Origin of the sequence: Fluviicoccus sp., assembly GCF_030646115.1 — a bacterium.
Classification (GTDB): domain Bacteria; phylum Pseudomonadota; class Gammaproteobacteria; order Pseudomonadales; family Moraxellaceae; genus Fluviicoccus.
In genome coordinates this window covers 1-229693 of record NZ_JAUSMX010000009.1, presented here as the reverse complement: position 1 = coordinate 229693, position 229693 = coordinate 1, and the positions used below count along the sequence as shown (strand labels likewise).

Genomic DNA, 229693 nt, shown 5'->3' with positions numbered 1-229693 from the left:
TTTACCGCTTCTCCGCACCCGGAACAGGTCTTCGATTTCTCTGGGTTTCCGCAGGCCTTGCATCAAGTTCACTACCGCCCCTACACCTCTCCAGCCCTGATCCAAAGGCTTCAGCAAATGAATCTGCCTGCCTTGGCTGATCCTGCGCAGGGCTTTGATCATGGTGTGTGGACCGTCCTTAAACATCTGTGGCCCGACGCTGACGTCCCCTTGGTGCAACTTAGCCTTGATATCACCCGGGATCGGCTGGGTCATCTGGCGCTGGGAGCACGCTTGCAGGCGCTGCGGGCAGAGGGCTATATGATCATTGCCAGTGGTAACATTGTACATAACCTGAGGGAATTGGACTGGAGCCAACCATCCGGCGGCCAGGACTGGGCGAAACGCTACGATCTGGTGATCAAGCAGGCGTTGGAAAGCAAGGACAATACCCTTCTGCTGCAACCACGTGCCGAACAAAACCAGGACAGCCGCTTGTCAGTTCCGACAGAGGACCACTACTGGCCGCTGCTGTACGTGGCGGGCACCCGTATGCCGACGGACCAGCTGGAATGGGTATACGAGGGTTACGAGTATGGCGGTATTTCCTTACGCAGTTTTATGCTGCATTGAGGCCGCAATCTCAATCAATATCCAGGTCGGATAATTCAATTTCCAGCGCATCCAGCGAGATGCGGATTTCCACCACCGATGTCGCCAGCGATACCATCAAGCACATCAGGCTGGCTCCGAAGACCCAGCGCCCGGCCAGTTCATTGCTGAAAAACAAACACAGCATTGCCACAACACACATGAAGAAGCTCAGTCCACCCCAGGTCTGCATGCGACGAATCAGCCGTGTACGCTTGCGGAGATTGGCCAATTGGGCGCGGTAGCGCAGATCATGTTTACGGACTGCATGGTTGGAATGCAGGCTGCGTATCAGATTTGCCAGCGCCAGGAAACGGTTGGTATATGCCAGCATCAACAGCGAAATGGCCGGGAAAAGAATGGCTGGGGTCGTAAGGGTGATTTCCATCCTCGAACTATAGCATGCTGGTTTTCCACACCTCAAACAAAACAGCCTCCGTGAAGGAGGCTGTTTGCAATGCTGGGCTGCTGAATCAACCGCCCAGCAAAGTCCGTGACACCACGTTCACCAATACCAGCATCGGCTGAGGATAAACACCCAACAGCAGCACCAGTCCGGCAATCAGCATCACCACCACGCCACCTGCCTGCTGCCCCCAGTTCAGCGGCGCATCATGCTTCCGCAGGCCGGGAGTCGCCATGTACAGTGTCACCATGACCCGCAGGTAATAGTACAAACCAATGGCGCTGCCCAGAATCACGGCAGCCATCAACCACCACATTTCAGCCTTTACACCGGTCAGGATCACGAAGAACTTGCCAATGAATCCGGCCGTCAGCGGGATACCGGCCAATGACAGCATCATCACCGTCATCACGGCCGTCAACACCGGCCTGCGCCAGAACAATCCGCGATAATTGAACAGCCCGTCAGCATCGTCATGGCGAAGCGGGCTGGACATCAGGGTAATGACACCGAAAGCACCCAGCGTAGTCAGCACATAGGTCAGCAGGTAGATTTGTACCGTCTGGATAGCCAAGACTCCGCCTGAAACCACGGCGGCCAGCAGATATCCCATATGTGCAATGGAGGAGTAAGCCAGAATACGCTTGAGGTTGTTCTGATTCAGCGCCAGCACATTGCCTGCAATGATCGACACCACCGCCAGCACGGCCATGACATCCCGTAACGCCATCGAATAAGCCGATGGAGTTTCAATCAGCCAGCGCAGCAATACGGCAAAGACGGAAATCTTGCCTACGGATGCCAGGAATGCGCCTACCGGAGCCGGGGCGCCTTCATACACATCCGGGGTCCAAAGATGGAAAGGCGCCACTGACAGCTTGAACGCCAAGCCGATCAGGATCATGCCCACCCCCATAATCGACAGGGGGCTATTGACGACTTCCAGTGTGGTTGCCTGCGCCAGACCCTGAAATTCCAGAGTGCCGGTCAGCGCGTACAACAGCGCCATGCCAAACAGCATGAATGCTGAGGCGGTTGCTGACAGCACCATGTACTTGACGCCCGCTTCCAGTGAACGCTTGCGCTGATAGGTATAGGCCACCATACCGTAAACCGGCACTGACATCAGTTCCAGCCCGATGAAAAAGGAAGCCATATGACGGCTGCACACCATCACCATGGCGCCAACGGCGGCAATGGTCAGCAGCAAATAGATCTCTTCCTTGTTGCTGCCATACCCATCCATATAGGCGTGTGTCAGGGTGGCGCATGCCAGCGTCGAGGCGAGGATCAGCACCATATAAAAGTAGGCAAAGGGATCCACGACGAGTAACGGCGTCACCAGTTGCGGAGCCAACGGCTGGTTCAGGGCCAGCCAAATAGTGGCTGCCAGGGAAATATTCAGCCCCACGACCGCCAGCGTCGCATTCCACCAATGGTTACGGCCAAAGGCGATCGCCAGCATCACGACAATCGCCGTCAGACTGGTCAGAATGACGGGTAGCAGGGGTAACAGGTTTTCCAGAGTCAGGTTCATGGTGACCTCAGCGCAATTCTGGCGTCATGACGGACGGCACGGGAGCGGCGGAAGCCGACTGGTAAAGTTGCTCAATGCCGGCCATGGCCGACCAGGACGTATTCAGGACCGGTTGCGGATACAAGCCCAAGAACAACAGGATGCCCATCAGGCTGACCATGATGGCAATTTCACGCGGGCTGAGATCCGGCAAGTCGCCTTCATGTTTTGACTCCCCGAACAGGGCGCGATGGATGATGATCAGCGAGTAAAGGCCTGCCAGCACCAGGCTGGAGGTTGCCAGGATCGTAATCAGCGGCGACACCTTCCATGCGCCCAGCAGAATCAGGAATTCCCCGACAAAGTTGCCTGTACCCGGCATGCCCAGCAAAGCCGCACAAAAAAACATCATGATGGCGGGTAGATAGCGGAACTTGCCCCACAGACCGCCCATTTGACGCAGGTCGCGGGTATGCACCCGTTCGTACAACTCACCGCAGAGGATGAACAGGCCGGCCGCCGAGAAACCGTGCGCCAGCATCTGCATCACCAAGCCTTGCATGGTCAGCATGTTGCCGGAATAAATACCGATCAGCACAAATCCCATGTGCGACACACTGGTATAGGCAATCAGACGTTTGACATCATTCTGCCCGAAAGCCAGGAACGCGCCATAAAACACCCCGAAGATACCCAGCCACATGGCCACCGGGGCAAACTCCAGCGAGGCATTGGGAAAGAACGGCAGCGCAAACCGCAGCATGCCGTAGGCGGCGGTTTTGAGCAGGATACCCGCCAAGTCGACACTGCCGGCGGTAGGTGCCTGGGCGTGGGCATCCGGCAACCAGGAATGAAACGGCACTACCGGCAATTTCACGGCAAACGCCACGAAGAAGCACAGCATCAAGGCCATTTCCATACCCGGATCCATCTTCGTTCCCAGCAGATGGTGGTAATCAAAACTCAGCACTTGAGTTTGCGAGAAATTGATGAAGACCAGCGCCAGAATACCGACCAGCATGATCAAGCCAGCTGCCTGGGTGAAAATGAAGAACTTGGTAGCCGCATAAATCCGGCTCTTGCCATCCGAACCCGAATGCCCCCACAAGGCAATCAGGAAGTACACCGGCACCAGCATCATTTCCCAGAAAAAGAAGAACAGGAACATGTCGATGGCCAGGAAAACGCCGATGACACCACCCAGGCTCCACAGCAGGTTCAGGTGGAAAAAACCCACATGCCGCTGGATTTCACTCCAGGAACAGGCGACGGCCATAAAACCCAACAGGCCGGTCAGCATGATCATCAACAGTGACAGGCCGTCAAGCGCCAAGTGAATGCTGATGCCCAGTGCGGGAATCCACGGAGCCTGGTATTCCAGTTGCCATTGCGTAGTTTGCGCACCGATTGCGGGCATGGTGTAACTGCCTTCTGCCCAGATTTGCAGGGTCAGCAGGAACACCAGCAGCATGCTGAGCAAGGCCACCCAGCGCGGCAGTCCCAGGCCAAAGCGTTCGCCCACCCAGCACAGCAGGCCGCCGATAAACGGAATCAGGATAAGAGCGGGAAGAATCAGATCGGTCATCATCAGGCTTATCCTTTAAAATTACTGCTCAGAACAATCAGTGCTGCCAGAATCACGACCGCACCGAACACCATGCTTGCGGCGTACCAGCGTAGACGACCGTTCTCGGTAACACTGACAGCATCATGCGCCCGACGGGCGACGCCGGGAATCAAGCCGATGCCCAAGTCGATAATGTCATGGCGAAGGAGGTTCACCACAAACAGGTATGGCCTCACAAACAGCTTGTCGTACACCCAGTCGAAACCCCACCCGTTCAGCCAAAGGCGTGAAAGCAGTTGCCCTACGGAGGATTGCGCCATGGCTGTAGCCAGCTTTCGTTCCCCCAGGAACAGGAAAGCGGCAATGCCGATGCCGATCATTGCCACCGCACCGGACAGCAGCTCAACCGAATGCCGGGCTTCTTCATTGGCGGAAATATTCAGGGCGGGCAGCACACCTTCCAGCGGAGGATGGATCAGGGCGCCAACCCCGGTTGACAGCACCAGAAGGATGCCCAGCGGCAGCCAATAGGTGACTCCCTTCAATGCATGGGCATGGGTTTTTTCCTGACCATGAAAGACAATGAAAATCAGACGGAAAGTGTAAATCGAGGTAAAGAAGGCTCCGACCAGACCGGCCCAGAACAGTTCAAAGTGCTGGGTCGCGAACTCATCCCACAGGATTGCATCCTTACTGTAAAAACCCACTGTCACGAAGGGCAAGGCCGCCAGAGCACCACCGCCCACCAGAAAGCAGGCATAGACAAAAGGAATCTTCTTCCACAGCCCGCCCATCTTGAAAATGTTCTGCTCATGATGGCAGGCAATGATCACCGCCCCGGAGGAAAGGAACAGCAAGGCCTTGAAAAAGGCATGAGTCATCAGGTGGAACACGGCCGCGCTCCATGCCCCGGCGCCCAGCGCCAGGAACATGTAGCCGATCTGGCTCATGGTGGAATAGGCCAGAATGCGCTTGATGTCGGTCTGCACCATGGCGGAAAAGCCAGCCAGCACCAGCGTTACAGCGCCAATGACACCCACCAGCTCCAGTACTTCCGGCGCCATCATGAACAACACATGGGTGCGGGCAATCAGGTAGACACCGGCGGTCACCATGGTTGCAGCGTGAATCAGCGCCGAAACCGGCGTTGGGCCCGCCATGGCGTCCGCCAGCCAGGTTTGCAGTGGCAACTGTGCGGACTTGCCAACGGCACCGCCTAGCAACATCAACGCCGCCAGTGTCACCGACAAATCTCCGGTGCGCCAGACCTCGGGAGCCCTGACCAGAACTTCCTGAATATCCATCGTTCCCAGTTCGTGGTAGATGATAAAGAGGCCGATGGCCATCAGTACATCCCCTACACGGGTTACGGTAAAGGCCTTGATCGCCGCCGCGCCATTGGCGCTGTTCTGGTAGTAGAAGCCGATCAGCAGGTAACTGCAGAGACCAACCCCTTCCCAGCCAAGGTACAGCAGCAGCAGGTTGTCACCCAGCACCAGCAGCAGCATGCTTACCACAAAGAGGTTCATGTAGGAGAAAAAGCGTTCATATCCCGCTTCACCGCGCATGTACCAGGAGGCAAAGACATGAATCAGGAAACCGACACCGGTCACCACACCCAGCATGGTCAGCGACAGGCCGTCCAGATGCAGGCCGAAAGCCGGGGCGAAATCTCCCACTTGCATCCAGGTCCAGAGCACCTGGCGATAAGCGCCCTGCCCTTCAATACCCATAAACTCAATGCCGACATACAAGGCTGTCAGCGCAGACAAACCCATGGAGCCGACCCCGATCAGGGCGGCCAGGTTTTCAGACAGCCGATTGCGTACCGTCGACAGCAGCAGGAATCCCACCAAGGGGAAGACGAAAGTCAAATAGAGGAGGTTCATCCGCGCATCTCGCTTGCCGCATCAATATCTAGGGAATGATGGCGACGGTAAAATTGCAACAGGATTGCCAGGCCGATACTGGCTTCAGCGGCCGCCAGGCTCAGGATCAGGATAAACATGATCTGGCCGTCCGGTTGGCCCCAACGGCTGCCGGCCACCACAAACGCCAGCGCAGCGGCATTCATCATTACTTCCAGGCTCAGCAACATGAACAGGATGTTGCGGCGGACCATGACACCCACCAGCCCGAGTACAAATAGGATGGCAGCAACGCCAAGTCCGTGTTCCAGAGGAATTCCGTTCATTTCAGTCCGCCCTCCGCCTTGTCGAGTTTGACCGTGTTTTCAGCACTCAGCCGTTCCGCCACCCGCACGGCCTGGCGGTCTTCACGCGCATCGTGCTTGCCCAAGTGCCAGGCTGCAACCAGCGCCGCCAGCAGCAACATCGAGGCCAACTCCACGGTCAGCAGATAAGGTCCGTACAGTGCAATACCAACCTGTTTGCCATCTACCAAGGTATGTCCGAGCATGGCCCCGGACGGCTGTGAAAAAATCCAGGCCATTTCCGCCAGCAACGCCGTCGCAAAGATGGATGGACCCACCCAGACCCGCAACGCCAGCCATTTGTGCTCCTGTGCATCCACCTGAGTGCCCAGGTTCAGCATCATCACCACAAAGACGAACAGCACCATGATGGCGCCGGCATAGACAATCACTTCCAGCGCACCGGCAAACGGCGCGCCCAGGGTAAAGAAGATCACCGCCACGGCCAGCAGCGAGATGATCAGGTTCAGCAGTGCATGCACCGGATTGGCGTTAGTAATCACCCGGAGGGTCGCCAGAATGGCAACCGCCGCCGCTATGTAGAATGCAATTTCCATTAGTGCGGCCTCAGGGTAGCAGTGACTTGATGTCGACCGGTTGCGATTCGTTCTGGGCTGCGCCTTTGGGCTTGCCCGCAATCGCCATGCCGGAGACACGGTAGAAGTTGTAATCCGGGTACTTGCCGGGGCCGGAAATCAGCAGGTGTTCTTTCTCGTACACCAGATTCTGGCGGTTGTACTCGGCCATTTCAAAATCCGGCGTCAGCTGGATCGCCGTGGTCGGACACGCTTCTTCACACATGCCACAGAAGATGCAGCGGGAGAAGTTGATCCGGAAGAACTCCGGATACCAGCGGCCGTCTTCGGTTTCCGCTTTCTGCAAGGAAATACAGCCCACCGGGCAGGCAACCGCACACAGGTTGCAGGCCACACAGCGCTCCTGACCGTCCGGGTCACGCGTCAGCACAATACGGCCCCGGTAACGCGGCGGCAGGTAAACCGGTTCTTCAGGGTATTGCAGGGTGTCGCGCTTGCGGAAGCCATGGCTGAACACCATGACCATGCTGCGCACCTGGCTCCAGATTCCGTCAATCACGTTTTTCATCTTCAAAATCTCTCCGTTAACCGGGCTTGACGGGGCTGAACAGCAAAACCATGGCGCCGGTGACGAGCAGGTTGAGCAGCGTCAACGGCAGTGCAACCAACCATCCGGCCGTCATCACCTGGTCATAACGCGGACGCATCAACGAGCCGCGCACCAGCACGAACATCATGATGAAGAAAGCGGTCTTGCCGGCAAACCAGAAGAATGCCGGAATGAAATCCAGGTACGGCAGCGGCTGCCAGCCGCCAAAATACAGGGTTACGATCAGGGCGGAGATAACGACAACGGCCACGTATTCACCGACGAAGAACATGCCCCACTTCATGCCGGAGTATTCAATGTGATAACCGTCAGCCAGTTCCTGTTCCGCTTCCGGCTGGTCAAACGGATGACGGTGGGTCACGGCAATACCGGCAATCATGAAGATGATGAAGCCAAGGAACTGGGGAATCACGAACCAGCAATCCTTTTGGGCCTCAACAATGTCACGCATGTTGAAGGAACCGGTCTGGACCACTACGCCCATCAGCGCCAACCCCATGAATACTTCATAACTGATGGTCTGGGCCGTGGCTCGCACGCCGCCCAGCAGCGAGTATTTGTTGTTCGATGACCAGGCGGCAAACATCACGGCATACACTGACAGCCCGGCCATGGCCATGAAGAACAGAATGCCGATGTTAAGGTCTGCCACCCCCCAGGTCGGGGTAATGGGCACAATTACCATGCTCAGCAGCATGCCCGCCATGGCAATGGCCGGGGCCAGGAAGAAAATCATCTTGTCGGCAAAAGCCGGCGTCCAGTCTTCCTTGAAGAACATCTTCAGCATGTCGGCAGCAATCTGGAACATGCCGTTGGGTCCGACACGGTTCGGACCGTAGCGATCCTGCCACCAGGCCAGCAAGCGGCGCTCGATGAAGCTGAGCAGCGCTGCGGTGATCACCGTAGCCAGCAGGATAATCACCGACTTGATCACCGACACGATGATGTCCAGCGTATCCTGACTCATGTATTGCAGTATGAAGCTGTTGAGTTGTTCCATGATCAGGCCCCCTCCCCGCTGACTTGCAGCCACTCATCGCCGTTCAGCGCAGGCAGGCCGGGAATTCCGGCGATGACGCCGACGGTGCCAGACGGCTGGTCCGGATCGATACGGGCCGGAATCTTCACCAGCTTCATGCCGATACTGACAACCGCCGTCTGGCCATCAGCCAGACGCAAGCTGGCAGCGTCTTCTGCCGCAAGGGTAATGCAGGCATCCGGAATGCGGCTGGACATGACGGCTGCACGTGCGGCCAGTTCGTCACTGCCGAAGATGTGATGAAGCAAATGCACTTTCAGGGCTTCGGCGCGCGGGGTGAATGCGGACGGAATGTTCTTGAAGTATCCGCCGGCATGATGCGGCGCGCTGTCCAGCAGACGTACACCCGGATCACCGCCGCTGAGGTGCCCGCCGACTTCCGCCTGGAATTTGTTCCAGGCTTGCGGCGAATTCCAGCCCGGAGCCCAGGCAAAGGAAGTCAGGGCCGTATCGTTCTTTGGACCGACATAACCTTCCATGGAGAAGGACAAGGCGCTGTCGCCATCTTGCGGCTGACGCGGTTCATGCACACTCAGCTTGGCGCGCATGGCGGTGCGACCGCTGTAACGGCGAGGCTCACGGGCCGGACGCACACCGCTGATGCGGAAGGCGGCATTCGGTGCCGCCTGAACCATCCCGGCGAGGACAGGAATGGCCTCGGCGCACGAGGACACCACGTCATCCAGGTGCGTCCAGTCAATATCACGATAGTCCAGGCCGGAATGAATGGCATGCAGCCAGCGCCAGCCCTCCTTGATCTGGTGTTCCGGCTTGTAGTAGCTGGAGTCATAGACCTGGAAGTAGCGCTGCGCCCGGCCTTCGTTATTGACAGCAGTGCCGTCACCTTCGGCAAAACTGGCGGCGGACATCAGGATATGGGCTTTGGCCGTGGTCGCAGTTTGCTGGTGATCCAGCACAATGACCTTGGCGGCCTTGGCCAGCGCGGCATCGACCAGAGCAGCCGGGGCACGGCGATAGAGGTCGTTTTCCGCAATGACCACGATCTCGGCTTGTCCGGACCGCAAAGCTTCCAGCGCCGACTCCAGACTGCTGCCGCCCATCAGGCTGACGCCCAGGCTGTTCACTTCCGGCAGCGCCAGCGTAATGGCGGCTTTCTTGCCCTTGACCAGCAGCGCCTGCACGATATTCGCAGCGGCCTGGATCAACGCCTCGGAGCCGGCCGCTGTACCTGCTACCACCAAGGGCTTGTCGGCGGCCAGCAATGCAGCGGCAACCTGACGGGCAAAGGCTTGCGCCTCGGCATCAAGACCTTCGACCGCCGGGGCATTATTGTCAATGCAGTGGGCCACGGCGAAACCGAGCCGCGCCTGATCATCCACGGCCGCCATGCAGACCCCGGTGGCGACGTCATCAAGCCGGGTGCCGCTGAAACTGGTGATGAACAGCGGCGACAACTCGTGCTGGGCGATGTTCTTCACCGCCAGATCCTGCCAGACGGCTGTCTTGCGGTCAGCGGCCATCTTCACCGCCTTGTTCTTGACCGACTGGCGCAAGGCCAGGGCAATACGCGGCGCTGTTTGCGTCACGTCCTCACCCAACACCAGCACGCCATCCTTGCCTTCAATGTCACGCAGCGAGGGGACTTCAATGCCTTCGGTCAGCAATACTTGCTGCGCCAGGTTGATGCAGCCCAACTCGACAGTCGCAATACCGGTTGAGAAGTTGGCCTCTCCCACCAGCGAACGCAAGGCAAAGTTGGTTTCCAGGCTGGCGCGCGGTGAGCCGATGCCGATCACCTTCTTGCCGCGCAGTGCGGCAATGGCGGAATCCAGTGCTTCATCGACGGAAACAACGACCAGATCAACGCCTTCGCGCATCATCGGCTGGCGCGGACGGTCACTGTTGTTGACGTAGCCGTAGCCAAAACGGCCGCGGTCACAGAGGAAGTAATGGTTGACCGAGCCGTTGAAACGGTTCTCGATACGGCGCAACTCACCATAACGCTCGCCGGGGCTGGTGTTACAGCCGACCGAGCATTGCTGGCAGATACTGGGGGCAAACTGCATGTCCCATTTGCGGTTGTAACGCGCCGAGTGCGTCTTGTCGGTGAAAACGCCGGTCGGACAAACTTCGGTCAGGTTGCCGGAAAACTCGCTTTCCAGCGTACCGTCGGTGGGACGACCGAAATAGACGTTGTCATGCGCGCCATAGACGCCCAGATCCTCACCTCCGGCATAGTCCTTGTAATAACGGACGCAACGGTAACAGGCGATGCAGCGGTTCATTTCATGGCTGATGAACGGACCGAGATCCTGGTTCTGGTGGGTGCGCTTGGTGAAGCGGTAGCTGCGGCGGTCATGCCCGGTCATTACCGTCATGTCCTGCAGATGACAGTGGCCGCCCTCTTCGCAGACCGGGCAGTCGTGCGGATGGTTGGTCATCAGCAACTCGACGATGGTGGCGCGGAAAGCCTTGGCCTCCTCGTCATCAATCGAGATGTAGGTATTGTCGGTGGACGGCGACATGCAGGACATGACGATACGTCCGCGCTTGTCCTCGGGATTGGCGTACTGCTTGACCGCGCACTGGCGGCAGGCGCCGACGCTGCCAAGCGCGGGGTGCCAGCAGAAATAAGGAATGTCGAGCCCGAGAGACAGGCAGGCCTGCAACAGGTTGTCTGCGCCGTTGACCTCATGGGGCTTGCCATCTACATATATGGTGGCCATTCGTCTGGATACCTGTATTTAGGCGGTCGCTTTCGCGATGCCTTGTTCAAACTCGGAACGGAAATATTTGAGCGCGCTCATCAACGGCTCCATGGCGCCGGGCGCATGGGCGCAGAAGGTCTTGCCGATCCAGAGATCGCGTGTCAGCTTGCTCAGCTGCTCGATATCGTCGGCGGTGCCTTCACCGCGTTCCAGCGCGCGCAGGATCTTGACGCCCCAAGGCAGACCGTCACGGCAGGGCGTACACCAGCCGCAGGATTCGCGGGCGAAGAACTCTTCCAGGTTGCGCACCACCGAAATCATGTTCTGTTTGTGATCGACCACCATGATCAACCCGGTTCCCATCCGGCTGCCGGCCTTGGAAATGGTGTCGTAGTCCATCGCCAGGTCCAGGTGCTCGGGCATCAGGAAATCCGTGGATGCCCCGCCAGGCAGCCAGCATTTCAGATCAAGGCCGTCCTGCATGCCGCCAGCGTGGACTTCCAGCAACTCACGGGCGGTGGTGCCGATGGGCAACTCCCAGACACCGGTGCGCTTGGCGCGACCGGAGACACCATAAAGCTTGGTGCCGGCATCCGGGCTCTTACCCTCCGACAAACCCTTGAACCAGTTGGCGCCGCGCATGACGATGGCAGGCACATTGCACAGGGTTTCGACGTTGTTGACGATGGTCGGCTTACCCCAGGCCCCGGCAATCTGCGGGAACGGCGGCTTGGCGCGCGGGTTGGCGCGACGGCCTTCCAGCGAGTTGATCAGCGCGGTTTCCTCACCACAGATATAGCGACCGGCGCCGGTATGGACATACAGATCCATGCTCCAGCCCGAACCAAGGATGTTTTCACCCAGATAGCCGGCGGCCTTGGCTTGCTTGATTGCATCGTTCAGGCGATCAGCGGCGAGGATGTATTCACCGCGGAGGAAGATGTAAGCACGGGTGGCCTGAATGGCGTAACCGGCCACGATCATGGCTTCCACCAACTGATGCGGCAGTTTTTCCATCAACAGCCGGTCCTTGAAAGTGCCCGGCTCCATTTCGTCGGCGTTGCAGACCAGATACTTGGGACCGGCATCCGGCCCCATCGGGATCAGGCTCCACTTCACACCGGCGGGGAAACCCGCACCGCCGCGACCGCGCAGGTTGGCGTCCTTGACGAGCAACTGCACATCCTGCGGACTCATCTCCTTGAGCGCCTTGCGCACAGCGGCATAACCCTCAAGGGCTTCATAACCCTTCAGGTCAAGATTGGCGTCGCCATGTTGCAGCCGCCAGGTCAGCGGCCGGGTGTCTGCAGATACCACGGTCATGGATACTGCTCCAGTAAGGAAGGAATCTGTTCAATGCTGACCGGGCCGTGCGTATCTTCGTTGATCATCAACGTCGGACCCTTGTCGCAGTTACCCAGACAGCAGATCGGCAACAACGTGTAGCGGTTGTCGGCTGTGGTCTGGCCGTACTCAATGTTCAGGTGTTTCTTGATAGCATTGATCAGGTCTTCGTAGCCGGTCAGGAAGCAGCCGATGCTGTCGCAAACGAAGATGACGTTGCGACCCACCGGCTTGCGGAAGATCTTGTTGTAGAAGGTGGCGACACCGTCAACATCAGAGGCGGGGATGCCCAGCACCTGGCCAATGACGACAATGGCGCTGTCAGAAACCCAGCCGTGATGCTTCTGGATCAGCTTCAGGGCGTCAATGGTCGCGGCGCGCGGATCTTCGTAGTGCGCCATGTGGTGCTCGATTTCCGTCCGCTCTTCCACCGTCAATTCATAAGGCTCAATCTTTGGCCGTTTGTCCGTACAAATAATCATCGATTCAGCCTCAATCAGCGGTCTACGTCCGCCATCACAAAGTCAATACTGGCCAAGTGCGCAATCAGGTCGGGAATCATGCTGCCGTTCACCACCGACGGGATTTGCTGCAAGTGCGCGAAGCTGGGGGTACGGATACGCGTACGGTAGCTCATGGTGCTCTTGTCGCTGGTCAGGTAGTAGCTGTTGATGCCCTTGGTGGCTTCAATCAACTGGCAGGACTCACCGGCAGGCATGATCGGCCCCCACGATACGCTCAGGAAGTGCGTAATCAGGGTTTCAATGTGCTGCAGCGTGCGTTCCTTGGGCGGCGGGCAGGTCAACGGGTGATCCGCCTTGTAGTCGCCGGCGGGCATGTTTTCCAGACACTGCTTGATGATGCGGACGCTCTGGCGCATTTCTTCAATGCGGACCAGGCAGCGGTCGTAGGCATCACCGTTGTGCGCCAGCGGCACTTCAAAGTCGAAGTTCTCGTAGCCGGAGTAAGGGCGCTTCTTGCGCAGGTCGAAATCAACGCCGGTGGCGCGCAGGCCGGGACCGGTAACCCCCCACTCCAGCGCCTGCTTCGAATTGTATTGGGCGACATCAATCGTCCGCGCCTTGACGATGCCGTTGGAGACGGCCGCCTTGACGTATTCATCCAGACGCTTCGGCAGCCACTCGACAAAGTTGCGCACCAGACGATCCCAGCCCTTGGGCAGGTCATGCGCCACACCACCGATGCGGAACCAGGCCGGATGCATGCGGAAACCGGTGATGGCTTCGATGACGTCGTAGGCCTTCTGGCGGTCGGTGAACATGAAGAAAATGGGGGTCATGCCGCCCACGTCCTGGATGTAGGTGCCGAGGAACAGCAGATGGCTGGTGATGCGGAAGAATTCCGCCATCATCACGCGAATGGTCTGCACCCGCGCCGGCACGGTGATCCCGGCCAGCTTCTCAACCGCCAGCACATACGGCAGGTTGTTCATGACGCCGCCCAGATAGTCAATCCGGTCGGTGTAGGGAATGTAGCTGTGCCAGGTCTGGCGCTCGCCCATCTTCTCGGCGCCGCGATGGTGGTAGCCGATATCCGGTACGCAATCGACGATTTCTTCACCGTCGAGTTGCAGCACGATGCGGAACGCACCATGAGCGGACGGGTGGTTGGGACCGAGGTTGAGGAACATGAAGTCCTCGTCGGCGGTGCCCTTTTTCATGCCCCATTCTTCCGGACGGAAACGCAGGGCTTCCTGCTCCGCATCCTGCTTGGCGGCATCGAGCATGAAGGGGTCGAATTCGGTGGCTCGCGCCGGATAGTCCTTGCGCAGCGGGTGACCGACCCAATTACGCGGCAACAGGATGCGGTAAGGATGCGGATGGCCGTCGATGGTGATGCCGAACAAATCCCAGACTTCACGCTCATACCAGTTGGCGTTCGGCCAGATGTTGATCACCGTCGGAACATGCAGATCGTCCGCCGACAGCGCCACCTTGATGCGGACATCACTGTTGCGATCGATGGACAGCAGATGGTAGAACACCGTGAAATCGGAAGGCGGCAGGCCCTGGCGGTTGACACGCAGTCGCTCGTCAACGGCGCTCAGGTCGAGCAGCATCACATAGGGGCGCGGAACCTGGCGCAGGAAGGCCAGGATTTCCACCAGTTTACTGCGCGGAACCCACAGCGTCGGCACATCGTCCAGCGTGGACTGGAACACGAAGGTGTCCTGGCCGAATCGCTCATACAGCTCGCGCACCACGTCGTACTTAGCGCCGGGCGCCGAAGTTACCGGAACATCGTCAGCCATCTGATTCGTCATCACAAAATTAATGAATAGGGGTGTCAGCCGCGTCAGACTTCGTCAGGGCTACGCAAATTGGTGACCGCGATCCGCTCGGCTTGGCGCACGTCGCGCTGGGCAGGCAGAATGGGCTTGTACACGCCCTGATCGCCCACCACCCACGACAACGGCCGGCGCTCCTTGCCGATCTGTTCCTGCAGCAGCATCAGCGCCTGCAGGAAAGCCTCGGGGCGCGGCGGGCAGCCGGGAATATAGACGTCCACCGGAATGAACTTGTCCACCCCCTGCACCACGGAATAAATATCGTACATGCCGCCGGAGTTGGCGCAGGAGCCCATGGAAATCACCCACTTCGGCTCCAGTAACTGTTCGTACAGGCGCTGCACTACGGGAGCCATCTTCACGAAACAGGTGCCGGCCACGACCATCAGGTCGGCCTGACGCGGTGAAGCCCGGATCACTTCCGCCCCAAAACGCGCCAGATCGTGCGGCGAGGTAAACGCAGTCGCCATCTCGACATAGCAGCAGGACAGGCCGAAGTTGTACGGCCACAGCGAATTCTTGCGCCCCCAGTTGACAGCGCCATGCACCATCTCTTCCAGCTTTCCGAGGTAGACATTCTTGTGAACCTGCTCCTCCATCGGATCGCGCACGATTTCACGCGTTTGCATCGGGTAGCGGCCGCCGGGGCTGTCCGGGTCGACTCGGGTCAGGGTGTAGTCCATCGTAATAAACCTCAGGTTTCGGATTTGGCGGGATTCTGGAGCGCACGCTTGCGGCGTTGCGCCGGCGACCAGTCAAGGGCGCCTATTTTCCAGACATAGACCAGTCCGGCCAAAAGAACGGAAATGAAAATCACCACTTCGATGAAGCCCGCCCAGCCGGTTTCGCGGACCGAAACCGCCCAGGCATAGAGAAACAGGGCTTCAACGTCGAAAATCACGAAGAACATGGCCACGAGGTAGAACTTGGCCGAGAAACGCATGCGGGCGGAGCCGGAGGACACGACGCCGGACTCGAAGGTCTCGTTCTTGGCCCGGCCCCAGTCACGCCCGCCCAATAGACGGGGGATAAAGAGCATGAAGGCGCAGATAAAAACAACACCGAAAACGAATATCCCGAAGGACCAGTTGTGCGCGACATCAGCGGGAGACATGCCGAAGACTCTCCAGACAAATCATTTCAGGGAAGGCGTGACACGGGGCGGCGCCGGAGCCCCCGATACCGGGGAAGACTTACATAAAGTTACAGGGAATTATATATCAGCCGCCACTCCGGACACCAGTGAGCACACCCCTTGAATTTGTTCCTGCACGCCATTTGGGCAGCCTGCCCTCTCCTGAAGCACAGGTCCGGACCCTCTTTCGCCTATTCGCCCAGATAGGCGGCGCGCACCCGCTCATCGGCCGCCAGTTCGGCGGCGGGTCCTTCCAGTGTAATGCGGCCGCTTTCCATGACATAAGCGCGCTGCGCCAGCTTCAGTGCGGCGCGGGCATTCTGCTCCACCAGCAGCACGGCAACGCCGTCGGCCGTGACTTCGGCAATGGTCGAAAAAATCTTTTCCACCATCAGCGGCGCCAGGCCCATCGACGGTTCATCCAGCAACAACAGCTTGGGCTTGCTGAGCAAGGCCCTGACAATCGCCAGCATTTGCTGTTCGCCGCCGGACAACGTACCCGCCAACTGTTCGCGGCGCTCATGCAGCCGAGGGAAACGCTCGAAGGCTTTTTCCAGCTCTCCAGGCAGCAGCTTGCGGGCGTATGCACCCATCTTCAGGTTTTCAGTCACGGTCAACCGAGAGAACACGCCCCGCCCTTCCGGCACCAGCGACAAGCCGAGACGAACCCGGTCGTGTGCGGGCACTGACAGCAAATCCTTGTCCTGATAACGGATGCTGCCGCCAGACGGCTTGAGCAGCCCGCCCAGACAATTCAGCGTCGTGGTTTTCCCTGCGCCATTCGCCCCGATCAGGCAGACCAGTTCCCCGGCGCGAACCTCAAGATCAATACCCTTGACGGCCTGAATGCCGCCATAGGCCACCTGCAGGCCGGAAATCTTCAACAGACTCATTCCCCGCCTCCCAGATAGGCTTCGATGACTTTGGGGTTGGCCTGGATCTCGGCAGGCGTGCCCTCGGCGATAACCTGGCCGAAGTCCAGCACCGCCACCCGGTCGCACAGCCCCATCACCAGCTTCACGTCATGCTCAATCAGCAGCACATTGGTGCGGTCATGGCGGATGCGCTGGATCAATTTGGCCAGGTCGGCAGTTTCGGTGGGATTCATGCCGGCGGCCGGTTCATCCAGCGTCAGCAAGGCGGGATCGGCCGCCAGCGCCCGGGCGATTTCCAGACGCCGCTGGTCGCCGTAGGACAGGGTCCGCGCGATGCGGCCGCCTTTACCGCTCATACCGACATATTCGAGCAATTGTTCCGAGCGCTCCCGGATAAACTTTTCCTCCGCCTGCACGCCGGCGGGACGGAAGATGGCCCCGAACACCCCGGCCTTCGACTTGCTGTGCCGGGCGACCATGATATTTTCCAGCGCCGTCATGTCATTGAACAAGCGGATATTCTGGAAGGTGCGGGCGATGCCGCGCTGCAGGATTTCATGGGGTTTCAGGGTCAAAGGCAAGGCCTTGCCGCGAAACATGCGCAGGCCGGAATCCGCTTCATAGAGCCCGGTAATGACATTGAACAGCGTGGTCTTGCCCGCGCCGTTGGGACCGATCAAGCCATAGATGGTGTTTTCCGGAACACGCAGGCTGACGTTTTTCAGGGCATGGATGCCGCCGAAACGTTTTTCAATACCTTCCAGGACCAGCAGATCAGCCATGATGCAGCTCCTCCTTACGGCGGGGCGACGGCCACAGCCCTTCAGGACGGAACAGCATCACCAGAATCAGCGCCAGTCCGAACAGCAGCATGCGCAGGTTTTCCGGGTCCACCACCATGCGCCCGAACAGGCTGCGCTGCAAGGGATTGATCACTTCACGCAGCACTTCGGGGGCCAGCGTCAGCAGGATGGCGCCGAGGATGACGCCGCCAATGTGGCCCATGCCGCCCAGCACCACCATGCACAACACCATCACCGATTCCATGAGACTGAAACTTTCCGGACTGACAAAGCCCTGAAAACTGGCGAATAATCCACCGGCGACACCGCCGAAACTGGCGCCCATGGCAAACGCCAGCAGCTTGATGTTGCGGGTATTGATGCCCATGGCCTTGGCGGCCAGCTCATCTTCGCGGATGGCCATCCAGGCGCGGCCGATGCGGGAATCTTCCAGCCGCACACAAATGAAAATGGTCAGCAGTGTCAGGGCCAGGAACAGGTAGTAGTAGGCATAGGCCGAACCGCCTTGCACCCCAGCGACTTCCATGCCTTGATTCAGGTTATGACCGGCCAGACTGACGCCGTCGATCATGTTGATGCCCTGCGGGCCGTTGGTGATGTTGACCGGGCGGTCGAGGTTATTCATGAACAGGCGGACAATTTCACCAAAACCCAGCGTGACGATGGCGAGGTAATCACCCCGCAAACGCAGCGTCGGCGCTCCCAGCAGCACCCCGGCGGCGCAGGCCAGTGTTGCTCCCAGCGGCAGGATAACCCACGCCGACAAGTGGATATCCAGATGTGGTGACGCCAGGATGGCCATGACATACGCCCCGACAGCATAGAAAGCGATGTAGCCCAGATCCAGCAGTCCGGCGTAGCCGACCACAATATTCAACCCCAGCGCCAGCATGGCGTAGAGCAGGCAGAAGTCCAGAATCCGCACCCAGGACTGCCCCATGAGGCCAACCGCAAACGGCGCGACCAGCAGGCCGACAGCCAGCAAGATATAAGCTATCCAGACTTTTTTCATCACGGACGCTCCGACACTTTTTCACCCATCAGACCGGACGGGCGGAACACCAGCACCGTGATCAGCACCAGGAAGGCAAAGATGTCCTGATACTGGCTGCCCAGCACATTCCCGGTCAGGTCGCCGATATAACCGGCCCCCAGACTTTCAATCACGCCCAGCAGCAAACCGCCGATCATGGCGCCGGGGATATTGCCAATGCCGCCCAGCACGGCAGCAGAAAATGCTTTCAAGCCCAGCAGGAAACCCATATAGGAATGCGCCTGCCCGTAATTGGCCGCCACCATGATGCCCGCCACCGACCCCAAGCAGGAGCCGATCACAAAGGTCATGCCGATCACCTGGTTGACGTTGACCCCCATCAGTGAGGCAACCTGCGGGCTTTGCGCCGTGGCGCGCATGGCGCGGCCCAGCTTGGTTTTCTGCACCAGCAGCAGCAGGCCGCCCATCATCAGCGCCGCCAGTACGATAATGCTGATTTGCAAAGGCGTGATGGACGCGCCGAGGAACTGCAAGGGCTGATTGCTGAATATGGGTGGGAACGGCACGTATTGCCGCCCCCAGATGATCATCGCCAGGTTCTGCAAGACAATAGATACACCAATGGCGGTAATCAGCGGCGCCAGGCGTGGAGCCTTGCGCAAGGGACGGTAGGCAACGCGCTCAATGCTGTAGCCCAGGAAGGCGCACACCGGCACGGCCATCAACAGGCTGGCGCCGATCAGCAGCAAAGGCGAGATGTCACTGCCATTGCCAATCAGCAGGTTGAGACAGGTTATGCAAACCATGGCTCCGATCATCACCACTTCGCCGTGAGCAAAGTTGATGAGACCGAGAATGCCGTAAACCATGGTGTAGCCCAGCGCAATCAGGGCGTAGATACTGCCCAGAATCAGGCCATTGATTAACTGTTGGACGAAAATATCCACGCTTGAACAACTCCGGGCAACCGCAAAGCCGGGCCGGGCCGAAGCCCGGCAGGCTTTCAGCTTTGTTTGGCGTAATTGGTGATGGCGGCAGCGGCCGTTTCGTCGAAGATATCCGCCATTTTGGCCAGAACCGTCGGCTGCAGTTCTTCCACCAGATAACGGCCGTTCTCAAAAATGGAGGCATTCACCGAAAAGTGCGGGTCACCGGCTTCGTTGTCGAGATCACCGAAACGCTTGACCGTTTTCTTGTTGTCAAAGGAATAGTTGTCCTGATCAGTCACGGTGTATTCCACCCAGACTTGCCCGGCATTATGCACGATCACCACGCTCAGCAGGTCGCGGCGCAGCAACAGGCCATAACGTTCCTTCAGGTTTGGCAATACTTCCAGACTGGTCGACCTGAAGCCGTCAAAGAGTTGTTTCATGATTATTATCCTCAGTCATACAGGGAAGACCGGGGCGCACCACGGCGCCGCCGGGAAAGGGCGGCTTATTTGCCGCCAATGGTTTTCAGGACTTTCCACTCACCCTTGCTCACCTGGTAGACGGTGATGGCGCCGCCGGAGAGATCGCCCTTGGCGTCGAAGCGGATCTTGGCGGTGACACCGTCATAATCCGTCTTCGCCAGTTCCGGCAGGTATTTGGCCGGTTCGACGGAATTGGCGCGCTTCATGGCGTCGGCCATCACCATCATGGCGTCATAGCAATACGGGGCGTACAGCTGGATGACACCGTACTTGCTTTCAAAACGTTGCTTGAAATCGGGGCCGTGCGGCATGGATTCCAGCGGCACACCCGGCAGCGAAGCCGTGACGCCTTCCGCCGCGGCGCCCGCCAGCTTCATGAATTCCGCTGTGTGGATGCCGTCGCCGCCCAGGAACTTCGCCTTCAGGCCCAGAGTCTGCATTTGCTTGGCCATGGGCGCACCCTGCCCGTCCATGCCGCCATAGAACACCAGATCCGGCGCTGTACCCTTGATCTTGGTCAGGATGGCGGTGAAGTCGGAGGCCTTGTCGTTGGTGAATTCGCGCACCACGATGGAGCCGCCGGCTGCCTTGGCGGCCTTTTCAAATTCATCGGCCAAGCCCTGCCCGTAAGCCGTACGGTCGTCGATGATGGCAATCTTCTTGGCAGCCAGATCATTCACGGCAAACTGGCCCAGCACCTGGCCTTGCTGCACATCGTTGGCCATGACGCGGTACGCGCCCTTGTAACCCTGCTGGGTGTACTTGGGATTGGTGGCGGAGGGGGAAATCTGCACCAGACCGGAATCGTTGTAGATGCGCGAGGTGGGAATGGTGGTGCCGGAATTGAGGTGACCGATAACGCCGTTGACCTTGTCATCGACAAACTTCTGGGCGACGGTGGTGGCGATGCGCGGATCAGCCTGGTCGTCTTCCGACTCCAGCTCGAACTTGACCTTCTGGCCGCCGATGGTGAGACCCTGGGTATTCAGCTCGTCAATGGCGAGACGGACGCCGTTTTCATTATCCTTGCCGAGGTGGGCCTGCGGGCCGGTCAGGGGCGCGGCATGGCCGATGCGGACAATCATTTCACCACTGGTTGCAACGGGCTTGGCATCCGCGCCCTTGGCAGCCTCTTCGGGCTTCTTGCTGCAGGCGCTGAGAGCGATGGCGGCAGCCAGTACGCCCAAGGTCAGGGTCTTTTTCATGGCGGAATCCTCTCCGGGTCAAATTATGGGGCGATTCTAGCAAGGTTCCTGCCAAGTTGCGCAATTTCCCGAACAGGATAAACTTGCGGCCACTTGTCCTGGCCGGCCCGCAGGGATTTACGGCCTTTTACACTCCCTATTTACGTTATTATCAGGTTATCCGGATGTCTCCCACCCTCGCCCTTACGCTCGATTTGATCCGCCGCCCCTCCGTTACCCCCGTGGATGCCGACTGCCAGGAACAGATGATCCGCCGCCTGGAAGCCATTGGCTTCCGCATCGAGCGTCTGCGCTTTGGTGACGTGGACAATTTCTGGGCACGGCGGGGCGAGTCCGGCCCGGTGCTGGCCTTTGCCGGGCATACCGATGTGGTGCCGACCGGGCCGGTGCAGGACTGGACAAATGACCCGTTCCAGCCGGAAATCCGTGACGGCATGCTCTACGGTCGTGGCGCAGCGGACATGAAAGGTTCATTAGCTGCGATGGTGGTGGCCTGCGAGAACTTTGTGGCCAGGCATCCGGATCACCGGGGTTCAATCGCTTATCTGATCACCAGCGATGAAGAAGGCGTGGCCGTCAACGGCACCGTCAAGGTGGTGGAGCATCTGGAGGCGCGCAACGAGAAGATGACCTGGTGCCTGGTGGGTGAGCCTTCCAGCAGCATAATTGTCGGCGACACCATCAAGAATGGCCGTCGCGGTTCGCTGAACGGAGTCCTGACTGTGCTGGGTGTACAGGGTCATGTCGCCTATCCGCAATTGGCGGACAACCCGATCCACCGCGCCGCCCCTGCCCTGGCGGAACTGGCGGCGGAGCTTTGGGACAACGGCAACGACTTCTTTCCCGCCACCAGCTTCCAGATTTCCAATATTAGCGCCGGCACCGGGGCCAACAACGTCATCCCGGGTGACATGAAAGTGGTGTTCAATTTCCGCTTCTCGACCGAAGTCACGGAAACTCAACTGCGGCAACGCACGGAGGCCATTCTCAACCGCCACGGCCTGCAATACCGGCTGGACTGGAGCCTCAGCGGCCACCCCTTTCTCACCGCCAAGGGCGAGCTGGTGGAAGCCGCCGTCGGCGCCATCCGTGAGGTGATGGGTATTGAAACGGTACTTTCGACCAGCGGCGGCACCTCGGACGGGCGCTTCATTGCCCCGACAGGAGCGCAGGTGCTGGAACTGGGCCCGGTCAACGCCACCATCCACAAGGTCAATGAGTGTGTGAAGGCGGATGACCTCGACAAGCTGACCGCCTTGTACGAGGGCATCCTTGCCCGGTTGCTTGCCGTTTAAGCACTAAAAGGATGAGCCGGGACGACGCCACTCGGCCAGGACATCCTCCTCATCCGTACTACCGGCAGCCGGCATTGTCCCGGCTCCGGACTGCAAAGCCTCTCGCCAGGGCACACCGTTCAGCGCCACTTCGTTCCCTTCCAGGGTCAGTTCCGTCACATAATCCTCACCCTCGCGACGGATGACCCCTCCGCTCTCCGACGCGGCACGCAACTGCGACAACATCTGACCGGCCTGTTCACCCGGCAGTTTCGCCCCAAAAAGCATAGCTTCGTTGGCGCGAATCCGCAGGCGCATCTTGCCGCCCTCCAGCAAACCGGCTCCGTCCAGCGCCGCCATGCCGCGATCCGGCAGGGTGGCCGGCAGATCCAGTCCCACCAGATTGCCATCCACCGACAACCGCTTGTCACCCATGGTGACATTCAGTTTATTCAAGGCCACTTCCGCCGTTCCATCAAAAAGCCCGACCAGCGCCGTCAAGATCGGTTTCAAATCCGGCTTGCAGGTCTGGCTGCTTTCACGCGCGGCCGCAACCAGACGCTTCAGCGCCTCGGTATCCATCTGATTCATGGCCAGCGAGGTCTCTATACCAAAGGACTCCCGGCCAACATCCGCCGAACCGATGCGCAGATCACTGGTGGAGAAAGCGCGGCCTGACTTCAATTCCACCCTGTTTCCGGCCTGAATCTCCTTCAGCGTGAAGCCCGGTATGACAGCCGAAGCCCCGGTCGCCAACTCGAGCCGGGCCTCCGCCAGGGAAAATGCGCTGTCGCCGGTTTCCAGGCCGATCACTGTTTTACGGCTGTTGGCATGGAATTTCAGGTCACGGACAACCATGTCAACCTGGTCGCTTTCAAAGACCAGCCCCGGAAAATCAAGGGTGGCCGAAGAGTCGTCACCCTTACCCGCCACCTCGAATGTCAAACCTTTCCATGTCAGGCTTGCCCCCTTTTCCGTGACGGTGGACGCTGGGCTGACCCCGGTATAGCGCATACCGCCGCCCAGCGGATGCACTCCGCTGATTTCCAGCAGCGGCTTGCCGTTCAACACCTTCTCCAGCGCCCTGTTCCACTCTGCATTGTCGAATTTCAGCGTCACTGTTGAACGCAGCGCTCCAAGTCCAGACACCAGATCATTACGGATTTTCTCATGCACCTCCATGTTCACCCCCGGCTTGCAGGGGTCTGGACGAACCTCCAGATACGCAACCGCCTTGCTGGTGAAGAAGCCGCGGTCAAAATCCACCTTGCGCACCTTGATGATACCCAGGCTCTGCCCTTTCAACTTGTCGGCCTCGGCCAGATAGGCCGTCTGCACGCGACTCCCGGCTACCCAGTTCAGCGCCGCCCAGACCAGCACCAGGCCATACAGCGACCATTTTACTTTTGGATTCATGATTTCCCCTTATTCAGGCCGCCCTCAGCGGCTTCGCCCCTTCCAATGCATCATGCTGGACGTAATACCCAGCGTATGCGCCGCCTTGTCCCACAGCTTTTGCGGCAGCATGCCCCGCAGCAGGTCCACCGACTTCACCATGAACGGCTCCTTGACGTAGGCGTGATTTTTTTCGACCCCGTCCATGATCTTGGCGACGATAATATCCGGGTCCAGGAACGGCAACAGTTTTGGCGTGCGTACACCGTCAAACATGCCGGTCGAGATATACGCCGGGCAAACTGTAGTCACACCGACGTGATCAAAACCGCGCTCCTGCAGTTCCAGACGGATCGACTCGGTAAAGCCGATGACCGCCCATTTGCTGGACGAATAACTGGCCCCGAACGGCAAGCCGACAAAACCCGAGGCACTGGCGATATTGAGAATATGGCTCTCCGGACTTTCCAGGATGTCGGCAAAAAAGGCATGAGTCATGGCAACGAGACCGGCGGTATTGACCGCATAGGTCATCAGGTGCTTTTCAATCGGCACCATTTCGAACACGCCACCGTAAACCACCCCGGCATTATTCACCAACGCGTCGATGCGGCCGATTTCCCGGCGCACCTTGCTATGGAAGGCCTTGATGTCCTCCACCCGTGACACATCCAGCTTGAACGCCCAAGCCTGACGTCCCATGGCGCGAATCTCGGCCGCCACCTTTTCCACACCCTCAACGTTGAGGTCAATTACAATCACATCCGAACCGCGACTGGCAAAGGCCAGCGCCATCAAACGCCCGATACCGCTTGCAGCACCGGTTACCAACACTTTCTTGCCATAAAACTGCTTCATTGCAGGCCTGCCCCAATAAATAGAATATTTACTCTAATTTGACCGTCATCCCTAATATGGCATGACAGTGCTATAGTTGGCCAGCCCCATTCCAGACAGGAGAAACCGGCTCATGGCCTTACGGATTCATCACCTCAACTGCGGCACCATGTGCCCGCACGGCGCCCCCCTGATCAACGGTCACGGCTCGCTGCTCGACAATGGCCACATGGTCTGCCACTGCCTGCTGATTGAGAGCAATGACGGGCTGGTGCTGGTGGATACCGGCATGGGGGTAGAAGATGTGCGTAATCCGGTCAAGCGGCTTGGCCGCGGCTTCATGGCCGCCGTACGACCTGCCGCCGACTGGCGCGAGACCGCGCTGATGCAGGTCAAGAACCTGGGGTACAGCCCGGACGATGTGCGCCACATCGTGGTGACACACCTGGATCTGGACCACGCGGGCGGCCTGGGAGACTTCCCCGATGCCGAAGTGCATATTTTTGAACCGGAATACCGGGCGGCGCTGCATCCGTCACTGCGGGAAAGCCAGCGCTACAAACAGCATCATTGGGCTCACAATCCGAAGTGGGTGACTTACCGGACGGAAGGTGAAACCTGGAAGGGTTTTGAAAGCATCCGCGCCATTCCCGGACTGGATGACGACATCCTGCTGGTACCGCTGACCGGTCATACCCGTGGTCACAGCGGCGTGGCGGTCAACACCGAAGACGGCTGGCTGCTGCACTGCGGTGACGCCTATTTCCACCACAACCAGATGGCCGAGAAGCCCTCCTGCCCGCCGGGGCTGGAAGCCTTCCAGAGACTGATGGCCATGAACAATGCTGACCGTGTGCATAACCTGCAACGGTTGCAAGCCCTGGCGCGTGAGTCGGTGGGCGATGTACAGCTGTTCAGCTCGCATGATGCGCTGGAACTGGCGCGTTATCAGTAAGAACGGGGTAGAAGCCGTCTCAAGGGGCGGCTTCTACCCATGAACAGTGTCGGACTGAAGTCCGACCTACACGATGCCTTGATGTAAACGTTCCAGCCCTTCCGCCATCAACTGCCGCAAGTGCTTCGATAAGGCCCGTGCATCGCGGCCGTCCACCGACACTCTAGGCAATACCAGCAACTCCACCTGCATCGGTTTTTCCTTCAGCACCTTCATCAGGTGATCGGTAAATTCGTCATCTCCAATGAAGGGCGCCACGGAATGCAGCTGCCCGATTTCATCCCGATAGCACAATACGACCGGCTGGATATCCGCGCCGGTGACACAGGCGGCCTGAAACAGCTTGTGGAAGAAGGTCTTGAGCTGGCGGCCATCGGTGGTGGTGCCTTCGGGGAAGAACAACACCGAACGCCCGGCCTGAAGATGCGCAGCCATTTGGGACGACACACCGTTGGAGTCACCCGATCCGCGCTTGATGTAGAGAGTACCAGCCGCCCGCGCCAGATGCCCGACGATGGGCCAGTCCGCCACTTCCGCCTTGGAAAGAAAGCTCACCGGGAAATGCGCGCCGATGACCGGGATATCCATCCATGACACATGATTGCTGACCCACAAGGCCGGGCGCGGGTCCGGCGTGCCGTGCACGCGGATATCCAGGTTCAGCACCTTGCACATGCGCCGGTGCCAGTAACGGATGACCGGCTGCTGGAACGGCAGGTGCTGGACAAACAAGGCCCCGCTGGCGACGCCCAGCACAAATCCGGCGCCAATGTGCGCACCCAACCGGGTGATACGCCCCGCCACCTGCAACCGGCCCACGGAAGACTTGACCGCTGACATGCCTCTCTCCTGATTTCTGGATGCGGGCATGTTAGAAGTGATTGCCGGCGTTGTCATTAGGCCGCCTTCATAAAACGCTGGGCATATCGGCCGGCCAGTGCGGATACATCCAGCACAATGAACATATCGGCACAGTTGAATTCCGGGTCCCAGCAGGCCTCTCCACCTATTTTGGCATTCATGCGCAAATAGGCCTTGAGCAAGGGCGGCAGGCTGGCGCCGACATCGCCGCACAACGTCGGCAGAGTCGGCAGGTGCTGGCGGGGACGAACACGCCATTCAGGCTGCACAAACTGATCTTCCTGCAAGGTGCTGACAACAGCTGAATAACGACTGCCATCTTCGTCAAGATGGATGGATGCGCAGCCGATCAGATAGGCAAAGTCCTCTTCCATCAGGTACTCCGCCAGCGCCGACCACATGACCGTAATGGCCGCCCCGGAACGGTATTCCGGATGTACGCAGGTGCGGCCGATTTCAAGCACCCGTCCGTTGAGGTTGGGCAATAACGGCGACAGGTCGAACTCCCCGGCGGAGTAATAACCACCGGTATGACGCGACTGTTCCCCGGTCAACAAACGGGTGGTGGCGATCAGGCGGTCCTGCCGGGTGTCGAAGACATTGAGATGCAGGCAGTAATCATCAAAACGGTCACAATCCAGACCCAAAGGATGGGCAAACTGCACCCCGTATTCGGCACTGAATACCTCGGCGCGCAAGCGTTGCGCGGCCTGGACATCCCGCTGGCTCATGGCGAAACGGGCCACGAAACGCGGTTGCTTGCCCGGCATCTCACCGATGCCACCCTGTAAAACACTTACTCCTGTGCGGGTTACTGCCAACATTGCTTCACCTGTGGTCTTTGAAGTCATGGCCACAGGATGGGGAAAACGCATTTAGAACTGATGAATGAGCTGTGACAGAACAAAGACAACTGCCAGCAAACGAATTCCTCTCCCTCTTTTTTCCATTCACGCCACTTTTTGACGACTTCGTCACAAAAACTGGTGAAGCCCGGACATCTTGCATAAGATTTACGGGATGCACGCAAAATCGCTCCGTACGTTTTGCTGCACAAGGATTCACCAGGAATGGCTAACCTCAGGAAATGGAAAATGAACAGCAATTCCTTCCCCCATATTTCCGCCAAGTCCCCTTCCTTTTTGGACGATGAACACGCCCTGCGCACCCATCAGGCGCTGCTGGTGACGGTGCTCGACAATATCCGGGCCTGTGTCTACATGAAAGCACCGGACGGGCGCTATCTGTACGCCAACCGGGCCTTTGGAGAACTGCTGCAGCGTCCGCCCGCCCAGTTGATCGGCTTGCACGATGAAGACCTCTTCCCCCCTGATGCCGGCAGCCATTTCCGGCTTCTGGATGCACAGGCAACAGTCGGCGGCTGCAAGGTGGAAGGCATGGAAGTCTTCCGCTTGCCTGACGGCCGTGACCGCTTCTACTGGTCGGTGAAAATGCCGTTGTTCACCGACAAGGGCGAGATGTACGCCCTGCTGGGCATGTCTACCGACATGACGGAACGCAAGCATCTGGAGGACGAACTATTAAGACTGGCGACCACGGATGACCTGACCCGTCTCAGCAACCGCCGCCATTTCCTGGAACGGGCGGAAAGCACGCTCAGCCGCAGCCGCCGCTATAACGAGCCGCTGGCGCTGCTGATGTGCGATATCGACTTCTTCAAGAACATCAACGATACCTTCGGCCACGCCGTTGGCGATCAGGCTTTATGCAAGGTGGCGGACATCATTCGCGGCAGCCTGCGCGACACCGATCTGGCCGGACGGATAGGCGGCGAAGAGTTCGCCATCCTGCTGGTGCAAACGGAACTGGACAGCGCCCATGAGGTCGCCGACCGCCTGCGGCAGTCCATTGAAGCGTCGCCCATTGATCTGGATGACGGCCAACACATCCTGTTGACCATCAGCATCGGTATCGCCACCCCCAGTTACCCCATGGAAACACTGGCCACCCTGTTGCAGCACGCGGACCAAGCGCTGTATGCCGCCAAGCGGCAGGGCCGCAACCGGGTTTGCATGGCCTGAAACCGGCCTAGCCGCTGACCAGCAGCAACTGCTCTTTCAGCGCATGCAGTTCATCGCGCATGCGCGCCGCCTCCTCGAATTTGAGCTCCCGCGCCTTGGCCATCATCCCTGCTTCCACCGCCTTGATCTGGCGCACCAGCGCCTTGGGGTCGGTGGCGCGATAGACCGCCGGGCCACTCTCCGATGCCTTGAGGAAGGCCGGTTCGGCCCCGTCCGGTGCATAGAAGTCCAGGATATCCACTACCGGTTTGGAAATACTGCGCGGTGTAATGCCATGTTCCAGATTGAAGGCAACCTGCTTGGCGCGACGACGGTCCGTCTCGTCAATGGCGCGCTGCATGGAGCCGGTCATGCGTTCCGCATAGAGAATGGCCCGGCCGTTGAGATGGCGCGCCGCCCGGCCGATGGTCTGGATCAACGACCGCTCCGAACGCAAGAAGCCTTCCTTATCGGCATCGAGAATCGCCACCAGCGACACTTCCGGCATATCCAGCCCTTCCCGAAGCAGGTTGATGCCCACCAGCACATCGAACACGCCCTTGCGCAGGTCACGGATGATCTCCACCCGCTCCACGGTATCAATATCGGAATGCAGGTAGCGCACCCGCACCTGATGCTCGGCCAGATATTTGGTCAAATCCTCCGCCATGCGTTTGGTCAGCGTCGTTACCAGGACGCGCTCGTCGACTTTCACCCGCAACCGGATTTCCGACAGCAAATCATCCACTTGCGTAAAGGCCGGACGGATTTCAATGATCGGATCGACCAGCCCGGTCGGCCGCACCACCTGTTCGACGCCGCGCTGGGCATGCGCAATCTCATAGGGGCCGGGCGTGGCGGAGACAAAAATGGTCTGCGGGCTAATTTTCTCCCACTCCTCGAACATCATCGGCCGGTTGTCCAGCGCCGAGGGCATGCGGAAGCCGTAATTGACCAGGTTTTCCTTGCGCGCGCGGTCGCCCTTGTACATGGCGCCGATCTGCGGAATGGAGACGTGCGACTCGTCGATCACCAGCAGCGCATCGTCCGGCAAATAGTCGAACAAGGTCGGCGGCGCTTCACCGCCATCGCGTCCGGACAAGTGCCGCGAATAGTTTTCAATGCCGTTGCAATAACCCAGCTGTTGCAGCATTTCCAGATCGTACTTGGTGCGCTCCTTCAGGCGCTGATGTTCCACCAGCTTGTTGTTGTCGAGGAACCACTGCAAGCGCGTTTCCAGCTCCGCCTTGATGCTGTCGATGGCTTTCTGGATCTGGTCCTTGGGCGTAACGTAGTGGGTCTTGGGATAGATGGTGACGCGGTTCACCTTGCGCAGGGTGGCGCCGGTCAGCGGGTCAAAATAGGTCAGCGCCTCCACTTCCTCATCAAACAGGCTGATGCGGATGGCCTCGTCGTCCGACTCTGCCGGGAAGATGTCGATGATTTCGCCGCGCACCCGGTAAGCGCCGCGACAGAAATCGACATCGTTGCGCTGGTACTGCATTTCCGCCAGCCGCCGCAAAATGGCGCGCTGGTCAACGCGTTCGCCGCGACTGATATGCAGCAGCATCTTCAGGTAGGCATCGGGGTCGCCCAGACCGTAAATCGCCGAGACGCTGGCCACGATCAGCACATCCTTCCGCTCCAGCAACGCCTTGGTCGCGGACAACCGCAGCTGGTCGATCTGGTCGTTGACCGCCGAATCCTTCTCGATATAAGTGTCCGACGACGGCACATAGGCTTCGGGCTGGTAGTAGTCGTAGTAGGAAACGAAGTATTCGACGGCGTTGTGGGGAAAAAAGGCCTTGAACTCGCTGTAGAGCTGCGCCGCCAGCGTCTTGTTGTGCGCCATGACGATGGTGGGCCGCTGCAACTGCTGCACCACATTAGCAATGGTGAAGGTCTTGCCAGAACCGGTGACTCCCAACAGCATCTGGTACTGCAGGCCATCGCGAACGCCTTCCACCAGTCCGGCAATGGCAGTGGGCTGATCTCCGGCGGGCTGGTAGTCGGTCACCAGTTCAAAGCGGCGCGGAGTTGTCATCTTTTCACTCTTTTCATCCGGGATTTTCGGGTATTATGCCAGACCTGTTGTCACATAATCCTGAACAAGAGGTTGACCCGTGGAACTTCGTCTCTCCGACCGCGTACTGAGCATCAAGCCCTCCCCCACCCTGGCCGTTACCAACAAGGCGGCTGAACTGAAAGCTGCCGGCAAGGACATTATCGGTCTGGGCGCCGGCGAGCCGGACTTCGACACCCCGGAGCACATCAAGGCGGCGGCCATCAAGGCCATTGAAAACGGTTTCACCAAGTACACCGCCGTTGACGGCACCCCCGGCCTGAAGAAGGCCATCATTGCCAAGTTCAAGCGCGACCAAGGCCTGGACTACGCCCCGAACCAGATCCTGGTGTCCTGTGGCGGTAAGCAGAGCTTCTTCAACCTGGCGCTGGCTTTCCTCAATAAGGGCGACGAAGTCATCATCCCGGCCCCGTACTGGGTCTCCTACCCGGACATGGTGCTGATTGCCGACGCCACCCCGGTGTGCATCGAGTGCCCGCAAGCGCAAGGTTACAAGATCACGGCTGCCCAGCTGGAACAGGCCATTACGCCGAACACCAAGCTGCTGGTGCTGAACTCGCCGTCGAACCCGACCGGCATGGTCTATTCCAAGGCTGAACTGCTGGCGCTGGCCGACGTGCTGCGCAAGCACCCGCAAGTGCTGATCGCCACCGACGACATGTACGAGCACATCATCTGGACGGCCGAGAAGTTCGAGAACATCGTCACCGTGGCTCCGGACCTCTATGACCGCACCATCGTCCTGAACGGTGTGTCCAAGGCCTATGCCATGACCGGCTGGCGCATCGGTTACGCTGCCGGCCCGGCCAAGCTGATCGGTGCCATGAAGAACGTGCAGTCGCAATCGACGTCCAACCCGACCTCGATCTCGCAAGTCGCCGCCGAAGCCGCGCTGAACGGCCCGCAGGATGTGCTGCTGCCGATGGTCAAGGCTTTCAAGGAACGTCACGACTATGTGGTGGGCGCGCTGAACCAGATTCAGGGCGTATCCTGCTCCGCTGCTGACGGCGCTTTCTATGCCTTCTGCAACGTCGAAGGCGCCATTGCCAAGCTGGGCCTGAAGAACGATCTGGAATTCGCGGACCTGCTGCTGAACACCGTCGGTGTAGCCGTGGTGCCGGGTTCCGCGTTTGGTCTGGACGGCCACATGCGTATTTCCTACGCCACCAGCATGAAGGTGCTGGAAGATGCGATTGGCCGCATCAAGAAGGCGATTGAAGGCTGATATACCGCCTGAACGTTTAGACAAAAAGGGGCTTCGGCCCCTTTTCTTTATTTCGGAATGACTCAAGGAACCCTCATGGCCGACCTGATCCTGCACCACTATCCCATGTCCCCGTTCTCGGAAAAGATCCGCGCCATGCTGGGCTACACCGGCCTCAGCTGGCAGTCCGTGACCACCCGGGAAATGCCGCCGCGACCGATGCTGGCGCAGCTGGCCGGCGGCTACCGCAAGATCCCGGTGGCGCAGATCGGCGCCGACATCTTCTGCGATTCCCGCACCATTGCCGCCGAAATCGCCGCATTATCCAACAAACCCGAACTGGCGCTGGAGAACGGCACTTCCGAAATGCAAGCCTATGTTGCCGAGGTTGACCTGCAGATCTTCTTCGCCTGCATGTTCGCCGCCAGTACGCCCACCCTCAATCGCAAGGTGTGGAAGGCCATGTCCGCGCTGGATATCGGCCGCTTTATCTGGGACCGCATCAACCTCGGACGCAAGGCCCGTGTCCGTGCCGTCAGCCCCCGCCAGGCCAAGCCCCGTGTCAAACAGCATCTGGCCGATGTGGAACAACGGCTGAGCGACAACTTCCTGTTCGGATCTGTCCCCACTCATGCCGACTTTTCCACCTACCACAGCCTGTGGTTTGTGCATGAACTCGCCGAGTCGCCGCTATTGCGTGACTACCCGCGCACTCTGGCCTGGATGGAGCGGATGAAGGCCTTTGGTCACGGCATCCGCACGGATATCACGGCACAACAAGCCCTGGATGCCGCCCGCCAATGCACCCCGCGCAACATTCCCGAGGCGCACCGCCTTGACCCGATGGTTGACCGCGATGTCAGCATCGCCCCCTCGGACTATGGTTGCGAACCCACCGACGGGGTGCTGGCCGGAGCCACTGCAGCCACCTGGATCGTGGCGCGCCAGGACCCGGAACTGGGAACATTGCACCTTCACTTCCCCAAGACAGGCTTTACCCTGAAGCCCCGCTAGCCGCATCCCGGGGGCGAAGCCGTTGCGGCACGCCCCCGTCCGGCGTCATCATTCCCTCATCAAACAGCAACACCGCTGTCATGCGGCCGCGTTATTTCTGCTCCGGATATTTACCGCCCACCGGAGCGAACCTCATGCATTTCCTGAAAAAATCCCTTATTACCGCCATCACGGCCCTTGCGCTGACGGCCTGTATGGACGACGGCGATCCCGGCATCGCCGGCAAGGATGGCATTAACGGAACCAATGGCGCCAATGGCAGCAACGGCACTAATGGCAGCAACGGAGCAAACGGCCTTGACGGCAAAAACGGCGCTGGCCAGACCCTCGCCCTGAACCGCATTGCCCGCAGCGCCTCGCAAGGCTTCAATGTCAGCGCCGCTGAAATCGTGGCCTATGACAAGACCGGCAAGTTGATCTTCACCGTCAACGCCCTGAGCGGCGCGGTGGATGTCTTTGACAGCAAGGATATTCATACCAATGCCACGCTGCCGCTGAAGCAAAGCCTGGACCTGAAGCAGTTGCTGGTCGACAACGGCAAGGCCGCCGGCCTGGCCGCTGTGGGTGGAGCCAACAGCATTGCGGTCAGCGGCAATCTGGTGGCGGTGGCGGTTGAAGCCAACCCCAAGACCGACACCGGCTGGGTGATTTTCCTGAATGCGACAACCCTGGCCTACGTCAACGCCGTCAGCGTCGGTGCACTGCCCGACATGCTCACCTTTACCCCGGATGGCGGCAAGCTGCTGGTGGCGAACGAGGGTGAACCGAATGTCGGATATACCATCGATCCGGAAGGCAGCGTGTCCGTCATCAACGTCAGCAACTTCGCGGTCAGCACCCTCGGCTTCACTGACTTCAATGTCGGCGGCCCGCGCAACAGCCAGCTTCCTCTGGGTAGAATGGTGCTTTCCGGCGTCAATGCCTCCGTGGCGCAAGACCTGGAGCCGGAATACCTGAGCGTGCGCGCCGACGGTAAACGCGCCTACGTGTCGTTGCAGGAAAACAACGCCCTGGCCGTTCTCAACCTTGAAGACAACACCGTACAGAAAATCATCGGCCTGGGATTCAAGGACCATAACCTGCCCGGCAATGAACTGGATGCCAGCCAGCAGGACGGCGTCAACCTGCGCACCTGGCCGGTGCTGGGCATGTACATGCCGGACACCATCAGCAGCCTTGACTACAATGGCAGGAACTACGTGGTCACCGCCAACGAAGGCGACAGCCGCGAGGATTGGCTGAACGGGCTGAACAATGCCGCCGTGTGCGCCGCCGCCGGTTACTACCACAAGAGCAGCAAATGCCGCGATGAACTGGCGCTGAAGGATATCGCCGACTCCGACCTGGTCATGGGTCCGATGCTGGCGGGCCTCAATACCGACTCCACCCTTGGCCGACTGAAGTTTTCCTATCAGGCCACCAAAGCCTTCAACGGCGGCGTTACCGTCAACAAGCTTTATGCCTACGGCAGCCGCTCATTCGCCATCTGGGATGCCGAAACGGGCGAGCAGGTTTTTGATTCCGGCAATTCGTTTGAACGCATCACCGCCCTGCGTTATGGCGCGCTGTTCAACCAGGACCACAACGGTTCTTTGACCGGTGACAAGCGCAGCAACAGCAAGGGGCCGGAGCCGGAAGCACTGGCCATCGGCAAGATCCAGGGTCATACCTATGCCTTTATCGGGCTGGAGCGCATGGGCGGTGTCATGGTTTATGACATCTCCAACCCCTTTGCACCGGCCTTTGTGCAGTATGTGAACCCGCGTGACGTGACGGTCAGCCCGGATGCGGCTGCCGTGGCGGCAGGCATGGATCTGGGCCCGGAAGGCATGCGTTTTGTGGCAGCAGCAGATGCACCCGGCGGCAAGCCGTTGCTGATCGTGGGGAACGAGGTCAGCGGTACGACCTCGGTGTTTGAAATTGCGGTCACTTTGCTGCAGGAGTAAGCGGCTTACGATTCAGGCCTGTCCTATGCTTTGGACAGGCCTGAATGCTGACAGCCGTTGAATACAGGGCTGAAAGGCCTGATTACAGCCTAATGTTCATGTGAAGAAAGTCAGGTGCGCATAATTCAGGCAATCAAACGAAACGCGCCCTTGACCTCTCTCAAAAAATCTCTAGAATATCGCCTCACACCGATGCTGTTCCCTGATAGCTCAGTCGGTAGAGCAACGGACTGTTAATCCGTGTGTCCCTGGTTCGAGCCCAGGTCAGGGAGCCAAATACTGAGAAAGCCGCTATTTCGATAGCGGCTTTTTTATTGCCCGCCGTTTAGACATCTAGCATGAAAGCGGGGTATCGTCGCACCCCGCCCACCAGATTAGCCTTTGATCCCCCGCTTCACCCGGTGCATCCCTCTCCACACCAGAAACACGCACACCGGCACCGACATCCCCACCACCAGCTCCGAATGCTCCAGCCAACCCATGTCATGCAGCGATCCCGCCATGTATTTCACCAGCCCCACCAGGTAATAGCTGATCGCCACCACCGACAGCCCCTCCACCGCCTGCTGCAATTGCAACTGCATGTGGCTGCGCTGGTTCATGGACTGCAACAGGTCCTGGTTCTGTGCTTCCAGCGTCAGGTCCACCCGCGTGCGCAGCAACTCGCTGGCTCGGTCAATGCGCTTCGACAGGTTATCCAGCTGCCCGCTCACCGCCTCCGAGGTCCGGAAGGCCGGCGTCAGGCGGCGCGGCAGGAACTCGTTGAAGGTCTGCATGCCCGGCTCTTCCTGCTCTCGCAGTTCATCCAGACGGCTCAGCACCAGCTCGTAATAAGCGCGCGCCGCCGAGAACCGGAAATTGGTGTCCGAGCGCAAGTGTTCAATGCGTGCCGCCAGCGTCGACAACTGCCCCAGCAGGCGACGTTCGTCTTCCAGACCGCGAATGGCGTTGATCTGCTCGTTGATGGTGGCCAGTTGCAAGTCCATCTCGGCAATGCCGGGGGCAATGCTGCGGGCCATGGGAAAGGCCAGCAACACCATCATGCGGTAGGTTTCCATCTCCAGCAGGCGGCGCACCAGACGCCCCAGCTGGCAGGGATTCAGCCCCTTGTTCAGCACCAGGATGCGGCCCATGCCGTCGTTATGGATGCGATAGGCCGTCCACAGCCGCGCCTTCTTGTCGATCACCCACGAGCTGACCAGCCGTTGCCCCTCAAAATAATGGCGCAGCACATCTGCCGTCGGCGCGGGGTCCGGCATGGCATGGATTTCCACATGCAGGCCGCTGATCACTTTGCCCGGCAGCTCAGCCAGCCACCCCGGCGGCAACAGCGACAAGGCGGTGCGTTGAAAAGGTTCCGGCCCATCCGCCCGGTGAATGAAGGTGTAGGTGGAAAATTCGGTATGACGCTCCCAGCGCAGCTCGAAGCCACCGAAATTCTGGTAATAGCAGGAGGAGCCCGGTGAGGGCGGCAGCACGGAATATCGTTCGCACAGGACGCGGATATGCGCATATTCCTCAGCCGTATCCCGGCCCCCATGCAACAAAGCCACCTGCGACACCCGGGAACCTTGCTCCAGTACCGGAAACGGCCGGGTGTGCAACTCATTGAACAAGCGGTCGCGGTCCGGGTGGATGGGCAACAGGCTGCCGGTGTCCAGGCGGGGGGACGGAATGTCGGAACGGGGGGCGGTCGGGGCCGGCGGAACGTAAACCGTCACAGGACTCTCCTGAAGGCATGCACAAATTCGGGGCGAAATCCTATCATGCCCGAAGCGGAAACCGCAGGCATTGGCCGGACAATCCGCAAATGCGCGGACTCAGGGGAAAACAAGCAAGAATCCGGCCAGAACAGGCCGCTTAGAGAACAGACGCCGGACGCACCACCTTCACAGTAGGAGCCATGACGGTTGCCAGCCCGCTGACTACCGTCGCCGCATCCTGATTGGTCACCTTGCAGTCCAGGATTACCTTCTTGCGGCGTTCATCCTTTTCCTGCACCGTCAGCGTGACCGTCACCGTATCGCCGACATGCACCGGCCGGTGGAATTTCAGGCTTTGTTCCAGATAGATGGTGCCCGGCCCCGGAAACCGGGTGCCGAGCAGGCAGGAAATCAGCGCCCCGCTCCACATGCCATGGCCGATGACCTCCTTGAACGGAGTCGTAGCTGCATATTCCGCATCCAGATGCGCCGGATTGACATCGCCCGAGACCCGGGCAAAGTCACGGATATCCGCCGTGGTCAGGGTGCGCGCCAGCGAGGCGCTTTGGCCGATGGCCAGTTCGTCAAAGGTCAGGTTTTCCAGCATGTCCGTCATCGGTCTTGTCCTGTCAGGGGTTGGGAAAGTGTGCCGGATCAACCGGCCTTCAGCACTTCATCCGCCTTCATTTTCACATAACTGCCGGGAGCATCACCCAATACCGGCCAACCGTTGGCTCCCGGCTGCCGGGCGGGAACCTGTTCACCCACAAAGGCCTGAACCCAGTCCTTCCACTCCAGCCACCAACTGCGATCCTGCTTCTGCGCGGCGGCATACCACTCGTCCGCATCGGCGGGATAGCCGTCATGGGCATAATAACCGTACTTGCCGTCCGGCGGGTTCATCACTCCGGCAATATGCCCGGACTCGCCCAGCACAAACTTCACCGGTCCACCCAGCACCTGCGTGGCGGGATAACAACTGCGCCATTTGGCGATATGGTCCTGCAAGGTCGCCAGCACAAAGACCGGGGTCTTCACCGTCGACAGGTCCAGCGACTCGCCGGCCACGGTCAATGCCCCCGGCTGCCGCAGCTTGTTGCCCAGATAGAACTCCCGAAGCAGGAACTTGTGAGTCGCTCCCGGCAGGTTGGTGCAGTCGGAGTTCCAGTACAGTAGATCGAAGGGGATCGGCCGCTCCCCCTTCAGGTAATTCTGGACATAGTAGTTCCAATACAGGTCATTCTCGCGCAGCAGGCTGAACGCCACCGCCATCATCCGCCCGTCGAAGACGCCGTTACGATCCAGCTCCTTCTCAATCGAGGAAACAATGGTTTCATCAATGAAGACGCCGATGTCACCCGGATCGCTGAAATCAATGATTGTAGCCCAGAAGGTCGCACTGGCCACACGATCGCTTTCACCCCGCGCCTGCAGCCAGGACAGCGTCATCGCCAGCAGCATGCCGCCCACGCAATAACCGATCATGTTAACGGTGCGTTCGCCGGTAATGGCCTGCACCTGATCCAGCGCGGCAATCACGCCTTCCTGCATGTAATCGTCAATGCGCACATCGCGGTAGTTACGGCCCGGATTCACCCAGGAAATCACGAATACCGTGTGCCCTTCCGCCACAGCCCAGCGGATGAAGGAGTTCTTCTCACGCAGGTCCATGATGTAGAACTTGTTGATCCAGGGCGGCACCAGCACCAGCGGCCGCTTGTTGACGGTTTCCGTGGTCGGGGTGTACTGGATCAGCTCGATCATGCGGTTGCGGAACACCACCTTGCCGGGCGTGGTAGCGATGTTCTCGCCGAGCCGGAAGGCGCTGGTATCGGTCATGCGGATGTTGAGCGTATCGGCGCTCTTCTCCATGTCCTCGGCCAGTTGTTCCATGCCGCGTATCAGGTTCTGGCCGCCGGACTCCATGGTCAGCCGCAGCACTTCCGGATTGGTCATCAGGAAATTGCTGGGGGCCACGGCATTGATCCATTGCCGGGTAAAAAACAGCAATCGCTGGCGGGTCTTGTCATCAATGCCCTCGACCGCATTGACCGAGTCAATGATGCCCTTCGCCGTCAGCAGGTAGGATTGCTTGAGGAAATCGAACATGGGGTTGTCGGACCATTCCTGGTCGCGGAACCGCTGGTCGCCCTTGTCCGGCGTCACCACCGGCGCGCTGGCCTGCCCGGCCATGCGCATCATGGCGTTTTGCCAGATTTGCATCTGGTTGCGCCACAACTCCATTTGCCGGTCAATCAAGGGGCCAGGATGCGCGGCTGCCGTGCCGCCGAAACGCCGCCAGCCCTCCATCAAGTCAAACATCACTGAATTACCGGTGCCGTTGGCTTGGGAGGACATGCGCATGGCTTCGTTGCTCATGCGCTGGCTCATTTGCTGCATTTTTTCGAACAGGGCGTTGAAGCCGTCCGCCGGGGTTTGACCCGGCTTTTCCTGCTTGTTTTCCATCCCGGACTCCTTGGTTGACTGGCGGTCAAGCCGACTTGGGAGCCTTGGCCGGCTTTTCAGCAGCGGCCGGCTTGGCTTCGGCAGCCGTGGGATTCATGGCGGCCTGCATCTCCGTTGTGGCTTGGGTATAGCTGTCGCCCATGACTTCCAGCAGGTCGTTGCGCATGGCATTGCCCAACTCCGTCAAACGCTGGGCGTCCTGCAGGATCTGCTGGCTGATGGTATTGACCAACTCGGTCTGCTTGGCGCTGAAATCCGTTGCAGCTTCCGGGGTTTTCACTTCCGCAGCATGGCGAAGATGGTTCAGGCCAAGCTCGGAATAGTTCTTGATGGTGTTCAGCGAGAACTCGGTCATGCGTTCGGCATTCTTCAGCATCACCTGATTCATCTTGGCCAGCGGTTCGGCCATCTTGCGCGCTTGTTCGTTGAAATTGGCGAGGAAATCGGGATTCATGGCGTGTTTCTCCTTTTGATTGGCATTGGCGACTGCCAGCGACATTCTCCGTACTGACAGTGACGGAATAATGACCATACTAATAATATGCCTAGTCAGAAGGGGCCACAACCGGTCCTGATGTAAAGGCCGACCAACGGGTCGGCCCTTGTCGAACCACGTCAGAAAGCCGGTATTCCGGTAATCAAACGCCCAAGAATCAGCGCATGGATATCGTGCGTGCCCTCATAGGTATTCACCGCCTCCAGGTTCAGCATGTGCCGGATCACACCGTACTCATCGGACACGCCGTTACCGCCATGCATGTCACGGGCGACCCGGGCAATGTCGATGGCCTTGCCGCAGTTGTTGCGCTTGATCAGGGAGATCATTTCGGCGCTGGCGGTGCCGTTATCCATGGCACGCCCCACCGTCAGGGCCGCGTTCAGTCCCAGGGCGATTTCCGTCTGCATGTCCGCCAGCTTCTTCTGCACCAACTGGTTGGCGGCCAGCGGCTTGCCGAACTGCAAACGGTCCACCGTGTACTGGCGGGCGGCATGGAAACAGGCTTCCGCCGCCCCCATCGAGCCCCAGCCGATGCCGTAACGGGCGCGATTGAGGCAGGCAAACGGCGCGGCAATGCTGTTGGCGTCCGGCAGGCGGTTTTCCTCCGGTACAAAGACATTATCCATCACGATCTCGCCGGTTACTGAGGCGCGCAGGCTGAATTTGCCTTCGATTTTCGGGGCGGAGAGGCCGGACATGCCCTTTTCCAGCACAAAGCCGTTGATCTTGCCGTCCTCATTGCGCGCCCAAACCACAAACACATCGGCAATGGGGGAATTGGTAATCCACATCTTGCTGCCATTCAACACCCAGCCGCCTTCGGCGCGCTTGGCGCGGGTCTTCATCCCGGCGGGGTCGGAACCCTGATCCGGTTCGGTAAGTCCGAAACAGCCCACCCACTCGCCGCTGGCCAGCCTCGGCAAATACTTCTGCTTCTGCGCTTCGGAGCCAAAGGTATGAATGGGATACATGACCAGGCTGGACTGCACGCTCATGGCCGACCGGTAACCCGAATCCACCCGCTCCACTTCCCGCGCCACCAGACCGTAGCTGACATAATTCAGCCCGGCGCAACCATAGCCGTCCAGCGTACAGCCCAGAAAGCCCAGCGCGCCCATTTCCGTCATGATTTCGCGGTGAAAGACCTCATGGCGGAACGCTTCACACACACGAGGCAGCAACTTTTCCTGACAATAGGCATGGGCAGTCTCGCGAACCTGCCGCTCTTCAGTCGTCAGCAGGGAATCCAGTTGCAGGACATCGTCCCATTGGCCTAGGGCCAGTTTGTGTGTCGCCATGTCAGTCGCCTCAGAAAAGATGACCGGAGTCTAGCGCCCGCGCCGCCAATTACCAAGATTGACATCTACTGCCGGTCATTCCGCCCGGCTTCTTGTTAAACTGCGCGCCTACTCCGGAGCATGGCATGTCCCGCTGGCAACACGAACTCAAACAATTGCTGACGCTGATGACTCCTATCCTCGTCACCCAGCTGGCGCAGGCCGCCTACGGCTTTGTCGATACCATCATGGCCGGGCAGGTGTCGTCACTGGACCTCGCTGCCGTCGCTATCGGCTCCGGATTATGGTTGCCGGTATTCCTGCTGATCTCGGGTACGGTCATGGCCACCACGCCGTTGGTGGCGGCAGCGTATGGCGCGGGCCGCTATACCGATGTGCCGCGCATTGTTCACCAATCGCTATGGGTCGGGCTGTTTTGCGGCGTCAGCGGCATGGCGGTCATGAGAATGCTGCCGTTCAGCTTCGACCTGCTGCATGTCCCCGCCCACCTGCAAGGCCCGACACGCCTGTATCTGGAAGGTGTCGCCTGGGGCATGCCCGCCGTGGCCATCTTTTGCGCGCTGCGCTTTTACAGCGAAGCCTTGGGCCGAACACGTCCGGTGATGGTGATCAGCGTGCTTGGTGTCCTGCTCAACATCCCGGCCAACGATGCCTTCATTCACGGGAAGTACGGATTGCCGGCCATGGGCGGCGCAGGCTGCGGTTGGGCGACCGCCGTGGTCATGTTCACCCTGATGCTGGTCCTTCTCGCCTGGGTGCTGCTGGCACCCTCCTACGCCCGTTACCGCTTGTTCCGGGAGAAGCCGGTGCCGGACTGGCCGCGCATCCGCCATATCTTCGCCTTGGGGCTGCCAATCGGCATCGCCATTTTCTTTGAGGTGAGTGTGTTTTCACTGGTGGCGTTGCTGGTCAGCCCGCTGGGGGAACAAACCGTCGCCGCGCATCAAGTCAGCATGTCGGTCACTTCGCTGTTGTTCATGGTGCCGCTCAGCCTCGCCATCAGCATGACCATCCGCACCGGGCAGGCCTTTGGCCGTCATGATTGGACCGCCATCCGTCTGGTGCGCCGGACCGGCCTGACGCTGACCACCGGCATTGCCTGCCTGTCGGCGCTGTCGATTGTGGCTTTTCGCGACACCATCACCTCGGTTTATTCTACCGACCCCTCGGTACGCGACATGGCTGCCGGACTGTTGCTGTTTGCCGCCGCTTATCAGGTCTTTGACGCCCTGCAAGTAGGTGCTGCGGGATGCCTGCGCGGCGTACAGGACACCCGCAGTCCAATGGTGCTGACATTGATCGCGTATTGGGTGATTGCCATGCCGGTCGGCTACAGCCTGGGCATGACTACTTTCTGGACTCCGGAGCCGATGGGAGCACGGGGGTTCTGGATCGGGCTGGTAACGGGCCTGGGGGCGGCCTGCCTGCTACTGAACTGGCAGTTGGGACGAAAGTTGCTGCGGCTGGAGAAGCGCTGGTCCTGACTCAGCCTTTGCGGATGACATAGACATATTCGTCGTCACGACGGGATTGGGAAACCAGTTCATGCCGCAGGAAATTGCAAAATTTGGGAATATCGCGCTCTGTAGACGGATCGGTGGCCAGCACTTCCACCAACTCACCGCTTTTCATCCCCCGCACCACTTTGTGCAACATCATCACCGGCTCCGGGCAAAACAAGCCGCGAGCATCCAGTCTATGGGGCTGTGCTGGATCAGAGGTTGTCATGGCGGCTCCTGGAGCGAAATGGTCGGGCGGCATTATATCGTCCGTCCGGCTCGTTCGGCATCCCTGCCCCAATAAACCACGGGAAGCAACAGGCAAAACCCCAGCCCCATGGCCAACAGGTAATACCCCGTATAACCGAGGTATTCAGCCACCGGTCCCGCCAACAGATGCGCCAGTCCGCCCGTCATGGCCAGAATGCTCACCTGAAGCGTAAAATCCGCTCCGGCATGATTGGACCGGCAATAGTCCATGACCACCGTCAGCAATGCAACGGTTGCCAGCCCGCCAGCCAGATGCTCCAGCGCATTGATGCCATAGACAGCCCAAGGTGTCACCGCATAGCCCAAACTCCACTGTTGCGACAATAGACCATAGGCCCCCAAACCCAGCGCCTGCAATAAACCAAAGCCCGCCAAGGCCGGATAGCGCCCCCAGCGGGCAATCAGCCATCCCGCCAGCAATGCCCCGACAACCGTCGCCAGTGAACCCAGAATGCTGATCTGCAAACCCAGTTGCTTCAGATTGAAGCCCATATCGACCAGCATCGGCTTGACCATGGCTGATCCGAGCCCGTCAGCCACTTTGTAACTCAGCAGCACCCCCAGCCAGGCTGGAAATCCTGGCGTGCGGATAAAGGAGTGAAAAGTTTTCAGATAGCCGTGGTCTTGCACCACGCGAGGTGCTTCATCTTGCTCACGGTGAAAGAGGATTGGCAGGGTCAGCAGCACCAGCAGCCCGGCCACAGCAAGGAAAGCTCCCGTCCAACTCCAGGCACCCAGCAGGTAAAGCAGCAACCCGCCACCGACAATCAGTCCCAGCCGGTATCCGGCGACTTGAATACTGTTCCCCAGCGAACGTTCACCCTTGGCCAGAGTGCGTACCGCCATGCCGTCAGTAGCAATATCCTGGGTCGCCGCCAGCAGGTTCAGCAGGAACATCATCAAAAAAAAGGTAACGATCCCCGGGGTGGTGCTCAGACTCTTGGGATCAAAACAGGCCACCAGCACCACCAGCCCGGCGCAGGTCAATTGCAGCGGGACAATCCAGCTACGGGCGCGACCTAATTGCGGGTGATGCCAGCGATCCACGAAGGGTGCCCAGAAGACCTTCAGCGCCCACGGCAGCGCCAGCAACGCCGTCAGGCTGATTACCGTCAGGGACACGCCCTGCGTGCGCAGAATGGCCGGGAGCGCCTGGTTATAGATACCTGTTGGCAGTCCCTGCGCAAAGTACAGGCTCAGCAGGATGGCCAGACGGGCGCTGAGGGGGGCTGTCATGCAAAAACAATGGTCTTGTTGCCATGGACAATCACCCGGTCCTCCAAATGCCAGCGAACGGCTCTCGCCAGCACATTGCGTTCCACGTTTTGCCCCAGCTCCCGCAAAGTTTCGACCGACTCACGATGTGACACGCGCTCCACCCCTTGTTCAATAATGGGGCCCTGATCCAGATCAGCGGTTACATAATGGGCGGTTGCGCCAATCAGCTTGACGCCCTTGTCATAGGCCTGCTGGTAGGGATTTGCCCCCACAAAGGCCGGCAGGAAGGAATGGTGGATATTGATGATCTTGTGCGGCCATTCGTTAACAAAGTCACCGCTGAGAATCTGCATGTACCGCGCCAGCACCACCAGATCATTTCCTTTCAGCAAGGCCTGTATTTTGGCTTCCGCCTCAATCTTGTTGTCCTTATTGACCGGAACCACCTGGAACGGCACGCCAAAACGGCCCACGGACTCGACCAGCGCATCATGGTTACTGATCACCGTCGAAATCTCGCACGGCAAAGCGCCGCTGGACCACCGCCACAGCAGCTCCATCAGAGCATGGTCAACCTTGGATACCAGGATGGCGACTTTCTTGACATCGTCCGCATAACTGATGCGCCAATCCATGTTGTAGTGGCGGGCCACCCGCTCCTCAAAGGTCTGCGCCAGCAAATGCCGCGACATATCCACATGCGGCGTCTGGAACTCCAAACGCATGAAATAGGTTCCGCCTTCAGGGGCGGAAGCATGCTGGTCCAGATCAGTGATGTTGGCGCCATGGTTGTACAGGAAGCTGGATACGGCACTGACAATGCCGGGTTTATCGGGGCAGGTAATCAGCAGGCGGGCGGTGCGTGAAGTCATGTTTCTCTCAGGATGAAGATCACTGCAAGCGTATAAAACACACCGCAAAGCGATCAGAAAACGGTATTGTCCATCATAACTGCTTATTACTGTCTTTTTAACGGCTTCGCACCTTGACAGGACTCGTGTTTTGAAAAATCATCTGCGAGTATCCGTGGAACTAATTCCTCCTACAACACACAGGAATCACAATGAACCGTCTTACCCTGGCCCTCGTGGCTGCATTGGGCACTTCTGCCGCTTTTGCAATGGAAAAACCCTACGTAGGTGTCGACTACCAAGTCCAATATCATGACTTCGGCGGCTCCAGCGATGTTCAGCCTGATGCCTTTCGACTGCGTCTGGGCACGGACATTAATTCGTATCTTGGGGTAGAGGCTCAAATCGGTGTGGGCGGTTCATCCGACAGCATCGTTGTGGACAACGCCGGCACGACTTGGGATGTCAAAACAGACAGCTTTTATGCCCTTTTCGTCAAGCCGCAAATCAGCATCGGAAGCGCTGCCAGTATCTTTGCCTTGGCTGGCGGCTCCTACGTAGACATTTCCGCATCGTCAAATTCCGGTAAATCAGTCAAGGGCTTTGAAAACGGTTTTGCCTACGGAGCCGGGGTTGATGTCAACATTTACAAAGGCGTGCGTCTGGGGGCCGACTACATTCAGTATCTCGACTCTTTCAATGCCGTCAGCGTTGGCATCCGTATTCCGCTCAATTAACGCCTGTTTTCTGTAAAAAAGCCGTCTTTATGACGGCTTTTTTACGCCTGCTCATTGCCGATACATATTCTTTGGGTAGGAAGCGTAGCCACTTCCGCCATCTTCGTGATGGACGTTGCTCAAGGCAGGCTGACGATTTCCCAAGGTAAGACGCGCGCCCTTCCTGCTAAGACCTTTCGGATACGGTGCAGCGTTCCATGCAAGTATCGGTCTTTATCAATGAAAGCCGCCTTACCCCGCAGCCTCTATCCGCTTCTTGTTCGTCAGACCGGCATTTTCCTTTGGCTAACTTTAGTTTCAGGATCGCCCGTGACACTCTGGCCGCTCGGCTAACACTTCCCCTTGCCAGAAGAGTAGCGGAATTTCACTTCCAAGCCACCCAACTGGCCACCACATCCGGTCAGGCCACACGTGCTCGTACTGCGCCATGCCTGACGCATAATAAAAAAAGGCTGCGCAACGCGCAGCCTTAGTTTAAAACACCATGACGTCAGGGAGCATCAGGTAGTCCCAACGGAAGAATACCCCCGTCATTCAGCTTTAACTTACACGCAGCTGAGCCAGTCTTGATTGAAGCAGAGGTAGGGTTATAAACAGGGGGCACACTTGAATCTGGCGTATAGGTCAGAGTTACCAGTGTTTGCCCAAAGGCGCTCCTCAATCCACCAGGAGGACTAACAGCTTCGTTACTCAAATCAGCCGCCATCGCAGGCAAAGTAAACTCGCTCTCAGATGTAGACTCAGATCCAGTTACACCAGTTGACGCAGTTAATTTAACCTGCAACCAGTTGGCATAGCTTTTTGCATAAATCACATCAAAGTCCACATAACCGCTGGAGTTGGTCTTAACTACCTTTTGGCTGACTGTAACCGGATTCAGCGGCCATAAGCCGAGATCTCCATTCAAGTCTTCTCCCGGATCCAATCTTCCGTTGAGATTGGTATCCTCATTCAGACATGCAATGGGGGGCATTTCAGCAGCTGTATCCGCACCAGAAACAATATAACCAAAAGTCATTGCCTTGAAAGTAGTACGGTCAATCGCTTTGGGCAACCACGACTTGGCTACGGAGTTGTAGTAATAGAAACCTTTCAGGTAATAGGTTGGGATAACCGTCAGTGTAACCTCCTGATTAGCCACCGGACCACCCGCAGCGTTGGTCACCATCACCTGATAGGCAAATGAATATGTTGTGTCACTCAGGGCTGCGATTTTGTTGCCGGTACCCAAAGTTACAGAAACCGGAGAGCCACTCACAGTAAGAAAAACAGGCTCCTTAACCTTGACGGAAGCAAAAGCAGGGTCTTGCAATGAAGCAGTAATCTGGATGTAATCCTTGGCCGTATCTGTGTTTCCGGCCGTGTAGGACACTTTGGCAATACCGTCACTATCAGTCGCAACAAGGGCATTACCTCCAGTAAACCCACCACCGGAAGTATCATTTACAGTATTAAACTGCACAAACTGACCCTTGACTGGGTAATCATCCTTGTCAAGAACTCTGGCAACAATTTCGGTAGACTCTTTTCGATCAAGGGTTGTCCTTAGGGCCAAGGCGGTAATCTTGGCGGGGATAGTTGCCGCAAAAGAGACAGCCTCATTAGACAACAGGGTCACTTTATTAGTCACACTATCTACGACACGCACGTTAACAAAAGCCGTACCCGGCTCGACTGACCTAAGTATAGCCGTCATCTCGCCAGCCGCATCCAATACCGCAGGGCTGGGCAGAGACAGCGTACCCAGCGAGGTCGACGCAATCACATTCCCAGCCAGTGGAACACCTGCATTATCCGCTTTGACTTTGACGGTATAAGAAGTATTCAACCGCAAATCCTCTTTTACCGGCTTGAGGGCACCATCCAGCACCTGCACAGCAAGATTCTTCGACGAAACATCCACAGCGACAGTGTTCAATGGCGATGCATTGTCTTCAATCGAAGTCGCGTATCTACTAACAGCAGAAACAGTTCCTCCGACAGCGCTGGGCGCCATTGTAAAAGAAGCCAGTCCGCTATTGTTCGTGGTCTTGGATTGCGAAGCTGCAACTCCATCACCAGACAATGTGATTGATGCGCCAGACACAACATTACCAAGGCCGTTTGTGACCTTCGCCGTCACAGGAAAAGCCACACCGGATGCTGTATTCACAATCTCCGGAGACAACTCGATTTTGCTCCCTGTCAGCTGGACATCCACACAGTCAACCGGTTTTTCGGACACAGCATCCGAATCAACCACGGCATAAATGCGACGAGATCCATTCCGCCAATCCGACACCAGCAAATTTGTCGTTGCAATGCCATTGACGTCAGTAAGGGATGAGGAACTTGACAAGTCACCCTTGCTGTTTTTATCCAAAGGTCGACCGGTATCATATTGAGTTACGTCACCAATCCCTGACGGATTAGTAGAGCATGCCGACTGCGCCTTCGGCATTCCATCTCCGATTTTAAAGATGACCGATTGATTGGGTACACGGCCACTGGATGCGTCGACCACAATTGCCGTCAACTTAACCGTGTCACTCCCAGTCTTGAGCTCGGACTTCTCTGCTCTAAGAACAACGCTAAACTTATCAACGATCGAGAAAGGGATGGTTGAAGTCGTCTTGCTCAAATTTTTGTCTGTATAGGTAACTACCAGACCATGAGCGCCCGTTAACGCACGCTGGCCGTCCGCATCAATACCGACACTGACTGAATAGATATCATTGCCCTTTTCATCGACACCAGCTTCTTTAACAAAAACAGGCCTTGTCGTACTCAGCAAAGACTGAAGCGCCTCACTTCCGACCGGGAATGAAAGCGAAACCGAACCCTCATTAGTGGTTTTACCGTACCCGGTTGCATCCAGAGGCTCCTTAATACGGATTTTAATTGTCGCGCTTGTGTTGCCGGATGTTGGCAACAGCAGATTCCCCGGCATAACTGCATTCCCGGCCCCCAGGAAGACAGGATCGGCAATTACAAAGGCAGATGGTGTGACGCCAGGATTAACTACCGTATAGTTCATGGCCACGGGATCTGACTGGTTGCCGGCCGCATCAGTGTAAGAAGCAGTCACCGTACCATCACCCTCGATATCGCCACCAATGACCTGGAAGGTCACGTTACCCACCTGACCGGGAACAGCACTGGTAGTACCAGTGATTGTTTTGGCTCCACGCAAGAATGTTCCAGGACCAGTAATAGTTAAAGTCACAACTTGGTTAGCGACACCTGCACCGCTCCGGTCCTTGACTGACAACACTAGCGCAGCCGCGCCGCCCTTGTAGGGCACGGGGATGGCAACCGATGTATCTGTCACAAAGCCCAAGGTATTATCCGACTTACCGGACAAGGTGAGGGAACCGCCCCCCCCGCCGCCGCAGGAAACCACCATCAATGCCGCCAAGACATAGCCCAGACCTTGCCCTGAGCGTTTCCGATTGTGCATTGTTATGAACCCTCGTTTATTGTTGCTTTTGCGCCGCGCCCCGTTAATGTCAATCCATAGCCCACAGCAGACAAAGACGCCAAGACGCACCATTGCCGAGTTATACTGGATAACAACCAAAACTTCAATCGGTTAAGACGCCCAACTCCACGGACTGTGAAGCGTTTGGCTGTGATTCATTCTCTATCCCTTCATAGCGCCGCATCAATTCACTCAGCCTGTCCCGCGCCTCACCTTTCAGGTAGGGGGCCTCAAGGCAAATGATCTGGAAAATGCCGCGACGCAGATGGCTGCGACTCAATGCCACCTCATCGCCAAAGAAGCCGCTGCTGGTAACAAAAGACGCCCAACTGGTGGTAACAATCCAGATATTCACGATCAGCCCCCGCACCTCCTGCTCTCCAATCACCACCAGGTCTGCTTCCCGCAATCCGGAATAGACCTGATAAGCCTGAGCCATCACTTTCTTGGCAAACTCGCGATAGGCAACCCGGAGCCGCTGGCTTTCTTCCAGCAAATGACCCAGATCGCGATGAAGGAACCGGTACTCCCATAACTGATTGAAAATCGCCTCCAGGTAGCCCATTTTGTCGTCATAAGTCATGACCCGGTCCTGGGGGACGCTGAGCGAGTCCAGCATGCTGGACTGGTAAGCCTGAAACAGCGCGAAAATAATGTCTTCCTTGCTGCGGAAATGGTAATACAGGTTGCCAGGACTGATATTCAGCGCCGCCGCGATATGGTTGGTCGTCACATTCCGCTCACCATCCGCGTTGAACAAGCCCAGGCTTTTGATCAGTATCCGGTCTTTGGTTTTCAATTTTTATCCTCAATCCACCGTCCGGCGGAAATTTCAAGCTTTCATTTGACACATTAGAGCAAATACTCTAAAACTACAAATGTTTTCCATGAAGCAGGCTTTGCCCTGCCCTGACTGTCGAGGCCGAACCATGACCGCTAGCGTCTCCCTCCATAACACCGATCATCCCGAAGTCGCCGCCATGCTGCGCGCCTTTGACACCCAGCGCACCGCTTTCCGCCTGCGTCCCGGCACCTCCGCCAGCGAACGCCTGGCTTTGCTGGACAATCTTCGCGGCGTTCTGGTCAAGTACCAGGATGAACTGTGCAGGGCTATTGCCGCTGATTTCGGCCATCGCTCACATCATGAAACCAAGTTCGCCGAGATTTTGACGTCTCTGGAGAACATCAAGTACTACACCAAGAACCTGCGCAAGTGGATGGAGCCCGAAAAGCGCCATATCAGCGCTACGCACATGCCTGCCAAGGGCTGGGTGCAGTATCAGCCACTCGGTGTCGTAGGCATCATCACGCCCTGGAACTATCCGGTGTTGCTGGCCCTCAGCCCGCTGATTTGCGCGCTGGCCGCCGGCAACCGCGCCATGATCAAAATGTCCAGCTTCACACCGCGCACTGGCGAAACACTGAAGCGCGCACTGGCTGAAGCATTCAGCGAAGACCAAGTCGCCGTGGTTACCGGTGGCGGCATCGTTTCTGACGCGTTCAGCCGTCTGCCGTTCAACCAGATGACCTTTACCGGCTCCACCAACGTTGGCCGCACGGTCATGGCCGCCGCTGCCGAAAACCTGACGCCGGTGCTGCTGGAGCTAGGCGGGAAATCGCCTTGCATCATCCATGAATCCTACCCGATGGCGGACGCTGCCCAGCGCATCGCCTTCGGCAAGTGCTGGAACGCCGGCCAGACTTGTGTCGCTCCTGACTACGTCTTCATCCCGCGCGGCAAGACCCCTGAGTTTGTCGCCGCGATGCGCAAGGCCGTGACCACGATGTATAGCAGCTTGGTCAACAACCCGGACTACACCAGCATCATCAATGACAAGCAGTACAAGCGCATCAGTTCCTATATTGATGACGCCAAGGCCCAAGGCGCCGAGATTTTTGAAATCAATCCGGCCGGCGAGTCTTTCGCCGGCACCCGGAAGCTGCCGGTTCTGCTGGTGGGCAAGGTCAAACCGGACATGCTGATCACCCAGAATGAAATCTTCGGCCCGGTGCTGATGATGATGGAATATGACCGTCTGGAAGACGCCATCCATTATATCAACGATCGCCCGCACCCCCTCGCCTACTATTACTTCGACTATGACGAGAAGCGCGCAGACTTCGTGATGCGCAATTCCCAGTCCGGCGGCTTCTCCGTCAACGACGTCATCACCCACGTTGCCGTGGAAGACCTGCCCTTCGGCGGTGTCGGCCACTCCGGCATGGGCAAGTACCATGGCAAGGAAGGTTTCGCCTCCTTTTCCAATGCCCGCTCGGTGTTAGTAAAGCCTAAATTCTGGACGGTCCGCTTCCTGGCTGCCCCTTTCACCAAGCCCACTCATAAAATCATCGAAAAAGTGCTGCTTAAATAACACAGCACTTGCCGTCAAGGGGCTATTTTGGTATAAATGCGCCCCTTGCTGTCTGCCGCTCATGGCGGCGGATCTGATTGCATTGCGGAGTTTCCTAATGTCTAAAGTTTGCCAAGTTACCGGGAAGCGTCCCATCACCGGTAATAATGTTTCCCACGCCAACAACAAAACCAAGCGCCGGTTCCTGCCGAACCTGCACTACCATCGTTTCTGGATGGAAAGCGAAAAGCGTTTTGTGCGTCTGCGTGTTTCCTCCAAGGGTATGCGCACCATCGACAAGCTGGGCGTTGACGTGGTTGTTGCCGACCTCCGTGCCCGCGGCGAAAAGATCTAAAGCCTGATTTGGCCCGGAGTTAAGCATCATGCGTGACAAGATTCGTTTGGTATCCTCTGCCGGTACCGGCTATTTCTACACCACCACCAAGAACAAGCGCACCATGCCTGGCAAGATGGAGATCAAGAAGTTTGATCCCAAGATCCGCCAGCATGTTGTGTTCAAGGAAGCCAAAATCAAGTAATTCTTGATGGCAGCTGCCCAAGGCCCGACCGAGCGCAAGCCCGGCCGGGCTTTTTGTTTTGCATGGGAGCCATGTCGTGCCAGAACTGCCTGAGGTTGAAACTACCCGGCTGGGTTTGAAACCCGTGCTGGGGCAAACCGTGTGTTCTGTGAATATCCGCAACCCTTCACTGCGCCTGCCGGTCTCGGCGGAAATCAGCCAGTTGGCGGGTCAGTCCCTGCTTGAGATTCGCCGTCGCGGCAAGTATCTGCTGTTCAGGACGGAGAGCGGTTGGTTCCTGGTTCATCTGGGGATGTCCGGCAGCCTCCGGCTGGCGGTAGCCGCCGAAGCCCCGCGCAAACATGATCATATCCTGCTGGAGCTTTCGGAGGGGCTGTCGCTGCGTTTTCATGACCCGCGCCGGTTCGGCTTGTTCTTGTGGCTGGGAGGCGCGGTAGAAAGCCATCCGTTGCTGACCACAATGGGGCCGGAACCCCTGAGTGACAGTTTTACCGCCGAACATCTCTTCAAGCTCAGCCGAACCCGTTCCATCCCGGTTAAAAGCTTCATCATGGACAATCATGTGGTCGTGGGGGTTGGAAATATCTACGCCGCCGAGACGCTTTTTTATTCCGGCATTCATCCCCTGCTTCCTTCCCGGAACCTGTCCATAACAGACTGTGCGCTGCTGCACACCACCATCCGGCATATCCTGGGGCAGGCCATCCTGCGGGGCGGAACCACGCTGCGTGACTTTGTGAACAGCGCGGGGAATCCAGGCTACTTCCAGCAGCAGTTGATGGTTTATGGCAGGGAAAGTAAAACTTGCAGAATATGCGGCAACCAACTGCATTTACTGCGGATTGGCGGGCGCAGCAGCGTTTTCTGTCCGTCTTGCCAACCCGTACGCCCCTAAAGGCTTGCATCCGGATGGAAGTCCGTTTAGATTCAGCAACATTAGAACTATGAAAGCGGCCGGCGGCCTGTAGAATCGGTCCCGGAGATTTTTCCCCGACCCGCGCCCGACACACGCAAGGAGACAATAATGACTTTTTCTACCCGTCGCGCCATTGCAGGACTGCTGCTGATCACCTCCGGCATGACTGCAACACCCCTCATGGCTGACGAACTGGATGATCAGATCAACGAGCGCCCCAGCGGCGGCGCCATGGCCATGGACGCCATAATTGCCCGTCCCTTGCTGTTTGCCGGGACTCTGGGCGGCACCGCCCTCTTCGTCGCCACCCTGCCCTTTTCAGCGCTGGGCGGCAAGGTTGAGGAGGCCGCCAACACCTTGGTTGTCGGGCTGGCCAAGTCCACGTTTACCCGCTGCTTGGGCTGCACCGCGACACAGGACGCCTGGAAGAACAAGCCGATCACCAACGAACAACCCTGAATCGGGCGGTTGCGGCAGAATTACTGCCCCAACCCTTTCCGGGACAGCTTGTCTGACCGTTTGTGCTTGATTAAGGCAAGAAAAAGGCCCTGCTAAGCGGGGCCTTTTTCTTGCAGGCGCTTTGCCTTCAGCAACAACGCCTCTCTCGTTTCAGGATGCCTCGGGTCAAGCGGTATACAGCTGACCGGACAAATTTTCTGGCATTGGGGCTCCTCAAAATGCCCGACACATTCGGTGCACTTTCCTGGATCGATCTCGTAGATATCCGGCCCTTGGAAAATGGCTTTATTGGGGCACACCGGCTCGCAGACATCGCAGTTGATACATTCATCAGTAATGATCAGCGCCATGCCTTAAACGCCTTCCTCGGCAAACTTCCGATTGAAAGCAGAAACCACCTCCGGCGGCACGAATTTTGACACATCACCACCGAGACGGGCAATTTCACGCACCAGTGTTGAAGAAATGAAGGAGAGATGCTCGGCAGGAGTGAGGAAGACCGTTTCGAATTCACTTTCCAACTGACGATTCATGTTGGCCAACTGGAATTCGTATTCAAAATCGGATACCGCGCGCAGACCGCGCAACACGGCGGTTGCCTTCTGCTCCACGAAAAAGCGGGCCAGCAAGTCACTGAAGCCGCAAACGGTGACATTGGGAAGATGGCCAATGACGTTCTGCACCAGCTCCACGCGCTCTTCCAGCGTAAACAGCGGCTTTTTATGATGGCCGGCCGCTATTGCCACCACGACTTCATCAAAGAGCCGCGAAGCCCGTTCAACCAGATCCTTGTGGCCATTGGTGATGGGATCGAAGGTTCCCGGGTAGATTACACGCGTTTTCATGGCTGGGGCTCCGTGTCGGTCGTGGCCAATGGTACCGAACCCGGAGCCAGGATGCCAGAAAGACCTTATTCCGGAGTTATGGTGGCAACCGCGCGCTGCAGTTTTTCGTCCCCCCAAGCCTTGGGTTCAGCAGGATTGCCAGACGGCGCCACCGTGGTGCCCAGACCCGGCTTATCCAGTTCTACCTGCCCCTTGTCGTTCTTGACATAGACGCCCTTGCCGCTAAGCATGATGACATCCAGCGAGCCATCGGGAGACACACCGAAACCACCCCAAAAATCGGTGCCGCGAACGCCAATGGTCGCCACGGAGGTGGTGACCTCAAAACGATGGGGGCGTTTGGTGATCGAGCCGGTGACACTGCGGAACGCGCCCTTAACCAAGTCAAACAAGGCGATATTCGGCTGCTTGCGGAATATCCGGTAATCCCGGATCACCAGCTCGCTGTCTTTGCCGACCGTCAGTTTGGTGCCGTCGCGCAAGGTCAGCTCGGCGACACTGCCGGGCTTGGTGCGAAACAGGTCTCCCCGGCAGACTTTAGCCCCGACTTGCGGTGTAACCGTTTCCGAATTCCGGACCAACTCCACCGTCCCCTTGACTCCGGCAACCTGCCCTACCCGGCATTGGGCGGGGTTAAGGGCGGCTGAAGCCGCACCGGACATCAACACAGCCATCAGCAGGATTTGCTTTTTCATGAACTTACTCCATCAGTGCTATACGCAGTGTTTGGCGAAAACAACCGACCGAATTGAATACGATTGATTCGCGATATCGACATCCGGGTATAGCACATTTTCTCCCGGTACAATCCATGACAAAACCAAGGACAAAAACCGAGATGTCTCTGCCATAGGCACGGCAAATTGAGGCAGAATAGGCCTATCAGGCTATGACAGAATTTTGGCAATGACCAGCAGTAACAAAAAGACATCAGACGGCAGCAATATTGCACTGAACCGCAAGGCGCGCCATGAGTACTTCATTGAAGAAACCTTTGAAGCCGGGCTTGTTTTGCAGGGTTGGGAAGTCAAGGCGCTGCGGGCCGGCCGTTTAAGCCTGATAGACGCTTATGTGCTGTTGAAGGATGGCGAGGCTTTCCTGCTGGGGACGAACATCACCCCGTTGCTGTCCACTTCCTCCCACTATGTCCCCGAAGCAACACGCACCCGCAAGATGCTGCTGAACAAGCGCGAACTGGACCGGTTGATCGGTGCGGTCAAGCAGAAGGGCTTTACCTGCATCCCGCTGTCGTTTTACTGGCAGCACGGCAAGGTCAAGTGCGAAATTGCGCTGGCCAAGGGCAAGCAGCTGCACGACAAGCGCGATACGGACAAGGATCGCGACTGGCAACGTGAACGCGGCCGTTTACTGCGTGACCGGGGATAATTTCTTTTCCCCTTCTTGAAATGTTCGCGGAAACCACCAGATTAAGCGTATAATGAACTAACACGGGGGTGTACTGGCTTCGACGCCGGTGATGAAACTCTGTGGAGCATGCCGAGAGTGAGATGCCTCTCGTAAATAAAAATCTCAATTGCTTAACCGCAAACGACGACACTTACGCACTCGCCGCCTAACGGCGAAGCACTGAACCTGAATGTCTGTGGTCGGGGAATGTGCGCGTACGCTACACAGGCTCGCTTTATGTTTCGCCTCGCGACACAAAGCTAAAACCTAGAGGATCGCTTGTTGCGCCCTGCCTGTCGGGTAGCAACCGGCTAGATTAATTGATAAGGCTAAGCATGTAGAACCAGGGGCGTAGTGCCGTCGGACGGGGGTTCAACTCCCCCCACCTCCACCATATTGCCTTCCCCGTTGCAACAAAAAAGCCCTGAATCCCTCGATTCAGGGCTTTTTTGTGCCTTGGCACCGCAAAATCCAGAACCGGCGGTCGCCCTTAACCGGTTGTTCCCGCCCACGGCATGCATTAAACTGCGGCCATTATCGCTACCGGAAGGTTACGCTTGTACCCTTTTGCCAGATTAAACCGATGTTGCCGCTTTACATGCACCGATGCCGTGCCCCTTGGCGCATGGACGCCTGCCGAAACAGTTACTCGTTCACAACCGCCACGCTCAATACCTTCGTATCCCTGCACCTCGCCCCACATCCTGACCGAGTTTAATTCATGGAATTCCTGATGGACCCCTCAATCTGGGTCGGCCTGCTGACACTGGTCGTCCTGGAAATCGTACTGGGTATCGACAATCTGGTCTTCATCGCGGTATTGGCCGACAAGCTGCCACCGCACCAGCGAGACCGTGCGCGCCAGATCGGCCTGTCGCTGGCCATGGTGATGCGCCTGGGGCTGCTGTCGGTGATGTCATGGCTGGTGACCCTGAACACCCCGTTATTCGAGGCTGCCGGCTTCCACTTCTCCGGCCGTGACCTGATTCTGCTGGCCGGAGGCGTGTTTCTGGTTTTCAAGGCCACCATGGAACTGCATGAGCGCCTGGAAGGCACGACACACCATACCGGCTCCAGATCGGCCTATGCCGGCTTCTGGATGGTGGTGGCTCAGATCATCATCCTGGACGCTGTCTTCTCGCTGGATGCCGTCATTACTGCTGTTGGCATGGTGGATCATCTCGGCATCATGATGGCGGCCGTGGTAATCGCCATGGCGGTCATGATTCTGGCTTCCAAGCCCTTGACCCGGTTTGTCAACAACCACCCGACCGTCGTTATCCTGTGCCTGAGCTTCCTGTTGATGATTGGCTTCAGCCTGATCGCCGAAGGCTTTGGCCTGCATATACCCAAAGGTTATCTCTACGCAGCCATCGGTTTTTCGATTCTGATTGAAACCTTCAATCAGGTTTCATGGCGGAATCTGTCCCTACAGGAAAACCGCTTGCCCTTGCGAGAGCGGACGGCTGACACCATCCTGCGGCTCATGGGCGGGCGAAAATCAGCGGTAGAAATGGCGGAAAGTGAAGAGCCCGGAGCCCCTCCCGCCGCCTTTGGCGAAGAAGAGCGCTTCATGATTACCGGCGTGTTGTCGCTGGCCGAGCGCTCGCTGCGCACCATCATGACCCCGCGCGGCGATATTACCTGGGTCAATTGTGACAGTGATGCCGACGAGATTCGCGCGAAACTGCTGGACTCCCCCCACAGCCTTTTTCCGGTTTGCCGGGGAACATTGGACCACGTAATTGGCATTGTGGGCGCCAAGGAGCTGTTTGCCGCTCTGGAAAACGATCAGGATCTTGCCGCCTGCGCCTCGCTGCACCCCCCGATTATTGTGCCTGACCAAATGGACGTGATCCGCTTGCTGGGCGTGTTGCGCAAGGCCAAAGGCAGCTTGGTGCTGGCCGTGGACGAATATGGTTCAGTGCAAGGACTGATCACCCCGCTTGATGTGCTGGAGGCCATTGCGGGTGAATTTCCGGATGCGGACGAAACACCGGAGATTGTCCGCGAGGGCGAAGGCTGGCTGGTCAAGGGCAAAGCGGATTTGCATCAACTGGAGCAGTTGCTGAACGATATATCACTGGTCAGCCCGGATGATGACTATGTGACGCTGGCCGGGCTGCTGTTGGCCCAGCGTGAGCAAATGCCCGCCATTGGCGAGTTTTTCCTGTTTGGTGAATTCCGCTTTGAAGTGCTGGAAATATCGGACCGCCGCATAGAACTGGTTCGAATTACCCGGATGGATTTCGAAGCGCCACTGGAATGACGAACACGTAACTGCAAGGCTGCAGCCTTGGCCGGTGCCAGGTTACTCCGGCACGGCCGGAATGACCAGCACCGCCGCCACCCCGCCCAGCGCGGAGGCTTCCAGCCGGATGCTGCCGCCATGCAAGCGCGCCAGTTCATCCACAATGGACAGGCCGAGTCCTGAACCCGGAACCTGTTCATCCGCCCGCACGCCCCGCTGCAGCACCACTTCGCGTATGGGGGCAGGCAGGCCGGGGCCATCGTCCTCCACCCGGATTTCCAGCTGCATCCCCACTCGGCTCACTGTCACCGTCACTTGACGCCGCGCCCACTTGCAGGCGTTATCCAGCAGATTACCCAGCATTTCCAGCAAGTCCGGTTCCTGCCCGGCAAAGTAAATACCGTCCTGACATGACGATGACAGCTGCAACCGGCGCTCGGCATGCACCCGCTCCATCACCCGCACCAGGGACGCCAACGCCGGGCCCACCGCCGTGCGTTGGCCCGGCGCACCGGCCGAAGCCACCGCCCGCGCCCGCGCCAGATGCCAGTCCACCTGACGGCGGGCGGTTTCCACTTGCTCCCGAACCAAGACCGCCAGCACGCTGTCATCACCGGCGGCGGCATTGGACAGCACGGCCAATGGAGTCTTCAAGGCATGCGCCAGATTGCCCGCCCGGCTGCGCGCCTGTTCGACCATGCGGGCGTTCTGGTCCAGCACCTGATTGAAGTCATCAATCAAGGGCTGCACTTCCGCCGGAAAGTCCTCGGTCAGCCGCAAGGTTTCACCGGCACGCAGTTGGTTTACCGCCCGCTGGAGCCGCTGCAAGGGGGCAAGACCCACCTGAACCTGAAATCCCACAGCCAGCATCAGTCCCGCCGCCAGCACCGCCAGCGCTACGGCCATCAAGCCTACAAAGCGCCGCACCTGTGCATCCAGCGGCGCAATATCGGCCGCCACAACCAATTGCCAGCGGCGGCCCGGTTGCGATTCCACCCAGACCTGACGCTCCAGCACCCACAGCGTCTGCCCGGCAGGACCGGCCAGGCGGTGATCATGCACCGCCCCGTCAGGCAATCGATCCGACGGCAGCTTCAGCACGGCATCCCACAAGGATCTTGAACGCAGCACGGCCGGGCGGGAAGGACTGTTCACCTGCCAGTAACGACCGGAGTAGGGCTGCAACCAACGTGGCTCAATCTCGGGGTGACCGGGTTGTGGCTGCCCGTCAGCCGGCAACTCGAAGCCGGCGGTCAACCGGTCCAGTTCACGCAGCAACTCTGCCCGGAACTGGGTATCCACATGGTCACGGAACAACTGCGCCAGAACCAGTCCGGTCAACAACAGGGACAGGCCCACCCAGATCATCATGCCCGCCAACAACCGCAGACGCAGCGAGCGGCGCGCCAACCGGAGCGGTAGCGAGAGCGTCATGACGGAACCCGCAGCCGGTAACCCAGACCGCGCACGGTTTCGATCAGATCCTGGGGCAGCTTCTTGCGCAGGCGGCCGATAAACACCTCAATGGTGTTGGAGTCGCGGTCAAAATCCTGGGCATAGATATGCTCGGTCAGCTCGGTGCGGGAAATCAGGCGGTCGGGGTGATGCATCAGGTAGGCCAGTACCCGGTATTCATGGCTGGTCAAGGTCACGGCCTGCCCGTCCACCGTCACGCGACTGCTGCGCGTGTCCAGCTCCACCGGCCCGCAGGCCAACCGGGTGGACGCCTGACCGCCTGCACGCCGGATCAGCGCCCGCACCCGGGCCAATAACTCTTCCGGATGAAAGGGCTTGGTCAGGTAGTCATCGGCTCCGGCATCAATACCCGCCACTTTTTCGGACCAGTTGTCGCGCGCCGTCAGAATCAGCACCGGCTGCGTGCGGCCCATGGCGCGCCAGCGGCGCAGCACGGACAGGCCGTCCATTTGCGGCAGACCCAGGTCCAGGATCACGGCATCATAACTTTCCGTTTCCCCCAGGAAGAGGGCCTCACGCCCATTCCCGGAAACGTCCACGGCATAGCCGGCCTGCATCAGCGACGCCTGCAATTGCCCGGCCAGTGTCGGCTCATCTTCCACCACCAATACGCGCATCAGCGTTCCCCCGCCGCACCGGAGCGGCTTTGCCGGCGTTTCGTACCCAGCACCTCGCCGCTGCGGGCATCCACCTCTGCCTTGAGCAGTCGGCCATCCGGCAGCAGCAACTTGATTTCATAGAGCCAGCGCCCTTGCTCCCGCTCCAGTTCCACCTCCAGCACCTGCCCCGGATACAGCCGGCCCACCCGTTCCAGAATACGCGACAGCGGCTGGATTTGTCCGGCCTCCAGCGCCTGCCGGGCCTGTTCGTGGTCTTCGCGGCCGGAGGCGGATGCCTGTCCCGGCGGAAGGCATAGCGCACCGGCCAACACCGTCAACCGCAAGAAAGCTGCTATTTGCCGGTTCATGGAAACCCTCAAGCCGTGGAAATCGGGATGGCCGCCAGCATGCGCGGCCTTTCCTGAACGGCGGCTGAACGCAGGATTCAGGAAAGGTACAGCTTCGGGATACCAGAATAGCCCAATCGCCACAAGTCCGAGGGACGCCGACATGAACAAGCCAACTGTCACCAACCGTCAGGCCCTGCCTGCCAAAAACAATATCCTGCCATGGCTGGTGTTGCTAAGCACCCTGATATTGCCTTGGGTGCCGGGCTGGGCCCATGCCGCCGACACCTCCCCCGCCGCCCAGTTGCAACGCTGGTCGACACTGGCCGGTGAAAAACCCGACAGCGCCCGGGGGAAACAGTTTTTCACCAGCCGTCATGGCGGCGAATGGTCTTGCGCTTCCTGCCATGGCGTCCAGCCGGTTCGGCCCGGCAAGCATGCCTCCACCGGCAAGGTGCTGGATGCGCTGGCCCCGGCGGCCAATCCCCAGGCATTCACGACCGAGGCGCGGGTGGACAAGTGGTTCCGCCGCAATTGCAAGGATGTGCTTAGCCGAGAATGTACTCCGGGCGAAAAGGCGGATGTCCTGGCCTGGCTGATCAGCCTGAAACCCTGAACCCGATGACGGAGACTGCCATGAGCGCTATTTTTCAGAAGAACCCCGTCCATCAACCTGTCGTCCGGCTGCTGCTGGCGCTTTTGATCACCGCCGCCGGTCCGTTGCGGGCGGACGACGATGAATACTTTCGCCCTGTCACCCCCTCCCCCAAATATGTCCAGGAGTGCGGTGCCTGCCACATGGCCTTTGCACCGGGCCTGCTGCCTGCCGCCGCCTGGCAGAACATGATGCAGGGTCTGGACAAGCATTATGGCGTCAATGCCTCGCTGGAGGCAGCGGATATCCGTGAAATCGGCCGCTGGCTGCAAGTCAATTCCCGCAGTGACGGGAGAGCCCAAACCCCGCCGCCGGAAAACCGCATCACCCGCAGCGCTTGGTTTGTCCATGAACACCGCAAGATTGCCAGCGCAGTCTGGCAACGCAAGTCCGTCGGCAGCCGCAGTAATTGCGTCGCCTGTCACTCCGGGGCCGATCGCGGCAATATTGACGAAGATTTTATCCGGATTCCCCGTTAAGCGAGGTGCACGATGAATACATCCCTTTCCCCTACTGATACCCCGCGTGAGGCGGCAAAAGCTCCGGGCCGCCGCACCGTGGATGTCCCGATCCGCGCCTTTCATGCCCTGTTCGCCCTGAGCTTCACCGGCGCCTGGCTGACCGGCGACAGCGAACAATGGCGTCTGGTGCATGTGACGCTGGGCTACACCATGATCGGCTTGCTGGTGTTCCGCATCCTCTGGGGGCTGCTGGGGCCGCGCCATGCCGGGCTGGGCCTGCTGGTGCGCAGGCTGAAAAACCTCCCTTCGCCCAAGACTTTGATTAACGCCAAGGGAGGTGGCATGAATTGGCGTCCGGGCCTGCAATGGTTACTGGCGGCAATGATGGCCGGGTTGCTGTTGGTGACGGTCCCGGTGACCTTGAGCGGTTATGCGGTCTATCAGGAATGGGGTGGCGAGTGGCTGGAAGAAGTGCACGAGCTCTTTGGCAATGTCTTTCTCGCATTCGTGGTGGCTCACCTGGCGTTGATTGCCTGGCTGAGCCGGTTACAGCGGCAAAATCTGGCCATGCCGATGCTGACCGGTCGTCGTGCAGAAGCGGGAACCGACCTGGTGAAGAAAAACCATGCCTGGCTGGCCGTACTGATGCTGGTCTGTGTGGGAGGGTTCTGGGGCTGGCAATGGCAGCAAGCGCCTGTGAGCAGCGCGCCGATGGAAGCGGGTCAGGAACTTGATGACGATTGACTGCCGCCGGGACTGAAAATGAAACGGGCCGCTCAGCTTACACAGGGCGGCCCGTCCGATCACCCCGCCTTACTTGGGGGCGATTTCCAGCAGTTCCACCTCAAACACCAGCGTGGAATTGGGGGGGATGGGACCGCCGCCCTGTTCACCATAACCCAGCGTGGCGGGAATGGTCAGCTTGTACTTGGAACCGACCGTCATCAATTGCAGGCCTTCGGTCCAGCCCGGAATGACCTGGTTCAGCGGGAAAGTCGCCGGCTCGCCGCGCTTGATGGAGCTGTCAAACACTGTACCGTCAACCAGCTTGCCTTCATAGTTGACCTTGACGACATCAGTAGCCACGGGCTTGGCTCCCTTGCCTTCGGTGATCACTTCATATTGCAGGCCCGAAGCCGTGGTTTTCACCCCGGCTTTCTTGGCGTTTTCCAGCAGATAGGCTTCGCCCTTGCCTTTGGCTTCAGCCGCCGTCTTGGCCTGGCGCTCGACTGCTTCCTTCTTCATGCGGGCGTCAAAGGCCATCAGCACCGTCTTCATTTCGTCTTCTTTCAGCAGGCCGGGTTTCTTGGCATAAGCGTCCTGCATGCCAGCGGCGAAATTGGCGGTATCAAGCTTGGGCAGTTGGGCCTCCATGTTCTTGCCGGTCATGTAACCAATGCTGTACGCGGCCTTGGCGTCATCGGTCTCCAACTTGGTGGCTTTGGGAGCTTCAGTCTTGTTGCAGGCGGAAAGGGCAAGGCCCATGGCGATAACGAGGCCTGTGGCCTTGATGGAATGCTTCATCTGTGTCTTCCGGAGAGGGGTGGGGCAAAAGTCCCCGAAACTACACCGGATTATCGTAAAGCGCCAGCTTCGTATCGCAACCGGCTACAGGACGATTACAGAAGGATACGATGAGGTGGCTCGTTTATTGCTATCTTTTTAGAAATGATTCTTATTACATAAACCCCTCGCCTCAAGGAATACGCATGCCCCACGACATCAGCCTGATCACCACCATTACGGTTGGCTTAGCCCTGGCCCTGTTACTGGGCTATCTGGTCTCCCGCCTGAAAATGCCGCCGCTGGTGGGGTATCTGCTTGCGGGCATCATCATCGCTCCGTCCACACCCGGTTTTGTGGCCGATGTGGGGCTGGCCGCACAGTTGGCGGAAATAGGCGTCATCCTGCTGATGTTCGGCGTCGGCCTGCATTTTTCGCTTAACGACCTGATGTCGGTCAGACGCCTGGCCGTACCGGGAGCCATTGTTCAGATTACAGTGGCGACAGTGCTGGGAACGGCAACCGGCCTGGCTTGGGGCTGGCCCTTCGGACAGTCGCTGGTGTTCGGGCTGGCCCTTTCTGTGGCCAGCACCGTGGTGTTGTTGCGTGCGTTGGAGGATCGGGGACAACTGGACAGCATCAACGGCCGAATTGCCATTGGTTGGCTGGTCGTGGAGGATCTGGTCATGGTGCTGGCGCTGGTATTACTACCGCCGCTGGCGGGCTTGCTGGGCGGAAAGGCACCGGGCCAGGATTCCGGCAACAGCATCGCCCTGACACTGTTGCTGACCCTGGCCAAGGTCGCCGGCTTCCTGACCCTGATGCTGGTGGTGGGCAAGCGCCTGTTTCCAAAGCTGTTGTGGATGGTTGCGCGCACCGGCTCCCGCGAGCTGTTTACGCTGTGTGTGGTCGCCACGGCGCTGGGCGTAGCCTATGGTTCGGCAAAACTGTTCGATGTCTCTTTTGCCTTGGGAGCCTTTTTCGCGGGCATGATGATGCGGGAATCCGAATACAGCCACCGGGCGGCGGACGAGTCGTTACCCCTGCGGGATGCCTTTTCGGTGCTGTTCTTTGTCTCGGCAGGCATGCTGTTCAACCCGCAAATACTGCTGACAGATCCGCTGAAGGTGCTGGCGGTGGTTGCAATCATCATGCTGGGCAAGACTGTGGCCGCCATCGCCCTGGTGCTGCTGTTCCGCTATCCATTGAACACCGCACTAACGGTCGGCGCCGGTCTGGCCCAGATTGGCGAGTTCTCTTTCATTTTGGCAGGATTGGGCATGGCGCTGGGTTTATTGTCCATTGAAGCCAACAGCCTGATTCTGGCCGGAGCGCTAATCTCAATTGCCCTGAATTCACTGATGTTTACCGCCATCAAACCGGGACTGGCCTGGATTCGGCAGCACTCCGAGCTTGCCCGCCGCCTGGAACGGAGTGAAGACCCGTTGGCGCAATTGCCGGTGACCGTCGATGAGAAACAGCTCACCGGACAGGTGGTGCTGGTCGGCTATGGCCGGGTGGGGCGGCGTATTGCGACACAACTGGAGGCCGCCGGCATTCCTTATGTAGCTGCCGAACAGAACCGCGAACTGGTGGAGGCTTTGCGATCGCGAAGCATTCCGGCGGTATCCGGCGACGCCTCAACTCCCGAAGTGCTGATTCAGGCGCACATCCATCGCGCCGGCCTGCTGGTCATCACCTCACCCGACAGCTTGCAGGCCCGCCGCATGGTCGAAATCGCCCGGGAGCTCAATCCAGGCGTGGGAGTCCTGCTGCGCACCCATAGCGATGAAGAGAGCGGGATGCTGACCCGGGACAAGATGGGCACTGTTTTCTTCAGCGAAGATGTGCTGGCGCAGAGCATGAGCCGCCACATTCTTGAGCGCATGAAAGCCGGGGCGCATCCCTGCCCTGATCCACGGGTTACGGATTAGGTTTCCGGGATGCCGAAATCAACTGGAACACCGCCCAGCCATCAAGCGCTATCCCCACCCCCAGCAACGACCAGGCCACCGCCTTGTCCGCCAGCGCCGGAATAACCTGCGGGGCGAACAAGCCCAACACGCCCCCGGCCAGAAACAGGCCGGCCATCGATGTGGCCGCAAAAAAAAGTGGCGGCAGCTTCAGCTTGGCGCCCGGTTGATGGTTGGCCATGACTCACTCCTTGCCTACGTTCAGCACCGGTTGCGTTTCGGTATCAGAAACCAGTACGGTCATCAGGTTGATGACCAGTTTCACGCGGTCGGATTCCCCCAGCTTGACCACGCTTTCCGACTCCAGCTGGTCGATGGCCAGCTTGACCATGCCGACCGCGCCGTCAACAATGCGGGTGCGGGCGGCCACCACGGCTTCGGCCTGCTGGCGGCGCAGCATGGCGCTGGCGATTTCCGGGGCATAGGCCAGATGCGCGATCCGGGCCTCGACGATTTCAATCCCGGCCAGCAGCACATGCTCCTGGATCGACTCGGCCAGCAAGCGCGCCACGGCGTCCATATCACCGCGCAGCGAATTGAGGCCATGGGTGTCGCCGTCATACCAGCGGGCGCTGACCACGGCGCGAACGGCGGATTCACTCTGGATGACAACGTAGGTGCCGTAATCCTCGACATCGAACAGGGCGCGCGCCGTATCCGCCACTTTCCAGACCACCACGGCGGCCACTTCCACCGGATTACCGGCGCGGTCGTTGACCTTGAGGGTGGGCGTGGTCAGATTGTGCACGCGCAAGGAAATGCGCTGACCGGCGTAAAACGGATTCACCCAGAAGAAGCCGTCATCCTTCATGGTGCCCGCATAACGGCCGAAAAAGGTGAATAACGCCGCCTGATTCGGTTGCAGGATGTTGAAGCCCTTGGAAATAAACATCAGCAGCGGGATCGAAATGATGGCCGGAACCGAAGGCACGCCCTCCCCGACCACCGGCACCCCGATGATTTTCCAGACCGCCATGGCAAACAGCGCCAGCCACACCGGCAACACCAGCCACCCGGAAAGCCCGGACACCACCTTTTCCTGACTTTGCATGTTCATCCTTTGGCCCTCATGAAGGGTTAGTAATTTGCGGCCAGTCTAGACTGCGGGTGAAATCCTCACAAGCCGTATAAATTGCCCGGCAAAGCACACGGTTATTCGCCCAAGGCGTTATAGTAGAACGCTAATATTTATAAAACACGGAGGGACTATCTCCATGACCGGCAACACCGCCACCGCCACGCTGGACGCCAACGAAGCCGTCGCCTCGGTCGCCTATCGCCTCAGTGAAGCCATTGCCATCTACCCCATTACCCCAGCCTCGGCCATGGGCGAACATGCCGATGACTGGTCGGCCGGGCAGCGCCCCAACTTGTGGGGCCAGGTGCCCGCCGTGATCGAGATGCAGTCGGAGGGCGGTGCGGCCGGGGCAGTGCACGGCGCCTTGCAGGCGGGGGCGCTGACCACTACCTTTACCGCCTCGCAAGGGCTGCTGCTGATGTTGCCCAACCTCTACAAGATTGCCGGGGAACTGACGCCGTTCTGCCTGCATGTCGCCGCCCGCAGCGTGGCGACCCATGCCCTGTCGATATTCGGCGACCATTCGGATGTGATGGCGGTGCGTCCGACCGGGTTTGCGCTGCTGGCCTCCGGTTCACCGCAGGAAGCCCAGGATCTGGCCGCAATCGCCCATGCCGCGACGCTGGCGTCACGCATTCCCTTCCTGCATTTTTTCGACGGATTCCGCACTTCCCACGAAATCCAGAAGATTCACACCTTGGGGGATGACACCTTGCGGTCGCTGGTTGATGCGCGAATGATTCATGCGCATCGCCAACGGGCATTGACGCCGGACCGTCCGGTGTTGCGCGGCACCGCCCAGAATCCGGACGCCTTCTTTCAGGCTCGCGAGGCCTCGGAACCTTGGTATCGGGCGTGTCCGGATATTGTCGCGGAGACCATGGCGCGTTTTGAAACCCTGACCGGCCGGGCTTACCGCCTGTTTGACTATCATGGTCACCCCGAAGCCGAACGCGTACTGATCCTGATGGGCTCCGGCGCGGAAACCGTCCATGAAAACGTGGACTGGCTGCTGGCCCGTGGCGAAAAAGTCGGGGTGCTGCGGGTGCGCCTGTACCGGCCGTTTTCCGTCCGGCACTTCCTGCAGGCTCTGCCCGCCACCACCACCGCCATGGCCGTGCTCGACCGCACCAAGGAAGCTGGGGCCACGGGCGATCCGCTGTATCTGGATGTGGTGTCAGCGCTGATGGAATCCTTTACCGAGGGAACATCCCCGCTGTCAAAGCTGCCGCGCGTCATTGGCGGCCGTTACGGCCTGTCCTCCAAGGAGTTCACTCCCGCCATGGTCAAGGCGGTGTTCGACGAGCTGACCTCGCCCGCCCCGCGCAACCATTTCACCATCGGCATCCGCGACGATGTCTCGCATAGCTCGCTGGAATACGACGAAACACTGGATATTGAAGCCGCCGATGTCACGCGCGCCCTGTTTTACGGGCTGGGGGCGGATGGCACCGTCAGCAGCAACAAGGCCTCAATCAAGATCATCGGCGAATGCACCGATTTGTATTGCCAGGGCCACTTCGTCTATGACTCGAAGAAGTCCGGCTCCACCACCGTCTCGCATCTGCGCTTCGGACCGAATCCGATCCGCTCCACCTACGAAATCCGCCACTCCCCGTTCATTGCCATCCACGACGCCGGCTTTCTGGACAAATATGATGTGCTGGAACGCGCCGCCAACGGGTCGACCATCCTGTTGAACACCCCGGCCGCCCCGGAGTCCGTCTGGGCGACATTGCCCCGGGAGTTTCAGACCTCCCTGCTGGCAAAAAACAGCCGGTTGTTCGTGATTGACGCCTCGCGCATTGCCGCCGACGCCGGACTGGGCAACCGCATCAATACCGTGATGCAGGTTTGCTTCTTTGCACTGGCAAAAGTGCTGCCGGTGGAAACGGCGCTGGCGCAGATCAAGCAATCCGTGACCGAGGTATGGGGCAAGCGCGGGGGCGAAGTGATCCGGCGCAACCACTCGGCCATTGATGGTGCGCTGGCCGGATTGCAGGAAGTCCGTTTGCCGGATGCCGTCAGCAGCACGCATCAGCGGCGGCCGATGGTTCCCGCCGATGCCGATGACTTTGCACAGCGCGTGACACGCCTGCTGCTGGAAGGCCATGGCGACCGCCTGCCCGTGAGCGTCTTCACCCCGGACGGCACCTGGCCCACCGGCACCAGCAAGCTGGAAAAACGCGATATCGCCCATGAAATCCCGGTGTGGGAGCCGGATGTTTGCGTGCAGTGCAACCGTTGCTCGACGATCTGCCCGCATTCCGCCCTTCGCACCGTCGTCTTTGAGCCGGAAGCGGCAGCCAACGCCCCGGAAGCTTTCCGCCAGGTGCCGGAAACCGCCACCCCGGAACTGAAGGGACTGTCCTATACCGTGCAGGTGGCCCCGGATGACTGTACCGGCTGCGGCCTTTGCGTCGATGAATGCCCCGCAAGGGATCGCAAGCAGCCCAAGCGCAAGGCCATCAACATGCGGCCGGTTGGCGAACACCGTCAGCGGGAACGCGAGGCCTGGGCTTTCCTGACCACCGTGCCGCCGGTTGATCGCAGCCGCATTCCCCGCGATGCCAAGAGCCTGGCCTTGCTGCCGCCACTTTTCGAGTTCTCCGGAGCCTGCGCCGGTTGCGGGGAAACCCCGTATATCCGCCTGCTGACACAACTGTTTGGCGACCGGCTGCTGATTGCCAACGCCACCGGCTGCTCCTCCATTTATGGCGGCAACTTGCCGACCACCCCCTACTCCAAGGATGTGAACGGTCGCGGCCCGGCCTGGAACAACTCGCTGTTTGAAGACAATGCCGAGTTCGGTTTCGGCATGCGGCTGGGCGTGGACTTGCTGCGGGATCGCGCCCGGCAACTGCTGGACCGGTTGGCGCCGCAACTGCCGGAGTCGCTGGTCACGGGGCTGCGCACCCAAACCGACACGCTTGACGAAGCGGCCCTGTCGGCCTTGCGCTTGGCCGTGACCGAACTCCGGGCGCAGCTGAATCCCCTGTCCTCCCCGGATGCCGCCGAATTACAGCCATTGGCCGACTACCTGGCGCCCAAGAGCGTGTGGACGGTGGGCGGCGACGGCTGGGCCTACGATATCGGTTATGGCGGCCTGGATCATGTGCTGGCGTCCAACCGCAAAGCCAATATCCTGGTGCTGGACACCGAGGTTTATTCCAATACCGGCGGCCAGCAATCCAAGGCGACGCCGCTGGGGGCGGTGGCCAAATTCGCCAGCGCCGGCAAGGAAACCCGCAAGAAGGACCTAGGCCTGCTGGCGATGAGCTACGGCCACGTCTATGTGGCTTCGGTGGCGATGCAGGCGCGCAGCCACCAGACGGTGAAAGCCTTCCTGGAGGCCGAAGCGCACCCCGGCCCGTCACTGATCATTGCCCACAGCCCCTGCATTGCCCACGGTTATGACCTGCTGCATTCTCCCGACCAGCAGAAGCGCGCCATTGACAGCGGTGCGTGGCCCTTGTACCGCTTCGACCCCAAACGCATTGACGACGGCCTGCCGCCGCTACTACTGGATGCCCATGACGATCGTATTCCCATGCGGGAGTACATGGAGCAGGAGGCCCGTTTCCGCATGGTGGAACTTCGCGATCCTGCCCGCTACGCCGCGCTGGTGCAGGCCGCCGAACACGCCACCGCCGAGCGACGAGCCCTTTATCATCAACTGGCGGGCATCCGCATTCCCGTCACCGAGGTGCCCCATGACTGACCTGAACACCGAATGGATGGGCTTGTCGCTGCGCACGCCGCTGGTGGTCGCCGCATCCCCGCTCAGCGATGACCTGCCGATGCTGGAAAAACTGGTGGCGGCCGGCGCCGGAGCAGTGGTGATGCGTTCGTTGTTCGAAGAACAGATTGCCGCCGAGCAGATGGCGATACACCGCCATATTGATGCCTGGGTGGACACCAACGCCGAAGCCCGCAGTTTCCTGCCCGACCGCAACCTGTTTCCGGTCGGTATGGAGCCGTATCTGTCACACCTCAAGCATCTACGCGCCCGGCTGGATGTGCCGGTTCTGGCCTCGCTGAACGGAGCCACCCCCGGCGGCTGGACCGATCTGGCGCAGGAGCTGGAATCCGCAGGCGCTTCCGCCATCGAGCTGAACCTCTACGATATCTGCACCGATCCTGGCATGAGTGGTGCGGAAGTGGAGGACTGGCAGCTGGAAACCGTGCGTGAAGTCGTCAACCGGGTGTCGGTGCCGGTCAGCGTCAAGCTCTCACCTTACTACACCTCTGTGCCGGCCTTCGTGCGGCGGCTGGCGGCCGTGGGGGCCAACGGTGTCGTGGTGTTCAATCGCTTCTACCAGCCCGATGTGCTGCTGGACAGCCTGGACCTGGACACCAAGCTGCATCTTTCCACCTCCGCCGAACTGCCGCTACGCCTGCATGCTTTGGCGTTGCTGCATGGCCGTGTGCCGGTAGCGCTGGCAGCAACGGGCGGCATTCACAGTGGCCATGACGCCGCCAAAGCCATTCTCTGCGGGGCGGATGTGGTGCAGATGGCTTCCGCCCTGCTGCAAAGCGGTCCGGACGCGATGTCGACCATCCTGGTCGAACTGCAAGGCTGGCTGGCCGCAAACGGTTATGACTCGGTGAATGAAGCACGTGGAATCATGTCGCTGGAAAACGCCCCCGATCCGGCCGCCTGGGAGCGATTAAACTACATGCGCATGCTGCAGGGCTGGCAATCCCGCCCCGGTCGGCGATAATGGTGCATTGAAAACCAGCGGAGGCCCGGCATTGGGCGGACATCACCATCACGCGCACGACCATCATGACAATGACCATCACAGACATCATGGTCATGACCACGGCCATCATCACGCCCCCGCCAACTTCGGCCGCGCCTTTGCCATCGGCATCGGGCTGAACATCGGTTTTGTGGCGGTCGAAGCCTATTATGGCTGGCTGTCGGGTTCACTGGCGCTGCTGGCGGACGCCGGACACAATCTGGGCGACGTTGGCGGCCTGCTGCTGGCCTGGGCGGCCATGGCGGCGGCGCAACGTCAACCGGACAACCGGCACAGCTACGGCTGGCGGCGCAGTTCCATTCTGGCCGGTTTCATCAATGCTGTGGTCTTGCTGGGCGCCATGGGCTTCCTGCTGTGGGAGGCCGTACAACGCTTCCAGGACCCGCAACCCGTGGGCGGCGTCACCATCATGATCGTGGCGGCCATCGGCGTGGTCATCAACGGTCTCACCGCCCTGCTGTTCATGTCCGGCAGCCGTGACGACCTCAATATACGCGGAGCCTTCCTGCACATGGCGGCGGACGCCCTGGTGTCGGTCGGCGTGGTGCTGGCGGGCGCGCTGTATCTGTGGCAGGGCTGGAGCTGGATCGACCCGCTGGTCAGTGTGCTGATTGCGCTGGTGATCGTGGCGGGCACCTGGTCCCTGTTCCGGCAGTCATTGCACCTGATGTTTGACGGCGTTCCCGACCAGGTGCCCTTGCCCGCCGTGCGTCAATGCCTGATGGCGATTGAAGGCGTCACCGGCGTCCATGACCTGCATGTCTGGGCGCTGGGCACCTCCGAAACCGCGCTGACCGCCCACCTGGTGATCGCCGACAGCCATCCGGACCGCGAGGCGCTGCTGCAATACGCGCTGGCGGAAATGGAGGAGGACTTCGGCATCCGCCATGTGACGCTGCAACTTGAATCCGCCGCCTTCGCCCGGCATTGCGCCTTGGGCGACACCTGCATCCGCCCAACCGCCTGAAACTAATTGACCCGATTCTGGAGCCCTGATGAACGAATTTGACCTCAGCACCGGCCTGATCCTGAAGGCGGCGGCTTTCGCTGCCGAGAAACATCGGGACCAGCGCCGCAAGGACCCGGAGGCCTCCCCTTATATCAACCACCCGATTGCGCTGGCCAACCTGTTGGCCGCCCAAGGCGTCACCCGCCCGGAAGTACTGTGCGCCGCCCTGCTGCACGACACCATTGAAGACACCGAAACCACCCCCGAGGAGCTCGAAGCACACTTTGGCGCACATATCGCCGCCATCGTGCTGGAAGTCACCGACGACAAGAACCTGCCCAAGGCCGAACGCAAACAGCAACAGATTGACCATGCACCGCACGCCTCGATCGAAGCCAAGCTGGTGAAGCTGGCGGACAAGATCTGCAACCTGCGCGACATTCTGCACTCGCCCCCTGCGGGCTGGCCTCTGGAGCGGCAACTGGAGTATTTCGAATGGGCGGCGCAGGTCATCAGCGGCGTGCGCGGAGCCCATGTCGGCCTGGAGGCCATCTTCGACGACATTTACGGTCGAAAAGGCGAGCTGCGGGCCTGACCAGAGTCTGCCGTCAAGCATAGCGCGGCTTATTCCTGTACAATCTGCCGCCTTCATGATTTCCATTCTTCATCATCCGGATTCTAAATGTCTTTTGCTGAGCTCGGCCTTGCGCCGGAACTGGTGCGCGCCCTTCTGGAACGCGGCTACACCGAACCCACCCCCATTCAGGCCCAGGCCATTCCCGCCGTCCTCGCCGGGCAAGACCTGCTGGCAGCCGCCCAAACCGGCACCGGCAAGACCGCCGGTTTCACCTTGCCCATCCTGCAACGGCTGTCATTGATCGACTTTTCGCGGGTCAACCACAAGGCCAAGATCCGCGTCTTGATCCTGACCCCGACCCGTGAGCTGGCAGCGCAGGTGGAAGAAAGCGTCCGCGAATACAGCAAGCATCTCGACATCAAGTCGATGGTGATTTTCGGCGGCGTCAATATCAATCCGCAAATCCAGCGCCTCAACCGGCGGGTGGACATCCTGGTTGCCACGCCAGGCCGCTTGCTGGACCACGTCGGCCAGCGCACCATTGACCTCAGCGGCGTGGAAACACTGGTGCTGGACGAAGCCGACCGCATGCTGGACATGGGCTTCATCCGCGATATCCGCCGCATTTTGCCGCTGCTGCCGGCACAGCGCCAGAACCTGCTGTTCTCCGCCACCTTTTCGGACGAAATCCGCGAACTGGCCAACGGCATCCTGAAGAACCCGGTCAGCATTGAAGTCGCCAAGCGCAACACCCCGACTGAGCTGGTGTCGCAGGTGGTGCATCCGGTCGATCGCGACAAGAAGCGGCCGATGCTGGAAAAGTTGATCAAGGACGGCAAATGGACCCAGGTGCTGGTCTTTACCCGCACCAAGCACGGCGCAAACCGCCTGGCCGACCAGCTGGGCGACGGCGGCATTCCCGCAATGGCCATCCACGGCAACAAGAGCCAGTCAGCGCGTGAAAAGGCGCTGAGCGAGTTCAAGGCCGGACGGCTGCGGGTGCTGGTCGCCACCGACATTGCGGCGCGCGGAATCGATATTGACGCCCTGCCGCACGTGGTCAACTACGAACTGCCGAACACGCCGGAAGACTATGTGCACCGCATTGGCCGAACCGGCCGCGCGGGCATGAGCGGCGAAGCGGTATCACTGGTTTGCGTGGACGAATTGCGACTGCTGGCGGACATTGAACGGCTGATGAAGCGCAAGCTGGAATCGATCGTCATTCCCGGTTTCGAGCCGGACCCGAATGCCAAGCCGGAGCCGCTGCGCAAGCCGCAATCTCCCCGCAGCCCGCGAAATCCCCAGGGTGGACGCGGTTCCGCGCCGGCCAAGCCGGGCGGCAGCGGCGGCAAGCCTGCACCCCGCAAACCGGCAGCGGGTGGCGCCAACTCCGGCGGTGGCAAGCCGCGCTTCCATTCCTCCGGCTCTCGCGGCTGACGGAACGGCAGGCATAAAAAAACCGGGGGCGGCAAAACCCCCGGTTTTTTTATATCGCTACAACAGCCATTACAGGATCATCCGGCCAACCCACCAGGCCACGGCTGCAATAGCCGCACTGGCCGGAATCGTCAGCACCCAGGCCCAGACGATGGTTCCCGCCACCCCCCAACGCACGGCAGACATGCGGTTGGTGGAGCCGACACCGACAATAGCCCCGGTAATGGTATGCGTCGTGGAAACCGGAATGCCCATGCTGGTGGCCAGGAACAGGGTAATGGCGCCACCGGTCTCGGCACAAAAGCCGCCCACGGGCTTCAGCTTGGTGATCTTCTGCCCCATGGTCTTGACGATACGCCAGCCACCAAACATGGTGCCAAGGCTGATCGTCACATAACAGGCAATCACAACCCAGGTCGGAAAATGATCCTTGTCGGCCTGCATCCAGTGCGGCAACACCGTGCCGGACGCCGTCGCTGCAATCAGCAACATCCAGATGATACCCGCCGTTTTCTGGGCATCGTTACCGCCATGCCCCAGGCTGTAAAGTGCAGCGGAAACCAGTTGCAGCTTGCGGAAATACTTGTCGACTTTCTTGGTGCTGGTCTTGAAGAAAATCCAGCCCACCAGCACCATCAGTAACGACCCGAAGAGGAAACCCAGCAACGGCGACAAGACAATGAAGGAAGCTATCTTGATCAGGCCGGAAGCGATTACACCGTCCGTTCCTGCCTTGGCCACGGCCGCCCCGGACAAACCGCCGATCAGGGCATGCGAGGAACTGGACGGGATGCCGAAATACCAGGTAATCAGATTCCAGGCGATAGCACCGACCAGCGCACCGAAAATCACATAATGATCGACGATGGACGGATCAATGGTGCCCTTGCCGATCGTGGCCGCCACCTTCAGCGGGAACAGGAAATAAGCCACAAAATTGAAGAAAGCGGCGAACAGAACCGCCGCCTGCGGCTTCAGCACGCCGGTGGACACCACCGTCGCAATCGAATTGGCGGAATCATGAAAGCCGTTCATGAAGTCGAAGGCCAACGCCAGCAGGATCAGCAACAGAACGATCCCGAATGATATCTGCATCGCGTCCATGGACGGACTCCTCTTGCTCAGGAATTTTCCAGAACGATGGCTTCGATAATGTTGGCAACGCCGTCGCAGCGATCCGTCACTTCTTCCAGTTTTTCATAAATGGCCTTGAGTCGCACCAGTTCGCGCACATCCTGTTCTTCACGGAACAGCTTGGACATCGACTCCAGCAACAGCACATCCGCTTCGGCTTCAAGGCGGTAGATGTCCTTGCAGGTGGCCAGGATGGTGGCGCTGTTGTCCATACTGCTGAGCTGGCTGGAAGCCTCATGCATCTTCTTAACAGAGGAGGTGATGATCTGCGCGAAATGTATCATTTCCGGAGTGGCATACCGGATGTCATACATGGTCACCGCTTGAGCGGCATCCTGAATATTGTCGAGCACGTCATCCAGCCGGGAAATCAGCTGGTGAATCTCGTTGCGATCCAGCGGCGTGATGAAAGTGGCATGCAGCAGGGAAATGGTGTCGCGGGTGATAATGTCGGCACGTGACTCTATTTCGTCAATCACCAGCACCATTTTCCGGGCTTCTTCCGGGTCACGACGCTTCAGGGCATCCATCAGCGTCTCCAGGGCTTCGGCACCTTTCACCGCTTCTTCCACATGCGCGGTAAACAGGTCGAAAAACTTGGCCTCTTTAGGCATGAAACGTCCGAACATGACGTATTTCCGGTCAATCAAGGGGACGTAAGTTTAACAGTAGTCTTATAAATCGTGGCAGATTTATGACACATTGATTGCAGTCTTGTTAATCTTCCACCGGGCGAACTTTTGCTTCGCGCAACAAGACCACAAAACGGTGGGCTGCATCTTCATTTTCAGGCAATCGGGTAGCTGAAAGCTCATACCACTGATCTGGTTTGCCTGAGTTCTGCTGGCAAAAACGGACACCATGAACCACCCCTTTGGCGTCCGCTTCGGCCAGGGAGGCGAGAATGGCGTCGGAAACTCCGGCCGGCAGTGTCTCCTGAATACTCCATCCGTCTGTTCCATCCGGCGCCGGCGCCGGAAATCCGGGCAGGGGCGAGTGAAACTGGTAAATGCGGCCACTGGCGTCCAGTTCCATCATGGTGTCGGGCAAGGCGTCGATCAGAGTCTTCAGATAGGCATTAGCATCCTGCAATTCACGACGCCGTGCCAATAACTGCTCTTCAGCCTGTTTGCGGGTCGTGACATCGCGCCCTTCCACCAACAGATTGACCGGTTTACCACCCGGGTCCATAACCGGCCGGATGGAGAAGTCCACATCCACCATGGCTCCACCCGGCAAGGGATGGCGTGTTTCAAAGCGGGATTCTTCTCCCATGGCGGCCAGCAAGACGGCCCGCTTCAGTCGCAGTTGCTCTTCCGTTGAATGCGACCACCACTCGGTTTCCCAGAAAAACCGACCGAATACCGCCGACTGGCTGACTTCGAACCGGTCAAGAGCCGTCTGGTTGGCGTGCAGCAAATGCCCCTCCAGATCCAGCAAGCCCATGAACTGCAGGCTGCTGTCCAGCATTGACTCGGCCATCAGCTTTTGCCGCTCCAGCGCTTTCTGCACCTGACGGCGATAAAGCAGGGTTACGACCAGCAGCAGGATAATGGCCGCCTGGAACAGGATGGTCGCCTGCAGCGACTCCCGGACATCAGCATGAGCGGTGATCAATCGTTCAGTGCGCTGACTGATCAACTCCTCCAGCTTGTTCTGGTAGGAAAGCATTTCACTTTCGGCCATTTTTTTGCCGGATGTATCGAGCACAATCGACAACAAGGCCTGCCGCCCGCCATCCAGTGTCACCGGGGCGGAAAACACCTCTACCGTATGAATGGTCCCGTCGGCCAAACGGTGCGGGAACACAAAATAGTTGCGCTCTTCATTCAGGGCATTCTGTCTTTCCTCCGCTACCTCCGCCGGACCCATCACATTGATATTATTGATGTCCATATGAGTCAGGCGTTCGATGCTGTAGCCGTAGAAGCGGGCTGCGGCGTCATTGGCGTCAATAATCATCCCTGAGTCGGCGTCAATCAGCAGCATGGGGGCGCTGTGATACCGCAACGGCCCTGACAAAAGCCCGACCGGCGCATTTGCCACCGTTAACGCGGAGGCATGACCCGGCCACCCGCCCAGTGTCAGGAAGACCATACACGCAAAAAAAAGTTGGGTCAGCAATACAGGCATCAAAGAAAAACTCTCGTGACGGATAATCCGGCGCGCCAGAAACAGGCCTCGGCCTGATTCTCGCACAATGCCCCTACCCAACTCACGCCATTTTTCATAATCCCCGGCATCCTGACAGGCCTGCCAAAACAGTCCTGCACCTTATTAACGCTGCGTCAACGCCCGAAGGCATAAAATTGAAGATGTCAGTGCCCCACCGGAGAGTCCGATTATCAAGTGCGGGCAACCCGCGCCTGACATCCCATCACCCATAACAGGTTCAATGCGTCATGAAGTACAACCACGAAGAACACTTCATCACCTCGGTTCATTATGCCGCCCACTCCTGGCGACTGGCTCTGGACCGCCGCCTGCGTGAGTTCGGGCTGGGCCGCTCCGGATGGATGGCCATCTCCGCCATTGCCAGGGCAGAATCCCTGTTATCGCAGATCGAGATTTCCAATTTGATCGGTGTCGAAGGCGCTACAATGGTTACCACCCTCGACCGGTTGGAGAGCTCCGGTCTGGTCACCCGCACTTTGCACCCCTCCGACCGCCGCATCAAGCAGGTCAACCTGACCGAGTCCGGGCTTGCGCTTTATCATCGCCTGCAAGCCGTGGCTGACGCTGCCAGACAGGAATTGCTGGCCGGATTGGCGGCTGAAGAAATGGCCATGGCCACCCGATTGCTGGAGCGGATACGCGAGGCTGCTGAAAAAATCCGCTAGTCCCTTCCCGGTGGCAGTACCGGCATAGATGCTGTCCCGGAAGCCCTTGACCCTGATTCCCTCTTTGTGGTTATGTGGAAGCCCCGAAAACAACAAGACGCCTGTGTATTTTTCCAGGTGTCCCAACGAGGCTTTCCGCATGTCCCCGACCGCTCCCGACTCCTCCGGGGCCAATGCCCTGCTGCTGTCCCGACGCTCCCTGCTGCGCCTGGGCGTCATCGGGACTGTTGCCCTGACCTCCACCAGCCTGGTGGCTTCGCTCTCCGGCTGCAGCAGCCGCAAAGAGGCCTCCGCCAAAGGCTTCAGCTTCCTGCGCGATGCCGACACCCGCCTGTTCAAGGCGCTGATTCCCGTGGTGCTGGGCGATGTCATCAAGACTGGCGACAGCCATTATCAAGCTTTGGAAACCCATGTCCTGAAAAACGTCGACGGCGCGCTGGCCAACCTGGGCGCACCAGCGCAAGGCGAATTGCTGAAATTGTTCGACCTGCTGCACATGCGCGCCACCCGCTGGCTGACCACCGGCGTCTGGGCCGACTGGCATGAGGCCGGCGCAGATGACATGCAATCCTTCCTGAAGCGCTGGCAAAACAGCTCGGTCGGACCCTTCAATGCCGGATACCGGGTCATGACCAAGCTGGTCGCTGTTTCCTATTACAGCCTTAACGAATCCTGGCGCTTCTCCGGCTATCCCGGTCCGATGCCCGCCCTTTACCAAGCCGCCAACGCCTGAGGATACCGATATGGCATTTGACAACATCTATACCAAAGGGATTGCCGGCGGCTGGCAGGTTACCGACGCCTCCACCCTGACCAAGGACCGCATTATTGAAACCGACGTCGTCATTATTGGCAGCGGCGCGGGTGGCGGCACGTCCGCCGAAATTCTGACCCAGGCTGGACTTAAAGTCCTGATCCTGGAAGAAGGCCCACTCAAAACCTCGGACAGCTTCAAGGACATGGATGAAGGTCGCGCCTACCGTGAGCTTTATCAGGAAGGGGCCGGACGCGCCACCAGCGATGGAGCCATCGCCATCCTGCAAGGCCGCGCCGTGGGCGGCACGACAGTCGTCAATTGGACCGCCAGCTTCCGCACCCCGTCGGAAACCCTGAAGCACTGGGCCGAGGTTCATGGCGTCAAGGGCCACAGCCCTGAAGAGATGGCGCCCTGGTTTGAAAAAATGGAGAAGCGGCTGAACATCACGCCGTGGGCCATGGAACCCAACGAGAACAACACCGTGCTGCGGGAAGGTGCCAAGAAACTGGGCTGGGAATGGCACGTCATTCCCCGTAACGTCAACGGTTGCTGGAACAGCGGCTATTGCGGCATGGGCTGCCCCGCCAACGCCAAGCAGTCGATGCTGGTTTCGACCATTCCCGCCGCACTCACCGGCGGGGCCGAACTGATCCATAAGCTGCACGTCGCCCGACTGCTGCTGAATGGCGGCCAGGTGGTCGGCCTGGAAGGCATGGCGCTGGACGCCGATGCCAAGAAACAAACCGGTATCAGGGTCAGTGTCAAAGCCAAGCACTATATTCTGGCAGCTGGCGCCATCAATTCACCGGCCTTGTTGCTGCGTTCCAAAGCCCCGGATCCGCACGAGCGTCTGGGCAAGCGCACCTGCATCCATCCGGTAGTGCTGAGCATGGCGCACATGCCGTCCCCGACCAATCCCTTTTACGGCACCCCCCAGTCCATTGCCTCTGACTACTTCCAGTGGAAAGACGGCGCCAAAGGCCCCATCGGCTACAAGCTGGAAGTACCGCCCATGTATGCGGGCATCGCCAGCGGCATCTTCGGCACCTTCGGCAACACACTGCAAAAGGACATGGCCCTGTTGCCCAACACCAATGCCATGCTGGCGCTGATGCGCGACGGCTTTGTCGATGACAGCCAGGGCGGCGAAGTACGGATCAGCGATCAGGGTGACGCCATCCTTGACTATGAGGTGAGCGACGCCATCTGGAACGGAGCCAAGCGCGCCTACCTGAGCATGGCGGAAGCCCAGTTTGCCGCCGGAGCCACTGAAGTAAAAATGGCGCATCTGGATTCCACCTGGGTCAAAAGCTGGGGTGAAGCCAAGGCCCAGATTGAGCAACTGAGCTACAAGAAATTCCGCACAGCCCTGTTCACCGCACACCTGATGGGCGGTTGCATGATGAGCGAAGATGCGAAAAAAGGCGTTGTCAACAGCCAGGGCCGCCACCATCAACTGGACAACCTGTCGGTGATGGACGGCTCGGTGTTCCCAACCAGCATCGGCGCCAATCCGCAGCTGTCAATCTACGGATTGGTCGCCCAGAATGCGACCGCACTGGCGACAGCACTGGGTGGCAAAACAACCTGAACAACCGGGCTTGCCGAGTCCGCCAAAGCCCCTGAAAACCGGGGGCTTTTTCATAGACGGGCCACAACCATGGCAACCCGACGGACTGCCCTGCCCCCAGCTTGACAACGCCCCCGGCCCACTCTAATCTAAGTGTACATATGTACACCGAGATAGCATCATGACTGCCCCCGAACAACCCGCCTCCGAAGAAAAATCCCGCTGGGTCAAAAATTTGCAGCATGCCGGAGCCGTGGTACACGCCGCCAGTCACAGTGCGCGGGAACTCACCCATCTGGTGGCCGAAATCCACGGCACCATTACCCGCCTGCCCTCCCCGCTTAACCGCCGGCACGAAGCCGATATCAGCCACGCGCCTTTTCCTTACCGGATTGTCGCCGGGGCTTTTGACCTGCTCGCCAAGGCCGCAGGAAGGTTCGTGCCGGTTGTCAGCGAATTTGAAGGAGCCATGACCTTGCGCACCCAGGCCGCCCTCAACGGGGTCAGCGGCGACAAGCTGGCGCGCTGGAACAGCCCGTTGGCCTTTCCCATGACCTTGCGTGACGGACAGGGTCGTGAACTGGACTGGCAGGACTGGAGCACTTCTTCAGCCATCGGCCATGTCATCGTCCTGCACGGCCTATGTTGCTGCGATATTGAGTGGCAGAACCCCGCCGCCTCCGCCTTCACAGATGAATTGCAGGCGCAGGGGTATGCCGTCGGCTGGCTGCGCTACAACACCGGCAAGGCCATTCACGCCAACGGCGAGGAGCTGGATGCCTGGCTGGAGGACTTTTTTGGTTCAACCGGAACGCCCTTGTTGTTGATCGGCCATAGCATGGGCGGCTTGCTGATTCGCAGCGCCTGCTACTGGGCGGAAAAAGAACAGCATGGCTGGACGAAACGCTTGAGCCATATCGCCTGCCTGGGCACGCCGCATCTGGGTGCGCCGCTGGAGCGGCTGGGCAACCAGGCCAACTCCCTGCTGGGCCTGACGCCTTACACCAAACCCCTGATGCGGCTGGGCAACATCCGCAGTCGGGGTATCAAGGACCTGCGCCACGGCTGGGTGACGCCGGACCATACCTTGCCCGCGCTGCCGCAAGCCCCCCAAACCCTGTTCCTGGCCTGCGCCATCAACGACAACCACCGTGACAACCTGGTGGGCGATGGATGGGTGCCGGTCAGCAGCGGCCTGGCCATGAACGCGAATACGGAGGTTCTTTCCAGTCCTAACCTGCAGCGCGAATTCATCAACGACCTGTCCCATATTCCGATCATGGCCGATCCCCGTGTTTTCAGCCTGTTGCGGGAGTGGCTGGGCATGAAGACTGAAAAGGAGCTCTAATGCGCCATATTCTTAGCAATAACGCCCTGCGGGTTGAAATCGACAGCTTGGGTGCAGAGTTGAAAAGCGTCCGCTCCCTGCAAGAAAACCTTGAGTACCTGTGGCAAGGCGATACTGCATTTTGGGGACGGACATCCCCCGTGCTTTTCCCCATTGTCGGCCGGTTGACTGACAATACCTGTTTTATTGAGGGCCGAAAGTATTCGATGCCGCAGCATGGCCTGGCCCGGGATCTGGAGTTTGTGATTCTGGAGCAGGACCAAACCTTCCTTAGCTTCAGCTTAAAGTGTGACGCACAAACCCGCGCAGCTTACCCGTATGACTTTGAACTCCTGATTAACTATCGCTTGCAGGATGAACAACTACGCGTGACATGGCAGGTCCGAAATCATGGAACCGGTTTCATGCCGTTTGCCATTGGCGCCCATCCCGGCTTTTCAACACGACTGGAGCCTGAGGACAGCTTTGAGGACTACGACATCCGCTTTGAGCGGCATCAGCAATACCATCTGTGGCCGGTCACTCCGAACGGCAGGCTGGTGACGCGACCGGTGCCTTTTCTGGAACCATTGCAGAGCTTTACGCTGAACCATCAGTATTTTGCGGTGGATGCGCTGGTGTTCCCCGACCATCAGGTGAGCAGCGTGACCTTAAAACACAACTGGCACGGACATGGCGTCACGCTGGATTGCACCGGCTTCCCGGTGCTGGCGTTATGGACTGCGAACAATCAGGGACAGGACCCGGCCTTCCTGTGCATCGAGCCCTGGTTCGGATTTGGCGACACCGAAGCCGGGCCGTTTGAACTGGTGGAAAAGCCGGGAATGCAGCTGCTGGAGCCGGGCGGGCTTTTTAAGGCGCACTACGACATGCGGTTTTTCTGAAGCCCCGGCAGGTTTGGCAAGGATACCGGGGCAGGCCTGAGCCCGTCCCGGCATCCTGCGGATGAAGGTCAGTACTTTCGCTCCTTCTCCTTATAGGCCTCCAGCTCCTTCACATCAGTCCGCATGTGGCCGTCCACAATCAGCTTGAAGAACAACGGCACAAAGAAGATGGCCAGGAAGGTCGCAGCCAGCATGCCGCCCATCACGCCGGTGCCCACCGACATGCGCGCCCCGGCCCCAGCACCATGACTCAGCGCCAGCGGCAGCACCCCCAGGATGAATGCCAGCGAGGTCATGATGATCGGCCGCAAGCGCAAACGCGCCGCTTCCAGGGCGGCCTGCGCCGTCGGCATGCCCTCTTCCTTCTTCATGACCGCAAACTCCACGATCAGGATCGCGTTTTTCGCCGCCAGCCCGATCAGCGTCACCATGCCGATCTGGAAATAGACATCGTTGGTCAATGGTGGCGCTGGAATGCCCATGGCCATGAAAACCAGGTTACGCAACTGGACAATCGCCAATGCCCCGAAGATGCCGAAAGGTACAGCCAACAGCACCGCCAGCGGCAAGGCCCAGCGCTCATACAAGGCCGCCAGGATCAGGAACACCATCACCACCGCCAACCCTAGGGCGACGACTGAGCTGCCGCCGGAGCGCTTCTCCTGAAACGAGGCGCCGCTGAACTCATACTGGAAATCCGCCGGCAACACTTTCTTCGCCGTATCCTCCACCGCCGCCAGCGCCTGACCGGAACTGACGCCCGGCGCGCCCTGCCCGATCAGCTTCACCGCCGGCAGATTGTTGTAGCGGTCAATGCTGTCGGGGCCGGAACTGAAGCTGACGTTCGCGATTGCCGACAACGGCACCATAGCCCCCTGGTTACTGCGCACGTAGATGCTGTTGATATCCTCCGGACGATGGCGGAACTGCGAATCTGCAGACATCAGCACCTGCCAGGCGCGACCATACTTGTTGAAATCGTTGACATAATAGGTGCCCAAGGTTGCCGCCATGGTATTGAAGGCATCATCAATATCCACCCCCAACGCCTTGGCCTTTTCCCGGTCTACCTCCACATGCAACTGCGGGGTGTTGGGACGCCACAGCGTGTTGATCATGCCCAGTTGCGGATTCTGGTGCGCCGCGCCCAGAAAGGCGTCTTTGACTTCCGCCATTTTTTGCGCGCCGCCTTCACCCTTGTTCTGGATATAAAACTCGAACCCGCCCGTGCTGCCCAATCCGAAAATGGCCGGTGGCGCAAAGGCCAGCACCAGCGCCTCCTTGATGCCGCCGGTTTTCATGAACAATTCGCCCACCAGCGCCCCGGTTGGCACGTCACGCTCACTCCAGTCCTTCTGGGTAACAAACAGCGTGGCGGCGCTGTTCTTGAATCCGCCGCCCAGGAAGTCAAGGCCGGTAAAAGCCACCACATCCTTGTTGTTGGGATTGGACTTGATGATGTCCACCACCTGCTGCACGATCTTGTCGGTGCGCTCCAGCGATGCCCCGTCCGGCAGAAACACGGCGGCGATGTAGAAGCCCTGGTCTTCATCCGGCACCAGTGACCCGGGCGTTTTGCTCCACAAGCCGGCCGTCATGGCAATCATGCCGCCAAACAGGATGACGCTGAGCAGGGAGCGCTTCAGCAAGAACTTCACCCCGCCCAGATAGCTGTGGGTCATGCGGTGGAACCAGTCATTGAACCAAAGGAAGAAGCGGGCCGTCTGCTTGTGCTCGTTCTTCAGGATCAGCACACACAAGGAAGGGGTCAGCGTCAACGCCACCAAGCCGGACAGCACCACGGCGATAGACAAGGTAATGGCGAACTGGCGGTACAATTCACCGGTTAGTCCGCCCATGAAAGCGATGGGCACAAACACAGCACAAAGCACCAGCACAATGGCGATGACCGGGCCGCTGACCTCATGCATGGCCTTGAAGGCTGCGTCCTTTGCGGACAAGCCCTCCTCATGCATGATGCGTTCAATGTTCTCCAGCACGACAATCGCGTCATCCACCACGATGCCGATGGCCAGCACCATGCCGAACAGGGTCAGCGTGTTGATTGAATAGCCCAGCAGGTAAAGCCCGGCAAAAGTCCCCAGCAACGAGACCGGCACCGCCAGCGTCGGAATCAGCGTAGCGCGCCAATTCTGCAAGAACAGGAAAACCACCAGGAACACCAGCAGCATCGCCTCGCCTAAGGTCTTGAGCACCTCCTTGATCGAGACCTCAACAAAGCGGGTGGTGTCATAAGGTACGGTGTAGGTCAGACCCTGCGGGAAGCCTTGCGCCAATCCGGCCACGGTCGATTTCACGTCCTCGGCGACGCTGAGCGCATTGGCGCCAGGTTGCAGGAAAATGCCGACCAGCGTGGCGGGCTTGCCGTTGATGGTGCCGTTGAAGTCATAATCCTTGGCGCCGAGCTCAACCCGCGCCACATCCTTCAAGCGCAAGGTGGCGCCAGCGGCATTGGCGCGAATGATAATGCTCTCGAACTCGCTGACCGTGGACAAACGGCCCTTGGCGGTAATGGTATAAACCATTTCCTGGCCCTGAATCGGGGTCTGGCCGATCTTGCCGGCGGCAAACTGGGCGTTCTGCTCGTTCAGTGCGCGGGCGACGTCGCCCGCCGTGATGCCCAGTTGCGCCATGCGGTCGGGCTGAAGCCAGACGCGCATGGCATAGTCCTTCGCCCCGAAGATCTGCACATTGGTGGTGCCGGGAATACGCTTCAGGCGATCCAGTACATTCAGCGTCACGTAGTTGGAGGTATAAACATCGTCGAAGCGGCCGTCCGGTGAATAAAAGGCCAGCACCTGCAGGAAGGCGGAGGAGCCCTTGGACACCGTGACGCCCAGTCGCTTCACCTCTTGCGGCAAGCGGGCTTCGGCCTGCTTGACCCGGTTATTGACGTTGATCGCCGCCTGATCCACGTCAGTGCCGATTTCAAAGGTGACGTCAATCGAGGTCGAACCGTTGGAGCCGGAGGAAGAAGACATGTACATCATGCCCTCAACGCCGTTAATGGCGTTCTCCAGCGGCGAAGCTACGGTTTCCGCCACCACCTCGGCCGAAGCGCCGGGATAAACCGCCGCCACCTGCACCACCGGCGGCGCAATTTCCGGATACTGGGCAATGGGCAGGTTGCGCATCGCCGCCAGACCGGCCAGCGTCACAAAAATCGAAATGACGAACGCGAAGATGGGCCGGTCAATAAAAAAGCGGGCAATCATGAGGCGGCTCCCTTAATGCGCGGCGGCAGGTTGGCCCGCCGCTGTGGCAGGTGCCGCACCCAAGGGACCGGGAATCACCGGCGCACCGGGGAAGAAAATGCGGGCCGTGCCATCGACAACAACATCGTCACCCGGCTTAAGCCCCTCACGAATGACCCAGCCGTTGCTGTCCAGTCCGGACAGACGCACCCACTCGCCCACCTTGACCGGGCGGGGAAGCGCCACGAAACCGCCCTTGTCACCCGGCGACACCACGTAGACAAACTTGCCCTGTGCACCATCGAGCACGGCGCGTTGAGGCACGGCAATCGCCTGCGGACGCAGGGCGCCGGTCAGGCGCACCCGGACAAACTGGCCCGGCGCCAACTCGTGGTAACCGTTGGCGACATTGGCGCGCATGCCGAAACTGCCGGTGCCGGCATCAGTGCGGTAATCCTGGAAGTCAATACGGCCGGTGCTTTTCAGCGGCGAGCCGTCCGAGGAGAGCAAGGCCACTTGATAGCTGCCTGTCGGCAGACGCAACTTGCCCTCGGCCAATTCACGTTTCAGGCGCAGGTATTCCGCCTCACCGACGCCGAAGTTGACATAAACCGGATCCACTTGGGCAATGGTGGTCAACAGACTGTCCTCCCCGGAACCGGCAAGGGAGCCCTCCACCTTCAGCGCCCGACCCGTCACACCGCTGATTGGAGCGCGAATATCGGTATACCCCAGATTGATCCGGGTTTCGGCAATGCGGGCTTCGGCAGCCTTGACATCGGCGCGGGCAATATCAAGGGCGGACAGGGCATTGTCGAGATCACGCTGGGAAGCGGACTGGCTCTCCACCAGCGGTTTGAGACGGGCGGCATCGCGTTCGGCCTGCTTTACCCGCGCCGTGGTCTGGGCCAGTGCCGCCTCGGCCACCGCCAGTTGCGCCTTGTAGGGCGCGTTATCCAGCCGGTACAACGGCTGCCCGGCCTTTACCGGCTGACCCTCGGCAAACAATCGCTGCTCGACGATGCCGTTGACCCGGGCGCGCACTTCCACTTCCCGCGAACCGGCGACCTGCCCGACATATTCATAGTCAACCGCGACATCGGCAGGGGCTGCTTTCAGAACACCTACAGCGGCGGGCGGCATACCGCCGGCGGGGCCGCCGGCGGGCTTGCTGCAGGACGACAGCAGGGCAATGGCCGTGACGACCAGTCCCGGCATAAGTAAGTGTCTGTGGGAAAAGGGCTGTGTCATGAGGTGGCTCCCGGGGTCGTGCCCCATGCAGACGACATCACCGCGACAATCTTGGATAGCTGACGCAGGTGAGTCTTGGCGAGAATAATTCTCAATACTAGCGGCTTCAAAGTGTTATGACTAGTACACTCTTAACCACTTGCTTGTTCTCGTTTGGGAAACACCTGCAGTATATATGGCGGCATACATTTCTGATGTTCTCCGTCGATTCAACCACCCACTCATAGTTCATAGCCGTCTGCATGAAGCGTGAGCCTGTCAAAAGCGACTGCACAAACCTTAATTTAATTTGATTTGGTCGGCATGGGAGCTTCCTTCCTGATCACCTGGACGGAACGCCCCCGGGCGGCTTCGGCATTGAAAAACAGCCGCTCAAAGGCATTCAGCCGCTTCTCCACGCAATTGGCGGACTCCGTAATCAAACGCTTCATATCCGCTTCCGACAAGGTTCCGGGATGAGCGCCCCGCCACTCCGCCGCACAGGACTCATATTTTTTCATGATGAAAAAGCCGGCAGACAACTGGACGGCAAACAATCCCAGTCCGGTAAACAGCACGATCAGGGCGATTTTGGTGAAATTCAAGAAATACTCCGGCAGGTACGTTCAGGGGGGCGGGGATTCATCCCGGCGACGATGACGGCGGGTGTTGATGATCACCAGCAGGGCAACGGGCCCCAACAGCAATAGGACTGCCGCAAATTCTATCATAAAACCCTCTCTCGACCGGCTGACTGAGTGCTTTATCGGCGAACACCGCCGACATAGTCAAAAAAAATCCCTCTGCTGTCATTCTTCTGTTATGATTCGCCCCGCGTTAACTAACGCCTAAAGCCTCGCCTCCGATCATATCCGGGTTTATGCAGACACAATCCTGCAACTCCTTCTTCCCGGTTACCTCCAGAGACCCCAGTGCCAGCATCGACTGCCGCCGTGGTCAGGTCCGATTGGCGCCGATGCCGCATTGTTGCCGTGCCCTAGCGCCGGCTTGACGCCCATTCTCGGGCTCTCTCTGAAAAAGTGAATATTAATGACCACTGCCGATCAAACCGGTGCAGAACTGTCTGTGCCTGCTGTTGATGTTTCCGCATTTCTGGCCCTTGGCCTGAACGAAGCATTGTGCCGCGCCATGGCCGACCTGAACATCCATACCCCGACGCCCGTGCAGGCCCAAGCCATTCCGGCCGCCCTGCAAGGCCGTGACCTGCTGGTCTCCAGCCAGACCGGTTCTGGCAAGACAGCCGCCTTCATGCTGCCCGCCCTGCAAAAGATTCTGGAAATGCCAGCCCCTGAGCGCGCCACCGGCCGTCCCGAGCGCACCAACGGCCGCCGTCCGCGTCCGGAACCGGCACGCCCCAAGCTGGTGGTGCTGACCCCGACCCGCGAACTGGCGCAACAGGTGACCACGGCCACCACCGCCTTCACCAAATACCTGCGCCGCATCGTCTGCACCAGCATCGTGGGCGGTATGCCCTACCCGCGTCAACTGGACATGCTGGCCAAGATGCCGGACATTTTGGTGGCAACCCCGGGCCGTCTGCTGGACCATATCGGCTCCGGCCGCATTGACCTCAGCCAGCTGGCGATGCTGGTGTTCGACGAAGCCGACCGCATGCTGGACATGGGTTTCTCCGAAGACATCGACGCCATCATGGACCAGACGCCGGAAACCCGCCAGACGCTGATGTTCTCCGCCACCATGGTCGGCCGTATCGCCGAACTGGCCTCCGAACTGCTGAAGGATCCGGTGCGCATCTGCATCGAACAACAGCAACTGGAATATGACCGCATTGAACAGCGCCTGCACTTTGTGGATGACGCCCAACACAAGGCCAAGCTGCTGGCGCATGTGCTGGGTCATGAAAGCATGCAACAGGCCATCGTCTTCACGGGCACCAAGCTGGAAGCCGATGAACTGGCCGACGACCTGGTGGAACTGGGCTACGCCGCCAGCGCCCTGCACGGCGACATGAAGCAATCGCACCGCAACCGCACGCTGCAAAGCCTGCGTCGCGGCGAAATCAAGATTCTGGTCGCCACCGACGTCGCCGCGCGCGGCATTGACGTGCCGAACATCAGCCACGTGGTGAACTACGCACTGCCGCGCCACAGCGAAGACTATATCCACCGTATCGGCCGTACCGGTCGCGCCGGCCGTTCCGGCATTGCCGTGAACCTGGTGCACCATGGCGACCGCTACAAGTGGACCAAGATTGAACGCATGCTGCCAGCCCGCGTGGACGCCAGCGAAGTGGAAGGTCTTGAACCGCAACGCGCTCCGAAGCCGCGCACCGGCCGTCCCGGTGACGGTTATCGCAGCGGTAGCGGCAGCGGCCGTGATTTCAACAGCAAGGATCGCTGGAGCCGTGACCGCAAGGAAGGCCAGGCTGCCCGCACACCGTCTGACCGCAGCGGCCCGCGCAGCGATGACCGCAGCCCCCGCTTCAATGACACCGGCTTCCGCAAGGAAGGCGGCTATCGCAGCGAAGGCAGCAGCTATCGCGGCAGCGCCCCTGCCGCCGCCGGTGACCGCCCGTTTGCCGACCGCGCCCCGCGTGATGACCGTGGCGGCTATGCCCCGCGTCGTGATGACAGCTTCGGCAATCGTCCGGACAGCCGCCGCGAAGGTTCCGGCTATGCCGGCGCCGGACGCAGCGACAGCCGTCGCGATGGCGGCGGCTACAGCAGCGCCCCACGCAGCGACGCACCGCGCAACGGTGACCGTCCCCGTCGTCAAGGTGAATGGGAACGCCGCTAAGGCGATCCCGGTTTGACCTCAGGACCTGCCCATCAGGGCGTCCTTGAGGTCTGACTGCACCGGCTTGGGCCCCAGCCAGATACTGAGCAGGGCCCGAGCCAACTCCTCCCCTTCAATCGTATCCCGCACATCCCCTCCTATCCGCACGATGGTTCCTTGTCCGGGGACAAAATCGAACTGGATGACATCCCCTTCATTGACGCCGCCAATGGACGTCATCGCCTGCTGCAAACGCCCCAGCTGCGGTTTCAGCCGCTTCAACTCTGCAGCAGACACATTATCTTCCAAGCCCTTCATCATCGCTTCATGGATGGCTGACGCCTGCATGCTGCGCAGCATATGCAACTCAATGCGGCGGGTTTTCCGGGAAGCAATGACGCCTTCCGGGGAGGAAATGCGTTCGGAGAGATAGAGGGCGCACACATAAACCCTGACGAAGAACTTGCTGCGCAGGCCCGCCCCGCTCAGAAACATGGGCTGATTATTCACGCGCACGTTGTCCGCCAAACGGACGCCTTCCACCTGCGCCGCTACTGCCGGGGACGCCGCCAGCACCATTGCCAGAACAATACCGGCCCGAGTCCAGGTACATCGCGGCATGATTGACTCCTAATCGGTTACCAGGGGGTAGCCCCCATCGCAGCGTTCTTCTCACGCCAGACTTTGGGCGTGATGCCGGTCCAGCGCTTGAAGGCATGATTGAAGGCGCTCTGTTCAGCATAGCCCAATAGCAGCGCCACTTCACTGAGCGGCGTGGAAACCTTGCTGAGATAACGCTTGGCCAGTTGCAGGCGGGCATCATCCAGCAGAATCTGGAACTTCAGGCCACGCTCGTCCAGACGGCGCTGCAGGGTGCGCGGCGAGCAGCACATGCGCATGGCGACAATATCCAGATTGGGCGTGGCGGCGTGAATGGCCGCGTGAATGGACTGGCGCAAGGCAGTGATGAATTCGTCATTGGCGGGCAGTTGCTGCAGCAGGTTTTCCGCCTGACGGTCCAGAATGTCGCGAAGCACCGGGTCGGGCTTGTTCAGCGGACGGGTCAGCCAGATGGCCGGGAAGGCCAGCGTGGTATAGGCTGCCTCAAAATGCACCGGACTGGCGAAAAACTCTTCATAGGGACGCAGATCAGCGGGCTTCTCATTGATGAAGCTCATGTACACCGGGTTGAAATCGTCGCCGATCACCTGCCGCAGGTAACTGACTAGCACCGCCTGGGCGGTCTGATCGGCCAGTTGCCCGGTGGCGCCCAGCTCCGCCCCCCACTGCAACAGCACCAGTTCGCCTTCAAATGAGACATGCAGGTCGTTGACGGCATGCACCAAGTCCTCAAAACGCTGCAATCGCAGCAGGGCTTCGCCCAAGGTGTTGCAGGAATAGGTGACGTATCCCAGCACGCCCAAATGCCGGGCCGTGATGCGCTTGCCAACCTTCAGCCCGAACACCGGGTCCTTGGTCAGTTGGTAGACGCGCTCCAGCATGGCCCGCCAGTCATCGAACGGAATGCGGACGCGTTCGTCCAGTTCCGGGCACGGGCGTTGCAGGACTTTTTCAGCCTCCATGCCCTGCTCGTCCAGCCATTCGAACAACAAGCGCACATACGTTCCGGAAATATGGCCCTGCATGGTTTCTTCTCTCTCTGGATTCTTGGTCTTGTTGTTGCGGGGGAATCTCAAATGACACGGGACCAATGGCCTGGTGCTTATTTTTTTACGGGGATTCCCAATACCCGCATCATAGTACCAAGAGCCGCAGGGTCAACAGTCTTTCCTGTCACGGTTGCAGATATTGGGCTTTCCAGGATCATACCTGCACTGGACAAATGTGTTTGGCTGGGTGACTCTAAGGCTTAAAGCCACTGCGAGGGAGTGATTGTCGTGAAAATTCTGGTTGCCGTTGACCTGCATGATACAAGTGACGCTATTCTGAACCATGCTGGCATGCTGGCCAAGGCGTTGAACGCCCGGCTGATCCTGCTGCATGTCACCGACATCCGTCCGGAGCTGACGGGATACGACATCGTCAGCGACGAGTCCTTTGGCAACTTCCCCGATCCGCAACTGATCCGCGACAGCATTGCCGACCGCTTTCGGGAAGAACACCTGAAAATTCAGACGCTTAGTGAGCCCTTACGTGAACAGGGCATCGACTGCACCGCACAGTTGATGCACGGCATGGCCAACCATGCCCAGTGCATCCTCGATCAGGCTGCCAAACATGAAGCGTCCATGATTGTCATCGGCACACACCGCAAGGGTGTGGTGGCGCGGCTGCTGCTGGGCAGCACCAGCGCCGGGGTCTTGCAGCAAGCCACAATGCCGGTGGTGCTGGTGCCGGTCATTGAGTCAACGGCTGCTGCCTGAGCCGGACGCCGTCACAAAAGTTTCATCCCTTTTTAAGCAGGATGTCATTAGCTGGGGCGAGGATGCGTGGACATTTCGTTGTCCACCACTCAACCGGGTAAATGACCATGCAAGACCGCAACCGCACCACGTCTGCCGATTTTGTCGAAAATGACAATAACCCTTCGAACAACCCTCACCTCAGTGATCTGCTTCAGGTTCGCCTCAGCCGCCGCACAACGGTGATGGGCGGTCTGTCGGCCACGGCGGCCGCCATGTTTGCCTCTGTCCCGCTGGTCGGATGCGGCAGTGACAGCAAGGACAGCTCCACCGCCACGCCGGCGCTGCCGAAACTGGGCTTCACACCGGTCGCCCGCAGCCTGGCCGACACCGTCATGCTGCCCACCGGTTACAGCCTGAGCGTGCTATACGCGTTGGGCGACCCGCTGGCGGCCGGCGTGGCCGACTGGGCCGACAACGGCTCCGAAACCGGTGCATCCTATGAAAAGCGTTCCGGCGACCATCATGACGCCATGGCTTACTACGGCCTGGGCGACGACGGCAAGTGGGCTTCTACGCGCTCGGACCGGGGCGTGCTGTGCATCAACCACGAAAACATCACCCAGAGCATGCTGCATGCAGGCGCAATCTCCGTAGCGCCGCGCCTGGAAGATGAAGCACTGAAGGAAATCAATGCGCATGGCGTTGCCATTCTGGAAATCAAGAAAAACGCTGGCAAGTTTGAAGTGGTGCGCACCGGGGCTGTAAACCGCCGCATTACGCCCAACACGCCCATGGAACTCACCGGACCGGTGCGCGGCTCACGCTTTACGGTCACCGCCTATGACGCCAAGGGCGTTAAGTCCATGGGCACCATCAACAACTGCGGACATGGAGAAACCCCTTGGGGCACCTACCTCTCCGGCGAAGAAAACTGGGCGTTTTACTACCAGCGTCTGGCTGGTGACAACGCCAAGCGACCCGCTCCGGATGTCGCCCTGTTGAACCGTTACGGCATTACCGAAGGCACCGCCGGATCCTACGCCTGGGCCTCCGTGGTCGCCGCCGACCCCGCTTCCAACGTCTTCAAGCGCTGGAACGCCAGTGTTACCGGCGCTTCCATGACCGGCAGCGATGACTTCCGCCATGACGCCAACACCTTCGGCTGGGTGGTGGAAATTGATCCGTTCAACGCCGCCTCCACCCCGAAAAAGCGCACCGCACTGGGCCGCATGGCGCACGAAGGCGCATGGTTCGGCCCGGTGTCCGTCGGCAAGCCGATCATCGTTTACACCGGCGATGACAGCCGCAACGAATACATCTACAAGTTCGTCTCCGAGGCCTTGTGGGACGCCGCCGATGCCGCCAAGGGCACGGCGGCCGGTGACAAGTACCTGGACAAGGGCACGCTGTACGTTGGCAAGTTCAAGGCTGACGGCACCGGCGAATGGGTGGCCTTGGTGCATGGCCAGAATGGCCTGACCGATGACAACGCCACCTTCCCGTTCACCTCGCAAGCCGCCGTGCTGGTAGCCGCACGCCTGGCCGGTGATGCCGTGGGCGCCACCAAGATGGACCGTCCGGAATGGTGTACGGTCAACCCGCTGACTGGCGAGGTCTATTTCACGCTGACCAACAACTCCCGCCGTGTGGCTGCATCGCCGTCATCAAGCAGCCCCATGGTGGATGCCGCCAACCCGCGTTACTACGAGGATGTCAACGGCGCCGCCACCAGCAAGGGCAACGTCAACGGCCACATTATCCGCTGGCGCGAAGATGGTGCCAACAAGTTCAGCTGGGACATCTACCTGTTCGGCGCACAAGCTGACGCCAACCTTAGCAACGTCAATGTTTCAGGCCTTTCCGCCAACAACGATTTCTCCAGCCCGGACGGCATCTACGCCGACCCGCGCGGCGTGTTGTGGATCCAGACCGACGACGGCGCATACAGCGATGTCACCAACTGCATGATGCTGGCGGCGGTGCCGGGCATGGTGGGTGACGGCGGCAAGAAGACCATCCAGAACACCGCGGCCGGTGGTGCAGTAGTTCCGGTGGATACCTTTGTCGGCAAGAACCCCGGCGATGAAAACCTGCGTCGTTTCCTGGTGGGTCCGAAGGAATGCGAAATTACCGGCCTGACCATGACGCCGGATGGCAAGACGATGTTCGTCAACATCCAGCATCCGGGTGAAAACAGCAAGATCGGTGACCTGCGCAGTCACTGGCCGGACAGCCAGACCAATGCGGGCAGCAGCAAGCGGCCCCGCTCGGCCACCATTGTGATTACCCGCAATGACGGAGGGGTAATCGGGCTGGTTTGATCGTTCAGCCTTGTAATCAGCCCCGCAATTGCGGGGCTTTTTTCTTCCGGCAAAGAAACAATGCCAACCATATCGCACTTCACGACATATTCACAGAATGGTCATTTTAGGCCACACAGATCGGTAACATCGGCTCGCTAATTTGGCCCTCAACAGCCGACGGCTTCTTCGGGAACGAAGCCCCCGTGGCTATCCACGACGCGAATGAGGGCAACACATGAAATACCTGCTGCTGATCACTGGTTTGTTGTTAAGCGGCCTGCTCCATGCCGCAACCAACCCGATAGCCACCCGCTTTGGCGTCCTGGATATCAAGGAAAGCAAAGGACCGCAATACTCCATCATTTATCAGGGCAAGACCTTGCTCACTGTCGAAGCCCTATCAATCCGGCAGGAAGCCACGTTCCGCTTTCCACAAAAGGACATCGTACTACTCCGCTTCAGTCAGGGGAGCAACAGCCATGAAGATATTCTGGCCTTCGCCAGCCTTAATCAGAGCCACGAGGCGAATGTCTCAGAACCAATGCCATTCCCGGCCAACGTGCAGACGGATCTGAAACAGCGCGATGAAACCGTCGTGCTGGATCTTGGCGTTGAGCGATATACGCGGACCTATGCCGTGTATGACGGGAAGATGCTGAAGCTGGATAAGAAAGGGGTCAGCCATAAGGAAAAGCGGGCCGAGCCCCTTGCCGAAACGGATTGCAGCAAGCTCTACAACTCACTATACCTGCGCTCCTTCAGCATGGAGCAATGCGGTGAAGTCGGCAGGATGATTCAAAGTGCCTTTGTCGAAAACGTGGCCTATGGCGCCATGCTTAAGCGTACCCAAGCTCTTAGCCCGGACAAACTTTCCGGTGCCGCCACCCACACCTGCGAGAGCCGAAGCGTAATTCCCTACAATGACTTCAAGGCGGGTATCTGCGGCTACAGCACCATGGAACACCCCACCCCGGACAAGAACTACGCTACTTCAAAATAAAAAAAGCCCCCGGCTCTTAACCGGGGGCAACTTGCCTCACAAGGTACAACCCACTTGCCGGATCAAGCTTCCGCCTTCTCCTTGGCCACCGCTTTTAGCGTCGGCCTCTTGCATTTGGTGAACAGGTAATCCTCTTCCTTCACCTTCCGGGTTTCCAGCCAGTATTTCCAGGTGGACCACGGCCAGATGGTGAAGTTCTTGCCGTCTTCCTGCTGATACCAGCTGACGCAACCGGTGCTCCACACCGTACCCTTGATGTTTTCCTGCACATCTTCATTGAAGCTACGCTGAGCCGATGCCTTCACATCCATGTAATCCACGCCCTTTTCCTTCATCAGACGCATGCATTCCTGAATGTAGTGCACCTGCGACTCAATCATGAAAATAATGGAGTTATGCCCCAGCGCCGAGTTTGGCCCCACCAACTGGAACAGGTTCGGGAAGCCGGTGGTGGTCATGCCGTAATAGCTTTCCGCGCCGTCCTTCCAGTCCTTGTTCAGATCATGGCCGGGCATGCCGGTGCAGGGGAAATCCTTCATGTAGATACGCGGATCGACAATGAAGCCGGTGCCGAGGATGATGCAATCCACCGGACGCTCCACCCCGTCGCGGGTCACGATGGTGTTCTCGCGCACTTCCTGGATACCGTCAGTGACCAGCTCCACGTTCTTGCGGTTGAACATGGGGTAATACTTGTTGGAAATCAGCACGCGCTTGCAGCCGAAGGTGTAATCCGGCGTCAACTTCGCGGCCAGCGCCTTGTCCTTGACCTGGAAGCGGATAAAGAGCTTCACCAACTGCGACACGGCGCGGGCGTTTTGCGGGCGGAATGCGGGCCACACGCGGGACTCGTTGCTCCAGTACAGACGGGCGCGGTGCAGCTTGCGGATGATCGGGAACTTCTCGAAAATCGCCTTTTCAAAGCCGAAATAGGTGCGTTCGTCACGCGGAATCACCCAGGCCGGGGTGCGCTGGAACACATAGAGTTGCTTGACCTGCGGCGCTATCTCCGGGCAATACTGGATGGCGCTGCCGCCGGTGCCGATCGATACCACATTCTTGCCAGTCAGGTCATAGCTGTGATCCCACTGCGCGGAGTGGAACACCTTGCCTTTGAACTTTTCCATGCCCTTGATCTTGGGCACCTGCGGCACATGCAGCGGGCCGGACGCCAGCACCACATGACGGGCCTGCACGGTTACACCCTTGTTGGTGTTGACGGTCCAGATGCCGGTTTCGTGGTCAAAATGTGCGCCGTTGACTTCGGTGTCGAACTGGGTAAACGCGACCAGACCATACTTTTCCTTGGTCTTGACAATGTAATCCTGAATTTCATACCAAGGGGCATAACGCTTCGTCCAGTCGGCCTTGCCTTCAAAGGAAAAGGAATAAAGGTGGGACTGCACGTCGCAAGCCGCGCCGGGATAGCTGTTATCGCGCCAGGTACCGCCCACCTCACTGCCCTTTTCCACGATCAGGAAGTTGCGGTTGCCGGCTTCCAGCAACTTGATGGCCATGCACATGCCGCCAAAGCCTGCGCCGACAATGGCAACGTCCAGCACAGCAGATTGGGCGGGAATGGGGGGACGACTGGTCATAGGAGGCACCTCGGGGTGGATTTCGTTATTGGTACGGACGTACAGATACTAAAACCACACCGATTCCGCGGATATGCTAGTCTTCATCCATAAATTGATAGTTTCGGCCAGAGGTCTGGAATGAGCACACGCTCGGTCTTGGGATTCGTTTATACCTTGCAGGGGCTGAAAGCCTTGGGCGTCAAGGTTGCGCCGGTTTTGGCGCGTTACAGTATCGACCTGGACCGCTTGTCGCCGGATGCGGAAATTGACCGATCGCTGGAATTGCGCATCTTCAACGACATTGTGCCCGCCCTGCCCGACGCCGCAACCGGCATCAAGATCGGCAGCACCATGAGCCTGGCCGGCTATGGTCCCTTCATCATGTTGCTGATGACCTGCCAGAACGCCTGGGAAGCCTTTCGCGCCGGGGTGCATTACCAGCAGCTGACCTATATCTTCGGCGAGTTTGCACTGGAACCGGGAGAGCGTGAAACCGCGTTGTGCATCCGCAACATTCCGCTACCCGCCGGCTGCCGCCGCTTTCTGGTGGACCGGGACATGTCCGGCACCTATCAGTTGACGCGGGATATACAGGCGCATATCGGCATTGATATCAAGCCGGTGGCGGTGCATGTGCCTTACCCCAAGCCCAAGGACTTCCGGCTGTATGAAGAACGCTATGGCTGCCCGGTGACCTTTGATACGCCGGAAGCACGCTTTGTGGTGCGGACGGAGGATCTGGCGCGGCGTTTTCCGGCGGCGAACCCGACGGCCTATAGCCTGTACCGGCAACAGTGCGATTTGTTGCTGGCGAAGCGGGAGGCACAGCTGACGGGATTGGGCCATCAAGTGGCGGATTATCTGGATTTGTTTGTGGAGGTGTTTCCCTCCGGCGCGGAAGTGGCGTCGGCGTTCGGCTTGTCGGAGCGAAGTTTCCGGCGGCGGCTAAGCGAGGAGGAAACGTCGTTCCGCAAGGTGCTGGATCAGGTGCGTTTCCGCAAGGCGCGGCAGTTGCTGGCGGAGACGGCGCAGTCCATGGAATCTATAGCGCGGCAGTTGGGGTATGCGGAGTCGGCGGCGTTTATCCATGCGTTTCAGCGGTGGGCGGGCACGAGTCCGGCGGTTTTCAGGGCGGAGGGAAAGAAGGGAATGTCCGATTGATGTCCCACATTTGACCCAGTCCCACCCCCTCCGAAGAGCGCTAGCATGATGAACCCTGACCCGAGCTTCACCATGACAGCCCCCATCCTGATTTACGGCGCCACCGGCGGCATCGGCTCCACCCTCGCCCGCCGCCTGCATGCCGCCGGGCGCCCGCTGCATCTGGTTGCCCGCGATCCCGTCAAACTGAGCGCGCTGGCCAATGAGCTTCAAGCGCCGTTCACCGTGGCGGATGTCCTCGACCCGGACAGTTTCCGCACCGTGCAGGACGCGGCAGGCCCGACCTTGTCCGGACTGGTCTACGCCATCGGCAGCATCACCCTCAAACCCCTGTCACGCCTAACCCCCGACGATTTCCTGCACGACTACCGGCTGAACGCCCTTGGTGCTGCCCAAGCCGTGCAAGCCGCCCTGCCCGCGCTGAAAAAGATGGAAGGAACCGCCTCAGTGGTGCTGTTTTCCAGTATCGCCGCCACTCAGGGCTTTGCTTTCCACGCATCCATCGGCATGGCCAAAGCCGCAGTCAACGGGCTGGTGCTGTCGCTGGCGGCGGAACTTGCACCGAAAGTACGGGTGAATGCTGTCGCGCCCTCGCTGACCAAAACCGGGCTCGCCTCCGGCATCCTCGCCAACGAGAAAACCGAGCAGGCTATTGCGGAAATGCATCCGCTGCCGAGACTGGGAGAGGCCGGGGATACTGCCGCCATGGCCGCCTTCCTGTTATCGCCGGAATCGGGATGGATTACCGGTCAGGTCTTTGCCGTCGATGGCGGGCGTTCCACCTTGCGGGTCAAGGGCTGATTACGCCCCTTCAAGATAGCCCGCAATCATGTCCGTCAGCCCCTGGATCACCTCTTCCTCATTCAGGAAGGGGTTGTCCTGGCTCAGCAGGCGCACGGTGGTGAACAGCGTACTGTTGATGATAATGAACAAGCGCACCTGCAAATTATGGATCGGGTGCTCGCGATAATGCTTCAGAAAATAGAACCGGGCCATTTCCATGAAATGCTGCTGAAATGTGTCCGCCACATCCTGCGTCGGCAGCCGGTGCCAGTTCCGCACCAGTTCCAGATATAGACCTTCATTACTGTGCAACAAGGCAAAGCCCAGCCGGATGGTGTTGCCGACCAGATCGCGCACGGTGGCATTCTGCTCAATCGGCACCAATTTCAGCGCCTGCGTAACATCGCCCAGCAGCTTCTGGATCAGCGCCTTGATCAAGGCTTCCTTGCTGTCAAAATACTGGTATAACGAACCCACGCTCACCCCCGCCAGTTCGGCAATCAACGGCGTGGTGGTGCCATCCAGCCCGTGCCGGGAAATACAGCGCGAGGTGGCCTCGATCAAGGTGGACACCATCTGCCGGGAACGTTCCTGCTGTGGTTGCTTGCGCATGGCCTTACTCTTCATCAATGCGAATTGAACGCGAATATACTTTCACATTAAGGTCAGCACAAGCCACCTTGCTTGAGAAATGTCATGTCCGCCGCCGAAAACGCTGTCCGCCCCGCCCCGCGCCGGGTTCGTCCCTTTGAAAAAACCCGCACCAAGACCCCGTTGTGGCAGCGACTGTGGCTGAAACGCGACATTTCCCCCACCCGCCCTGAATACGACGCCATGGTCAACGAACTGTGGAACGGCGATGCCCGCATGGACGAGCTGCTGGAATGGATGTACAGCTACGGTCACCGTGAGTCGCGCCTGTTGTTCAACAAGGCCATGGAGTCCGGCATTGATTCGGTCCCGGATGCCCCGGAGCCGCTGAAAGCATTCTTCCGGTATGTGGAAAAACGCCCGGCCTGGGTGGATCAGGAATTGCTGGATGAAGGCGTGCGCTTCATGCACCGCACTGCGCTTGCCGCGCCCTATGTCTTGCGTGATCTGGGTTTGATGGGCGGCTACATGCTGTCCGGCTTCAACCAGACGTTGGTGCTGACCGGCGCACTGAACCGGGGTGCCTCCGCCCGTATTGCCGAAACCGGCAAATGGTGGATCGACTGTACGGAAATCAACGGCATGCGCCGTGGCGGTCCGGGCTACAAGTCCACGCTGCATGTGCGTCTGGTGCATGCGCTGGTGCGCCGCAACCTGCAGCAACGCCCGGACTGGGACAGCACTGAATGGGGTATCCCGGTCAGTCAGGTGGACATGATCGCCACCTACCTCGCCTTCTGCGTGGTGACGTTGGGCGGATTGCGGCTATTGGGCATTCCGGTCACGCCCCGTGAATCCAAGGCGATGATGCACTTCTGGAATTACACCTGCTGGCTGATGGGCGTGGACGAAAAATGGCTGTGTTTCACTGAAGGTGAGGGCGTGGTCCGCCTGTACCACACCCTGATGACCCAGAGCCGCACCAACGACACCAGTCGTGAACTGGCAGCGGCACTGGCCCGCGAGCCGCTGGATCGCCATTTCGACAATCTGGAATCGCTGCGCCGGCAACTGGCCTACCACCAGCACCTCAGTGTCAGCCGCTATTTCCTGGGCAAGGACAAAATGGCGATGCTGGGTCTGCCCACCAACGAGCTGCCTTGGTTCCCGCTGCTGACGATGATGCCCCGCTTTGCCGGATATGCCGGACAACGACTGCTGCCTGTCTTGCGCAAAGGCCAGGAAGCGCGCGGCCGCAAGGCGCAAGTGGATGCCCTGGCCAGCATGTTCGGTGAGCGCGAGCAAAGCATCATCAAACCGGGGGAGAATCATCCGGCCCATACCTGATCCGGCAAACCGGCTATAATCGCGGGCCGTTTCCCCACGTACCGGCCCGCTGTCATGCCCCATTGCTCCCTCCCTCCAGCATCCGTCGCCATCATAGGCGGCGGCCCGGCCGGGCTGATGGCCGCCGAAGTGCTGTTAGAAGCGGGTGTCGCTGTCACCCTGTACGATTCCCGCCCCTCGCTGGGCCGAAAATTCCTGATGGCGGGCAAAAGCGGCCTCAACCTTACGCATGCTGAACCGCTGGACAGCTTCCTGACCCGTTATGGCGAGGCGCAAGTCCACCTGCAAGCCATGATTTGCGACTTCCCTCCCGAGGCCTTGCGCGCCTGGGCGCTGGGACTGGGCATCCCCACCTTCACCGGCAGCTCCGGCCGGGTTTTCCCGGAAGGCATGAAGGCCGCCCCCCTGCTGCGAGCCTGGCTGCACCGCTTGCGGGAGTTGGGACTGGATATCCGGGTACGCCATCGCTGGATCGGCTGGACCCCGGACGGCGCTCTCCGTTTTGAAACCCCCGTCGGTGAAAGCACGGCCAAACCCAGCGCCTGCCTGCTGGCGCTGGGTGGCGGCAGCTGGGCGCGGCTGGGGTCGGACGGCGCCTGGCTGCCTTGGCTGGCCGACAAAGGGGTGGGCGTTGCTCCGCTGAAACCGGCCAATTGCGGCTTCGATGTCACTTGGTCGGCCCTGTTTGCTGAACGGTTCGCGGGCCATCCGGTCAAAACGGTGGAAATTGCCTGCCCGGATAACCGTGGCGGCCGACAGTGCAAACGCGGCGATCTGATGATTACCCGCTCCGGACTGGAAGGCGGCCTGGTCTACGCCTTGTCGGCTCCGTTGCGCGACACCTTGCTGGCCACCGGCCAAGCAACCTTGTACATCGACCTGATGCCGGGACGAGATGTCTCCAAAATCCGGGATGAACTGGAAAAGCCGCGTAACGGCAAGTCGCTGTCAGCCATCCTGCGCAACCGCCTGGGCCTGCCGGACGTCAAGTCCGCCTTGCTCCGCGAAGTGTTAACACCGGAAACACTAGCCAGTCCGGCGCAACTGGCCGCCGCCATCAAGCAGCTACCGCTGCGTCTGACGGCCACCCGCCCCATGGATGAGGCCATCAGCACCGCCGGGGGAGTCCGCTTCGACAGCCTCAACGACCAACTGATGCTTAACGCGCTGCCCGGTGTCTTTTGCGCTGGAGAAATGCTGGACTGGGAAGCCCCCACCGGCGGCTATCTGCTCACCGCCTGCTTTGCCTCGGGACGCCGCGCAGCTAGGGGCACCCTTCGATTCCTATCGACAAACCCTGAATCTGTCAACTCTTCAACTTGAGAAGTTCCCCATAATTTACTAGACTTTCCAGCAATTACTGGAAATATTAAATCATGCATACCCACTCCCCGCTGGCCGCCGGTTTCATTCTCCATTTTGGCGAAATGGGCAGTCGCTGGGGGGTCAACCGCACGGTCGGGCAGATCTACGCCTTGCTCTTCATCTCCAACCGCCCCATGCATGCTGACGAAATTGCCGAGACGCTGGCCATGTCGCGCTCCAATGTCGGGCTGGGTTTGAAGGAGCTCCAGTCCTGGAAGCTGACCCGGCTGCAACACCTGCCCGGCGACCGTCGCGACTACTACTCCGCTCCGCAGGATGTCTGGGAAATCTTCCGCATCCTGGTTGAGGAACGCCGCCAGCGGGAGGTGGAGCCCACCCTGACCCTGCTCCGCGACTCCCTGCAACAGGAAGTCACCGGCGATGTGGATCTGGTCGCCCAGAAGCGCATGCATGAAATGTACGCCATGATGCAATTGCTGATGGACTGGCTGACCGACATCCAGAAGCTGTCGCCCTCCACGCTGAAACGGCTGTTGCGGCTGGGCGGCAAGGTGGCCAAGTTGCTGGACTTTGTGGACCGCATGGGCGATTCCCGCAAGGAGACACCGGCCACCGATCCGGGCTCCCAAACCCGCGACTGAGGCCATATACCCCCGCTTCCACACCATTTACCGGATGAGAAGCAGCGATTTTTCCGATAGAATCGCTGGCTGTTTTCTCCGGACCTTCCCCGCTGCCATGAAAAGCCAACTGCAACACCTTCTCGACCTCGCCCTGCAGCAACTCCAAGACCAACAGGTGGTTCCCGCCGACTGGGTCAACAAGAGCACGCTGGAACGAACCCGGGATCGTTCTCATGGCGACTGGGCCTGCAATCTGGCCATGGTGGCGTCCAAGGTGGCGGGCATGAAGCCGCGCGACCTCGCCGAAAAGGTCGTGGCGGCCATCCCCGCCAACGAACTGATTGTCAGGACCGATATCGCCGGCCCCGGATTCATTAACTTTTTCCTGCAGGAACAGGCTGAATTCGCCGTGCTAGGCGACATCCTGAACAAGAAAGAAGCCTTTGGCCGCAGCTATGTCGGTCAGGGCCAGAAAATCCAGGTCGAGTTCGTTTCCGCCAATCCGACGTCCTCGCTGCACGTCGGCCACGGCCGCGGCGCGGCCTACGGCATGACCGTAGCGACCCTGCTGGAAGCTGCCGGTTTCCAGGTTCAACGCGAATACTACGTCAACGACGCCGGCCGCCAGATGGCGATCCTCGCCACCAGTACTTTCCTGCGTTACATCGAGTTGTGCGGCGAGAACTTCACGTTCCCGTCCAACGGCTATCGCGGCGACTACATGCGCGACATTGCCCGGACAGTGGTCGATGCCCATGGCAACGCCTGGGTCAAACCCGCCGCTGACGTCTTCGCCAATGTGCCGAAAGATGAAGTGAAGAACGAAGCCGGTGAAGTCATTGACGGCGACAAGGAAGCCCATATCGACGGCCTGATCGACAACGCCCGCGCCCTGCTCGGCCCGGAAGGTTACGACGTATTCTTCCGGGCTGCGCTGGACAGCATCCTCGGCGACATCAAGGACGACCTGGAAGGTTTCGGCGTCACCTATGACGAATGGTTCAGCGAAAAATCGCTGGCCGACAGCGGCGCCATCGACCGCGTCGTCAGGACCCTGCAGGCCAACGGCACCATTTACGAAAAAGGCGGCGCGCTGTGGTTCAAATCCACCGACTACGGTGATGAAAAGGACCGCGTCGTGGTGCGTGAAAACGGTCAGGCCACGTATTTCGCTTCTGACATCGCCTACCACCTCAACAAGTTTGAGCGCGGCTTCGACAAGGTGCTGAACATCTGGGGCGCCGACCACCACGGCTACATTCCGCGCGTCAAGGCCGCCATCACCGCCATGGGCCTGGATGCGGGCAAGCTGGACGTGCAACTGGTGCAGTTCGTCACCCTGTGGCGCGGCGGTGAGCAGGTGCAGATGTCATCCCGTTCCGGCCAGTTCATCACCCTGCGTGAACTGCGCGAGGAAGTGGGCCAGGACGCCGCCCGCTTCTACTACATCACCCGCAAGAGCGAACAGCACATCGACTTCGACCTCGATCTGGCCAAGTCACAAAGCAAGGACAATCCGGTGTACTACATCCAGTATGCCCATGCCCGTATCTGCCGCGTCTTCGACAAGCTGGCGGAGCGCGGCCACAGCTATACCCTGGAAGACGGCTTGCAAGCCCTGTCCAGCCTGAAGGAAGACGTGGAACGCGAACTGGTGAAGAAACTGGCGGCTTATCCTGAAGTGGTGCAGGCGGCAGCGCTGTCCTACGAACCGCATCATGTCAGTAATTACCTTAAGGAACTGGCCGCCCAGTTCCACGGCTGGTACAACGATCACATCGTGCTCAATGACGATACCAATATCCGTAACGCCCGCTTATTATTGAGTCAGGCGGTAAAGCAGGTATTGGCCAACGGACTGGGACTGCTGGGCGTCGCCGCCCCAGTGCAAATGTAACCCGAGGCAGACGTGTTCAAGTACGGCAAGAAGAAACCGCAGGGCGCCACCCGTAATACCGGACGGACCGCAGCACAGGGGCCCTCCCCTCTGCCCGGCTGGCTGCTGGTCGGGCTGGGCATGGGCATTGGTTTGTTCATTGCCTTCATGCTGTTCCTGTGGAAGCCCTGGCAGCCGGTAAAACGGGCAGCGGCCCCGGCCGCGACCGAAACCCCGGATACCCCTCCCGTCGCCAAGGACACGGGTGAGCCTCGCTTTGACTTCTATCGCCTGCTGCCCAGCCAGAAGGTGGTCAGCGAAGAGCCTGCTGAACAACCCGCCGCGCCCTCAACTGTAACCACCAAGCCCACGGCGGATAAACCGGTGAGCTCACCCGCCGCTCCTGTAACGGCCAAACCCGCCCCACGCTCGGACGACGACCGGCAGGACGCCGACCGCAAACGCGCCGAGGCCATCCTCGACGGCCAGAAACAGACAGTCGTTGAAAAACCGAAAGCGGCGGTTCCCTCCAAGGAAAAAGACAAAACCAAGGAAAAGGCTGCTCCGGAACCCAAGGAAAAGGAAAAAGACACCGACAACAGCAAATTCACCCTTCAGGCTGGCTCCTTCAAAAGCCAGGCCGAAGCAGAGCGCCGCAAGGCCAAGGTCGCCCTGCAGGGCTTGCCTGCCCGCGTGCAACAAGTCAAGGTCAAGGAAGGCGAGGTCTGGTTCCGGGTCATTGTCGGGCCGTTCAAGGGCAAGGAGTCTACGGGCAAGGCCCAGGGTGCATTGCGCGGTGACGGCATTGACAGCCTGATGATCAAGGACAAAAAGTAACGGTTGAAATCCCCGGCGGCCCGCCCCATTACAATCGGGTCACCTCAAGGATTTCTTTCATGACCACCATCGTATGTGTGCGCCGCGGCAACAGTGTTGCGCTGGGCGGCGACGGACAAGTCTCGCTGGGCAACACCATCATTAAGGGCACCGCCCGTAAGGTGCGCCGCCTCTACCACAATCAGGTCATTGCCGGTTTCGCCGGCGGCACGGCCGACGCCTTCACCCTCTTTGACCACTTTGAATCCAAGCTGGAAAAACACGGCGGCCAACTGATCCGCGCCGCCGTCGAACTGGCGAAGGACTGGCGCACCGACCGCACCCTGCGCCGCCTGGAAGCCATGCTGATTGTCGCCGACAAGACGGCCGCCTTCATCATTACCGGCTCCGGCGACGTACTGGAACCTGAACACGGCGTGCTGGCCATCGGCTCCGGCGGCAACTATGCCCAAGCCGCCGCCCGCGCCCTCAGCGACAACACTGATCTGGATGCCGAAACCATTGTCCGCAAAAGCCTGGCCATTGCCGGCGACATCTGCGTGTACAGCAACCAGAACCACATCGTTGAAGTGATCCAGTACTGAGGAAGCCGCCATGAGCACCATGACTCCCCGTGAAATCGTCCACGAACTGGATCGTCACATTGTCGGCCAGAACGCCGCCAAGCGCGCCGTCGCCCTCGCCCTGCGCAACCGCTGGCGGCGCATGCAGTTGCCGGAAGAGCAGCGCCATGAGGTCACGCCCAAGAATATCCTGATGATCGGCCCCACCGGTGTCGGCAAGACCGAGATCGCCCGGCGGCTGGCGCGGCTGGCCAATGCCCCGTTCCTCAAGGTCGAAGCCACCAAGTTTACCGAAGTCGGCTACGTGGGCCGCGATGTCGAGACCATCATCCGGGATCTGGTGGACGTGGCGCTGAAAGACGCCCGTCTGGCGGCGATGCAGAAAGTGGACTATCGCGCCCAGGAAGCCACCGAAGAACGTATTCTTGACGCCTTGCTGCGCCCGGCCCGCACTTCGGACTGGGAACATGAACATCCTCCGGAAAAAAGTGACTCCGCCACCCGCGCCGTATTCCGCCGCAAGTTGAAGGCTGGCGAACTGAACGATCGCGAAATCGAGATCGAGCTCAGCAACGCCCCGATGGGCGTGGACATCATGGCCCCGCCCGGCATGGAAGACATGGCCGGACAGCTGTCCAAGATGTTCAGTTCCATGAACCGTGAACGCACCACCAGCAAGCGCATCAAGATCGGCGACGCCCTGAAGCGCATTCAGGAAGAAGAAGCGGCCAAGTTATTGAATGAAGAAGATGTCAAAGCGGCCGCCCTCACGGCGGTCGAGCAGAACGGCATAGTCTTCCTCGATGAAATCGACAAGGTGTGCCGTCGCGGGGAAACCCATGGCGCCGATGTCTCCCGTGAGGGCGTGCAACGCGATTTGCTGCCTTTGATTGAAGGCTGCACGGTCAATACCAAGCACGGCATGGTCAAGACCGACCATATCCTGTTCATTGCCTCGGGGGCCTTTCATCTGGCCAAACCGTCCGACCTGATTCCGGAATTGCAGGGCCGTCTGCCAATCCGGGTTGAGTTGAACGCGCTGACACCATCGGACTTCGAGCGCATCCTCACCGAACCGCACTTTTCACTGACTGAACAATATCAGGCGCTGCTGGCCACCGAAGGGCTGAACATTCACTTTACGCCGGAAGCGGTGAAGCGGATGGCGGAAGTGGCCTGTGAAATCAATGAGCGCACCGAAAATATAGGGGCACGGCGCTTACATACGGTACTGGAGCGGCTGCTGGAAGACATTTCCTTTACGGCCGGTGATCTGGCCGCCGAGCGCCATGGCGAGGTGCTGGAGATTACCGCCGGGGATGTGGACCGCCATTTGGGCTATCTGGTGCAGAATGAGGATTTGAGCCGGTTCATTCTTTAAACAGCTCCAGGCCGGGCATCCCGTATGCCCGGCAATGCGCAGCAATTTTTCATTTTTTTCTTGATTTCATTTACAAAATAACAATAATTCCGCGTTCCAAAATCCAAAATACCAGGACCTCTCATGAAAGGAAAAATCATTGCCATCGCGGCAGCTATCGCCATTACCACATTTTCCGGCTGCGCCTCCATTGTTTCTCACAGCAACTGGCCGGTCACCATAGCCACCTCGCCGGATGGAGCCGCCTTTACGGTTACCAACCAGAAGACCGGACAGAAAATCTCCAATGGCGTGACCCCCACGACCATTACCCTGCCCTCTTCGAACGGATTCTTCTCGGCGGCCAGTTACCTGATCCAGTTCCAGAAGGATGGCTATGACTCCCAGTCCTTTACGCTCCAAGCCGGAATGAACGGCTGGTACGTCGGCAACATCGTGTTTGGCGGCCTGATCGGCTGGCTGATTGTCGACCCGGCCACCGGCGCCATGTGGAAGCTGCAGCCCGGTGTCAACCTGACGCTGACGGCCAAGACAGCCGCATTGCGTATCGATGCACCTTCCGCTGACGGCAAGACCCGTGAGTTGCTGGTTGTGACCCGCGACCAGGTTCCGGCTGACCTCGCCGACAACCTGATCCGGATCAACTGATTCCGGTTGCGCCTGGCGGCCATGTCCGTCGGGCGCACCTTTCAATCCCCTTACAATTGTTTCCAAACTTGACGCACGCTGCTTTACCCCCTCCTTGTTAGCTACAATTCAAATGTATCCACACGCAGAATAGACATAACATGACACACAAATTCACCGTCACCCCCAAGGATGATCTTCCCGCCACCCTGAAACGGGTAGAAACCACCATCACCACCAAGGGCGGCCAGTTTTCCGGCAACACGGACAGCGGCAACTTCGCCGGAGTGACACCCGTCGGCATGGTCAAGGGTAAGTATGTCGTACTTAACGGCACGGAAATCGAGATCACCATAACCGACAAGCCTTTTGTCGCGCCAAAATCCATCATCGAAAACAAGATCCGCGATTATTTCAGCTGATCACCCTATTGCGGTGACTGCGGAACCAGCCGCCACCGCATCGCTTACCGTTCTGGTACTGTCGTAACAATTCACGACAGGCTACAATCTTGACCCACTGTGTTTTTCCCCATTGTCCGGGAGTCTGGAATGCAAGCGACAAGTCCCCTCGACTCTGCTGTTATCGAATCCCCTGCAGGCATGCCCATGAACCGTGAAGATATTAAAAGTACCGGCGACCTGATGCGTTATGAACTGGCACGCTTCCGGTCCTGGCGTTCTCATCAGGACCCGCAATTCCACGAGTGGTTTGTGGCTGTGCAGCTTTGGCAGGTGGAGCGCCTGAAGCGCACCCACGCCGCCCTGCTGGATGACGAGCGTTTTCAGGCAGCCACCCGCTTTTTTCTCAGCGACATGTATGGTGGCCTGGACCTGACAGAACTGGCCAACGAAATCGAGCGCGCCCTGCCCATCGCCACCCGCCTGCTGCCGGATTCGGTCATGCGCACCAGCGTGGTTGCCCTGGAACTGAACGCCATCACCGGTGAGCTGGATGAAGCGGTCGCCACCTTGCTGTTCGAGAAAATGGGTGTTACCGAGATCAACGATGACGTCATGGCGGAGGCTTACCGCCTGGCGGGCAGTCGCGAAATGCGCGAACGCCAGATCGCCCTGCTGCGCGAGCTAAGCACCGGACTCGACAAGTACGTGCGCTCGCGCGTCATTTACGCCACCTTCAAGATTGCCAACAAGCCCGCACACATGGCCGGTCTTGGCGCGCTCTATGACTTCCTCGGCCGTGGCTTCTCGGTGATGCGCCCCATGGGTTCCGCCCAGGAATTCCTGGATCTGTTCCTGAACCAGGAGCAGGCCATCATGGACCGCATCTACGCCAATCACCCGCACCCCTTCGACTGACCTCCGGGGCGTTGCAGCGCCCTGCTTCAGCGGCTTTCCGTCTTGCGTCCGCGCCACGGAAAGCCCACAATCAGGCCCTCTCCGTCTCCTCCCGGATGCAGGCATGACCACACCGCACGACAACGACACCACCCACTTCGGCTACAAGACCGTCCGCACCGCAGAAAAAGCCGAAAAAGTGGCCGAAGTCTTCCACTCCGTTGCCGCCAAATACGACCTGATGAACGACCTGATGTCCTTCGGCATCCATCGTCTCTGGAAGCGTTTTACCATCACGTTGTCCGGCGTACGCCGTGGAATGCAGGTGCTGGACATTGCCGGCGGAACCGGCGACCTGGCCCGCGCCTTTGCCCGTGAAACCGGTCCCTCCGGCCGGGTGGTGCTGGCCGACATTAACGCTTCCATGCTCAACGTCGGGCGTGACAAGCTGCTCGACAACGGTTTCAGCGGCGTGGAATACGTGCAGGCCAACGCCGAATGCCTGCCCTTCGCCGACAATACCTTTGATGTCATCACCATCGCCTTCGGCCTGCGCAATGTCACCGACAAGGATGCCGCCCTGCGCTCCATGTACCGCGTCCTGAAACCGGGCGGTCGGCTGCTGGTGCTGGAATTTTCCAAACCGCTCTACGGCCCCTTGTCCAAGCTGTATGACGCCTACTCCTTCAGCCTGCTACCCGCCATGGGCCAACTGGTCACCCAGGATGCCGAGAGCTATCGCTATCTGGCGGAATCCATCCGCATGCACCCTGACCAGGAAACCCTGAAGGGCATGATGGCCGCCGCCGGCTTCGTCAACTGCGACTACCACAACCTGACCGGCGGCATCGTCGCCCTGCACCGGGGATTCAAATAATGCTGCTGCCCGTTGCGCTGGCCGTCGCCGGACTGGAAGACCTCGTCAACCGCGCGCTCGACCTCGATCCGGGCAGCCGTATGCGCCTCAACGCCCTGCTTGGCCGCAGCGTGCTGGTGAAAGTGTTGTTTCCACCGCTGGACATCCTGATCTACCTCGATCAGGACAAGGTGCGTCTGACCCCGGTTGAGGCGCAGGAAACGCCCAGCGCCAATACCACCGTCTCCGCTTCCAGTTTTGCCTTGATCCGTCAACTGCTGAAGGTCAATGAACCCTTCTCCGTCGGCGAACTGCAAATCAGCGGCGACACTGCCCTGCTGCAGGAATTGCACGCCATTGCCCGCGACCTCGACATTGACTGGGAGTCCGCGTTGAGCCAGTTGGTGGGAGATGCCGCCGCCCACCAGATCGGCGAAGGCCTGCGCGGTTTCTTCCGTTTTGCCAAACAAGCCGCCTCCGACATCTTCAAGAACTCCACGACTTACCTGCGTGAAAGCGGCCAGTGGTTCCCGCCGCGCTGGCAGGTGGACGACTATGTCGAGGAAGTCCAGGAGCTGCGTTCAGATATCGAGCGCTTCGAGGCCCGGTTGCTGGGCCTGAAGAAACGCTTCGATCAAGCTGAAACACCCGTTTCCCCAGACACCGCCGAATCCGGAGGCCGTTCCTGATGCTGGCCCACTTGCCCCGCCTGCTGGTCCTCTGGCGCATCATCGCCGGTTATCGCCTCGACACCCTGATTCCCGCCGATGCCCCCATTCCTTTGGGTGTGCGCCTGGTGCTGTTGCTGGTGCGGCTGCACCCGGCCTGGTGGTCCGCCACCCCGATGCTGGGCACTTACGATGACGGAGAGCGCCTGCGCAAGGCCCTGGAAGAGATGGGGCCGCTATTCATCAAGCTCGGACAACTGCTATCTACCCGCCGCGACCTGCTGCCGCCCGGCCTGCTCGACGAACTCAGCAAGCTTCAGGACCGCGTTCCGCCTTTCCCTTCCGAAACCGCCAAGCTGATCGTGGAACGCGAACTCGGCGGTCCGGTGGAGCAGTTTTTCAGCCGGTTTGACGAAACGCCGTTGGCTGCCGCCTCCATAGCTCAGGTGCATACCGCTTGCCGCCTTGATGGCCGGGAGGTAGTGGTGAAGGTGGTGCGGCCGGGTATTGAAACCGCCATCCGTGAGGACTTCGGCTTTCTCAAGGCTGCCGCCGAATGGCTGGAAGCCCGCTCCCCCGCCATGGCCGCGTTCCACGCCTGGCGCATCGTCTGCGACTACGAACAGGTGCTGCTGGGTGAACTGGACTTGTTGCAGGAAGCAGTGAACACCACCCGCATGCGCAACAACTTCCCCGGCTCGGCGCTGATCTACGTGCCGGAAGTGCATCACGACCTCTGCACGCACCTGGTGATGGTGGAGGAACGCATTTACGGCGTCCCGGTGTCCGACCACGCCACCTTCGACCGGCTGGGCGTCAACCGCAAGGTACTGGCCGAAAAAGGCCTGACCGTGTTCTTCACCCAGGTTTTCAACCATAACTTCTTCCATGCCGACATGCACCCCGGCAACATCTTTGTCGAAACCACCGACCCGGCCAACCCGCGCTACATTGCGCTGGACTGCGCCATCATGGGCGAGCTCAGCGACAAGGACCACCTGACCGTGGCGCGGTTGATGATGGCGGTAATGCAGCACGACTTTAACCAGCTGATTGATGTCGCGCATCAGGCCGGATGGATTCCGCCTTCCACCGACATTCCCGCCCTGACCCGGGAAATCCGCCGGCTGCTGACGCCGATGCTGCAAAAGCGCATGGATCAGCTCGACTTTGCGCCCATCCTACTGGGCGTGCTGGACGTGGCCCGCCGCTACCATCTGGAAGTGCCACCGCAACTGGTGCTGCTGATGAAAACGCTGGTGCATGTCGAAGGCCTGGGCCGCGAACTGTATCCGTCACTGGATATCTGGACGCTGGGCAAGCCTTTGCTGGGCAGCTGGCTCACTGCGCGGATGAACCCCGCCGAAAGTATCAAATCGCTGATGAAACAGACGCCCGCCATGGTGCTGGGTTTGTCCGACCTGCCCGGTCTGGTCTGGGACAGTCTCAACAACCTGCGCAACAGCGCCTCCTGGCAGGAGCGGCAGTGGCGCGAATTGCAGCAACTGCAATACCGCATGGCCGCCGACCGTCGCCGGGACTGGCTGGCGCTCTCCGGCTTCGCGTTGGGGCTGGCAGGGGTACTCAACTCTTCCGGCATTTCCGCCTTCCTCTGCCTGCTGGTCATGGGCCTCGCGGTGACATGGCGGATCCTGGCTTAGGCCGCGTGTCCGTCGTTTGTATCCGCGTATCTGCAAGCCTCCCATTTCTTCAGAAGTCTGCGATATACTGCCCACTCACGAAGACAGGCCACCGGCTTACCCGCCGACCCGCCTGTCCACTGGCTCACGCCGCGATCCGGCCTGAACCCCGGCTTTTTTCCTACCCCGATGAAAAAGGAGTCCATCATGATTGCATGTCTGTTGATTGGCGTTACTTTCCGGCGCGGACAACACCGCTGACCCGGCAACGCCCTATAACCCTGGATCACTTGTCCTGCCGACTCTACGGACCGGCCGATAACTTCCTGTTTTGCGTTTGACGCAAGGGTAGCATCATGAACGAATCTCCGATTATCGAGTCATCCCTGACTCCGGCTGCGACGTCGCCCCTGGAAACGCTGGCCCGGCAATGGATGCTGCGCATCCTGGTGCTGCAAAAGGGCTACCGGCACTTTGTCGGCGTCGACGGCTATGAAAACAACACCATCGCCCAATATCTGGGTCTGGAAACTTGCTTTGAGGGTGACGCGGCCTATTCGCCGAACGACGCCCTGGTGCGTCTGCGCACTTTGCACACGGCGCTGGAAAGCCACGGCGAGATTACGTTGCCGCCAACGCTGCAACGCAATCTCGACCAGCTCACCACGCTGCTGGGGCTGACCCCGATTGACCAGCGTATTCTGGCCTTCGCGGTCGTGCTGCACTCGCACCGCCTGCTGGACGACACCGCCGACTACCTGGGACCGCAGAACAGCTACGACCTCTACGCCAGCATGGGCGCTATCCTCGGGCTGGATGAAACCGCTGTCCGCCAGGCGCTGAGCAACAACGGCGTCATGGCGCGCGCGGGCCTGCTCAGCGTCGACCGCAACGGCATGATGTGCCTGCGCGGCAAGCTGGACCTGCTCTCCGGTGAGTTTGCCGAACAAATGCTGCACCAGGAGGTCGACGATCCGGCACACCTGCTGCGCGGCACCGTCAACCCGTCCCACCAGCCGACACTGGCGCTGAGCGACTTTGCCCATGTGCAGAAGGCGCTGTCCGTGTTGCGGCCCTACCTGTCGCGTGCGGTGGCGGAGCGCAAAACCGGCGTCAACATCTTCATCCATGGCGAACCCGGCACCGGCAAGAGTGAGCTGGCGCGGGTGTTGGCCAAGGAGCAGGGACACGAGCTGTATGAAGTGGCCAGCGAAGATGACGAAGGCGATCCCGTTAATGGCGAACGGCGTTTGCGTTCCTACCGCGCCGCCCAGAACTTCTTCGCCCACCGGCAGATCTTCCTGCTGTTTGACGAAGTGGAAGACGTGTTCAACGACGGCAACGACCTGTTCGGTCAGAAAAGCACCGCCCAGACCCGCAAGGCCTGGATGAACCGCATGCTGGAAGAAAACCCGGTGCCCGCCATCTGGCTGTCGAATGAAGTCAGCGGACTGGACCCGGCCTTCATCCGCCGCTTCGACATGGTCATTGAGCTGACCGTGCCGCCGCGCAGCCAGCGGGCGCATATCATACGCACCGCCTGCGGCGATCTGTTGGCGGAACGAGAGGTGGAACGGCTGGCGCAGTCGGAAAACCTGACGCCCGCCGTCATCCAGCGCGCCGCGAGGGTCATCCGCACCGTGCATGACACCCTGCCCGGCCAGCAGGTGGCCGGCACCATCACTGACCTGGTCAACCAGACGCTGGAAGCCCAGGGACACCGCCGCATCCGCGGGCCGGAGTCTGATCCGCGTCCGGATTACTATGATCCGGCCTTCGTCAATTGTGATGGCGACCTGTCGGTATTGGCGGGTTCGCTGGCCGAGCACCGCCAGGGCACGCTGTGTTTCTATGGCCCGCCCGGCACCGGCAAGACCGCCTACGGCCGCTGGCTGGCGGACAAGCTGGACATGCCGCTGCTGGTGAAACGCGCCTCCGACCTGCTGGGAGCCTATGTCGGCGAAAACGAAAAACACATCGCGAACGCCTTTCGGGAAGCCGAGCAGGAAAACGCGGTGTTGCTGCTGGATGAAGTCGACAGTTTCCTGCAGGACCGCCGTCAGGCCCGCCAGTCGTGGGAAGTGACGCTGGTCAACGAAATGCTGACGCAGATGGAAACCTTCCATGGCATCTTCATTGCGTCGACCAACCGGCTGGACGGACTGGACCAGGCCACGCTGCGCCGCTTCGACCTGAAAATGAAGTTTGGTTACCTGAAACCGGTGCAGGCGTGGGAATTGTTCGGACGTTTCTGCGCCAGCCTGTCGCTGGCCACTCCGGAAGAGAACTTGCGTTCGAACCTGGAACGCCTGACGGTACTGACGCCCGGCGACTTCGCCACGTTGCGCCGCCAGCACCGCTTGCGGCCGCTGGTTTCCCCGTTGCAGGTGCTGGAGCGCTTGATGGAAGAGTGTGCGCTGAAGGAGGACAGCCGGCAGCGTCGCATCGGCTTCCTCTAACCGCTCCCTCACGGGGCAAGGGACGTGTCACAAAGTCCCCTGCCCCGCCCCACCCTCAAAATGCTATAGTCTCCCCCCTGACAACAGCCCCAGCCCGAACTCATGAACTGGTTAGACTCCGTCAAATTCGATGAAAAAGGCCTTATTCCCGCCATCGCCCAGGATGCCGAAACCGGCCGGGTGCTGATGGTGGCCTGGATGAACCGCGAAGCGCTGGCGCTGACAGCCGAACGCCAGGAAGGCGTGTACTGGTCCCGCTCCCGCAACAAGCTGTGGCACAAGGGCGAGGAGTCCGGCCACATCCAGAAGGTGAAGGAAATCCGCCTTGATTGCGACAGCGATGTCATCATCCTGCAAATTGAACAAGTGGGCGGTATTGCCTGCCACACCGGCCGCGAATCCTGCTTCTACCGACGTCTTGACGAACAGGGCCGCTGGCAGGTTGTTGACGATGTCCTGAAGGATCCGCACGCCATCTACGAGAATCCCAAGCATGACCACTAACGACGTGATGGCCGAACTGGGCCGCCTGCTGGCCGAACGCAAGAACGCCACACCCGAGTCCTCCTATGTCTCCAGCCTCTATCACAAGGGCCTCGACAAAATCCTGAAAAAGGTCGGGGAGGAATGCACCGAAACCGTGATGGCGGCCAAGGATGCGCAGGTTGACGGAAAAACCGAACACCTGATTTATGAAACGGCCGATTTGTGGTTTCATACGCTTGTCATGCTTGGGCATTTCAATGTCCCGCCTGAAGCCGTGATTTCAGAACTGGCCCGTCGCTTGCATACCTCGGGACACGCCGAAAAAGCGGCCCGATCCACTACTGCGGAGTAAATTCCCCCATGTCCGGTCTGTCATTGCCCCACCTGCTGCTGCTGCTGGTCATCATCTTCCTGTTGTTCGGCACGTCCAAGTTGAAGAACATCGGCAAGGATCTGGGCGGCGCCATCAAGGGATTCAAGGAATCCATGAAGAATGAAGAGGACAAAGAGCCGCCAGCTCCCCAGCCCCCGCAACAACACATCAGCCAGAATGGCGGCAACACCATCAATGGCACCGCCACACCGGTTAACGACCCGCAAAAGAAAGATCCCAGCTGATGTTTGACGTCGGTTTCAGCGAACTGCTGCTGCTGGCCGTCGTGGCCCTGGTGGTGCTGGGGCCCGAGAAGCTGCCTCACGCCGCCCGCATGACCGGCGCCTGGATCGGCCGTATCCGGCGCATGGTGCTGGGCATTCAGGCCGAAATTGAACGGGAAGTATCCGCCCAGGAAATGCGCGACCGCATCAAGGCCGAAGTCGAGCGCCTGAAATCCACGGAAGTCTCAATCAACCAGGAACTGAACGGCATGGAAAACTCCATTCGCCAGACCCTCGTTGACGCCTCGGGCACTGTCGATGCCGCCCCGCCGGTCGCTGAACCGACCATCCCGGAAGAGGCCGTTCCCGCCCAGCCTGAACCAGCGGCGGCTTCGGCCCTGACGGCTGACACCCAACCGGCAACCGCTGCGGTTGCCCTACCCGAAAAGCACCCGATATCCCCATGAGCCAGGAACCCGAAAACCAGGACGAAATGCCGCTGGTCTCGCACCTGATAGAACTGCGGACGCGCATCATGCGTATCATGATGGCGCTGGGTATACTATTTTTTATACTGGTTCCCTTCCGCAACGACCTCTACAGCCTGCTGTCCACGCCGTTACGCACCCTGTTGCCTGTTGGCAGCAGCATGGTGGCCACCGATGTCACCTCATCGTTCATGGCTCCGTTCAAGCTGACGTTTTATGCCGCCTTCTTTCTGGGCATCCCGGTTGTCCTGCATCAGGTCTGGGCCTTCATTGCCCCGGCGTTGTACAAGCACGAAAAGAAGCTGGCCATTCCGATGTTGGCCTCCAGCGTCATTCTTTTCTATATCGGGGTCTCGTTTGCCTATTTCGTGACGCTGGGCCCGGTGCTGAAATTCTTTGTCAGTGTCGTGCCGGAGCACGTCAGCTTCATGACCGACATCAACAGTTATCTCGACTTCTGCCTGAAATTCTTCCTGGTATTCGGTTTTACCTTCGAGATTCCGGTGGTGGTGCTGTTGCTGGTCATGGCCGGGATCATCAGCACCGCCAGCCTGATTGAGAAGCGGCGTTATATCGTGGTGCTGTGCTTTGCCGTTGCGATGTTCATTACACCGCCGGATGCGATTTCCATGGCGGTGCTGGCGACCCTGATGTGGATGCTGTTTGAGGTTGGCGTGGTGTTTGGGCGTATTCTGGAAAACCGTCGCGAAGCCGCAGAGGACTAAGTTTCCAGCAGGAACGTCACCGGACCGTCATTCAGCAGCCGCACTTTCATGTCGGCGGCGAAAATGCCGGTCTGCACCACCGGGTGTTCAAGCCGGGCCTGCGTCACGAAATGCTCGTAGAGCGCCTTGGCCTGCCCGGGATCGGCGGCTGAGGAAAAGCTTGGGCGCAATCCCTTGTCGGTTTCCGCAGCCAGCGTGAACTGTGAAACCACCAGCAATCCACCGCCAATATCGCGCAGGCTGCGGTTCATCCTGCCTTCATCATCGGGAAACATCCGGTAGCTCAACACCCGATGCAACATCTTGTCTGCCTGCGGCTCGGAGTCTCCCCGCGCCACGCCCAGCAACAACAAAATGCCGCGACCGATTTCTCCACAGACCTGTCCGTCCACTATCACCGACGCTTCGCTCACCCTCTGAATCAATCCCCGCATCAGGCCAGCCTGCGGGCAAAGTCGTGGGTGGCCTTGACCAAGGCGTCGATGATGCCGGGCTCAGCAGCGGAATGCCCCGCATCACGAATGATGTGCAGCTCCCCGGCAGGCCAGGCCTTGTGCAAGGAGTAAGCATTGTCCAGCGGGCAAACCATGTCATAACGGCCATGGACAATGACGCCGGGAATGTCGCGGAGACGATCCGCCTTCGCCAGCAGGTCATTCGGCGGCAGGAAGATGCCGTTGACGAAGTAGTGGCACTCAATTCGGGCCAGCGCCAGCGCCGTGTGCGGATCGGCAAAATGCCCCACCACCGCCGGATTCGGCTTCAACGTGGAACACAGCCCTTCCCACACCGACCAAGCCTTGGCGGCTGCCATCTGCGCAATCTGGTCGTCACCGGTCAGCCGCCGGTAATAGGCCTGAATGTAATCCTGACGCTCCGCCTGGGGAATGACCTTTTCATAATCCTCCCAGGCATCGGGGAAGATGCGGCTGGCGCCTTCCTGGTAGAACCAGTGCAGGTCTTCCGGGCGGCAGAGGAAGATGCCGCGCAGGATCAGGCCGGTAACCTTCTCAGGAAAAGTTTCCGCATAAGCCAGCGCCAGCGTCGACCCCCAGGAGCCTCCGAACAATAGCCAGCTGTCGATTCCCAAAAAAGTGCGGATGGCCTCCATATCGGCCACCAGATTCGGGGTGGTGTTTCCGGCCAACTCCGCATGCGGTGTAGACTGCCCGGCCCCGCGCTGGTCAAACAGCACAATGCGGTAAACTTCGGGATCAAAGAAGCGGCGGTGCCAAGGTTGCGTGCCCGCGCCCGGCCCGCCATGCAGGAAAACCACGGGAATGCCCTGCGGATTGCCGCTCTCCTCGACATACAGGACATGCGGCTCTGCGACGGCCAGACGGTGCTGGGCATACGGCTGAATTTCGGGATACAGTCCAAGCATCTTGTTCTCCTCAGTATCCGTTTAGAGTAATGATTAAACCCGTTCCTGACAAATGCCCTCGCGGTGTTTACAATTCGCCTTTCGCCTCCCCCGCCGAGAACCTGTCATGAGTCGTCTTCCCCTGTTGCTGGAACCCCGGGAACTCGCCACCCGCCTCGCCGAACCCGGCCTGCTGATCGTCGATCTGTGCAAGGAATCGGTCTACCGGCAAGTGCATGTGCCCGGCGCAGTCTGGCTGAACGGCAAGGATCTAGTGCTGGGACAATTGCCCGCTCCCGGCAAACTGCCGTCCGTTGAACAACTGGAAGCGGTCTTCGGCAAGCTCGGCCTGGCACCGGATACCCATGTCGTAGTCTACGACGATGAAGGTGGCGGCTGGGCCGGGCGTTTCATCTGGACGCTGGACATGATCGGACATCGCCATTACTCCTATCTCAACGGCGGGCTGCATGCCTGGATGGCGGCAGGCCTGCCTACCGAAAATACCCCGAATCCCGGCCGCCCGCAGCCCGGACTGAAACTGGACATCCATCGCGAAGCCCAGGCAGATGCCGAGTACCTGCTGGCGCACCTCAATGACGGCAAGCATGCTTATTGGGACGCTCGCTCGCCCGATGAATACCACGGCACCCGCATCCTCGCCCAGCGCGGGGGTCACCTGCCCGGCGCCGTCAACTACGAGTGGACCCGCGCCATGAACCGCGAGGATTCGCTGCGACTCCGGGATATCGAAACCATTCGCGCCGAGCTGGCTGCGTTGGGAATCACGCCGGACAAGACTGTCGTCACCCACTGCCAGACCCACCATCGTTCCGGTTTTACCTACCTGGTGGGGCGCATTCTCGGCTTTCCCTCGCTCAAGGCCTATGACGGCTCCTGGAGCGAATGGGGCAACCGCGCCGACACCCCTATCGAACGTTAAGCCATCAACCCCGGCGACTTCTGACCGCCGGGAAACCCGATTTCATCCGAGCACACCATGTCCGACACCCTGTTTATCGTCCTGCAGCACCTGATCCCCCAGCACTTGCTGTCCCGTGGCACCGGCTGGCTGGCGGCTACCCGCATCAAGACCATCAAGAACACCTTCATCAGCCGCTTCGCCAAAGCCTACAATGTCAACATGGCTGAAGCTGCCGAGGAAAACCCGCTGGCTTACGAAAACTTCAACGCCTTCTTCACCCGCGCCCTGAAGCCCGGAGCCCGACCCATCGCCACCGGGGCAAAGACGGTGGCCTGCCCCGCCGACGGCGCCATCTCGCAGATCGGCGGGATTACGCAGGACCGCATCTTCCAGGCCAAGGGACACGACTACGGCGTTGCCGCCTTGCTGGGGGGCGACGACGAACGCGCCCGTCCTTTTCTCGGCGGGCATTTCGCCACGGTATATCTCTCCCCCAAGGACTATCACCGCGTGCACATGCCGTTTACCGGCCGTCTGCGGGAGATGATCTATGTGCCCGGCGACCTCTATTCGGTCAATGCCGCCACCGCCGGGAATGTTGACAACCTGTTCGCCCGCAACGAACGCCTGGTGTGCCTGTTTGACACGGCCGCCGGTCCCATGGCGGTGGTGCTGGTCGGGGCCATGATCGTCGCCGGTATTGCCACGGTCTGGGCGGGCGACATCAAGCCGCATGGTCGTCATGTCACCGTTTCCAGCTACCAGCATGAAAACATCACCCTGCAAAAAGGCGATGAACTGGGCCGCTTCTATCTGGGCTCCACCGCCATTGTCCTGTTCGGGCCGCAGGTGGTTGACTGGTCGAAAAACCTGGCCGCCGGTTCCTCCGTGCGCATGGGTGAAGCTTTCGGGCAATTGCGCTGATATGCGCATTACCCTGAAGCAGCTGGGAGTCTTTGTCGCCGTGGCCCGCTACGGCACGGTCACGCAGGCCGCCCGGGAACTCAACTTCACCCAGAGCGCGGCCAGCATGGCCCTGGCCGACCTGGAAACCCAGCTGACCAGCCAGCTTTTCGACCGCACCGGCAAACGCCTGCAATTGAATGATCTGGGACGGAAATTGCTGCCGGCTGCCATTACCACGCTGGCCCATGCCCAAAGTATTGAGGAAATCGCCCGCGGAAGGGATGATCAGATCGGCAGCCTGAAAATCGGCGCCAGCCTCACCATTGGCAACTACTCCATGCCTTCGCTGATTGCCGCCTTCATGGCTGAACACCCGCAAAGCCGGCTGACACTTGATATCGCCAACACCAGCCACATCATCACGGCGCTGGAAAAGTTCGAACTGGATATCGGTTTCATTGAGGGTTATTGCCATGCCCCGGAACTGGAAGTCATTCCCTGGCGGCATGATGAGCTGGTGGTTTTTGCAGCCCCGTCGCACCCCCTGGCGTCCAAAGCCTGCCTGACCGAGGCCGATCTTGATAATGCCTCCTGGATCCTGCGCGAACCGGGGTCAGGCACACGTGAAATCTTCGATAACGCCGTGCTGGGTCGGCTGCCGCATTTGCAGGTGCTGCTGGAACTGGGCCATACCGAAGCCATACAGCGCGTGGTGGCCAGCGGTCTGGGCATCGGCTGCGCCTCACGCCTGTCGCTGCAGGAAAGCCTGCTCAACGGCTCCCTTAAGATACTACCAACGCCGTTCTGGAATCTGAGCCGTCAGTTTTTTGTCCTGATCCACCGTCAGAAATACCGGACCTTCGGCCTGGAGCGATTCCTGACCCACTGCTTTCAGCCGGAATAGCTGCCCGAACCAAAGTCATTAGCCGACTTTTCAGCCGGTTTCATATCATATAATTGTCATGTAGACTTATAATTCCCGAACGTCAGTTGAAAATCGGGACTCCAAATCAAGCGGGCCTGTGGCGCAAAAGTTCAGCGTGATATGCCGCTGAATCTTATAGGGATCATGACGCTTTCTTAACATTGCCGCTGTCATAATACTCAGACTTAGCTTAAAGCGCGGCCTTGCGAGGAGCCGAAAGGAACAGCGGCCGTATTCATCACCTGACTAAAGGCACGCCATGACCATCAAAAGTATCCGTCGATTGCAAGTGGCCTGCCAGTCCCTGCTCACCTTGTCGGTTGTGTTGGCCCTGTTCCTGCAATTATTGAATTACCTTCAGGTACGGCAACTGGCGGGCGTCGTGGCTGGCGGCTCTGTCATCGCATTAGTGGCCGGTCTGGCGCTGCTGCTGGCCATCCGCAAACTGCGTTGCCCGGTCTGCCGCACCATTTATGTCGGCAGACGCTCGCCCCGGTACTTTACCCGCTCCTGTAGCAACTGCGGCCGCCGCTCCGGAGACACCGCCTGAACTGGACGACCACACCGTTGAAGACGCTGCCCATAAATAGTAATCGTCAAGACTTGCGCTTTCCCTGTTAATCTACAAGAATCAATCCATGGAACCGCCAACGGCGCAAGCCGACTGCAGGTCGTTCTCGCCGCCGGGGCGAAATGGAAACCAACAGGTCACCACTGCAATGACAACAACAACGAGCAGCATTATCGGGCAATCCATTCCTGACAAGAACCTGAGCAGGCTCAGTCTGGTCGGGCACACCAAGGCCGACATGGAAGCCTGGGTCGCCTCTTTGCCCATCATGAATGTGGGTGAAACTGCCAAGCGCCTTTACCAGACCCTACAGGAGCTGACACGGCTCAAGACCTCCGAAGAAAACCGCTATGAATTGCTGGAAGTGCTGCGTGCGCCGGTCTACACCATTCTTCAGGCCTTGGCCAAGCACTACCTGAATCAGTCCATCCTGTTGCCGGAACGAGCCAGCCGTGTTGCCACGCTTGCCCAGTCCTTGCGCGCCCATCTGGCTTACGGTTACAAGATCGTGGTTCATGAGTGTGTGGATAAACTGCAGACCAAGCTCAGCATGCTGGGCTTTGGCCGCCGCCAGACCCAGCAACTGGCCGCCCACAGCCTGCAGCGCGCCATCAGTGAGCTGGGTGGCCTGCTGCTTGAAGCCGGGACACTGTATTTGCCCCCGCCTTCCGGTTTATGGCTGGATCTGCACTCGCTTTACCGTATCTCAATGACCCACGGACTGGCCCAGATCAAGGTTCCCGACCTTCATTACAGCCACGTGCGCGAGCTCAGCCCCGGCGAGGCCTATGTCCGCGCCCTGGTGCTGGCGGCCAGCCACACCAACAAGTTGCGCCAGGTTGAAATCCGCCAGATTTATGAAGCCTCCGAAGTCTGGGTCAACTTGCTCAAGATCAAGAATCAGGTGGCTGACGCCGACCTGCTGGTAATCAATACCGAATCCGATACCCCGCCCGTCTATATCACCAAGGCGTCCAGCAGTCCCAACTCCATGTATGTTGACGCGCAGAAGCTGGTCCAGCATCTGCAGATGCTGGCGACTACTCCGCCTTCACAGATCGGCCGTGCGGAATCATCGCTGACCTCCAGCCTGATACAGCACCTGATCAGTGTCTGGAATGCGCCCACCGAGCGCACTTTTGCCCGCCGCACCTATCAAGGCGAGCTGCTGGTTTGCCTGGGCCTGACTGCGACGCACTACCATCTGGCTGGTGGGCAGGACTTCGAGAGCGTCATCAATGTCCACCAGATGATGTCGGAGGAAGAGTCAAACTTTTTCCTGCAGGATCACATCAATTCGGCAACGCACAAGGAAGCCAAGGATGTCGATCCCTGGCGTATCTCCTTTGGCACCGTGGATGAGGAATTCAAGGTTGCCCAGAAAACCCAGGCCCAGTTCTCCTTTCTTTACAACAAGGAAAGTCGTGAGCCTCGCAACAATGAAAATCTGTACCCCCCTCAAAGGGCGGAAATCGTCAATATCAGTCCCGGCGGTTATTGCATCCGCTGGATCGGCGAGCCGCCACTGACTCTGCGCACCGGCGAAATTCTGGCGCTTCGCGAACCGGATGACAGCAACTGGAACATTGGCGTCATCCGTTGGGTCAAGCAACTGCCCACCCAGGGCGCTGAGGCCGGAGTTGAAATTTTGTCCGCTCGCGCCAAGCCCTGTGGCGCCCGTGTCCTCAAGAAAACCGGCGAATCCACCGAGTACATGCGCACCTTGCTGCTGCCTGAAATGAAATCATTACACCGTCCGGCAACCCTGATTACCCCGAACCTGACATTCCGCAGTGGCTACCGGATCATCATCAGGCTGGGCAATGAGGAAGTGAAAGCCCAGTTGACCACGGAAAGTCTCAGTACACAAAGTTTTAGCCAGTTCGAGTTCGCCCTGTTACAATCTCAGGAGACCATGCAGGCCGCCGTGTCGGCCTCTCCCGGAGGCGCATCGCGCTCCGGCTCCGAGTCGGTGGAAAAGGATGACTTTGACTCCCTGTGGACGAATTTGTAATCCCGTAAAACCGTATCGCCAGATAGCCCCGTCAGAGAGGCTCTGAGCCCCGAACCTGGACTATTACGCAATTATGGCTGCAAAAAGTGAAACCCTGCGTTTGCTGGTACTGCACAATTCAGCAGACAACACTGAAGAGATCGTCAAGTCCCTCAAAAACGCAGGCACTCCGACCCGTCCGCAATTGCTGGATAACCTTGAGGACTTCGAGGACAGCCTTAACAGCCAGCCTTGGGATCTGGTGCTGGCGGGAGAAGACATTAGCGGTTGCACCTACATGGATGCCCTGCAATCCATCCGCAATCGCGACAAGGACATCCCTCTCATTGTCCTGCTGAAAACCTATGATGAAAATGTGATCGTTGAAGCTCTCGAAGCCGGAGCTGTCGACGCCATTGTCTTTGACCAGCACCAGCATGTGGTGTTCTGCATCCGCCGCGAAATCAAGAACCTGTATCACCGCCGCTCGCATCGTTCCGCCGAATCCATGCTGAAGGAAACAGAGAAACGCTGTCAGTTGCTGCTGGAAAACTCCCGTGACGCCATTGCCTATGTGCATGACGGCATGCATATCTATGCCAATGCCTCCTATGTCGAGCTGTTCGGCTATGAGTCCGGCGAAGATCTGGAAGGCATGCCGGTTATTGACCTGGTGGCCAAGGAGGATTTGGGCAGCTTCAAGGATTACCTGCGCTCCTACGGCAAGGGCGAGAAGATTTCCACCGACCTCAAGTTTCATGGCGTCAGGGCCGATGGCGACAAGATCGACGCCATGATGCAATTGACCGCCGCCAGTTATGACAGTGAGCTTTGCACCCAGATTGTCATCCGCCGCGATGACGGGAAGGCCAAGGCCGCCATGCTTGCCGAACAACTCAAGGCCGTCACCAGCCTGGACACCCTGACCGGACTGCCCAACCGGGTACGCTTTGAAGAAGCACTTGAAGAAGCCCTGATCAGGGTGCGGCGCGAGAAAAACCAGGGTGCCCTGCTCTACATGAGCATGGACAATATTCCCCAGATAAATGCCGTCGCCGGCATTGTCGGCACCGACGGTGTCATCGCCGCCGTCTCAAAGGTCTTGCGCGACAACCTGCCGGATGGGGTGTTGGCCCGGTTCAGTGATGCCGCTTTCACCGCCATTTTGCCTGAGACCGGCGTCGACCCGGTGCGAAGCCTGTCAGAAAAGCTGTGCCAGCTGATTCATGACCGCCTGTTTGACATTCCCGGCGGCAAAACCATCCAGACCAGCATCAGTATCGGTGTCGCCATGATGGGCGAAACCGCGCCGGACGCCCCGGAAGTCCTGTCGCGTGCGGTCAACGCGGCCGAAAAAGTCAAGCTGCTCAACAAGGGCGCGGGCAACGGCGTCAATGTCTACAATCCGGCTGAAAATGCCGCTGCTAACGACTCCGCGCTGCGCGAACTGCTGGCCGAAGCATTGGAGCAAAGCAAATTCAAGCTGCTCTTCCAGCCGTTGTTTGATGTTGAAGACGAAAGCGCCCAGTTCTTTGAGGTTTTCGTCCGCCTGCCGCTGGCGGACGGCAAGCTGATGACACCCGACGAGTTCATGCCCGTTGCCCAGCGATATCAGTTGGGCAGCAAGATTGACCGCTGGGTGCTGATCAACGCCAGCAAACGCCTCAAGGAACATCTGGTGCGCAACCCCGGTGCGCGCCTGCTGATCAACCTGACCGCCGAATCCCTGCAAGACCCCGCCTTGGCCGACCTGGCCAGCAAGTTGTCAAAAGCCATTGACCCCAAGGGACAGCCTCTGGTCATCCAGTTTTCCGAAAACGACGTGGTTACCTATCTCAAGCAGGCCAAGGAACACAGCGCCCTGCTCAAGGCCGCCGGTTGCCCGGTTTCCATCACCAACTTCGGCTGCACCGTCAACCCGCTCAATACCCTCAAGCATGTGGATGTCGACTTCATCAAGCTCGACCGCTCCTTTACCCAGGATCTGAGTGTGGAAGAGCACCTGAACATGACCAAGAAAATGGCGGCTGACGTTAACGAAGCCGGCAAGAAACTGATTGTTTCCTACGTCGAAAACGCCACCACGGTCTCCAAACTCTGGACCATGGGCGTCAGGTACTTGCAAGGCTACTATCTGCAACCGCCTTCTGAAAACCTGGTCTACGAAAGCCAGTCCTGATCCGTTAGCGTCTGCCTGAGTCTCAAGCCGCTGTTTCCCCTGCGGCTTTGCAACTGCTCACTTCTGTGGCCGTCCACACCCTGCCAGACAGTCCGCATCAAGCCCGACGTTTTGTTCCGGCTGACTAAGCTGCTGCAAACCTTCCGTACAAAATCCGCACGAAGCCGACCTTGGGGCAATTGCATGTTAGGCCCGGCCTCGCTAGTCTTGGGTCTGCAAAAATGACAACCAGCCCGGCCCAAGGAACAACAACAATCATGCTGATGCAACCTGAAATCACCCCTAACGCCTACACCCCGCCGCAACGCCGCCTGCTTGGCCCCGGCCCTTCCGACATTTCCACCCGCGTGCTGCAAGCCTTGGCCAAGCCGACCATCGGCTATCTGGACCCGAGCTTTGTGGGCATGATGGAAGAACTGAAGTCACTGCTGAGGTATGCTTTCCAGACCCGCAATGCTTTGACCTTTCCCGTCTCGGGTCCGGGCTCGGCCGGCATGGAAATGTGCTTCGTCAACCTGGTGAACCATGGCGACAAGGTAATTGTCTGCCGCAACGGCGTCTTTGGCGGCCGCATGGTGGAAAATGTCGAACGTTGCGGCGGTGTCCCGGTCATTATCGACGACACCTGGGGCACACCGGTCGACCCGCAAAAAGTCAGGGACGCCTTCCGCCTGCACCCGGACGCCAAGGTCCTGGCCTTTGTTCATGCCGAAACCTCCACCGGCGCCTTGTCCGATGCTGACACCCTCTGCCGTATCGCCCGCGAGCACGGCGCCCTGACCATCGTTGATGCCGTGACTTCGCTGGGCGGCGTACCGGTGCTGGTGGATCAGTGGCAGGCTGACGCTACCTACTCCGGCAGCCAGAAGTGCCTGTCCTGCACACCCGGCCTGTCGCCCATCACCTTCAGTGAGCGCGCCGTTGAAGTCGTCAAGGCTCGCAACCAGAAAAGCCAGAGCTGGTTCCTGGACCTCAACCTGCTGCTGGGCTACTGGGGAGAAACGACCCGCACCTACCACCACACCGCCCCCACCAACAGCCTCTACGCACTGCATGAATCGCTGCTGGTGCTGCAACAGGAAGGGCTTGAGAATGCTTGGTCGCGTCACCGCAGCAATCATCAAGCCTTGAAGGCCGGCCTGGCTGAAATGGGCATTGAATTTGTGGTGACCGAAGACGCCCGCCTGCCGCAACTGAACTCCATTCACATTCCCGGCGGGGTGGATGACAAGCAGGTGCGCGCAACACTGCTTCAGCAGCACGGCATTGAAATCGGCGCCGGGCTGGGGGCGTTGGCAGGCAAGATCTGGCGGATCGGCCTGATGGGATATTCCAGCCGTGTGGAAAACGTCATTGCCTGCCTGACCGCCATGGAAACAGTTCTGGGCTCCCACGGTGTCCGAGCCGAAAAAGGGGCTGCCGTTGCAGCAGCCTATCGCGCTTACGCCGAACAGTCCGTGGGGCGTTGATATGCACCGGGGATGTACCGTGAGGTGGTTTCAGCAAGGGGCGGCGGTCATGGCTGCCGCCTTGCTATGCGCCTGCACCGTTACAAAACCGGCGGTGGCCAACCGGGTAATCACCCCCACCACCCCCTCGGTGACATCATCCATTGAGGTCCACACACACCTTCCCGACAGCATTGACCGGTCGAAGTGGCTGTTTGCCCATGTCGAGACCCAACCCGTGGCCGCCAAGGCCGGCCTGAACCTTGAGGCCGGCCGGTTATCCGGATTCACCGGCTGTAATCGCCTGAGCGGCGGATATCAGCGTCAGGATACGGCGTTGCAATTTAACCGCATCGCCATGACCCGGATGTTTTGCGCAGAAACCGCCGCGCAAGAGTCACGCATTACCTCCGCCCTTGAGAAAACCCGCTTCGCCATGATCGTCCAGGCCAATGGTTATCTGGTTTTACTGGATGAAAACCGGAAAATCCTGGCGGAACTGAAGCCCGACACCTTATGAACGGATACCGGGATCTGTCATTCGGCAGACCCCGTTCACACGCCTTCAGCGCCCAATCTCCAAATCACGATCACGAACCCCCAGCAAGTACAGTATGCCGTCCAGCCCCAGGGTTGAAATCGCCTGGCGGGCGTTCTGCCTCACCAGCGGTTTGGCGCGGAAAGCAATGCCCAGACCGGCAATGGACAACATCGGTAAATCATTGGCGCCGTCACCCACCGCAATCACCTGTTCCAAGCGTACGCCTTCCCGGTTGGCAATCTCCCTCAGCAACTCGGCCTTGCGCTGGCCGTCCACCACCTGCCCCACCACGCGCCCGGTGACCTTGCCGTCGACAATTTCCAGATCATTGGCGTAAACATAGTCAATACCCAGCTTGCCCTGCAGGTATTGCCCGAAATAGGTAAAGCCCCCGGACAGGATCGCCGTCTTGTAGCCCAGGGCTTTCAGGGTGCGCACCAGATGCTCGGCGCCTTCGCTCAGTTTCAAGCGGACGGCAATTTCGGCCAGCACACTGGCATTCAGGCCTTGCAGCAGGGCGACGCGCGCCTCGAAACTCTGCTTGAAGTCCAGTTCACCCAACATGGCGCGTTCGGTAATGGCCGCCACCTGCTCACCCACCCCGGCCGCCTTGGCCAGTTCGTCAATCACTTCATGCTCAATCAGCGTCGAGTCCATGTCGAAACAGACAATGCGGCGATTGCGACGATAGGCGTCATCGCGCTGAAAGGCGATATCGACGCTCAGTTCGTTGGCCAGGCGCAGGAAGTCGGCTCGCATCTGGTTGATATGGGAGGGCTCGCCGCGCACGGAGAACTCGACACAGGCCTTGCCGGGGCCGCTTTGCTCACCCTCCAGCATCACCCGCCCGGAAAGCCGCGCCAAGCCGTCAATATTCAGGCCGTTTTCGGCCACAATGCGTGACACTTCGGCCAGATGCTCGGCCGTAATCTTGCGCGCCAGCAGAGTCACGATATAGCGGGATTTGCCCTGACCGCCCACCCAGTGGTGATAGCTGTCGGTGGTAATCGGCGTGAAGCGCACCTGCAATCCCAGATCATGCGCACGGAACAGCACCGCTTTCATCAGCAGCGCCGACTCCATGGGCGACGGAGACTCCACGACCACCCCCAGCGACAGTTGGTCGTGAATCACGGCCTGGCCAACATCCAGAATATTGACGGAATGACTGGCCAAGACCTGCATCAGGCTGGCGCTGAGGCTCGGGCGGTCCGGCCCGGCAAATGACATCAAAATGATTTCGCGCATAATGTCCTGCGGATAAGAGGGCAAAATAACCGCCGATGATAGTGAATTGCCCGACAATCGGCTATGCTCACGCCTACAAGTGTCCGATTATAATTTGTTTTTTGCCTTTACTGCTTTCCATTCGGAGAGGGGGCCCAATTGATCCAGTCGCGCAGTCTAGTCATCGTTCTTGCGGTGAGTTTTTTCATGCATGCCCTGCTCCTGGTTAGCGGAGCCAGGAACGAAGTGGCTCGCGCCCAGCAGCCGGTGGGCGCGTTGCTGGCCGGGCAGTTGGCTGGCAATGCCGCGCCGCTGCTGATCAACAAGGATTCGGTAGGTCTTGGCCTGCTGGCGGACCGTTTCGGCCAGACGCCGGGTATACTCAGCCTGAAAATCACGGCCCTTGATGCCCGGATGTCGGCCGGCGGCGGTAATGCCCCGACCCTCAGCGGCCCTGTTTTCAAGGCGCCGATCGTTCTGGAAGGCAAGGCCTTGGGTGAGGCCCAAGTGACGCTGGCCGGCCCGGCCAGCGGCAATATCCTTCGCGCCAACGGCATTCCGCTGCTGGCCTCGCTGCTGATGCATCTCCTGTTCGGCAGCTGGTTGATCTGGCCGCAGCGTTTCCGCGCCATCCGCATCCCCATCCTGCAACCCCTGCCCCCGCGTCGCCGTCGCGAAGATCACGCGGGTGCAGCCGATTTGGTCATAGAGGCTCCGCCGCCGGCCGCCACGGTCTTTCTGCAACTGGCGCTGGAGGACAGCAAGGGGCTGCTGCAACGGGTGAACGCCAGCACCGCCGACCAGATGCTGGTGATCCTGGAGAAACTGCTGCTGCGTTCAGCCCGCCTCTACCACGGCAAGGTCATGCATGCTTTCGGTCCCGAAGGCGCCACAGTAAAATTTGAAGGCAATGATCCGGCGGCCTGCCTGCAACAGGCCCTGTCCTGCGGACGGTTGTTCCTGTCGCTGGCCGACGCTGCCTACCTGCAACGGCGGACAGCCAAGCTTTTCGCCCTGCCGGTCAAGGCGGCCATTGGTGAGCGGGGGGAACGGGGCGAAGGCGAAGTTCTGGATGAGATTCTGCAGCTGGCCCGCCGCGGGTCAGCGCAGGACTTGCTGCTGACGGTCAGTGAAACGCTGGCGGAGCCCTTGAAGTCGGGCAAGCACTTGGTATCGCTGGATCCGCTGCCGGTCATTGAGACGGTGAATGCAGAAAGGGAGTCCGCAAATCCGGATGAGCCCGGCACGGAGTCCGGTGAGGCAACTCCGGATATTGCGATGCCTGAAGACGGACTGAGCGGGATACCGGTTGTTTCTGAAGACTCCGCCGACGCCTCAACCGCCGCTGCTGAAGAACCCTGCGTCCATGCTGCGCCGTGGCGGGTCGTGGCGCTGCCTGAGGAGGATGAAGCCCGCATTCAGGCGCAGAAGCAACAGATCCTGGAACGGCGCAAGGCGGCCGTGGCCGACACCGCCGCGGTCTGAGTTAATCCCCGTTTATTCGTTATTGTCGATGCCGAACCAGAGGATGGTTTCGGCTTGACCATTCTTCAACCGGGCCATCGCCGGCCCCAGAAATATCCCCGGAGCCACCTCACGCAGCTCATCGCGAATGCGGCGGATCACCCACGGATTGCCCGGCTGGTCATAATCCAGCAGGATGCAGGGACGTCCGTCAACCGCAGACGCCTCAATGCGGGTATAGAACGTAAACAGCGTCAAGGTCGGCCGGAACAGCTTGATCCGGTTCGCGCCTTTACCGGCATATTCTGTGGTTGCCTCAAAGCTCTTGCCATCCCAAGGGAACACTCCCAAGCGGGCAACCGCCGCAATCAGGCTGTGCGGCAGCCCGTTATCCAGATAGCGGACGGCCAGCATCCGGCCTTTGGGCGCACCATTCAATACTAAAACGGTGGAAGGTTCAGGCGCACCCAAATAAAGGGCTTCAAGTTCGGCAAAGCTGCGACGCGCCAGATTATCCAGCGTGCAGCCCAAGAGCAAAGGGGCAGCTGTCATTGTTGTAGCTCCTCATCCGGGAGAATTATTGTTGTCATCCAATTCAGACTAGAAGGCAGGACGGCGTCCTGCAACTAGAAGCCTAAGCAATTTGCAACGAAGCGTGTCGGCTTATTCAGCGAGTGACAAGGACTCCACACGCTGAAACCCGCGCGGCAACTTGGCGCCGCGACGCCCTCGTTCACCCCGGTAGTGCTCCAGATCGCTCCATTTCAGGGTCAGGTGGCGATTGCTGGTGTTCACCACCAGCCGGGCCCCCGTCTTGCAGACAATCATGGCTTTGAGCGTCTCGCCCTCATCCAGACCCAGCAGCTTGTTGCCCTTGCCCTTGCTTAGCACCGGCAAGTCCTTGACCGGGAACATCAACAACCGCCCTTCGGAGCTTAGCACCACCAGCCAGTCTTCCTGAGGATTGGTGACCGTCAACACCGGCATGACCGTGGCGCCCTCCGGAACATTGACTACGGCCTTGCCGTTCTTGTTACCGGCATCCAGATCACCCAGTGTCGACAGGAAGCCGTAACTGGCGCTGGTCGCCAGGATGACCGGCTGGCCTGGCTCACCCATCAGCACCTGGGTAAAGGCGGCGCCGGCAGGAGGATTGAGCCTGGTGGTGAGCGGCTCGCCCTGCCCCCGCGCGGACGGCAAGGTGTTGGCCGGCAGGGAGTAACTGCGGCCGCTGGTGTCCAGGAAATAGACCGGCTGGTTGCTGCGCCCCTGGGCGCGCGCCAGATAGGTGTCACCGGCGCGATAGCTGAAGCCCTCGGCCGCGACATCATGGCCCTTGGCCGCACGTATCCAGCCCTTTTCCGACAACACGACCGTTACCGGCTCCGCCGGTGTCAGGTCAGACTCCTTCAGGGCCAGCGCTTCACCACGCTCTTGCAGGGGCGAACGGCGGTCATCGCCGTATTTGGCCATGTCAGCTTCTATCTCACGGACCATCAGCTCGCTCATGGCGGTCTCGGAGCCGAGAATGGCCTCCAGCGACTCCTTTTCCTTTTGCAGTTCGTCCTGTTCGCGACGAATCTCGATTTCTTCGAGCTTGGCCAGATGGCGCAGCTTGAGGTCGAGAATGGCTTCCGCCTGCAAGTCGCTCAACCCGAAGCGGCGCATCAGCTCTGCCTTGGGGTGATCCTCATAACGGATGATCGCAATGACTTCATCAATATTAAGGAAAGCAACCAGCAAGCCCCCGAGGATGTGCAGGCGGGCCATGACCTTGTCAAGGCGGTGCTGCAACCGGCGGCGCACTGTGGCGCGCCGGAAAACCAGCCACTCGCTGAGCAGGGCGCGTAAATCCTTGACCTGAGGACGACCGTCCAGACCGATGATGTTGAAATTGGCGCGATAGCTGTATTCGAGGTCTGTGGTGGCAAACAAATGCCCCATCAATTGCTCTACATCCACGCGGTTGGATCGCGGAACGATGACCAATCGCGTGGGATTCTCATGGTCGGATTCGTCACGCAGGTCGGCCACCAGCGGCAGCTTCTTCGCGTTCATCTGCTCGGCAATCTGCGTCAGGATCTTGGCCCCGGACACCTGATGCGGCAGCGCGGTGATGACAATATCGCCCTCTTCCATCTCGTAGACAGCGCGCATCTTCAAGCTGCCGCGACCGGCGGCGTAAAGGTTCATCAGCTCGCTGCGAGGGGTGATGATTTCGGCGCGGGTGGGATAGTCCGGACCCGGCACATATTCCAGCAATTCGGACAGGGTCAGGCCAGGCTCACGAATCAGGGCGATACAGGCGCGGGCGACTTCGCGCAGGTTATGGGGGGGAATGTCCGTCGCCATGCCGACCGCAATGCCGGTGGTGCCGTTCAACAGCAGGTTGGGCAGCCGCGCCGGCAGGGTCAACGGTTCCTCCATGGTGCCGTCAAAATTGGGGCCCCAGTCCACCGTACCCTGACCCAACTCGCCCAGCAGTACATCGGCATAGGGCGACAGCCGGGCTTCGGTATAACGCATGGCGGCGAACGACTTGGGGTCGTCCTGCGAACCCCAGTTGCCCTGACCGTCCACCAGCGTGTAACGGTAACTGAACGGCTGGGCCATCAGCACCATCGCCTCATAACAAGCCGAATCGCCGTGCGGGTGGTATTTACCCAGGACGTCACCGACCGTACGCGCCGACTTCTTGTGCTTGGAGGAGTTCTTCAGCCCAAGCTCGCTCATGGCGTAAATGATGCGGCGCTGCACCGGCTTCAGGCCGTCTCCGATGAACGGCAGGGCGCGGTCCATGATGACGTACATGGAGTAATTGAGATAAGCCTGCTCGGTGAATTCGGACAGGGGTCGGGCTTCAGTGAAATCAGTCAGTTTGGTCATCGGGATTCGGGGTCAGGGGGTGACGGACACCATGTCCGCACCGGCAACGGAGCAGAAGTGTAACGGCAGGCCCCGCCGATGGCCAGACCTCAAAAAAAGGGGGCGACAAGTTGTTACGCTTGCCGCCCCGATACCGCCTGTTACTGTTCGAGCTGGACGCAGAAGCGGACTTCTCCACTCTGGCCACCCAGCAATCCGGAGGGATTATTGGTAAACAGCCAGTCGATGGTGCCACTGCCGCCGATCGAAGGCGCTGTACCACTACCCGAAGAGGGTACCTGGCACAACACCGAGGCCGGCGTCACGGTACAGGAGGCGTTGCGGAACACCGTAAACGCCGGGGTGGCGTCACTGATCGACACATCCTTGACCAAGCCTTGCGACTGGTTCGTGTAGCGGATGCGGTATTCCAGATATCCGCCCGGCGGAGCATCGTTGGCGGTGCCGAAGACATTGCTGTCCGCACCGGTCGACGGGCAGCTTCCCACCTGGCGCACTTCCTTCACCAGCACCAGGCCGAGGCCGTTGGTGATGACGGTTGTCCGGTCATCCTGGCTGTATGGCCGCACGATGACGCTAGGTGCGGTGAAGGCAAAACCGGCGCTGACCGTCGAAATATCGAAGTTTCCGGAACCGGTGCTGAGCGGCACCAGCACCTTCTGCACCAGACATACCGCCTGACCGGCCGTGACACTGACCGCCGCCGTGATCGGCACATCACCCGGATCAACCGCTCCGTTACAGTTCAGGTCGCGATGCAATTGCGAGCTCCATTCCGGGTTGGCGGGGGACGGATTCTGCGCGGTACTGAACGTCACGGCGCCGACTGTACCGGCCGTGAACACATGGGCGTATTCCACCGTGGTGCCGGGTGCGGTGGACTGCACGCCGACACCGGTCAGGGTGCTTTCGGGCACATTGCCGAAATTGACCCCGGTGTAGTTGGTCAACAAGGTCAGTGCGAACGAACTGCGGTCCTGAGCCAGGCTGTAGCTGCCGCCGGTGGTCCCCGGTACGCCGCTGACCGAGACCAGAGTCGGATTGGCTCCTTCCTCGACGCATAGCGGAGCGCCCACCCCCAGACTGTCAGGGATGGTCAGGGTGTAATCTCCCGGTCCGTTGGTGGTGACGCGCTGGTACTCCGTGCCGCCGCAATCGGTGAGCCGGACTTCCGCATTGGCCAGACCGGCCTCCCCGCCTTGCTGGGTGCCATTGTGCGCTGTGCCGCCACCGGTTCCGTTATCCAGGAAAACCCGACCGGTAATGGTGAAGCCGGTATAGGTGTTGATGAAGGTACACACCAGATCCGCACCGGCAACGATATTAACGCCTGGAATGGTCAGCGTGCTGCCTGCCAGAACCCCCATCGGAGCATTGTTGCCGGTTACGGCTGCGTTGCGATCCAGACAGATCGCGGAACCCAGGCTCCATCCCGAAGGCAGGGTTTCGGTGATGCCAGTGGCCACTCCGGGAGCCGTCAAGGTATGGACCACGCCCGTGACTTCACTGCCGGTCGTGATGGTCGTCAGGACTTCCCCCGGATATCCGTTGGTGCCGCTAAAGGTGAAGGCGCCGGTACGTACTTGCGATATTTTCTTGACGGTGAGACGGATAGCCAGAGTATTGGTGAAAGTACAGGCAATATCCGCCCCGGCTGCCGTCGCGGCGGCATCCAGGCTGACCGTCCCGGCCAACAGGTTCGGCGTCGCCACGCCACCGGCGCCCAGCCCGGTACAACTGACGGACGTCAGGTTATAACCGGCCGGCAGGGATTCCGTCAGCACGGTGGGTGCAGAGGCCGCCGTCAGATATTGGGTTGCGCCGCTGACACCGACGCCGCTGCTCACCGTGGTGATGTTCTGTGCGGTGAAGCCGTTGCTGCCGGTGAAGCTGAAAGTCCTCACCCCGCCCAAGCTCACCTTGGTGAGGGTCACGGTCGGCAACCTGCGGTTGGTCAGGGTGCAATTGATGGCGGTGTCCGCCGGATCAATGCTCAAACCATCACTTGGATCAGCATCGGTTGCGCCACTGCAGGCCAGAACCGGCGTGTAGCGGGAAGCAAGGCCGACACTGAAGGTCTCGCTGATGGAGCCGCTATCACCGGCATACACCGTCACCGTTGCGCCGGTGGTCGTGTTATTGCCTGTGCTGACGGAAGCCCCGGACGTGGCGTTGTTGGTGAAGCCGGTACTGCTCACAGTTGCCGTGTCGCCGCTGATACCGGCAACCCAGGTCTTGGCCAAAGTCAGGGTGACGGCGATGCGGCTGTTTGTGTGCGTACAGGTGATAGGCGTATCTGTTGCGGCCACCGTCAGGGTGTTGCCCGACAGGCCGGTCGTGCCCGTACAGGCCACCGAGCTGTTGTAGTTGGCGGCGCTGCCCGTGGTGAAGGTCTCACCCAAGGTCAGGACGTCGCCTGCATACACGGTCTGGGCGATAGCTGCATCGGTTTCCGTAGCGGTGTTGGCCACCGACGACAAGGCCGTCAGGCCGGTCGCCGTCACATCCACCGCATCGTTCAGCTTCGCGTTCACCCAGGACTTGCGCAGAGTGACTGTCTTGGCGATACGACTGTTCGTTTGCGTACAGGTAATCGGGGTGTCCGTGGCACCGACCGTCAGGGTATTGCCCGACAGGCCGGTGGTGCCGGTACAGGCTACCGAACTGTTGTAGTTGGTGTCACTGCCCGTGGTGAAGGTCTCACCCAGGGTGATCACGTCGCCCGCATAGACCGTCTGGGCGCTGCCGGCATCAATCTCGGTCGCCGTGTCCGCAGCCGAGGACAGGGTTGTCAGGCCGGTTGCCGTCACATCCACCGCGTCGCCCAGCTTCGCGTTCACCCAGGACTTGCGCAGGGTGACCGTCTTGGCGATACGGCTGTTGGTCTGGGTACAGGTGATCGGGGTGTCCGTTGCGCCGACTGTCAAGGTATTGCCCGACAGGCCGGTGGTGCCGGTACAGGCCACCGAGCTATTGTAGTTGGCGTCATTGCCCGTGGTGAAGGTTTCATCCAGGGTGATCACGTCGCCCGCATACACCGTCTGCGCGCTGCCCGCATCAATCTCGGTCGCCGTGTCCGCGGCTGAGGACAGGGCCGTCAGGCCGGTTGCCGTCACATCCACCGCGTCACCCAGCTTCGCGTTGACCCAGGACTTGCGCAGGGTGACGGTCTTGGCGATACGGCTGTTGGTCTGGGTACAGACGATGGCGGAATCCGCGGCATCGACGGTCAAACCGTCAAGCAAGTTGGTATCCGTGGCTCCGGTACAGGCCAGGGTCGCGGTGTAATTGGCGGAGTCTCCCGTGGTAAATGACTCGGAGAAGGTCACCGTCTCACCGGCAAAGAATGTCAGCGATGTGGCGGCATCAATTTCTGTCGCGGTATCCGCCACCGAATTCAAGCTGGCATTGTTGGTAGCGCCCGCCGTGGTAACCGTCACTGCATCGTTCAGCTTCGCATTCACCCAGGACTTGCGCAGGGTAAAGGTGGCGGACTTGCGGTTGGTGAAGGTACAACGGATATCCGCGCCAGCAACAACATTGACGCCAGGAATCGTTAACTGATTTCCGGCCAAGGTGCCAAAACTGCCCGAATTCCCTGTCGCTGCACTATTAGCGTCTGTGCAACCCGCTGCGGTCAGCGTCCAGTTGGACGGTGAGGTTTCGGTAATGGTGACGTCGGCTCCACGCGTTGTCACCGTGACGACCGATGAAGACACCGGCGTACCGTCGACCGTGGTATTGACCACCACCGGCGTCGTCGCCAGATTCACGTTGGCAAACGAGAATGATCCCGTGGAACCTGTCGCCATCTTGGTAATAATGACCGTTGGCTGACGAATCGCATTGCTGACCGTACAGGTGATGTCATCCCCCGCCGCTGGCGTGACACTGAACGGCTGGGTCGCCCCGGTTGGCAGGGTTGTGGTCGCGCCGGCGCGGCTGTTGGTGCAGCTGACCGTCGTATCATATTGTCCAAGGGTTGAAGGCCCGGCCGTCAGTGCTTCCGTCAGTGTATAGGTTGTTCCCGCTACGGCCTGGTTGCTGCCGGGCGCGCTGTAGGTGGCGACCCCACCCGTGGTCAATACACCGCCGCCAGTAGTACCGGATGCCGTGGTGTCTGAAACTACCGTACCTCCCGCGCCACCGGTACGAATTTGCGTGGTGAAACGGTCCGCTGCATCAACAATACTGGTGACAGTCTTGTTGACGCGAATCAGCGGCGCAATCGGGGTATTGGTCAAGGTGCAGGAAATATCATCCCCGGCCTTCGGCACAACATCAAAAGGTTGAGCGGAGCCTGATGGCAACGTGGTTGCCGGACCGGTAGTGCGGGCATTGGCACAGCTGAGGCTGGTAGCATACTGATTGGCCAGCGAGGTACCGCCGGAAAGGGCTTCGGTCAGGGTATACGTTGTCCCGATAGCCGCCTCATAGCTCCCGGTGGCGCTGTAAGTAGCAGCGCCGCCTGTGGTCAGGACGCCACCGCCAGTCGTTGCATTGCCGGTGGTCGAAGAAACGACTGTTCCCGCCACTCCCCCGGTGCGGACTTGGGTGGTGAAGCGGTCATTGACATCCACCAGCGCCGTCACCGTTTTGTGCACCCGGACCAGCGGCTGCTTGACGGTATTGGTCAACGTACAACTGATGTCATCGGCCAGCTGCGGAGTCAGGGTATACGGAACCGGAGCCGAAGTCGGCATGACGGTGGCGCTACCCGCATAGGCATTGGTACAGGTCACGGTGGTGTTGTACTGCTGGGTCGACGATGTGCCGCCGGAAATACTTTCGGTCAACGTATAAGCAATGCCTTCAGTCCCGAGGTATGTACCAGATGCGTTGTAGGTCGCCACGCCGCCGGTCGTCAGCACACCGCCGCCTAAAGTCGTGGACGCCGTGGTGTCGGAAACCACGGTCCCGGCCGCGCCACCCGTCCGCAGTTCGGTGGTGAAACGGTCGTTGGTGTCAACCAGGCTGCTGACTGTCTTGTGGACACGCAGCTTCGGCAGGTTTTTCGAGTTGGTGAAGGTACAGGTCAGGATATCGCCCGCCAGCGGGGTGACCACATAAGAACTGGTCAGCGGTGCGCCGGACGGAGTCATCAGCGCCAGCGCCGTTGGCAGCGTGGTGACCGGCCCGGTGGTACGGGCATTGCTGCAGATCATTTCCGTTTGATACAGGTTAAGCAGCGTGGCCCCGGATGCCTTGATTTCACTCAGGGTATACGGGGTGCCAGCGACCAGCGTGATGTTGCTGATGGTGACCGGCTGCACACCGGCAACCACGCCGGTGGTGGTGGCGCTTTGCGAAACGGCCCCGCCATTCAACCCCAGCGTAAACTGGTCAGCGCTGTCGATGCGAACCACAACATCCTTGCGTACCGTGATTACCGGGGCTTTGACTGCGTTGGTCAGCGTACAACTGATATCGTCACCGGCCTGAGGGGTGAAGGTGAACGGCGTAATTGAACCTGAAGGCAACACGGTGGCGCTTCCGGCCAGGGCATTGCTGCAACTGATGCTGGTGTCGTACTGGCTGGCTGCCGATGTTCCACCGGTCAGGGACTCGGTCACGGTGTAAGCCGTTCCGGCAACACCGGCATAAATCCCCGGCGCTGAATACGTCCCGGCGCCGCCGGTGGTGAAAATCCCCCCCCCGGTGGTTGCCGAGCCGGAAGTCCCGGAGACAACCGTTCCCGCCACACCGCCGGTCCGCACTTCCGTTGTAAAGCGGTCATTGGCGTCGACCAGGCTGGAAACAACTTTGTGGACACGGATTTTCGGTACTTTCGCGGTGTTGGTGAAGCTGCAGGTGATGTTGTCGCCATCCTGCACTGTGATGTTGTACGGCGCTGAGTCTGCCGGCTGGGGCAGAATGGTCGTACTGGAGCCGTTGGCATTGCTGCAACTAATGGTGGTGTCGTACTGCGTTAGGCTGGACGGACCGGCTGACAGGATTTCGGTCAGCGTATACGTAGTTCCAGCCGTGGCCTGCCAGGCCCCGGCGGTGTTGAAGGTGCCGGTGGCCGAAGTGGTCAGCATGCCGCCGCCGGTCACTGTGGACGACGAGGTGTCAGACACCACCGTGCCACCCGCCCCGCCGGTGCGGATCTGGGTGGTGAACCGGTCGGCGACATTCGCCGCCGTGGTCACTACCTTGTTGATGCGCAGCAAGGGCTTGGGGTTATTGGTCAGCGTACAGACGATGCGGTCGCCATTGGCCGGCGTCAGCGAAAAGGACTGACCGGAACCGGAGGGAAGCACCGTGGCGCTGGCGGTATCGGTATTGGTGCAACTGATGGACGACTCATACTGGCTGAGGGTGGTGGAAGAGCCGCTGATCGCCTCCGTCAAGGTATAAGCCGTGCCCGCGACACCCTGATAATAACCGGTGGTCGTGGTTGTGCCGGTCGTGGTGGCGCTGACGCCGCCACCGGTGCGCACATCGGTGGTGATGCCGGAAACCACACTGGCTCCGTTCTTGACCTGGGTAGTGAAGGTATCCCCGGCGGCCACCTTGCTGACCAGCGTCTTGTTGATGCGGATTCTGGGCAGCGGCGCGTTGGTCATCACACAGGAAACATATTCGTAATTGGCCGGATTCGGACTCAGCGTGAAAGTGTTTCCAGAATAGCTCTGAGTCGTGATCACGCCGGTGGAACCGTCAGTACGGCTGCAAACCGTAGTGGTCGCATAATCCGTCAGCGTCGTTGTGCCGGCCACCACTTCCCGGAACGTGTAAGCGGTTCCCGTCGCCAGAACGGTGGCGCCGGTCGTGCCCTTTCCGCCCAGCGTCGTGGCGCCGGTTCCCTGGGAGGTGGCATTGGTCGCTGAATTGACCAGGGTGCCGCCATTACGGATTTCCACCGTAAACTGATCCGTATCGACATGCCGTCCCGCCCCGGACAGTGCTTTTTCCAGCACAGCTACCGGCGCAACATGCCGGTTGCTGAGCACGCAATCAATATCATCGCCAGTGACAGGCGTAATTGTCCAGGTCAGGGGTGTGGTGTTGTTGTTGGCCGTAAACGCCGTGGATGGCAGTGAGGTGCCGCTGACCACGGAATTGGTGCAAACCAGCTTGCTTTCATAGTTATTCAAAGAGCCGCTGGCCGCAATTTCAGTCAGGGTGTAGGTGGAGCCGCCGGCGACATACGTGTCCTGTGTATCCCCGGTGCCGGGAATGACCGTACTTCCGTCACCCGCCGATGTGCTGGAGGTTGTGGAGTTCAGAACCGTACCGCCGCTATTCTTGATCTGCACCGTGAACTCATCACTGTCTGCCCGGCGGGCGTTGGCCAGCGCCTTGGTCACGCGCAAGCGCGCCGGACCGTTAGTCAGGGTGCAACTGATATTGTCCCCATATAGAGGAGTCACATCATGGCTTTGCCCGGCACCGGTGGGCAACAGGGTCACTGGGCCGGAGCTGCGGGTATTGGTACAGTTGATGAAGGCGGAATAAGCTGTCAGCGGTGTCGGCCCGGAATCCATGACTTCGGTAAGGGTGTACTTCGTTCCAGCCGTCGGGGTATAGGCCCCGGAAGGATTCAGGGTGTCCGGGAACGGGCCTGTGCCGGAGACAGTGGTGATCACTGTCCCGTTGGCGGAAACCCCGTCAGAAACCACGGCCAAGGTCCCGGCATCGACAATGCGGGTTCTGAAGCGGTCAAGGGTGTTGATCAGTCCGGCTACTGTCTTGCTGAGGCGGATCTGCGGCGGCTTGCGGGTATTGGTCAGGGTACAGGTGACCAAATCTCCCGCTACCAGCGTTACGCTGAAGGGTTGTGTCGTGGAGCCAGAGGTCGGCACCGTACTGCCACCCGTGGTGGTACAACTGATGGAGGTGGTGTACTGGTCAACTCCCGAAGTACCTGCGGAAATCAACTCATCAATGCGGTATGTGGTTCCAGCAATCCCAGTATACGTTCCGGGTGCGGTATAGGTAGCTGCGCCACCCGTCGTCAGGACTCCGCCGCCGGTACGGGTGTCACTGCTGGTGGAGGACACCATGGGCAGACCTGTAGCGGTGGAGCGGATGAAGGTCGTAAACCGGTCATTATTATCAACGAGGTTGGTGACCACCTTGTTGACCTTGATCCGCCCGCCCGGCCGGTTGCTGAGGGTACACGTGATATTGTCACCAGCCGCCGGGGTAATGTTCATACTGGTGCCAAAGCCACTTGGCATCACGGTCGGGCTGCCCCCGGTCGCATTGGTGCAACTGTAGCTGGCATAGTAATTGGCCAGGGTTGTCGTACCTGCGGCAATTTCCTGAAGAATGTAACTATGGCCGGGGGTTGCCGTTGTGGTCGTTGCCGTTCCCGTGGTGACCGTTGTGCCGGTGCCGCCTGTCGTGGCGGTCGCTTCGGTGGTGCTGGTCGTATTATTGATGACCTGAACGGTAAACTGGTCCGTATTCACGGTCCGGTTTGCCGCCAGGGTCTTGACCAGCGTCAGCGTGGCACGCGGCGTATTGGTCAGCGTACAGTCAATATCGTCATCCATGGAGAGCGGTGTCAGGCTGAACGCCGTGCCGGACCCCGAAGGAAGCACCGTGGAGCTGCCCGTATTGGCATTCGTACAGCTGATGGAGGTCAGATAGTTGGCCGTGGTTGACGATCCGGCGGTCACCGTTTCATTCAGGGTGTAGGCTGTGCTTACCACACCCTGATAATACCCCGGCGCGGTATAGGTGGCCGCGCCGCCGGTGGTCAGTACACCGCCGCCGATACTGGCGGAGGCAGTCGTGCCCGATTGAACCGCCCCCCCTGCCCCGCCGGTGCGGATTTGTGTTGTGAACCGGTCGGCTGCATCTCGCAGGCCGGTGACGGTCTTGTTCAGCCGGATGCGCGGCCTGGCGTTTTTCAGCGTACAGACAATCACATCATCCGTATTCGGAGTCAGGCTGAAGCTGGTGCCGCTGCCGGAGGGCAGAGTAGTGGTGGGGAAGCCTGACCGTGCATTGGTACACGAAATTACGGAAGAATAGTCCGACAGGTTGGCGGCCGGAGCGCCCGCCCCCACTTCCCTCAGCGTATAGGCAATGCCCGCCTGCAGGAATACCGGATCCGTGGTGCCGCTGCCCGCCGTAATGGTTGAACCCGAACCCGCCGTGGTGCTGTTGGTGGTGGCGTTCATCAACACATTATCGCTGGTGCGCCGTATTTCCATGGTGAACTGGTCGGTGGCGGCAAAACGGCCGGAACTGTTCAGCGCCTTGACCAGCGTGACTCGCGGTTCATGGGCAATATTGGTGAAAGTACAACTTATCTGGTCATTACCCTGAGGAGTCAGAGTGAAGCTTTGGCCCTGACCGCTTGGCAGCACCGTTGACGTGGTGTTGGCGTTGGCACAGGCAATGACCGTGTTGTAGTCATTCAGGATGGCTGTCGGGCTGCCCGCACCGATTTCAGTCAGGGTATAAGTGACGCCCGGCTGCAATACAGTCAGTCCGGTCTCCCCGGTTCCCGCCGTAATGGCCGCACCGGCACCTGCGGTGGTGCTATTGGCCGTCGAATTGACCACATTACCCAGCAGGTCCTTGATCTGCAACGTAAACTGGTCACCGACAGCGCTACGGGTGCTGCCCAGCACCTTCACCACATTATTGATCTGCGGCATGGGGGCATTGGTAATCGTACAGGTAATGTCATCACCGTCCACCACCGTAACACTGAAACTCTGCCCGGCTCCGGACGGCAACACGGTCGGGGGGCCGATAACCCGCGCATTAGTGCAGGCAATGCTGGATGTGTACGCGCCCAGGGCGTTGACACTGCCAGGCAACATGGCCTCGGTCAGGGTATACGTCTCGTTGAAATTTGCCTGAAAATAGCCGGGAGCATTGAATGAAAGGCCCGCGCCGCTGGTCGCCACGCCCCCGCCCAGGGTGGACGAGGCGGAGGTTGTGGAAACCACTGCCGCAGACGCGTTCTTGACTTGAGTAACAAATTGGTCGTTGGCGGAAAGCCTGCCCACCACCACTTTGTGAATCCGGATCTTGGGCTCAATTTCATCAATATCATAGGTAATGCTGTTGGTGGTCGCTCCTTCGCAAATGGGATTGGTGCGGTCCCACTTCTCGACGGGATCCGAACCATAATCACTGGGTGCCTGCAATTGGAAGACAATGTCTTCAAGTCCTTCGCGCAGCGTGTCATACGTCGCATTGATGGGAATGGAGACGCCGTATTTGGTACTGCCATAGATGCCCTGGCCGGCATCGTATTCACCGGCCGGAACGGTAACCAGCCACAAGGTGTCGCCGGGCGTATGGTTCAGGGTGGGGGTTGTCCCCGCCAAGCCCACCGGAGTACCCAAGGAGAAATCGGTATCCGGTGTTGCCGTACCGCTGATCAGACGGATGGCCACCACAGTATCCGTCTGTACCGTACCGTTGATCCGCAACTGGATGGCGGGGCCGGCCCCGCCTTCCGGAATGGTGAAATTGGGATTGGTATTCATGTCGATCAAGGGCTTCAGGATCACCTTGACGTCATCAATCAAGTTACCGTTACTGCCGGTGGCGGGTAGCAAGGCTTCCATGCCCAACTGGAAGTTGCCGGTGGCGGGTGCCGTAAAATAGGCAATTTGTGGCAAAAAAATCCCCACGGATGCGGGGTTGGAGTTCTGGTAAGACAGCGCGCCGCCAATCGGGCCTGCGTCATTCAGGTTCCACAAACCTGCTGCTACCTGCTGGGGCAGGCTGCCGCCGTTGGTGCGGGGGGAAAAATAGTAGGTCATGGTGACCGGTTCCCCGGCGCTCAGACAAACTGGTTGCCAGAGCCGGGACTGCTGGGTGGCGTTCAATTCGGCGACGATGCGGTTGGCGTCCTGTCCGCTAATGCCGTAGGTGGAGGCATAGCCGACTTCTATATACGGACCGTTGTACGCGGGCTGGCCTCCGGTGCCGTTCTTGGCATCAGTGGTGCGCCAGCCGGCGATACAGCCGTAGGTATTGCCAAAGCCGCAGGTAGAGTCCCCCCAGTAGGCCCAGGTTGTGTTGTTATTGAGCCCGGCGTTGGGGGGAAAGGAAACCGGGGAACCATCCGCGCGAATTTCAAAGCTGGGGTTCTGGATGATCCGCACGCCTCCGGCCTGCACCAAGGCAGGACACAACAGGAACGTGAACCAGGCCCAAAGCATCATTGCCGCACGCTGGGAAATCAGTCTCATTTACAGCCACCCCTGTCAATACATCCTCCGGCAGCGTCATGCCGAAGCCCCTGTTATGGGGAGAATCCGTTATATTTTGATAGCAAATTGTTCTTTAAAAGCCGACCGAGAGCAGTTACCAACACCAGTCCTGGCTCTGTATGTTCCCGTTTGTCACAGTAATCCCCCAAGAGCGGGTCATCAATAAAACACCGGCCTTGGCTGCCACAGATTAAGATCAATTTGTGACATGAATCACACAGCATTGTAGGAAAAGGAGGGTGCGTTGTATATTTAATTGAACACTTTACGGCCGGTCACAGAGGCAGTTTCCGGCCATAAAGGATAAAGCGTAGAAAAACACGGATGAACGGGGATTTTCCTTCAGACGGTCTCCGCCAAATTCCCCTTGTCTTCCAGCCATGCCTTGCGGTCCGGCGAACGCTTCTTCGCCAGCAGCATGTCCAGCATGGCGCACGCTTCCTTTTCATCATCCAGCCGCAGCTGCACCAGCCGCCGTGTATTGACATCCATGGTGGTTTCACGCAGTTGCAGCGGATTCATTTCGCCCAAGCCCTTGAAACGCGTCACCTGCGGCTTGGCCTTTTTGTGCTCGGCCGCCAGCCGGTCCAGCACCCCCTGTTTTTCGTCATCGTCCAGGGCGTAGAAAATTTCCTTGCCGCAATCAATACGGTACAACGGCGGCATGGCGACAAACACATGTCCTTCCTTCACCAGCGAGGTGAAATGCCGCACAAACAACGCACACAGCAGCGTGGCGATATGCAGCCCGTCGGAGTCGGCATCGGCAAGGATGCAGACCTTGCCGTAACGCAGCCCGGTCAAGTCATCATTGCCGGGGTCGACACCAATGGCGACGGCAATGTCATGCACTTCCTGCGAGCCCAGCACATCGTCCTTTGAAACCTCCCAGGTATTGAGAATCTTGCCGCGCAGCGGCATCACCGCCTGGAATTCCTTGTCTCGCGCCTGCTTGGCCGAACCGCCGGCGGAGTCACCTTCCACCAGAAACAACTCGCTGCGCATGATGTCCTGACCGGCGCAATCCGCCAGCTTGCCGGGCAACGCCGGGCCCTGGGTGATTTTCTTGCGCTCGATTTTCTTGCCGGCGCGCAACCGGCGTCCGGCATTGGCAATCGCCAGCTCCGCCAGTTGCACGCCAATGTCCGGATGCTGATTCAACCACAGTGAAAAGGCATCCTTGGTGACGCCCTGTACAAAAACCGCCGCCTCCCGGGAGGACAAGCGCTCCTTGGTCTGCCCGGAAAACTGCGCCTCCTGCATTTTCATCGACAGCACGAAGGACACTTTTTCCCAGACATCTTCTGGCGCCAGCTTGACGTTACGCGGCAACAGGTTGCGAAACTCACAGAACTCGCGCATGGCGTCGGTCAGCCCTTGGCGCAGCCCGTTGACGTGGGTGCCGCCCTGCACCGTGGGAATCAGGTTGACGTACGATTCCTGCACTGCTTCGCCGCCTTCCGGCATCCACAATACGGCGTAATCACAGGCGGCATGGCCGCCCTCGAAGACCCCAGTAAAAGGTTCGGCAGGCAGCACCGGATAATCCTTGGTGGCATCGGCGAGGTAAGCGCGCAAGCCTTCTTCATACAGCCAGGTCTGGGACTCGTTGGCCTGACGGTCGTCGAAACGGATTTCCAGCCCGGGGCACAGCACCGCCTTGGCCTTGAGCAGGTGTTTCAGCGGCTTGGTGGCAAACTTCGGCGTATCAAAATAGGAGGCGTCCACCCAGAAACGCACGCTGGTGCCGCTCTGCCGCTTGGGTACTGTGCCGATCACCGACAACTCAGAGGCCTTGTTGCCGTTGGCAAAGCTGATGCCGTACTCACTGCCGTCACGCTTGACCTTCACCTGCACCTGCAGGGACAAGGCATTGACCACGGAAATGCCGACGCCGTGCAAACCGCCCGAGAACTGGTAGTTCTTGTTGGAAAATTTGCCGCCCGCATGCAGTTTGGTGAGGATCAGTTCAACACCACTCATCTTTTCTTCGGGATGGATATCCACCGGCATGCCACGGCCGTCATCGATCACTTCGAGTGAATTGTCCTCATGAAGGATGACATGGATATGACGGGCATGGCCCGCCAGCGCCTCATCCACCGAGTTGTCGATGACCTCCTGCGCCAGATGGTTGGGGCGACTGGTGTCGGTGTACATGCCGGGGCGGCGGCGGACGGGGTCCAGACCGGACAGGACTTCAATGGCATCGGCGTTATACGTGGTCATGGGCTCAGTGTGTCAAAAAATGGACAATGGCGGGAATGTGCAGCTCAAAGGTATCGAAGGCATGGTTGCCGCCCTCCTCCACCAGCATCGGGGAGCGCGCGTAACGCTGCCGGGCGTCACGATAATCCAGGGTTTCATCACCGGACTGCAATAATACCCACAAGCGCTCCGGTCGTGCGAGTGCTCCGGCCTCCAGCGGCTGTAACTCGGCGACCATTTCTGTCGTCAGCACGTATTTTTCGCCGGTATGGAAGTTTTGCTGCTCCCCAAGGTAGGCATAAAAGCGCTCATAAGGGCGCACCGCCGGATTGATCAGCACCGCCTTGCGGTTAAACCGGGCGGCGGCCCAAGTCGCGTAGAAGCCGCCCAGAGAACTGCCAACCAGATTGGCGTCAGGGAAGGCCTCCAGATGTTCGCAGATGATATCGGCAACGCGGGCGGCATTGACCGCAATGTCGGGCGTCAGGAAGCTGATATCGGGCCGGTTCCGGGACAACCACTCCTGCATCAGGCAGGTCTTATGGGATTGCGGGGAGCTGTTGAAGCCGTGCAGGTAAAGGATGGTGGACATAACGGGTGACGCCGGAATGCAAAAGGCGGGTTTTAAACCCGCCCCGCCGGAAAATCAATAGCCCTTGACCGACCAGTCAATCACAAACCTGACCCCTTCCACGCGCGACACAGCGGTATCGATGGAGCCGTCAGGGTTGAGATGCAGCCAGCGGTAGCCCGGATTCAGGTCTTCTTCAATGGCGAAGTCATCGCTGAGAGCCTTGAATTGCACGCAGGTGGAGGGAGCTGAAAGCATCCGCACACCGTTGCGGACATTATCCGACTCCTGATGCACATGCCCCCAGATGATGGCGCGGATGTGGGTGTACTGATCCACGATGCCGAGGAACTCGTCAGCATTACGCACCACCTGGGTATCCAGCCACTTGCAGCCCATGGGCACCGGATGATGATGCAGGCAGACCATGACATGCTTGTCGAGGGATTCGTCGAGGGCCTGCCTCAGGAATTTCAGTTCGCGGGGCGTAAATTTGCCGGGAACCTGATGTTCAATGCTGGAGTTAAGCATGATGATGCGCCACGGGCCTTGGTCGATGACACAAGGACTGAGGCGGCTCTTGCCGCCCAAGGTGGTTATCATGGGCGAAGTAATGTCGTGATTGCCCTGCAACCAGTAACTGGGAGCGCCAAACGTTTCCAGATGCTGGTGGAAACGCTGATAGGCCTCGACCGAGGCGTCCTGGGCGATATCGCCGGTTGCCAGGATGACATCAATGACCGGCTGCTCCAGCCTCACCTTGTCCAAAACCAGCTTCAGGCTGTCTTCGGTGCAAAGCCCCAACAATTGCCCGGCCGTGGAGGCGAACAAATGACTGTCTGAAATCTGCACCACCCGCAGTGGCTGTTGCGACTGTTTGCTCAAGATGCCGTCCCTAACGAGTTTTACCTTCTTCTTGTAACGCAGAAAATACACTTTTTCCAGCGTCAGGCCAAGAATACCCCGATCAAATCATCCGGCACGACGATCCGGAGCTGTTCAAGCAGCAAAACACTGTAACCGTGCCGGATCGTAGAGTAACACGCCGGCGGCCGGCGGTCTGATGAACACTTCACGTTTGATTTCCGGGCCGATCCCTCCCGCAAACAGCCGGCACCTTAACCGAACGCAATCCAGCCGGTAAAAGCCCTGCTAGACCGTCTCACGCCGGACAACATCCACATCCGCCAGCGTAAAAGCCCCCTCAGCGGGGAGCTTCAATTCAGTATGCACCCAAGGCATCCGCCACCTCGTCCGGGTTATAGCCATGAATCACCGCTTCTTCCCCCACGATCACAATGGGAACGCCGTTGCCCTGATAACGCTTGTACAGCATCTCACCATCCGGCCGCTCAACATTGTATTCCGTATAGCGGATACCCTCCTGATCAAACCAGGCGCGCATTTTCTTGCAATAGCCGCACCAGTTGGTGGCCAGCAATACAACGGAGGGCTGGCCTTGGGGGTGATTGGCAACCTGGCGGCCCGACTCGGGTCCGCCGGCAACCGACCGGATCTCACGCCACACCCGGTGCATGAGGCCGTCGTTCTGCCAGACATAGACACCCGCCAGCAGCAGCATCACGAACCAGAATCGGCTGTTCATGAGATTTCCTTACACCACCTTGTAGATTTCCGCACCTTGGGCGCGAAACTCATCCGCCTTGGCCTGCATGGCCGAATCCACATCCTGCGCTTCGGCTGCCGCCGCCTTTTCCAGGCTGTCGGCGTAATCGCGCACATCCTGCGTGATTTTCATGGAGCAGAACTTGGGACCACACATGGAACAGAAGTGCGCCACCTTGTGTGCATCCTTGGGCAGTGTTTCATCGTGGTATTCACGGGCGGTGTCCGGGTCCAGCGCCAGGTTGAACTGGTCTTCCCAGCGGAACTCGAAACGCGCCTTGGACAGGGCGTTGTCGCGAATCTGCGCACCGGGATGGCCCTTGGCGAGGTCGGCAGCATGGGCGGCGATCTTGTAGGTGATGATGCCATCCTTGACGTCCTTTTTGTTCGGCAGGCCCAGATGCTCCTTGGGCGTGACATAGCAGAGCATGGCGCAACCGAACCAGCCGATCATGGCCGCACCGATGCCGGAGGTAATATGATCGTAGCCGGGGGCGATGTCGGTGGTCAGCGGACCGAGGGTATAGAACGGTGCTTCCTGACAGACCTCCAGCTGCAAGTCCATGTTTTCCTTGATCATGTGCATCGGCACATGGCCGGGGCCTTCAATCATCACCTGCACGTCATGCGCCCAGGCTTTATGGGTCAGTTCCCCCAGGGTGCGAAGTTCGCCGAACTGGGCTTCATCATTGGCGTCGGCGATGGAGCCGGGACGCAGGCCATCGCCCAGCGAGAAGCTGACGTCGTAGGCCTTCATGATTTCGCAGATGTCGTCAAAGTGGGTGTAAAGGAAGTTTTCCTTGTGGTGCGCCAGACACCACTTGGCCATGATGGAGCCGCCGCGCGAGACGATACCGGTGACACGCTTCGCCGTCAGCGGCACATAACGCAGCAGCACGCCGGCATGGATGGTGAAGTAATCAACGCCTTGCTCCGCCTGCTCGATCAAGGTATCGCGGAAGATTTCCCAGGTCAGGTCCTCGGCCACGCCGTCCACCTTCTCCAGCGCCTGGTAGATGGGCACGGTGCCGATGGGAACCGGGCTGTTGCGGATGATCCACTCGCGGGTTTCGTGGATGTGCTTGCCGGTGGACAGGTCCATGATGGTGTCCGCGCCCCAGCGGATGCCCCAGGTCAGCTTCGCCACCTCTTCCTCAATGGAGGAGCCCAGCGCCGAGTTGCCGATGTTGCCGTTGATTTTCACCAGGAAGTTGCGGCCGATGATCATCGGCTCCAGCTCAGGATGGTTGATGTTGGCGGGGATGATGGCCCGGCCCAGCGCAACTTCGCTGCGCACGAATTCGGGAGTGATTTCCTTGGGAATGGCGGCGCCGAAAGATTGTCCGGCATGTTGCTGCCCCAGCAGGCCGCGCTCACGGGCTTCCTGCAGTTTCATGTTCTCGCGGATGGCGATGTATTCCATCTCGGGGGTAATGATGCCCTGACGGGCATAATGCAACTGGCTGACATTGCGGCCCGGCAGCGCCCGGCGCGGCTTGCGCAGATGACCGAAGCGCAGGGGGGTCAGGTTGATGTCACGCTCGCGCAGCAGACCGAAGCGGGAGGTGGGACCGGGCAATTGCTCGGTATCGTCACGCTCCGCAACCCAGACCTCCCGCACCACAGGCAGTCCATGGCGGATATCCACCTGCACATCCGGATCGGAATAGGGGCCGGATGTATCGTAGACGATGACCGGCGCGTTTTTCTCACCGCCCAGAGCGGTCGGGGTATCCGTCAGGGAAATTTCGCGCATGGGCACCCGGATGTCCGGACGGCTGCCTTCAACATATATTTTGCGGGAAGCAGGAAACTGTTCGGTCGACGCGCGGTCCACTTGCGCCTGTTCACTCAGAAACACGGTAGCCATATTCGGAATTCGTTCAATCTAGGAGGGTTGAGCCGGAGGCTGCGACTATACGGTTTTGCTCCCGGCTTAACAACAAAACAGGCTGGCCCGGCTTGAATTCCGGCCGACAAAACCATACTCTCCCCCCTATCGTCCATACTCTGCGGTATGTTGTTATGCGCCGTCTTTTTTCTGCTTTCCTGATCTCTTCCGCCCTGACTCCGCTGTGCCACGCCATCGATCTGGCCCAGGCCTATGACCTGGCTCTGAAAAACGATGCCGATTGGGCCGCCACCACCAGCGTCTACAAGGCCGACATGATCAAGGAAGGTCAAAATTACGGCGCACTGTTACCCACGCTGGGCCTCAGCGCCTCTTACGGGGAAAACAGCTTTTCACCGGACAGCCCTACTGTAGGGAATACCAAAGTCAACTATTCCGGAACACAGTATGGTTTGCAGGTCAAGCAACCGCTGTACCGCGCCGACCTGTGGCGGGACTACCAGCGAGCCAAAAAATCCACGACAGTGACCGAAGCCACCTACCGCCAGAAGCAACAGGAACTGGTGCTGAAGGTCAGTGAAACCTATATCAACGTCTTGCGCGCCCAGGAAACGCTGTCCACCACGCAGGCCGAGGAGGCAGCACTGAAGCGTCAGCTGGAACAGGCGCAAAAGCGATTTGAAGTGGGTCTGATCGCCAAGACTGATGTACTGGAAGCCCAGGCGCAGTTGGACGGGGCCATCGCCAACCGCATCAGCGCCGAAGTAGGAGTTTCCGGGACCCGCGAAACCCTGGTGTCCATCATAGGCAAGGATCCCGGCCAGCTGGCCGCGCTGCGCCCGGACTTCAAGGTGACAGCCCCCATGCCCGCCAGCGCAGACGACTGGGCCGATCTGGCCAAGGCGCACAACCCGCAAATGGAAGCGGCGCGCATGAATCAGGAAGTTGCACAAAACGCTCTGTACGCCCAGCGTTCGGGCAACCTGCCGCAGGTGGATCTGGTGGGCAGTTACAGCAACACCGACAACGACACCGCGAACCCCTCTGTCTCCTCACGCAACGGAGACGCCACCAGCATTGCAGTGCAGCTGCAATGGAGCCTGTATACCGGTGGCCGCACCAACAACGCCATCTCGCAGGCCGCCTACCAGTCCGATGCCGCCCGGGAACAAGTCAGCGCCGTGGAGCGGCAGTTGATTGCCCAGGCGCGCACCGCCTACCTGAACGCCTCTGCCGACAGCTACCGCACCTCCGCCCGCCTGCAGGCCGTGAAGTCCAATGAAGCGGCGCTGGCGGCGACCAAGGCCGGTTATGACGTAGGCACGCGGAACATTGTGGATGTGCTGCTGGCCGAGCGTAACCTGTATGCCGCGCGCCGTGACCACGCCAACGCCAAGTATGATTATTTGATCAACACACTGAAACTGCGGGCGGCCAGCGGTCAACTGGCCATCAAGGATATTCAGGAACTGAACGGCTGGATGCAATAAGCCAGGCTGGGCATCCGGGCCGGTATCGGCGGCTTACCCGAGGCTCTGGCCTCACGATCCTTAACGGGCCTTCCGCCTTGCCGCAATCTCCAGCGTCATATCAAGCGCCTCCATGAACTCATTGACTTTGATCGGCTTGGTCAGATACCGGATGAAGCCGGCCTCCAAGCCCTTGCGGATGTCACTTGGCATGGCATTGGCGCTGATGGCGATCACCGGAATATGTGCCGTGGCGGGGTTTTCGCGCAACACCCTCAAGGCCTGCAATCCGCTGATGCCCGGCAGGTTGATATCCATCAGAATCACTTCCGGCAGATAACTGCGCGCTAGCTCAATGCCGATATTGCCGTCCACGGCAGTCAACAGCCGCATCTCTGAGCGACGCGCAACCAGCTGCCCGACCAGCTTCAGATTGGCTGGATTATCCTCAACATAGAGCACCGTACGCAGCGAAGATACATGTTCGGGTATGATCCGTTCAGCAGCCAAGGCTGGTTTGCCGCCGGCAGACAGGTTTGGCGCCGCCGTCAAGTTCAATTCGAACCAGAACACGCTGCCCACGCCAACACGGCTATCAACGCCAATGACACCGCCCATCAACTCGACCAATCGTTTGCTCATCACCAAACCGATACCGGTACCTTCCTCGGCCCCCCCCTCCTTGCCCAGTCGGTTAAACGGCTGAAAGAGAAGCATCAGTTTTTCAGGCGGAAGTCCCTCGCCTGTATCGCAAATGCTGACCCGCAAGCGCCCCGGCATGCTCTCGCGGCATTTCACCTCAACACAACCTTGCGGTGTGTTGTATTTGATAGCGTTGGAAAGCAGGTTAACCAGCACTTGCTTCAACCGGGTGCGGTCGGCGATGACAAAGACCGGCATATCCATGACTGGAAATGACAACGTAATTCCCCGCTGCTGCCCCAGCGGCTCCATCATCTCCCGGCACTCCTGCATCACCTCGGCCAACAACACCGGCTCCTCTGACAATGACAGCTTTCCTGATTCGATCACGGCTAAATCCAGGATTTCATTGATCAGTTCCAGCAAATACCATCCTGCATGCAAAATTTGGTCAATGCTGGCTTTTTGGGAGGTCGTTGGCGCAGGTATATCGGAATCCATCAGCTGCGCAAAACCGAGAATGGCGTTCAGCGGTGAGCGCAGTTCATGGCTCATGCAGGATAAAAAGTCGGATTTGGCCAGATTGGCTTTTTCGGCAACCGCCGTCGCGTTGGTCAGCTCCACCTCGACTTTACGGCGCTCGGTAAGATCACGGGTCAACTTGGCGAACCCGCGCAAATAGCCGCCTTGATCGCGAATTGCCGTGAAAACTACATTAGCCCAGAAAATAGAGCCATCCTTACGAGTTCGCCAGCCTTCGTCCTCAAAACGCCCGTTAGCAGCAACAGCCGCCAGCAGTTTTTCCGGCTTGCCGCTACCGATATCGTCAACGGTATAAAACAGGGAGAAATGCCGGCCGACAATTTCATCGGCGCGGTAGCCCTTGATACGCTGGGCACCGCTGTTCCAGCTCACCACGCATCCTTCGGGATTCAGCATGACAATGGCGTAATCGGTGACACTTTCTACCATTAATCGAAAGCTTTCCTCGGTCCAGCGCAATTGCTCTTCAATCTGCTTGCGTGAGGTATTATCGGTACCGATCAACAAATAGCCGATAATCAGATTGTCCGCATCCCGCAGCGCCGTGACCGAGACAATGGCAGGAAAACGGCTGCCATCCTTTCGGATATAGGTCAGCTCATAAATATCTTCAATCCCGCGCGATGCCTTGAAGACCAGCGCCTCGAACCCCGGCGTTATGGGTGTGGCCAACTCCAGGCTCAGCGCCCTGGCGCGGCAAATCACTTCCTGCGGATCGGAGATATCAGCCGGCGTAATCCGGTTGACAACATCGGCCGCAGCATAACCCAGCATACGCTCAGCGCCGACATTGAAAATCTGGATTACTCCTTTTTCATCAGTAGCTATGCTGGAGAAATAGGCGCTGAAGAAAATGGCATTCTGCAATGCGCCTGTTTTCAACAGGGACTCCTGATGCGGGGACTCCCCGGGCGCTATCACAGAACCGGGAATTTCAGGCGAAGTATTTTTGGTGGACATGACCGACCCCGGTGCAAGTACAACCATGTTTTATATGTACACCGTTTAAGGCAATGACGTGTCGACTGGAACAAACAGAGTAGGAAACGCTTATGCGGAAAGCTGGATCCGTTTTCAATTGTCAACAAACCGTCCGGCTCCGTCTGTACGGTAACGCGCATAAGGAGCCATTCAGGAAAGGACATGCCTGGGCGGCCCGACACTCGGCCACCAAGGAAGGAGAGAAATCAAGGATCGACGTCGGCCGGACCCACCACCTCACCGGTCTTGCCATCCAGCAACATGACCGCGAACCCCCTTGAGCTGCGCAAAGGCATGAACCGCAGTTCATCCGGCTGACGGCCATAATTCCGCGCTGCTGCCTGCAGGAGGGCCGCCGACTGCTCAGACACTCCATTTTCAGCCTTGAGCGGCCTGGCGTGCTGCAATAACTTCAGGGCAACCTGCCGGTAATCCACATAAAACTGGGGCATATACTGTAAATCACCACGTCCGCTGGATATTGAGTCCATGAGTTCGCGACTTTCTCCGGCATTGGTCGGAGTCATGGCTCCGACCAATAACGGCCGGGTAACGCCCAAGGTGCGGAACTGCGGCTCCTTCCCCTTAGCCAATAACTCCGGATCAATATCAGGGGCAAAGACCAGATCAAAAATCCGCGGCGATGCCACCATAAACACCGGCCTGGACACAAAGGCTGAGTACAGACCAAACGCCATAAACCCGGCTTGCAACAACGCTATGACCGTCAGATCCATGCGCAAGGTTGGTTTTCCCTGCCGAAACACCAATAAAGTCAGCATGGGACCTATGATCAAATCGATACCGCCAACCAGCATCAGCAGCTTGTCAGCTTTTGCCATGCGCATCAACGCCGGCGGATACCAGAAAATAATGATGTAGGCGGCAATGGAGCCCACTACCATGAAACTGATCAGCAAGTGAATAAAAGAGGCTTTCCAGCGGGTCATGCGACAGGTCTCCTCTTGGACAGGTTATCGGAAGCCATGGGCATAAAATGACGTCGCTTGTCGTGCGCGACCATCAACAGGGTGATAAATATCCACCGCCTCCGGAGAGCTGTCAAGGCCGGTTAACCGCCCAACATGACCTCCCGCCACCGTGCCAGCACCCGGCCCGCCGCCGCACCGTCCTTGTCCGCCACCGGATGCAAGCGGATGGCTATGCCACGCCGGCCGTTACAGACCATAGTCGTTATGCATACCGGATAGCCGGGACTGCCTGGCGCCGACCCGGTCAGGCCGTCAATCGCCGGCACCGACCACGACCCGACATTGGAGTACGAACCCGCAAACTTGCCCGGCTTTGGCCGGGTCAGGCGGTACAGCAGATTGATGCCGCGCTGCCCCACCCAGCGACCGAGGGACAACAGGAACCATTGCCGCCAATGCTCCAGCCGCGCCAGTCGCGCGGATACCTGCTCCCGGACATCCACCGCGCTCATGCCGTGGGAAATGGTCACGGCAAAACCACCGCAATGATTCATCGACTCCCGCTCACATTGCACCACGCCACGCAGGTTCACCGGATAAATCCACGGCAGCACGGCATCCGGGGCGAACAACAGCTCGCGGACGGCGCGGTCGGCAGTCCACAGCAGCCAGACCGTGCTGCTGACACCGGCTCTTTTAGCGCAGATTTCCACCGCATCCGACTCAGGAATATCCAGCAACACCGTGGCCGGCAAGGCGGCTGGAGCGCGAGCCAGCTCCGGCGCCAGATTCCGCCAGCTCAGTTTCGGCGCGGGTGCATTCAGGGGCAGGCGAGCCGCTTTCCAGAGTTCACCCAAGGTCGGAGCCGCCTTGTCGCGACCCTTCGGCAAGCCGTCCGGAAACTGTACGCCCTTGGTCTGCACCGTCATGGCAATACCGGCGATGCCGTCATAATAGCGGTGCGAAGCACTGTACCACTGCGGTTGGGCGCCACCTTTCTCAAAGGTGCCATACAGCATGCGGTCGTCCACGCCGTAAACCCGGCGGGCGGTGTACCACATGCCCACATAGTCTGTGCCGGGAGGGTGTATTTCCCCCAACGGGATAATATAGGGTGTTGCGGACGTGGAGGCCGCAATCGAAGTATGCAGGGGAGCATTCATGGCCTTGGTCCCTCCGGTTCGGGGTTGGTCCGTCCGCCACCAGGGCGGACGGCTGCATCAGGGAATGGTTTTCCCGGAGCCGGGCAGCGCGCGCGCCGGCTTGCGCAGGATGAAGGCCAGCCGGGGAACCGCCCGCACCAGATCGTCCAGGCAGGTGTACATCACCGGCACCACAATCAGTGTCAGCACCGTGGACGTCAGCAAGCCGCCAATCAGGGCATGCGCCATCGGCGCGCGTTGTTCCGCGCCCTCCCCCAGACCCAGCGCCAGCGGAATCATGCCGGCAATCATGGCGGCGGTCGTCATCAGGATCGGGCGCAGCCGAGTTTGTCCGGCCTGCAGAATCGCCTTCTCGCGCGGTAAACCGCTCTTGACCAGCTCCTGGATGAAATCGACCAGCAGAATGGCGTTCTTGGTAACCAGCCCCATCAACATGACAATGCCGATGATGGAAAACATGTTCAGTGAGCTGCGGCAGACAAACAACGCCATGAACACACCGATCAGCGACAGCGGCAAGGCAGTCATGATCGTCAGGGGATGAAGGAAGCTGTTGAACTGCGCCCCCAGCAGCATGTAGATGAACAACGCACCCAGCACCAGGGCGGTCGTGGCATAACCGACGGATTCCTTCATGTCGTTGTTGGCGCCTTGGGTGACAATGCGGTAACCGGCGGGCATGGCGATACCGGCGGCCACCTTCTCAATGTCCGCCCCCACATCCCCGGCCGGACGACCGGTGACATTGCCGGAAAACAGCACTTCCCGGAACAGGTTGCGGCGGTTGATCTGCGCCGCACTGACGCTCTCCTTGACGGTGGCCACCTGCCCCACTGTAATCATTTCCGGCTGGCCGGTCAGCGGGTTGATGCGGCCTGACGCCACCGGCAGCAGCGTGACATCCTCGGCGCTCTGGCGCAGGTTGCCGGGCAGGCGCACCCGCACGTTGTAGTTCTCACCGTCGGCGTCCTGCCAGGTGGTCACGGTTTCCCCGGCAATCAACGGGCGCAGCGCAGCGCCGATGCGGCCGACGGACAGCCCCAGATCAGCCGCCCGTTCACGGTCCACCTGCAGCGACAGCGTCGGCCGGGACGCCTTCATCGAACTCTCCAGATCAATCAACCCCGGCACGGCGCCCAGCTTATGCTGGAATTCCTGAGCCAGACGCTGCAGCACCTGCATGTCGTTGCCTTGCAATGAGACCTGGATCGGTTTCAGGCTGCCAATGGTTTCCTTGGCCGGGGCCACGGAGTTGACTTCGATGCCTGCCACAGCCTTCAGCTGCTCGCGGAAGGTGTTGATCAGTTGCTTCTGGGACAGGGTGCGCTCGGCCTTGGGCTTCAGCAACACCCGCACCGACGCCTTGTGCTTGCCGATATCGAGGCCGGTATTGATCGTGGCATAGGTGTCCAGCACACCGGGGAACTGCCGCACCAGCAGGCCGACTTGCGCGGCCTTCTGTTCGGTGTAGCCCAGCGTTGAACCGACCGGCGTCGAGAACTTGATGCTGATTTCGCTCAGGTCCGGCTCAGGCACGAATTCCTTGCCGACAAACTTCGCAAACAGCATCGCCACCGCCAGCGAACCGACTGCCAGCCCCAGGGTGAAACGACGGTTGTTCAGCGCCCACAGGATAACCTGGGCATACTTTTCAGCCAGCCGGTCCAGTTGTGCCTGGAAAGCCCGCAGTTTCACCGCCATCCAGGAGTCGCCCTGCATGCCGTGGGCATCCGGGTCACGCCAGCGGCTGGAGAGCATCGGATCAAGTGTAAAGCTGACCAGCATTGACAACAGCACCGCACAAGACACCGCGATGCCGAACTGGTAGAAGAAACGGCCGATGATGCCGCCCATGAACGCCACCGGCAGGAATACAGCGACAATGGTCAGCGTCGTCGCCAGCACCGCCAGCCCGATTTCACGGGTGCCGTCCACCGCCGCCTGACCGTGCGACTTGCCCATGGCGGCATGACGCACAATGTTTTCCCGCACCACGATGGCATCATCAATCAGCAGGCCGATCGACAGCGACAAGGCCATCAGCGTCATCGAATTCAGCGACAGACCGAACACGTAGAGGAAAAAAATACAGCCCAGCAGCGAGATCGGCAGCGTCAGGCCGGTAATGATGGTGGAGCGCCACGATCCCAGGAACAGGAAGACGATGACAATGGCCAGCACCGCCCCTTCCACCAGCGTTTTCTTGACGTCATGCAGCGAAGCGCGAATGGAGCGGGAACTGTCGGCCACCACCAGCACGCGGGAGCCGGACGGCAGCGAAGCCTCGATTTCCGGCACCTGCTGATGCAGGGCGTCAACCAGGGCGATGGTATTGGCGCCGGACATCTTCACCACATCAACACTGATGGCGCGGCGACCGTTGAGCAAGGCCAGCGATTGCAGCTCCTGCTCGCCGTCAATGATCCGCGCCACCTGCCCCAGCGTCACCGCCGACTGTCCGCGCTGGGCGACAATCAGGCCGGCAAATTCTTCGGGAGAAGCAATACGGCCATTGATTTCCACCATTTTTTCGGAGGAGCCGACCTCCACGGTTCCGGCGGGCATTTGGGCGTTTTCACTGCGCAAGGCCGCCATGACTTCGTCAATGCCCACCCCCAGCGCCTCCATGCGGTCCGGCATCAGCTCAACCTGGATCTCGCGCGGCATGGCGCCAACCACATCCACCCGGCCGACGCCGGGAATGTTTTGCAGCTTGCGCACCACCTGCTGGGTGACATGGGTGCTCAAGGCCTTGACCGAAAGGCTGTCCGTGACAAAAGCCAGCGAGAACACCGGAGCTTCGTCCGGCCGGAAGCGCTCCACCAGCGGCTCCTTCACTTCCGGACGGAAACGCACCTTGACGGCGGCAATCTTGTCGCGCACATCCTGTACCGCCACCTCAATCGGCACACCCAGCACAAATTCCACGGCAATGCGTGAACGGCCTTCAAACGAAGTGGAGATGATACGTTTGACACCCGGCACGGTATTGATCGCATCTTCAATGCGTCGCGTTACATCACTTTCCACCACGGCGGGTGAAGCGCCGGGATAGTCGGTGGTGATCACGGCATAGGGAAATTCAACGTTGGGGTATTCCTCGACGCTCAGTTCCCGCCAGGCGAAAAGGCCCAGCACCATGAACGCCATCATCATCATGGTGGCGAAAACGGGATAGCGGATACACAGCCGGGTCAGCCACATGGTCAGCGCACTCCGTTCAGGCGAACCGCTTTTCCTTCGTTTTCGGGCAGGGGCGGCGCCAGCAGCACCCGGTCTCCGGCGCGCAGGCCGGACACCAGCGCCAGGCCGCGTTCTTCATTGCGCATCGCAACTTGTACCGGCTGCGCTTGTAGATGGCTGTCCACCACGGTATGTACGCGCCAAGACTGGCCGTCGGCCTGCAAGGCGGATACCGGCACCGCCAGGCCCTGCCGGGCTAGTTCGTCACGCACCAGCCCCTTGGCGAAGACTCCGGCGCGCAGCAATCCGTCCTGATTGTTCACCTGCACATACACCGGAATGCGGCGGCTGCCTGTGCGTGCGACCGGATTGATGCGGGCTATGCGCCCGGCAAAGTTCCTGCCGGGAAAGCCGTCAACCTGAAAGCTGACGATCTGCCCGGGCTTGATGGTGGTCATATCCGCTTCCGGCACCATGGCCTCCAGCTCCATCAGCCTCAGATCGACAATTTTCAGCAAGGGTGTCCCCGGAGCCACCGACTGGCCCGGTTCCACCAGACGCTCGGCAATGCGGCCGTCAAACGGGGCGCGAACCACGGCGTCTGCCATTTGCTGGCGCACCTGGGCCAGCGCGGCGGCCGAAGCGCTGACCTGGGCGTTGCGGATTTCCAGCTGCCGCTCGGCATTGCTGATCTCATTGTCGGAGACGTAGTTCTGCTCCCGCAGCGGCCGCATGCGTTCCAGTTTCTGCTGGGCCATCAGCGCTTCAGCGCGGTTGCCCTGCATGGTGGCTTCCGCCTGCAAGACGCGCAGCTTCAGGTCACGGGTATCCATCGAAGCGATGACCTGCCCGGCCCGAACGGTCTCCCCGGCGCGGGCGGCCACCATCATCACCTCACCGCCGGTGCGGGCGTTCAACACCGCCTGATGCAGGGGGTTGAGGGTTCCGGTCACCGCGATGTCGCGGCCCAGGCGCATTTCCTGCACCACCACGAAATCGGCGGCGGACAGTTGCAGCGGCTGCACCGTCGGCGTCATTTTGCTGCGCGATTCCTGAGGCCACCATGCCACCAGCGCCACCGCCAGCCCCACCGCGCCGTATTTCACCCAGCTAACGGGAATATAGGTTTTCTGACGGGTCATCACGAACTTGCTCATGTCAAAGTCTCCCGCTTTCATAAAAGGGTATGCGGCTGCCGGACAACTCAGGCTGACCGGCATTGTCAAAGGCGACGGTGTATTGGTTGGCGTGCAGCGGCAGCGAACGGAACCGGCTCATCACCGCCTGCCGGGGATCAGTGTCCGCCAGGGTCAGGGTCATGGCGCGGACGCCACGGCGACGCGTTTCTTCCCAGGCAGCGTGCATCAGGGCGCTGAAGGCGGGCAGGTCGTCGGGCCGGGTCAGGGGGGAATGCAGGCTCAGGTAATCGAAAGATTCACCGACGGCAGGCAGGTGCAGCCCGCCGGTCCAGGAGCTCCACAAATTCCACAAAGGCCGCAACATCTTCAGCGACCGGCTGTAGCTGACGACACGGGTTTGCTTGAGCGTCTTCTGGTTCCATAACCCGACGATGCCGCGAAGCGCGCCGCCTTCTCCGATCAACAGGAAGTCCTGCGGTTGCAGACCGGCAAAAAATGGATCGCCGTTCAACAGACCCTTGAAGTCATAACACGGCAGGAACTGGTAAAAATCCGCCATGGCGTCCACAAAGCGGTTCATGGCGGGAATATCGGCAGCGGTCGCCACCCGCACCGACGGCGCAAATGCCTGCGGCGGGCGGCGGCTGGACGTGACAGTGTAGGTGGTGATGCGCCCGACATGGCGGTAATCCGGCAAGCCGGCGCGGCCTCCCTCGAAACTGCTGCGGGAACGCTGGTTGTCTTCCAGGATCACTGACAGGTACCAGCCGTCGCCAATCAACGCTTTGGTGGCGCGGTTGGCGTAAAGCAGCACGCGCCCGCCCTGGAAATCCGGTGCAACACGCATGTCTGCACCATAGCGCAAGGACTGGGCGCTGCCATTGAGGAATACACGGCGCAGGCCCAGATTGAAGACGGCGGCCAGCGCATTGTCCTGGCGGCGGGTAACCACCAGCAGATGGGACTGCTGGTACATGACCGCCGCCGAGGCAAAGTAGTCGGGAGCGCGCTCAAAGGCCATCTGCAGCCCGGACGAGGGTTGCGGAATGCCGAACAACGCCTGCAGCGCCGGATTGTCCTCCGGGCAGGCGCTCCGCACCTCGAAGCCGCTCATGCGGCCCCCGTCAAATCCATATTCGCCGCTGAACGCACGCCGGGCTCCGGCAGAATGCGGCAGAAGGCGTCACGCGGCACCTTGCGCACCGGCTCCGGCTTGATGTTGCCTTCGATCATGCCGCCGGCCATGGCGATCTGCTGGTAAAGCTGCCAGCCGTCCGCCACCACCACGGCGGTGGCGGGTTGCAGTTGCTGCAGGTCGCGAGCCAGGGCGTAATGGAAATGGGAACCCAGTGAACGCTCCACCGCCTGGCCGATATGCGCAGGGAAAATCGGCTCCAGCGTCTGCCCCGGCTGGCTGAAAATGGCGACATAGGCCGACTTGCCGCGTCCCTGCCCGTCCACCGCCAGCAGCGTGACCGGCTCCAGGCCATATTGGTCGGCCACCGCCTGCAGCGTCTGGCGGGCGGCCTCCGGTGACATCTTCTCGCCCACCAGATCGACACCATGCCGACGCCCCAGGAAACTGAAGCACGGCACCTCCCCCCACATCTCCGACACCGCCATGCGGTCGTCCAGCTGATAACGCAGCATGCCGTTACCCCCGGAAATGATCGGACTAACCTCGTCGCCTTCCTTCAACTCCCAGGGCGCCAGGATATTGCCGGTCCGCAGGTCTTCAAACTCATAGACATGGCTCTGGTACGCCAGCGGATAGTGGCCGTCCACCGGAATGGTCACCACGCCTTCGGTCGCCCACAGGCCTTTACCTTCAAACGCGGAATGCGGCAGGCGCTCGCGCAATTGCCCGGCCCACGGCGCAGCATCGGCGGTATCCCAGGCCGATACCAGCGCCAGATCTTTCCACAATACGGCAGCTGCTTGCTGCGGGGAATCCTGCAGGGCATGCTCCAGCAGCCTTGCCCGTTCCGGCGCGCGCGGGGCCTTCAGGGACAGCAAGGACTGCGCCCTGTCACCCCAATGACCGCTGCTGAGCACGCGGGCAATGTCGTCCCCGAAACGAGGCAGCATGTCCAGCAGTTGCAGGGCGAAGGTGGGGCTCCACACCGAGAGCATGCGCAAATCCGCACGCGCCACCAGATAACAAAGCGAAGCAAACATGGCGTCGCCGGGGCTGGCAGCAAGCGCCACATCCGGCGACACCGCCTGCGAATGCGACGCCAGGAAGCGTTTGACGCCGCCCATCAGCTCGCTGTCGTCATTGAGATTGCCGCGCAGGTCGTCATACTGGTTTTGCGGCAACCAGGAGACCGACCAATAATGCACCCCGCACTTCAGTCCGGGATTGCGCCGGTACATGCTGGCCAGCCAGGGCGCAATGGCGGCATCCAGCTCACCGAGGAAGGCGCGGGTATAGGGAATCAGTTTCAGTTTTTCGGAGGAACCGCTGGTGGGCTGGTAACGGACTATGGCGCTGTTGACCAGTGACTCCTTGCCATTACGCTGGTCACGGATGGCCTTCTGCCAGTCCGCATAGCGCGTCACCGGATACGATTGGCGAAACGACTCCCAGGACGGAATGCTGCCCTGCCAGGCGGGCTGGATGCGTGCGGACGCCACCAGCTTCAGCAGGTTGTCCAGCTTGCGGCGCTGCACGCTTTCCAACTGGAAGCGCTGGTCCTGGAAACGGCGTGCGGAACGGAAACAGGCGGCATGCAGCGCGCCATGGGTCATACGGCTAATCATGGTCGAACTCCCGGATCAAACAATGGGGAAACCCCGGACTCACCCCTCAAGGGATGGCCGGGGCATACCACGACTGACTCAGGCGCTGCGCCGGAATGCAATCATGTTATCGACCGGCGCCGCCGATCCGGGCACCGCATGCAGGCGCGGCGTCGCTTTGGACGCATCCTCACGGCCCTTGCTGGCCGGCTTGCTTGCATATCGCAGCGCGTAACTGGCCAACAACTCCCAGTCCACCACCCCGACACAAGGTAATTCGGTGCCGCGATGCCATTCGGGATTGCACTTTTCAAAAAAGCGGATATTGAGATTGGAGCGGCGCATGTTTTCGGTAATATCCGCTACATCGCCTTTCAGGCACTGGTAGTCGCTGCCGAAATCCAGAATCTGGCGGCCTGCATCGTAGTACTCCGCAAACATCTCGCAGCAATAGTGATCCACGACATCAGACAGGCCGTGCACATCCCCGGCAGGATTGGGGTAAAACTTCTGGAAGTTGTTGGACAGCAGCAGGTAGGTCTTGAACCCCTTGGAAATCAGCAGCCAATAGACTTTCTGGCGCGGATAACGGATCTTTTCCGCTACCAGGAACTTATAGAAAGCCACTTGCAGCACGCGGGAGCCCCAGTAGGCGCGCTCGATGATGGTATCGCCGCTGAAAACGCCCCGGGCCTTTTTGCCCTGGACTTCCATGTCATTGACCATCATCGTGGAAAAACCGACGATCTGGTTGTCGCTTTTGCGGCGGATCAGGAAGGCGCCTGACTTCTTGCTGAGGTCGCGCAGGAAAATATCCCAGTCCGTGCGCTCATAATAACGGGAATAGACAGCATACATCTGGCGGATGTCATTGACATCAATGCGGGAAAGGGGGAAATAGGAGGCCTTCAGGGCTTCGGAACTCTGGCTGCTGTGCATGTCAGTTCTCGTTCTGGTTTATAGTTATTAAGCAGGCCCCCAACCAGCCCGGAATCGGCACTGAGGACGTGTCTTTGGTGAAGCTATTCTCGTCGGATTTTCACTACCGGTCATCGCCTCAAACGGTCATATCCTTTGCAAAATCGGCCAAACCGAACAATTGCTGGCCGGAATTGTTCTGCCCAAGGTGATGCCGTTATAATCAGGCCGATGCACTCCGCCCACAACAAAAATACAGCCTGGACACCATGCAAGAACTGCCATTTGTGCCGGTCATCTATCTGATCAAGCTGGTTGAGTTGATGGAAGAGGAAAACCTGCGTGTGGACTATGTGCTGCGCGAATGCGGCATCAACCCTTCTCTGCTGGCCCGGCCTGAAGTCTATCTGACCGTGCACCAGAGCCGCACCGTCATCCAGAAGTTCCTCGGCCTGACCTCGCTGCCGCATCCCGGTGTGCGCCTGGGCCTGCGTCTGGATTTGCTGACCCACGGTCTTTTCGGCTATGTCTTCCTGTTCCGGGGCCACTTCCGCGACCTGATCGACGACATCCTGGGCTACATGAAGGTGCGCTTGCCGCTGCTGCAACTCGGCATCCGGCATGAACCGGATTATTTCGCCATCACCATCGAGTTTCCGATCAAGTTTCCCGAGGTGGAGTCGTTCATGATCCAGACCTACCTCAGCAGTTTTTACAAGCTGGGCTCACTGGTGAGCCGTAATGTCAGCATCCATACCCGCGAAACACTGTTCGATTGTTCCCGCAGCCTGCAGGCGCTGCTGCCGGTGCCGATATCCACCGGCCACACCACCAATGAAATCCGCTTCTATGTCAATGAATCGCAACCTGCATCCGACCGCGCCAAACCGGTCACCGGCGGTGGGGACGAGGTGATGGATCTCCCAGACATCGTCGTCCGGTTGCGGCAATTCATTCTGAGTCACGCCAGTGAAGCCCTGTCAGCCGAAGACGCCGCCTCGCACTTGGGAATGAGCGTGCGCACCCTGCGCCGCCGGTTGTCGGAAGGCGGGGACAACTACCAGCAGATCCGTCTGGACGTGCGCATGAACACCGCGCTGCGCTACCTGCAAACCTCGAATATCAGCATTGAACGCATTGCCAATCTGGTGGGTTACAGCGACCAGGCCACGTTTTCGCGGGCATTTCTGAAATGGCATGGAGAGACGCCGGACACGGCGCGCAAGAAGACCCTGAAACAATACTTGAAGGGTGACGGGAACGAACCCGCCAAGGACTAGACGAACAACCGTGACAGTAGCGCCGTAACCGCTGTCTCCACCCGCAGGATGCGCGGCCCCAGATGCACCGGCTCAAATCCCTGACACACCAGCGAATCCACCTCATAGGGAATGAAGCCGCCTTCAGGCCCGATGGCCAGCGTCAGCGGCGCATTGACGGCGACCGGGCAGGCGCTCTCCCCGCCCGGATGCGCCACCAGACAGCGGCTGCCGGCGCTGATGCCGGGCAGCCTGTCCTCCACAAACGGCTTGAAGCGCTTTTCCAGCCACACTTCAGGCAGAACGGTATCGCGCCCCTGTTCCAGCCCCAGCACCAACTCCTCGCGGATGGCCTCCGAACGCAGGAAGGGACTGTCCCAGAAGCTCTTTTCCACCCGGTAACTGTTGAGCAGCACCAGCCGCTGCACCCCCAGCGTCGCCACCGTCTGCAGGATGCGCTTCAGCATTTTCGGACGCGGCAGGGCCAGCAGCAGCGTCACCGGCAATCGCGGGGGCGGCGGCATATTCAGCGACACTTCGAACAACAAACGATCCGGCTCGCGGACCAGCAACAGCCCCTCCCCCATCAGGCCGTTAACCTGTCCGAGGCGCAGGGTTTGACCCGGCTCCGCCTGCTGCACTTCCAGTACATGTTTCATCCGGCGGCCGCTGAGCGCTGCGCGTCCGTCCGGCAGAAAGTCCTCCGGCTCCAGCAGGATCAGGTTCATGCCGCCTCCGACTCCGACAGCAGGCGGCTGACCAGCGCCATATGGCGTGACAAAGCTCCGCGATTGGCTGCCACGACTGCGGCTCCGGCTGCCCCTGCCTGTTTCGCCTGCTCCGGATGCAACAGCCACTGGCTCAGGCAGGTCTCAATCCGGTCGGTATCCGCCGCCTGCACTAGCGCCCCGGCGGTGATCAGGATGTCGGTGATCTGCTGGAAATTGAACATCACCGGCCCGGTCACCACCGGCACCGACAGCGCCGCCGGCTCCAGCGGATTATGGCCGCCCACATCCACCAGCGAACCGCCGACAAAGGCGACATCGGCCAGCGCCAGCCACTGCAGCAACTCACCCATGCTGTCACCGAGGAATACCTGGGTATCCAATGCGACCGGCTGCTGCAAACTGCGGCGCACATAGCGCCAGCCCTGCTTCTGCAACAGGTCGGCAATGCGGTCGAAACGCTCGGGATGACGCGGCACCAGCACCAGCAGCAGATTCGGGAAACGCGCCTGCAGCCGACGGAAGATCTCCAGCACGGCCGCCTCTTCACCTTCATGGGTGCTGGCGGCCACCCACACCGGCCGCCCGGACAGCTGCCACTCCGCCTTCAGGGCCGTGGCGCGTTGTTCCAGCTCCGGCGGCAGGGCCAAATCAAACTTGAGGCTGCCAGTGACCGTGATCTTGTCCTGGGGCATCCCGAGTGAGGCAAACCGCTGCGCCGTCCCGGCATCCTGTGCCGCCAACGCGGTCAAGGCTTGCAACATGGGTTTCGTCAATCCGGCCACTTTGGCATAGCCACGCGCCGAGCGCTCTGACAAACGGGCGTTGGCCAGCAGCACCGGGATATGGCGTCGCTGCAATTCCGCCATCAGGTTCGGCCACAGTTCGGTTTCCATGACCACAAACAGGCGTGGTCGGACATGATCCAGAAAGGCGCTGACCGCCCAGGGGTAATCGTAGGGGAGATAACACCAGGCAATCCGGTTTCCCCACAAGGCGCGGCTGCGTTCCGCCCCGGTGGCAGTGGTGTTGGTGACCAGCAGCGGCAGCTCGGGATAATCCTGGAGCAACGCATTGACCAAAGGTTGCGAGGCCAGCGTTTCCCCCACCGACACGGCATGCACCACCAGCCCCCCGGCGGGCAATCCGGCTTGACGCCCAAAGCGATGACCTATGTTTTCACGGTAACCGGGAGACTTCCGTCCGCGCCAGAACAGGCGCAAGATCACGAACGGCAGCAGCAAATGCAGAACCAGGTTGTAAAACCAGCGTGTCATGTTGAGAAACCCGGCAAAGGAGGGCATGATTCTAGCCTGAACGCGATACCGGGGGATACCGGTGCGCCCTTCCTTCCTTTTCACAAGCCTGACCGAAACCCATTCATGGATACAGTGGCTGTAGATTGCCTGATTCTGGGAGGCGGCCTGAGCGGACTCTGGCTGCTGAACGTGCTGCGCCGCGCCGGTTACAGCACGCTGCTGATTCATGACGGCCGCGAACTGGGCGGCATCCAGTCACTGAACAGCGCGGGCATGATCCACGGCGGCCGTCGTGAACTCCCCGGCCTGACTCCGAAGGCTGAACATTTGCAGGACATGCCCGCGTTGTGGGAAAACTGCCTGCGCGGCAGCGGTGAACTGGATTTGCGGGATGTGCGCATCCTGGCCCCGGAGCAGCACCTGTGGTGTCCGGGCGACCTGCGCTCCCGCGCCAACCTGCTGTTGAATGCCCGGCTGAGTGTCGGCAAGGTGCGACATCTGGGCCGTGACCATTTTCCCTCCCTGCTGAAAAGCCCCGGCTTCACGGGGCACGTCTATGCGCTGGAGCAACCGGTGCTGGATGCGGTGTCCCTGCTGCGCGTGCTGGCCAAGCCGCATGCCGACTGCATCTATCAGGCCGACCAGCAGGATGTACATATCCAGACCGGCGACCTGCACTCCACCAAGGCCGTCTTCGTGCGCAAGGGCAAGGTGCAGCTGCGTATCCATCCGCGCCAGGTGTTCCTGGCGGCGGGTGCGGGCAATGCAGCCCTGTTGCAGGACATCGGCATCAACCGCCCGCTGATGCGCCGTCGCCCCATCCACATGGTCTGCGTGCAGCATGCGCAACTGCCGGACTTCTACGGCCATTGCCATGACCACGAGCGCCGCCCCCGCCTGACCATCACCACACATCCGTCCGGTTCCGGCAAGATGTGGTACATCGCGGGTGCCGTGGCTGAAGACGGCGTTGACCGTGATGAAACCCTGCAAATCCAGGCTGTCAAACACGAACTGCAAACGCTGCTGCCCTGGCAGAACCTGCACGGGGCGCGCTTCCGCAGTTTCCTGATTGACCGTATCTATCCGGCAGACAGCTCGCCCTGGCAACCGGTGCGGGCCTGTGTGCAGCCGTTCGGCAACAACTGGCTGGTGTGGCCGACACGGTTGGCGCTGGCCCCCAACGCCGGGCATCAGATTCTGGCGGGGTTGGCGCAGAAACAGGTTGCACCGTCGCTGCCCCAACCGGGTCCTTTGCCGATGGCGCAGCCGGTTCCGGGCAGGCCGCTTTGGGAAATGCTGCAAACCCAGGTTTGATTCCGGCTGATTATTGCTGAAGTTCCACACGGTTGTTTTCCGGAGTCACTGCATGTCATCCCCTTTTACCCTGCACTGGGGCCCCGTCACCGCTGTTACGCTGCCCGATGCCTCTTACGCGCCGGAGGGTTGTTGTCTGGTGGCGTTGTGGCCGGCGCCCGTCAATCCGGATGCCTGTTTTGAGGAAGCCGGATTTCGTGATTTCGGGGATAACGATGTGGTTTGGGATGAAAACGCCGGATTTTTGTTGCGTCGGCTGCTGGCCAAGCTTTCCCGTTGGGGCGAGGCGCGACTGTTAAGTCGGCCGTTGATGACAGCGGCTCCCTGGTATTGGCGGCCCTTCCGCCAACCCACGCCGCTGGCGCTGGTGGAGCAGGTTGAGTTGCCGATTCAGTGGGACTCCTTGTCGCGCTGCCATGTGGCGTTTGGGGATGGCGGTGTGGCTTTGCATGCGGGGGATGGGCATTGTTTATTCTGGTTAACGTTGCCTGAGGGGGAACCGGAGGGTTTTATCCGGGAGGTGGCGGAGGGGTGGCCGGTGGTGAGGACGGGGTTGAAGTGGGAGGTTTTGCTTTGACCCCTTAATGCTTGCCCCTCCCATACCCCGTCAACCGGGACATCCACGCGCCCCGGCCCCATGCTACTATTCCGCACCGTTTATATCGGCCTGACTGCCCCATGAACCCCAGCGCCTTCAGCCTGAAACTCTTGCACCCCAAATACTGGCCCGTCTGGCTGCTGGCCGTGCCGCTGCTGGTGCTGGCCGCCTGCCTGCCATGGCCGGTGCAGCAACGCATGGGCCGGGGATTGGGCTGGCTGGTGTGGCGCGTCATCGGCCAGCGCCGCCGCGACACCGAAACCAACATCGCCCTGTGCTTCCCGGAAAAATCCCCCCAGGAACAGGCGGACATGGTGCGCGACATCTTCCGCAACGCCGGTATCTCCATTTTCGAAACCGCCAACGCCTGGCTGCGCCCCATCGGTTATTACGACCGACGCGTCACCATCGAAGGGCTGGCGCACCTGCAACAGGCGCTGCAGCAAGGCCGGGGTGTGCTGCTGCTGGGCGCTCACTACAGCTTCGTGGATCTGTGCGGCCTGCTCGCCATGCGTTACTTTCCCATCGACACGGTTTACCGCCCGCAAAACAACGCCGCGCTGGAATGGCTGATTGTCCGCCTGCGCCGCCGCATCTACCAATACCAGATTGACCACGACAACATGCGGCTGCTGATTCGCGCCCTCAAGGAAAACCATGTCGTCTGGTACACACCCGATCAGGACTTCGGGCTGAAACAAGGTGTCTTCGCGCCGTTTTTCGGCGTCAACGCCGCCACCCTGACCTCACCGCGACGTTTGCAGAAGATCAACCGCTCGCCGGTGCTGTTTGTGCATTTCCGGCGCGCGGGGCTGGACGAGCGTTATGAAATGCTGATTACACCGCCGCTGGAAGATTTCCCCACGGAAGACATCACCGCTGACGCCACCCGCATCAACCAGGTGCTGGAAACGCTGATCCGCCGCAGCCCCACGCAATACATGTGGTATCACCGCCGCTTCAAGACGCGCCCGCCGGGTGAGACCATGCCCTACCCCCGCAAACGCCGCCACCTCAAGCAACTGGCCAAGGCTGAAGCCGCCCGCCGCAAGGAGCAAGACCAATGAGCCGACTGACCGTGGTGCAAACCCTGCCCGCCCTAGACTCCGGCGGTGTGGAGCGCGGCACCCTTGAAATCGCCCGGGCGCTGGTGGCCGCGGGTCACCGTTCGATTGTCATTTCACGGGGCGGGCGATTGGTCGGGCAACTGGAAGCTGAAGGCAGTGAGCACATCACCCTGCCGGTTGACCGCAAGTCGCTGACCACGCTGTTGCAGGTCGGGGCCTTCCGCAAACTGCTTGAAACCCTCAAGCCCGACATCCTGCACGCCCGCTCCCGCGTGCCGGCCTGGGTTGCCTGGCTGGCCTGGCGCAAGCTGCCGGCGGACAACCGGCCGCGATTTGTGACGACGGTGCACGGCTTGTACTCGGTCAGTTTCTACAGCGCCATCATGACCAAGGGGGAACGGGTCATTGCGGTTTCCGAAACCGTGCGCGACTACATCCGCAAGAACTATCCGCAATGCCCAGAAGACCATATCCAGCTGATTTACCGGGGTGTCAGCCCCGATGAATTCCCGCACGGCTACCAACCATCTCCGGACTGGTTGGCCAAGTGGCAGCAAGACTATCCGCAGTTGGCCGGGAAAGCCGTCCTGACCTTGCCCGGCCGCATCACGCGGCTGAAAGGACATGAGGCCTTCATCACTCTGATTGAAGCCCTGAAAGCCAAGGGTCTGCCCGTACATGGCCTTATTGTCGGCGGGGCGGAAGCCAAGAAAGAAGCCTACCTGCATGAGATCGAGGGGGCCGTTCGCGCACGTGGCCTGGGCAACGACATCACCTTCACCGGCCACCGCAGCGACATCCGGGATATCTTCAGCCAGAGCCACATCGCCTTCAGCCTCAGCAGCAAAGCCGAAACCTTCGGCCGCACCACTCTGGAAGCCCTCAGCATCGGCACGCCGGTCGTCGGCTGGAATCATGGCGGAGTGGGGGAAATTCTGGCCGCGTGTTATCCGCAGGGCGCCGTTGCCAAGGATGATGTGGACGGTTTGATTGTCGCCTGTGAAACGCTGGTCAGAGCGCCGGTGACCGTGCCGCCGGTGGAGAAATTCCGGCTGGATGATATGTGCGGACAAACCCTGGCGGTTTATGAGGAGTTAACCCAAGGCCTGGCCTAGCCGCCCGGCTGGCATACATTCACACTCCTGTCCGTTGCCACTGTTTGAGCCACACGCCCTTAAACAAAGCGAGAAATCGCACCGCTTAGACAGCGAACCGCGGGCCCGCGAGTTTGGTGCAGGAAAACGGTTTTGGTTACTTTTGCCAAGACATGAGGCGGGAAACTGCGAAGCACTGCTTCGCCCCGCCGCAAGAAGGCCCGCGGCAGGCGGACGCCCTCACTAGAAACCCTTACACCTTCGGCAAGGGATACAATCTGGCATCAAACTCCTCCATCTTGGGAAACCGCAACGGCTGCAACTCATCCAGTTTGCCCAGATATGCCTTGTAATCCTCCAGAATCCGGGCCCGCGCTTCCGGCTTCAAATACGGAATGTGATAGCCGATGAACGGCGGCAGCACCGTCATCCCCGTATAAGCCAGCGTACCCCGCAACAACGGCCGCAGCATCCCGTCCACCAGTTCCCCGTGAATCGCCTCCGGCCCGAACATATGATCACGGCCGCCCAGTGTCAGTGTCACCAACGCCTTCTTGCCCTTCAAACCACCCTGGTCATAAAAACGCATACCGCCATAGCAAAGCCCGGACACGAACACCCGGTCAAACCAGCCCTTCATGATTGCGGGCATCGAGAACCAGAACAGCGGGAAATTGAAGATCACCAGATCGGCCTTCTTCAGCTTCTCGATCTCGGCGGCAATATCCGGCGCAATGGAGCCGGACTCATAACCATACCGTTGTTCCAGCGCATATGTCATGTAGTCCGGATTCTTGCGACTGTCGAAATCCGCATCGGAAGCCACCGGGTTCCAGTTCATGGCATACAAATCAGAAACTTCAACCGTATGCCCGGCGGCCGTCAGTTCCTGCACCGCCAGAGACTTGAGCGCGGTGTTGAAGGATTGGGGTTCGGGATGGGCGTGGACAATCAGGACATTCATGGATTCGGCTCGATGATGACATTGAATAATGGCAGGGATTTGACCATAAATAATTCTGTCCGACAATCACCAACAAAAAGACCTTGCGTCCAGCTCCAAAAGCCATTTCCTGACGCCGCCAACAATGCTAAACAGAAACACCGATTTTTCCAGCCCGAGACAAGCAAATCATGGACTACCAGACGCTGCGCTACGAAGTCGCCGACCGCATCCTCACCCTGACCCTCAACCGCCCGGACCAGCTCAACAGCTTCACCGTGGAGATGGCCAACGAACTGGAGCATGCCTTCCGCCGTGCCAGCGAGGATGATGACGTCGGGGCCATTGTTGTCACCGGCGCCGGTCGCGCCTTCTGCGCCGGCATGGACCTCAGCAAGCCGGGCAATGTCTTCGGGCTGGATGAAAGCCAGCGCCCCACCATCAACGACATGCACACCCGCCTCGACAATCCCGCCATTCATGACGGCGTGCGTGACACCGGCGGCCGCGTCACACTGGCCATCTTCGACTGCAAGAAACCGGTCATCGGCGCCATCAACGGCGCGGCAGTCGGCATCGGCGCCACCATGACGCTGGCCATGGACATCCGCCTCGCCTCCGAGAAGGCCCGTATCGGCTTTGTCTTCGGCAAGATCGGCGTAGTGCCAGAGGCGTGTTCCAGCTGGTTCCTGCCGCGCATTGTCGGCATCCAGCAGGCGCTGGAATGGGTGTACAGCGGTGAAATCCTGGATGCGCAGGAAGTCTTGCGCGGCAAGCTGGTAAAGGCGGTGCTGCCGCCGGAGCAACTGCTGCCGGAAGCCTATGCCCTGGCCCGCAAGTTCATCCAGAACCGTTCGCCAGTGGCCATCGCCTTCGCCCGGCAGATGATGTACCGCAATTCGGCCCAATCACATCCGATTGAGGCACACCGCATCGACTCGCTGGCCATGTTCTACACCAGCCTCGGCGACGGCAAGGAAGGTGTGCAATCCTTCCTGGAAAAGCGCGATCCGCAATACACCGGCAAGGCCAGTGAGATGCCGCCGGTTTATCCGTGGTGGAAGTAGGCAATACGGTTATTGCCTGGCGCTAAGCCAGCGACAATAACCATACTTAAGCTGTGCTTAATAAACACATAAGAAGCACTTAAGGTGGCGCTCCTATGATGAAGGCTCACCTCACTTGAGTTAGCCGCCATGAACCTTATAAAAATCACAACCCTGCTCCCCCTGCTTGTCATCGGATTGACCGCATGCAATGGCGGTGGGAGCTCAAGCCCCTCCAACAACGCGGTTGCCGCTCCGGCAGCCACCGGCCGGATCAGCGGCACGGTTCCCGGCACGGTCATTGAGGCTTATGCCGACAATGGCCAGAAATACACCGTCAACTCCACCAACAACGGCACCGCCCGGCATCCGTTCAGCCTGGACCTGCCCTCGGGCATGGGTTACCGCCTGGTCATGATTACCAACGAAGGCACTGCAGACGAGGTGGTCACCCCTATCGGCTTCCTGGACTCCACCGGAGCCACCCAAACCCGCCTGCAATTCCAGCCCGGCGTCGTGGTTGATCTGGGCAACATCCCGCTGGCCATGAGCCGCAATGCCGCCGCCGCTGACGACCTGAACAACGACGGCGTGCTGGACGCTCCGCTGGTGCTGGATCATGCCGGAGCGAACAATCCGCTGACCAAAACCGATGCTGATGGCGATGGCGTCATGGATTACAGCGATCAGGATCACGGCAGCTATGCCTATGCCAACGGGATCAACGACCCGCAGGATACCGACCATGACGGCGTTCCGAACCTGTATGAGGACAGCGACAACGACGGCCAGATCAACAAGGTCGACACGGATATTGACGGCGACGGCGTACTCAACGCTGATGACACCGACAGCAATGGCGACAGCGATCACGACGGCCTGCCCAATGTCATTGATGCTGATTCCGCCACCCGGATTGCGTTCGACAACAATCGCGACGGCTATCTGGATGACGACCTGAACCATGACGGCTTTCATGACGATGACAGCAATCGGGACGGCTTGCATGACGACGACCTCAACAAGGATGGTTATCACGATGACGACGGTAATCGCGACGGCCTCCATGACGACGACGTCAACAAGGACGGTTTTCATGACGACGACCTGAACCATGACGGGGAACACGACAACCACTGATTGCCCCTGCACAGGAAGCCCCCCGCTCATCAGGGGGCTTCCTGTGTGCTTTCCGCCACACACATCCCTTGCACGCGCCGTAAAAATCCCCAGAATAGACGCTACTCCCTTTTCTACGGATTTTTCTCGCCATGCGCATGTCGTGGGAACGCCTGCTTAACCCCGCCCGCCTCGGCAGCCGCAAGGCCCACGAAGAAACCGCCCGCAGTCCCTTCCACAAGGACTATGACCGCATCGTCTTCTCGGGCGCATTCCGGCAACTGAACCGCAAGACACAAGTCCACCCGCTGTCACTGCACGACACCGTCCACACCCGCCTTACCCACAGCCTGGAAGTTTCCTGCGTTGGCCGCAGCATGGGCATGCTGGCGGCGGAAAAGATCCGTGATGACCTTCCTGCCTGGGTCAGTCCGGCTGACATGGGGGCCATCATCCAGGCGGCCTGCCTCGCGCATGACATCGGCAACCCGCCTTTCGGCCATGCCGGGGAATACGCCATCCGTGACTGGTTCCTGCACCCGGCGCAATCTTCCCTGATTGCCTGGCTGCCCCCGGCGCAGGCGGCCGATCTCTGCCAGTTTGAGGGCAACGCCCAGGGGCTGCGCATCCTTACCCAACTGGAATACCACCCCGGTCAGGGCGGCATGCGCCTGACCTATGCCACACTGGGCGCATACCTGAAATACCCGTGGTTGTCGCAACCGCTGGCGGGCGGTGTGGCCAGCCACAAGCGCGCCAAGTTCGGTTGTTACCACACCGAAAAACAGATTCTGGCCACCATTGCCGGGCAACTGGGATTGATTCCGCAAGGCGAATACCGCTGGTGCCGCCATCCGCTGGCCTATCTGATGGAAGCCGCCGATGACATTTGCTACACCCTGATCGATCTTGAAGACGGCATCACGCTGGGCATGCTCCGTTACGAAGAAGTGGAGCCGCTGTTTCTGCAACTGCTGGACGACCTGCCGTCGCCGCCGGAATTGCGCCAACCCGGCGCCCAGCCCCAGAAAATCGCCGCACTGCGCGGCAAGGCCATCGAAAAACTGGTCAATGCCGTTACCGATGCCTTCGCCACCCATCAGGATCTGCTGCTGGAAGGACGGCTGGAAGGCAGCCTGCTGGATTACTGCTCACCGGCATTGTCTGAAGGCATTCACACCGCGAAACAACTGGCCCGGGAACGCATCTTCAATCACCCGCAAAAGGCGCAACTGGAGCTGGCGGCCTATGCCAGCCTGCACTCGCTGCTCGATTCCTTTTCCGAACTGGTCTCCTCCGCCTTCCGCCGGCAGCCGCTGTCATTCAAGCAACAACGCCTGCAGCAACTGCTGGGCGGGCACTCGCTGGAGCACGACGACCTGTATCTGGGACTGATGCACATGCTGGATTTTATCTCCAGCCTGTCCGACCACCATGCACTGACGCTGTCACAAAGCCTCCAGGGCATGCAAAGCGCCGCAAGCGGCTGATAATTGCGGTTATTTTTTGGATTGCGCCATTGAGAAATTGTTCAGGGATTACTAATATGAACCGGTAAGAATAATAATTTTTTCTGCGGCTCCCAACGAGGCAAACATGGCAAACGTCCTGATTATTGACGACTCCCCCACGGAACAGGTTGGCCTGAGCCAGATGCTCCATAAACACGGTCATAGCTGCACTTTTGCCAGCACTGGCGCGGCCGGCATCAACGCCGCCAAAGCCGGCAAACCGGATGTGATCCTGATGGATGTGGTGATGCCGGACACCAACGGCTATCAGGCCACCCGCAAGATCAGCACCGACCCTGAAACCAAGCACATTCCCATCATCATCGTCAGCACCAAGAGCCAACCCACCGACCGGGTCTGGGGCTTGCGTCAGGGCGCCAAGGAATATCTGAGCAAGCCGGTTGAAGAGGCAGCTCTGATGGCTGCCCTTGAGTCGGTTTTAAAATAAGCCGCTGATACCGGCAACCCCTTGCGCACCATGATGGTGGGCAAGGGGAAGATCCTGACGCTGCATACCGCCCAAGGCGTAAACCGGCAGCCCGGATCCTTTCGCCAACTTTTCCCAGACCTCCCAGCCCATCCCCGGCATCCCCGGATGCGACCGCGTTTCCCGAACCGGTGACAAGGTCACCAAGTCCGCACCCAGCCGCCACGCCTTGTCCAGCTCTTCAGTCCCATGGGTTGAACAGGACAAGTATTGCTGCGCGGATAAACCGGCTTCATCCCGACACCAGCCGTCCGGCAGCGCCCGCAGGTCAGAAGCCGTCAGGTGTATGCCATGCACCCGTGCAGCCAGCGCTAACGATGAAAACCCGTGCAGCATCAGCCTGACGTCCTTTTCCCGGCACAAGTCAGTGATTTCGGCGGCCAGCGCGGCATACGCCTCCGGCGACAAGGATCTGGCCCGTAACAGCCACCATTCACCGGCGGCCAGTCGCGGCGTCATCCAGGCGGCCAAGTCACCCACGTCCGCCGGGTCAGGGGTAATCCGGTAAACCTCCGGCAACACGGCTGCTTTCAGAATCGGGGTGTTCGCCGCCGGAAAATCGTAGTCGCGCAGTTGTTCCGCTTGCACCCACGCCACCGGCTGGCCTTCGGCCCCGTGCGCCTGGCCGTCAAATGCCGTAACGCGCCAGACCTCCAGACGCACTGACTTGTCGGGATAGTGATGCTCCACCGTCAGCAACGGCCGGAACTCCGTCGGGGTGATGCCCAACTCCTCCTGCAATTCACGGATCAAGGCGTGCCCGGCGGACTCGCCTTCCTCAATCTTGCCGCCAGGAAATTCCCACAGTCCGCCCTGATGCTTGTGCAACGGGCGGCGGGCAATCAGGATCTCTCCCTGCGGGTTGTGGATAACGGCGGCAACGACTCTTAACATGACGAATTCCTGCAAGCACAAAACAAAACTCCCGCCTGAGCGGGAGTTGTCAACTCATAACCGTGACCGGATCAGGAGCGGTAATCCGCATTGATCTTCACGTAATCATACGAGAAATCACAAGTCCAGACCGTATCCACCGCCTCACCGCGACCCAGCACGATGCGAATGGTGATTTCGGCCTGCTTCATCACCGCCGCACCCAGCTCCTCCCGATAACTCGCCGCCGCACCGCCGTTTTCACAGATGCAGACATCATCCAGATAGACATTGATCTTGCTGACATCCAGCTCAGGCACCCCGGAACGGCCAATAGCGGCCAGAATGCGGCCCCAGTTAGGATCGGATGCAAAGAATGCGGTCTTGATCAACGGCGAATGCGCCACGGCATAGGCCACATCACAGCATTCCTGGGTATTGCCGCCGCCTTCCACCCGCACTGTCATGAACTTGGTGGCGCCCTCGCCGTCCCGCACAATCAATTGCGCCAGACGCAGCAATACCCGCGTCAGTGCTGCGTGGAACGCCTCGTACAAGGCGCCGCTGCGAACGGCCAAGGGTGCATTACCGGCAGCGCCGGTAGCCACCAGCACACAGGCGTCGTTGGTGGAGGTATCACCGTCAATGGTCACGCGGTTGAAGGACATTTCCGTCACTTCGCGCAGCAGTTGCTGCAGCAAACCGCGCTCTACCGCCACATCCGTCGCCACAAAGCCCAGCATGGTCGCCATGTTCGGGCGAATCATGCCTGCCCCCTTGGAAATACCGGTCAGGGTGTAAGTGACACCATCCACCGTAAACTGCTCGGACGCGCCTTTGGGCAGCGTATCGGTGGTCATGATGCCGGTGGCCGCTGCGGGCCAGTTATCGGCCTGCAATGCAGCCAGCGCGCCGGGCAGCCCGGCTTCCAGCTTGGCAATCGGCAATTGCTCGCCTATCACGCCGGTGGAGAACGGCAGCACGGCTTCGGCAGCCACATTCGCCAGTTCGCCCAGGGCGGCGCAACTGCGCAAGGCGCTGCTCATCCCGATGGGACCGGTTCCGGCGTTGGCGTTGCCGGTATTGATCACCAGATAACGGGTCCTGGCAGCCGCCAGGTTCTGGCGCGCCACCTGGACAGGGGCGGCGCAAAAGGCATTGGTGGTAAAAACGGCGGCCGTTTCCGCGCCTTCGGCAATCTCAAAAACCACCAGGTCACGACGGTTCTTGTAGCGGATATAAGCTTCGGTAATCCCGATACGCACCCCGTTCACCGGATGCATGACCGGCATGGTCAAATCGCCAACAGCCATGATGACTTCCTCTCCTGGATAGAATGACAGAAGGCCACCACCGGCAAGCCGGTGGTGGCCCAAGGGGTTACCGCTGGCACGAACTCAGGCGATCTGGCCGTGGCAGTGCTTGAACTTCTTGCCGGAGCCGCAAGGACAGGGATCGTTACGGCCGACCCGTGCATCGGCGTAGGGGTTGGAGGCGCTGGGCTCCTCGGCCGGCTGGATCGGCAGATTGCCGTCTTCATCGGGCATACCCGCGACTTGGGCATGCTCGAAGTGCATGTCGATACCGGCTGCCTCGGCGGCTTGCTGGGCTTCCATGGCCGCAATTTCTTCCTCGGTAGGAATGGTAATGCGCGCCAGGGTTTGCACAATCTCCAGATTCACGGCGCCCAACAGCGACTGGAACAACTGGAAGGCTTCCTTCTTGTACTCCTGCTCCGGGTTCTTCTGCGCATAACCCCGCAGGTGGATGCCCTGACGCAGGTAATCCATGGCCGCCAAATGCTCCTTCCAGTGACGATCCAGAATTTGCAACAGCAGTTGCTTCTCGATGGAATCCGCCACCTCGTCACCCATGCGGGCGCGACGTTCACGATAGTGTTCCTTGGAGGCCACGGCAATCCGCTGGCGCAAGCCAGTTTCTTCCAGGCGGGAGTCCTCCTTGAGCCAGACGGAAATCGGGAGATCCAGCCCAAAATCAGCCTTCAGGTTCTGTTCCAGACCGGGAATATCCCACTGGTCTTCAATGCTCTGCGGTGGAATGAACTCGGTGATCAGCGTGTTCATCACTTCTTCGTGCAGGTATTCCATGTAATCGATCAGGGTGGTCGAAGACAGGATATCGTTGCGCTGGCCGTAGATGGCGCGACGCTGCTCGTTGGCGACATCATCATACTTAAGCAAATTTTTGCGGATGTCGAAGTTGCGGGACTCCACCTTGCGCTGGGCATTTTCAATGGAACGGGTCACCCAGCGGTGCTCGATGGCCTCGCCACGCTGCATGCCCAGGGAACGCATCATGTTGCGCACGCGGTCGCTGGCGAAAATACGCATCAAGTCATCTTCCAGCGACAGGTAAAAACGGCTGACGCCGGGATCGCCCTGACGGCCGGAACGGCCGCGCAACTGGTTGTCGATACGACGCGATTCGTGGCGTTCGGTGCCTATAATGTGCAGGCCGCCCGATTCAAGCACCTGGGCATGGTTAGCCACCCATTCCGCCTTCAGGGCTTCGATTTGTGACTGGCTGGGATTGTCCAGCTTGGCGGCTTCGGACTTCCAGTTGCCGCCCAGCACGATGTCCGTACCACGACCGGCCATGTTGGTGGCGATGGTCACGGTGCCGGGTCGACCGGCCTGGGCAATGATTTCGGCTTCCTGAGCGTGGAACTTGGCGTTCAGCACGCGGTGTTCAATCTTTTCCTGCGTCAACAGCTGCGACAGGTATTCGCTGGCCTCAATGGTTGCCGTACCCACCAGCACCGGCGCCTTCTTGTCCTGGCAGGCCTTGATGTCGGTGATGATCGCGTCGAACTTCTCGTCCTTGCTCAGGTACACCAAGTCTTCCAGATCCTTGCGGATCATGGGCTTGTGCGTGGGAATCACCACCACGTCCAGACCGTAGATCTGGCGGAATTCCGGGGCTTCGGTATCGGCGGTGCCGGTCATCCCGGACAGCTTCTTGTAGAGGCGGAAATAGTTCTGGAACGTTGTGGTGGCCAGCGTCTGGTTTTCGTTCTGGATTTCCACGCGCTCCTTGGCCTCAATGGCCTGGTGCAGGCCTTCGGACCAGCGGCGGCCCGGCATGGTGCGGCCGGTGTGCTCGTCAACAATAATGACTTCGTCGTTCTGCACAATGTAATGCACATCGCGCTGGAACAGGTGATGCGCCTTCAGCGCTGCCAGCACATGGTGCAGCAGCGCCAGCTTGCTGGCGGAGTACAGGCTTTCACCCTCGCCCAGCAGGCCCAGGGCCCCCAACAGTTGCTCCACGTTTTCGTAGCCGCTTTCCGTCAGTTCGATCTGGCGGTGCTTTTCATCAAGCCAGAAATCAGAACCGTCCGGAACCTTTTCCTCTTTCTGGCGGGTCAGCTTCGGCGCAATGGTGTTCACCATCTCGTACAGGCGCGACGAGCCTTCGCTGGCTCCGGAAATAATCAACGGCGTCCGCGCTTCATCAATCAGGATCGAGTCCACTTCGTCGATGATGGCGAAGGTGAGACCGCGCTGGTACTTGTCTTCCAGGCGGAAGGCCATGTTGTCGCGCAGGTAGTCAAAACCGAATTCGTTGTTGGTGCCGTAAGTAATGTCGGCATTATAGGCCTGATGCTTTTCGTCGGAGGGCTGCATGGAGCGGATGACGCCCACCGCCAGTCCCAGGAACTCGAACAGCGGGCGGTTCAGCTCGGCGTCACGCTGGGCCAGATAATCATTGACCGTAATCACGTGCACGCCGTCGCCAGACAGGGCGTTCAGGTAACACGGCAGGGTCGCCATCAGCGTCTTGCCTTCCCCGGTGCGCATTTCGGCAATGCGACCTTCATGCAGGGTCATGCCGCCAATCAACTGCACATCAAAGTGACGCATGCCCATGACGCGGAGCGATGCCTCGCGACAAACAGCAAAGGCCTCCGGCAGCAACTGGTCCAGGGTCTCCCCTTTCTGGTAACGCTCGCGGAAATCAATCGTCTTGGCGGACAACGCCGCATCGTCCAGAGCCTGCAAGCCTGCTTCCAGCGCATTGATCGTTTCGACGACCTTCTGCATGCGCTTCAGTTCCCGCTCGTTTTTCGTTCCAAAAATTCCGCTTAAAAGGCGTGAAAACATAAAAGCCACTCAATCTATCAATAAGGCAGGCAGTGCGAATCTTGCTGTTGTGGGGACACTAGCGGCACTTTACAAGCCCCGGATGCGGGACCGGCCAAAACGAGGGGCATTCTACCCTGAATCGGGCTGGGGAAAAAATGGGGATGGACAAAACACCACACAAAGACGGCGGAACAGGGCTGTTCCGCCAGGCTTGACGACGTTATTTCTTCAGGGCGAGATGGACAAAGGTGGCGGGATCTATCTGGCGATTGCCGAGCAAGACTTCGTAATGAAGGTGGGTGCCGGTGGAGCGGCCGGTGCTGCCCATATAGGCGATCAACTGGTCACGCGCCACGCGGTCGCCAACCTTGGCCGCCAGACTGCGGGCATGGGCGTAGCGGGTGACATAGCCGTTGCCATGATCGACTTCCACTACATTGCCATAACCACTCTTTTGTCCGGCAAAAATCACGACACCGGCGGCAACACTGTAAATATCGGAGCCTTCCTGACCCGAGAAATCCATACCGGCATGGAACGCAGCCCGACCGGTAAACGGGTCATGACGATACCCGTAGGTTGAGGTGATTGCGCCCTGGCGCACCGGCAAATTGCCCAGCAACTGCCGTCCGTCCTGCTGCCGCTTGCCGGCCAGCACGCTGTCCAGCGCTTCCAACTGGGTCTCACGCAAATCAATTTCACGACCTAGTTCCTGCAGCCGCAGTTGCAAATCCGGTTGTTGGCCCAATACGGTCAAATCCTGGAGCAACGGACCACCGGAAGGACCCTTGCTGTCAAAACGGAATTCCCCTTCCTTGAGGTTGGCGGACTCCGCCAGGTGTTGACCCAAGGCATCCAGCCGCATCATGCGCGCCTGCAATTCGGCAATACGGGCATTCATGGCCTTCAATTGCTGCTCATTGGTGACCGGAAGCGTGAGGGGCTGGGTTGTCCGGACCGCGATAGCGGCGGCTTCCGGCTTGTTGGCGCCAACGGCATAACCGATTGCGCCGCCAATCAGGCACAAAAACGCCAATACACCCAAATAAGTCACCAGTGTGGCGGGCGTGAGCCGCAGGGTCATCGGCTTGATAGCGCGATATCGACGCCAGGATGGAAATTTCACGGTGCGTGATCTCCTACTGATTGCATGGCTGCTGACAGAACAACTTGCCTGTCAACACTTGGCAGAGTAGCCTTTCACAAGACTTACCACCGGGAGGACTGCGATGCGATATGGTCGTGCTGCCAGCAGCGCAGAGCTTTTCAGCTCACCCTTACTGCGGCAACTGCATGCGCAGGCCTGTGTACTGGCCAGGCTCGACAAAATTGTCGCCGAGCGCCTGACCCTCCTGAAAAGCGCCTGCCGGGTTGCCGCCTACAAGGACGGAACGCTGACCTTAAGCACCAGCAACAGCGCCTTGGCAGGACAAATTCGTTATATGCAGGCCGGATTGCTGGGCAATTTGCGCCAATGCCCGGAATTCTCAGCCTTGCAACAAATCCGCGTCATTAATTGCGAACCCGCGCCGGTTAAAAAAACCGTACGGCAACCGTTGCCTCCCCTGTCGTTTTCCACGGGTAACCTGTTGCGCGAGGCGGCGGAACTGGTGGACGATGCGGAGCTTAGCGAAGCCTTTCGGCGTTTGGCAAGTCACGCGTCTGACAAACCGACAGAGTGACCAAGAGATTATGGCACAGCAAAAAGCGGATAAGCTGTTGAATTAATGGACATCCCGCGGCGGCTGGGCGGTAATGTAGGCGATAGGGGCGCTATTTTCGTCATCAAATGTGACAATTTCCCAAGCATCAGGCCGCTCCAGCAATGCTCTCAACAAGGCATTGTTGAGTCCATGGCCCGACTTGTAGCCCTTGTATTCACCAATGATGCCGTAGCCCAGCAGGTACAAATCACCAATGGCGTCCAGCATTTTGTGTCGGACGAACTCGTCTTCGTAGCGCAGGCCGTCGACATTCATCACGCCTTCATCGTTCAGGACAATGGCGTTTTCCATGCTGCCGCCACGCGCCAGGTTGCGGGACCACAGGTACTCAATATCACGCATGAAGCCGAAGGTCCGTGCACGGCTGACCTCCTTCACATACGCCGTGGTTGAAAAGTCAACGCAGGCGCTCTTGTGGTCTTCGTGAAAGGCGGGATGATCAAAATCAATGGTAAACGCAACACGAAAGCCGTTATAGGGCATGAAGGCAGCATATTTGTCACCCTCATGGACCTCGATCGGTTTGAGGATACGAACCAGTTTCTTTGGAGCGGTTTGCTCGATGATGCCGGCCGCTTGCAACAGGAACACAAAAGGACCGGCGCTTCCATCCATGATGGGGATTTCTGCCGCGCTGACTTCGATCACGGCATTATCAATTCCCAGCCCGGCCAGTGCGGACATCAGGTGCTCCACCGTCCCGATCTTGACCCCGTCACTCACCAGATTGGTGGACATCACGGTATCGTTCACCAGCAGCGCGTTGGCCGGGATCTCCACCGGAGGATCAATGTCCGTTCTCCGGAAGCGAATACCGGAATCAATACTGCCGGGCTTCAGGGTCAAATAGACCTTGTTGCCGCTATGCAGACCGATGCCGGTGGCGCGGATGGTGTTTTTCAGGGTTCGTTGACGAAGCATTGTGTCAAAATGTTTCAGGGCCAAATTGGCATAGTAACACTTCTCCGGCTTTCTGCAAGGATTGATTGCCCTTGCCCGGCGGCCTCACAAATGCAAAGGCGCCGGTGTTTCCACCAGCGCCTTTGGGTGTCTCCGAACCGTGATTACTGGTCGGAGTTCTGCTGGCGACGCAGGAAAGCCGGGACATTCAGCAATTCACTGCTCTTCGCGGCCGGTTTTGCCGCTGCAGCCGGCGCAGGTGCAGGCGGACGGCGGTTGATGGCAGGCTGCTCATAGTCATCATAAACCGGACGCGGGGCCGGTTGCGGCGTTACGGAGGGCGCCGCGCCGCCCATGACCGGGCGCGGGCGTGCGGTTGCAGCCGTTGCCTGGGCGCCGGCGGAGGCGCGCGGCGCCGTCTTGCTAAGGCCTGTCGCTACCACCGTGACCCGGATTTCATCGCCAAGATCCGGATCAAGGATGGTACCGATGACCACATGAGCCTCAGAAGACGTCAGATGGTTGACAATTTCACCCACCGTATTGAAGTCATCCAGTCCCAGGCTTTCGTTGGCGGCCACCGATACCAGCAATCCACGAGCGCCTTCCAGCTGGATGTCGTCCAGCAACGGGCTGTGAATGGCCAGTTCGGTAGCGATGCGGGCCCGGTCTTCACCCTTGGCGGAACCGGTTCCCATCATGGCCAGACCCTGCTCGGACATCACCGTACGCACGTCGGCGAAATCAACGTTGATGAGGCCGGGCCGGGTAATCATGTCCGAAATGCCCTGCACCGCGTTGAGCAGCACGTTGTTGGCGGCCTTGAACGCATCCAGCAACGACACCTTGCCAAGCACGGTCAGCAACTTGGCATTGGGAATGGTGATCAGCGAGTCGACATGCTGGGAAAGTTCATCAATGCCGTGTTCCGCCAGCTTCATGCGCTTGCCTTCAAACGGAAAGGGCTTGGTTACCACCCCGACGGTGAGGATGCCCATTTCCCGGGCCACTTCCGCCACCACCGGTGCACCGCCGGTGCCGGTGCCGCCGCCCATGCCGGCGGTAATGAACACCATATCGGCACCGTTCAATGCCTCACGGATCCGGTCACGATCCTCCAGAGCCGCCTGACGGCCAACCTCCGGCTGAGCGCCTGCGCCCAGACCGCGGGTCAACTCGCCCCCCAACTGCAACAACGTGGGCGCGCTCATTTTTTTCAATGCCTGCATGTCGGTATTGGCGCAGATGAACTGCACGCCCTTCAAACCCGAACGCACCATATGATCGACGGCATTGCCGCCGCCGCCGCCGATACCGAACACCTTGATCACAGCATTGCCGTTGAAGCTGTCGACGTGATCATCTGCCATCTGGAAAATACTCATTTTGTTACTCCTGCCCCGGAATTATCATGCCACGCCTGCCCCTGACTGCCGTTCAGAAATGCGTTTCAAGCCATTGACGCAATTTCTGGAACATACCCCCGTTTCCTGACGGATTGCGACGAGTAGGGAGCACCTCGCGCACTTCATGCAAGCGCTGCTTGCCATACATCAGGAGGCCCACGCCCGTGGCGTAGACCGGATTTTTGAGAATGTCGCCCATACCGCCCGACTTGACTCCGTTCGGGACGCCCACCCGCACCGGCATTGCCAGCACGGACTCCGCCAGGGCGGCCGCACCTTCAATCCGGGAGGCTCCGCCTGTCAGCACAATTCCCGCCCCCATGTAGCCCATGAGTCCGGCGTGAACCAGTTCTTCCTGAACCATGCGGAATATTTCTTCGTAACGAGCCTCAACCACCGAGGCCAGAAAATGCCGTTGCAACTTGCGCAGCGGCCGGTCACCCATGCCCGGAACGTTGATCATGTCTTCGCGATTGACAAGCCTGGCCTGGGCGCAGGCATGTTTCACCTTCAGATCTTCAGCTTCCTGGGTCGGGGTATGCAGGGTGATGGCGACATCATTGGTCACCTGATCCCCCGCCACCGGCAGAATAGCCGTGTGCCGCAACGCTCCATGGGCGTAGACGGCGATATCCGTGGTGCCCGCGCCGATATCGACCAGGCACACGCCCAATTGCTTCTCGTCGTCGGACAACACTGCATCCGCCGCCGCCAGCGGCTCCAGTACCACTTCATCTATTCCGATGCCGCAACCACGCACACACTTTTCCAGATTTTGCCACGCATTCAGCGAACAGGACACCAGATGATGATGCCCTTCCAGACGAACGCCGGACATGCCCAGCGGATTGCGCACATCTTCCTGATGATCGACGATGAATTCCTGCGGCAGCACGTGCAGGACCTTGTGATCCGGCATTACCGCCCCGGTTTTCGCCGCCTCCAGTACTCGATCAATATCGGACTGGGTCACCTCGCCGTTGGGAACAGCCACCACGCCATGCAGGTTGCGGCTGAGGATGTGCGAACCGGCGATGCCGACATAAACCGAATGGATGCTGCAGTCAGCCATGCTTTCGGCTTCACTGATAGCCGCCTGGATATCCTGGATAGTCTGGTCAATATTGACGACCATGCCGCGCTTCAAGCCCCGCGAGGCTTTTTTGCCGACACCGATTACTTCGAGCAGCCCGTCGGAGGATACCTGCGCAATCAGCGCCGCAACCTTCGATGTGCCGACATCAAGCGCCACGATCAGGTCTTGCTGGTTATCTGCCATCTTGCCTTGTCACCTGTTCCAGCTTTCTCAATTGATTGTTCACTACCGGGACCTCCATGCCTGCTTTCCAGGCCACAGCAAGTCCGTTCCGGTACCTCAGGTCCACGCGGGCGATGCGGTCCGCGTTGGGTTGGAGCTCTTTATCCCAAAGCCACAAAAATCGCTGCAGCTTGTCGTTGAACTGACGCTGGTCCAGAATCAGCTCCATGCCGGAGTTGAACTTGAGAAACCAGGTCATGCGTTCGGTCAGGTGCAACTCCACAACGTGCATCCCTGTCGGCCTGAAACGTTCGTTCAGGCTGCGGTATTGTTCCATGACAAATGCAGTCTTGCCTTCCGGCCCGAACAGCAACGGCAGTTCGCTGCCGGCAGCGCCAGGCTTGGGCTGGAAGATCTCGCCACGGGCGCTAAGGTAATTCTTTTCCCCCCAGCGCGCCACCGCCTTTTTTTCAATCACCCGCACCCGGATGCCGTCGGGCCAGCGACGCTGCACCGACATGCTTTCCACCCAGGGCGACGCAATGACGGCGTCACGGATGGCCATCAGATCGGTCCCGAAATAACTGCCTTTGACCACTGGCTTCAAACGAGCGGACAACTCATCACGATCAGCCGGACTGATGTCCCCTTCCACCTGGATAATCGCCAGCGGCGCTTTGCGGACCAACTCCGCATACAGGCCGACAAAGCCCCAGGCCAGCGCCATGAAACCGCATAACAACCAGATTACGCTGAAAAACCGACCGAGCATCAGCGCCGGTTTCCGGAACGACAGGTTCCGGAACAGGTTACGACCGGCGGGCGCTTGGGTTTGCATGTTGCTCAGCCTCTTGACCCGTCCAGGGTTTGCGCCAGGATCGTCCTTACCAGTTGCCCGAAATCCATCCCGTCCGCACGTGCCGCCATCGGCACCAGCGAATGATCGGTCATGCCCGGCACCGTATTCACCTCCAGCAACCAGAAACGGCCGTCCTGGTCCTGCATGGCATCGATTCGCCCCCAGCCGCGGGCGCCGACAGCGGTAAATGCCTCAAGCGCCACGGCCTGCAACCGCCCTTCATCTTCCGGGGAGAGTCCGCAGGGACACAGGTACTGGGTATCGTTGGCCTGATACTTGGCCTCGAAATCGTAAAAACCATGGCTCTGATGTGGCTGCAGACGGATGACCGGCAAAGCGCGGCCGCCCAGAATCACTATCGTGTATTCCCGTCCGGTAATCCAGCGTTCGGCAATGATTTCGCTGTCATATTGCGCGGCAAAGGAATAGGCACCGGGCAGATCCTCCAGGGTCTCCACCTTGCGCATGCCGATGCTGGAACCTTCCCGAACCGGCTTGATCATCAACGGCAGTCCCAGCTCGGCGACGACTGAGGCAAAATCGGTTTCCGCCGACAACCGGCGGTACGAAGGCGTTGGCAAGCCGCAACCCAGCCACAACTGCTTGGTGCGCGCCTTGTCCATGCCCAGCGCCGACGCCAGCACACCACTACCGGTATAGGGCACCCCCAGCAACTCCAGCGCGCCCTGCACGGTGCCGTCTTCACCGCCACGGCCATGCAGCACAATGAAGGCGCGATCATAGGCAACCACTTCGGCAATCGGCCGCCGGGCCGGATCAAAAGCTTCGGCGTCTATGCCGCCGGCCTTGAGGGCGTCCAGAACCGCCTGCCCGCTGATCAGGGAAATTTCCCGTTCGGCCGAAGTGCCGCCAAACAGCACCGCGACCCGCCCGAATTGCTCTTGCTTCACTGTCATGTTGCCTGTTGCTCCCGTGGGATGATTAAGCCTGGCGTGGCTCGCCGGCTTGCAGATAAAGGTTGTGAGCGGCCAGATCCGAGGCAATCGCCCCGACATTACCGGCGCCTTGCGTCAGCAGCAGGTCATTGGACTGCAATATTGCCTTCAGTACCGTCGGCAGGTCTTCGTGTTGCTGCACAAAAACAGGATTTACTTGTCCCAGCAGGCGAACACTACGGGCCAGTGTGCGGCCGTCCGCTCCCGGTATCGGCTTTTCCCCGGCCGGATAGACATCCAGCAGCACCAGCAGGTCCACATCCGACAGGACCCGGACGAAATCCTCGAAGCAGTCACGGGTGCGGGTATAGCGGTGCGGCTGGAACAGCAGCACCAGCCGACGATCCGGGTAGCTCTGGCGGGCGGCCTTGATCGTGGCCTCCACCTCGCGCGGATGATGCCCGTAATCGTCCACCAGACAGACATTACCGTCATCGCAGGGAAACTCGCCATATTGCTGGAAGCGGCGACCGACGCCCTGAAAACGGATCAGTGCGGCCCGGATCGCTTCATCGCTGACGCCTTCATCGGTCGCGATGCTGATGGCGGCCAGGGAGTTCAGGACATTATGCATGCCCGGCAGGTTCAGCGTGACATTCAACGGTTCGCGGTGGGGGCGCAACACGGTAAAACGGGTCTGTGTACCAGCCTGTTCGATATCAACCGCCCTGACATCGTTTTCTTCCGCAAAACCGTAGGTGATGGTAGAGCGCCCGATTCGCGCCAACAACGACCTAATGACCGGATCATCGCCGCACACTACAGCCAGTCCGTAAAATGGCAGGTTATGCAGGAACTGGATGAAGGTGTCCTTCAGCTTCTCAAAATCGCCACCATAGGTGTCCATATGATCAGCGTCAATGTTGGTCACCACCGCAGCCATGGGCAGCAGATGCAGGAACGAAGCATCGCTTTCATCGGCCTCGGCGACCAGATAGCGGCTGCCGCCCAGCTTGGCATTGGTCCCCGCGCTGTTCAGCAAGCCGCCGATGACAAATGTCGGGTCCATACCCGCTTCCGCCAGGATCGATGTCACCAGACTGGTCGTTGTCGTCTTGCCATGCGTTCCGGCAATGGCGATGCCATGCCGCCAACGCATCAGCTCGCCCAGCATTTCCGCACGGCGGACGATGGGAATCCGCGCTTCCCGGGCGGCGACCACCTCAGGATTGCTGTTATCAATCGCGGTGGAGGCGACCAGCACATCCACGCCTTCAATATGCGAAGCCTCATGGCCAATGAAGATCCGGGCGCCCAGCTTTGCCAGACGCGCCGTGGTTTCGCCCGCCTTAGCGTCGGAACCGGAAATGGCGTAGCCCTGGTTCAGCAGCACTTCCGCAATGCCGCACATCCCCGCTCCGCCGATACCGACGAAATGAATCAGCTTTACCCGGCGCATTTCGGGGATTTCAATCAATCGACTACGTCCGTTGCCATGACTCATGGGCTGTCTCATTATGCTCGGGGTTGAAGACAAAAGGCCGCCACCGTGGCAGTGGCTTCAGGCTTGGCCTGCTGACGGGCCTTGACCGCCATGTTCAGCAGGGTGTCGCGGTTCCAGACCGCACGCAGCTCCGCCGCCAGCACTTCCGGAGTCAATATTTTCTGCGGGCACAGGCAAGCCGCGCCGGCTTCCGACAGATAACGGGCATTGGCCGTCTGATGATCATCCACAGCAAAGGGATAAGGCACCAGAATGGAGGCTGCCCCCACCGCCGCCAGCTCGCTGACCGTCAAGGCTCCGGACCGGCAGATAACCAGATCCGCCCAGGCATATGCAGCCGCCATGTCATCAATGAATGGCACAACTTCCGCCGTAACCCCCACTGCCTCGTAGTTGGCTTGCGTGGATTCCACAGACTTGCGGCCGGTTTGGTGCCGGAGCTCCGGACGCATGTCCGGGGACAACTGAGCCAACGCTTTCGGCAGCAGCGCGTTCAGCGCAACAGCGCCCTGGCTGCCGCCCAGCACCAGCACCCGCAACGGCCCGCTCCGGCCGGCAAAGCGCTCTTCGGGGGCCGGTACGGCGCAAATATCCGCCCGCACCGGATTACCGGTGGTGGCCACCTTCGGATCTGCAGGGAAAGCGCCGGGAAAGGCCTGCAGCACCTGCGTGGCCAGACGCGACAGCATCCGGTTGGTGAATCCGGCAATGGCATTCTGCTCATGAATGATCAGCGGCTTGCCCAGTAGGCGCGCCGCCAGCCCGCCCGGACCGGTCACATAACCGCCCAATCCAATGACGCAATCCGCCTCCACGGCGCGCATGACCCGCATCGCCGCCAGCGTTGCCGCCATCACCTTGAACGGCGCGCGCAGCAGGCGGCCGATGCCCTGACCCCGGACGCCGCTGACATCCAGGAACGTAATCGGCAACCGGTTTTTCGGCACGACATCCGCCTCAATACCCGCCGCCGTCCCCAGCCAATGGATACGTACGCCATGGCTTTCCAGCTGATGCGCAACCGCCAACGCCGGAAAAACATGCCCTCCGGTCCCCCCGGCCATCACCACCACGGACTTAACGGCCATTTTTCTTCTCCCGGAAGCCCGTCCGCGTTTCCGCATCGATCCGCAACAGGATGCCAAGCATCACAAACACCACCATCAGGCTACTACCGCCGTAGCTGACCAAGGGCAGCGTCAAGCCCTTGGTGGGGAAAAAGCCGGTGTTGACCCCGATATTGATCACCGCCTGCATCGTGATCAAAAAGGCCAGACCATAAGCCAGGTAGCCTTCAAACTGACGACCCGCCGCCTCGGCGTTTCGGCCGATTTTCAGCGCCGACGTGATCAGCACCCAGAACAGGCTGATCAGCAGGACAACTCCGACCAGCCCGAATTCCTCGGCATACACTGCAAATACAAAGTCGGTATGTGCTTCGGGCAAATAAAACAGCTTCTGAACGCTATGACCGAGGCCGACACCAAACCAGTCCCCGCGTCCGAACGCAATCAGGCTCTGCGACAACTGGTAGTCGGAACCATACTGGTCATCCCAGGGATCCATGAACGACATCACCCGGCGCAACCGGTAAGGCTCCAGGATAATGGCAGCGATACCGCCCGCCAGCACAAAAAACACCAGACCGCCGAACTGGATCATTGGCGCACCGGCTAAAAACAGCATGCCCATGACAGCCGTCATCAGCACCAGGCTGGCGCCAAAATCGGGCTCACTGAGGAACAAGCCGATAAAGGTGCCGATCACCGCCATTGCCCTTAGAAACCCCAAAATATAGGTGGTTCTGACCTCTTCCTGACGTCTTACCAAATACCCCGCCATGAACAGCACCACAGCGAATTTACCGATCTCGGAGGGCTGAATGGTTAACGGCCCCACGCCCAGCCAGCGGGCGCTGCCGTTGATACGCTTTCCAACATGAGGAATCAGCACCATCACCAGCAGTACAAAGGCAAAAGCGAGAATATGCCAACTGAAGCGCTGCCAGAAATGCATCGGCACATTCACCACCACTCCGGCAGTCGAGACCGCCAGCAGCATGTAAAACAAATGCCGGAAAAAGAAGTAGAACGGATGGCCAAAGATGGCGTCCGCCACCCCCATCGAAGCCGAGGCGACCATGATGACGCCGATACAGGCCAGCATGCCTGCCGACAACATCAACAGGCGCGCCGGAGTGAATTCCTCACGCCAGTTCGGTACAACCCAGTGCCGGGGAATGGAAATCCGGGGCAAGGCGAGCTTCATGCAGCCTCCGTCAGCGCCTGTACAGCCGCCTCAAAGCGGTTGCCGCGATCTTCATAACTCTGGAACATGTCAAAGCTGGCGCAGGCCGGGGACAGCAGCACCGCATCACCGGCAACCGCCAAACGACCGGCCAGACGTATCGCGTCGGGAAGACTGTCCGCATGAAGCCGCTCGATGCCGGGGGTCAGGACGGCCTCAATCCGGGCAGCATCCTCACCGATCAGGATGACAGACTTGCCAAACTGCTCCAGGGCGGGCGTCAAGGGAGAAAAGTCCTGACCCTTGCCCTGGCCGCCGGCAATCAGGATAACTTTGCCGTCGATGACCGGCCCCAGTCCGTTCAATGCCGCCAGCGTTGCCCCTACATTGGTGCCCTTGGAATCGTTATACCAACTGACGCCGTTGTAACGTGCGACCATCCGGCAGCGATGCGGCAATCCTGGGAACTCGCGCAGGGTGTCCAGCATGACTTGCAGGGGCAAATTGACCGCTGAACCCAGCGCCAGCGCCGCCAGCGCATTGGCGATATTGTGCTCACCGAAAATCTTCATCTCATTGGCCGCCAGCAGTTTTTCATGCCCATGGGCAAGCCAGACCTGACCGGCCTCGCGGATTACCCCCCAGGAATCATGGTCAGGCATGTCGGTTCCAAAACTGGTATGCGGAACGGATTCCGGCAATTGCGGCACCGTCAGGTCGTCCTGACGATTAGTTACGTAAAACCTGCAGTTTCTGAAAATACGATGCTTGGCGCGATGGTATTCCTGCATATTTTTGTAACGATCCATGTGGTCTTCACTGATATTGAGAACCACCGCGGCTGCGGCACGCAAGTCGTGTGTAGTTTCCAGCTGGAAACTCGATAATTCGAGCACATACAGCCCGGTTTCAGGATTCAGCAAGTCCAACACCGGAATACCCAGATTACCGCCGACACCGGCTTTTATCCCGGCATTATCCGCCATTAATCCCACCAGCGTTGTCACGGTGCTTTTGGCGTTGGAACCGGTAATGGCGATGATCGGCGCGTCTGTGGCGCGGCAAAACAGTTCTATATCCCCGATTACCGGTATGCCGGCCTTGAGCCGGGCTGCCAGCATCGCCGGTTCGTTGATCGAAATACCGGGACTGGCAATGATTTCGCGGGCCTGCAACAACAGGCTTTCATCCAGTCCGCCCAGACTGCAATGAACCTCCGGATAATCCCGACGCAATTCCTCCAACCCCGGAGGGTTGTTCCGGGTGTCGTTGACGGCGACCGTATAACCCTGCCCACGCAGAAAACGCACACAGGAGAGACCGGTCTTGCCCAGCCCCACCACGACCATTAATCTGTCTTGCTGAATCCGGTTTTCCATGGCGGTTTCCTAGCGAATTTTCAGGGTGGCCAAACCCAGCAGTACCAGCATGAAGCTGATAATCCAGAACCGCACCACCACCTTGGTTTCAGGCCAGCCCTTCAACTCATAATGGTGATGAATCGGCGCCATGCGGAAAATGCGTTTTCCGGTCAGTTTGAATGAGGCCACCTGCAACATCACCGAAACCGTTTCCAGCACAAAAACACCGCCCATGACAAACAGCACGATTTCCTGGCGGACAATAACCGCAATCACTCCCAGCACCGCCCCTAGCGCCAATGCCCCGACATCCCCCATGAAAACCTGGGCCGGATAGGCATTGAACCAGAGAAAACCCAGCCCGGCCCCGATGATCGATCCGCAAATGACAATCAGCTCCCCTGCCCCCACCACATGCGGAATATGCAGGTAGGTCGCAAATTTAATATTACCCGAAACATAAGCAAAAATAGCCAACGCGCCTGCAACCATAACCGTAGGCATGATCGCCAGGCCGTCCAATCCGTCAGTCAGATTGACGGCATTACTGCTGCCGACAATCACCAGATAGGTCAGCAGAATATAAAACACCCCCAACGGGATCACAAAATCCTTGAAAAACGGGAAAATCAAGGCTGTTTCCTGTGGCGTGCTGGCAATGTAATACAGAAACCCCGCCGCCCCGATGCCGCCGAGCGATTGCCAGAAATACTTCCAGCGCGCCGGCAAGCCGCGTGAATTCTTTTCAACCACTTTCCGGTAGTCATCCACCCAGCCCACCGCGCCAAAAACCGCCATGACCGCGAGGACCACCCAGATATAAGGGTTGTTCAATTTGCCCCACAGCAAGGTGCTGACGGCAATCGCCACCAGGATCAGCGCGCCGCCCATGGTCGGCGTGCCGGACTTGACCAGATGCGTTTGCGGTCCGTCGGTGCGGACGGCCTGACCAAACTTCATGAGGCGCAGCTTCTCGATCATCCAGGGGCCAAGCCACAGGGATATGCCCAAGGCGGTAAGCACACTCAGGATGGCGCGCAGGGTGAGATAATCAAACACCCGGAAAGCCTTGACGTATTCAGCGAGTATTCCCGCCAGCCAGACAAGCATCAGCGTTGCTCCTCAATCAGTTTCTGGACAACCCGCTCCATGCGGGCGCTGCGGGAACCCTTGACCAGCACCGTGGCCGGGCCCTTAATCAATGTCGGCAATACCGCCAGTAATTCGTCCTGGGTGGCAAAACCGCACACATTGCCCGGCCCGAACCCCAGAACCGTGCCCTCATGGAAGTTACCCACCGCCAGCAGCAGGTCAATACCCAGACTGGCGGCATGGGCGCCGACTTCGGCATGCATTTCTGCAGCACCATCCCCCAACTCGCCCATGCCGCCGAGAATGGCAATGCGTCGCCCTTCACAACCGGCCAGCATATCCAGAGCGGCCTTCATGGATGCCGGATTGGCGTTATACGTGTCATCTATTACCACCAGATCACCACACCGATGCCTTTCCAGTCGGCCCGGCGCCGGTTTGGCAGCCTGCAGCCCGTCACGGATATGCCCGGGGGCAATATCGCAGGCCAGCGCCAGTGCGGCGGCGGCCAGGGCGTTGCTGACATTATGCTGCCCCAGCACCTGCAAGTGGATGGGCAGCGTCACATCCGGCAACTGCAAATCAAAGGTCCAAGCGCCGCCGGCTTGCCGGATCAGGCTTTTCGCAGACACATCCGCCGGGCCGTTGACCGAAAAAGTAATGACCCGCCGACCGGCATTCAGGGACAGGTGGTAATCCGCGTAATCGTCATCCCGATTGACCACCGCCACGCCGTCAACGGTCAAGCCGCTGAAGATCTCTCCCTTGGCATCCGCAATACCCTGTCGGCTGCCGAACCCTTCCAGATGAGCAACCCCTACGTTGTTGATAAGCGCCGCTTGCGGTTGCACTAAACCACTGGTGCAAGCAATTTCCCCCTTGTGGTTCGCCCCCAACTCAAAGACCCCGTACTTGTGCTGAGCGCCCAGCCGTAACAGGGTCAGCGGTACGCCGATTTCGTTATTCTTGTTGCCCAGCGTCGCCAGCGTCTCACCGGCCTTGCTGAAGATCGAGGCCGCCATTTCCTTGACGGTGGTCTTGCCGCTGCTGCCGGTAATCGCCACCCGCACCGGGTTGAACTGAAGTCGCCAGGCCAGCGCCAATTGCTGCAACGCCACGCGGGTATCCGGAACCAGCACTTGCGGCAGGGGCAGACCGGGATTCAGGACGGTGACCATGGCCCCGCAAGCCCCCGCCTCTGCAGCCCTCGCAACAAAGGCGTTGGCGTCAAAATTTTCACCACTGAGGGCAACAAAGAAATCCCCGGCGGCGATCTGCCTGGTGTCCGTGGAGAAAGTCAGCGCCTCTCCATCCGCCCCATGCAACTGCCCGCCGGTTACCGCCGCAATCTTGCTAAATCGCATCTGACGTCCCCTCCACGCCGACCCCGTGCATCAGCCCCAAATGACGTCGCACTTCTTCCGCATCATCAAAGGCATAGCGCACGCCGCGAACTTCCTGATAGTCCTCGTGCCCCTTGCCCGCCACCAGCACCAGATCACCGGGCGCCGCTTCTTTCATTGCCATCGCAATCGCTTCGCGACGGTCTGTGCAAACCTGCACCCTCATCTTGTCTTCACCGCCCAGCCCTGACAGCACATCAGCAATGATGCGATCCGGCGCCTCGCTGCGCGGGTTGTCCGACGTCACCACCACCCGGTCCGCCAGACGGGCAGCAATCGCCCCCATCAGTGCACGCTTGCCGGAGTCGCGGTCGCCACCGCAGCCAAACACGCACCACAGGCGACCCTGAACATGCTCACGCAGGGTCTGTAATACTTTTTCCAGTGCGTCCGGCGTGTGAGCATAGTCCACCACCGCCGTCATGTTTCCATTCGACCAGCACTCCATGCGGCCCCGCACCGGCTGCACGGCCTCCAGCGCCCGCACGGCATCATCCAGCGGAATATCCACCGCCAGCAACCCGGCCAGCACGGCCAGCAGGTTGCTGACATTGAAGCGGCCCAGCAAACGGCTGCGGATCTCACGGTCCCCCATCGGGGTTCTGACCCGCAATACCAACCCCTGCAATGAGGGAGCGACACTCAGCGCCACAAAATCGGCGCGGGAATCGGGCTGCTGGCTGTACGACCAGCAACGAACCTGTTTGCCCAGCAGATGTCGAAAATGCACCGAGGCCGGGTCATCCGCATTGAGGATCGCCTGCTTCAGCGTCGGCCACTGAAACAGCAAGCCCTTCGCATCGCGGTAGGTTTCCATGTCGCCGTGATAATCCAGATGGTCACGGGTCAGGTTGGTGAAAACAGCCGTTTCGATGCGGGTGGCATTCAGCCGCCCCTGCTCCAGACCGTGCGAACTGGCCTCCATCGCCACCACTTGCGCACCGGCATCACGGAACTCGGCCAGCCTCGCCTGCAACTGCACAGCATCCAGCGTGGTATGTGTTGAAGGTTGTACTTCACCCACCAGACCGTTGCCCAAGGTTCCAAGTACTGCGGCGCGGCGACCAAGAAACTCACAGGCATGCGCCAGCAACTGGGCGGTGCTGGTCTTGCCATTGGTGCCGGTTACGGCCACGACCCGCAGTGACTGACTGGGCTGCCCGTAAAATCCGGAGGCAATTTCGCCCAAAAGCGACGACAGACCGGGCACCCCGATCACCGGTACGCCTTCGACTTCTTCGCTACCGGCATCTTCCGCCAGCACCGCTGCCGCGCCGTTGAGTACAGCCTGCGGAATGAAATCGCGGGCATCGTGAGTGCGGCCGCGCAGGGCCAGGAACAGGGATCCCGGCCTTACCTGGCGGCTGTCTGCCGTCAGCCCCGTCACTTCAAGATCCGACCATGCAGAGGGCGCCTCCGCATAAAAATCACCCAGACGCGGCATCAGGTCCGTCCTCCGGCAGGCGCCGGCACTGCCCGTTCCATCGGCACCGGGGGAGGTGGTTCAAGAGGCTTGTCAGTTGGTACATTCATCAGGCGCAGCGTTTCCGCCATGACCCGCGAGAAAACCGGTGCAGCCACAAGACCGCCGTAATAACCGCCCTTGGACGGATTGTCTATCACCACCGCCATAACCACCTTGGGGTTGGAAACCGGGGCAAATCCGACAAAAAGTGACATATAGTCATTGGCCGCATAACCGCCAGCCTGCGCCTTGTGCGCTGTCCCGGTTTTGCCCGCCACGCGATAACCGGGAACTGCCGCCTTCTTGGCCGTTCCATCTTCTGAAACCACCGACTCCATCATGGGAAACAACTGCCGGGCAATCCTTTCACTGATCAGGCGTGTTTCCTGCACGGGGCCATTGACCTTCAGGAAACTGACCGGACGCTGTACGCCGCCCGCCGCAATCGTGGCGTAGGCACGCGCCAGTTGCAGGGCATTAACCGTCAAACCATAACCATAGGACATTGTGGCTAACTCCACCGGACGCCAGCGTTCCGGCGGCTGCAGGCGGCCGCGGGTTTCGCCGGGGAAACCGCTGCCAGTTACTTTCCCCAGACCAAAGCGCTGTAGAAAGGTCGGCAAGCCATCAGGCGGCAGGGACAGGGCAATTTGCGCCGCCCCCACGTTACTGGACTTGGTGATGATGGTGCCCATATCAATGATCCCGTAATTCTCGTGATCGGTGATGGTCTTGTTGTAAACCTGATAGGAGCCCGGATTGGTGTTGAATTTACTGTCCGGGGTGTATTTCCCGCTCTCCAGCCCGGCCGCCACCGTCAGTACTTTCATGGTGGAACCCGGCTCGAACATATCGACAGCGCCCCGGTTGCGCAGGCTGTCCAGCGGCACGCCAATGCGATTGTTGGGGTTGTAGCCGGGCTGGTTGGCCATGGCCAGCACTTCACCGGTTTCCACATCCAGCGCCACCACCAGCCCGGCTTTCGCACCATGTTCGGCCACCGCCGCCGCCAGTTCACGATAGGCAATATACTGGACACGGGAATCAAAACTGAGGTTCAGTTCCTTGCCAGGCGTAGCCGCCTTGATCAGGGACACATCCTTGACCTTGCGCCCCTTCAAATCGCGCATGACCAGCATCTTGCCGGGTTTGCCGCGCAACTCCGGGTCATATGCCAGCTCCAGGCCTTCCTTGCCGTAATCATCCAAGTCTGTGAAACCGATGATATGGGACGCGCTTTCCCCTTCGGGGTAATACCGCTTGTATTCATTAATGCCGTACACCCCGGGGAACTCCCGGTCCAGCACTACTTTTGCGATATCGGGCGCCAGATGACGCTTCAGATAGAGAAACTCCTTGCCCTCACTGCGTTTCAGGCGCGACGCGAGCACAGCTGGATCCACCCCGATCGCCAGCGCCAGTTCCGGGACATCAAGCACGCGGGGCTTTGCTTTGGGGTTAGCCGGTTGGCCCAACTCACGTACTTCCTTAGGGTTGACCCAAAGCGACACCACCGGCGTACTGACGGCCAGCGGTACGCCGTTACGGTCCAGAATCATGCCGCGATGCGCAGGCAGCGTTTCCTTGCGCAACATGCGAGCGTCACCCTGCCGCTTCAGGAATTCATGATCGATGACATGGAGATACGTGGCGCGCACCAGCATGCCCAGGAACAGGAGTCCCAGCAGGATGGCGACTGCTTTATGGCGCCCGGAAAAACCGGGGGCCACCGCTTTGACCGGGCGCGCGGTCTTGCCTTGCTTCATTGCTGCACCATCACCACCGATTCGGGTGGCGGAGGCACCATTTGCAGTTCCTCCGCACCGAGCTTGCCTATGCGTCCGTACGACCCCCAGGCATGCTGCTCCAGCAACAACTGCCCCCACTCAACATCCAGATTGTTCTTTTCCTCATCCAGCCGTTGCAATTCCTGCACCTTCAGCCGTGCCAAATGCGCACTATAGGCCACGCCGACAGCAGAACCGACCAGCCCGACAACCAGCAAGGCCACGACCCCGGCGCTCAGGCTGGGTTTGAAGCTCTTTTTGAGCAACTCGATCATCACGCGGACTCCAGCTTCATCGCTACGCGCAGGTGGGCGCTGCGGGCGCGGGGGTTGCGGCTGATTTCATCGGGCGAAGGATCAATCTTGCCCAGTGATTTGGCCAAAGGCTTGAGGTCAGCGGCGCGAATGGGGAAATCCCGGGGCAGATCATCCCCCTGGGACTGCTTCCGGAAAAACTGTTTCACCATCCGGTCTTCGAGTGAGTGAAAGCTGATCACGGCCAACTTCCCCCCCGGCTTCAGGGCGGCCATGGCGTCAGGCAGGAAACCGGCAACGTCATCCAACTCGCCGTTAACCGCGATACGGATCGCCTGAAAAGTGCGGGTGGCAGGATTCTTGTTGCGCTCCCAAGCCGGATGCGCGGCGGCCACCACCTCCGACAACTGCCGGGTGGTGAGAATCGGCTCGGGATTCTGTTTGATGGCCTTGGCTATGCGACGACTGAAACGCTCTTCACCATAACGGAAGATAGCATCCGCCAATTGTTCTTCCGTGGCGCGGGCAATCCATTCCGCCGCCGAGAGTCCGGCGCGGGGGTTCATCCTCATGTCCAGCGGACCGTCATTCTGGAAGCTGAAGCCCCGGGAAGCGTCATCGATTTGCGGGGAAGAGACGCCGAGATCGGCCATGATGCCATCCACCCGGCCGGCCAAGTGACGCTCTGCCAGCACGGCCGCCAGATCCGCAAAGCTGGCGTGCACCATGATGACCCGGGGATCACTGTCAGCCAGAGCCTGACCGGCGGCGATGGCCTCGGGATCCTTGTCGAAAGCAATCAACAATGCCTGGGGGGAAAGGTGCGAAAGCAGCTCACGGGAATGACCGCCGCGACCAAAGGTTGCGTCCACGTAGATACCGTCTACGGCCCCCAGGACAGCCTGTACGGTTTCTTCCAGCAAGACGGTCTGATGTACGAAAAGACTGCTCATAATTGCGCCAAGAATGCAGGAGGCGGGCACAAAAAAAGGAAAAAACATTCCGGGAAGGCCACTGCCCGCCAGAAGAACGGTTTTTTCCGACAAGCGGGAAACTATAGAGAGACGCCCGTACAGCGTCAAGCGGCTGCATCACAAGTTTTGTGCTGAATTTTCAGCGACTTATGGGACAAACATCAGCCACCCCGGACCAAAAACAAATGCATGGCGCACAATGCTGAGAAATCACTTTAAGAAAAGCGGTTTGTCAGGTTTTTGTCTCGGGAAATTTGTCCCTGAAATAAGGCCGAGTCGGCCTGTAAGCCGGGTTCTGTCGAGGACGGTCATTCCTCTAGGCGCACGGTCACCCGTGCGCTCCAGCAACCTACCCGCATCCAGCGCGGGCCACGCCATAGGATGCCTATTTGGTCTTGCTTCAAGTGGGGTTTGCCGTACCGGTCTGTTACCAGACTCGTGGTGCGCTCTTACCGCACCGTTTCACCCTTACCACGCATGTCTTGCGACACCGTTCGGCGGACTGCTCTCTGTTGCACTTTCCGTCGGCTCACGCCGCCCAGGCGTTACCTGGCACTTTGCCCTGCGAAGCCCGGACTTTCCTCCCCCTGCTTGCGCAGGCGGCGACCGTCCAGCCGACTCGGACGCGCAGGATATCAGGATGCGCGGCGATGGCAAGGAGTTTTTGGGATTCGCAATCACCTCCCTGAAACCATTGCATCCTCGCGCCCGCTTTGATAACGGACAATCTGCAAGCGCACCGTATCCCCCACGTGATGATCCCGTGCCCTGGGTGCGTAAACCCGGGCCTGGCGCCCGTCCGCCAAGTGTACCAGCCATGCCTGCTCGTGCACCTCCAGAATCCGCGCTTCCGTGACGTAGCTTTTTTCTATCTTACCGTCGGCTGGCGACAGCAACCCTCCCCACCACATCACCAGCAGGGCGGCGGCCAAGGCCGCCGCCCTGGCGAAATAACTGTTGCGAATCCAGTCCTGCAAGCCCATAGCCGCTTCTCCCTCAGTCAACACCGGCCGAACCGGCATGCAGCGCCAGCGCCCGGTCATACAATGCGTTTTTACGGCGGCCGGTCAACTCAGCCGCCAGCTGCGAGGCCGGTTTTACCGGCAGATACTTCAGCAACTTCACCAGCAAAGCGTCCGTTTCCGCCTCATCCGGCAGTTGATCGGTGGCCGGCGCCCCTTCCACCACCAGCACGAACTCGCCTTTCTGCTGATTGGCGTCAGACTCGACCCACGCACATAGCTCGGCTGCCGGCAACAGACGGATGGTCTCAAAGGTCTTGGTCATCTCCCGCCCTAAGGCAATACGCCGGACAGCTCCGAAAATATCACGCATGTCCTGCAGGCACTCGACAATGCGATGTGGAGCCTCATAAAAAATCAGGGTACGACTCTCGCCGGACAAGGACTCCAGACGACCCCGGCGCGCCGTGGTTTTGGCTGGCAGGAAACCCTCAAAGACAAAACGATCGCTGGGCAAACCGGCGGCAGACAAAGCAGCAATGGCGGCGCAGGCGCCAGGCACCGGTGAAACCCTGACTCCCGCCGCCTGGGCCGCCGCCACCAAGCGATAGCCGGGATCGGATATCAGCGGAGTTCCGGCATCGGAAATCAAGGCGATACTGTCACCAGACACGATGCGCGCCAGCAGGGATTCCGCCTGCGCCTGCTCGTTATGGTCGTGCAGCGCCATGCTGGGGGTGGAAATACCCAGATGCTGCAACAATCGCGAGGAATGCCGTGTATCCTCGGCCGCAATCAGGCTGACCTGCTTCAAGACCGCGCAGGCCCGCAACGAGATGTCGTCGAGGTTGCCAATCGGGGTCGCCACCACATAAAGTACGCCGGTCATATCTAGGAACTCGGGAATGTCGATTATTCGCACCGGGCTGTTGCTGTCCGCCCTCATCGCCTCGCCCGTCCTGGCCGAGGATATCGTCGTGCTGCTGCCGCAAAGCGGCCCCGCCGCCAAAGCCGGATCGGCCGTGCGCGACGGCTTGCTGGCCGGCTATTATCAGACCGGCGGCCACCGCAATGCCAGCCTTGTCCTCAATTTCCGGGATACCGGCTCCCAAAACAACATCAAAGCCATCCTCGATAGCGCCATGACGCCGGATACTCGGCTGGTGATCGGCCCCCTGCTGCGGGACCAGGTCTCCGCCGTACTCGCCTCTCCGCCGTCCGCACCGGTGCTGGCGCTGAACGATGTCGATCATCTGGCCGTTCCCGGTGTTTGGGAGTTTGCCTTGTCTCCCGACGATGAAATGGCCCCGCTCGCCGAGGCCATGAAACAGGACGGAATTCAGCGGGTGCGCATCCTGATGCAGGCCGATGAGTCCGGTGAGCGCCTGCGCCAGGCCTTTGAAATGGCCTGGGAGTCCCGCAACGGACAATTACTGCCGGCCTTCGCGCTGCAGGAAAGCAGCCAGGGCGGCATCAGCGCCAGCCTGAGACAATTGCTGGCGTCCCCGGACACAGCCCGCACCCAGGCCTTTTTCCTGGCCACGCCCTCTCTGGCGCTCCAGGTCATGCCGCTGCTGGCCTTTTACCAGAAGCAACCGCTGAAGGTGTACACCACATCCCCTGCTTTTGACGAAATCGCCCCGGCGCTGCAGCGGCGCGACCTGAACGGTTTGCGCTTTTGCGGTGCACCCTGGTCCATGGAGAACCGCTGGCCTGAACAACCGTTACTCGCAGCCGCCTCACCGCCCGACTCTGGCAGCTTCAACCGTTTGCAGGCTTTCGGGGCCGATGCCTGGAGCCTGCAACGGCTGCTTCCGGCCCGCAAGCCCCTGACCCTGAGCCTGCGCACCGGCAACATCGCCCTCGACGCCAATGGATTGCAACGCACCCCTGTGTGCATGGAGATACTGGATGGAACCCCTCGCCCCCTCACGCCAAATTTGCGGACAAGCCGCTGAAGACGCCGCCTGCCACTACCTCATTCAACAGGGCTTCCACCCGGTTAGCCGCAATTTCCGCAGCCGCCGGGGTGAGGTCGACCTGATCGTCGTCAAGGGCGACCTGCTGGTCTTTGTGGAGGTCCGCTATCGCGGCGGCGAGGACTTTGGCGGCGCCATAGGGTCTGTCACTCGCGGCAAGCAACAAAAAATCATTGCGGCCGCCCGCTATTTTCTGCACCATCGACCGCGATTTGCGAATCATGCCGTCAGGTTCGACGTGATCGCCATGAGCGGGAACCCCGGAAACTGGATGTTCCAGTGGATTCCGGCCGCCTTTCTTGCCGAGTAAGCCCATTCATGATTGATATCATCAGTCAACGTACCGAAGCACACCTGACCGCCCTCAACCAGCTCATTGAACTGCACGGGGAAACCATCAGCCTTTTCGCCAATCGCCTGATTGACGCGCTGATGCAGGAAAAAAAGATCTTTTGCTGCGGACTGGGGGCGCATGCACCCAATGCCGCCGCCTTTGTCGCCCGGATGATCGATCGTTTTGATTGTGAACGACCGGCCTTTCCTGCCATCGCCCTGACGCCGGGCAGCGCACTGGTCAGCCCCTTTGTGCCCGGGAATCCGGAAGACTTGCTGGCCCGCCCCCTGCAGGCTCTGGCCAATCCCGGCGACATTATCGTTTTTGTGGTGTCGGCGGATCACCCCAGCCTTCAATCGGCCTTCAGCACGGCCCGCGACCTGCAATGCCAAGTGCTGATCCTGACCAGTGAATCAGGATTGCGCGGGCCGGACTTCATCACCTCGGAGTCCCTGCTGGCGGTGCCGGCCACCGAGCCCGCCCTGATACACGAACTGCAACTGTTCGTGCTGCACTGTTGTTGCGACCTGATCGACAATGCCCTTTTCGGAGTCCATGATGAAGACAATTTTGGCTCCTAGCCTGTTAATCCTGCTATTTATGTTATCCGGCTGCGCCCGTTTTGTCGCCGCTGTATCCGGCCCTGAGCCGGTGGGCGCCGCCGACGGTGAGCGCACCTTCAGCCAGCGGGTGGAGGACATGAGCATCGAGCGAACCTTTGCCATCAACCTGTACAAACTGCACCCGGACTTTGCCAACTCCCGGGTGCTGGTCATGAGCTTTTACAGCAATGTACTGCTGGTCGGTCAGGTTCCTAATGAGCCCCTCAAGAAATTAGCAGCCGACAACCTCAAGTCCATGCGCGAAGTAGGCACTGTGCACAATGAGCTTGTCGTCTCAGAAAATGCCACGCCCATGGTGGCGCGGGCCCGCGACAGCGTGATTTCCGCCCGGATTCGCAGCGCCCTGACGTTCGCGAAGGGTTTTCCCAGCAGTCAGTGCAAGGTGCTGGTGGAAGATGGGGTCGTTTATCTGATGGCCAAACTCAAGAAGGCCGAAGCGGATCAGGCCATTGAGAGGGTACGGCAAGTCCCTGAGGTCAAGCGCATTGTCAAACTGATTGATTATCTGCCCGACTGAGCGCCGGGCAGCACACGGCGGATTTACTTGACAACACGCAGGCTGGGCCGCCCGCCACCGGGACGGGGCCGGTCATCACCGTCACCGGCAACATCGGCGGACTCCTCCGCACGACCGGCAGGCACCGAAGCCAGAACTGGCGCCGCCTGGGAGATCACAGATGACTCCGGCTCTGTCTCAGCGTCACCTTGAACCTCAAACTCCTCATTGGCGTCAAAAAACATACCCTGCCCGTTCTCCCTGGCATAAATCGCCAGCACCGCCGACATGGGGGCTTCCACCGTCATCGACGCGCCATTGAAGCGCGCGGAAAAAGACAATCCGTCATTTCGCACAAACAGGTCCTTGACCGCATGCGGGGCAATATTCAACACTATCTTGCCGTCCTTGACATACTGAACCGGCACCCGCGCTCCGGTGGCGTTGGCATCCAGCAGCAAATACGGGGTTGCCTGGTTATCCACCAGCCATTCGTAGATGGCGCGAACCAGGTAGGGCCTGCTCGGAGTCATGGTTTCCTCGGAAAAAACGGATTAATGCGGTAATTGTAGCTGATCCGGTCGAATGGAGGCCACCGGTGCGACGAATGTCCGGTTGCGGCCCTCAGACTTGGCCTGATACAGCGCCTTGTCTGCCTCCGCCACCAGCATGCCGGGATCATCACCCCGACGCGGCAACAGGCTGCTGATGCCGATACTGACCGTCAGCTTCGCCGCAATTGACGACTGGTCATGGGCAATCGACTCAAGCTGCAATAACCGGTGCAACCGGGCAGCAACAGCGAGCGCGCCATCCTGCCCCGTGTCCGGAAGCAATACGACAAACTCCTCCCCCCCCAACCTAGCCACCATATCCCCTTCACGCTTGACAGCCGCGTTCAACACGCCGGCCACGGCGATCAGGCAGGCATCCCCGACAGGGTGCCCGTAAAAGTCATTGAAGGCTTTGAAAAAATCGATATCGACATAAAGTAATGACAGCGTTTGGCGGCCGCGTTGACTCCGGCGCCATACTTTACGCAGCTCTTCCTCAAAGGCGCGGCGATTGAACAGTCCGGTCAGTGGGTCACGCCGCGAAAGCTCCCGTAACCGGGCCGTCAAATCATCCTTTTGTGCGACTGCCTCCTGAAGGGAGTTCACCGCCTGTCGTAACTGGTGCTCCCTGAAAAACAGCTTTCGCGCCACATGCAGGATCACCGGCAATTGCAGCAGGATGTTAAGCACCACCAGCAGCGCCAGCGCTGAGTCGCGTCCGTATCGCCCGCCCCAGTCCAGACCGGCAATAAACCACCCCAGCAGCAACGGCAAACCGCCCAATGACAGCAGAAGCAAGGCAATGGCGCTGAATGCCGAAAACAGGCGAACCGGCACGGCCAGAAAATAATCCCGCCCCGCATTTACCATAAATCCGCCGCCCAGACACAACAAACACATGGCTGTCGGCAGGGCCATAGCCGCCATCCCCGACATCCCGCCAAAACCCATCATGACCGGCGACCGGGTGCCGAACACATGCCCCACCAGGGCGGAAAGCGCCACCACAATCACTACGAGGCCGGCCAACTGGATTATGAGCAGGGAACTGACTTTCTGATAAGTTGCGGCTAACGCAGCCAGAAAAAGTAAAAACATGCAGAGTAAAGTATGCGGCGCAGGTAACTGCATGCCATGGGACTGTTCCGAGCCCACGCTGGTCCAACCGGATATCCAGGCAAACATTAAACCGACTACGAGCAGACCGGTGAGAGACACGGATCGAATCAGATATTTGGGTGCTTGCTGCAACGAAACCTTGGAAATTTGCAGACGAAGACCGAGATCTTTCTCCCGCCATTGTGCAGTCCGGGTGTCACCCAGAACCTCGACCGTAATTGACAGTGCAAGAAAGCGCTCAACTGCTGCCAATAGCAGCGCCAGAACTACCAGCAACAACCCGGTGACCGTTGGCATTACGCCATATTCCGGGAAAACGGAATATCCGGCTGATCCCGCCGTCAGCAACGTCAAGGACACAAGCACCGTCGCGAGTGATGCTCCATCAATCAGCCGGTTGCCGCTCAGCCTCACGTCCGGACGCCCTCGTTCAAGACCACTCCTCGCGCGAAGCGACGGTGCGGATGCTTTGCTGAAACCCCGGCCTTGCCATCAAGCGCTCGCGATATCTTAACAATCCCTTGCAGGGTTTCTCCGGCAGGTCCAGGCCCAATTGCGGCAAACGCCATATGATCGGCGCCAGCATGCAATCCAGCAAGGTGAAATCCTGGCTCATGAAATACGGTAAGTCATTAAAGACCGGACTGACAGCCATCAGGCTTTCCCGCAAATGCTTCCGCAACCGAATCGCCTCCGCCCCCCCGGAGCCGTTCAGGATCAGCTCTGCGGGACGGCACCACTCACGTTCAATTCGTCCTGCCAACTGGCGTTGCCGCGCACGCTCAACCGGACCTGACGGCTGCAAAGGCGGCTGCGGAAAACGCTCATCTACATATTCCATGGCGACACGGGCATCGTGCAGGCATATATCCCGATCCACCAGCACCGGCAAGGTGCCATAGGGGTTTTGCGCCAGAACATCCGCCGGTAACTCCTCGACCGGCAACTCCCGGATATCCGCCGTCAACTTCTTTTCAGCCACAACCAACCTTAGCCAATGACTCCGAATATCCGCACCCACAAACAAGGTCAGGGCAAAACGGTGACTGGCAACACTCATGCAGTACTCCGCAGAAAAGAAAAAAGGGCGACACCGGGATGGCGTTGCCCTTTTCCAGAAGGCTCCGGGGCCTTGACCCCGTCACGAACTCGCCGTGAACAGCCTTATTTTACATCTTTCCAGTACTCTTTGTTCAGCAGGTACACCGGCACGAACAACAGCGCCAGGAACAGCAAGACAAAGATACCCAGTCGTTCACGCTCGGTGCGGATCGGCTCGGCCATATACGTCATGAAGTTGGTGAGGTCGCCCACAGCCTCTTCATAACCTTCAGGACCCAGCTCTTCTTCCAGATCACCCAGCACATGCGGCATGGCCACATCCTTGAACACCCGGTTGTTAACACCCCAAGGGCGCTTGGCATCCGGATAGAAGTTCAGCAGATAGGTGTAAACCCAGTCCGGACTCCGGAGGCGGGTTTCCAGAGACAGGTCTGGCGGTGCATTGCCAAACCATTTCGCCTGGTCCTTCTGGTTGAACTTGGGGTCCATGGCGTCGCCCACCTTGTCGGTAGTGAACATCATGTACTCGGCCACCAGCTTCGGATCAATATCAAGATCCTGCGCCATGCGCTCATAGCGCAGGTACTTGGCGGAGTGGCATCCCATGCAGTAGCTGATGAACAACTTGGCGCCATTCTGCAATGACTCCTTGTTGTGCAAATCCACCGGCGCCTTGTGACAATGCGGAATATCACCGCATGTGACACCCGCAGCCTGAACAAGGGCCGGGCTCAGCATGAGCATCAGCATCATGAACAGTTTTTTCATCAGTGACCCCCCCCCGTAACACGCTTCGGAGGCCGCTTGCAGGTCTCAATCGACGTGTAGAACGGCATCAGCAGGAAGAACAGGAAATACAGCACCGTCAAGACACGGGAAATAATCGTCTTGACCGGATCGGAAGGAACAGCACCCAAGTAGCCGAGACCCACGAAGCTGATGACAAAAAGCGCCAGCCAGGTCTTGCTCATCCAGCCCTTGTAGCGGATGGACTTCACGGGGCTGCGATCCAGCCACGGCAATACAAACAGGATGGCGATGGCGCCGCCCATGGCAATCACACCACCCAGCTTGGAAGGCACGGCGCGCAGGATGGCGTAGTAAGGCGTGTAATACCAGACCGGTGCAATGTGCGGTGGTGTCTTCATGGGATTGGCCGGCTCATAGTTCGGCTTTTCCAGGAAATAACCGCCGCCATCCGGGAAGAAGAAAATCACGGTAGCGAACACGGCCAGGAACACCACAATACCGACCAGGTCATGCACGGTGTAATACGGATGGAAGGGTATGCCATCCAGCGGCTTGCCGTCTGCACCCTTGTTCTTCTTGATATCCACACCGTCCGGGTTGTTGGAACCAACATGATGCAAGGCAACGAGGTGGATGAACACCAAGGCGCACAGAATCAACGGGATCACAGCCACATGTATCGCAAAGAAACGGTTCAGGGTGGCGCCGGAAATCAGGAAGTCACCCCGAACCCAGGTCACCAGAGCATCGCCCACGACAGGGATGGCACCGACCAGATTCAGAATCACCTGGGCGCCCCAGTAGGACATGTTGCCCCAAGGCAGCAGGTAACCGAAGAAACCTTCCGCCATCAGACAAAGGTAAATTGCCATGCCAATGACCCAGACCAGCTCGCGAGGCTTCTGGTAGGAGCCGTAGAGCAGCCCCCGGAACATGTGCAGATAGACCACCACAAAGAACGCTGAGGCCCCCGTGGAGTGCATGTAGCGGATTACCCAGCCGTATTCCACATCCCGCATGATGTATTCGATGGAGTCGAACGCACCTTCGGCGGTGGGGCTGTACATCATGGTCAGCCAGAAACCGGTGAGCAACTGGTTGACCAGAACCACCATGGACAGCACACCGAAGAAGTACCAGAAGTTGAAGTTCTTCGGCGCGTAGTATTCGGACATGTGGTATTTATAGGTTTCCGTCGCCGGAAACCGGGCATCCACCCAGCCCATCAGGTTAGAGAGCAACTTGTTCATCAGGCAGACTCCCCAATGGTAATGACAGCATCGCTATCGTACCGGTAAGGCGGGACTTCCAGGTTCGTCGGCGCGGGCACACCCTTGAAGACACGGCCCGCCATGTCGTAGGTTGAGCCATGACACGGACAGAAAAAGCCCCCTTGATAAGTTGGCCCGAGATCCGCCGGAGCGACTTCCGGACGGTACAGCGGCGAACACCCCAAGTGAGTGCAAATGCCCACTAGCACCAGGAATTCGGGCTTGATGGAACGATGCTCGTTCTTGGCGGCATCCGGCTGCAGCGACTCTGCAGACTCCGGATCACGCAGGTCTCCGGCCACTTTCTTCAGGGTAGCCAGACTTTCGGGGGTGCGCCGCACCACCCATACCGGCTTGCCACGCCACTCCACCGTCATCTGCTGGCCCGGCTCCAGTCGGCTGATATCCGCAGTCACCGGAGCACCGGCGGCTTTCGCCTTGGCGCTGGGATTCCAGGACTTCACAAACGGGACAGCCGCCCCTACCACCCCGACAGCCCCTACGGCTGCGGTGGCGCCGATCAGCATCCTTCGGCGGCCATGATTAACGCCGTCAGTACTCATTCACGCACTCCCCAAACAAGCACAACAGGGCCGTGCAGCCAGTCGCCGCAAAGCCCACCTAAAAGCCACGCAATACTAAATAAATTTACGTGTTGTTACAAGGGAAAAGCCATAGCCTTACAAGGGAATTAGCCCCACAGCCGGCCTTTCCTGCCGCAAAAACAACAATCCCCGGCAAGCCGGGGACTGAGCATACAACCAGCGAATTAACGCTTGGAGTACTGGGGACGTTTACGCGCCTTGCGCAGACCGAGCTTCTTGCGCTCGACTTCGCGGGAGTCGCGGGTCACGAAACCAGCCTGGCGCAAGGCCGACTTCAAGGTCTCATCATATTCAACCAGCGCACGGGTGATACCGTGGCGGATTGCACCGGCTTGACCGCCGATGCCGCCGCCGCTGACGGTGACATAGACATCAAACTTGTCGGCGCCTTCAATCAGTTCCAGCGGCTGACGCACGATCATGCGGGCGGTTTCGCGGCCGAAATAGACATCAATGGTGCGGTTGTTAATCGTGATAGCACCGGTGCCGGGCTTCAGGAATACGCGGGCAGTCGCAGTCTTGCGACGGCCAGTGCCATAATTCGTTGCTGCTGCAGTCATGGACTACCCCTTAAATATCCAGAGCCTGAGGCTGCTGGGCGGTATGCGGATGCTCGGCACCGCCGTAGACTTTCAGTTTGCTGAACATGGCATAACCCAGAGGGCCTTTCGGCAGCATGCCCTTGACAGCATTCTCGATAACCAGTTCAGGCTTGGTGGCGATCAACTTATTGAAGTTGATGCTCTTGATGCCACCCGTGTAACCGGAGTGACGATAATACATCTTGTCTTCACCCTTGTTACCGGTCACGGCAACCTTGGCGGCATTCACGACAATGATGTAGTCGCCCGTGTCCACATGCGGTGTGTATACGGGCTTGTGCTTGCCGCGCAGACGGCTGGCAATTTCGGAAGCCAGACGACCCAGCGTCTTGCCGGATGCGTCAACCACATACCAGTCGCGCTTGACGGTTTCTGGCTTGGCACTGATCGTTTTCATGTTACAACGCCTTTATGCAAGTGTACACAGGGCAAAATCGCCCTGCAAAAATAGGGTGTGAATCTTACTCAACGCCCGCCGCTTTGACAACAGCCCGCAGGCCGGTATTTCATTAAAACGCAAATTTAAATTCCGGCCCTGTCAATAAATGACGGTCACGGACGTACCGTCATGCCAGAATATCTGGGTCCGCCAGCCGCATCTCCTGGAAAGTACGCCGGGCCGCCCATCCTACATCCTTGACAAAGCCCGCATTGATGGCGGCGCCAATGGCGGCGCCGATGACAGGCACCACATTGACCGCCTTGCGTTTGGTCAGGTTGACGCCCAGCTGGCGGGCGACATCGCGCAACGCAATCACCACCGCTTCCTTGCCGAGCGCGGTCGTGGCTGCGCTCTGGATCTGACTCCAGGATTGCTGCAACAGCATCTGCCGCATCGCCACCAGACTGACTAAGGCGGCCTCTTTTTCCTTGAGTGAATTGGCGCTGGCAAGGCTGAAAATCTTCAAAGCCAAGTGCCGCCCTTCCTCTCCCTTTAACTCAAAACCGTAACAAAGCCCGGTCTGGTAAATTGTGCGCAGCGACAGCGTCATCAAACCCGGAATATCCAGAGCAATACCGGCCAGACCGGCGGCGCCTGTCAATCCGCCTTCTGCCGCCGCCATGGCGATGGCGCGATCATGAACGCTGTCGGCGAGATCATCGCATATTTCCAGCCCGGCCTGTTGTAAATCCGCAATCTTGCTGACGCCGGACTTTTGAAGAATGACTGACGGAGTCGTCAGCCGCTCACCCAGGCTGCAGGCAGCCTCCAGCGCTGAGTGAATCGCAGCCGGGGGAACAATCTTGTCCACCAGATACGCCACCGGCGCCAGGCCCGAGGACATCAGCGCCGTCAGACGCCCCGGTGATTGACGACTCCAGGCGGCAACGGCCTGCCGCTGCTGATCTTCATAGCTCATCATTGCTGCACCCCATGCTTTGCTGCTTCTACCTTACGGCAAATGGGGCAGTTGCAGATACTCCAGTGACTGCATTTCCTGTAACCGGCTTTGGGTGCGGCGAATTTCAAAGTTCAGCCGTCCCCGGGTGTAGATCTCGGCAATCGGCGCTTCTGCCGACAAAATCACTTTCACTTGGCGATCATAAAACTCATCAATCATGTTGATGAAACGGCGGGCGGCATTGTCGCGCAACTCCCCCATTTGCGGCACATTACTCACCAGCACCGTGTGATATTCCCGGGCCAACTCAATGTAGTCCTGGGCGCTGCGCGGCATCTCGCACAACTCGTCAAACTCGCACCAGAGCACATCATCGGTACGCGCTTTCACCCGGACCACCCGTTCATTCACCAGGAAATCCCCTTCGTAAACATGGGCGCCATGAGACAACTCACTGAAACTGCGCTGCAGGCTGGCATTTGCTTGCGCATCCAGCGGCGAATGATACAACTCGACATGCGTCAACACCCGCAGGCGGTAATCGATGCCGGAATCCACATTCAGCACCTGGCAGAACCGCTGCACCATGGCAATGGCGGGCAGGAATCGGTCACGCTGCAGGCCGTTCTCGTAGAGTCTTTCGGGCACGATATTACTGGTTGCCACCAGAGTCACACCTCGCGCAAACAGCGCCTCGAACAGATTCTTGAGAATCATGGCATCGGTGATATTGGAGACGAAGAACTCGTCGAAACAAATCACGACGGCCTCCGCACGAATCCGGTCTGCCACTTTTTCCAGAGGGTCGGACTCGCCGGACAAAGTCCGCAACTCCTGATGCACCCGCTGCATGAAGCGATGGAAATGCATGCGCATTTTACGGCGGAACGGCAAGGCATCAAAAAACAAATCCATCAGATAGGTTTTGCCGCGCCCAACCCCGCCCCACAGGTAAAGCCCCTGCACAGGCAACAGGGACTCCTTGGCCAGCTTGCGCCGCGCCAGCCCACGCTTGGTCTGCGAGGCCTGATAACGAGCCTCCAGCGCCTCCCAGATACGCTGCAACGCCTCCACCGCCGCCGCTTGGGCCTCATCGGGCTTGAATTCGCCGCTGTCGACATCCTTCAGGTATTTTTGACGCGGATTCAGCAAGGGATCGGTCATATCAGTTGGTTCACCACAATTTGCTTGAGTTCAGGCAGTCGGCCATGAAAAAAATGCGAGCAGCCGGACAGGCGCTCCACCAGCAGCCCGGCCTGGCCCGCCCAGGCATACACCGCTTCCGGCGGCACTATTTCGTCTGCATCGCCCTGAACCACTAGCGTATCCGGAGTCAAACCGAGCGAAGCCATCGGATAATGATGAACCGGCGGCGCGATCAGTAACAATTGACGAAGCTTCAGGCCCGGCTGCAGACGCGTGGATGCCGCCGCCGCCACATAGGATCCGAAGGAAAACCCTCCCAGCACCAGCGACGACGCTCCGGCCTCCCTGACAGCCCAGTCAATGACCGCCAGACAGTCATCAATTTCACCCACCGCATGATCATGCACTCCGGCGCTCTCGCCAACCCCACGGAAGTTGAACACGGCAACCGGCAGCCCGGAATCCCGGCAAGCGCGCTCCAGAGTGCTCACTACCTTGTTGTTCATGTTGCCTTCATGAAGCGGATGCGGGTGACAAATGACCGCCACTTGCCCGCCTTTGGGGTTCGGTGGTAGGGTGAAGCGGACTTGCAGGGGACCGACTGGCCCCGGAACATGACTGGATACAGACATTTGCGGACTCGGCAATCATTTTCAGTGCGAATGTTATAGACTGGCAAGCCAATCGCCAACAATTACAGCACGGGCAGTATGGGAGGGTGGAACATGGTGTGGCTGGGATACCTGGTCGTTTTTGCGCTGGGCTTTGCGCTGGGCTACGCTTTCCTGTTCTACAAGAACAACGATAACCGGGTGCGTGAGCTGGAAAACCATCTGACGGCGCTGCAGGGCAAGTATGAAAGCTACCAGCAGGCAGTCACCGGACACTTCGCCCATACGGCACAATTGGTCAACAACCTGACCAACGCCTATCGCGAGACCCATGACCACCTTCAACGTGGCGCCCGCGACCTCTGCGCTGACAACCAGCGCCATGCCGGGGCTAATCCCGCCAACGCCTTCATCGGCCTGGAAGCTCCGCAAGACGCCTTTCCCCACCCGGCCATGCTAAATGACGACAAGTTTCTGGCCAGCGTAATGCCTCCCCGCGACTATGCCACCAAGAGTCCGGAGGACAAAGGCACACTCGACGAAGAGTTCGGCCTGAAATAAACCGGAGGCAGCCGCCCGCATGCACCCGTTACTCCAGCAATACCCGTCCCTTCAGGGTGTTTTGCCTTGTGCCGGTATTGCTGCCCTGCCAACACCGGTTAGCGCCTTGGACAGCCATGGTCAGGCTTGGGTCAAGCATGATGATCTGACGCATCCGCTCTATGGCGGCAACAAAATCCGCAAACTGGAATTCATTATCGGCGAATGGCGGCAGCGGCAGGTTCGCGAAGTCATCACTTTTGGCGCTGTCGGCACCAACGCCGGTTTGGCCACGGCTCTCGCTTGCCATCAGGAAGGTATACGCTGCCGGGTGCTGTTGTTCGACCAGCCACCCAGCGCCATTGTTCGCGCCAACCTGCTGGCCATGCAGCAGTTGGGAGCCAAACTTGATTATTGCGGCAGCCTTTTCCAGACAGCCCTACGCTTTTACCTGCATCCCCGGCGCTTGTTGCCGGATCACTACTTTCTCTTTGCGGGATGCGCCAATCCGGCGGCAACTTACGCCTATGTCAATGCTGCGTTTGAATTGAAGGCGCAGATTGCGGAAGGACAGTTACCTGAACCGGAGGAAATAGTGATTCCAGTGGGTTCCGGCTCAACCTTGGCGGGACTGACTTTGGGCTGCCGACTCGCCGGCATGCAAACCCGGGTTGTCGGGGTTCGCGTTGCCCCCGCTCGCCTGGGCCTGATCCCGGCCTGCACCCCGGACACGGTTTTCAGCCAGATCCGCACCGCTCATGTGTTCCTGAGCAAGCATCTGCCGGGGGGTATAGCCTTCCCTCCCCCGCGCCCCGTCCTGCTCGATACGTATTATGGACCGGGCTACGGCGAATCCACGCCGGAAGCTTTGGCCGCCATCCGGCGCTTTGACGATGATCATGATATCAAACTGGAACAGACCTATACCGGCAAAGCTGCCGCCTGCTTCCTTGATCGTTTGGATGCCTGTCAGGGTCCAGTGTTATTCTGGAATACTTTTAACTCCCGACCCATGGGAAACCTCCCGACCGCGACAACCCGCCACCCGCTCAGCCCGCCACTGACCCGCATCCTTCAAACATGACAAAAGAGCCCAATGACCAACGCTTATCTGATTTACTGCCGGCCGGGCTTCGAAAAAGAAGCCGCTTCCGAATTACAGCATCACGCCGCACGTAAGGGCTGGAACGGTTTCGCCAAAGGGCGGCCCGATAGCGCCCATGTTCTCTTTTGTGGAGAGGAATTACCGCAGGACGGCCCATCCGCTCCCCGCTGGACCGATCTGGTATTCGCCCGGCAATTGATATTCCTGCCTGACAGCGAGCCGCTTACCCTGGACCCGCAGGACCGCATCACCCCGCTGGTTACGCGCCTAAGCGGCCAAGCTTTTCGCGAACTGGTGCTGGAAAGCCCGGACACCAACGACGGCAATGGCCTCAGCGGGTTCTTCAAGGCGTTTGGCAACACCCTGAAATCGGTGCTCGACAAGCGCGGTATTCTGCGCAATAAAGCCACTCGCACCCTGCATTTGTTTTTCCTGGATTCCGCCAACGTCTATATCGGCTATTCAATGCCGGATAATTCGGCTCCTTGGCCCCAAGGCATCCTGCGCCTGAAATTTCCCCGTGAAGCGCCAAGCCGTTCCACCCTGAAGCTGGAAGAAGCGTTTCTCACATTCATGGATCAAGCCGAGCGCGATGAATGGCTGCGGGAAGGCTTGACGGCGGTTGACCTCGGCGCGGCGCCGGGCGGCTGGACCTGGCAGTTGGTCAAACGGGGATTGCAAGTCACCGCTATCGACAATGGACCCATGGACAAGACGCTGATGCAAAGCGGCCAGGTGGAACACCTGCGGGTGGATGGCTTCCATTTCCGGCCGGAACGCCCGGTAACCTGGCTGGTTTGCGACATGATTGAAAGCCCGGCGCGAGTGGCGCAGACCATTGCCGCCTGGATTGCGGACGGCGATGCGCAGCGCGCCGTCTTCAATCTCAAGCTGCCCATGAAGAAGCGCTTTGAGGAACTGGAGCGCTGCCTGGAGTTGATGGACGATATCCTGTCGCGCGGGCGCGTGAAGTACCGGCTACAGGTGAAGCAGCTGTATCATGACCGCGAGGAAGTAACGGCTTTTCTCATCCGTCTGTAAATCGCGGCCTGACGACCATCATCAAACCGGATTGGCGATATCCACAAACCTGTGTTCAATGCCCAATCTTTCGGCCAAAAGCGCGCCAAGCGCCTGCACCCCATAACGCTCCGTCGCATGATGGCCGGCCGCAAAATAATGAATGCCCGTCTCCCTGGCGAAATGGACCGTGGGTTCGGAAATTTCACCGCTGATATAGGCATCACAACCCATCAGCACTGCCTGCTCAATGAAGCTTTGCGCACCGCCTGTACAAAATCCGATCCGGCGGATGTGCTCAGGGCCACCACTGATCCAGAGTGGCGCACGGCCCAGCGCCTGATGCAGCCGGCTGGATAAGACCTCCGCACTGATGGCCGCATCCAGTTCAGCAATATTTCCAACCTGACGCGGATTGTCCGGATACAACAGCCCACTGACTGGCAAGCCCAATCTGGCTGCCAACTGGACGTTATTACCGTACTCAGGGTGCCCATCCAGAGGCAGATGATAAGCCAACAATGAAATATCGTTGACCAGCAAGGTTTTCAGCCGGTTCATCTTCATACCGGTGATGCAGGGACTCTCGCCTTTCCAGAAATAACCGTGGTGAACCAGAAGGGCATCCGCTCCCAAACACACAGCCTCGTCAATCAGCGCCTGACAGGCCGTGACGCCGGACACCACCAGCCTGACTTCCTCACGCCCACCCACCTGCAAGCCATTGGGGCAATAGTCCTGGTAGAAACCGGGCTGGAGGGTGTCCTGTAACAGATTCACAACCTGCGTTAACGTTGCCATACGATTTCCTGATAGAGGCCTTGCACTGATCACATCCGTCCCTAAATATAATTCACCCAGCATTCCGCCGACAGGACTTGTGTATGAATAAGCATCCCACCCGACTCCTATTGACCGGCTCGGCATTGATCCTGGTACTTTCCGGCTGCCAGCCCAAGGAAAAAGCTGCAAACGAAAGTAATCCACCGCCCGTTGCCCTCAGCCAGGAGCGCCCGGCCATCTTGCCGGCAAATCAGGGGGTGGTTGTGTCCTACGCAGACACCGTCAGAGTGGCGGCTCCGGCTGTCGTCAACATCTACACCACTGAAACCGTCAAGCCTCGGCGCCACCCGCTGATGGATGACCCCTTTTTCCGGCGCTTTTTTGAGAACCAGAATGTTCCGGATGCACCGCCCAACACCAATGCCGGGCTGGGCTCCGGCGTAATCGTCTCGACCGATGGCTATATTCTCACCAACAACCACGTCGTCAGCCAGGCCGGGGAGATCATCGTTGCCCTGCACGATGGCCGCAAGGCCAAAGCCAAGGTCATCGGCACCGACCCGGAAAGTGACCTGGCCGTCATCCGGATTGATCTGAAGAATTTGCCGGCCCTGCCCTTCAAAGCCTCGCCTAACCAGGTGGGCGATGTCGTGCTGGCCATCGGCAACCCGTTCGGTGTCGGCCAGACTGTCACGCAAGGCATCATTTCAGCACTGGGGAGAAACGGCCTGGGCATCAATACCTATGAGGATTTCATCCAGACCGACGCCGCCATCAATCCGGGCAACTCCGGCGGCGCGCTGATTGATGTCGCGGGCAATCTGGTGGGTATCAACTCCGCCATTTACTCCCGCTCGGGCGGCTCTCTGGGCATCGGTTTTGCCATCCCGGCAAAACTGGCGCAGCAAGTGATGCTGGAAATCATCCAGCACGGGCAAGTGGTTCGGGGCTGGCTGGGAGTTGAGGTCAAACAAGGTGACAGCAACTTCAGTGCCGGTGTCGGGGAAGTTACGGCAGGCGTCGAGATAGCCGGGGTGGTGCATGGCGGACCGGCTGACGAGGCAGGCATTCAATCCGGCGACATCATCCTGACCATTGACGGTCAGAAAGTTACGGATGCCGGCCAACTGATCAACCGCATCGGCGCCATCAAGCCGGACTCCCGTGTCACTGTGCGCCTCAAGCGGGAGCGTCGGGGAATCGACATCGTCGTCACAGTGGCCAAACGACCTCAGGCCGATCAACGCACAGAGGAGTAATACCGCGTGCCGAAGGTGATACAGCCCACGGCTGTACTACCTTCGGCAAGCTCACGACAACTCTTGCAAGATTTTCAGCACGGCATCGTTTTCTTCCGGCAAACCGACCGTAAAACGCAGGCAGTCGCCCAGCAAGGGGTGTGCGCCATCCAGAATCTTGATCAGAATACCTTTCGCCTTCAACGCGGCAAATATCGCCTTGGCCTGACCGCCCGGTGTTCTGGCCAGAATGAAATTGGCCTCAGAAGGAAAAATGCTCCATCCCGGCAAACGCGACAACCCCTCAAACAACCGGGAACGCTCCGCCCGAATCCGGGTTGCCTGTTCCTGAAACACGGCATAATGCGCCAGTGCGAACTCGGCACTGGCCTGGCTCAGGATATTGATATTGTAAGGCAGGCGGATTTTTTCCAGCTCACCCAGCACATCCGGTCGGCCGACCAGAAACCCCAACCTCAGCCCTGCCAAACCCACCTTCGACAGCGTCCGCATCACCAGCACATTCGGATACACCTGCAACAAGGGCATGGCATCACCGTCTGTAAACGGCAAATACGCTTCATCGAGCACCACGAAACCGGGCGATGCCTCGATGATCGCCCTCACCGCTTGCGGGTCATATTTGTTTCCGGTGGGATTGTTGGGCTCGGCCAGAAAAATGACAGCCGGGCGATGCACAGCAATTGCCGCCAAAACCGCTTCCGTATGCAAACTGAAATCATCATTCAGCGGAACGCCCACGTATTCCATACCGGCAAACCGTGCGACGAAGCGATACATCACGAAGCACGGCTCCACCGCCAGCACCGTGGCGCCGGGCCGGGCCAAGGCCATCAACAGGATTTGCAGGATTTCGTCGGAACCGTTGCCGAGCATGATTTCCATGCCGGGTGGGATATCCATGACTTCGCGCAGACCGGCCTTGACGGCGGGAGCATGCGGGTGCGGATACCGATTCAGGTTGACGCTTTTCAGGTGTTCCAGCCATGCATTCCTGAGGGACATATCCCATTCATAAGGGTTTTCCATGGCATCCAGCTTGACCAACCCGGCAGCATCAGCCACATGGTAAGCGCTTAGCTCCCGAATTTCGGGGCGAATCAGGGACAACAAATCGGACATGGTCTGGCGCTCCAGGAAGGATGGATCAATGAACGGCTGGAATCAGGGCAGCAGAAAACGCAGCCACGCTTGCTGACGGGCGTCCCAATAAGCCAATGTAGCCTCGTCTATATCCTGTAACTTCACCCAGTTATCCTTGCCGGACTCACCAGCTCCGGTACTGACCAACATGGCGTCTTCGGTAATTTCCATGATCCAGCCCTGAAGCACGCTGCCATCCCGCAGCGACAGGCGCTGCTGGTTTCCTGCCTCGGCAAAGGCCACAAAACGGTCGGCTAGACTCATTTCAGTCCTCCCTGTCCAAAATCCGGTACTCTGCGGAACGGGCATGCGCAGTCAATCCTTCTCCGCGCGCCAGCACCGAAGCCACCTTGGCCAGCTCACTGGCTCCAGCTGCCGAGCAATAAATCAGACTGGAACGTTTCTGAAAATCATACACACCCAATGGGGAAGAGAAACGGGCGGTGCCGGACGTAGGCAACACATGATTGGGACCAGCGCAATAATCCCCCAGCGCCTCGGGGGTAAACCGCCCCATGAAAATAGCGCCGGCATGGCGAATTGAGGGCAACAACTCCTCAGGGGCTTCTACCGACAGTTCCAGATGCTCCGGAGCGATACGGTTGATCAACGCCAAGGCCTCATCCCGGTTTTGAACCCGGATCAGGGCGCCACGGCCGGACAGTGAGGTGCGGGCGATGGCCTCCCGATCCAGCGTCGGCAACAGCCGGCTCAAGGCCTCCTCCACGGCATCCAGAAATGCACCATCCTCACTGATCAGGATGGACTGGGCCATTTCGTCATGTTCGGCCTGGGAGAATAGATCCATGGCTATCCAGTCCGGCGAAGTCTTACCATCACAGTACACCAGTATTTCCGAAGGCCCGGCAATCATGTCGATGCCGACTTGCCCGAAAACCTGACGCTTGGCCGTCGCAACATAACTGTTGCCGGGGCCGACTATCTTGTCGACGCGCGGCACACTTTCCGTCCCATACGCCAGCGCCGCCACGGCCTGCGCGCCACCAATCGTGAATACCCGGCTGACACCGGCCAACCAGGCCGCCGCCATCACCAACATGTTTGTTTCACCGCCTGGGGTCGGCACGCACATGATGATTTCCGTAACACCCGCCACCCGGGCCGGTATGGCATTCATCAATACGGAAGAAGGATAACTGGCTTTTCCGCCGGGGACATAAATGCCGACCCGGTCCAGCGGCGTAACCTGCTGACCAAGACGAGTGCCATCGGCCTCGGTGTACTCCCAGGAAACGGCCTTCTGGTGCTCGTGGTAACGACGAATGCGCTCAGCCGCCACATTCAGGGCATGGCGCTCGCTTTCAGGCAAATTTTCATAGGCGGCCTGTAACTGTCCGGGCGTCATGGTCAGCCCGGACATCGCTGATACCTGCAGCCGGTCGAAGCGAGCCGTATAATCCAGCAACGCGTCATCGCCGTTATGCCGTACCTCTTGTACGATGGCGTCCACCGCCGATTGCAAGCGACCGTCACTGACGGCTTCCCATGCCAGCAAGGCATCCAGTTCAGACGCAAAGCTCTCAGCCTTGGTATCAAGACGGCGAATCATCATCGGAGATATTCCTGCAATAGGCGGACGAAAACAGCCGGCTTCGTTCAGCCGACACGCTTGCGGGCAACCGCATCCGCCAATTGACGGATCAGCGGCTGAACAATTTCAGCCTTACGCTTAAAGCTGGCCTTATTGACAATCAGCCTCGACGAGACATGGGCAATCAGCTCGGTCGGTTCCAGACCGTTTTCCTTGAGGGTCTTGCCAGTATCAACAACATCCACAATACGATCAGCCAAGCCCATCAGCGGAGCCAGTTCCATGGAGCCATAAAGCTTGATCACCTCAACCTGCTCGCCTTTTTCCGCATAATACTGACGGGTCAAATTGACGAACTTGGTGGCTATCCGCAAACGGCCCTCGACGACCGGCGCATTGACCGGACCGGCCACCATCAAGCGACACTTGGCAATATCCAGATCCAGAGGTTCGTAAACCCCGCCAGCGCCATGCTCCATCAACACATCCTTACCGGCGACACCCAGATCAGCCGCACCATTTTCGACATACGTAGGCACATCCGTTGCGCGGATAATGACGATTTGTACTTCCGGATGCGTGGTCGGAAAAATCAACTTGCGGCTTTTTTCCGGATCTTCCAGCAACTCAATGCCGGCTTCCTTCAGCAGCGGCAAGGTATCCTTGAGGATACGCCCCTTGGACAGGGCAATGGTCAATCGGGGCATCAGGCACCACCACGGTTAGATACACGGCGGATTTTAGCCCCCAGTTGCGCCAGCTTTTCCTCGACCCGCTCATAACCGCGATCGATATGATATATCCGGTCAATCAGGGTATCGCCTTCGGCCGCCAGCGCCGCCAAAACCAGCGACATCGATGCACGCAAGTCAGTCGCCATCACCGGCGCCCCGGACAATTTTTCTACGCCACGCACCACCGCCAAATGACCGTCAACCTGAATGCCGGCTCCCATCCGGTTCAACTCCGGCACATGCATGAAACGGTTTTCGAAGATGGTTTCCATGATGGTCCCCGTACCCTCCGCAACCGCCAGGATGGCCATGAATTGGGCCTGCATGTCCGTCGGAAACCCCGGATGCGCCACCGTACGGAAGCTGACAGAGCGTGGCCGGCGCCCCTCCATGTCCACCTCGATCCAGTCCGGACCGGTCTGAACCTTCGCGCCCATCTCCAGAAACTTGAGCAGCACCGCATCCAGCGGCTTGGGATCGGTATGTGTTGCCCGCACCCGTCCACCGGTCATGGCCGCCGCCGCCAAATAGGAGCCGGTTTCAATACGGTCTGGACAGACACTGTAATGGCAGCCACTCAAGCTTTCCACGCCATCAATGATGATGGTGTCCGTGCCTGCACCTTCGATCTTTGCGCCCATCGCGGTCAGCATATTGGCCAGATCCACAATTTCCGGCTCACGGGCGGCATTCTCAAGAATCGTCCGGCCTTCGGCCAAGGCTGCAGCCATAAGCACGTTTTCTGTGCCGCCGACCGTCACCATATCAAATACAAAGCGGGCTCCTTGCAGTCGACCGTGCCTTCGGGCGTGAACGTAGCCCTTTTCGACGGTGATTTCCGCACCCAAGGCCGCCAGACCTTTAAGATGCTGGTCTACCGGACGCGATCCGATGGCGCAGCCACCCGGCAAAGAGACCTGCGCCTCACCAAACCGCGCCAGCAGCGGTCCCAGCACAAAGATAGATGCGCGCATGGTCTTCACCAACTCATAGGGCGCTATCGGTGTGCTCAAGGTATTGGCGTTTACCTCGACATCGCATTTTTCATTAATGCTGACCGTAACCCCCATGCGACCCAGCAACTGGATCAGGGTTGTCACATCCTGCAAATGCGGTACATTGGACAGGGTTATCGGTGTAGATGCCAACAATGTGGCTGCCAGCAAAGGCAAAGCCGAGTTCTTGGCTCCGGAAATCCGGACATCACCCTCAAGGCGGTTACCGCCGGTAATCAACAGCTTATCCATGATCCACTCTCTTTCAGGTCAGCCGAAAAGCCGCATTTTCCGCCACTCTTCCGGCGTCAGTGTCTGCATGGTCACGGCATGAATGGCACCGCTAGCGATGTGGGCGTTCAGAGGGGCGTACACCCTCTGTTGCTTGGCAACCGGACGCATGCCGACAAAAGTTTCACTGACAACAATGACCTGAAACTTTCCACCTTCTCCGCTGACCTGGACTTCCTGGGCGTCCGGGAAGGATGCCGTCAGCAGTAATCGTATTTCATCAGGACTCATATCGACTTCCATCAAGGAGTTACAAGGAGCAAGACGTCATTTAAGCCGCTTACCCGGATTATGGCCTGCAACTTTGCGGACACATGATCAAACCGTATCTGTTTTTTTGCCCGGGCAGCCGCACGAACCCATTGCAACAGCACCGCGACATCAATACTGCCACCGCTCTGCAAACCCTGCAAATCCACAATAATCAGGCTCCCGGCATCGCGCAGGTGCGCTAATCCCTGATTGCAGACATCCGAAGCATTGTCAAAATTGACAACGCCTCCCAACTGGAGGCGCCCTTCCTGAAAACGGAGTTGTACTGTCATGCCATTACGGGCCTTTTTTTGCGGACTCCGCCGCAGGGATGAAGCTGACAATAGCCTTATCCAGATTACCCCGGCTGCTTTCAACCGATGACGCAAACTGATTTCGGAACGTCAGACCGAGATTCATGCCGTTGATGATAACATTTTTGACTTTCCACTCGCCTTTGCCATTCAGCACCAATTGATAAGAAACAGGAACCGCGCCGTTACTGGTGGTCATGATATCCATATCAACCTGCGCTTTCTTGGGGTCATCACCCGGGGCATAAGGCTTGAAGACAATTTTCTGGTTGTCATAGGCGGCCATGCCGTTGGCGTAAGTGCGGATCAGGCTTTTACGGAAAGTGGCACTGAACTGAGCCCTCTGGCTATCAGTGGCCTGACGATAGAACTGCCCCATGACCCCCTTGGAAAACCCATCAAAATCGACATATGGCTCGATATTCTCTTCCACCATGTCGTAGAGTATCTGCGGATCCTTTTTGTAGGCAGCCTTTTCCTTGATCAGGCGTGAAATGAGCGAGTCACCTGCCTTTTGCAACATGTCGCGAGGGTTTTCCGCAGACCATGCCCATGGACTGAGCAGCAGCAAAACCGCCATGAAATATCCGATGACACCGTGTTTGACACTCTTCATAAAAACCTCACTGGAATTCGTCTTTCCCGGTCGTGGCGGCCTCGGCTGGCTTTTGCTCGGTCGCCTTGTTGAACAGGAACTTACCAATCAGATCTTCTAGTACAAGGGATGACTGTGTCTGTTCGATTTCGTCACCTTCCTTGAGATATGTGTCATCGGCCCCGGGCACCAGTCCGATATATTTCTCCCCCAGCAAGCCGGCCGTGAGAATACTGGCAACCACATCCGTGCTGATTTCATTGACATCCTTATGAATATCCAGTGTCACTTTCGCATTCAAGCGTTTGTGATCAAGTTCAATGTTGGTAACACGGCCAATGGTCACTCCGGCCATGGTCACCTTGGCCCGGAGCGTCAAGCCGCCAATATTCTGGAAATGGGCGTAAACCCGGTAACTGGGCTTGCTTGTTTCATCACCGAGACCGCTAACCTTGATGGCGAGGAAGAACAGGGCGAGGACAGCTGCCACCAGAAAAGTTCCGACTGCCAGTTCCAGTGAACGCGTACGCATCAAAAACCTCCAAACATCACAGCGGTAAGAATGAAGTCAAGACCCAGCACCGCCAGCGAACCATAAACCACTGTTTGTGTGGTCGCCAGGGAAATGCCCTCGGATGTGGGCTCACAATCGTAACCCTGAAAAACTGCAATCCAGGTCACTACTACACCAAAAACGACACTCTTGATGATCCCGTTCACGACATCATCCATGAAGTCTGTTGATCGCTGCATATTCGACCAATATGAATTGGCATCGATATGAAGCCATTCAACCCCTACCAGCATGCCGCCCAGGATACCAACCGCAGAAAAAATAACCGCTAGCAATGGCATGCTGATAAAACCGGCCCAGAACCTCGGCGCGACAATGCGGCGCAGCGGGTCGACACCGATCATTTCCATGCTGGCCAACTGCTCCGTAGCTTTCATCAGCCCGATTTCAGCCGTTAAAGCCGAACCGGCCCTGCCTGCAAAAAGCAGCGCCGTCACCACAGGCCCCAATTCCCGGACCAAGGTCAGGGACACCATGGAGCCCAAAGCTTGCTCGCTGCCATATGTAATCAGGATGTTGTAGCCTTGCAGCCCCAGAACCAATCCAATAAACAAACCCGACACCACAATAATGGCCAGCGACAAGACCCCGATAGCATAGAGTTGCTTGATCAAAAGCGGAAAACTTGTTCTGGGTGAGGGAATTGCGACCAAGGTGTGCCACAGAAAAATACCCGCCGCACCCAACGATTGGAGGCGAGCAAGAGCATCACTTCCCAGCCGGCGAATGAACTCGATCATTCCATCAGGCCCCTGTTTCTTCACGATATGTTTTGGCTGGATAATGAAACTTGACCGGACCGTCGTGACGGCCATGCAGAAACTGGTTCACTAGAGGTGAGTCAGACTTTACCAACTCATCAGGAGTACCTTGGCCAATAATCTGACGATTGGCCAGAATATAAATATAGTCCGCAATCTCAAGTGTTTCCGGCACATCATGAGAAACTATGATGGAGGTCAAACCCAAAGACTCGCGCAAAGTCCGGATCAGACTGACCAGAACACCCTTAACAATAGGGTCCTGACCGGCGAAAGGCTCGTCATACATGATGAGCTCAGGATCGAGTGCTATCGCACGGGCCAAAGCAGCCCGACGATTCATGCCTCCCGAAAGCTCTGCCGGCATCAAATCGATCGCGCCGCGCAGCCCGACCGCCTCCAGCTTCATCAACACCAGTTCACGAATCAGGTTTTCGGGTAACCGGGTATGAGCCCGTAACGGGAAAGCCACATTTTCATACACTGACAAATCGGTAAACAAGGCACCGCTCTGGAACAGCATGCCTATTTTTTCCCTTGCCCTGAAAAGCTCACCCCGGCTCATGCGGGGAACATTCGCGCCATTCAGCAGCACCTCGCCCTGATCAGGCCGAAGCTGACCGCCAATAAAACGTAATAGCGTAGTCTTTCCGCATCCGGAAGGGCCCATGATGGCCGTTACTTTGCCTTGCGGGATTTCCAGTGAAATATTTTCAAATATGACGCGACTACCACGACTGAACGAAAGCCCGCGAATCGAGACAAGGGAGGGGGATTCCTGCATGAGATTATCAGTTTTCACAGGCAGCAGGCTCGCGCCGTATTTTCGGGGTGCCGGAAATCAAACGTTCAATTTGTGATTTGGCGGTGCTACCCGCACTTTCAACCTTAAGCCATTGCTCCTTGCGAACATTGCCAGTCTGCCGAATCTCAGCTTGGTATCCCATCCCGGCCAGCTTACCCCTCAAGTTGCCTGCCTGCTCACTACTTTGATAGGTTCCCAAAGCTACGGCATTCGCAAACTGGGGATCACTGACAACGGACGCATCCAGACCTCTTGATGCAAGCTCGGATGCAACCTGTTGAGCCTTTTCACGAGTGGCTTGTGGAGGAATATAGACCAGATAGCCCGACTGATCCTGAGAAAAACTTTCAACGCGAACTTCAAAGCCATTATTTACCAATGCAGTTCGTAACCGCTCAGCCATAAGTTCATCTTGCAGGGGACCTATACGAAAGCAACTGGTACCCGACGCTGCAGACTGCCTAGGCGTATTGACTTGCTCATCATTGGGCTTTTCTGAATTGGATTTCTTCTCGCTCAACAATTGCAACTGCTTTCCGGGTATCTGCTCCTGAGCAACTACAGATTGGCCGGCATTCTGTTTTTCATAAAACTGCCACGCCAGGAAAACGGCATTTATGATCACCAGTAATCCAAAAATCAGCGGCATGTCCTTAACCTCTATTCTTCTGAAGACACAACGAAATCGAAATAGCGCCTGAGTCCAACCAGGACCAATTCGGGGATGATATCATGCGGGCATGCCAAGTGTGGGCCTAATTTGTCTGCATCCCCACCCGTCAAAACAAGCCGCCCCTCTCCTCCAAAACGTTGCCTCATGTCATTAAAACACCGCTCTATCATGCTGAGCTGACCAAGAAGAATCCCGTTATGGACCGCTTCCGTCGTAGAGCATCCCGGTGAAACCGCAGAGTCAGACAAAACACCAGGTCGCACTTTTTGTGTACCTTGTATCAAGGACTGCAACTGCAGTTGAAACCCGGGCAAAATGAATCCGCCCGTATGTGAGCCATCTTCTATCATGTCAATGGTCGTTGCTGTGCCGCAACTGACTACGCAGCACCCACCTTCCTGCCCGGAAACCGCCAGGATATTCATCCATCGATCAACACCCAACTGTTCCGGTTGCCGATACCCGTTTCTGACGCCACAACAGTTCCCCTGACTTTCAGCAAAGCGAGGCTGCACTCCCCATTGGCGTTCTGCCTGAACAGCAAATTCATGGTTCGACTTGGCGTCCAGTACTGAAGTAACCCCTACAAAATCCATTCTTTGCTGAAATAAATCCGGCATCTCAGTAAAGAAGGAGTGCACATCAAGCCGATGTACATGGCTGATCTTTTCCAGAACAACATTATCCAGGCACAACCAAGCCTTAACCCGAGAATTACCAAAATCAAGAAAGCACTGCAGGCTCATTGTGTTTCAGCCCGTCTTAGCGTTAATTCCCCACCATAGCAAATATTTAACCCTGTCGGGGTCATGACTAACAAAGCCCCCTGCTCATTCACTCCTGCACCTACGCCATTGAGCGGCTCATGCCCACCCGTCAACACGATGTCTTTACCCGCGAATGCATCCCGCCTCAGCCAGCGTTCGCGCCAATAACCAAACCCTTTACTGGTAAATGAATCCAGCAGCAACGTGATCGCAATGATAATTTCAGCAGACAGATGATCTTTGTCAGGCAATTCCCGAGTCAACGAAACAAGATCAACCACAGGTTGCTGCACCTTCTGTTTAACATGATCTGGTATATGAATATTCAAACCTATACCGACAACTACATCGCATGGCCCTTCAACTTCCCCATTAACCTCAATCAGTACCCCCCCCAGCTTTCCATACTCAGTTACAAGGTCATTAGGCCACTTAAGTCCGACCCCGTTTATTCCAAAACGCTCCAGCACCTCAACTAATTCCACACCCACAGCCAAACTAAGCCCCTCAAGCGCATGGAATCCTGTCTGAATGTGCCAAGCAAATGAACCGTAAAAGCCCCCTCCCGGCGTTGTGTACCACTCCCTTCCTCTGCGTCCGCGACCTTGTTGCTGATATTCCGCCAAACATACAATTCGTGAGCCAAACGTGCTCATTAATTGAGCCGCCATATCATTTGTCGAGCCTATTGATTCCTTAATACAGACAAACGGCATCTTGCCTTTACAAATTTTTTCGACCCTCTCCATCACCTTATCTTGATCCAAAAACTGTATTGATCGCTCCAAGCGATAGCCCCTTCCAGGAAGGACATCAATGGCAACTCCACTGGAGACCCACCCTGCCACCCTGTTCGAAACAGTCATTCGACTTATGGAAAGTTGCGATGCTAATTCGACGCCAGAATGAGTTTTACCATCCGCCAATAGCCGGAGAAGTTGCATGTGATGACCGCACCTGTTTACTAAGATATATGATTGAATGATATTGCGGAATTTTTCCTTTAAGTCAACCTGCTTATAGCGTCCTCTTTCTTTCCCGCAAATCAAAAACCCCTTCAGGATACCCTGAAGGGGTTTTTGGTATTTGATGTCTGGCGATGACCTACTCTCACATGGCGAATGCCACACTACCATTGGCGCGGAGTGGTTTCACTTCTGAGTTCGGGAAGGGATCAGGTGG

The 229693-nt window shown here is 59.2% G+C and carries 204 protein-coding genes, 1 tRNA gene, 1 rRNA gene, 2 other RNA genes and 3 pseudogenes (1 of these 211 cut by a window edge); 85 read left to right on the top strand and 126 right to left on the bottom strand.

What is annotated here, in order from left to right; all coding sequences use genetic code 11:
• Positions 1-612: the 3' portion of a 4,5-DOPA dioxygenase extradiol gene (ygiD, locus tag Q7T36_RS06820; RefSeq protein ID WP_304845587.1), read on the top strand. The gene continues 162 nt to the left of window position 1, outside the view; the window shows 612 of its 774 coding nt (coding positions 163-774); its start codon lies off the left edge, out of view; the stop codon is at positions 610-612.
• 10 nt (positions 613-622) lie between these two features.
• Here ygiD and Q7T36_RS06815 read toward each other — a convergent pair whose 3' ends face one another.
• The 20 genes and pseudogenes from Q7T36_RS06815 to Q7T36_RS06720 all read right to left on the bottom strand — a co-directional run bounded on the left by Q7T36_RS06815 (position 623) and on the right by Q7T36_RS06720 (position 21263).
• Entirely contained in the window at positions 623-1018 is a 396-nt protein-coding gene (locus tag Q7T36_RS06815) for a DUF2721 domain-containing protein (RefSeq protein WP_304845583.1), read from the bottom strand.
• Between the two features lie 85 nt (positions 1019-1103).
• Positions 1104-2573 carry an NADH-quinone oxidoreductase subunit NuoN gene (gene nuoN / locus Q7T36_RS06810; protein WP_304845581.1) on the bottom strand — a complete coding sequence of 490 codons (1470 nt, stop codon included), beginning with the start codon at positions 2571-2573 and terminating at the stop codon, positions 1104-1106.
• Between the two features lie 7 nt (positions 2574-2580).
• Positions 2581-4140 (bottom strand): NADH-quinone oxidoreductase subunit M, encoded by a 1560-nt coding sequence (nuoM, locus tag Q7T36_RS06805; protein WP_370690067.1) that lies wholly within the window; start codon positions 4138-4140, stop codon positions 2581-2583.
• A gap of 5 nt (positions 4141-4145) precedes the next feature.
• The gene (gene nuoL, locus Q7T36_RS06800) at positions 4146-6008 is read right to left on the bottom strand and encodes an NADH-quinone oxidoreductase subunit L (protein WP_304845578.1); all 1863 of its coding nucleotides are present in this window, start codon (positions 6006-6008) and stop codon (positions 4146-4148) included.
• On the bottom strand, positions 6005-6313 hold the full coding sequence (nuoK, locus tag Q7T36_RS06795; RefSeq protein ID WP_304845575.1) for an NADH-quinone oxidoreductase subunit NuoK: 309 nt from the start codon (positions 6311-6313) through the stop codon (positions 6005-6007). The genes nuoL and nuoK overlap by 4 nt, the downstream gene beginning before the upstream one ends.
• An 80-nt stretch (positions 6314-6393) precedes the next feature.
• Positions 6394-6888: pseudogene (nuoJ, locus tag Q7T36_RS06790) on the bottom strand (NADH-quinone oxidoreductase subunit J); the annotation flags it as partial.
• A 10-nt stretch (positions 6889-6898) separates the two neighbouring features.
• Positions 6899-7435, bottom strand: coding sequence for an NADH-quinone oxidoreductase subunit NuoI (gene nuoI, locus Q7T36_RS06785; protein WP_130411765.1), 537 nt, complete (start codon positions 7433-7435; stop codon positions 6899-6901).
• A 16-nt stretch (positions 7436-7451) separates the two neighbouring features.
• Positions 7452-8444: an NADH-quinone oxidoreductase subunit NuoH gene (gene nuoH / locus Q7T36_RS06780; RefSeq protein WP_304846571.1), complete on the bottom strand. Its 993-nt coding sequence runs from the start codon at positions 8442-8444 to the stop codon at positions 7452-7454.
• Positions 8445-8479: 35 nt separating this feature from the next.
• Entirely contained in the window at positions 8480-11203 is a 2724-nt protein-coding gene (gene nuoG, locus Q7T36_RS06775; RefSeq protein ID WP_304845564.1) for an NADH-quinone oxidoreductase subunit NuoG, read from the bottom strand.
• Positions 11204-11221: 18 nt separating this feature from the next.
• Positions 11222-12508, bottom strand: a complete 1287-nt coding sequence (nuoF, locus tag Q7T36_RS06770; RefSeq protein WP_304845561.1) for an NADH-quinone oxidoreductase subunit NuoF — start codon at positions 12506-12508, stop codon at positions 11222-11224.
• Entirely contained in the window at positions 12505-13011 is a 507-nt protein-coding gene (gene nuoE, locus Q7T36_RS06765) for an NADH-quinone oxidoreductase subunit NuoE (protein WP_304845558.1), read from the bottom strand. Before nuoE ends, nuoF begins: the two co-directional genes overlap by 4 nt.
• 14 nt (positions 13012-13025) lie before the next feature.
• Complete coding sequence (gene nuoC, locus Q7T36_RS06760) at positions 13026-14813, bottom strand: NADH-quinone oxidoreductase subunit C/D (RefSeq protein ID WP_370690066.1); 1788 nt, start codon at positions 14811-14813, stop codon at positions 13026-13028.
• Between the two features lie 32 nt (positions 14814-14845).
• Positions 14846-15520, bottom strand: a complete 675-nt coding sequence (locus Q7T36_RS06755; RefSeq protein ID WP_304845551.1) for an NADH-quinone oxidoreductase subunit B family protein — start codon at positions 15518-15520, stop codon at positions 14846-14848.
• An 11-nt stretch (positions 15521-15531) separates the two neighbouring features.
• Positions 15532-15951 carry an NADH-quinone oxidoreductase subunit A gene (locus tag Q7T36_RS06750; RefSeq protein WP_304845547.1) on the bottom strand — a complete coding sequence of 140 codons (420 nt, stop codon included), beginning with the start codon at positions 15949-15951 and terminating at the stop codon, positions 15532-15534.
• 212 nt (positions 15952-16163) lie between these two features.
• Positions 16164-16859 (bottom strand): ABC transporter ATP-binding protein, encoded by a 696-nt coding sequence (locus tag Q7T36_RS06745; RefSeq protein WP_370690083.1) that lies wholly within the window; start codon positions 16857-16859, stop codon positions 16164-16166.
• Between the two features lie 2 nt (positions 16860-16861).
• Positions 16862-17629, bottom strand: a complete 768-nt coding sequence (locus tag Q7T36_RS06740; protein WP_304845541.1) for an ABC transporter ATP-binding protein — start codon at positions 17627-17629, stop codon at positions 16862-16864.
• A complete protein-coding gene (locus tag Q7T36_RS06735) occupies positions 17622-18662 on the bottom strand; it encodes a branched-chain amino acid ABC transporter permease (RefSeq protein WP_304845538.1) in 1041 nt (346 codons plus the stop codon). The genes Q7T36_RS06740 and Q7T36_RS06735 overlap by 8 nt, the downstream gene beginning before the upstream one ends.
• Positions 18662-19591: a branched-chain amino acid ABC transporter permease gene (locus Q7T36_RS06730; protein ID WP_304845535.1), complete on the bottom strand. Its 930-nt coding sequence runs from the start codon at positions 19589-19591 to the stop codon at positions 18662-18664. Before Q7T36_RS06730 ends, Q7T36_RS06735 begins: the two co-directional genes overlap by 1 nt.
• 56 nt (positions 19592-19647) lie before the next feature.
• Complete coding sequence (locus Q7T36_RS06725) at positions 19648-20016, bottom strand: hypothetical protein (RefSeq protein WP_304845532.1); 369 nt, start codon at positions 20014-20016, stop codon at positions 19648-19650.
• A gap of 65 nt (positions 20017-20081) precedes the next feature.
• Entirely contained in the window at positions 20082-21263 is a 1182-nt protein-coding gene (locus Q7T36_RS06720; RefSeq protein WP_304845529.1) for a branched-chain amino acid ABC transporter substrate-binding protein, read from the bottom strand.
• Positions 21264-21421: 158 nt separating this feature from the next.
• On the opposite strand from Q7T36_RS06720, the gene dapE reads away from it, so the two are divergent.
• Positions 21422-22558: a succinyl-diaminopimelate desuccinylase gene (gene dapE, locus Q7T36_RS06715; protein WP_304846568.1), complete on the top strand. Its 1137-nt coding sequence runs from the start codon at positions 21422-21424 to the stop codon at positions 22556-22558.
• A 3-nt stretch (positions 22559-22561) separates the two neighbouring features.
• Here the strand turns inward: dapE and Q7T36_RS06710 are convergent, their stop codons facing one another.
• Both Q7T36_RS06710 and Q7T36_RS06705 read right to left on the bottom strand, forming a co-directional pair.
• The gene (locus Q7T36_RS06710) at positions 22562-23953 is read right to left on the bottom strand and encodes a DUF945 family protein (RefSeq protein WP_304845525.1); all 1392 of its coding nucleotides are present in this window, start codon (positions 23951-23953) and stop codon (positions 22562-22564) included.
• Between the two features lie 24 nt (positions 23954-23977).
• Positions 23978-24790, bottom strand: coding sequence for an SDR family NAD(P)-dependent oxidoreductase (locus tag Q7T36_RS06705; RefSeq protein WP_304845523.1), 813 nt, complete (start codon positions 24788-24790; stop codon positions 23978-23980).
• A gap of 112 nt (positions 24791-24902) precedes the next feature.
• On the opposite strand from Q7T36_RS06705, the gene Q7T36_RS06700 reads away from it, so the two are divergent.
• Positions 24903-25724 carry an MBL fold metallo-hydrolase gene (locus Q7T36_RS06700; RefSeq protein WP_304845520.1) on the top strand — a complete coding sequence of 274 codons (822 nt, stop codon included), beginning with the start codon at positions 24903-24905 and terminating at the stop codon, positions 25722-25724.
• Between the two features lie 66 nt (positions 25725-25790).
• Here Q7T36_RS06700 and Q7T36_RS06695 read toward each other — a convergent pair whose 3' ends face one another.
• Positions 25791-26564: a 1-acyl-sn-glycerol-3-phosphate acyltransferase gene (locus Q7T36_RS06695; RefSeq protein WP_304845517.1), complete on the bottom strand. Its 774-nt coding sequence runs from the start codon at positions 26562-26564 to the stop codon at positions 25791-25793.
• Positions 26565-26620: 56 nt separating this feature from the next.
• Positions 26621-27409 carry a GNAT family N-acetyltransferase gene (locus tag Q7T36_RS06690; RefSeq protein WP_304845514.1) on the bottom strand — a complete coding sequence of 263 codons (789 nt, stop codon included), beginning with the start codon at positions 27407-27409 and terminating at the stop codon, positions 26621-26623.
• A 270-nt stretch (positions 27410-27679) separates the two neighbouring features.
• Here Q7T36_RS06690 and Q7T36_RS06685 point away from each other — a divergent pair, with 270 nt between their 5' ends.
• On the top strand, positions 27680-28627 hold the full coding sequence (locus Q7T36_RS06685) for a GGDEF domain-containing protein (protein ID WP_304845511.1): 948 nt from the start codon (positions 27680-27682) through the stop codon (positions 28625-28627).
• Between the two features lie 7 nt (positions 28628-28634).
• Here Q7T36_RS06685 and uvrB read toward each other — a convergent pair whose 3' ends face one another.
• Complete coding sequence (uvrB, locus tag Q7T36_RS06680) at positions 28635-30650, bottom strand: excinuclease ABC subunit UvrB (RefSeq protein WP_304845507.1); 2016 nt, start codon at positions 30648-30650, stop codon at positions 28635-28637.
• A 79-nt stretch (positions 30651-30729) separates the two neighbouring features.
• Between uvrB and Q7T36_RS06675 the strand changes: the two genes are divergently transcribed.
• The 4 genes from Q7T36_RS06675 (at position 30730) to Q7T36_RS06660 (ending at position 35128) form a co-directional block, all read left to right on the top strand.
• The gene (locus Q7T36_RS06675; protein WP_304845504.1) at positions 30730-31914 is read left to right on the top strand and encodes a pyridoxal phosphate-dependent aminotransferase; all 1185 of its coding nucleotides are present in this window, start codon (positions 30730-30732) and stop codon (positions 31912-31914) included.
• Between the two features lie 75 nt (positions 31915-31989).
• Positions 31990-32907 carry a glutathione S-transferase family protein gene (locus Q7T36_RS06670; RefSeq protein WP_304845501.1) on the top strand — a complete coding sequence of 306 codons (918 nt, stop codon included), beginning with the start codon at positions 31990-31992 and terminating at the stop codon, positions 32905-32907.
• Positions 32908-33041: 134 nt separating this feature from the next.
• A complete protein-coding gene (locus Q7T36_RS06665) occupies positions 33042-34853 on the top strand; it encodes a choice-of-anchor I family protein (RefSeq protein ID WP_304845499.1) in 1812 nt (603 codons plus the stop codon).
• A 199-nt stretch (positions 34854-35052) separates the two neighbouring features.
• Positions 35053-35128, top strand: a tRNA-Asn gene (locus Q7T36_RS06660).
• A gap of 99 nt (positions 35129-35227) precedes the next feature.
• On the opposite strand, the gene Q7T36_RS06655 is transcribed toward Q7T36_RS06660, so the two are convergent.
• The 5 genes from Q7T36_RS06655 to Q7T36_RS06635 form a co-directional block, all read right to left on the bottom strand.
• Positions 35228-36574, bottom strand: coding sequence for a DUF3422 family protein (locus Q7T36_RS06655; protein ID WP_304845496.1), 1347 nt, complete (start codon positions 36572-36574; stop codon positions 35228-35230).
• A gap of 139 nt (positions 36575-36713) precedes the next feature.
• The gene (locus Q7T36_RS06650) at positions 36714-37172 is read right to left on the bottom strand and encodes a MaoC/PaaZ C-terminal domain-containing protein (RefSeq protein WP_304845493.1); all 459 of its coding nucleotides are present in this window, start codon (positions 37170-37172) and stop codon (positions 36714-36716) included.
• 38 nt (positions 37173-37210) lie between these two features.
• The gene (gene phaC / locus Q7T36_RS06645; RefSeq protein WP_304845490.1) at positions 37211-39022 is read right to left on the bottom strand and encodes a class I poly(R)-hydroxyalkanoic acid synthase; all 1812 of its coding nucleotides are present in this window, start codon (positions 39020-39022) and stop codon (positions 37211-37213) included.
• A 25-nt stretch (positions 39023-39047) separates the two neighbouring features.
• Positions 39048-39476: a phasin family protein gene (locus Q7T36_RS06640; RefSeq protein ID WP_304845487.1), complete on the bottom strand. Its 429-nt coding sequence runs from the start codon at positions 39474-39476 to the stop codon at positions 39048-39050.
• Between the two features lie 161 nt (positions 39477-39637).
• Entirely contained in the window at positions 39638-40819 is a 1182-nt protein-coding gene (locus Q7T36_RS06635) for an acyl-CoA dehydrogenase (protein ID WP_304845484.1), read from the bottom strand.
• 125 nt (positions 40820-40944) lie between these two features.
• Between Q7T36_RS06635 and Q7T36_RS06630 the strand changes: the two genes are divergently transcribed.
• Positions 40945-42303 (top strand): MATE family efflux transporter, encoded by a 1359-nt coding sequence (locus tag Q7T36_RS06630; protein ID WP_304845481.1) that lies wholly within the window; start codon positions 40945-40947, stop codon positions 42301-42303.
• A gap of 1 nt (position 42304) precedes the next feature.
• Here the strand turns inward: Q7T36_RS06630 and tusA are convergent, their stop codons facing one another.
• From tusA to purU, 3 genes are read right to left on the bottom strand one after another with little or no spacing between them, the layout of a single operon-like run.
• The gene (tusA, locus tag Q7T36_RS06625) at positions 42305-42547 is read right to left on the bottom strand and encodes a sulfurtransferase TusA (RefSeq protein ID WP_304845479.1); all 243 of its coding nucleotides are present in this window, start codon (positions 42545-42547) and stop codon (positions 42305-42307) included.
• Positions 42548-42579: 32 nt separating this feature from the next.
• Positions 42580-43824, bottom strand: coding sequence for an MFS transporter (locus Q7T36_RS06620; protein ID WP_304845476.1), 1245 nt, complete (start codon positions 43822-43824; stop codon positions 42580-42582).
• Complete coding sequence (gene purU / locus Q7T36_RS06615) at positions 43821-44678, bottom strand: formyltetrahydrofolate deformylase (protein ID WP_304845473.1); 858 nt, start codon at positions 44676-44678, stop codon at positions 43821-43823. The genes Q7T36_RS06620 and purU overlap by 4 nt, the downstream gene beginning before the upstream one ends.
• 191 nt (positions 44679-44869) lie before the next feature.
• Between purU and Q7T36_RS06610 the strand changes: the two genes are divergently transcribed.
• Positions 44870-45394 (top strand): porin family protein, encoded by a 525-nt coding sequence (locus tag Q7T36_RS06610; protein ID WP_304845470.1) that lies wholly within the window; start codon positions 44870-44872, stop codon positions 45392-45394.
• Positions 45395-45884: 490 nt separating this feature from the next.
• On the opposite strand, the gene Q7T36_RS06605 is transcribed toward Q7T36_RS06610, so the two are convergent.
• A complete protein-coding gene (locus Q7T36_RS06605) occupies positions 45885-48833 on the bottom strand; it encodes a hypothetical protein (RefSeq protein WP_304845467.1) in 2949 nt (982 codons plus the stop codon).
• A 124-nt stretch (positions 48834-48957) separates the two neighbouring features.
• On the bottom strand, positions 48958-49653 hold the full coding sequence (locus Q7T36_RS06600; RefSeq protein WP_304845464.1) for a TetR/AcrR family transcriptional regulator: 696 nt from the start codon (positions 49651-49653) through the stop codon (positions 48958-48960).
• Between the two features lie 130 nt (positions 49654-49783).
• On the opposite strand from Q7T36_RS06600, the gene Q7T36_RS06595 reads away from it, so the two are divergent.
• The 5 genes from Q7T36_RS06595 (at position 49784) to Q7T36_RS06575 (ending at position 53119) form a co-directional block, all read left to right on the top strand.
• On the top strand, positions 49784-51226 hold the full coding sequence (locus tag Q7T36_RS06595; RefSeq protein ID WP_370690065.1) for a coniferyl aldehyde dehydrogenase: 1443 nt from the start codon (positions 49784-49786) through the stop codon (positions 51224-51226).
• 97 nt (positions 51227-51323) lie between these two features.
• Complete coding sequence (gene rpmB, locus Q7T36_RS06590) at positions 51324-51560, top strand: 50S ribosomal protein L28 (protein ID WP_304845460.1); 237 nt, start codon at positions 51324-51326, stop codon at positions 51558-51560.
• A 28-nt stretch (positions 51561-51588) separates the two neighbouring features.
• Complete coding sequence (rpmG, locus tag Q7T36_RS06585; RefSeq protein ID WP_130411689.1) at positions 51589-51744, top strand: 50S ribosomal protein L33; 156 nt, start codon at positions 51589-51591, stop codon at positions 51742-51744.
• Positions 51745-51820: 76 nt separating this feature from the next.
• A complete protein-coding gene (mutM, locus tag Q7T36_RS06580; RefSeq protein WP_304845452.1) occupies positions 51821-52639 on the top strand; it encodes a bifunctional DNA-formamidopyrimidine glycosylase/DNA-(apurinic or apyrimidinic site) lyase in 819 nt (272 codons plus the stop codon).
• Positions 52640-52768: 129 nt separating this feature from the next.
• Positions 52769-53119 carry a hypothetical protein gene (locus tag Q7T36_RS06575; RefSeq protein ID WP_304845449.1) on the top strand — a complete coding sequence of 117 codons (351 nt, stop codon included), beginning with the start codon at positions 52769-52771 and terminating at the stop codon, positions 53117-53119.
• 92 nt (positions 53120-53211) lie between these two features.
• Here the strand turns inward: Q7T36_RS06575 and Q7T36_RS06570 are convergent, their stop codons facing one another.
• The 3 genes from Q7T36_RS06570 to Q7T36_RS06560 all read right to left on the bottom strand — a co-directional run bounded on the left by Q7T36_RS06570 (position 53212) and on the right by Q7T36_RS06560 (position 54659).
• Positions 53212-53469, bottom strand: coding sequence for a YfhL family 4Fe-4S dicluster ferredoxin (locus Q7T36_RS06570; RefSeq protein WP_304845446.1), 258 nt, complete (start codon positions 53467-53469; stop codon positions 53212-53214).
• 3 nt (positions 53470-53472) lie between these two features.
• Positions 53473-53964, bottom strand: coding sequence for a pantetheine-phosphate adenylyltransferase (gene coaD / locus Q7T36_RS06565; RefSeq protein WP_304845443.1), 492 nt, complete (start codon positions 53962-53964; stop codon positions 53473-53475).
• Between the two features lie 65 nt (positions 53965-54029).
• Complete coding sequence (locus Q7T36_RS06560) at positions 54030-54659, bottom strand: FecR family protein (RefSeq protein ID WP_304845440.1); 630 nt, start codon at positions 54657-54659, stop codon at positions 54030-54032.
• Between the two features lie 211 nt (positions 54660-54870).
• Between Q7T36_RS06560 and smpB the strand changes: the two genes are divergently transcribed.
• The 3 genes from smpB (at position 54871) to Q7T36_RS06545 (ending at position 57640) form a co-directional block, all read left to right on the top strand.
• Positions 54871-55350, top strand: coding sequence for an SsrA-binding protein SmpB (gene smpB / locus Q7T36_RS06555; RefSeq protein WP_304845437.1), 480 nt, complete (start codon positions 54871-54873; stop codon positions 55348-55350).
• A 64-nt stretch (positions 55351-55414) separates the two neighbouring features.
• Positions 55415-55765, top strand: a transfer-messenger RNA (tmRNA) gene (ssrA, locus tag Q7T36_RS06550).
• Between the two features lie 327 nt (positions 55766-56092).
• The gene (locus Q7T36_RS06545) at positions 56093-57640 is read left to right on the top strand and encodes a TerC family protein (protein ID WP_304845435.1); all 1548 of its coding nucleotides are present in this window, start codon (positions 56093-56095) and stop codon (positions 57638-57640) included.
• Between the two features lie 42 nt (positions 57641-57682).
• Here Q7T36_RS06545 and Q7T36_RS06540 read toward each other — a convergent pair whose 3' ends face one another.
• Genes Q7T36_RS06540 through Q7T36_RS06530 form a run of 3 tightly spaced genes read right to left on the bottom strand, consistent with a single transcriptional unit; the run spans position 57683 to position 60065 of the window.
• Positions 57683-59056: a sensor histidine kinase gene (locus tag Q7T36_RS06540; protein ID WP_304845431.1), complete on the bottom strand. Its 1374-nt coding sequence runs from the start codon at positions 59054-59056 to the stop codon at positions 57683-57685.
• Positions 59053-59715: a response regulator transcription factor gene (locus Q7T36_RS06535; RefSeq protein WP_304845428.1), complete on the bottom strand. Its 663-nt coding sequence runs from the start codon at positions 59713-59715 to the stop codon at positions 59053-59055. The genes Q7T36_RS06540 and Q7T36_RS06535 overlap by 4 nt, the downstream gene beginning before the upstream one ends.
• Positions 59715-60065, bottom strand: coding sequence for a PepSY domain-containing protein (locus Q7T36_RS06530; protein ID WP_304845425.1), 351 nt, complete (start codon positions 60063-60065; stop codon positions 59715-59717). The genes Q7T36_RS06535 and Q7T36_RS06530 overlap by 1 nt, the downstream gene beginning before the upstream one ends.
• A 142-nt stretch (positions 60066-60207) precedes the next feature.
• On the opposite strand from Q7T36_RS06530, the gene Q7T36_RS06525 reads away from it, so the two are divergent.
• From Q7T36_RS06525 to Q7T36_RS06515, 3 genes are read left to right on the top strand one after another with little or no spacing between them, the layout of a single operon-like run.
• Positions 60208-60660 carry a DUF1924 domain-containing protein gene (locus tag Q7T36_RS06525; protein ID WP_304845422.1) on the top strand — a complete coding sequence of 151 codons (453 nt, stop codon included), beginning with the start codon at positions 60208-60210 and terminating at the stop codon, positions 60658-60660.
• A 20-nt stretch (positions 60661-60680) separates the two neighbouring features.
• Positions 60681-61178, top strand: a complete 498-nt coding sequence (locus tag Q7T36_RS06520; RefSeq protein ID WP_304845419.1) for a diheme cytochrome c — start codon at positions 60681-60683, stop codon at positions 61176-61178.
• Between the two features lie 12 nt (positions 61179-61190).
• Positions 61191-61904: a cytochrome b/b6 domain-containing protein gene (locus Q7T36_RS06515; protein ID WP_304845416.1), complete on the top strand. Its 714-nt coding sequence runs from the start codon at positions 61191-61193 to the stop codon at positions 61902-61904.
• A gap of 69 nt (positions 61905-61973) precedes the next feature.
• Here Q7T36_RS06515 and Q7T36_RS06510 read toward each other — a convergent pair whose 3' ends face one another.
• Complete coding sequence (locus tag Q7T36_RS06510) at positions 61974-62684, bottom strand: FKBP-type peptidyl-prolyl cis-trans isomerase (protein ID WP_304845413.1); 711 nt, start codon at positions 62682-62684, stop codon at positions 61974-61976.
• A gap of 185 nt (positions 62685-62869) precedes the next feature.
• Here Q7T36_RS06510 and ybaL point away from each other — a divergent pair, with 185 nt between their 5' ends.
• On the top strand, positions 62870-64597 hold the full coding sequence (ybaL, locus tag Q7T36_RS06505) for a YbaL family putative K(+) efflux transporter (RefSeq protein WP_304845410.1): 1728 nt from the start codon (positions 62870-62872) through the stop codon (positions 64595-64597).
• Here the strand turns inward: ybaL and Q7T36_RS06500 are convergent.
• Both Q7T36_RS06500 and Q7T36_RS06495 read right to left on the bottom strand, forming a co-directional pair.
• On the bottom strand, positions 64587-64817 hold the full coding sequence (locus tag Q7T36_RS06500; RefSeq protein ID WP_304845408.1) for a hypothetical protein: 231 nt from the start codon (positions 64815-64817) through the stop codon (positions 64587-64589). The genes ybaL and Q7T36_RS06500 overlap by 11 nt on opposite strands.
• A 3-nt stretch (positions 64818-64820) precedes the next feature.
• The gene (locus Q7T36_RS06495; protein WP_304845406.1) at positions 64821-65693 is read right to left on the bottom strand and encodes an SPFH domain-containing protein; all 873 of its coding nucleotides are present in this window, start codon (positions 65691-65693) and stop codon (positions 64821-64823) included.
• 157 nt (positions 65694-65850) lie between these two features.
• Between Q7T36_RS06495 and nifJ the strand changes: the two genes are divergently transcribed.
• The 5 genes from nifJ (at position 65851) to Q7T36_RS06470 (ending at position 73446) form a co-directional block, all read left to right on the top strand.
• A complete protein-coding gene (nifJ, locus tag Q7T36_RS06490) occupies positions 65851-69435 on the top strand; it encodes a pyruvate:ferredoxin (flavodoxin) oxidoreductase (RefSeq protein ID WP_304845403.1) in 3585 nt (1194 codons plus the stop codon).
• Positions 69428-70438, top strand: a complete 1011-nt coding sequence (locus Q7T36_RS06485) for a dihydroorotate dehydrogenase-like protein (RefSeq protein WP_304845400.1) — start codon at positions 69428-69430, stop codon at positions 70436-70438. The genes nifJ and Q7T36_RS06485 overlap by 8 nt, the downstream gene beginning before the upstream one ends.
• A gap of 7 nt (positions 70439-70445) precedes the next feature.
• The gene (locus tag Q7T36_RS06480; RefSeq protein ID WP_304845395.1) at positions 70446-71447 is read left to right on the top strand and encodes a cation diffusion facilitator family transporter; all 1002 of its coding nucleotides are present in this window, start codon (positions 70446-70448) and stop codon (positions 71445-71447) included.
• 28 nt (positions 71448-71475) lie between these two features.
• A complete protein-coding gene (locus Q7T36_RS06475) occupies positions 71476-72024 on the top strand; it encodes an HD domain-containing protein (protein ID WP_304845393.1) in 549 nt (182 codons plus the stop codon).
• An 87-nt stretch (positions 72025-72111) separates the two neighbouring features.
• Complete coding sequence (locus tag Q7T36_RS06470; RefSeq protein WP_304845391.1) at positions 72112-73446, top strand: DEAD/DEAH box helicase; 1335 nt, start codon at positions 72112-72114, stop codon at positions 73444-73446.
• 69 nt (positions 73447-73515) lie between these two features.
• On the opposite strand, the gene Q7T36_RS06465 is transcribed toward Q7T36_RS06470, so the two are convergent.
• The 3 genes from Q7T36_RS06465 to Q7T36_RS06455 form a co-directional block, all read right to left on the bottom strand.
• Positions 73516-74550 (bottom strand): inorganic phosphate transporter, encoded by a 1035-nt coding sequence (locus tag Q7T36_RS06465; RefSeq protein WP_304845388.1) that lies wholly within the window; start codon positions 74548-74550, stop codon positions 73516-73518.
• Positions 74551-74567: 17 nt separating this feature from the next.
• Positions 74568-75209 carry a DUF47 domain-containing protein gene (locus Q7T36_RS06460; RefSeq protein WP_304845385.1) on the bottom strand — a complete coding sequence of 214 codons (642 nt, stop codon included), beginning with the start codon at positions 75207-75209 and terminating at the stop codon, positions 74568-74570.
• 88 nt (positions 75210-75297) lie between these two features.
• Positions 75298-76569 (bottom strand): PAS domain S-box protein, encoded by a 1272-nt coding sequence (locus Q7T36_RS06455; protein WP_304845382.1) that lies wholly within the window; start codon positions 76567-76569, stop codon positions 75298-75300.
• A 413-nt stretch (positions 76570-76982) separates the two neighbouring features.
• Between Q7T36_RS06455 and Q7T36_RS06450 the strand changes: the two genes are divergently transcribed.
• The 5 genes from Q7T36_RS06450 (at position 76983) to Q7T36_RS06430 (ending at position 81979) form a co-directional block, all read left to right on the top strand.
• Positions 76983-77420 (top strand): MarR family winged helix-turn-helix transcriptional regulator, encoded by a 438-nt coding sequence (locus Q7T36_RS06450; protein ID WP_304845379.1) that lies wholly within the window; start codon positions 76983-76985, stop codon positions 77418-77420.
• Between the two features lie 139 nt (positions 77421-77559).
• Positions 77560-78153, top strand: a complete 594-nt coding sequence (locus Q7T36_RS06445) for a hypothetical protein (protein WP_304845377.1) — start codon at positions 77560-77562, stop codon at positions 78151-78153.
• A 10-nt stretch (positions 78154-78163) separates the two neighbouring features.
• Positions 78164-79768 (top strand): GMC family oxidoreductase, encoded by a 1605-nt coding sequence (locus tag Q7T36_RS06440; protein WP_304845374.1) that lies wholly within the window; start codon positions 78164-78166, stop codon positions 79766-79768.
• A gap of 160 nt (positions 79769-79928) precedes the next feature.
• Entirely contained in the window at positions 79929-81095 is a 1167-nt protein-coding gene (locus Q7T36_RS06435; RefSeq protein WP_304845371.1) for a hypothetical protein, read from the top strand.
• Positions 81095-81979: an aldose 1-epimerase family protein gene (locus Q7T36_RS06430; protein WP_304845368.1), complete on the top strand. Its 885-nt coding sequence runs from the start codon at positions 81095-81097 to the stop codon at positions 81977-81979. The genes Q7T36_RS06435 and Q7T36_RS06430 overlap by 1 nt, the downstream gene beginning before the upstream one ends.
• Positions 81980-82047: 68 nt before the next feature.
• Here Q7T36_RS06430 and Q7T36_RS06425 read toward each other — a convergent pair whose 3' ends face one another.
• The 3 genes from Q7T36_RS06425 to Q7T36_RS06415 form a co-directional block, all read right to left on the bottom strand.
• Positions 82048-85215 carry an efflux RND transporter permease subunit gene (locus Q7T36_RS06425; protein WP_304845365.1) on the bottom strand — a complete coding sequence of 1056 codons (3168 nt, stop codon included), beginning with the start codon at positions 85213-85215 and terminating at the stop codon, positions 82048-82050.
• A 12-nt stretch (positions 85216-85227) separates the two neighbouring features.
• A complete protein-coding gene (locus Q7T36_RS06420; RefSeq protein ID WP_304845362.1) occupies positions 85228-86412 on the bottom strand; it encodes an efflux RND transporter periplasmic adaptor subunit in 1185 nt (394 codons plus the stop codon).
• Between the two features lie 317 nt (positions 86413-86729).
• Complete coding sequence (locus Q7T36_RS06415) at positions 86730-87029, bottom strand: hypothetical protein (protein WP_304845359.1); 300 nt, start codon at positions 87027-87029, stop codon at positions 86730-86732.
• Between the two features lie 445 nt (positions 87030-87474).
• Here Q7T36_RS06415 and Q7T36_RS06410 point away from each other — a divergent pair, with 445 nt between their 5' ends.
• Positions 87475-89202 (top strand): DEAD/DEAH box helicase, encoded by a 1728-nt coding sequence (locus Q7T36_RS06410; protein ID WP_304845356.1) that lies wholly within the window; start codon positions 87475-87477, stop codon positions 89200-89202.
• A gap of 18 nt (positions 89203-89220) precedes the next feature.
• Here the strand turns inward: Q7T36_RS06410 and Q7T36_RS06405 are convergent, their stop codons facing one another.
• Both Q7T36_RS06405 and Q7T36_RS06400 read right to left on the bottom strand, forming a co-directional pair.
• The gene (locus Q7T36_RS06405) at positions 89221-89802 is read right to left on the bottom strand and encodes a chalcone isomerase family protein (RefSeq protein ID WP_304845352.1); all 582 of its coding nucleotides are present in this window, start codon (positions 89800-89802) and stop codon (positions 89221-89223) included.
• 17 nt (positions 89803-89819) lie between these two features.
• Complete coding sequence (locus Q7T36_RS06400; protein ID WP_304845349.1) at positions 89820-90827, bottom strand: AraC family transcriptional regulator; 1008 nt, start codon at positions 90825-90827, stop codon at positions 89820-89822.
• A gap of 252 nt (positions 90828-91079) precedes the next feature.
• On the opposite strand from Q7T36_RS06400, the gene Q7T36_RS06395 reads away from it, so the two are divergent.
• The 3 genes from Q7T36_RS06395 to Q7T36_RS06385 all read left to right on the top strand — a co-directional run bounded on the left by Q7T36_RS06395 (position 91080) and on the right by Q7T36_RS06385 (position 94850).
• Positions 91080-91565, top strand: a complete 486-nt coding sequence (locus Q7T36_RS06395) for a universal stress protein (RefSeq protein WP_304845346.1) — start codon at positions 91080-91082, stop codon at positions 91563-91565.
• 107 nt (positions 91566-91672) lie between these two features.
• Positions 91673-93868, top strand: coding sequence for a PhoX family phosphatase (locus Q7T36_RS06390; protein ID WP_304845344.1), 2196 nt, complete (start codon positions 91673-91675; stop codon positions 93866-93868).
• A gap of 217 nt (positions 93869-94085) precedes the next feature.
• Positions 94086-94850 (top strand): hypothetical protein, encoded by a 765-nt coding sequence (locus tag Q7T36_RS06385; RefSeq protein WP_304845341.1) that lies wholly within the window; start codon positions 94086-94088, stop codon positions 94848-94850.
• Positions 94851-94912: 62 nt separating this feature from the next.
• Here Q7T36_RS06385 and Q7T36_RS06380 read toward each other — a convergent pair whose 3' ends face one another.
• Positions 94913-96448, bottom strand: a complete 1536-nt coding sequence (locus tag Q7T36_RS06380) for an NAD(P)/FAD-dependent oxidoreductase (RefSeq protein ID WP_304845338.1) — start codon at positions 96446-96448, stop codon at positions 94913-94915.
• Positions 96449-96568: 120 nt separating this feature from the next.
• On the opposite strand from Q7T36_RS06380, the gene Q7T36_RS06375 reads away from it, so the two are divergent.
• Positions 96569-97591, top strand: a complete 1023-nt coding sequence (locus Q7T36_RS06375) for an AraC family transcriptional regulator (RefSeq protein WP_304845335.1) — start codon at positions 96569-96571, stop codon at positions 97589-97591.
• Positions 97592-97636: 45 nt separating this feature from the next.
• Complete coding sequence (locus tag Q7T36_RS06370) at positions 97637-98392, top strand: SDR family NAD(P)-dependent oxidoreductase (RefSeq protein WP_304845331.1); 756 nt, start codon at positions 97637-97639, stop codon at positions 98390-98392.
• Here the strand turns inward: Q7T36_RS06370 and Q7T36_RS06365 are convergent, their stop codons facing one another.
• On the bottom strand, positions 98393-98986 hold the full coding sequence (locus Q7T36_RS06365; protein ID WP_304845328.1) for a TetR/AcrR family transcriptional regulator: 594 nt from the start codon (positions 98984-98986) through the stop codon (positions 98393-98395). It abuts the gene before it with no gap.
• Positions 98987-99070: 84 nt separating this feature from the next.
• On the opposite strand from Q7T36_RS06365, the gene Q7T36_RS06360 reads away from it, so the two are divergent.
• The 19 genes and pseudogenes from Q7T36_RS06360 (at position 99071) to tatC (ending at position 116762) form a co-directional block, all read left to right on the top strand.
• Positions 99071-100312 (top strand): oxygenase MpaB family protein, encoded by a 1242-nt coding sequence (locus Q7T36_RS06360; protein WP_304845325.1) that lies wholly within the window; start codon positions 99071-99073, stop codon positions 100310-100312.
• A 54-nt stretch (positions 100313-100366) separates the two neighbouring features.
• Positions 100367-101635, top strand: a complete 1269-nt coding sequence (locus Q7T36_RS06355) for a TIGR03862 family flavoprotein (protein ID WP_304845322.1) — start codon at positions 100367-100369, stop codon at positions 101633-101635.
• 53 nt (positions 101636-101688) lie between these two features.
• Complete coding sequence (locus Q7T36_RS06350) at positions 101689-102279, top strand: GbsR/MarR family transcriptional regulator (protein WP_304845318.1); 591 nt, start codon at positions 101689-101691, stop codon at positions 102277-102279.
• 97 nt (positions 102280-102376) lie between these two features.
• A complete protein-coding gene (argS, locus tag Q7T36_RS06345) occupies positions 102377-104158 on the top strand; it encodes an arginine--tRNA ligase (RefSeq protein ID WP_304845315.1) in 1782 nt (593 codons plus the stop codon).
• A gap of 12 nt (positions 104159-104170) precedes the next feature.
• Positions 104171-104974: an SPOR domain-containing protein gene (locus tag Q7T36_RS06340; protein WP_304845314.1), complete on the top strand. Its 804-nt coding sequence runs from the start codon at positions 104171-104173 to the stop codon at positions 104972-104974.
• A 59-nt stretch (positions 104975-105033) separates the two neighbouring features.
• Positions 105034-105558: an ATP-dependent protease subunit HslV gene (hslV, locus tag Q7T36_RS06335; protein WP_304845311.1), complete on the top strand. Its 525-nt coding sequence runs from the start codon at positions 105034-105036 to the stop codon at positions 105556-105558.
• A 10-nt stretch (positions 105559-105568) separates the two neighbouring features.
• On the top strand, positions 105569-106918 hold the full coding sequence (hslU, locus tag Q7T36_RS06330) for an ATP-dependent protease ATPase subunit HslU (RefSeq protein ID WP_304845309.1): 1350 nt from the start codon (positions 105569-105571) through the stop codon (positions 106916-106918).
• Positions 106919-107041: 123 nt separating this feature from the next.
• Positions 107042-107566, top strand: a complete 525-nt coding sequence (locus Q7T36_RS06325) for a hypothetical protein (RefSeq protein ID WP_304845307.1) — start codon at positions 107042-107044, stop codon at positions 107564-107566.
• Between the two features lie 140 nt (positions 107567-107706).
• Positions 107707-107967, top strand: coding sequence for a hypothetical protein (locus tag Q7T36_RS06320; RefSeq protein ID WP_304845305.1), 261 nt, complete (start codon positions 107707-107709; stop codon positions 107965-107967).
• A gap of 129 nt (positions 107968-108096) precedes the next feature.
• Positions 108097-108864: a hypothetical protein gene (locus Q7T36_RS06315; protein ID WP_304845303.1), complete on the top strand. Its 768-nt coding sequence runs from the start codon at positions 108097-108099 to the stop codon at positions 108862-108864.
• Between the two features lie 55 nt (positions 108865-108919).
• Positions 108920-109720, top strand: a pseudogene (gene ubiE / locus Q7T36_RS06310) (bifunctional demethylmenaquinone methyltransferase/2-methoxy-6-polyprenyl-1,4-benzoquinol methylase UbiE); the annotation flags it as partial.
• Positions 109720-110388 (top strand): SCP2 domain-containing protein, encoded by a 669-nt coding sequence (locus tag Q7T36_RS06305; protein WP_304845301.1) that lies wholly within the window; start codon positions 109720-109722, stop codon positions 110386-110388. The pseudogene ubiE and the gene Q7T36_RS06305, both read left to right, overlap by 1 nt.
• Entirely contained in the window at positions 110388-112028 is a 1641-nt protein-coding gene (locus Q7T36_RS06300; RefSeq protein ID WP_304845299.1) for an AarF/ABC1/UbiB kinase family protein, read from the top strand. Before Q7T36_RS06305 ends, Q7T36_RS06300 begins: the two co-directional genes overlap by 1 nt.
• Before the next feature lie 335 nt (positions 112029-112363).
• Positions 112364-114466: an ATP-binding protein gene (locus tag Q7T36_RS06295; RefSeq protein ID WP_304845295.1), complete on the top strand. Its 2103-nt coding sequence runs from the start codon at positions 112364-112366 to the stop codon at positions 114464-114466.
• Positions 114467-114568: 102 nt separating this feature from the next.
• Positions 114569-114970 (top strand): phosphoribosyl-AMP cyclohydrolase, encoded by a 402-nt coding sequence (gene hisI, locus Q7T36_RS06290; RefSeq protein WP_304845292.1) that lies wholly within the window; start codon positions 114569-114571, stop codon positions 114968-114970.
• Positions 114960-115304: a phosphoribosyl-ATP diphosphatase gene (locus Q7T36_RS06285; protein ID WP_304845289.1), complete on the top strand. Its 345-nt coding sequence runs from the start codon at positions 114960-114962 to the stop codon at positions 115302-115304. Before hisI ends, Q7T36_RS06285 begins: the two co-directional genes overlap by 11 nt.
• A gap of 8 nt (positions 115305-115312) precedes the next feature.
• Entirely contained in the window at positions 115313-115570 is a 258-nt protein-coding gene (gene tatA, locus Q7T36_RS06280) for a Sec-independent protein translocase subunit TatA (RefSeq protein ID WP_304845286.1), read from the top strand.
• On the top strand, positions 115570-116016 hold the full coding sequence (gene tatB / locus Q7T36_RS06275) for a Sec-independent protein translocase protein TatB (protein WP_304845282.1): 447 nt from the start codon (positions 115570-115572) through the stop codon (positions 116014-116016). Before tatA ends, tatB begins: the two co-directional genes overlap by 1 nt.
• Positions 116013-116762, top strand: coding sequence for a twin-arginine translocase subunit TatC (gene tatC, locus Q7T36_RS06270; RefSeq protein WP_304845279.1), 750 nt, complete (start codon positions 116013-116015; stop codon positions 116760-116762). Before tatB ends, tatC begins: the two co-directional genes overlap by 4 nt.
• Here tatC and dtd read toward each other — a convergent pair.
• Both dtd and pip read right to left on the bottom strand, forming a co-directional pair.
• Positions 116759-117196 (bottom strand): D-aminoacyl-tRNA deacylase, encoded by a 438-nt coding sequence (gene dtd / locus Q7T36_RS06265; protein WP_304845276.1) that lies wholly within the window; start codon positions 117194-117196, stop codon positions 116759-116761. The genes tatC and dtd overlap by 4 nt on opposite strands.
• The gene (gene pip, locus Q7T36_RS06260) at positions 117196-118146 is read right to left on the bottom strand and encodes a prolyl aminopeptidase (RefSeq protein ID WP_304845273.1); all 951 of its coding nucleotides are present in this window, start codon (positions 118144-118146) and stop codon (positions 117196-117198) included. Before pip ends, dtd begins: the two co-directional genes overlap by 1 nt.
• Positions 118147-118252: 106 nt before the next feature.
• Here pip and Q7T36_RS06255 point away from each other — a divergent pair, with 106 nt between their 5' ends.
• The 8 genes from Q7T36_RS06255 to Q7T36_RS06220 all read left to right on the top strand — a co-directional run bounded on the left by Q7T36_RS06255 (position 118253) and on the right by Q7T36_RS06220 (position 127592).
• Complete coding sequence (locus tag Q7T36_RS06255; RefSeq protein ID WP_304845269.1) at positions 118253-119068, top strand: sulfurtransferase; 816 nt, start codon at positions 118253-118255, stop codon at positions 119066-119068.
• 39 nt (positions 119069-119107) lie between these two features.
• A complete protein-coding gene (gene asd / locus Q7T36_RS06250; RefSeq protein WP_370690082.1) occupies positions 119108-119974 on the top strand; it encodes an archaetidylserine decarboxylase in 867 nt (288 codons plus the stop codon).
• A 1-nt stretch (position 119975) separates the two neighbouring features.
• A complete protein-coding gene (locus Q7T36_RS06245; RefSeq protein WP_304845264.1) occupies positions 119976-120860 on the top strand; it encodes a LysR family transcriptional regulator in 885 nt (294 codons plus the stop codon).
• A 280-nt stretch (positions 120861-121140) separates the two neighbouring features.
• Complete coding sequence (locus Q7T36_RS06240) at positions 121141-121431, top strand: hypothetical protein (protein ID WP_304845262.1); 291 nt, start codon at positions 121141-121143, stop codon at positions 121429-121431.
• 169 nt (positions 121432-121600) lie between these two features.
• Positions 121601-123466, top strand: a complete 1866-nt coding sequence (locus Q7T36_RS06235; protein WP_304845261.1) for a hypothetical protein — start codon at positions 121601-121603, stop codon at positions 123464-123466.
• A 73-nt stretch (positions 123467-123539) separates the two neighbouring features.
• Positions 123540-125624: an EAL domain-containing protein gene (locus Q7T36_RS06230; RefSeq protein ID WP_304845259.1), complete on the top strand. Its 2085-nt coding sequence runs from the start codon at positions 123540-123542 to the stop codon at positions 125622-125624.
• 257 nt (positions 125625-125881) lie between these two features.
• Positions 125882-127093 carry an alanine--glyoxylate aminotransferase family protein gene (locus tag Q7T36_RS06225; RefSeq protein ID WP_304845256.1) on the top strand — a complete coding sequence of 404 codons (1212 nt, stop codon included), beginning with the start codon at positions 125882-125884 and terminating at the stop codon, positions 127091-127093.
• Between the two features lie 19 nt (positions 127094-127112).
• Entirely contained in the window at positions 127113-127592 is a 480-nt protein-coding gene (locus Q7T36_RS06220) for an META domain-containing protein (RefSeq protein ID WP_304845253.1), read from the top strand.
• 45 nt (positions 127593-127637) lie between these two features.
• Here the strand turns inward: Q7T36_RS06220 and serB are convergent, their stop codons facing one another.
• Positions 127638-128861, bottom strand: coding sequence for a phosphoserine phosphatase SerB (gene serB, locus Q7T36_RS06215; protein ID WP_304845250.1), 1224 nt, complete (start codon positions 128859-128861; stop codon positions 127638-127640).
• 186 nt (positions 128862-129047) lie between these two features.
• Between serB and Q7T36_RS06210 the strand changes: the two genes are divergently transcribed.
• Positions 129048-130325, top strand: a complete 1278-nt coding sequence (locus Q7T36_RS06210) for a hypothetical protein (protein ID WP_304845247.1) — start codon at positions 129048-129050, stop codon at positions 130323-130325.
• 12 nt (positions 130326-130337) lie between these two features.
• Here the strand turns inward: Q7T36_RS06210 and Q7T36_RS06205 are convergent, their stop codons facing one another.
• The 8 genes and pseudogenes from Q7T36_RS06205 to thiC all read right to left on the bottom strand — a co-directional run.
• Positions 130338-130856, bottom strand: a complete 519-nt coding sequence (locus tag Q7T36_RS06205; protein ID WP_304845244.1) for a hypothetical protein — start codon at positions 130854-130856, stop codon at positions 130338-130340.
• A gap of 111 nt (positions 130857-130967) precedes the next feature.
• Positions 130968-133190, bottom strand: a complete 2223-nt coding sequence (gene parC / locus Q7T36_RS06200; protein ID WP_304845241.1) for a DNA topoisomerase IV subunit A — start codon at positions 133188-133190, stop codon at positions 130968-130970.
• 140 nt (positions 133191-133330) lie between these two features.
• Complete coding sequence (locus Q7T36_RS06195; protein WP_304845238.1) at positions 133331-144364, bottom strand: hypothetical protein; 11034 nt, start codon at positions 144362-144364, stop codon at positions 133331-133333.
• Between the two features lie 363 nt (positions 144365-144727).
• On the bottom strand, positions 144728-146614 hold the full coding sequence (gene parE / locus Q7T36_RS06190; protein WP_304845234.1) for a DNA topoisomerase IV subunit B: 1887 nt from the start codon (positions 146612-146614) through the stop codon (positions 144728-144730).
• A 4-nt stretch (positions 146615-146618) separates the two neighbouring features.
• On the bottom strand, positions 146619-147185 hold the full coding sequence (locus Q7T36_RS06185) for a YqiA/YcfP family alpha/beta fold hydrolase (RefSeq protein WP_304845231.1): 567 nt from the start codon (positions 147183-147185) through the stop codon (positions 146619-146621).
• A 54-nt stretch (positions 147186-147239) separates the two neighbouring features.
• Entirely contained in the window at positions 147240-148049 is an 810-nt protein-coding gene (gene cpdA / locus Q7T36_RS06180; RefSeq protein WP_304845224.1) for a 3',5'-cyclic-AMP phosphodiesterase, read from the bottom strand.
• A 337-nt stretch (positions 148050-148386) separates the two neighbouring features.
• Positions 148387-148770, bottom strand: a complete 384-nt coding sequence (locus Q7T36_RS06175; protein ID WP_304845220.1) for a glutaredoxin domain-containing protein — start codon at positions 148768-148770, stop codon at positions 148387-148389.
• Between the two features lie 9 nt (positions 148771-148779).
• Positions 148780-150606 (bottom strand): annotated as a pseudogene (gene thiC / locus Q7T36_RS06170) (phosphomethylpyrimidine synthase ThiC); the annotation flags it as partial.
• 209 nt (positions 150607-150815) lie between these two features.
• On the opposite strand from thiC, the gene Q7T36_RS06165 reads away from it, so the two are divergent.
• Positions 150816-152132 (top strand): TolC family outer membrane protein, encoded by a 1317-nt coding sequence (locus tag Q7T36_RS06165; protein ID WP_304845217.1) that lies wholly within the window; start codon positions 150816-150818, stop codon positions 152130-152132.
• A 60-nt stretch (positions 152133-152192) separates the two neighbouring features.
• Here the strand turns inward: Q7T36_RS06165 and Q7T36_RS06160 are convergent, their stop codons facing one another.
• From Q7T36_RS06160 to Q7T36_RS06125, 8 genes are all read right to left on the bottom strand, one after another.
• Positions 152193-154256, bottom strand: a complete 2064-nt coding sequence (locus Q7T36_RS06160; RefSeq protein WP_304845213.1) for a PAS domain-containing sensor histidine kinase — start codon at positions 154254-154256, stop codon at positions 152193-152195.
• 227 nt (positions 154257-154483) lie between these two features.
• Positions 154484-155227, bottom strand: a complete 744-nt coding sequence (locus Q7T36_RS06155) for a hypothetical protein (protein WP_304845210.1) — start codon at positions 155225-155227, stop codon at positions 154484-154486.
• 122 nt (positions 155228-155349) lie between these two features.
• Entirely contained in the window at positions 155350-156372 is a 1023-nt protein-coding gene (locus Q7T36_RS06150) for a hypothetical protein (RefSeq protein ID WP_304845207.1), read from the bottom strand.
• Positions 156373-156429: 57 nt separating this feature from the next.
• On the bottom strand, positions 156430-159576 hold the full coding sequence (locus Q7T36_RS06145; RefSeq protein ID WP_304845205.1) for an efflux RND transporter permease subunit: 3147 nt from the start codon (positions 159574-159576) through the stop codon (positions 156430-156432).
• A gap of 2 nt (positions 159577-159578) precedes the next feature.
• Positions 159579-160712 carry an efflux RND transporter periplasmic adaptor subunit gene (locus tag Q7T36_RS06140; protein ID WP_304845203.1) on the bottom strand — a complete coding sequence of 378 codons (1134 nt, stop codon included), beginning with the start codon at positions 160710-160712 and terminating at the stop codon, positions 159579-159581.
• Between the two features lies 1 nt (position 160713).
• Positions 160714-161808, bottom strand: a complete 1095-nt coding sequence (locus Q7T36_RS06135) for a hypothetical protein (RefSeq protein WP_304845201.1) — start codon at positions 161806-161808, stop codon at positions 160714-160716.
• Positions 161805-163457: a GH3 auxin-responsive promoter family protein gene (locus Q7T36_RS06130; RefSeq protein WP_304845198.1), complete on the bottom strand. Its 1653-nt coding sequence runs from the start codon at positions 163455-163457 to the stop codon at positions 161805-161807. Before Q7T36_RS06130 ends, Q7T36_RS06135 begins: the two co-directional genes overlap by 4 nt.
• Positions 163458-163535: 78 nt before the next feature.
• A complete protein-coding gene (locus tag Q7T36_RS06125) occupies positions 163536-164375 on the bottom strand; it encodes a hypothetical protein (protein WP_304845195.1) in 840 nt (279 codons plus the stop codon).
• Positions 164376-164623: 248 nt separating this feature from the next.
• On the opposite strand from Q7T36_RS06125, the gene Q7T36_RS06120 reads away from it, so the two are divergent.
• Positions 164624-165634 carry an AraC family transcriptional regulator gene (locus tag Q7T36_RS06120; protein ID WP_304845191.1) on the top strand — a complete coding sequence of 337 codons (1011 nt, stop codon included), beginning with the start codon at positions 164624-164626 and terminating at the stop codon, positions 165632-165634.
• Here Q7T36_RS06120 and Q7T36_RS06115 read toward each other — a convergent pair.
• Together Q7T36_RS06115 and waaA are read right to left on the bottom strand one after the other, a co-directional pair.
• The gene (locus tag Q7T36_RS06115) at positions 165631-166341 is read right to left on the bottom strand and encodes a 16S rRNA (uracil(1498)-N(3))-methyltransferase (protein WP_304845188.1); all 711 of its coding nucleotides are present in this window, start codon (positions 166339-166341) and stop codon (positions 165631-165633) included. The genes Q7T36_RS06120 and Q7T36_RS06115 overlap by 4 nt on opposite strands.
• The gene (gene waaA / locus Q7T36_RS06110; RefSeq protein ID WP_304845185.1) at positions 166338-167618 is read right to left on the bottom strand and encodes a lipid IV(A) 3-deoxy-D-manno-octulosonic acid transferase; all 1281 of its coding nucleotides are present in this window, start codon (positions 167616-167618) and stop codon (positions 166338-166340) included. Before waaA ends, Q7T36_RS06115 begins: the two co-directional genes overlap by 4 nt.
• Before the next feature lie 105 nt (positions 167619-167723).
• On the opposite strand from waaA, the gene Q7T36_RS06105 reads away from it, so the two are divergent.
• From Q7T36_RS06105 to Q7T36_RS06090, 4 genes are all read left to right on the top strand, one after another.
• Entirely contained in the window at positions 167724-168917 is a 1194-nt protein-coding gene (locus tag Q7T36_RS06105; protein WP_304845182.1) for an FAD-dependent oxidoreductase, read from the top strand.
• Between the two features lie 52 nt (positions 168918-168969).
• Positions 168970-169494: a hypothetical protein gene (locus tag Q7T36_RS06100; protein WP_304845179.1), complete on the top strand. Its 525-nt coding sequence runs from the start codon at positions 168970-168972 to the stop codon at positions 169492-169494.
• A gap of 101 nt (positions 169495-169595) precedes the next feature.
• Positions 169596-170582, top strand: a complete 987-nt coding sequence (gene lpxL, locus Q7T36_RS06095; protein ID WP_304845176.1) for an LpxL/LpxP family Kdo(2)-lipid IV(A) lauroyl/palmitoleoyl acyltransferase — start codon at positions 169596-169598, stop codon at positions 170580-170582.
• A gap of 5 nt (positions 170583-170587) precedes the next feature.
• Positions 170588-171697 carry a glycosyltransferase family 4 protein gene (locus Q7T36_RS06090; protein WP_304846559.1) on the top strand — a complete coding sequence of 370 codons (1110 nt, stop codon included), beginning with the start codon at positions 170588-170590 and terminating at the stop codon, positions 171695-171697.
• Positions 171698-171929: 232 nt separating this feature from the next.
• Here Q7T36_RS06090 and Q7T36_RS06085 read toward each other — a convergent pair whose 3' ends face one another.
• Entirely contained in the window at positions 171930-172640 is a 711-nt protein-coding gene (locus Q7T36_RS06085) for an NAD(P)H-dependent oxidoreductase (RefSeq protein ID WP_304845173.1), read from the bottom strand.
• Between the two features lie 170 nt (positions 172641-172810).
• Here Q7T36_RS06085 and Q7T36_RS06080 point away from each other — a divergent pair, with 170 nt between their 5' ends.
• The 4 genes from Q7T36_RS06080 to Q7T36_RS06065 all read left to right on the top strand — a co-directional run bounded on the left by Q7T36_RS06080 (position 172811) and on the right by Q7T36_RS06065 (position 176743).
• On the top strand, positions 172811-173686 hold the full coding sequence (locus Q7T36_RS06080; protein WP_304845170.1) for a crotonase/enoyl-CoA hydratase family protein: 876 nt from the start codon (positions 172811-172813) through the stop codon (positions 173684-173686).
• A gap of 129 nt (positions 173687-173815) precedes the next feature.
• Positions 173816-174805 carry a hypothetical protein gene (locus Q7T36_RS06075; protein ID WP_304845167.1) on the top strand — a complete coding sequence of 330 codons (990 nt, stop codon included), beginning with the start codon at positions 173816-173818 and terminating at the stop codon, positions 174803-174805.
• A 131-nt stretch (positions 174806-174936) separates the two neighbouring features.
• Positions 174937-176274 (top strand): deoxyguanosinetriphosphate triphosphohydrolase, encoded by a 1338-nt coding sequence (locus Q7T36_RS06070; protein ID WP_304845164.1) that lies wholly within the window; start codon positions 174937-174939, stop codon positions 176272-176274.
• Between the two features lie 106 nt (positions 176275-176380).
• A complete protein-coding gene (locus tag Q7T36_RS06065; protein WP_304845162.1) occupies positions 176381-176743 on the top strand; it encodes a PleD family two-component system response regulator in 363 nt (120 codons plus the stop codon).
• On the opposite strand, the gene Q7T36_RS06060 is transcribed toward Q7T36_RS06065, so the two are convergent.
• The 4 genes from Q7T36_RS06060 to Q7T36_RS06045 all read right to left on the bottom strand — a co-directional run bounded on the left by Q7T36_RS06060 (position 176735) and on the right by Q7T36_RS06045 (position 182887).
• On the bottom strand, positions 176735-177676 hold the full coding sequence (locus Q7T36_RS06060) for a Nudix family hydrolase (RefSeq protein ID WP_304845159.1): 942 nt from the start codon (positions 177674-177676) through the stop codon (positions 176735-176737). The genes Q7T36_RS06065 and Q7T36_RS06060 overlap by 9 nt on opposite strands.
• 71 nt (positions 177677-177747) lie before the next feature.
• Positions 177748-178968 (bottom strand): bifunctional glutamate N-acetyltransferase/amino-acid acetyltransferase ArgJ, encoded by a 1221-nt coding sequence (gene argJ / locus Q7T36_RS06055; protein WP_304845156.1) that lies wholly within the window; start codon positions 178966-178968, stop codon positions 177748-177750.
• Positions 178969-179052: 84 nt separating this feature from the next.
• Positions 179053-181779 carry a preprotein translocase subunit SecA gene (gene secA, locus Q7T36_RS06050; RefSeq protein WP_304845153.1) on the bottom strand — a complete coding sequence of 909 codons (2727 nt, stop codon included), beginning with the start codon at positions 181777-181779 and terminating at the stop codon, positions 179053-179055.
• A gap of 202 nt (positions 181780-181981) precedes the next feature.
• Positions 181982-182887: a M23 family metallopeptidase gene (locus Q7T36_RS06045; protein WP_304845151.1), complete on the bottom strand. Its 906-nt coding sequence runs from the start codon at positions 182885-182887 to the stop codon at positions 181982-181984.
• Between the two features lie 103 nt (positions 182888-182990).
• On the opposite strand from Q7T36_RS06045, the gene Q7T36_RS06040 reads away from it, so the two are divergent.
• Positions 182991-183443, top strand: a complete 453-nt coding sequence (locus Q7T36_RS06040) for a DUF721 domain-containing protein (RefSeq protein WP_304845148.1) — start codon at positions 182991-182993, stop codon at positions 183441-183443.
• Positions 183444-183485: 42 nt separating this feature from the next.
• On the opposite strand, the gene lpxC is transcribed toward Q7T36_RS06040, so the two are convergent.
• From lpxC to rsmI, 18 genes are all read right to left on the bottom strand, one after another.
• Entirely contained in the window at positions 183486-184406 is a 921-nt protein-coding gene (gene lpxC, locus Q7T36_RS06035) for a UDP-3-O-acyl-N-acetylglucosamine deacetylase (RefSeq protein WP_304845145.1), read from the bottom strand.
• A 143-nt stretch (positions 184407-184549) separates the two neighbouring features.
• Positions 184550-185770, bottom strand: a complete 1221-nt coding sequence (gene ftsZ / locus Q7T36_RS06030; RefSeq protein ID WP_304845141.1) for a cell division protein FtsZ — start codon at positions 185768-185770, stop codon at positions 184550-184552.
• Positions 185771-185822: 52 nt separating this feature from the next.
• Positions 185823-187070 (bottom strand): cell division protein FtsA, encoded by a 1248-nt coding sequence (gene ftsA, locus Q7T36_RS06025; RefSeq protein ID WP_304845137.1) that lies wholly within the window; start codon positions 187068-187070, stop codon positions 185823-185825.
• Entirely contained in the window at positions 187060-187887 is an 828-nt protein-coding gene (locus Q7T36_RS06020; protein ID WP_304845135.1) for a cell division protein FtsQ/DivIB, read from the bottom strand. Before Q7T36_RS06020 ends, ftsA begins: the two co-directional genes overlap by 11 nt.
• A gap of 5 nt (positions 187888-187892) precedes the next feature.
• Positions 187893-188825 carry a D-alanine--D-alanine ligase gene (locus Q7T36_RS06015; protein ID WP_304845132.1) on the bottom strand — a complete coding sequence of 311 codons (933 nt, stop codon included), beginning with the start codon at positions 188823-188825 and terminating at the stop codon, positions 187893-187895.
• A 25-nt stretch (positions 188826-188850) separates the two neighbouring features.
• Positions 188851-190308 carry a UDP-N-acetylmuramate--L-alanine ligase gene (gene murC / locus Q7T36_RS06010; RefSeq protein WP_304845129.1) on the bottom strand — a complete coding sequence of 486 codons (1458 nt, stop codon included), beginning with the start codon at positions 190306-190308 and terminating at the stop codon, positions 188851-188853.
• An 11-nt stretch (positions 190309-190319) separates the two neighbouring features.
• Positions 190320-191396: an undecaprenyldiphospho-muramoylpentapeptide beta-N-acetylglucosaminyltransferase gene (gene murG, locus Q7T36_RS06005; RefSeq protein ID WP_304845126.1), complete on the bottom strand. Its 1077-nt coding sequence runs from the start codon at positions 191394-191396 to the stop codon at positions 190320-190322.
• The gene (gene ftsW, locus Q7T36_RS06000) at positions 191386-192576 is read right to left on the bottom strand and encodes a putative lipid II flippase FtsW (RefSeq protein ID WP_304845123.1); all 1191 of its coding nucleotides are present in this window, start codon (positions 192574-192576) and stop codon (positions 191386-191388) included. Before ftsW ends, murG begins: the two co-directional genes overlap by 11 nt.
• Positions 192573-193934, bottom strand: a complete 1362-nt coding sequence (murD, locus tag Q7T36_RS05995; RefSeq protein WP_304845120.1) for a UDP-N-acetylmuramoyl-L-alanine--D-glutamate ligase — start codon at positions 193932-193934, stop codon at positions 192573-192575. Before murD ends, ftsW begins: the two co-directional genes overlap by 4 nt.
• 9 nt (positions 193935-193943) lie before the next feature.
• Positions 193944-195026 carry a phospho-N-acetylmuramoyl-pentapeptide-transferase gene (gene mraY / locus Q7T36_RS05990; RefSeq protein WP_304845117.1) on the bottom strand — a complete coding sequence of 361 codons (1083 nt, stop codon included), beginning with the start codon at positions 195024-195026 and terminating at the stop codon, positions 193944-193946.
• Positions 195026-196372, bottom strand: a complete 1347-nt coding sequence (gene murF, locus Q7T36_RS05985) for a UDP-N-acetylmuramoyl-tripeptide--D-alanyl-D-alanine ligase (RefSeq protein WP_304845114.1) — start codon at positions 196370-196372, stop codon at positions 195026-195028. Before murF ends, mraY begins: the two co-directional genes overlap by 1 nt.
• The gene (locus Q7T36_RS05980) at positions 196362-197855 is read right to left on the bottom strand and encodes a UDP-N-acetylmuramoyl-L-alanyl-D-glutamate--2,6-diaminopimelate ligase (RefSeq protein ID WP_304845111.1); all 1494 of its coding nucleotides are present in this window, start codon (positions 197853-197855) and stop codon (positions 196362-196364) included. The genes murF and Q7T36_RS05980 overlap by 11 nt, the downstream gene beginning before the upstream one ends.
• Complete coding sequence (locus Q7T36_RS05975; RefSeq protein WP_304845108.1) at positions 197855-199642, bottom strand: penicillin-binding protein 2; 1788 nt, start codon at positions 199640-199642, stop codon at positions 197855-197857. Before Q7T36_RS05975 ends, Q7T36_RS05980 begins: the two co-directional genes overlap by 1 nt.
• Positions 199639-199938: a cell division protein FtsL gene (ftsL, locus tag Q7T36_RS05970; RefSeq protein WP_304845105.1), complete on the bottom strand. Its 300-nt coding sequence runs from the start codon at positions 199936-199938 to the stop codon at positions 199639-199641. Before ftsL ends, Q7T36_RS05975 begins: the two co-directional genes overlap by 4 nt.
• Positions 199938-200870 carry a 16S rRNA (cytosine(1402)-N(4))-methyltransferase RsmH gene (gene rsmH / locus Q7T36_RS05965; RefSeq protein WP_304845102.1) on the bottom strand — a complete coding sequence of 311 codons (933 nt, stop codon included), beginning with the start codon at positions 200868-200870 and terminating at the stop codon, positions 199938-199940. The genes ftsL and rsmH overlap by 1 nt, the downstream gene beginning before the upstream one ends.
• 289 nt (positions 200871-201159) lie before the next feature.
• Positions 201160-201513: RNase P RNA component class A (gene rnpB / locus Q7T36_RS05960), an RNA gene on the bottom strand.
• A gap of 55 nt (positions 201514-201568) precedes the next feature.
• Positions 201569-201898: a hypothetical protein gene (locus tag Q7T36_RS05955; protein WP_304845099.1), complete on the bottom strand. Its 330-nt coding sequence runs from the start codon at positions 201896-201898 to the stop codon at positions 201569-201571.
• A complete protein-coding gene (rsmI, locus tag Q7T36_RS05950) occupies positions 201888-202742 on the bottom strand; it encodes a 16S rRNA (cytidine(1402)-2'-O)-methyltransferase (protein WP_304845096.1) in 855 nt (284 codons plus the stop codon). The genes Q7T36_RS05955 and rsmI overlap by 11 nt, the downstream gene beginning before the upstream one ends.
• Positions 202743-202758: 16 nt before the next feature.
• Between rsmI and Q7T36_RS05945 the strand changes: the two genes are divergently transcribed.
• Genes Q7T36_RS05945 through Q7T36_RS05930 form a run of 4 tightly spaced genes read left to right on the top strand, consistent with a single transcriptional unit; the run spans position 202759 to position 205306 of the window.
• On the top strand, positions 202759-203811 hold the full coding sequence (locus tag Q7T36_RS05945) for a penicillin-binding protein activator (RefSeq protein ID WP_304845094.1): 1053 nt from the start codon (positions 202759-202761) through the stop codon (positions 203809-203811).
• A complete protein-coding gene (locus Q7T36_RS05940; protein WP_304845091.1) occupies positions 203765-204142 on the top strand; it encodes a YraN family protein in 378 nt (125 codons plus the stop codon). The genes Q7T36_RS05945 and Q7T36_RS05940 overlap by 47 nt, the downstream gene beginning before the upstream one ends.
• Positions 204143-204150: 8 nt before the next feature.
• Complete coding sequence (locus Q7T36_RS05935; RefSeq protein ID WP_304845088.1) at positions 204151-204747, top strand: SIS domain-containing protein; 597 nt, start codon at positions 204151-204153, stop codon at positions 204745-204747.
• Positions 204722-205306 (top strand): BON domain-containing protein, encoded by a 585-nt coding sequence (locus Q7T36_RS05930; protein WP_304845085.1) that lies wholly within the window; start codon positions 204722-204724, stop codon positions 205304-205306. The genes Q7T36_RS05935 and Q7T36_RS05930 overlap by 26 nt, the downstream gene beginning before the upstream one ends.
• A gap of 23 nt (positions 205307-205329) precedes the next feature.
• On the opposite strand, the gene Q7T36_RS05925 is transcribed toward Q7T36_RS05930, so the two are convergent.
• From Q7T36_RS05925 to Q7T36_RS05875, 11 genes are all read right to left on the bottom strand, one after another.
• Positions 205330-205818 (bottom strand): ClpXP protease specificity-enhancing factor, encoded by a 489-nt coding sequence (locus tag Q7T36_RS05925; RefSeq protein ID WP_304845082.1) that lies wholly within the window; start codon positions 205816-205818, stop codon positions 205330-205332.
• 21 nt (positions 205819-205839) lie between these two features.
• Positions 205840-207255 (bottom strand): GGDEF domain-containing protein, encoded by a 1416-nt coding sequence (locus Q7T36_RS05920; RefSeq protein WP_304845079.1) that lies wholly within the window; start codon positions 207253-207255, stop codon positions 205840-205842.
• Positions 207256-207388: 133 nt separating this feature from the next.
• On the bottom strand, positions 207389-208018 hold the full coding sequence (locus Q7T36_RS05915) for a glutathione S-transferase N-terminal domain-containing protein (RefSeq protein WP_304845076.1): 630 nt from the start codon (positions 208016-208018) through the stop codon (positions 207389-207391).
• A 104-nt stretch (positions 208019-208122) separates the two neighbouring features.
• Positions 208123-208758, bottom strand: a complete 636-nt coding sequence (locus Q7T36_RS05910; protein ID WP_370690081.1) for a cytochrome c1 — start codon at positions 208756-208758, stop codon at positions 208123-208125.
• A 29-nt stretch (positions 208759-208787) separates the two neighbouring features.
• Positions 208788-209996 (bottom strand): cytochrome bc complex cytochrome b subunit, encoded by a 1209-nt coding sequence (locus Q7T36_RS05905; RefSeq protein ID WP_304846556.1) that lies wholly within the window; start codon positions 209994-209996, stop codon positions 208788-208790.
• 23 nt (positions 209997-210019) lie between these two features.
• Positions 210020-210604, bottom strand: coding sequence for a ubiquinol-cytochrome c reductase iron-sulfur subunit (petA, locus tag Q7T36_RS05900; RefSeq protein ID WP_304845069.1), 585 nt, complete (start codon positions 210602-210604; stop codon positions 210020-210022).
• Positions 210605-210810: 206 nt separating this feature from the next.
• On the bottom strand, positions 210811-211206 hold the full coding sequence (gene rpsI / locus Q7T36_RS05895; protein ID WP_304845067.1) for a 30S ribosomal protein S9: 396 nt from the start codon (positions 211204-211206) through the stop codon (positions 210811-210813).
• Between the two features lie 10 nt (positions 211207-211216).
• Complete coding sequence (gene rplM, locus Q7T36_RS05890) at positions 211217-211645, bottom strand: 50S ribosomal protein L13 (protein ID WP_304845064.1); 429 nt, start codon at positions 211643-211645, stop codon at positions 211217-211219.
• Between the two features lie 169 nt (positions 211646-211814).
• A complete protein-coding gene (locus tag Q7T36_RS05885) occupies positions 211815-212612 on the bottom strand; it encodes an EcsC family protein (protein WP_304845061.1) in 798 nt (265 codons plus the stop codon).
• Positions 212613-212642: 30 nt separating this feature from the next.
• Entirely contained in the window at positions 212643-213740 is a 1098-nt protein-coding gene (gene zapE / locus Q7T36_RS05880; protein ID WP_304846553.1) for a cell division protein ZapE, read from the bottom strand.
• Positions 213741-213751: 11 nt separating this feature from the next.
• On the bottom strand, positions 213752-214369 hold the full coding sequence (locus Q7T36_RS05875) for an alpha/beta hydrolase (protein ID WP_304845058.1): 618 nt from the start codon (positions 214367-214369) through the stop codon (positions 213752-213754).
• A gap of 93 nt (positions 214370-214462) precedes the next feature.
• On the opposite strand from Q7T36_RS05875, the gene Q7T36_RS05870 reads away from it, so the two are divergent.
• Genes Q7T36_RS05870 through rlmM form a run of 3 tightly spaced genes read left to right on the top strand, consistent with a single transcriptional unit; the run spans position 214463 to position 217034 of the window.
• The gene (locus Q7T36_RS05870) at positions 214463-214909 is read left to right on the top strand and encodes a YhcB family protein (protein WP_304845055.1); all 447 of its coding nucleotides are present in this window, start codon (positions 214463-214465) and stop codon (positions 214907-214909) included.
• Between the two features lie 19 nt (positions 214910-214928).
• Entirely contained in the window at positions 214929-215972 is a 1044-nt protein-coding gene (locus tag Q7T36_RS05865; protein WP_304845052.1) for a 1-aminocyclopropane-1-carboxylate deaminase/D-cysteine desulfhydrase, read from the top strand.
• A 12-nt stretch (positions 215973-215984) separates the two neighbouring features.
• Entirely contained in the window at positions 215985-217034 is a 1050-nt protein-coding gene (gene rlmM / locus Q7T36_RS05860; protein WP_304845049.1) for a 23S rRNA (cytidine(2498)-2'-O)-methyltransferase RlmM, read from the top strand.
• A 21-nt stretch (positions 217035-217055) separates the two neighbouring features.
• Here rlmM and Q7T36_RS05855 read toward each other — a convergent pair whose 3' ends face one another.
• Together Q7T36_RS05855 and Q7T36_RS17980 are read right to left on the bottom strand one after the other, a co-directional pair.
• Positions 217056-217814 (bottom strand): Nif3-like dinuclear metal center hexameric protein, encoded by a 759-nt coding sequence (locus Q7T36_RS05855; RefSeq protein WP_304846549.1) that lies wholly within the window; start codon positions 217812-217814, stop codon positions 217056-217058.
• 295 nt (positions 217815-218109) lie between these two features.
• Positions 218110-218214: a hypothetical protein gene (locus tag Q7T36_RS17980; RefSeq protein WP_370690080.1), complete on the bottom strand. Its 105-nt coding sequence runs from the start codon at positions 218212-218214 to the stop codon at positions 218110-218112.
• Between the two features lie 10 nt (positions 218215-218224).
• Here Q7T36_RS17980 and Q7T36_RS05850 point away from each other — a divergent pair, with 10 nt between their 5' ends.
• On the top strand, positions 218225-219055 hold the full coding sequence (locus tag Q7T36_RS05850; protein WP_370690079.1) for a S1C family serine protease: 831 nt from the start codon (positions 218225-218227) through the stop codon (positions 219053-219055).
• 51 nt (positions 219056-219106) lie between these two features.
• Here Q7T36_RS05850 and hisC read toward each other — a convergent pair whose 3' ends face one another.
• The 15 genes from hisC to rrf form a co-directional block, all read right to left on the bottom strand.
• Entirely contained in the window at positions 219107-220177 is a 1071-nt protein-coding gene (hisC, locus tag Q7T36_RS05845; RefSeq protein ID WP_304845043.1) for a histidinol-phosphate transaminase, read from the bottom strand.
• A 42-nt stretch (positions 220178-220219) separates the two neighbouring features.
• Positions 220220-220462, bottom strand: a complete 243-nt coding sequence (locus Q7T36_RS05840) for a hypothetical protein (RefSeq protein WP_304845041.1) — start codon at positions 220460-220462, stop codon at positions 220220-220222.
• 1 nt (position 220463) lies between these two features.
• Entirely contained in the window at positions 220464-221765 is a 1302-nt protein-coding gene (gene hisD, locus Q7T36_RS05835) for a histidinol dehydrogenase (RefSeq protein ID WP_304846546.1), read from the bottom strand.
• Between the two features lie 50 nt (positions 221766-221815).
• Positions 221816-222457 carry an ATP phosphoribosyltransferase gene (gene hisG / locus Q7T36_RS05830; RefSeq protein ID WP_304845038.1) on the bottom strand — a complete coding sequence of 214 codons (642 nt, stop codon included), beginning with the start codon at positions 222455-222457 and terminating at the stop codon, positions 221816-221818.
• Positions 222457-223731, bottom strand: coding sequence for a UDP-N-acetylglucosamine 1-carboxyvinyltransferase (gene murA, locus Q7T36_RS05825; RefSeq protein ID WP_304845035.1), 1275 nt, complete (start codon positions 223729-223731; stop codon positions 222457-222459). The genes hisG and murA overlap by 1 nt, the downstream gene beginning before the upstream one ends.
• A gap of 18 nt (positions 223732-223749) precedes the next feature.
• Entirely contained in the window at positions 223750-224001 is a 252-nt protein-coding gene (locus tag Q7T36_RS05820) for a BolA family protein (protein ID WP_304845032.1), read from the bottom strand.
• Positions 224002-224012: 11 nt separating this feature from the next.
• Positions 224013-224315: a lipid asymmetry maintenance protein MlaB gene (locus Q7T36_RS05815; RefSeq protein WP_304845029.1), complete on the bottom strand. Its 303-nt coding sequence runs from the start codon at positions 224313-224315 to the stop codon at positions 224013-224015.
• A gap of 4 nt (positions 224316-224319) precedes the next feature.
• The gene (locus Q7T36_RS05810; protein WP_304845027.1) at positions 224320-224916 is read right to left on the bottom strand and encodes a phospholipid-binding protein MlaC; all 597 of its coding nucleotides are present in this window, start codon (positions 224914-224916) and stop codon (positions 224320-224322) included.
• 43 nt (positions 224917-224959) lie between these two features.
• Positions 224960-225463, bottom strand: coding sequence for an outer membrane lipid asymmetry maintenance protein MlaD (gene mlaD, locus Q7T36_RS05805; protein WP_304845025.1), 504 nt, complete (start codon positions 225461-225463; stop codon positions 224960-224962).
• Positions 225463-226242 (bottom strand): lipid asymmetry maintenance ABC transporter permease subunit MlaE, encoded by a 780-nt coding sequence (gene mlaE / locus Q7T36_RS05800; RefSeq protein WP_370690078.1) that lies wholly within the window; start codon positions 226240-226242, stop codon positions 225463-225465. Before mlaE ends, mlaD begins: the two co-directional genes overlap by 1 nt.
• 7 nt (positions 226243-226249) lie before the next feature.
• Complete coding sequence (locus tag Q7T36_RS05795) at positions 226250-227050, bottom strand: ATP-binding cassette domain-containing protein (protein ID WP_304845021.1); 801 nt, start codon at positions 227048-227050, stop codon at positions 226250-226252.
• Positions 227051-227057: 7 nt separating this feature from the next.
• Entirely contained in the window at positions 227058-227720 is a 663-nt protein-coding gene (locus tag Q7T36_RS05790; protein WP_304845017.1) for an SPOR domain-containing protein, read from the bottom strand.
• Positions 227721-227731: 11 nt separating this feature from the next.
• Complete coding sequence (locus tag Q7T36_RS05785) at positions 227732-228490, bottom strand: type III pantothenate kinase (protein WP_304845014.1); 759 nt, start codon at positions 228488-228490, stop codon at positions 227732-227734.
• Positions 228487-229455, bottom strand: coding sequence for a biotin--[acetyl-CoA-carboxylase] ligase (locus tag Q7T36_RS05780; RefSeq protein WP_304845012.1), 969 nt, complete (start codon positions 229453-229455; stop codon positions 228487-228489). The genes Q7T36_RS05785 and Q7T36_RS05780 overlap by 4 nt, the downstream gene beginning before the upstream one ends.
• A 147-nt stretch (positions 229456-229602) precedes the next feature.
• A 5S ribosomal RNA gene (gene rrf, locus Q7T36_RS05775) occupies positions 229603-229693 on the bottom strand; the annotation flags it as partial.

What these genes read in the sequence shown, in the direction of transcription:
- Q7T36_RS05875 (WP_304845058.1), bottom strand. Translation starts at nt 214,369, where the DNA reads ATGTCTGTATCCAGTCATGTTCCGGGGCCAGTCGGTCCCCTGCAAGTC.
- Q7T36_RS06535 (WP_304845428.1), bottom strand. Translation starts at nt 59,715, where the DNA reads ATGCGCGTATTGGTGGTGGAAGATGAGCCGACACTGGCCGGGCAATTG.
- Q7T36_RS06610 (WP_304845470.1), top strand. Translation starts at nt 44,870, where the DNA reads ATGAACCGTCTTACCCTGGCCCTCGTGGCTGCATTGGGCACTTCTGCC.
- Q7T36_RS05820 (WP_304845032.1), bottom strand. Translation starts at nt 224,001, where the DNA reads ATGAGTCCTGATGAAATACGATTACTGCTGACGGCATCCTTCCCGGAC.
- rplM (WP_304845064.1), bottom strand. Translation starts at nt 211,645, where the DNA reads ATGAAAACGATCAGTGCCAAGCCAGAAACCGTCAAGCGCGACTGGTAT.
- ftsW (WP_304845123.1), bottom strand. Translation starts at nt 192,576, where the DNA reads ATGAAGCTCGCCTTGCCCCGGATTTCCATTCCCCGGCACTGGGTTGTA.
- Q7T36_RS06400 (WP_304845349.1), bottom strand. Translation starts at nt 90,827, where the DNA reads ATGCAGGGCCATATTTCCGGAACGTATGTGCGCTTGTTGTTCGAATGG.
- ftsA (WP_304845137.1), bottom strand. Translation starts at nt 187,070, where the DNA reads ATGGCAGATAACCAGCAAGACCTGATCGTGGCGCTTGATGTCGGCACA.
- lpxC (WP_304845145.1), bottom strand. Translation starts at nt 184,406, where the DNA reads ATGCTTCGTCAACGAACCCTGAAAAACACCATCCGCGCCACCGGCATC.
- Q7T36_RS06510 (WP_304845413.1), bottom strand. Translation starts at nt 62,684, where the DNA reads ATGAAGCATTCCATCAAGGCCACAGGCCTCGTTATCGCCATGGGCCTT.
- Q7T36_RS06460 (WP_304845385.1), bottom strand. Translation starts at nt 75,209, where the DNA reads ATGTTCGGACGTTTCATGCCTAAAGAGGCCAAGTTTTTCGACCTGTTT.
- Q7T36_RS06440 (WP_304845374.1), top strand. Translation starts at nt 78,164, where the DNA reads ATGGCATTTGACAACATCTATACCAAAGGGATTGCCGGCGGCTGGCAG.
- Q7T36_RS05785 (WP_304845014.1), bottom strand. Translation starts at nt 228,490, where the DNA reads ATGAGCCTGCAGTGCTTTCTTGATTTTGGTAATTCTCGGGTTAAGGCT.
- Q7T36_RS06295 (WP_304845295.1), top strand. Translation starts at nt 112,364, where the DNA reads ATGAACGAATCTCCGATTATCGAGTCATCCCTGACTCCGGCTGCGACG.
- Q7T36_RS06540 (WP_304845431.1), bottom strand. Translation starts at nt 59,056, where the DNA reads ATGACGCTCTCGCTACCGCTCCGGTTGGCGCGCCGCTCGCTGCGTCTG.
- Q7T36_RS06135 (WP_304845201.1), bottom strand. Translation starts at nt 161,808, where the DNA reads ATGAGCGGCTTCGAGGTGCGGAGCGCCTGCCCGGAGGACAATCCGGCG.
- Q7T36_RS06635 (WP_304845484.1), bottom strand. Translation starts at nt 40,819, where the DNA reads ATGGCGACACACAAACTGGCCCTAGGCCAATGGGACGATGTCCTGCAA.
- serB (WP_304845250.1), bottom strand. Translation starts at nt 128,861, where the DNA reads ATGCGCGAAATCATTTTGATGTCATTTGCCGGGCCGGACCGCCCGAGC.
- Q7T36_RS06305 (WP_304845301.1), top strand. Translation starts at nt 109,720, where the DNA reads ATGCTGCTGCCCGTTGCGCTGGCCGTCGCCGGACTGGAAGACCTCGTC.
- Q7T36_RS06060 (WP_304845159.1), bottom strand. Translation starts at nt 177,676, where the DNA reads ATGTTAAGAGTCGTTGCCGCCGTTATCCACAACCCGCAGGGAGAGATC.
- rsmI (WP_304845096.1), bottom strand. Translation starts at nt 202,742, where the DNA reads ATGACCGGCGTACTTTATGTGGTGGCGACCCCGATTGGCAACCTCGAC.
- Q7T36_RS06385 (WP_304845341.1), top strand. Translation starts at nt 94,086, where the DNA reads ATGAAATACCTGCTGCTGATCACTGGTTTGTTGTTAAGCGGCCTGCTC.
- Q7T36_RS06205 (WP_304845244.1), bottom strand. Translation starts at nt 130,856, where the DNA reads ATGACAGCTGCCCCTTTGCTCTTGGGCTGCACGCTGGATAATCTGGCG.
- murD (WP_304845120.1), bottom strand. Translation starts at nt 193,934, where the DNA reads ATGGAAAACCGGATTCAGCAAGACAGATTAATGGTCGTGGTGGGGCTG.
- Q7T36_RS06495 (WP_304845406.1), bottom strand. Translation starts at nt 65,693, where the DNA reads ATGAACATGCAAAGTCAGGAAAAGGTGGTGTCCGGGCTTTCCGGGTGG.
- Q7T36_RS06355 (WP_304845322.1), top strand. Translation starts at nt 100,367, where the DNA reads ATGCCCCATTGCTCCCTCCCTCCAGCATCCGTCGCCATCATAGGCGGC.
- Q7T36_RS06595 (WP_370690065.1), top strand. Translation starts at nt 49,784, where the DNA reads ATGACCGCTAGCGTCTCCCTCCATAACACCGATCATCCCGAAGTCGCC.
- Q7T36_RS05815 (WP_304845029.1), bottom strand. Translation starts at nt 224,315, where the DNA reads ATGACAGTACAACTCCGTTTTCAGGAAGGGCGCCTCCAGTTGGGAGGC.
- Q7T36_RS06405 (WP_304845352.1), bottom strand. Translation starts at nt 89,802, where the DNA reads ATGCCGCGATGTACCTGGACTCGGGCCGGTATTGTTCTGGCAATGGTG.
- Q7T36_RS06650 (WP_304845493.1), bottom strand. Translation starts at nt 37,172, where the DNA reads ATGACGGACATGCTGGAAAACCTGACCTTTGACGAACTGGCCATCGGC.
- nuoK (WP_304845575.1), bottom strand. Translation starts at nt 6,313, where the DNA reads ATGAACGGAATTCCTCTGGAACACGGACTTGGCGTTGCTGCCATCCTA.
- Q7T36_RS05930 (WP_304845085.1), top strand. Translation starts at nt 204,722, where the DNA reads ATGATGAAGACAATTTTGGCTCCTAGCCTGTTAATCCTGCTATTTATG.
- lpxL (WP_304845176.1), top strand. Translation starts at nt 169,596, where the DNA reads ATGAACCCCAGCGCCTTCAGCCTGAAACTCTTGCACCCCAAATACTGG.
- Q7T36_RS06160 (WP_304845213.1), bottom strand. Translation starts at nt 154,256, where the DNA reads ATGTCCACCAAAAATACTTCGCCTGAAATTCCCGGTTCTGTGATAGCG.
- Q7T36_RS06080 (WP_304845170.1), top strand. Translation starts at nt 172,811, where the DNA reads ATGGACTACCAGACGCTGCGCTACGAAGTCGCCGACCGCATCCTCACC.
- nuoG (WP_304845564.1), bottom strand. Translation starts at nt 11,203, where the DNA reads ATGGCCACCATATATGTAGATGGCAAGCCCCATGAGGTCAACGGCGCA.
- Q7T36_RS05795 (WP_304845021.1), bottom strand. Translation starts at nt 227,050, where the DNA reads ATGCAGGAATCCCCCTCCCTTGTCTCGATTCGCGGGCTTTCGTTCAGT.
- Q7T36_RS05865 (WP_304845052.1), top strand. Translation starts at nt 214,929, where the DNA reads ATGCACCCGTTACTCCAGCAATACCCGTCCCTTCAGGGTGTTTTGCCT.
- Q7T36_RS05910 (WP_370690081.1), bottom strand. Translation starts at nt 208,758, where the DNA reads ATGCTGAGCCCGGCCCTTGTTCAGGCTGCGGGTGTCACATGCGGTGAT.
- Q7T36_RS06380 (WP_304845338.1), bottom strand. Translation starts at nt 96,448, where the DNA reads ATGACCAGTCGTCCCCCCATTCCCGCCCAATCTGCTGTGCTGGACGTT.
- coaD (WP_304845443.1), bottom strand. Translation starts at nt 53,964, where the DNA reads ATGAAAACGCGTGTAATCTACCCGGGAACCTTCGATCCCATCACCAAT.
- Q7T36_RS06450 (WP_304845379.1), top strand. Translation starts at nt 76,983, where the DNA reads ATGAAGTACAACCACGAAGAACACTTCATCACCTCGGTTCATTATGCC.
- mraY (WP_304845117.1), bottom strand. Translation starts at nt 195,026, where the DNA reads ATGCTTGTCTGGCTGGCGGGAATACTCGCTGAATACGTCAAGGCTTTC.
- Q7T36_RS05840 (WP_304845041.1), bottom strand. Translation starts at nt 220,462, where the DNA reads ATGAGTCTAGCCGACCGTTTTGTGGCCTTTGCCGAGGCAGGAAACCAG.
- Q7T36_RS06445 (WP_304845377.1), top strand. Translation starts at nt 77,560, where the DNA reads ATGTCCCCGACCGCTCCCGACTCCTCCGGGGCCAATGCCCTGCTGCTG.
- Q7T36_RS06410 (WP_304845356.1), top strand. Translation starts at nt 87,475, where the DNA reads ATGACCACTGCCGATCAAACCGGTGCAGAACTGTCTGTGCCTGCTGTT.
- hslV (WP_304845311.1), top strand. Translation starts at nt 105,034, where the DNA reads ATGACCACCATCGTATGTGTGCGCCGCGGCAACAGTGTTGCGCTGGGC.
- Q7T36_RS06245 (WP_304845264.1), top strand. Translation starts at nt 119,976, where the DNA reads ATGCGCATTACCCTGAAGCAGCTGGGAGTCTTTGTCGCCGTGGCCCGC.
- ybaL (WP_304845410.1), top strand. Translation starts at nt 62,870, where the DNA reads ATGCCCCACGACATCAGCCTGATCACCACCATTACGGTTGGCTTAGCC.
- Q7T36_RS06365 (WP_304845328.1), bottom strand. Translation starts at nt 98,986, where the DNA reads ATGCGCAAGCAACCACAGCAGGAACGTTCCCGGCAGATGGTGTCCACC.
- Q7T36_RS06145 (WP_304845205.1), bottom strand. Translation starts at nt 159,576, where the DNA reads ATGTGGCTGACCCGGCTGTGTATCCGCTATCCCGTTTTCGCCACCATG.
- Q7T36_RS06560 (WP_304845440.1), bottom strand. Translation starts at nt 54,659, where the DNA reads ATGAAAAAGCAAATCCTGCTGATGGCTGTGTTGATGTCCGGTGCGGCT.
- Q7T36_RS06545 (WP_304845435.1), top strand. Translation starts at nt 56,093, where the DNA reads ATGGAATTCCTGATGGACCCCTCAATCTGGGTCGGCCTGCTGACACTG.
- Q7T36_RS06150 (WP_304845207.1), bottom strand. Translation starts at nt 156,372, where the DNA reads ATGAATGCTCCCCTGCATACTTCGATTGCGGCCTCCACGTCCGCAACA.
- Q7T36_RS05975 (WP_304845108.1), bottom strand. Translation starts at nt 199,642, where the DNA reads ATGAAGCAAGGCAAGACCGCGCGCCCGGTCAAAGCGGTGGCCCCCGGT.
- nuoF (WP_304845561.1), bottom strand. Translation starts at nt 12,508, where the DNA reads ATGACCGTGGTATCTGCAGACACCCGGCCGCTGACCTGGCGGCTGCAA.
- Q7T36_RS06575 (WP_304845449.1), top strand. Translation starts at nt 52,769, where the DNA reads ATGACTTTTTCTACCCGTCGCGCCATTGCAGGACTGCTGCTGATCACC.
- Q7T36_RS06240 (WP_304845262.1), top strand. Translation starts at nt 121,141, where the DNA reads ATGACCATCAAAAGTATCCGTCGATTGCAAGTGGCCTGCCAGTCCCTG.
- tatA (WP_304845286.1), top strand. Translation starts at nt 115,313, where the DNA reads ATGTCCGGTCTGTCATTGCCCCACCTGCTGCTGCTGCTGGTCATCATC.
- Q7T36_RS05945 (WP_304845094.1), top strand. Translation starts at nt 202,759, where the DNA reads ATGTCGATTATTCGCACCGGGCTGTTGCTGTCCGCCCTCATCGCCTCG.
- phaC (WP_304845490.1), bottom strand. Translation starts at nt 39,022, where the DNA reads ATGGAAAACAAGCAGGAAAAGCCGGGTCAAACCCCGGCGGACGGCTTC.
- nuoC (WP_370690066.1), bottom strand. Translation starts at nt 14,813, where the DNA reads ATGACGAATCAGATGGCTGACGATGTTCCGGTAACTTCGGCGCCCGGC.
- Q7T36_RS06475 (WP_304845393.1), top strand. Translation starts at nt 71,476, where the DNA reads ATGAACGAATTTGACCTCAGCACCGGCCTGATCCTGAAGGCGGCGGCT.
- Q7T36_RS06350 (WP_304845318.1), top strand. Translation starts at nt 101,689, where the DNA reads ATGCATACCCACTCCCCGCTGGCCGCCGGTTTCATTCTCCATTTTGGC.
- Q7T36_RS06075 (WP_304845167.1), top strand. Translation starts at nt 173,816, where the DNA reads ATGAACCTTATAAAAATCACAACCCTGCTCCCCCTGCTTGTCATCGGA.
- argS (WP_304845315.1), top strand. Translation starts at nt 102,377, where the DNA reads ATGAAAAGCCAACTGCAACACCTTCTCGACCTCGCCCTGCAGCAACTC.
- Q7T36_RS05870 (WP_304845055.1), top strand. Translation starts at nt 214,463, where the DNA reads ATGGTGTGGCTGGGATACCTGGTCGTTTTTGCGCTGGGCTTTGCGCTG.
- Q7T36_RS06515 (WP_304845416.1), top strand. Translation starts at nt 61,191, where the DNA reads ATGAATACATCCCTTTCCCCTACTGATACCCCGCGTGAGGCGGCAAAA.
- Q7T36_RS06640 (WP_304845487.1), bottom strand. Translation starts at nt 39,476, where the DNA reads ATGAATCCCGATTTCCTCGCCAATTTCAACGAACAAGCGCGCAAGATG.
- Q7T36_RS06285 (WP_304845289.1), top strand. Translation starts at nt 114,960, where the DNA reads ATGACCACTAACGACGTGATGGCCGAACTGGGCCGCCTGCTGGCCGAA.
- Q7T36_RS06570 (WP_304845446.1), bottom strand. Translation starts at nt 53,469, where the DNA reads ATGGCGCTGATCATTACTGATGAATGTATCAACTGCGATGTCTGCGAG.
- hisC (WP_304845043.1), bottom strand. Translation starts at nt 220,177, where the DNA reads ATGTCCGATTTGTTGTCCCTGATTCGCCCCGAAATTCGGGAGCTAAGC.
- Q7T36_RS06420 (WP_304845362.1), bottom strand. Translation starts at nt 86,412, where the DNA reads ATGCCGGGACTGGTCGTCACGGCCATTGCCCTGCTGTCGTCCTGCAGC.
- murA (WP_304845035.1), bottom strand. Translation starts at nt 223,731, where the DNA reads ATGGATAAGCTGTTGATTACCGGCGGTAACCGCCTTGAGGGTGATGTC.
- Q7T36_RS06325 (WP_304845307.1), top strand. Translation starts at nt 107,042, where the DNA reads ATGAAAGGAAAAATCATTGCCATCGCGGCAGCTATCGCCATTACCACA.
- Q7T36_RS06360 (WP_304845325.1), top strand. Translation starts at nt 99,071, where the DNA reads ATGTCCGCCGCCGAAAACGCTGTCCGCCCCGCCCCGCGCCGGGTTCGT.
- Q7T36_RS06255 (WP_304845269.1), top strand. Translation starts at nt 118,253, where the DNA reads ATGAGTCGTCTTCCCCTGTTGCTGGAACCCCGGGAACTCGCCACCCGC.
- Q7T36_RS05780 (WP_304845012.1), bottom strand. Translation starts at nt 229,455, where the DNA reads ATGCAACTTCTCCGGCTATTGGCGGATGGTAAAACTCATTCTGGCGTC.
- smpB (WP_304845437.1), top strand. Translation starts at nt 54,871, where the DNA reads ATGACCAGCAGTAACAAAAAGACATCAGACGGCAGCAATATTGCACTG.
- tatC (WP_304845279.1), top strand. Translation starts at nt 116,013, where the DNA reads ATGAGCCAGGAACCCGAAAACCAGGACGAAATGCCGCTGGTCTCGCAC.
- Q7T36_RS06705 (WP_304845523.1), bottom strand. Translation starts at nt 24,790, where the DNA reads ATGAAGCAGTTTTATGGCAAGAAAGTGTTGGTAACCGGTGCTGCAAGC.
- Q7T36_RS06530 (WP_304845425.1), bottom strand. Translation starts at nt 60,065, where the DNA reads ATGAACCGGCAAATAGCAGCTTTCTTGCGGTTGACGGTGTTGGCCGGT.
- Q7T36_RS06620 (WP_304845476.1), bottom strand. Translation starts at nt 43,824, where the DNA reads ATGACAGCCCCCCTCAGCGCCCGTCTGGCCATCCTGCTGAGCCTGTAC.
- dtd (WP_304845276.1), bottom strand. Translation starts at nt 117,196, where the DNA reads ATGCGGGGATTGATTCAGAGGGTGAGCGAAGCGTCGGTGATAGTGGAC.
- nuoM (WP_370690067.1), bottom strand. Translation starts at nt 4,140, where the DNA reads ATGATGACCGATCTGATTCTTCCCGCTCTTATCCTGATTCCGTTTATC.
- Q7T36_RS06230 (WP_304845259.1), top strand. Translation starts at nt 123,540, where the DNA reads ATGGCTGCAAAAAGTGAAACCCTGCGTTTGCTGGTACTGCACAATTCA.
- Q7T36_RS06195 (WP_304845238.1), bottom strand. Translation starts at nt 144,364, where the DNA reads ATGAGACTGATTTCCCAGCGTGCGGCAATGATGCTTTGGGCCTGGTTC.
- Q7T36_RS06690 (WP_304845514.1), bottom strand. Translation starts at nt 27,409, where the DNA reads ATGTTGGCAGTAACCCGCACAGGAGTAAGTGTTTTACAGGGTGGCATC.
- Q7T36_RS05790 (WP_304845017.1), bottom strand. Translation starts at nt 227,720, where the DNA reads ATGCCGCTGATTTTTGGATTACTGGTGATCATAAATGCCGTTTTCCTG.
- Q7T36_RS05980 (WP_304845111.1), bottom strand. Translation starts at nt 197,855, where the DNA reads ATGCCGCGTCTGGGTGATTTTTATGCGGAGGCGCCCTCTGCATGGTCG.
- Q7T36_RS06500 (WP_304845408.1), bottom strand. Translation starts at nt 64,817, where the DNA reads ATGGCCAACCATCAACCGGGCGCCAAGCTGAAGCTGCCGCCACTTTTT.
- Q7T36_RS06370 (WP_304845331.1), top strand. Translation starts at nt 97,637, where the DNA reads ATGATGAACCCTGACCCGAGCTTCACCATGACAGCCCCCATCCTGATT.
- murF (WP_304845114.1), bottom strand. Translation starts at nt 196,372, where the DNA reads ATGCGATTTAGCAAGATTGCGGCGGTAACCGGCGGGCAGTTGCATGGG.
- Q7T36_RS06455 (WP_304845382.1), bottom strand. Translation starts at nt 76,569, where the DNA reads ATGCTGCTGATTGACGCCGACTCAGGGATGATTATTGACGCCAATGAC.
- Q7T36_RS06105 (WP_304845182.1), top strand. Translation starts at nt 167,724, where the DNA reads ATGGATACAGTGGCTGTAGATTGCCTGATTCTGGGAGGCGGCCTGAGC.
- Q7T36_RS06015 (WP_304845132.1), bottom strand. Translation starts at nt 188,825, where the DNA reads ATGACAGTGAAGCAAGAGCAATTCGGGCGGGTCGCGGTGCTGTTTGGC.
- nuoL (WP_304845578.1), bottom strand. Translation starts at nt 6,008, where the DNA reads ATGAACCTCCTCTATTTGACTTTCGTCTTCCCCTTGGTGGGATTCCTG.
- Q7T36_RS06115 (WP_304845188.1), bottom strand. Translation starts at nt 166,341, where the DNA reads ATGAACCTGATCCTGCTGGAGCCGGAGGACTTTCTGCCGGACGGACGC.
- Q7T36_RS06710 (WP_304845525.1), bottom strand. Translation starts at nt 23,953, where the DNA reads ATGAATCCAAAAGTAAAATGGTCGCTGTATGGCCTGGTGCTGGTCTGG.
- parE (WP_304845234.1), bottom strand. Translation starts at nt 146,614, where the DNA reads ATGACCACGTATAACGCCGATGCCATTGAAGTCCTGTCCGGTCTGGAC.
- Q7T36_RS06085 (WP_304845173.1), bottom strand. Translation starts at nt 172,640, where the DNA reads ATGAATGTCCTGATTGTCCACGCCCATCCCGAACCCCAATCCTTCAAC.
- waaA (WP_304845185.1), bottom strand. Translation starts at nt 167,618, where the DNA reads ATGACACGCTGGTTTTACAACCTGGTTCTGCATTTGCTGCTGCCGTTC.
- petA (WP_304845069.1), bottom strand. Translation starts at nt 210,604, where the DNA reads ATGAGTACTGACGGCGTTAATCATGGCCGCCGAAGGATGCTGATCGGC.
- murC (WP_304845129.1), bottom strand. Translation starts at nt 190,308, where the DNA reads ATGAGTCATGGCAACGGACGTAGTCGATTGATTGAAATCCCCGAAATG.
- hisI (WP_304845292.1), top strand. Translation starts at nt 114,569, where the DNA reads ATGAACTGGTTAGACTCCGTCAAATTCGATGAAAAAGGCCTTATTCCC.
- Q7T36_RS05855 (WP_304846549.1), bottom strand. Translation starts at nt 217,814, where the DNA reads ATGGCAACGTTAACGCAGGTTGTGAATCTGTTACAGGACACCCTCCAG.
- nuoN (WP_304845581.1), bottom strand. Translation starts at nt 2,573, where the DNA reads ATGAACCTGACTCTGGAAAACCTGTTACCCCTGCTACCCGTCATTCTG.
- Q7T36_RS06425 (WP_304845365.1), bottom strand. Translation starts at nt 85,215, where the DNA reads ATGATTGCCCGCTTTTTTATTGACCGGCCCATCTTCGCGTTCGTCATT.
- mlaD (WP_304845025.1), bottom strand. Translation starts at nt 225,463, where the DNA reads ATGCGTACGCGTTCACTGGAACTGGCAGTCGGAACTTTTCTGGTGGCA.
- Q7T36_RS06020 (WP_304845135.1), bottom strand. Translation starts at nt 187,887, where the DNA reads ATGCAAACCCAAGCGCCCGCCGGTCGTAACCTGTTCCGGAACCTGTCG.
- Q7T36_RS06375 (WP_304845335.1), top strand. Translation starts at nt 96,569, where the DNA reads ATGAGCACACGCTCGGTCTTGGGATTCGTTTATACCTTGCAGGGGCTG.
- nuoE (WP_304845558.1), bottom strand. Translation starts at nt 13,011, where the DNA reads ATGATTATTTGTACGGACAAACGGCCAAAGATTGAGCCTTATGAATTG.
- Q7T36_RS06465 (WP_304845388.1), bottom strand. Translation starts at nt 74,550, where the DNA reads ATGGACGCGATGCAGATATCATTCGGGATCGTTCTGTTGCTGATCCTG.
- Q7T36_RS06630 (WP_304845481.1), top strand. Translation starts at nt 40,945, where the DNA reads ATGTCCCGCTGGCAACACGAACTCAAACAATTGCTGACGCTGATGACT.
- secA (WP_304845153.1), bottom strand. Translation starts at nt 181,779, where the DNA reads ATGTTTTCACGCCTTTTAAGCGGAATTTTTGGAACGAAAAACGAGCGG.
- Q7T36_RS06485 (WP_304845400.1), top strand. Translation starts at nt 69,428, where the DNA reads ATGACTGACCTGAACACCGAATGGATGGGCTTGTCGCTGCGCACGCCG.
- nuoI (WP_130411765.1), bottom strand. Translation starts at nt 7,435, where the DNA reads ATGAAAAACGTGATTGACGGAATCTGGAGCCAGGTGCGCAGCATGGTC.
- ftsL (WP_304845105.1), bottom strand. Translation starts at nt 199,938, where the DNA reads ATGATCGAGTTGCTCAAAAAGAGCTTCAAACCCAGCCTGAGCGCCGGG.
- Q7T36_RS06125 (WP_304845195.1), bottom strand. Translation starts at nt 164,375, where the DNA reads ATGCACAGCAGCCAGAGTTCCGAAGCCCTGAAGGCCTCCTATTTCCCC.
- rpmB (WP_304845460.1), top strand. Translation starts at nt 51,324, where the DNA reads ATGTCTAAAGTTTGCCAAGTTACCGGGAAGCGTCCCATCACCGGTAAT.
- Q7T36_RS06140 (WP_304845203.1), bottom strand. Translation starts at nt 160,712, where the DNA reads ATGAGCAAGTTCGTGATGACCCGTCAGAAAACCTATATTCCCGTTAGC.
- tusA (WP_304845479.1), bottom strand. Translation starts at nt 42,547, where the DNA reads ATGACAACCTCTGATCCAGCACAGCCCCATAGACTGGATGCTCGCGGC.
- Q7T36_RS06720 (WP_304845529.1), bottom strand. Translation starts at nt 21,263, where the DNA reads ATGAAAAAGACCCTGACCTTGGGCGTACTGGCTGCCGCCATCGCTCTC.
- Q7T36_RS06390 (WP_304845344.1), top strand. Translation starts at nt 91,673, where the DNA reads ATGCAAGACCGCAACCGCACCACGTCTGCCGATTTTGTCGAAAATGAC.
- hslU (WP_304845309.1), top strand. Translation starts at nt 105,569, where the DNA reads ATGAGCACCATGACTCCCCGTGAAATCGTCCACGAACTGGATCGTCAC.
- argJ (WP_304845156.1), bottom strand. Translation starts at nt 178,968, where the DNA reads ATGGCTGTTGGCGATTTGACCATGCCGGTCATGCATCCGGTGAACGGG.
- Q7T36_RS05905 (WP_304846556.1), bottom strand. Translation starts at nt 209,996, where the DNA reads ATGGGCTGGGTGGATGCCCGGTTTCCGGCGACGGAAACCTATAAATAC.
- uvrB (WP_304845507.1), bottom strand. Translation starts at nt 30,650, where the DNA reads ATGACAACTCCGCGCCGCTTTGAACTGGTGACCGACTACCAGCCCGCC.
- Q7T36_RS06670 (WP_304845501.1), top strand. Translation starts at nt 31,990, where the DNA reads ATGGCCGACCTGATCCTGCACCACTATCCCATGTCCCCGTTCTCGGAA.
- Q7T36_RS06300 (WP_304845299.1), top strand. Translation starts at nt 110,388, where the DNA reads ATGCTGGCCCACTTGCCCCGCCTGCTGGTCCTCTGGCGCATCATCGCC.
- rlmM (WP_304845049.1), top strand. Translation starts at nt 215,985, where the DNA reads ATGACCAACGCTTATCTGATTTACTGCCGGCCGGGCTTCGAAAAAGAA.
- Q7T36_RS05925 (WP_304845082.1), bottom strand. Translation starts at nt 205,818, where the DNA reads ATGACTCCGAGCAGGCCCTACCTGGTTCGCGCCATCTACGAATGGCTG.
- Q7T36_RS06235 (WP_304845261.1), top strand. Translation starts at nt 121,601, where the DNA reads ATGACAACAACAACGAGCAGCATTATCGGGCAATCCATTCCTGACAAG.
- Q7T36_RS06210 (WP_304845247.1), top strand. Translation starts at nt 129,048, where the DNA reads ATGCATGCCCTGCTCCTGGTTAGCGGAGCCAGGAACGAAGTGGCTCGC.
- Q7T36_RS05920 (WP_304845079.1), bottom strand. Translation starts at nt 207,255, where the DNA reads ATGCCAACGGTCACCGGGTTGTTGCTGGTAGTTCTGGCGCTGCTATTG.
- Q7T36_RS06470 (WP_304845391.1), top strand. Translation starts at nt 72,112, where the DNA reads ATGTCTTTTGCTGAGCTCGGCCTTGCGCCGGAACTGGTGCGCGCCCTT.
- Q7T36_RS06175 (WP_304845220.1), bottom strand. Translation starts at nt 148,770, where the DNA reads ATGAACAGCCGATTCTGGTTCGTGATGCTGCTGCTGGCGGGTGTCTAT.
- nuoH (WP_304846571.1), bottom strand. Translation starts at nt 8,444, where the DNA reads ATGAGTCAGGATACGCTGGACATCATCGTGTCGGTGATCAAGTCGGTG.
- Q7T36_RS06130 (WP_304845198.1), bottom strand. Translation starts at nt 163,457, where the DNA reads ATGATTAGCCGTATGACCCATGGCGCGCTGCATGCCGCCTGTTTCCGT.
- Q7T36_RS06435 (WP_304845371.1), top strand. Translation starts at nt 79,929, where the DNA reads ATGACTGCCCCCGAACAACCCGCCTCCGAAGAAAAATCCCGCTGGGTC.
- Q7T36_RS06685 (WP_304845511.1), top strand. Translation starts at nt 27,680, where the DNA reads ATGAACAGCAATTCCTTCCCCCATATTTCCGCCAAGTCCCCTTCCTTT.
- Q7T36_RS05885 (WP_304845061.1), bottom strand. Translation starts at nt 212,612, where the DNA reads ATGATGAGCTATGAAGATCAGCAGCGGCAGGCCGTTGCCGCCTGGAGT.
- Q7T36_RS06320 (WP_304845305.1), top strand. Translation starts at nt 107,707, where the DNA reads ATGACACACAAATTCACCGTCACCCCCAAGGATGATCTTCCCGCCACC.
- Q7T36_RS05935 (WP_304845088.1), top strand. Translation starts at nt 204,151, where the DNA reads ATGATTGATATCATCAGTCAACGTACCGAAGCACACCTGACCGCCCTC.
- Q7T36_RS06755 (WP_304845551.1), bottom strand. Translation starts at nt 15,520, where the DNA reads ATGGACTACACCCTGACCCGAGTCGACCCGGACAGCCCCGGCGGCCGC.
- Q7T36_RS05810 (WP_304845027.1), bottom strand. Translation starts at nt 224,916, where the DNA reads ATGGCGGTTTTGCTGCTGCTCAGTCCATGGGCATGGTCTGCGGAAAAC.
- hisG (WP_304845038.1), bottom strand. Translation starts at nt 222,457, where the DNA reads ATGCCCCGATTGACCATTGCCCTGTCCAAGGGGCGTATCCTCAAGGAT.
- Q7T36_RS06700 (WP_304845520.1), top strand. Translation starts at nt 24,903, where the DNA reads ATGGCCTTACGGATTCATCACCTCAACTGCGGCACCATGTGCCCGCAC.
- Q7T36_RS06070 (WP_304845164.1), top strand. Translation starts at nt 174,937, where the DNA reads ATGCGCATGTCGTGGGAACGCCTGCTTAACCCCGCCCGCCTCGGCAGC.
- Q7T36_RS06750 (WP_304845547.1), bottom strand. Translation starts at nt 15,951, where the DNA reads ATGTCTCCCGCTGATGTCGCGCACAACTGGTCCTTCGGGATATTCGTT.
- rpmG (WP_130411689.1), top strand. Translation starts at nt 51,589, where the DNA reads ATGCGTGACAAGATTCGTTTGGTATCCTCTGCCGGTACCGGCTATTTC.
- rsmH (WP_304845102.1), bottom strand. Translation starts at nt 200,870, where the DNA reads ATGAGCAGTCTTTTCGTACATCAGACCGTCTTGCTGGAAGAAACCGTA.
- rpsI (WP_304845067.1), bottom strand. Translation starts at nt 211,206, where the DNA reads ATGACTGCAGCAGCAACGAATTATGGCACTGGCCGTCGCAAGACTGCG.
- Q7T36_RS06185 (WP_304845231.1), bottom strand. Translation starts at nt 147,185, where the DNA reads ATGTCCACCATCCTTTACCTGCACGGCTTCAACAGCTCCCCGCAATCC.
- Q7T36_RS06155 (WP_304845210.1), bottom strand. Translation starts at nt 155,227, where the DNA reads ATGACCCGCTGGAAAGCCTCTTTTATTCACTTGCTGATCAGTTTCATG.
- Q7T36_RS06100 (WP_304845179.1), top strand. Translation starts at nt 168,970, where the DNA reads ATGTCATCCCCTTTTACCCTGCACTGGGGCCCCGTCACCGCTGTTACG.
- Q7T36_RS06165 (WP_304845217.1), top strand. Translation starts at nt 150,816, where the DNA reads ATGCGCCGTCTTTTTTCTGCTTTCCTGATCTCTTCCGCCCTGACTCCG.
- tatB (WP_304845282.1), top strand. Translation starts at nt 115,570, where the DNA reads ATGTTTGACGTCGGTTTCAGCGAACTGCTGCTGCTGGCCGTCGTGGCC.
- Q7T36_RS06735 (WP_304845538.1), bottom strand. Translation starts at nt 18,662, where the DNA reads ATGAAAAAAGTCTGGATAGCTTATATCTTGCTGGCTGTCGGCCTGCTG.
- murG (WP_304845126.1), bottom strand. Translation starts at nt 191,396, where the DNA reads ATGGCCGTTAAGTCCGTGGTGGTGATGGCCGGGGGGACCGGAGGGCAT.
- pip (WP_304845273.1), bottom strand. Translation starts at nt 118,146, where the DNA reads ATGCTTGGACTGTATCCCGAAATTCAGCCGTATGCCCAGCACCGTCTG.
- Q7T36_RS06695 (WP_304845517.1), bottom strand. Translation starts at nt 26,564, where the DNA reads ATGTCAGCGGTCAAGTCTTCCGTGGGCCGGTTGCAGGTGGCGGGGCGT.
- purU (WP_304845473.1), bottom strand. Translation starts at nt 44,678, where the DNA reads ATGACTTCACGCACCGCCCGCCTGCTGATTACCTGCCCCGATAAACCC.
- Q7T36_RS05940 (WP_304845091.1), top strand. Translation starts at nt 203,765, where the DNA reads ATGGAACCCCTCGCCCCCTCACGCCAAATTTGCGGACAAGCCGCTGAA.
- Q7T36_RS05915 (WP_304845076.1), bottom strand. Translation starts at nt 208,018, where the DNA reads ATGAGTGTTGCCAGTCACCGTTTTGCCCTGACCTTGTTTGTGGGTGCG.
- ftsZ (WP_304845141.1), bottom strand. Translation starts at nt 185,770, where the DNA reads ATGAGTATTTTCCAGATGGCAGATGATCACGTCGACAGCTTCAACGGC.
- Q7T36_RS06665 (WP_304845499.1), top strand. Translation starts at nt 33,042, where the DNA reads ATGCATTTCCTGAAAAAATCCCTTATTACCGCCATCACGGCCCTTGCG.
- Q7T36_RS06725 (WP_304845532.1), bottom strand. Translation starts at nt 20,016, where the DNA reads ATGAAACAACTCTTTGACGGCTTCAGGTCGACCAGTCTGGAAGTATTG.
- Q7T36_RS06430 (WP_304845368.1), top strand. Translation starts at nt 81,095, where the DNA reads ATGCGCCATATTCTTAGCAATAACGCCCTGCGGGTTGAAATCGACAGC.
- Q7T36_RS06040 (WP_304845148.1), top strand. Translation starts at nt 182,991, where the DNA reads ATGCGATATGGTCGTGCTGCCAGCAGCGCAGAGCTTTTCAGCTCACCC.
- parC (WP_304845241.1), bottom strand. Translation starts at nt 133,190, where the DNA reads ATGACCAAACTGACTGATTTCACTGAAGCCCGACCCCTGTCCGAATTC.
- Q7T36_RS06120 (WP_304845191.1), top strand. Translation starts at nt 164,624, where the DNA reads ATGCAAGAACTGCCATTTGTGCCGGTCATCTATCTGATCAAGCTGGTT.
- Q7T36_RS06225 (WP_304845256.1), top strand. Translation starts at nt 125,882, where the DNA reads ATGCTGATGCAACCTGAAATCACCCCTAACGCCTACACCCCGCCGCAA.
- Q7T36_RS06605 (WP_304845467.1), bottom strand. Translation starts at nt 48,833, where the DNA reads ATGCACAATCGGAAACGCTCAGGGCAAGGTCTGGGCTATGTCTTGGCG.
- Q7T36_RS06740 (WP_304845541.1), bottom strand. Translation starts at nt 17,629, where the DNA reads ATGGCTGATCTGCTGGTCCTGGAAGGTATTGAAAAACGTTTCGGCGGC.
- Q7T36_RS06065 (WP_304845162.1), top strand. Translation starts at nt 176,381, where the DNA reads ATGGCAAACGTCCTGATTATTGACGACTCCCCCACGGAACAGGTTGGC.
- Q7T36_RS06525 (WP_304845422.1), top strand. Translation starts at nt 60,208, where the DNA reads ATGAACAAGCCAACTGTCACCAACCGTCAGGCCCTGCCTGCCAAAAAC.
- nifJ (WP_304845403.1), top strand. Translation starts at nt 65,851, where the DNA reads ATGACCGGCAACACCGCCACCGCCACGCTGGACGCCAACGAAGCCGTC.
- Q7T36_RS06520 (WP_304845419.1), top strand. Translation starts at nt 60,681, where the DNA reads ATGAGCGCTATTTTTCAGAAGAACCCCGTCCATCAACCTGTCGTCCGG.
- Q7T36_RS06315 (WP_304845303.1), top strand. Translation starts at nt 108,097, where the DNA reads ATGCAAGCGACAAGTCCCCTCGACTCTGCTGTTATCGAATCCCCTGCA.
- Q7T36_RS06815 (WP_304845583.1), bottom strand. Translation starts at nt 1,018, where the DNA reads ATGGAAATCACCCTTACGACCCCAGCCATTCTTTTCCCGGCCATTTCG.